The sequence below is a fragment of the Embleya sp. NBC_00888 genome (assembly GCF_045207655.1).
Lineage (GTDB): Bacteria > Actinomycetota > Actinomycetes > Streptomycetales > Streptomycetaceae > Embleya.
In genome coordinates this window covers 3,396,224-3,626,909 of sequence record NZ_CP108785.1, presented here as the reverse complement: position 1 = coordinate 3,626,909, position 230,686 = coordinate 3,396,224, and the positions used below count along the sequence as shown (strand labels likewise).

The window sequence follows — 230,686 nt, the reverse complement described above, 5'->3', positions numbered from 1 at the left end:
GCTGCCCCCGGTCTGGGACTTCGCCACGTCGGGACTGGAAACCGGACTGGCGACGGCCTGGATCGGGCTGTCCTGGCGGTTGCTCGTCACCTGCGGCCCGAACGCCACGACGACCGGGCGTCTCGCGGGGATCGCGGTGGTGTTCGGACTCGGTCCGCTGGTCCGCCCCGAACTGGCGGCGACCTCGCTCGTGTTCCTGGCCGCCATGGCGATGGCGGCACGGCTGCCCCGGCGGACCACGCTCGCGGTATTCGTGTGCGCGGGTCTGTTGCCCGGCCTGTACCAGGTCTTCCGGATGGGCTATTACGGCCTGCCCTACCCGATGCCCGCCGTCACCAAGAGCGCGACCCGGCAGTTGTGGGGGCGCGGTTTCGACTACCTCGTCGACTTCGCCGATCCCTACCGACTGTGGATTCCGGCCGTGCTGATGCTGTTGCTCGTCGCGGCGCTCTTGGTCCGGCGCGGCCCGCGCGAGCGGCGCACCTGGATCCTCGGCGCGGCGCCGGTCGTGGCCGCGGCGGTGCAGGGCCTGTATGTGCTCCGGGTCGGCGGGGACTTCATGCACGGGCGGATGTGGTTGCCGGTGCTGATGCTCGCCTTGCTGCCGATCCTGCTGGTTCCCGTCGACCGGCGCGTGGGCGCCCTGGTCGTCCTGGTCCCGGTCTGGGCCACGTGGTGCGGCTTCGCTCTGCGTTCCGGTCTGGTGACCACGGACGGTCCCCGGGCCGGTGTGTACCAGACCTGGAACGAACGTATGGTGTACGTGAATTGGACCCGCACCCCCAACCCCACCACGTCGCACGCGCACAGCGCGACGCTGCCGGGGCTGCGTGCGGAACTGTTCCGGATGGACGCCGACAGCAGGCGCATGCTCGTGCCGGACGGCAACTACCTCGCCGACGCCGCCGCGTTGCCGCCGCTGCCCCTGCGCGCCGACCTGCCGGCGAGGGAGGGGGTGATCATGGGGCGGCTGGGTGTCGGTGGCGTGGTCACCCCGCTGCGCGGGATCGTGGTCGACGTGTGGGGCCTGGGCAACACGGTGGGCGCGCACATCGAACAGACCGAGCACGTCGCCGCCGGGCACGAGAAACTCCTCCCGCTCGCCTGGAACATCGCCCTGTACGTCGACCCCGCCGGATGGGCCCGGATCCCCGCGCACGTGGTCCCGATCGAGGACATCCGCGCGGCCCGGGCGGCGCTGGACTGTGGTGACCTGAAGGAACTGCTGCGATCGAGCACCGAGCCCATGTCGCCCGGCCGCTTCCTGCGCAACCTCACCGGATCCTTCGACCGCGCCGCGCTGACCATCCCACCCGACCCCAAGGCCGCCGAACGCAAGTTCTGCACCCGCTGAGTCCGCTCTCCGACGGCGGACCCGGGCGGCGACTTCGCAGCGCGCGCCGCCGCCCGGGCCGGGTTCACGAGCCGTCCAGCAGCACCGCCAGGGCCGTCGCCGTGTCCGGGTGACGGCCGACCAACACCACACCCGGCGACCCCGGTTCCGCTGTCTCCCACGGATCGTCGCAGCCCAGCAACCGTGCCACCGCGTCGCACGTGGCGGGGTGCGCCGTGAGCAGCGCGAGGCCACCGGCGCCGCCCGGCCGCCGCGCCGAGGACCGGGCCGGCGGCACCGATGGCGCCAGCCACGGCGGCACCCACTCGTCCAGTGCCCGCAGCCGACCCGGGAAGATCCGTCCCGCCTCGCGGATCAGCAGCGGCGCCGACTCGGCGCCGCCGGATCGCAACGTACCGATCAGCGTCGGCAACCACGGGAGCAGCAGCGGGTCGGGCAGTCGGGCAAAGGCGTTCGACACCGCCTCCACCACGAAGTCGGTCAGCCCGGGCACCGGCTCCAGCGCGTGCACGAAGCCACTGAGGTAGTGCGGATAGGCGGGCAGCACCATCGGGTTGTCGAGCATGTCGTCGCATCGCGCGCGCAGGTCCGCGCGCGAGAGCACGCCCAACTGCACCTGCGCCGCCCACAGCAGTGCCACCTTCGCGGGCTCCTCGGGGTGCGACTGCCCGACCGCCAGCTCCAGTTGGGTGCGGTCACAGCCCAGCGACAGCGCCAGGGTCTCCATGCTGAACAGGAAGCCCAGCATCGCCGCGACCTGACGCACGCCGGCGTCCTCGTCGGTGAACGCGGTCGGCAACAGGGTGCAGTAGTGCGCGTACCCGGTCTTGACGAACGACTCGATCCACGCCGGGAGCACCGGTTCGCTGGTCCGGTAGTAGGCGAGCAACCGCCGTACCCGGCGCAATACTTCCGGTGCCCCGTCGACGCTGCGTTCGGTCGCCAGGACCTCCAGCGCGCGGGTGCCCAACTCGTCGGCCAGGCGCCGGCCGCGCAGGTACAGCGTGGCGTCCTCGACCGCCTCCAGGACGGTCGCCGCGGTCGCGTGCGGGCCGTACGCCGTCCGGCGCAGCCGCTGCTCCAGCACCTGTTCGATGCTGACGCCCTCGTAGCCGAGTTCGATCAGGGCGCGCTGATGGGTGCCCAGCGACAGGTCCCACGACTCCTGGATCGCTCGTTCGCCGAGTCGGCGTTCGCCCATGATCGGGCGGGCCGCGCCGGGTGGCATCAGGTAGCGGAGCATCCACAACACATCGGCGCACCGCTCCAGTTCCGGCCGGGCCGCGATGTCCAGCAACGCCCGGCGTACGCCCCGCTGTTCCAGGTTCAGTTGCAGCGGTGCGAGCCGGTCGTGCACGTCGCGGGCCAGCGGCGGCAGCGCGTCGTAGCCGACCTTGCCGATCCGGTCGCCGCCCATCATGATCTCGACGATGCGGCGCACGTCGCGGCGGCCCGGCACGGTGTCCTTCTCGATGCAGGTGACCGCCGCGTCCTGGAAGTCGTACGGCGTGGGCTTGGCCCGGTCACGCATGCCGGCGAGCAGGATCGAGGTCTCGAACACCGAGATGGCGTCGGCGGTCGAGGCGAGGTACCCGTTGCGCCGTGCGGCGCGGACCACGTCCACCGACCAGCCGAGCAGTTCGGCCTCGTCCAGGCGGTCCAGCACGGGCGGCCGACCGAGGAAGCCGGTCAGCCGGTCGGCCGCCGGGAGCGGATCGCTCGGCCCGGAGGCCGCCGGGACGACCGCCGTCGACGCGGTCGCCCGTGCGGCGCTCTTCTTGGGCTTCGCGGTCTTCTTCGCGCCCGCCTGTCCGGTGAGCCGGAACGGTGTCACGCCGGTGCGCGAGAGGTTCTTCGCCCACACCGTCGCGGCGATCGACACGGATCCTGCCGCGAGGCCGAACTGCGCCTCGATCGCGGCGTGGCTGGACGGGATCAGGCCGTGCTGCCACGTGGTCGCGGTGCGCGGGGTGATCTCGAACGTGTCGGCGCCGTGCACACCGAACTCGGCGACCCGCGAGGCCGCGTGGAACGCCCCGCAGACGTAGAGGCAGTCCGCCGGATCGGTGCCGGTCGCGGCGAGGTGTTCGCGGGTCCGGGTCCACATGTAGCGCTCGCGGTCCTCGTCCACCCGCACCCGTTGCGGATCACCGGGGGCCAGCCGCCGGAACAGGCTGCCGATCAGCAGCATCACCTGCCGGTAGGTGTCGTGGTCGCAGTCGCCGAGCGGCAGTTCGACGTACTGGTGCCACCATTCCGACCAGTGCCGCACCCGGCCGTGGCGCAGCAGGTGCTCCTCCAGTTCGGCGAAGCGCGGGCGCAGGTCACCGATCTCCAGGCCGACGGCGTCGCCGTGCAGCGCGCTCTCCTCGTCGGCCGGCGCCGCGTCCGGGTCGGCCGGTTCGGCGGACTTGGTGCCGCGCGGTTCCCACTGGAACACGTGGTCCGAGGAGCGGTCGACCAGGACCAGTTCGGTGCCGGGGGTGTCCAACGTGTAGGCGATCGCCTGGTATTCGGCGGACGCCTCGGTGATCGGCGCGACCACCGACAGGGGTGCCCACTCGGCCGGGAAGCCCTCGATCTCGGCGGCGAAGGACTGCACCGCGACCGGGAGGGTGCAGTTGCGCAGCTCGGTCAGCAGCGGCGCCATGTCCTCGCACAGTTCCAGGTACACCACCTTCGGCCGCTTCTCGCGCAGCCGGCGCGCCATGGCGATCGCCGAGGCGGGCGAGTGGTGGCAGACCGGGAAGATCTCCAGTGGTTCGCGCACCGCGCGGTCCACGTCGTCGACGATGCCCAGCAGGATGTCCTTGAGCGCGTCCGGCCCGTCGGCGAACGTCGCGGCGGCTTCCTCGAGTTGGCCGCGCAGGGCGTCGAACGCGCCCTCGTTCGTGCCGCTCATGACAGGCCGGCGATCGCGTGGCGACCGCCCTCCAGGAACTCCGGCCAGAGCCCGCCCTCTTCCTTCCCGCGCGGCTCGACGACGCCGTGCAGGTACTTGTTCATGATGGCCAGGTCCTCCGGCTCGCGCCGGGCCAGCGAGCCGACGAGCGAGGAGGCGAGGGTATGCGCGGTCAGCGCGCGCTCGCCGAAGAAGTTGCTGTGCAGGATGGCGTCCTCCAGGACGCCGATCTGTTCGGCGGTGGACAACGACGACTCCAGCTTCTCGTCGTCGCTGCCGGCCGCGGCCGCGGCCGCGCGCAGGTCGGCGAAGCTCTGGAGCAGCACGTCCAGCAGCGTGGGCGGCACGTCCAGTTCGATCCGGTGCCGGCGCAGCAGTTCCTCGGTGCGGAAGCGGACGATCTCCGCCTCGCTCTTCTTGTTGGTCACCACCGGGATGCGCACGAAGTTGAACCGGCGCTTGAGCGCGGAGGAAAGGTCGTTGACGCCCCGGTCACGGCTGTTGGCGGTGGCGATGATGGAGAAGCCTGGCTTGGCGAAGACGATGCTGTCGCTGTCGAGTTCGGGAACGGAGACGTACTTCTCCGACAGGATGGAGATGAGCGCGTCCTGCACGTCGCTGGTGGAGCGGGTCAGTTCCTCGAAGCGGCCGATCGCACCGGTCTCCATCGCGGTCATGATCGGGGAGGGGATCATCGATTCCCGGGACTGGCCCTTGGCGATCACCATGGACACGTTCCACGAGTACTTGATGTGGTCCTCGGTGGTGCCCGCCGTGCCCTGGACGACCAGGGTGGAGTTGCGGCAGATCGCGGCGGCCAGCAGTTCGGCCAGCCAGCTCTTGCCGGTGCCGGGGTCGCCGATCAGCAGCAGACCTCGGTCGGAGGCCAGGGTGACGATGGCTCGCTCCACGATGGAGCGGTCCCCGAACCACTTCTGTGCGATCTCGCGATCCAGGCCGTCGGAGCGCTCGGAGCCCAGCACGAACAGGCGGACCATCTTGGGGGACAGCCGCCAACTGAAGGGCTTGGGGCCGTCGTCGATCGACTCGAGCCAGTCCAGTTCCTCGGCGTACTTGAGTTCGACGGGGGCGCGCAACAGGTCGGACATTTCGGGGCCTTTCTAGGCGAGGAAGGTCTTGAGTTCGTGGACGAGCTTGCGGATGTGGCCGGAGATCACCGGTGTGCCCAGGTCCTTGAAGCGCTCGCGGAACCAGGGGTTCACGCTGCCGCGGCCGGAGCTGGTCACCGAGCCGACCGGGATGAACTTGGCCCCGGAGCGGTGCACGGCGGCCATGCTCTCGAACAGTCGATCGGTGTGCCATTCGTAGAAGTCGGAGATCCACACGACCACGGTGTTGCGCGGTTCGGCGATCTTGGGTTGGGCCAGCGCCATGGCCACCGTGCCGTCGGTGCCGCCGCCGAGTTGGGTGCGCAGCAGCGTCTCGAAGGGGTCGTGCACCCACGGCGTCAGGTCGACCGCGCGTGTGTCGTACGCGATCAGGTGCACGTCCACCTTGGGCAGTCCGGCGAAGATGGAGGCCAGGATGGTGCAGTTGACCATCGAGTCGACCATCGAGCCGGACTGGTCCACGACCACGATCAGGCGGGTGGGCGTGGTCTTGCGGACGGTGTGCCGGTAGAAGAGTCGGTCGACGTAGAGCCGTTCCTCCTCCGGGCTCCAGTTGGTGAGGTTCTTCCAGATCGTGCGGTCGATGTCGAGGTTGCGGAACACCCGCTTGGGCGGGATCGAGCGGTCCAGGGTCCCGACGCTCGCCTTGGCGACCTGCGTGCGCAGCACCTCGGCGACCTCGTCGACGAAGCGCCGGATCAGGTCCTTGGCGCTGGCCAGAGCGACACCGGACAGGTTGTCCTTGTCCCGGAGCAACTGCTCGATCAGCGACATGCTGGGGGTCAGTCGGGCCGCGAGCGCGGGGTCGGCGAGCACCTCGCGCAGGTGCATGCGCTTGACCAGGTCCGCTTCGATGTCCGCGAGTTCGGGGCCGATCGTGGGGATCAGGTTGCCGAGGTCGGGGGTGCCGCTCCGGCCGCCGGTCCCGGTCGGGGACACACCGCGACCGGCACCCGCGCCGCCGGTGCCCGCGCCCGCGCCGGGTCGACCGCCGCGCAACTCGCCGGGCTTGCAGCCCAACGCGCGCTCCAGCCAACCCGCGTCGGACTGCCAGCGGAAGAGTTGCTCGGCGCTGACCGTGCCGGATCCGGTGCCCAGCACGTTGAGCAGCACCTTGGACACCAGCGCCGCGCGCCGCACCTCGGCGGCGCGATCGCGCCCGTCCTCGTCGGGCTCGGGCACCATCAGGCCCTCGAACTCGGCGGCCAGGTCCGGGTGGCACTGCACGATGGCGTCCACGGACGCCTGCGGGTCCAGCAGCGCGCTCGGCAGGCCGATGTCCTCGACGACGGCCAGGCTCGCCGATTCCAGCGAAGCCTGCTCCTCGTGGTCGAACAGACGCGCCAGCAGTCGCCAGTACAGGACTTGGCGGCGGTTCTCGTCCGGATCCGGTGCGGGGGTGGGTTCGGTCCGCGGCTCGCTCATGTGCGCAGCAGCTTTCCGGCGCGCTCGCGCAGCACCGCCACGGCCTCGGTGGCCGCCTTCTCGGCCTTGGCCGCCGACTTGTCGTCGGTGCCGCCGGCCCAGGCCCCGGCGTGCACGACCGAGGTCTTCTTCTTGATCGTGGTCTCCACGGCGAGCGGTTGCACGCGGAAGCCGCCGGCGTCCCAGCGCAGCAGTCCGATGCACGCACTGGACGTGGCGACCGCCTCGGGGGTGAGTGGGCCGGCCGTCGGGATGCGGTCGACGTCGACGGCGAGGCGGTGCCCCGCGAGGGCCAACGCCAGTGCCTCCGCGTCGCGGTCGACGGTGTAGTTCTCCAGGAACACCGGGATCGCGATGCCCGCCGGATGCCTGGCCGGCGGCGCGCCCGCCGCGGCTTCGGCGGTGGGCAGGGCGACCCGGGCGGTGGCGAAGGCGTCGGCGGGTTCGCCGGCGCGGGCGTGCTCGTCGGCCCAGATCAGGTCGCCGTCGACGGTGATCGGCATGTTCTCCAGGTGCATCGTGCGGCCTTCGCCGGCGACCGCCAACAGGGACAGGTGCGGGCGCAGCAGTTGCCACACGCCGACTCCCACGACCGTGTCCGGCTTGGGAACCGAGACGCTCGCCCGCACCAGGCGTGCGGGGCCGCCGTCGGCGGGCTCGAACACCGCGTGTACCTGGGCCTGCGCGGCGGTCGCGTGCTCGTGCAGGTCGACGCCCAGCGGCAGCAGTCGGCCGGTGGCGGTGTCGGTCGCGGGCGCGGCGGCGGCGCCGGGCACGGTCAGCAACATCGCGCGGGCCCACAGATCGGCCCAGCGGCGCACCGGGAAGCGCTCCAGGGCCGCGCCCGGGCAGGAGGCGGCCAGTTCGGCGGCGAAGCCGTCCAGGAGCGTGGCCAGGCGGCGCAGCGACGGGTCCGGGAGCATCGCGAAGACGACCTGGGCCGACCCGGAGACCAGGTCGTGGTCGATGCCCTGCCAACCCGCGCGAGCGAGATCGGCGAGCCAGGCGCGGGCGGCGGCGAGCAGGTTGACCGCGACCTCCTGGTCCGGCACCGCCTCGGCGTCCCGGGTACGGGTGCGGCCGGTCGCCTCGTCGACGCGGGTGGTGAGCGCGTCGTGGATCGCTCCGAGCAGCGCGGCGCGGGCGGCGGCGAGGGCGACGAGGTGGTCCTCGCTCGCGGCGCCGGCGAGCGCCTTCTCGGCCGCTTCGGCGACCCGGGAGGCCAGCGGTGTCCCGGCGACGGCGGCGGCCAGTTCGGTCAGCGCGCCGGCGTGGGCGGGCTGCGGTCGCAGCAGGCCGCCGACGAGGGTGCGGTCGAAGGCCTCGACGACCGCGAGCGCCTCGTCGAGCCCGGCGATGGGTTCGGCGAGCAGGTCGACGCGCATCAGGCCACCGCCCGGGTCGGCGGGAACCACTGCATCTCCGGCAACGGTGTTGTGGTCGCGGCGAGTTCGAGGTAGGTCAGGTGGCGCAGGAACCGGCTGAAGACGGGTGCGGCGGCCGTGGCGGCGGCCTGCGCCGGGCGGGTGACCCGCATGTCGGCCAGGATGCTCTGTACGTTCGGCTTGCCGTTCGCCGGCTCGACCCGCAGGTAGCGGGCCACGCGCTCGGCGCCGTACTGCACCACCGACTCGACGACCAGTGCCTCGATGTGCTTGCAGAACGAGCCCCGGGCGCCTCCGCACGCCCGGTTGTTGTTGGTACTGCACGCGAAGGCGTACGTGCCGGCCGCGATCGACGAGACGTAGACACGTCCGATGTCCGAGCCGCTGGACACCACGCCCTGCAGGCGTCCGTCGGCCAGTTCGACGAACGGGACCTTGGCGAGCCTGCGCGGCCGGGCGGGTGGTATCACCCGGGCCGCGCTCGCGCCCTCCCATACTTCCGTGGCTGAGGACACACCATCTCCTTTACACCGAGGGGGATTCCGCGCCGAGAGGATCGGCGGGACGGGGATGAAGGTACTAACGATCTCCGACAGGCACGTCGCCGGCCCGGTGGCCGCGCGTCGGCGGCGCGGACGGTTCCTCGTCCGGTCCGAAGGCCTGCCGGGGCCGCGCGCCGGTGTCCGAGGAGCGTGGTAGGCAGGGCCTCCCGGCCTCGGCCGTGCACGTCTCGGCGGTCTGTCGAGGTCGGGACGACGGTGAACGGAGGAGCCGTGCGGGCAAACCGGAAGAGCGTGGCCCGGCGTGCCGTCCTGGACCACCTGCTGAGCCTGATCGCGGACGCCCCGTGGAGCGAAAGCCTGGTCCTGCGCGGCAGCATGGTGATGCCCGCGTGGGTGGGCGACCGGGCGCGTGAGCCGGCCGACTTGGACTTCGTCGTGGTGACGGCGCCGCCCGCCCGAGTGGATGCGTTGGATCCGTACCCCTTCGTGGCGCGCACCGAGGTGGTCCAGCAGTGGCCGGAGGCGGCGGACGGCGCGGCCGGGTACGAGATCTGGACGGACGGTGAGGAAGAGTTCGAGATGCGCGGACTGCGGCCGAGGGTTCCCCCGGACGGGCTGCGCTGGGACCCGGCCCCGGATCCGCCGGAACTCGTCCCCGACTACGACGACCTGGTCGACCGGGTGCGGAGCCGACCGATGGCGGCACCGGGAATCGCCCTGGATGCGAGCGGCGTGCACCGCGACAGCACTTGGTCGTACGCCTATGACGGATCCGAGTCCGGCGGGATCCGCGTCCTGGTCCCGTGGCGCGCGAAGGGACTGGGCTCCGGTGCGGCGCAGTTGGACTTCGCCTTCGACGAAACGCTCCACCGACCTCCGGTGTGGACCCTGGTGCCGCGCGCGGACGGTGCCGCGCCGACTCTGGTGCGCACGGCGAGTCGGGAGTTGTCCCTGGCCTGGAAGCTGTTGTGGCTGTACGCCGACGGCGCCGACGGCCACGGTTCTCGCGGCAAGGACCTCCACGATGCCGTGCTCCTGGCCGAGGACACCCGCACCGCGCTCTCCGTACCGCTCCTGCGACAGGTGCTGCGCACCCACACGTTGCGTACCACGACCGCGAGTAGCGGGTTCGGGTCGCACGCGGTCGAGGTCGCGGAGGCCGACTGGGCGGCGTTTCGCGCGGAGCACCCTTGCGTGCGCGGCAGTGCGCGGGAGTGGCTCCGTCGCCTCGACGTCGCTCTCGCGGGGGTGTTCGCGAGGCTCGAAGGCACGACCGTTTGAGAGTCCGCCGAGGGTCGGGTGAGCGGTTCGGCCCTGGACCGGGGCCGTTGGCTCACGCCCCGCCGGTCCCGCTTTCGTCGCCCGTCGACGGCGCGTCCGAGGCGAGCAGGGCGGCGAGGGCCGCGACCGTGGTCGGAGCGGCCACGTGGTGGATCGCCCGCCAGCCCCGGGCGCGGGCCGCGGCGCAGTTCGCCGCGACGTCGTCGATCAGCAGGCACTGTCGTGGCACCACCCCGGCGACCCGCTCGGCGTGCGCGAGGATGCGCGGGTCGGGCTTGCTCAGGCCGCACACGTGGGAGGCGATCACGGTGTCGAACAGGCCCGGGAACAGGTGTGGGGCCGCGGCGTGCAGCAGGGCCCGCCGGTGCGGTTCCCATTCCGCGACGCTGTTGGTGAGCAACCCGATGCGTGTGCCCTGTTGCCGCAGCGCGTGCAGTTCGGCGAGGAGGTGGGTGTCGATACGGCGGTCCGTGTACCAGTGGTCGCCGAAGCTGGTCAGGTCGATGCGCGGGATCAGGTCCGGGGCGAGGGCGGCGGTCACCCGGCGGCCCCATTCGGCCTGTGAGACCCGGCCGCGTTCCAGGGCCTCGAACGCGGCCGCGCATCCGGTGTGCGGCGCGAGGTCGTCGGCGACGCGCCGCACGGCGTCGAGGAACGCGTGTTCGGGGAGACCGGCCGCGGCCAGGACGCGGTCGAGCGCCTCGTCGATCGGGGAGGTCAGGACGCCCCCGAAGTCGCTCCACACCATGGTGGGCCGAGGGGCGCTCATGCCCGGACCGCGCGGCCGAGGCGGGAGCGGGCGGCGATCCCGCCGCCGGGCGGGGCGGGGTCGGTGTCCAGGCGTCGGCCGTCCGGGCCGAACAGGTGCAGGCGTTCGGCGGAGACCCGAACCCGGATCCGGTCGCCGGCCGCCCGGAAGGGGCCCTCCGCGGGGACGGTGACCGCCCACGACGATCCGCCGTCGACGGCGCCGCGGCAGGTCACCACGCGGCCGTCGCCGGTGTATTCGACGATGTCCACGACGCCGTCCAGAACGAGGCCGTCGGCGCGGTGTTCGGGCTCGTCCACCTCGGTGCCGGTGCGCCCCTCCCCCGGTGTCGGGTCGAGTACGCCGTCGGCCGGCCGCCAGCCCAGCAGCAATGCGCCCTCGGGCAACGGGTCTTTGAGACAAGGGAGTCGAGCGCGCAGTCCGGGCGCGTGCAGAGCGGGCCCGGTGGCCGCGTCCGGGCGTGTCCCGGTCCGCTCGACCGGTTGCAGGTTCATCGCCGGGCTGCCCAGGAAGCCGGCCACGAACGTGTTGGCGGGTCGGCTGTACACCTCCTGCGGGGAGCCCGCCTGGGAGAGCCGCCCGGCGTCGAGCACGACCAGGTGGGTGGCCATCGACAACGCTTCGAGCTGGTCGTGCGTGACCAGTACCGCGGTGCAGCCGAACTCTCGGTGCAGACGCACGAGTTCGGCGCGCGCGTGCTGGCGCAGTTGGGCGTCCAGGGCGGACAGGGGTTCGTCCAGGAGCAGCACCGAAGGGCCGCGCACGAGAGCGCGGGCCAGCGCCACGCGTTGGCGTTCGCCGCCCGAGAGTTGGCTCGGACGCCGGTGCTCCTTGCCGTCGAGGCGGACGAGGGCGCAGGCCCGGCGTACGCTCTCGGCGATCTCGGCCCGGGACGCGGCGGTCGGCGTGCCCGCGCGGTCGCGCCCGCCGGGGACCAGTCGTGCGGCCAGACCGCGGCGCCGGTCGTGCCGGGCCCGCATGCGCAGTCCGAAGCCCACGTTCTCCGCGACGGTCATGTGCGGGTACAGCGCGAAGTCCTGGAAGACCATGGACAGATCGCGTCGGCCGGGCAGGAGGTCGGTGACCTCGACGCCGTCGATGGCGATGTGTCCCGTATCGGGTGTCTCCAGGCCCGCGATCAGCCGGAGCGCGGTGGACTTGCCGCATCCCGACGGGCCCACCACGACGGTGAACGAGCCTGGTGGGATGGCCAGTTCCGGAAGATCCACGGCCGGTCGGGGGGAGTCGCCGTAGGACTTGACGAGATCGCGCAGCACGATCCCGCCTGCGGCGGGTCGGTCGGTCATGTCGGGGGTCACCGCAATCCGGAGTGGAGGAACGCGTCGGCGACGCGACGGGAGGCGAGCAGGTAGACCACCACGACGGGCAGCGTGGACAACATGGCCGCCGCGAGCAGCGGCCCGGGGTTGGGGCCTTCCTGGTTCTGGAAGAGCTGCAATCCCACCTGGATGGTGGTGTGGTCGCGGGCGGGCGCGGCCAGCAGCGGCCACAGGTACTCGTTCCAGGTGCTGATGAACACCAGTACGGCGACCGCGCCGAGGGCGGGGCGCAGCAGCGGGAGCACGACGAACCGCAGCGTCTCCCACGGCGTCGCGCCCTCCAGCGCGGCGGCCCCGAGCAGGCCGGGCGGGATGGCCTTGACGTGCTCGTGCAGGAGCAGCACGGCCAGTGCGCAGCCGGAGAGTTGCGGCAGCACGAGTCCGGGATAGGAGTTGCGCCAACCGAGTTCGGCGAGCATCAGGAAGTGCGGCACGATCAGCGACTGGGTCGGTACGACCAGGGCCACCGCGAGCGCGCCCATCATCCAGCCGCGCAGCGGAACGTGGAAGCGGACCAGGGCGTATGCGGCGAGTACGCCGACCGCGAGTTGCGCGAGGGTCACGCCGGCGGCCATCAGGAAGGTGTTGACCAGGAGCCGCGCGATCGGGAAGTCGTCGAGGGCGACGCGGTAGTGCTCCAGGCTCGCCGGCCACGGCACGGGGTCGGTGCCGTAGATGTCGTTGGCGGGTTTGAACGAGGTGATCAGCGCCCACAGGACCGGGAAGAGCATCGCCGCGGCCACCGCGATCAGCACCGCGTGTCGGCCCGCCGCGCGCAGGAGGCGTACGGTGCGTCGCAAGCGCGTGGGGGACCGCCGGTCGGCGGGACGCGGGGTGGACGGGTCAGCGTGAACCGGCACGTGCGAACCTCCCGGTGACGCGCCCGACCAGGATCCGCAGGGCGAACAGGGCGGTGAGCGCGAGGACGATGACGACCGCCGCGGCCGAGGCGGCGCCGATGTCGAAGAACGTGAAGCCGTAGGTGTAGAGCCGGTGGTAGACGTTGTCGGTGCTGCCGTCGGGTCCGCCCTGGGTGAGCACGGCGACGTTGGTGAACACCCACTGACCGGCGAGCACGACGCACACGAAGCCGAGCAGCGCGGTGGTCCGGCGCAGTTGCGGCCAGACCACGAACCGGGTGATCTCCCATTCGGTGGCGCCCTCGACCCGGGCGGCCTCGATGCCGCGTCGGTCGATCCCGGCGAGGGCGGCGCCGAACAGCAACATGTTCAGTGCGACGATCTTCGCCGCGGTGACCGCCACCACCACCGGCAGAGCGGTGTCGGGGTCGCCGAGCCAATTGCGATCGGAGGCGAAACCCAGGCCGCCCAGAGCGGCGTTGGCCACTCCCTGGAGCGGGTTGAGCACGAACTGCCAGGAGACGGCGGTGGCCACGGGCGCCAGCACGACGGGCAGGAAGAGCAGCGCGCGGTAGATCTCCGACGTACGCCCGGGCCGCTTCCACAACATGATCGCCAGGCCGAGCGGGACGAGTGTGGCGAACGGTGCCATCAACGCCACGTACAGCACCGTGCGCCGGATCGCCCTGGGGAACTCCGGTTCGCCGAACAGTCGTTCGTAGTTGTCGGTGCCGACGAACGGTCGCCGATCCGAGGTCAGGTCCCAGTCCAGGAAGCTGAGCACGCCGGTGAACACGAGCGGCCCGTAGACCCATACGACCAGGGACAGCAACATCGGCGTCAGGTAGAGCCAGGGGCCGGCGCGCCCGTCCCGCCGTGTGCGGGTGCGTCGTTCGCCGGTTCGCGCACCGGACTCCCCCGGCCCCGGCACCCGTTCGGCCCCGGCGCCGACGCGCGGTGTCGTCGTCGAGGTCACGATCGTGCGGCCAGGGAGCGGATCTTGGCCGCGGTCTCGGCCAACGTCTTGGCCGGGTCGGCCCGGCGCAGCACGATCGGCTCCACCGCCTCGTCCTGGAGGGCCAGCACCGCCTGATTGGCGTTGCGTCCGGGGAAGAACGTGTAGGGGGTGACCGAGTCGAGGTGGTCCAGCGCGGGCAGCAGGCGCTTGTTCCGGGCGAAGTAGCCGGCCAGGTGGGCCGGGTCGGTCACCAGTGCCGGGCGCAGCGGCAGGTAGCCCATGTCCCGGGTGATCACGGTGAATCCCTGGGCGCCGGTGAGGAAGCTGACGAACCGCCAGGCGGCTCGCTGCCGGGCCTTGTCCTTGGTGAGTACGGCCAGGCCCGCGCCCGAGTAGGTGGGCCGCGCGGGCGCGTCGGTGAAGCGCGGGAAGCCGGCGGTGCGCAGGTCGAACTTTCCGTCCGCGGCCTTCTCGAAGTTGGTCAGCGCGGCGGTGCTGAGCACGATCATGGCCAGCTTGCCGGCCGCGAAGGTCGCGACGGCGTCGTTCGCGGACACCGCCGGAGCGGCGCCGGAGACGGTGAGGTCCCGCAGGACGGTGAGCGCGCCGACGGCGGCCGGGTCGGCGAGCGCGGGGCTGCCGTCGGGGCGCAGCAGCGTACCGCCGTTGCTCGCGATCACCGATTGGGTCAGGTAGTCGGACTTGCCCGCGTCGGCGACGGCGAAGTAGACGCCCTGCGCCCCGGTTCGGGTCACCGCCAGGGCGGCGTCCTTGATCTCGGCGACGGTGCGCGGCGCGCGGTCCGGGTCGAGCCCGGCCTTGCGGAAGAGGTCGGCGTTGTAGAACAGCACGGGGACGGACATCGTGTACGGCATCGCCCTGACCTTGCCGTCGTGCCGTACGGCGGCCAGTACGCCCTGCGACATGCCGGCGACGTGGGCCTGCCAGTCGGCCGGCGACGGGATGTCCTGGATGGGCACCAGCGGCAGGTTCGCGTACGCCTCGGCCATCTTGCTCCAGCCGATCTGCGCGACGTCGGGCGGATTGCCGGCGGCGGTGTCGGTGCGCAGCTTGGTCAGCACGTCCTTGACCGCGACGCCCTGCGGGCGGATCCGGATGTCGGGGTTGGCCGCGTGGAAGGCGTCGATGAGCTTCTGCGTGCCCTGTCCGCCCAGGTCGGGGGTGCCGTGGTTGTAGGAGAGGAAGTCGAGCGTGACGGTCTTGCCGCCTCCGCCGCTGCCCTCATCCGCGCCGCACGCGCTGAGCGCGGCCAGGCCGAGCAGGCCCAGCAGGGATCTGCGGGCGAGGACGGGACCGGCCGCCGCATTGCCGACGACCCGCGTTCGGGTCGCCGGTGTTCGGGTCGCGTGCATCAGGAGCCTTTCCGAACGTCGAATCGGGCGCCGGGGTGGGCCAGGCGTACCGGGCCGGCGTAGACCGCCTCCGCCTCCGCCTTGCGGGCCTCCAGCCAGAGCGGGTCGGCGGTGACGAAGTGGGTCAGCACGAGTTGTCCGGCCCCGGCCGCGGCGGCGGCGCGCCCGGCGTCCGCTGCACTGAGGTGACCGTGCGCGCCGAGGTCGGTCTGCTCCAGGGTGGCCTCGGCCAGGAGCAGGTCCGCATCGCGGGCCAGTTCCGGCAGCGCGTCGGTCACCCCGGTGTCGCCGGTGTAGACGAGGACACCGTCGGGGCCTTCGACGCGCACCCCGCAGTTGGGCGAGGCGTGCCGCAGTTCGCGCATGTCCACCCGGCAGTCGGCGACGGTGAAGGCGTCCCCGGGTGTGTACTCGCGTACCTCGAAGGCCGATTCGAACGCCTGGTCCAGGAGCGGCATGGTGCTGACCGGGAAGAGCGCCGCGAGCCGGTCCAGCACGTCGCGGGCGCCGATCGGTACGTAGAGCGGCAGCCGTCCCCGATCGGTACGCGGCGGCGGCAGCGCGACCCGCTTGAACGATTCGGGCAGCTCGCCGGGGTAAGGCACGGTGGCGGCCAACAGCCGCTTGCCGAGCGGGAGCAGGTCGTAGCAGTGGTCCAGGTGCATGTGGCTGATCACCACGGCGTCGAGTCGATCCGGCCGGGTGACCGCGCCCAGGCCGGTCATCACGCCCGGCCCGCAGTCGAGAAGGATGCCGGCGCCGGCCGAGGTGACGAGATAGCCCGAACTGGCCTGCCCGTCGGCCGGCATGCCCGAACGGCAGCCGAGCACGGTGAGTTGCATTGCGATTCCGATCCGAGAGTCGACGCGAAAGGCGCTGCCTTCCGCACCGAAATCGTGATTCACCCGCCGTGGACCGGCAATGAGCAAATGCCTAACGCGCCATTGGCACGGACAATCGCCGAGTGCGTGCGCGGTCGGCAACGCGAATGCCGCGTGCGTGGAATGCGGCCGGCACGTCGAGCGCAACGCGCCGCGACTACGCGGCCTCGACCGTCTCGACGCTGTCGAGGAACGCCGCCACCAGGGGATCGTGATCGTCGGCGCGCCAGACCACGTCCAGGCTCAGCATCGGCACCGGGTCGACGAACGGGACCACGCTCAGCCCCCGCGCCGACGGTTGGGTCGCGCGTACCGCCTCCGACGCGAAGCCCACGACCGGTCGGGTGGAGACCACCACGCCGGTGGCGCCGGTGTCGTCCACCTCCGCGGCGATGGTCAGACTGATGCCGCTGTCCTGGGCGGCGCGCACGATGGTGTCGTACATCGCCGGACTCTGGTCGCGCTGGAAGAGTACGCAGGGCTGGTGCGCGAGTTCACGAAAGGGCACGTGGGCGCGTCGGGCCCACGGATGGCCGTCGCCGACCACCGCCACCAGCGGCAAGGACAACAACCGTCTCGATCGCAGCCGCGCGCTCAACGGTCGCCCGAAGGTCAGCGCGACATCCAGTTCACCGGCGAGCAGCCCGGTCAGTTGCGGTCCGCTGCGCTTCTCCCACAGCGAGGTGAGCACGCCCGGATGGTCCTCGGCCAGCCGTTGCAACGTCGGCGGGAGCACCCGCTGCCCGGCCGGGAAGTTGAACCCGACCCGGACCGTGCCGACCCGACCGGCCGCCGCCTCGCGGGCGAGCTCCGCGCCCTTGGCCAATCGCTCGACGATGTTCTGTGCCTCGGCCCGGAACACCATTCCCGCGGGGGTCAGCCGCACCTCGTGCGAGGTGCGGGCCACCAGGACGACGCCCAATTCCTTTTCGAGTCGCTGGAGTTGTTGGCTCAGCGAGGGTTGCGCGAGATGCAGCCGTTCGGCGGCCCGGCCGAAATGCAGTTCGTCGGCGATCGCGAGAAAAGACTCCAGGTAACGGAATTCCATGTGCCACCCTTCCCGCATCCCGGAGCGCCGCGTGCCCTGCCCAACCTAGCCGCGGGCACACAACCCCCGATGACACCGAAGTGCCGATCCGGCAAACATCGCCGGCCCAGCCGCCGAAGCCGGGGCGCGAGCCGGCCGCGAATGCGGGCGTGGCCCGCGCCGGCGGGAAGGGCGGGCGCGGCACCGCTCCGCGCGACCTCGACTCCGCCACGACGGGCCCACGCCGGAACGCGCCGACGCTGGGTCAGCCCGCGACGATGTTGCCGTCGGCGTCGAAGACGGTCGTGGACCAGTGCTTGTCCCACTTGTCGTCGAGGTATCGGGGCACCTTGCCCTCGGGGTAGCGGACCCAGCCCGGCTCCGGCTCCCGACCGTTGGGCACGCAGGTTCGGCCGGTGCTGCTGCCGACCGACTTCACCGGATATTCGCCCGACCTACAGATGCGCTCCCGCGTCGAGCACGCGGCCGACACGAGACACGCGACCACCGCCACCGCGACGATCCCGACCGCGACCGCCGCACCGCGAAAGCCGCGCCCCTCGACGGTGGTGCTCCCCGTCCCTCGACGATTCGTCCACACGATCCGCCGTCCCCCTTCTTCCTTCGTCCGATGGTCGTCTGCCCGCAGGACGCCGACTCGCACCTTTCCCGAGTCACGAACTCCGCAGCCCGTCGGGAGATGAATCGCGAGCGTGCGGCGGCCTGCGGTCGGCTGCCACGACAAGCGTGCCCCGTGCCGGCTCGCGCGGCCGGCGGCGCGGTGAACCCGCCGACGTCGTGGGTGGTTCCGTCGCGCGCATGCGGTTGTGGCATCGTGGCGGGTTCAGTGCGCGACGGCGCCCCGACGAACGCGAGAGGCCTTGACGTGCCCGAAGACGTATTCGCCCTTCCCGTCGTCCGGCGGCTGGACGCCCACATCACGCTGCGTCGGGTCGGCGCGCTACCGGTGGTCGTGGTGACCCACCCGCGGGTACGCGCAGCGCTCACCCTCCAGGGCGCCCAACTCCTGTCCTGGCAGCCGACGGGCGAGGAACCGGTGTTGTGGCTGAGCGAGGCCGCCGAGTTCGCGGAGGGGCGTGCGGTGCGCGGCGGGGTGCCGATCTGCTGGCCGTGGTTCGGCCCGGCCGGTCGACCCAACCACGGCTTCGCCCGTGTGCTGCCGTGGACGCTGCTCGACGCGCACGAGGACGACGACGCGGTGCGGCTGACCCTGGTGCTGCGTGCGAGCGAGGAGTCCCGGGCATACTGGCCGCACGAGTTCGAGGTGTTCGCCCGGTTCACGCTCGGTCGCGAGTGCCGGATCGAACTGGAGGCCCGGGGCGACTTCGAGAGCACCGCCGCACTGCACACCTACCTGCGGGTCGGCGAGCTCGACGAGGCGCGGGTCACCGGCGTGCACGGCCCGTACGTCGACAAGGTCCCCGACCCGCCGGTGGAGTCGAACCCGGCTCCGGAACCGGACGGGATCGCCTTCCACGAACGTGTCGACCGCGTCTACACCCGACCCGGCGACGTGAGCCTGGTCCGGGACGTCGCCGGCAAGCGCGTCGTCGAGGTGCGCCACGACGGACACAGCGACGTGGTCGTGTGGAACCCCGGAGCCGACCTCGCGCGCACCATGGCCGACATACCCGACGACGGCCATCGGGAGTTCGTCTGCGTGGAGACCGCCCGCGTCTCCCGGCCCCTGGTGAGCGATCCGGCGGCGCCCACACGGCTGAGCAGCACCCTGCGCGTCGTGCCCGACGCGTAGCGGCTCCGCGCGGCCGGGCGTGGCGATCCCGTCCGGGCGAACGGGATCGCCACGCTACGGGTAGTGCGGCGACGCGGTCGTGTAGGCGAGCTGGAATCCGTTGTCCGCCGGTGTGCCGGTCGGGGTGTAGCAGGCCAGGTACATGAGGACGTCGTCCTTGGCGCCGTAGTCGTTGCGCAGCACCGTGGTGCAGTACCCGCCGCCGGTGGCCGTCAGGTGGGCGTAGCTGGTCATGTAGCCGACCGACAGGTGCAGCGTGTAGCGGCCGGTCGCGGTGCGCGTCACGGTCGCCGAACCCGGCCGGGACATCCACGACCGGGTGATCGTCGGCGCGCCGGCGCCGGGTGCGTCGGCGACGGTCAGTTGCACCGCGTGCGGGACCCGACCGTCGTCGAGCATGCTCTGTCGGCCGGTGTGGCTCAGTACGAAGGCGGTGTCGGCCGGCGCTCCGGTGTGCGTGGTGCAGGCCACCGACGCGGTGCCGGCGGACAGGCCGGCGACCGCGCAGTGCCGGGGCGCCGTCCCGATCGGCGAGACCTGCACGGACTCCGTGTCCGCCGCGACCGCCACCGTGTAGCGGCCGGTACCGGTACGGGTCACCGGGCCGGTGTTCTGCCGAGACGCCGCGGCGGGGAGTTGGCGCGCGGCGGTCGGGTCGCCGGCGTGCACGTAGCCGCGCGAACCCGTCTGACCGTACGGGCCGTTGCGGTCGCCGGCGAGGAACAGGCCGGTGAACGGGACGTCGGCGGGATTGCCGGCGCGGTTGAAGCAGGCGACCTCGATCCTCTCGTCGGTACCGTCCGGCCACCACCGGACGGGCTGGCAGGACACGCCGTTCGCGGCGTAGTCGGACACCCCGACCTGGGCGATGCCGCCGGGCGCGCCGCTGTCCGGGAGGATCACCACATGCCGGCCGACGTCGGTGTGCGTGACCCGTACCGTCTTGACGACGGGCGGGTTGCCGAGCCGCCACGCGCCGTAGGTCCAATTCGGCTCGTGGCTGTCCGGGCGTTGCGGGGACGGCGACAGTTCGCGCGTGCTGCCGATCGGATCGTCGGCGTAGCGAACCTGCCAAAAGCCCCAGGCCGCCGGAACCGGGCCGCTGCTCGCACCGTCGCCACCGCCGCCCGGTGTGCTGCCGCCGGTGCCGGCGGTGCCACCGGTGCCGGCTCGGCCGCCCGTCCCCGGCGTGTTGCCCGCACGGCCCTGGTCGGGGCCGGGGCCGGAACCGGTTTCGCCGGGAACCGCGCCCGGCCGGCCGCCGCCGGGTTCCGCATCGCCGGGGGGCGTCGCGCCGCCGGGCGCTGAGGTGTCGCCGGGAAGCGGTGGCCCCGAGGAATCCGTCGGGGCGGGACTCGCGGGCGGAATGCCGTCCGCCGCGGGGTTCGCCGACGGGTCGCCACCCGCACCGCCGGGGGTCGCCGAAGAGCCGGGGGACGGCCGGGCGGACGGCGTGTGCGCGGTGTCGGGCGCCACCGCCAGCAACGTCAGGGCGGCCGCCGCGACCAGGTCGACGACCGTGCCGCCGACGCGGACCGCCATGGGATTGTCGGTGGCGAGTCGGGAGGCGGTACTCACCGCCGGGGCGACACCGGGAAGGCGCAACAACTGCTGCAGGACCGCGTCGCGTACGGCACGCGTACCGGTGACCAGCGGCCGGGCGACGGCCTCCAGGGCCGGGCGTACGATTCGCGCGATCTCACCGAACCGGCCCGGATCGGCCGGTGCGGGTGCCGCGGCGGCCGCGGACGCGACCACCTCCGGGGTCACGCCGGATGGCACCGAGGCGGCCTCGGCGGTGGCCGCCTCGGCCGTGGTCGCGGGTGCGGCTTCGGCCGCGGCGGGACGACCCGTCCACCAGGCCACCGCCGCGCGGCGCCGCTCGTCCTCGTCCGTGCCCTGTCGGGCCGCCGCCAACGCCAGGCCCGGGCCGAGTACCCAGGTGCGTTGCAGGACGGCGTCCTCGGCCACGGCGGAGCAGCGCCCACACGTCTTCGCGTGCGCCCCGAGCGCGCGATACTCCGCGCGGGTCGGAACCAGGGCGGACCCGGCCTCCTCGGCGACGAACAACCCTGCGAGCCCCGGGACTTGGGCGGCCTCGGAGCAGGAGCGCACCGAGCGCGCCGCCGCCAACAGCCCCACCCGCTCGCGCACCTTCTTCAGACCGCGGCTGAGTTCGCGGTCGACCTTGACGCGTGGCCACCCCAGATGGGCGGCGAGCTCGGCACCCCTGACCAACCGCATCTCGGCGAGCGTGTGGTCCAAGTGCGCGCTCACCACCGCGCGTTGGGTCTTCGACAACGCGTCGGTGTCGGTGTAGAGCGCGGCGAAGGCCTGGGTCTTGCCGTACGCGTGGCCGAGGTCGGTGCCGACCGTGACCGCCCCCGAGGCGACCGCGTTCTTCACGTCCGGCGCGGCGTCCTCCTCGATGGGCCGGCCGGCGGCACGTCGCCGCGCCGTCAACTCCGCCTTCCACAGGTTTCTGGCGATGCCCCACAACCACCGGTCGACGCCCCGACGCGGCTTCAGGTCGCGGGCGATGCCATCGAGCGCGCGGACGAACACCTCGCTGACGAAGTCGTCGGCCTCGGCCGCCGAGGGCAGATTCGCCCGGAACCAGCGAACCAACACGTCGTGGTGACGCTCGTACAACGCGATCCGGGCGTCCTCGTCACCGTCACGCAACCGCTGCCACGTGTCGTCCGCACCCGGATCGGAACCCGAACGCACTTCCGCGTCCGTGTCGGCGTCCCCATCCGCATCCGCGCCTGGGTCCCACTCCGAACCCGGGTCCCACTCCGAACCCCCACTCGAACCCGGGCTCGGACCCGAACCCGGGACCGAACTCCAGGCCGAACCAGGCTCGGTGCCCGGCGACTCGGTGTCCTCGGCCGGCGGCGCGGCCGGTTCGTCGGGGACCTGGGGGAGCTCCGGCGGCCGCCGATCCGACGGCAGGTCTCCGGGCAGGTCCGGTCGGGTCTGTGTCATGGCACCCTCCGCAAAAATGGCAACGCGGCTCTGTCACCCGGAACGTGGGCCGAGGGGCGAGGATCTCTCCACTTTTCGCGCGCCCAATTATCCGGCAACGGACGAGCGTTGGTCCGGGAAAGCGCGCATCACAGCGCGGCACACGAAATCGGCGCTCGAAAAATGGAGAGATCTCGCCGCCCCCGGGCAAGCTCCGACCCCGACCGAACCGGCCACGACGTCTACTACGTGTACGTGACCACCGTCGCCTACACCGACCACAACCGCGTTCCGCACCGCTGCACGGTCGAGGGCCGCCACCGCCCCGGCTCGCCGGTGCCGCTGATCTACCCTCCCCGCAGGCCGCACCGTGCCCAAGCCGCCTCCGCGGCCTCCTACGGTCGAGTCGTCGTGGCGATCGTGACCTACGCGATCCTGCCGGCCGGTCTCACCTACGTCGCACACCAAGTCGGCGACCACATCGACGACTTCTGCGCACCCCTCACCCCAGAGGCCCGCTCGTTCCACGACTGCCCCTGACGGGCTCGCCGCGGTACCTGAAGAACCCGCTCACCAATTTTCACTTCGGACGCAACCGGCACGGCGGAGACACGTCTATGTGATGGAGAGCGGCAAACAGCAATAACACGGGAGCGGCGGGAACCAGTACGCGGAGCCGGGGACACCGGCTCCGGCGGCATCCGGGACTCCGAGTTCGTTGTGCGTTTTCTTTCTTTTCACCGTCACTTGAGCAAGGGACGACTCTGTCATGCGCATGCCCGAAATCAACTCTTTTGCCCGCCGTTTCGCGGTCGGCACTCCCATCGCCGTCCTGGTCGCGCTGGCCCTGCCCGCGGCTGCCGGCACCGCCCACGCGGCCGACGCCACGACCCCGCCTTCGTCCTCCGCCACCCCGACGCCCGGTGCCGGCCGGACCACGCCCCCCGGAAAGGCTCCCTCCCCCACGGCGACCACCACCCCCACCAAGGCCCCCACCTCCACCAAGCCCGCGCCCCCCAAGGACGACCCGCGCGTCGGCGAGCCCGGCTACAAGCCGTGGCTCGCACTCACCGCCGACGTGCCGTCGACGGTCACTCGCGGCAAGACGTTCCAGAGCCGCCTGACGGTCACCAACACCAGCGAATACAACGACATCGCCTCCCCGCAGATCGCGATCCTGCTCACGCTCACGGGCGGCAACACATCCGCCGAGCCCCGCGACGTCACGGTCGGCTACCGGCTCCCCGGCAAGGCCACGCAAACACTCGCGGTCACCCGAAGCGAGCAGTCCCTGCTCGTCAACTTCGACATCCCCGGCACCCTGCGGGCGGGCAAGTCGGTCACAGTCGAACTCTCGGTGACGATCAAGGCGTCGACCACGACCGGGGTCACCGACGGCAGCCTCCAGCCCTGGATGGTGAAGGTGCCCGGTCAGGACGTCAGCACCCACCGGTTCAAGGTCGTCGGCCCGGCCGTGCCCGACACTGCCAAGCCCACGCCGGAGACCGCCGAGAAGGCGCCTGCGACCGGCTCGAAGCTCACCGAACTGCCCAAGACCGGCAGCGCGACGGCAATGCCGCTGACCCTCGCCGGCGGCGCGCTGGTGCTCCTCGGCGGCGGCGCCGTCGCGACCGCCCGCCGCCGCAACACCCGATAGGGACCGGTACTCGCTCCGCCGTCCGGGTACGGCGCGGCCTGGAAGTCGATGGAGGGCGCGGTCGGGCGATGTGCCCGACCGCGCCCTCGCCACGACCCGCCGGCGCGCGGGAGTCGCCCGACCGACACTCGACACATGGACATCCTGCGGACGCGTGGTTCGGTGTCGATGCCGGGCCGAGGCGAGATCGAGGTCACCCTCGACCTGTACGACCCGCCGCTCACCGACGATGTGCTCCCGCGCGGGTGGACCGCGACCATCACCGAGGGTCCCCCGCTCGCGGTCGGCGAGCGCGGCCTGCTGTACCTCGACGCCCAACGCGCGGCCATCGCCAACCCGTTCGTCGTGGTCACGAGCACCGCCGGGATCAGCCGGATCCAGGGAGTCACGGAGGCTTGACGACTCCTGTCGACTCCTCGGGTCGTGAACCTCTTCGCCGGGACATCCTCACCGAGAGGGGATTCCAGGCGTGAACCGGAACCCGAACGAGAACGCGAACGTGAACGCGAACGAGAGCCCGAACGAGCACGAGCACGAGCGGCAGGACCGGTGCCCCTCCCACGACCGCCCCAAGGCGATCCCCGTCCCGGAATCCCTCGAACGCGCCATCACCGCCGAAACCTCGCTGCGCGCCCGGATGCCGCACGTCGCCGTAGGCCTGGCGAGCGGCCGCGGAGCGGCGTTCGTCGCCCTGCTGCGGGCCACCGAGCCGGGCGCCCTCCCGGTCCGCACCCGGATCGCCTTCGGCGCGCTGATCCCGGTGGGCTCCGCATGGGCCGTCTTCGCCGCCCGGGCGCTCACCGAACGCCGTCCGCTCTACGGTCACGATCGAGTACTCGCGGCCTCGATCGCCCTCGCCGCGACCACCGCGACCACCGCCCTCGGCACCGCGGTCGCCGCCTCGCGCGGCACCACGACCGCGACCACCACGACAGCGCTGACGGGCACCACCCCGGTTGTCACGTCGGCCCTGCTGCCGGCCCGAGCGCGAGGCCGACGCCGACGGCTCCTGCGGCTGCGCGACGAACTGCGCGCGGAGAGCCCGTAACCGGTCACCTCGGCCACATGGCGCACCTGGGCACATGCGCAATCCGGGGCGCGGGCGTCCGTCAGCCGGCGGCGTCGGTCCTCGCGAGTTCGGTGATCGCCTTGTGCAGCCGACTCTCACGGGTCGCGGCGGTGCGCGCGGTGATCAGCTTCAGGATCACCGCGTACCGCTGCGTCCGGCCGAGTTCCTCGAACGCCCGCGCGGCCCGCGGGTTCTCCGCCAAGGCGGCGGCCAGATCGGGCGGGACCACGGCGTCGCGCTGCGACTCGTACGCCGCCTCCCACCGACCGTCGGCCTGCGCCGCCTCGACCTCGGCCAGCCCGGCGGGCCGCATCCGCCCGGCCGCGCTCAGTTCCTCGACCTTGGCCACGTTGACCTGCGACCACCGGCTGCGCGGGCGGCGCGGTACGTACTTCTGTAGGTAGTAGTCGTCGTCGTAGGACTTGCGCTGCCCCGAGATCCAGCCGTAGCAAAGGCCGACGTCGACCGCCTCGTCACTGGTCAGCGACGGGATGCCGGAACCCTTCTTCGCCATCTTCAGCCACACCCCGACCGCCAGTTCGACGTGCGTGTCCAGCCAGGTCTCGAACTCCGCGACATCACGGAACACGATCACCTCGGCTTCCTCGAAAGCGGGTTCCGTGGACACACGCGGCTCCTCCGTCCGGCGAGGATCGCCCAGTGCGCTCCCCCGAGGCGGCCCAACATAGCGAGGCGACGGCATCCGTACGCGCCGCCCGACACGCGATTGCGCCCGGCGCGGCGAAGGCGAGCCCCGGCGCGGAGCCCGCGACCGGATCGCCCGGTCAGCGGACCCCGGTTCGCGACGCGGTCACCGCCACCGCGGTGTAGCGCATCGTGAAGGCGCCTCCCGACGCGTCGACGACGGCTCCGACAGCCGCCGACAACGCTGCCATCTCGGCCGCCGGGAGCCGGGTGTGGTCGCCGGTGGTGGGCAGTTGATCCAGCCACTCGTCGCGGGTGTAGCGCCGTGCCCAGTCGAAGTGCCACCGCTCCGGCTCGTCGAACCCGCCCGCCGCGCGTATCCCGTCCTCGGCCCCGGCGCACAGCGCCGCGTGTCCGACCGAGCCGCTCGCCCATCGCCGTGCCGCGAGCGAGTCGGGCAACATCCGCCGGTAGACCTCGGCGAAGGCTTCCGCGATCTCGGAGGGCGGTAGCTCCACGTTCCAGAACAGGGCGAGCCGCCCGCCGGGCCGCAGCGCCTCGGCCGCCTTCACCGCTCCCGCGACCGGGTCCACCCAGTGCCAGGTCTGCGCGGCGACGACCGCGTCGAAGGCTCGGCCGGCCGGGTCCCAGTCCTCGAACGCGGCCACCTCGACGTCGAGTCCGCGCCCGCGCGCCCACGCGGCCATCCGCGCGTCGACCTCGACACCGAGCACATCGCAACCGGCCGCCCGGAACTGCCGGGCCGCGATGCCGGTGCCGATGCCGACATCGAGGACGGCGGGCCCGGGCGCGGCGGCCACGATCCGCGCCACGAGGGCGTCCGGGTAGCGGGGCCGGGCCCGGTCGTAGCGTTCGGGATCCATCCCGAACGACTCGGCCATCCGGCGGTGCAGGTGGGGTGGGGCTTCGGAACCGGGTACTCGTTCGGGCCCCGGCGGCATAGTGGGCATGCGCCCACTATGAATGGGCAGATGCCCACTCGTCAACGAAGGCGGCCCGCACGCGAGAGAATCGACGGAATCGACACGGCACGAAGGGACGGCGCGAAGAGACGGCACGAAGGGACGGCGCGAAGGGACGGCGCGAAAGCCCGCGCGAGCGAACCGCGCGAACAGACCGCGACGGCATGAAGAGACGGCGACAGAAAGAGGCGATGCACGGTGCCCACCGGAACGGCCATCCGCGACGCGCGCGAGCAGTTGTTCGACGCCGCCGAGCGCGTCCTGCTCCGCGCCGGCCCCAGCGCGCTGACCAGCCGCGCGGTCACCACCGAGGCGGGCTGCGCCAAGGGCGTCCTGCACCGGCACTTCACCGACTTCGACGCCTTCCTGGCCGACCTCGTCCTGGACCGCATCGCCCGCATCGACCGCCGAGCCGACCTCCTGCGCGCGGAGGCCGGCACCGGGACCGTCGCGGCCAACGTCACCGGCGCGCTGACCGGCCTGTTCGAATCGGTGGCCGTCGCGATCGTCGGCCTCGTCACCTCCCGCGACGACCTGCGCACCCGCCTCCGCCGCAGCACGCCGACCGGCATCCCGGTCCTGACCGAGGCCACCGCCATGCTCGCCTCCTACCTCACCGCCGAACGCGACCTCGGCCGCATCGCCGCCGACGCCGACATCGACACGCTCGCCCCCACCCTGATCGGCACCGGCCACATGCTCTTCGCCGACCGGAACGGCACCCCACCGACACCCGAAGCCGTCCACAGGATCGTCACCACGCTCCTCGCCCCCACCCTCCGGGAACCCCGGACCTGAGCCGTCCGCCCCGCGTCCGGGCCCGTATCGTCGGTGTTCGGGGGTCGACCCCGGTGTGTCGTCCGTGCCGCGTGGGCACCACACCGGCAGCACACCGGCGTCGGCGGGGCCATGCGCCGGCCGGGATCCAGGACACGGAGTTGCCGTTGTTGTTCACACACGACGTACTGGTCAAGATCGCGTCCGGCGACGTCGACCTCGCCTTCCGCCGCCGGCGCACGCCCGCCGTCCGCCTCGGCAGCACGCTGCGCACCGAGGTCGGCGTGCTGGAGGTGGACGAGGTCGCGGCCGTATCGGAGGCGAGCGTGACCGACCGGGACGCCCAACGCGCCGGCTACGCCACCAAACCGGAAGTGCTCGCACACCAGCGCCCCGGCGAAGACCGGCAGTTGTACCGGATCGGCCTGCGCTTCGTCGGCGCCGACCCACGGGTGAGCCTGCGCTCGGACACCGACCTGTCGGCGAAGGACCTCGACGAGATCGTCGCGGGACTGCGCCGCCTGGACGCACGAAGCGGTCACGGGCCGTGGACCACCGCGATGTTGGAGCTGATCGACGCGAACCCCGCGGTACGCGCCGCCGACCTGGCCGCCGGCCTCGACCGGGAGAAGCTCCTCTTCAAGGTGGATGTCCGCAAACTCAAGGAACGCGGCCTCACCGAAAGCCTGGACGTCGGCTACCGGCTCTCGCCACGCGGCCGCCTGGTCCTCGATCACATCCAGCGAAGCAACCCGACCTGACCCGAGAAGCGCCCGGCCGACCACTCGGACAACACCGCCCCGAGACCGAGGCACCCGAAACTCCGCCTGCGCGCCGGGTGCCGCATCCACCAACGGGACGAAGGACCGAAAGCCGTCCACCGGCGGGAAGTCGGCCGCCCCGGCGCGGGCACGACCGGTAACCGGTCTCGTCACGTGGACGCCACGCGCTCCGTAGCCGTTACGTGTGATGCCCGTCGGGCGACGCCCGGGGCCGGCGAGCCGAAACCGGCTATCCCGGGCGAGAGAACGAACCGGGCCGCCGGACCGCGCACATCGCGGCCCACGACACGTCACCTGTGGCCCACCGCCGCGGGTGACGGGCGCACCGCGTCCGCGCCACGACCCGCTTGCCGCTTGCCGCTTCCGGCATCCCATTTCCCACGGAACCCATTCATCCCCGGATCCGTCCCAACTGTGCTGCCCCGCCCGTCCGTTCCTCTCGTCCCGGCCAAGGAGCGTTCATGACCATCCCGGGCACCCGCGTCCACGGCGCCGTCGGCACCGGCACCGGCGCCGAAGAGCCACCGGTCGATCCGTGCCCGCCGGATGAGGATCCGCACGCGCATGGCGTGCGCCGTCTGTTGGGTCGACTCGTGGGGGTCGTCCTCGTGTTGGGCGTCCTGGTCGTGGGCACGTTCACGATCGTGCGGTTGATGCCGGGGGACCCGGCCGTGGTCGTCGCCGGCCGGAACGCGGATTCCGCGCGAACCGAACAGGTGCGGCACGAACTGGGGTTGGACAGGTCGCGGGTCGCGCAGTTCGGCGACTACGTGTCCGGGCTGCCGTCCGGCGATCTGGGCACCTCGTTCCGCAGCGGCGAGCCGGTGACCGACGTGCTCGCGCAACGGCTGCCGCGTGCCGTCGAGTCGGCGCTGTCCGTGGTGTCGGTACTGCCCTTCGTCGCCGTCCCGCTCGGGATCGCGGTGGCGGTCCGCCGCCGGGGTGGGCGGCGCCGCGGCCTGGACCGCGCCTTCACCGCCACCATCGCGTTGTCGAGCGGCGCGGTGATCGCGGAGAGCGTGTTCGCGTGGCCCGGGCTCGGCTCGTGCCTGGTCGAGGCGATCCTCGACCGCGACCATCCGGTGGTCCAGGGCGCGGTGTTGGCGCTCGGCCTCCTGGCCTGCCTGCTCACCCTCGCGATCGAGCTGCTCCTGCTGCTGCTCGCGTCGACGGCCCCGCGCGCACCCACCTGAAGGCGGTGCCCGAGCCTGCTCACCCGCGGCCGACCCCGTACCGCACGTCGAACGCGCGAGGGCGGTGGCGGGGAAGGATGTGGGTCCTTCGCCGCCACCGCCGGCCGACCGGTGTGCTCGACGCCTCGCGGGTCAGTCGTGTTCGAGAGCGATCCGCGGCAGTGCGCGCTCCAGCGGGCGCGGGAGCCACCAGGCCCGGGCGCCGAACAGGCGCATCACCGCGGGCACGATCAGGCAGCGGATCACCAACGCGTCGAGCAGGATCGCGACCGCCAGACCGAGGCCGAACTGCTGCAACATGCGGTCCTCGCTCAGTACGAAGGCGCCGAAGACCACGATCATGATGGCCGCCGCCGCGGTGATCACCTTGCCGGTGGTCGCCAGACCCTCGCGGACCGCGTGCCCGGCGTCCCGGGTGCGCTGCCACTCCTCGTGGACACGGGCGAGCAGGAAGACCTCGTAGTCCATCGAGAGCCCGAACACGATCGCGAAGATCATCACCGGGATGAACGCCTCGATCGGGCCCTCCTGCACACCGAACATGCCGTGTTGGAACACGAGGGTGATCACGCCCATCGCGGCACCGATGCTGAGCAGGTTGAGCAGCGCGGCCTTCAGCGGCACCAGGATCGACCGGAAGACCAGCAGGAGCAGCACGAACGACAGACCCACCACGATCGCCACGAACAGCGGCAGTCGGTCGGCGACCTTGGCCGCGAAGTCCTCGACGGCGGCCGTACCGCCGCCGACCAGGACGGTGGCGCCGGTGCCGCGTTCCACGCCCGGCATGACGTCCTCGCGCAGGTGTTCGACCAGCTTGGTGGTCGCCTCGTCCTGGGGCGCGGACTTCGGGTAGGCGATCACCGTGGACACCCGCGGGTCACCGGACGGCAGGATCGGGCTCACCGCGGCGATCCCGGGGGTGCCCTCGAGCGTGCTCCTGGTCTGCTCCGCCGCGCCGGCGTCACCCTCGACGACCACGAACAGCGGCCCGTTGAAGCCGGGCCCGAACCCGTCCGCGAGCAGGTCGTACGCCTGCCGACTGGTCTTGGCCGCCGCGTCGTTGCCGGCGTCGGCGAAGCCGAGGCGCATGTCGACCGCGGGCGCGGCCAAGCCGACCAGCGCGACGACCGGGACGATCAGCGCGAGCCACGGACGGCGCTGGACCAGGCCGGCCCAGGAGCGCCACCGGGTGCCCTCGACGACCTTGCTCTTGGCCGCACGGCGCTCGACGTTGCGCCGGATGCGCTTGCCGAACAGGCCGAGCAGCGCGGGCAGCAGGGTCAGCGACGCGAGCATGGTCATCAGTACGGTCAGCGCGACCGCGAGCGCCACGCCGCGCAGCGAGCCCAGGCCCAGCGTGACCAGTCCCAGCAGCGCGATGATCACCGTGCAGGCGGCGAAGAACACGGTGCGACCCGCGGTGTCCAGGGCGCGTCGGGTGGCCTGTTCGGCGTCCGCGCCGCGCAGCAGTTCGGCGCGGTAGCGGGAGAAGATGAGCAGTGCGTAGTCCACCCCGACACCCAGGCCCACCAGCATCATCACCGGCGGCGTGAAGTCGGCGATATTGGCCAGGTGCGAGGCGAGCACGACCAGGCCGAGGGTGCTGCCCACCGCGAAGATGGCGGTCAACAGCGGCACGGCGGCGGCCACGAGCGAACCGAACAGGAACACCAGGACGACCAACGCACCGAGCATGCCCGCGCCCTCGGCCGCACCGCCGCCGCCCTCCTGGGCGCCGCGGATCTGGTCACCGCCGAGTTCGACCCGCAGCGTCGCCTCGCGCGTCTCGGCGGCCTGCGCGGTGTCGATGATCCTGGTCACCGCGTCCTTGGGCACGTCCGTACCGACGCCGTCCAGGGTGACCGTGGCGTACGCGGTCAGCCCGTCCTGCGAGACGGCGTTCGCGTCGTCGTACGGACTGCGCACCTCGGCCACGTGCGGGAGGTCGCGTACCGCGCCGAGCATGCGCTCGACCCGCTCCCGGGTCGCGGGCGTCGACACCGGCGCCTTGTCGTGCAGGACGATCTGTACGCTGTCGCCGGCCTGGGTGGCGCCGTGCCGCTTCAGCGTGTCGGCGGCCTGCTGGGACTCGGTGCCCGGGAGCGAGAAGTCGTTGTGGTAGTCGCTGCCGATCGCCATCGCGATGCCGCTGACCGCGATCAGCACCGCGACCCACACCAGCAGGGCCGCCTTGCGGCGCCGGTGCGCCCAGCTCGCGATGCGCTCGAACACGCTCGGGCGGTCGGTGCGTCGCGGTGCCGGCGGCCCGGGGTCGACGCCGGGCGGGGGGTAGGAAACCGGGGTCTCGGGCATTGCTTCCTCGATCCGCAGGAGGGGCTTGGGGACGTGGTGTCTCTTGTCCACAAGCCTCTCGGCAGGACGGCCGCCGGGCGTCCTGCGCAGGCACGGTACGGCCGGACGCCCCCGGTGGGCCCGCCACGCCGGCGGATACCCCCACGGTTGCGCCCGGTGTACACCCCCGGTTGCGGGTCGTCCCGGAGCCGCCCCCGACCGACCCCAACCGTTCCCGCACCGACCCGGATCCGGTCAGCCCAACCAGCCGGGCGTCACCATCCCCGATTCGTAGGCCAGCACCACGAGTTGGGCCCGGTCGCGGACCGCGGTCTTGGTCATGATCCGACTCACGTGGGTCTTGGCCGTCGCGGGGCTCAGCACCAGCCGGGCCGCGATCTCGTCGTTGGACAACCCGGCCGCGACCAGGGCCATCACCTCGCGTTCGCGATCGGTCAACGCCTGGACCCGCGGGTCCGGTTCCGGCGGCGCGACCCGGCCGGCGAACTCGGCGATCAGCCGGCGGGTGATCGTCGGCGAGATCAGCGCGTCTCCACGGGCGACCACCCGCACGCCGTGGATCAGTTCGACCGGTTCGGTGTCCTTGACCAGGAAGCCGCTCGCGCCCGCGCGCAGCGCGCCGTACACGTATTCGTCCAGGTCGAAGGTGGTCAGGATGACCACCCGCACGTCGGCGAGGAGTTCGTCGGCGATGATCCGTCGGGCCGCCTCCAGGCCGTCCAGTCGCGGCATCCGGATGTCCATCAACACGATGTCCGGCCGCAGTTCGCCCGCGAGCGCGAGCGCCTCCGTGCCGTCGACGGCCTCGCCGACCACCGTGATGTCGTCCTCGTTGTCCAGGATCCAGCGCAGGCCGGCCCGGACCAGGGCCTGGTCGTCCGCGAGCAACACCCGGATCACGCGGCGCCCTCCCGGCACAGCGGCAGCGTGGCGCTGACCCGGTACCCGCCGCCCGGCCGCGCGCCGGCCTCGAACTCGCCGCCCAACGCCCGGGCCCGTTCGCCCATGCCCGCGACCCCACTCCCGCCGCCCGGTCCGCCCGCCGCACCGTGGGCGTCCTCCGGACGCGCCGCGTCGCGGCCGTCCGGGAAACCCCCCGCGCCGACCCGCCCGTCGTCGTCGATCCGCACTCGTACCCGCCTCTCCTCGAACTCGATCCGCACCACGGCCGACGCCGCCCCCGAGTGCCGGGTCACGTTCGTCAGCGCCTCCTGCACGATCCGATACGCGGCCAGATCCACCGCCGGCGGCAAGGGCCGCGAGTCGCCGGGTAGTTCCAGGCGCACCTCGATACCGGCCCGACCCATGTGCGCGATCAGCTCGTCGAGCGCGGCCAGGCCGGGCGCGGGCGCCGTCGGCGCCTCCTCGTCCACCTGCCGCAACACGCCGAGCGTCTCGCGCAGTTCGCGCAGCGCGTCGCGGCTGGTCCGCTTGATCGCGTCGAGCGCCTGCTCGGCCCGGTCCGGGGCACGCGCGAAACCGTGCAACGCGGCCCCGGACTGTACGTTGATCAGTGACAGATGGTGGCCCAGCACATCATGCAACTCCCGTGCGATCCGCAGCCGTTCCTCCACCGCACGGCGCCGGGCCTCGGCCTCCAGGGTGTGCTCCGCCTCCTCCGCGCGGCGATGCGCCTCGGCCAGGTACGCGTTGCGGTTGTGCAGCATCCCGCCGATCGCGATCACCGCGACGATCCAGCCGAACATCAGGAACAGCGCGGCGTCCGCGAGGTGGTTCTGGCCGCTGCGCTGTTCGGAGACGCCGACGGCGGTCGCGAAACCGGCGCCGACGACCATGGTGATCACCAGGTGCCCGCGCGCCGCCGCGCTGTACAGGGCCACGGCGAAGGTCACGAACAGCGGTCCGTCCGCCACCACGAACGGGTAGTACACCGCCGACGCCAGCAGGGTCAGCAGCAGCACCGTGACGGGGTACTCCCGGCGGACGAACAACGCGGCGCACGCGGCGAAGACCGGCACCAGGCCCAGCGCGTCCGTACTGTCCATCGGCGCCATGTCCACGATCGTGAACGCCACCACGAGTACGCCGACGGCCGCCGTGCACACCGCCCCCATGGCCGGACCGCGCGGCACCCACCCGGATATTCGCGAAAGACTCCCCATGATCGGCAGCATAGGGGCAGCCCCCGCAGGGGACCCGCCCGCGAGCGCCGCATCCGGCACGAGCGCGGGATACGGGACTCGGCGGCCGGCCACGCGGCGGCGAGTCACACCGGTCGCGGACGCGTGGAGCCGGCGCGGGAGCGGGATGAGGCCGTACGCCTTCGCCCGGCCGGGCAGGCGATACCGGGCCCCGCCGGGCGCGGCACTAGGCTCCGCCGCCCGGTGCGATCAGCCCGGTCTCGTACGCAAGCACCACCGCCTGCACCCGGTCCCGGAGGTTCAGCTTCGACAGGATGCGACCGATGTGGGTCTTGACCGTGGTCGGGCTCAGTGACAACCGCTCGGCGAGTTCGGCGTTGCTCAAACCCGTCGCGAGCAGCCGGAGCACCTCCAACTCGCGCGGGGTCAACTCGGACAGGTCGCGGTGCGGCGTGCCACGCGGTTCGTCGCGATGCGCGAAGCGCTCGATCAGCCGGCGGGTGATGGTCGGCGCGAGCAGCGCGTCGCCGGCCTGGACCAGGCATACGGCGGCGACCAGTTGCTCGGGGGTGACGTCCTTGAGCAGGAAGCCGCTGGCCCCGGCGGTGAGCGCGGCGTAGACGTAGTGGTCCAGGTCGTACGTGGTCAGGATGATCACCCGGGTGCCGGCCGAGCCGCCGTCGGCGAGGATCCGGCGAGTGGCCTCGATGCCGTCCATCTGGGGCATGCGGATGTCCATGAGCACCACGTCGGGTCGGGTGCGCCGCACCGCGGCGATCGCCTCGGCCCCGTTGGCCGCCTCGGCCGCCACCTCGATGCCGTCCGAGGCCAGGATCATCCCGAAGCCGGTACGCACCAGCGCCTGGTCGTCGGCGATGACCACCCGCAGCGCCGGTCGGTTCACGCCGTCCGCCACGGGACCGCGGCCCGGATCCGGTACCCGCCGACCAGGGTCGGCCCGGCGGTCAACTCGCCGCCGTAGACCGCCAACCGCTCGCGCAGCCCGATCAGCCCCCGGCCGTTGCCGTCCATCGACCGGCCGCCGTGCGTGCCTCCGGTGTCGATGACCTCGATCTCCAAGCAATCCCCCGTATAGCCGATGACGACACTGGCCGCCGCGCCGGGCGCGTGCTTGATCGTATTGGTCAGCGCCTCCTGGACCACCCGATACGACGCGAGATCCACCCCGGGCGGCAGCGGGTCCGGCGGCAGCGACGTCGCGACGCGCACCGGCGTACCGGCCGCGCGCACCCGCTCGATCAGCTCGTCCAGTCGGTCGAGTCCGGGTTGGGGTTCGAGGTCGTCGGGGCGCTCGTGGTCCGCGGCGGCGAGCAGTCCCATCACATGGCGCAGTTCGGCCATCGCGGCCCGCCCGCCCGCCTCGACCGCGAGCAGCGCCTCCTTCGAGCGTTCCGGCGCCGCGTCCATCACCTTGCGCGCGGCCCCCGCCTGGATCACCATCACGCTGACATTGTGCGTCACCACATCGTGCAGTTCGGCGGCGATCCGGGACCGCTCCTCCTCGACCGCCCGGCGGGTGGCCTCCTGTTGGTCCTGCTGGAGCCGGGTGTACCGATCCCGGCTCGCCGCCAACTGCCGTCGCCAGAACAGCACCAGGCCGGCCATCCCGCCCGCGACCAGCAGCACCACTCCCGGGCTCGACCAGCCCGGCAGGATCGGCGCCGAGTCCCGGAACGCCGCGCCGGCCAACACCGCGGCACCCACCAGCACGGACACCGCACGCACCCGGTAGCGGCTGTAGACGACGGCGCTGTAGGCGCCGATCACGCAGGTCAGCACGTTGATCCAGGACGCGTCGTCCTCGCCGATGGCCACCCCCGCGCTCAGCACCGCGGCGAACGCGGCCAGCGGGTACCGGCGTCGCACGGCCAGCGGCAGCGCGGAGAGCACCAGGAACGGCCAGGGCACGGAGGCCGGCCCCCGTTCCTCGGGTGGCCAACCCTCCGGCGGTATCGGTGGTCGCGGTACGGCCGGATACTCGACGGAGGATGGCCCCCATTCCTCGGGTAGCCGGACCTCCGGCGGTATCGGAGATATCGGAGGGATCCGTGGGGCCGGACGCTCGGCGGACTCGTACGGGACGTGCCGCGCGTCCTGGACCGGACCGCTGTCCGGATACCGAGCCGCCACCACCAGCGCGAGCACGGTCAGCAGGACGGCCAACACCACGTCGGCGCACATCGCCCGACGCGAGAGCGGGGCGGTACCGGCCTCCGAGCGCAGCGTGAACGCCAGTTGCGCCCGCCATCCACGCCGGGCCCCCGGCTCGTCTTCGGTATCCACCGGCTCATTGTGCGACCCGCCCACGCCGTGCCGCATCCGCCCGCGCGGCCAGGCCGCGGTCCGTGCGGCGTACTTCGCAGGGATGACCCCGCGCCCGGGTCCTCCGCGCGGAGGGCCGGATGTCGGTTGGGTGGCCGACGCGCCCGATCGGCGCCCGCCCCTACGTTCACTGAGCCGACAAGGACACCTCCCCCTCTCGACGTCAAGGACGGACGATCCCCATGACTCACGTGATCGAACTGGCGGGCGTGGCCAAGCGCTACGACAGCGCCGGCGCTCCCGCGCTCGGACCGCTCGACCTCGGCGTCGCCCAGGGCGAGGCGCTCGCGGTGACCGGTCCCTCGGGCAGCGGCAAGTCCACGCTGCTGAACCTGGTCGCCGGGCTGGACAAGCCGACCGAGGGCACGGTGACCGTTGCCGGCCGGCGGATCGACGGGCTGAGCGAGCACGCGCTGGCCCGCTTTCGCCGCGAACACATCGGCATGGTCTTCCAGTTCTTCAACCTGCTCGACGACCTCACCGTCGCCGACAACATCCAGCTTCCGGCCCAACTCACCGGTTCCTCCCGGCGCAAGGCGGCGGCCCGCGCCGCCGAGTTGATGGAGGTGCTGGGCATCCAACGGCACGCCCACGCCTACCCGGGCCGGCTCTCCGGCGGCGAACGCCAGCGCGTCGCGGTGGCCCGGGCGCTGGTCAATCGGCCCGCACTGCTGCTCGCGGACGAGCCGACCGGCGCGTTGGACACCGCGTCGGGGCACGACGTACGGGAGTTGCTGGTGGACCTGCACCGGGACGGGCAGACCATCGTGCTGGTCACCCACGACCTGGCGCTGGCCCAGGCGTGCGCGAGCCGCACGATCCATCTGGTCGACGGGCACCTCGCGCTCGACACGCGCGCGGAGGCCGTCCGATGATCGGCCTCGGCGGCTCCGCACTGGGCCGGGTGGTGCGTTCCGGCGTGGGTCGACGGCGGGTGCAGACCCTGGTGATCGCGCTGGCCACGATGATGGCGGTGGCCTCGGCCGTGGTCGCCGGGTCGCTCATGGTCGCCGCGAACGCGCCGTTCGACCACGCCTTCGCGCAGCAGCACGGCGCGCACCTGAGCGTGCAGTACGACCCGGCCGCGGCGAGCGCGGCACAACTGGACGCCACCCGACGGCAGTCCGGCGTCACCGCGACCGCGGGGCCGTTCCCGTCCACGACGTTGCGCCCGGTGACCGGCGGCGGGCACCTGCCACCGCTGACCCTGGTCGGGCGGCCCGGTCCCGATGCCGATGTGGACGACTTGGACCTGAGGTCCGGCCGATGGGCGGCCGGCCCGGGCGAGATCGTCGTGTCCGCCTCCTTCGGCGGCCCCGACATCCGGCTCGGCTCCACCCTGCGCGCGTCCGATGCCGCGGACGCCCCGACCCTGACCATCGTGGGCATCGCCATGTCGGCGAGCAAGACCGCCGACGTGTGGGCCACGCCCGAGCAGGTCACCGCGATCGCGACGTCGACCGGGCCGCTCACCACCCAGATGCTCTACCGCTTCGCCGCGGCGGGCGGCAACGACGACATCACCGCCGCCCGGGCCCGACTCGCCGCGGCCGTGCCGCCCGAGGCGCTGTTGGGCAGCCAGTCGTACCTGGACACCAAACGCGCCGCCGATCGGAACGCCGCGCCGACCATCCCGTTCCTGTTGGCGTTCGGCGCGCTGGGCATCGCGATGTCGGTGATCATCGTCGGCAGCGTGGTCAGCGGCGCGGTCGGCACCGGGCTGCGCCGGATCGGCATCCTCAAGGCCATCGGCTTCACCCCGCGCGAGGTGGTCCGGGCCTATGTGGCCCAGGCGTTGATCCCGGCCGCCGTCGGCATCGGGGCGGGCGTCGTCCTGGGCAACCTGATGGCGCTGCCGCTGCTGTCGGACACCGAGGAGGTCTACGGCGACACGTCGCTGGCGGTGGCCTGGTGGGTGGACGTCCTGGTGCCGGCCGCGGCCCTGCTGGTGGTCGTGCTCGCGGCGCTGGTGCCCGCGCTGCGGGCCGGGCGGCTGCGTACGGTCGAGGCCATCGCGATCGGCCGCGCGCCGCGTACCGGACGGGGCCAGTGGGCGCACCGCGCGGCGGGCCGACTGCCGCTCCCGCGCGCGCTGACGTACGGCCTCGCGAGTCCGTTCGCGCACCCGGTGCGGATGCTCGCGATGTTGCTCGCGGTGGCCTTCGGTACGGTCGCCGCGACCTTCGCGCTGGGGCTGACCTCGTCCCTGAACGCGGTCGGCGAGGCGCAGGATCCGGAGAACCGCGCCGCGATCACGGTCATCGCCGGCGGGCCATCCGAGGGGCCGGGCGGACCGGCCGGGCCGGGCGGACCGCAGCCCAACAAGGGCGACACCGCCGAGCCCGCCGTCGACACGGCTCGGGTGCGCGCCGCGATCGAGGCGCAGCGGGGCACCGCGTCGTACTACGGCCTGGCCCAGGCGGACGTCACCGTGACCGGGGTGGCCGGCTCGGTCCGGGCGACGCTGTATCAGGGCGATTCCCGGCCCGGCGGCTACGAGATGATCTCCGGGCACTGGATCGCCGGCCCCGGCGAGGTCGCGGTGCCCACCCGTTTCCTGGAGCGCACCGGAACCAGGATCGGCGACCCGGTCCGGGTGACCTACCGGGGCGACACGCAGACCCTGCGGATCGTCGGCGAGGCCTTCGACACCTCGGACGACGGCATGCGCCTGCACGCGGACCTCGCCGCCTTCGCCGCCGCCCGACCCGAAACCTTCCTGGTCGAGGTCGGATCGGGCCTGTCGCCCGCCGATTATGCCCGGCAACTCGAGGCGGTGGTACGGCCGTTGGGCGGCGATGTGCTGGTCAACTCGCCCACCGAGGCGGAGGGCATGATCCTGATCCTGAACACGATGGCCGTCCTGCTCACCCTCATGCTGGTCGCGGTGGCGGCACTCGGCGTGCTCAACTCGGTCGTGTTGGACACCAGGGAGCGCGTGCACGACATCGGCGTGTGCAAGGCCCTGGGCATGACGCCGAGGCAGACCCTGAGCCTGGTGCTCGCCTCGGTCGCGGGCATCGGCCTGCTCGGCGGCCTGGTCGGCGTGCCGGCCGGCTTCGCGCTGCACGCCTATGTGCTGCCGGTGATGGGGCACGCGGCGGGCACCAACCTGCCGCCGAGCATCCTCGAGGTGTACGACGCGTGGCAACTGGTCCTGCTCGGTCTCGCGGGCGTGCTGATCGCGGTCCTGGGCGCGGCCCTGCCCGCGAGTTGGGCGGCCAAGGCGCGCACGGCGACGGCGCTGCGGACGGAGTAGGGTGGGCCGCCGATCCGGGCGGGGCGGGCAGAGCGGGCTCGGGGCCGGCCCCGGGCTTCGCCGCGGGGTGCGGCTCAGGCCTGGGACCTGACCTCCCACAGGTCGGGGAAGACCGGCGAGAACAACGTCGCGCGCAGGTACTCGGCGCCGGCGGAGCCGCCCGTGCCGATCTTGGCACCGATGGTGCGCTCGACCATCTTCATGTGCCGGTAGCGCCATTCCTGGAGGCCCTCGTCGATGTCGACGAGGGCCTCGCAGACCTGTGTCGCGTGCGCGGTCTCGTCGAGGTACACGGCCTTGAGGACCTCCTGGACCTCCGGGTCCGGTCGCCACGCGACGCTCGTGTCCCGTTCCAGGACCCGCTCGGGGACCGCGTAGCCCAGGACGGCGAGGTGACGCAGCAGCGAGTCGAACACCGAAGGGCGGTGCGCGGCGGCCTTGAGCCGCTCTTCGTGACCGGTTTCGAAGGATCCGAACTCCCGGCGTCCGAGCACGGCTTCCAGTTCGCGGAACTGTGCCGACTGGAACCCGCTCGAGGTGCCGAGCGCGTCGCGGAAGGACGCGAACTGCCGGGGCGTCATGGTCTCGAGGACGTCGAGTTGGCCGACGACCGTCTTCAGGATCTTGGCGACCCGACGTGCCGTGTGCAGGGCGCCGGCGCCGTTGCCGCCCTCCAACTGGCGCTGGAGCAGCGCGACCTCGTGCAGGATCTGCTTGAACCACAGTTCGTAGACCTGGTGGATGACCACGAACAACATCTCGTCGTGCGCTTCGGTCCGCGGCTCCTGGCAGGACAGCAGCGTGTCCAGGCGCAGATAGCTTCCATACGTGACGACCGGGGCGTCGCTCATCGTCGTTTCCTCTCCTTGCGGGCTTTTCCACCGTTCCGACCAGCCGGAAACGACGGGCACCATCCTGTGCCGGTCGAGGCCTTTCGGGAATGGTCGACACACGGAAGCGGGCCGGGTGGATATGATGATCGCAAGGCGTTTTCATTGATGAGCTTATGGTCGTAAACCCTGATCGGACGGCTTCCCCGAGCCCGGTCGTCCGTGGTGCGCTACCCGCCGGGTGGAGGTGGGTCGGGAGGCAGGTCCGGGAGGTCGTCCCGGTCCGGGTCGAGGTCGGGAATGGCGTCGCCGTCCGATCCACCCGACTGCCTGCGCAGGCCGACCCGGACCGCGCCCAGGATGACTCGTGCGATCACGCCCAGCGCGACCAGGTCCACCAGCATCTGGATCGTCGTCACCACGCGCGCGGCCTCGGTCCGTGGCGCGATGTCGCCGAAGCCGACGGTGGCGAAGACGGTGACGGTGAAGTACAGCGCGTCGGTGCGGGACATCGGTTCGGTGAAGGAGTCCGCCTGATCCGAGTCGATCAGGAAGTAGGTCGCGGCGAAGAGCACCAACAGGAAAGGCAGCGAGACGGCAACGGCCTCGAAGGCACGCAGGCGCGGCCGCTCGGAGCGCGCGATGGCCTCGATCTGCCATGCCACGAGCACAACGAACGCGACGAGTCCGACGACGAGTCCGACGGCGGCCTCGATGTCGAGCCGACGATCCAGTGGGAGGAGGTAGTACACCACCAGCATCAGGGCCGACATCAGCGCGCCGCGGAGCAGCCCCCACAACATCATCCGCCGACCGGCGGAGTCCGTGCCGGCCGACAACATGTGCTTCATGGCGTGTCCGACGTCAAGATCCGCCTCCTCGGAGGTCAATGTAGCCGAGGACGCGACATATCAGGATGAATCATTCGGCGTGGCGCGTCGGTTCACACCCACGCGGGACTTGCCGCCCTCGCCGCACGCACGTTGCCGCCCGGACCACCGCGCGTGCGCCCGCGGTCCCGATGGTTGCCTCGGTCCGGCCCGGGCACTAACGTCGTTCGGGTGACTGCCGGGTCGGCCATGGGCCATACACGAGTAGGGCACCCGGCCTCGGCGTGAGTCCGAGGCGGGCCAGAGCCCCGCCTTCTCCTCTCCTTCTCTTCCCCTCCGGCGCCCGCGCGCGCCGAATCCCAGCGGAAATCGAGACCCGGAGAGGCTCCACGGATGTCGCACGACCGGAAGCAGGAACAGCAACAACAACAGCGGCAGGAACAGGACCGGGATCGACTTCCGGTGAACACCGTCCTGTTGAACCACACCGCCGTCTACGCCAAGGATCGCCGGCAGGCGGCCGAGTTTCTCGCCTCGATCTTGGGCCTGGAAGTCGGTACCCCGCTCGGGCCATTCCTGCCCGTCGACCTCGGCAACGGCGTGACGCTCGACTACTACGAGAAGAACGACGAACCGATCCAGTCCCAGCACTACGCGTTCCTGGTCCCCGACGACCGGTTCGACGCCATGATCGCGCGACTGGAGGCGCTCGGGGTCACCTACTACGCCGACCCCGGCCACTCCCGACCCGACGAGACCAACGACTGGTTCGGCGGGTGCGGCGCGTACTTCGAGGACCCGAACGGTCACAACATGGAGATCATGACCCGGCCGTACGTCCGTCCGTAGCCGGCAGCGGGGGCGGGCTTCGCACCCGCTCCCGGCTGTCCGTCGGCGCCGGACCGTCCGCTCCCCGGCCGCGCTCCGGTGCGCGACCGCGTTCGCGCTCCGGCCTTCGGCCGTCGGGCGCGAGGCCCGGGTTCACCGGATCGGATGAACTCACCCACTGGATGGTTGCCATCGTGGAGGTGCGTCGTTGAACTCGTCGTGCGTCGCAATCGGGTGGCGCGGGTGGGTGATACGGAGAATGCAGTGAACACGTTCAAGAAGACCGGTGTGATGGTCGCGGGCAGCGCCGCGCTGGTGATGGCCGGCGCCGGTGCGGCGAGCGCGGGCTCCGAGGCGAACGGCGCCGCGGTCGGCTCCCCCGGCGTCCTGTCGGGCAACAACGTCCAGGTGCCGGTGCACATCCCGGTGAACATTTGCGGGAACAGCCTCAACCTTGTCGGCTTCGTGAACCCCACGTTCGGGAACTTCTGCGCCAACATCGACGGCGACGACGACAGGCACGGTGGCGCGCACCACGAGTCGCCGCAGCACGAGGCTCCGCAGCACGGTGGTGGCGGCCACCAAGGCTGACCGCGCACGCTCACCGATCTCGGCCGCTCCTCCGCGTCCGACACCCGGGGCCCCGCGAGTGCACCTGCGCTCACGGGGCCCCGGCCTTTGCCCGGCGCCGGCCGTACGGCACGGTGGGTGCTCATGCGGTGACCGATGGTGCGCACATCGGGCGACCCGGTGGTCGCGGAAGGTCGGAGCGGGCCATCGGATCGGGACATCCGGCGCCGATCCCGGGGCCGCCCTGCGCGGTGCCCGTCGTCGGATCCGGAGGCTTCGGCACAATCGGCGGAATCAGGGCCGTTCGGCCCTGTTTCCGATGCTGCCCGGACTCCAGGGTTGAGCAATGAACGAACACGCCGGGACGCGACGTCCCCTCGGCCGCCGCGAGACGCTGGACCTGATGGCGAGTGCGCCCCTGGGGCGCGTCGTCGTCAGCGAGGGCGCGCTTCCCGCCGTCTACCTGGTGCCCTTCGCGCTGGACCGCGAGTACGTCGTGTTCCGGGCTCCGCTCGACTCGCGGCTGGCCAGGGCGGCGCGCGATTCCGTGGTCGCGTTCCAGGCCGACTACGTGGACCCGTCCGCTCGAACCGGCTGGACCGCGACGGTCACCGGTCAGGCCTCCCTGGTCCGCGACCCGTCGGCCGTCGCCCGCCTGGACGACCTGGTCCCGCCCATCGGCGCGCAGGACCAGGGGCAGGCGTGGTTCCGCATCACCACGGAACTGGTCACCGGACACCTCATCCAAGAACCCCCGGGCCCGCGTGCCCACGCGGAGGCCGACACGGCGCCGCGGTCGGCCCCGCCATCGCCTCCGCCGCCGCGGCGCGAAGCCTGACCCGTACGCCCCGTCCCCATCGCGACCCCACGCAGCCTGCCGGCAGCCGGCCGGCGTACGCCTGCGGAAACCGCATCACCCGCTCGGCGGCACCGACGCCTCCGCGACCCACCGGTGCCCTCGTGCCCCGCTCGCGCCGGCGCGCCGCCCGATGGATCGTGGCACTTGACGCACCCGGCGGACGACCACCCCGCCGCCGACCGCCGTCCGCAGGGCCCACCGGCTCACCCGAAACGGGACCTCCGGCCCTGTGTTCGCTCCCCTGGACACCCGAGACTGGCCCCAGGTCGGCCCACCCGGGCCCACCCGCGCGTACCGAAGGGATCCGCCGTGAACCAGGCTCCGACATCCACCGGTTCGGCCTCCGAACCCACCCCCTTGCACGGGCATGTCGTCGTCGGCTTCGACGGCTCGCCCGGTGCGGAACGCGCCGTCGACCTGGCCGCCGACGAGGCCGTCCGCCGGAACACCACCCTGGAAGTGCTGTACGCGCTCGAATGGGTCGAACTCGGCGGCGCCGACGACCGCTTCGGGCAGCAGTTGCGCGCGGACGCCCGCGACGTCGTCGACCGGGGCGCGGAACGCGCCCGCCTGCGCCGGCCCGGCCTGTCCGTCCTGGCCACCGTCGAACTCGCCAACGCCATCGACGCGTTGGAGGCCGCGAGCGACCGAGCCGCCCTGCTCGCCGTCGGCAGCCGGGGCCTCGGCGGCTTCGCCGGCCTGCTGATGGGCTCGGTCAGCCTCCCGGTATCCGCCACCACCCGCTGCCCGCTCCTGGTCGTGCACCCCGACCAGGACACGGCCGGCGGCGATACCCCGAAGCCCGTCCTGGTCGGCATCTCCGACGTCGACTGCGCCCCCGCCCTGGAGGCCGCCTTCCTCCAGGCGCAGGCCCGGGCACTCCCGCTGCACGCCCTGCACGCGTGGCGCTACCCGGCGATGGCGGCCGGCAGCGCGGGCTACGCCCCGGCCATGTACGACTGGCGCGAGGTCGCGCAGACCACCCTGACCGCCGCGCTGGAGCCCGTGCGCGCGAAGTACCCCGACGTCGTCGTGACCGAGGAGGTCGTGATCGACAGCCCCGCGCACGCCCTGACCAAGGCGAGCTCCGACGCCGAGCTGGTGGTACTGGCCGCCCATCGCAACACCGGCCGCTTCGGCCCCAACCTGGGTCGGGTCACCCACGCCGTGCTCCACCACGCCAAGGCCCCCATTCTGCTGGTGCCCGTCGGCAAGTAGCCCTTCCGTCGGCCGGCCCGCCCCCGGCGCTCAGCGGCTCGCGGCAAGGTGCTCCGCGCGCCGGGAGATGGCACGCAGCAGTTCCACGCGGATGAATCCGGCGCCGCCGACCCGGATGACCTGCCAGTAGGGCGCGAACCGGCGGCGCGCGGCGGGGTCGGTGGCCCGGACCCGGGTCTCCGCGGACAACACGGTGGCGTCGCCGTCGGGGTCGAGACGGATGCCCATCGCCGCCTTGACCCAGCCGGGATCGGCGAACGCGGTGAACGCTTCCGGGTCGCCGGCGGGGATCGGCGCGGTGACCGGGCGCAGGTGCCAGGGTTGGGTGACCTTGCCGAGGACCACCTCGTGTCCCTCCTCGAGGACCAGCACGGGAATCGGCCCGTCGCCCGAGAGCGGGCCGGCCGACGGCCGGGTGCGCCCGGCCGAGCGCAACCGGAACAGCACGCCGGTGATCGGGAGTTCCTGTGGAGTGAGCGACTCCAGCGCGGCCCAGACCTCGGCCGGACGGGCGGCGACGCGGCGGCGGTACGCGCTGTGGAAGTCGTGGGCGGGGAGCAGGCGGCCCAGCGCCGAGTCCGGTGCGGCGTCCGGGTTCACGGCGGCGGGATGCGTGCGATCGCGGCGGGCCCGCACGGCCACCGCGCGCAGCAGGTGGGCGTAGTGGTGCCGGTGGCGGACGGGATGGGCGAGGGTGCCGTCGCCGACGGCGCGTTCGAGGTTGTCGAGGGTGGCCTCGATCACCGCGTCGTGCATGGAGCGCACGGCCAAAAGCCAGGACAACCGGTCGGCGCCCCGTTGGCGCACGCGCAGGGTGTGGGTGACCACGGTGCCGCCGCCGGACGCCCGGGTGAGGGTGAAGCCGTGCTCGCCGCCGTGTTCGGGTGGAAAGGCGATCCACAGGCGACGGCCGGGCTCGGCGGCCTCGATCCGGCAGAGCATGCCGCGGTGATGGAACGGCGCGCCGCCGCGGATTCCCTCGGGTGCCCGAACGCTTCCCCATTCGTGCGGAAAGAGCCCGTCGTCCGGGCTGCCGATCCGTGCGAGCACTTCCCACACACGATCGGGGGACGCGGCGACGACGCGCCGATGGGTTTTGATCATCACGACTCTCCCGTTCTGGACGGTGCCGTACAGACGTAGACTATACGGCACCGTCCAGAACCGGTGGACATCGAGCCCAGCGAGGATTCCCATGCCGCGTACCGCCCGCCTGACCCGCGACGACTGGGCCGCCGCCGCGCTCGCCGCGCTCATCGAGGGGGGTCTGGCCGCGGTCGCGGTCGAGCCGGTCGCCGCCCGTCTGCGGGCGTCCAAGTCGAGCTTCTACTGGCTCTTCGAGAACCGGGACGCGCTGCTCGCCGCCGCGCTCGAGCGGTGGGAGCGGGTGCAGACCGAGGAGGTCACCCCCCGCCTGGCCGAGATCCCCGACCCGGCCGAGAGACTGCGGGTGCTCGTCCACCACGCGTTCGCGTCCACCGACGGCGGCACGCTCGCCCTTCTGCTGCTGATCGAGTCCGGCCACCCCGCCGTGCGCGAGGTGGCCGAACGCGTCACGCACAAACGCCTGGCGGTCATCCGGGAAGCCCTCGTCGAACTCGGTCGATCCCCCGAGCAGGCCCGGCACACCGCCGCCGCGGCCTACGCCGTCTACCTCGGCACGGCGGCGCTGCGGCGCGTCGACGCGGCTCCCGACGACGACGCGCACACCTACATCGACACCGTCATGGCCGCGTTCGGCGTGTCACCGCGCACCGCGGACGAACGGTAGCCACCCGCCGCCCGCCGGCAATGGCCGAGGACCCGTCCGGCGAGGTCGAGGGGTGCTCACCACTCGACCTTCGTCGCCGATGCCGAGGTCGACGCCGCGGGTGGGTCAGGCGAGTTCCGCCCACGGGCTCGGCGGTCCCGAGGCGAAGAAGCGCAGGAGGCCGAACAGTCGACCGGCCGGAGGCGCGGTCCAGTGGCGTCGACCCGGTTGTGGTGTGCGATCCGGCACGCGGTACAGGGCCCAGGTGAGGTGCACCCGGAGTACCCGGGCCTCCCAGGACCGCGAGCCGGAGCCCGCCGGCGCCTGCTCGCCCGTCTCCCGCCGGTATCCGTCCAGCATCGCCGCGACTCCGGTCAACGGAATCTTGGCGAACTCCGTCGCCGGGTCCGCCCATTGGGCGTCGCCCCAGTCCACGATGCCGGTCAGGGCCGCCGGTCGCGCACGCACGAGCAGGTTCTGGGCGGCGATGTCCCCGTGGACCAGGACACGGGGTGGGTCCGGCGGCAGGTGTGCCGACAGCCGCTCGAACCAGCCGGTGAGCCAGTCGGCCGTCTCGGCGTCGATCCAGCCGCCGGTGCGCAGCCGGCGCACCAGTACCCGGGGGTGGCTGCCCCACCCGTCGCACCAACGAGTGATCGAGGCTGGGCTGTTCGAGTGACTTGCGACCGAATGGGTGGTTGTCCGCCGGATCGGCGGTGGGAGGCTGAGCCACCAGGGGCGGCGGTCCGTGCCGGATCGACGAAAGCCCTTCCGTGGCAGCCCGATCGAGAGCTGGTGGAAGCCCGTGGGGTCGAGGGTCAACAGGCATCTGGGTTCCGTACTGCCGGAGCTCTTCACGGCGGAACCACCCGCCACGATCGCTCTGTCGGTGGCCGGGGCACTGCCCCTCGGCGAACGCGCGGACGGCGGCGTCGAGTACGCACGGGGTGGACAACCGGTGCTGCCACCCGAGTTCAACTGGCGCGACTACACCGTCATGCTGCTGCACACGGCCGCCGAGATCGAGCACTCGCTCATGGTCCAGTACCTGTTCGCGGCCTACTCCCTCGGCGGGCCCGACGTGCCGACGAACCTGCGTGAACCGGTGCGGCGTTGGCAGGAGATCATCCTGGGCATCGCGAAGGAGGAGATGGGCCACCTCGTCACCGCGACACGGGCCCCGTCTTCGACCACCAACCGGTCACCCTCGACGGCGAATGCGAGCACTTCTGGCCGGGCAAACGGCTGCCCCTGGGCACCGTGCGGTACATCCGGCCGAACGCGTCCCACCCCGGTATCCGATTGCGTTTCACCCCGGCGGCCGGCCACGTGTACGGATCCGGCGACACACTCACCCCCACCCGGCCGGACGAGAACATCCGCGAGATCCTCTACGACGCGCGCGCGGGCGGTTGGCAGGGGTACGTCGACCGGCCCGGCCCCAGGCTGACCGTGCCGGCCGAGATCTACGCCGGTCGGCAAGCCCCGGACGGCAGTTGGGTCAGCCTCGGCTACCTCGACGACGAGTGCGACGGCCTCGTGTACGTGGACCTGGCCCTGCCCGACCGCCACCTCTCCGCCTACGCCCGGATCGGCGCCGGGCCGCCCACGTACGCGCCCGACAGCTTCCCGGTCCGCACCGTCGCCGACGAACTCGAACAGGCCATGTTCGGCCCACGCCCGCGGCCCGGCGAGGGCACCATGGAGCACGCGGAGGAGGTCGTCCGCCGGGCCGCGGAATCGGTGCGCCTGATGAACACGGCCGTGATGAACGGCAATACCACCGACGGCCGGATCGACGCGGCGAGCACGATGGTGCGCCAGGACACCGCCGACACCGGCCGCCTGTTCGAGCCGATCATGGCGCCGTCCCTGGTGGACCGCACCGCGCTGTTGCACCTGCACCAGAACGTGCTGACCGCGCTGCGCGCCGGCACCGCGCCGTGGTTCGCCGACGTGTTGCGCGACCACGACGAGATCGGCGACCTCTCCGCGAAGGGGCGCCGCAAGATGCCGGCGCTGATGCGCGGGGCGGACAGCCGGGCACTGGCGCTGACCCGCCGTCAGGTGGCCCTGCTGCGGCAGGTCGCGCAACGAGACATCTTCGCCCCGGACGAACCACCGCCCGCAGAGGGTGGGATCGGCGGCGTCGCCGGATCCGGCGACGCCGACGCCACACCCCGGCACGAGCGACAGGAGCAGGAATGAGCAGCGGCTCGGAGTACATCGACCCGATGAACCTCTCCGCCCAGTTGCGCTACCAGGCCGTGGGCAATCCGCCCAGCACACTGCCGGATTCGGCCAGCTCCAATTCCGCGCCGGGGTTGGAGTTCGACATCCGGAACCTGTGGCGGCGGCTGTTCGAGGGCATCGAACTGCACGAGGCGGACAACTACGTGACCGGCGCCGACGCCGAGCACCGGGAGCTGATCGGCCACCGCCTGTTGAAGGTGGCCGGCGCACCCGTGATCACGTCGCTGATCGGTCCGCAGCGACCGGGCGCCAAGCCCACGCTGTTGACCACCGGCGCCAATCCGGACGGTGTGACCATGCTGGAGTGGTCCAACTCCCTGGCCGACGTGCTGGATCGCCATGCCGGGTCGCCCGTGGAGTGCGTCTTCACCGCGGCCGAGGCCCCCAACCCCGTGGGCCTTCCCGCGGACCCGATCGACCCGAGCCGGGTCAAGATCGTGTTCCTGACCGTACGGCCGCTGTTCGCCAAGCACCCGGAGTCCGGTGCCCGACTTCCGGTGATCGAGGAATCCATGGTGGAACCGGGCGAGTTGACCTGGGGCCTGTGCTCGCCGTGGCAGAACGACTACCGCGAATGCGCGTGCTACTACTGGGCCGCCAGCCGCCCGGACTACGTCAACGTCGAAGAGGACGAACGCGGCGTCAGCACCGGCAACCACTGGTTCGCCCTGCGCCGCGAACCGAGGGAATACGTCCTGGACGACCGCGACGACAGCCGACTGCTCTCCTACACCGACCTGTTCCGCGACTGGCAGGGCACCCTGCGCTTCATCGTCGGCGGCAACGACTACGAGCCCCGGTGACCCCGGGCACCGGCGCGGGTCCGCGGACCACCGAATCCCCGGGCGGCTGCGCTCCGACCGGTCGGGCCGAGCGCCTCTTCGAACTGTCCGCGCCCGTACACCCCGACATCCACCTTCTGGAGACCTCCGCCGGCCGGCACGTGCTGCTGGTCAACGGGAACCGCATGTTCACCGTCGGCCCCGAGACACACCGCCGACTCGATCTGGCCCGACGCTCCGCCGACCCCACCGCGCTGCGCGAACTCCTGGACGGACTGGACCTGTCGGCACCGCCGTTCGTCGACGACACCCCGCTGGAGGCACCCCCGGTCCGGGCTCTGTCGCTGGCCGTGGCACAAAAATGCAATCTCGGCTGCACCTACTGCTACGCGCAGCAGGGCAGTTTCGGCGGGCTCGCCAAGAACATGCCCGCGCACACCGCCCTGGCCGCCGTGGATCTGCTCTTTCGCGACGCCGCGCCCGGCGAGCGGGTGAACCTGTCCTTCCTCGGCGGCGAGCCGCTGATGAACCGGCCGGTCATCCACGCCGCCACCGAACGGGCCGTGGAGTTGTCGGCGCGCGAGGGCGTACCGGTCACCTTCTCCATCACCACCAACGGCACCATGGTCACCCCCGACGACGGCGCGTTCTTCGAGCGGCACGGATTCGCGGTCACCGTCAGCCTCGACGGCGAACAGGAGACACACGACCTGCTGCGGCCCTACCAAAGCGGGCGGGGCAGCTTCGCGAAGGTGCTCGCCAACGTGACGCCGCTGCTGGCCGCACAACGCGCGATGCAGGTGTCCGCGCGGGTGACCGTCACCCCGAACAACCTCGACCTCAAGGCCACCCTGGACGCCTTCGTCGACCTCGGGTTCCACGGTGTCGGCTTCTCGCCGCTGCTCAACTCCCCCACCGGGAAAGGCGAGATGGCCACCGCCGACCTGGAGGTGATGCTCGACCGCATGGTCGCGTGCGGGGCCGAGTTCGAGCGCCGGGTCGCCGCCGGTGAGCGCTACCCGTTCACCAACCTGGTCAACTCGCTGCGCGAGATCCACAAGGGCACCCACCGGCCCTACCCGTGCGGTGCCGGCGCCGGCTACCTCGGCGTCTCCGCCGACGGTGAACTCGCCGCGTGCCACCGCTTCGTGGGCGACGACGAGGGCGCGATGGGCGACCTCACCCGGGGCATCGACCCCGCTCGTCGGCTGCAATGGTTGTCCGACCGACACGTGCACCGCCAGCAGCCGTGCCGGGACTGCTGGGCGCGCTACATGTGCGCCGGCGGCTGCCACCACGAGGTGATCGAACGCGGCCGACCGGCCTGCGGTTACATCCGGGGCTGGCTGCACTACTGTCTGGGCGCCTACGCCCGACTGCTCGCCGCACGACCGGACTGGTTCGGCGCCGTACCGGCCGCCCGAGGGCGCACGTGAACGACGCCACCCTCGACACCGAGGTCTGCGTCGTGGGCGGCGGGCCGGCGGGAGCGGTGTGTGCCAAGCGGCTGGCCGAACTCGGCCACGACGTCCTGGTCGTCGAGCGCGACGTGTTCCCGCGCCCGCACGTGGGCGAGGCGCTCACCCCCGCCGTGTGGCCGCTGCTCGACGCCCTCGGACTGCGCGACGCGGTCGAGGCGGCAGGTTTCCCGCAGCCCCTCGAGGCCCGGGTGCGCTGGATCGACGCGCGGGAGAACCGGGTCCTGCTGCGGCCCGACGCACCCGGACTGACGGTCGACCGGGGGCACTTCGACCACCTGCTGCTGGACGCGGCCCGGACCGCCGGCGCGCGCGTGTTGCAACCCGCCCGGGCCGGCCGACCCAGGCGGACCGCGCCGGGGTGGGAGATCCCGCTCACCGACGCCGGACTGCCGGGACGCCGCGCCGAACGCGTTCGGGCCCGGTTCGTGGTCGACGCCGGCGGCCGCGCCTCCGCGTCGGGTGGGCGCAAGGTGCCCACCGGTGCCCGCACCCTGGCGCTGCACGCCACCTGGCGGGCGGCACCGCCGGTCGACCCGCACCCACGCGTGGAGGCCGGACCCGACGGCTGGTTCTGGGGCGCGCCGCTGCCCGACGGCACGTTCCGCGCGATGGCCTTCATCGACCCCGACCTGCTGCGCCGACGCGCGGTGCGGCGGGCCGGGCTGGGCCGCTTCTACCGCGACCTGCTGGCCGCGTCGACCCTGGCGGCACACCTCGCGGACGCCCGCCTCACCGACGGGGTCGCGGTGTGCGACGCGGGCAGCTACGCCGATCCGCTGCCGGTCGCCGAGGACCTGATCAGGCTCGGCGAGGCCGCCTTCGCGATCGATCCGCTGTCCTCCTGCGGTGTGGACACCGCGGTGCAGACCGCGATGGCCGGCGCCGTCACCGTGCACACCCTGTTGTCCGCAGACGGCGATCGCGCGGCGGCGCTCGCGTTCTACCGGGACAACCAGCAGCGCGCCGTGGACCGGCACGCCACCTGGGCGGCCAACCACTACCACGACCACCGCACGCATCGCGACCGCCCGTTCTGGCAGCGCCGTGCGCGCCCCACGGACTCGATCCCGGCCCCGCGATCCGGCCCCGACCTGGTCGAACTCCTCCCCCGCCGGGTCCGGTTGAGCCCGGACGCCACGCTGGTGGACACGCCGTGCGTGGTCGGCGATCGGGTGGAGAATCGTCGCGCGCTGGTCCACCCCGACCTGCCGCGTCCGGCGGTCTACGTGCGCGACGTCGAACTCGCCCCGCTGCTCGACGTCCTGTCCGGCCCGGACCGGGGCTGCCTGGCGGACGTCGTCCGGACCTGGAGCCGACACCTCCCGAGCGACCACGCCCGCGCGGTCGCCGCCTGGCTGTACCGCAAGGGGCTCCTACAGTTCGACTGACGACGTCGATCCCGCATCCGGGTCACCACACACACCGCACCACACGCACCGCACCGCTGGAAGCCGGACGCGCACGATGCCGAACAAGCGACACGGCACAGCACATCGGCGGCGGCATTGTCCGCCCCCGTGGTGGACAATGCCGCCGCCGACGTCGCGTGCGGGGACGGGCTATCCCTCGTCCCGTTCCGCCGCCTCGGCGATCCGCTTGATGGTCGCCAGGCGCAGATCCCAGTCGGCCGCGAGCGAGGCCATCCAGCGCGCCGTCGCGTCCAACGCCTCGGGCCGCACCGTGTACCGCACCTCGCGGCCCACTCGGCCGCCGGAGACCAGCCCGGCCGCGTCCAGCACGGCCAAGTGCTTGACCACCGCCTGCCGCGAGACGGGCAGTCGTTCGGCGAGCGTGGTCGCGGTGGCCTCACCCCGCGCCGCGAGCAGGTCGAGCAACAGGCGGCGCGTCGGATCGGCCAGCGCGGCCAGGACGCTGTCCACCGCCCGGTCGCCGCCGTGGCTTTCCTCGGTCACGCGGATGGCTGTTCGGCGCGCGACTTGAGGGCGTCGAGTTCCTGGGGCCAGCCGTCGCTGTTGTCCCGCAGCGCCTTGCCCCGCAGTTCCTCGGAACCACCCAGGGACGCGAACCCGCTCTCGACCACGCGCAGCCGCGTCTTGTCGCCCTCCGTGCTCAGGGTGAACTCCACGAGGGTGCTGTTGTCCTCGCGCAATTCCTCGCCGGGAAAGGCACTGGCCCACCGGTACGCCAGATACGTCGGCGGCCGGACCTTCTCCACCCGCACCGGGAAGTCGCCGTACTCGGAGTTCTTCGCCACCATCGACTCGCCCTCCCTGGCCACGGTCCCGGGCAGACTCGCCTTGTCCGCCACCCAGAACCCGGGCTCGGCCACCAGCGCCCAGACCCGCTCCAGGGAGGCCTCGATCAGGGTCTCGCGCTCGATCCGGTCCTCGCTCATGGGGTACTCCTCCATCGTCGATCACCATCATGCAATGCAACCCCAGAGTTGCACATTGCCGCACGAGACGCAACCCATGGATTGCACATGCCATGCGCGGAGACGACGCCGATGCCGAGGCGGCGCCGGCGGAGGCGGGGCGGCCGACGTGGGGTAGCGGGCATGGGGTGGCGGGCGCGGGGCGGCCGGCGCGGGGGGTGGGAGGCGGGGCCGGCCGGCGGCGGGGTGGGGCAGCCGGCGCCGGGGCCGGTACGGGCCGGCGGGTGCGCGGCAGCCGGCACGACGGTCGGTACGCGCCGGCGGGTGCGCGGGAGCCGGCACGGGGACCAGCGCGGAACCGGCGCGGGCCGTCGTGCGCGAACCGGCTCGATCCGGACCACCGTTGCCGAGCCGGTTGGGGTGCCGCATCGAGCCGATCGCGCGAACTCCCGCCTCTCGCCTCGCTCTTCGGCCGTCATCGGTGAGACCTGCATCGGCCCCGCGTAGACTCGGTGGACCCGCATCCGGATTCGGCATGGGGAGGACGGCTCTTGGCGCACACCGATCCCACGCGGCACGATCTGCTGGTGCTGGCCCGCCGCCGACTCGCCCAGGGCGGTGTCGTCCTGCACGGGCCGGCCGGCATCGGGAAGACGTTCGTGCTGCGTTCGCTGCTCCCCACCGCCGCCCGTGGCATCCCCATACTCCACACTGAACCGACGTCCGCCGAAGCGGAGTTGGCCTTCTCCTCGCTCGCCGACCTGCTGGATTCGGTCGCGGACGGGGTGATCGAGGCATTGCCCTGTCCGCAACGGTCCGCGGTTCGCATCGTGTTGTGCCGCGAACCGCCCGGGCCCGACGGCCCCGACCCGCTCGCGTTGCGGCTGGGCGTGCTCGCCGTGTTGCGCGCGTTGTCCGCCGCCACTCCGGTCCACGTCGCGATCGACGGTGCGCAGTGGATGGACGCGGCCGGCGCCGAAGTGCTCGCGTTCGCCGCCCGACGCCTGGATCCGACCCGGGTACGCGTAATCGTCGCCGAGACCACCGACCCACCCGCCGGCCCGATCCACGGGACGCGGTTCTGCCCCGGCACACCCTCCGAACTCGAACTCCCGCCGCTCGGCCTGTCGGAGACCCGCGACCTCCTGGCCCACCACGACATCGACCACGATCTCGACGACGACCACGACCCGGATCGACCCCCCGACCGGTCCCTGCCGCACTGGCTGAGCAGGCAGGTGTACGAGGCGAGCGCCGGCAACCCGATGTACGCGCTCGAACTCGCCGGAGCGGTACGCAGGTCGGCCCGATTCCCGGACCGCGACCAGCCGTTGCCGGTGCCCGATCGGCTGCGCCGGCTGCTGATCGCCCGGCTGGAGGGCCTGGCTCCCGAGGCCCGCCGGCTGCTCCTGCTCGCCGGCGCCGCCGCCCGCCCCACGGTCGGGCTGCTGCGCATCGCCGTCGGGCTCTCCTACGACGCCCGCGACGCGCGGGTCGCCGCCGCGGATCGGGCGGCCGAGGACCTGGTCCGGCGTACCCTCGCCGACGCGACCTCCGCCGGCATCCTCGACCCCCACCGGGACGACGGCCGACTCCGGTTCACCCAGCCGCTGTTCGCCGCCGCGCTGTACGCGGACGGCTCGCCGGAGCAGCGTCGGGCCGCGCACGCGGCGCTCGCCGCGTTGTCGGGTGAGCCGATCGATCGGGCCCGGCGCCTGGCGCCGGCCGCGCCCGGGCCGAACGAACGGGTCGCGGCGACCTTGATGTCCGCCGCCGAACAGGCCCGTCGACGCGGCATGCCCGAGGACGCCGCGGCCCTGGCCCGGCTGGCCGTCGCCCGGACCCCCGACGAACACGCCGACCGCCGCTGCGAACGTTGCCTCGACGGCGCCGGGCACGCGTACGCGGCGGCCGACTTCGAACTCGCCCGGCTCACCCGGGTGGACGATCCGGAGTCGGCAGACGGCCCGCTCCACACACCGTCGCGGGCGCTGACCCCCGCCGAGCACCGCGTCGCGGAGTTGGTCGGCGACGGCGCGACCAACCGCGAGATCGCCGGCCGCCTGTTCCTGTCCGCCAAGACGGTCGAGTCGACACTGACCCGGGTGTATCGCAAACTCGGCATCCGCTCCCGCGCGGAACTGATCAGGCTCTCCCTCGCCCCCTCCGAGGAGCCGGACTCGACCGGCCGGGGCACGCCGAAGCACCTGCCGGCACTGCGCGTCACGCCCTGAACCACCCCGGCGAGGGTCACCACCGAGGGGGACACGGGGGAACCCCCTGCTTTCGGGTCGGGGGGTTCCGGGCCGCACCCGCTGTGGATCAGCGTTGCGGGTGTTCCTCCTCCGCCGACCGGTGAGGGTCTTCCTCGACATCCCGGACGTCGGTGCGTGCGCCCGCCATGTCGCCCGTTCCGCCGTCCCGGTTGTCCGACACCGCGTGTCCCGTTCCACGCGCGGTGTGCCCTCGCCGGTCGCGTCCCCCTCGATCTCCGCCCGGTGTCCCGCATGCCGGGCGAGAAGGAGACCCGATGATTCCGCGGAATCGCGGTACGTCCCGGAGCACCGAGGCCGTATCCGCCTCCCCACCTCGGCGTTGGCGGGCCGTCTGCGCGGGCCTGACCGCCGCGGTGTGCCTCGCGGCGGCGCCGGCCGGTACCGCGTCGGCGACCCCCGCGAAGCCCTCCGTCGCCGCGCCCCTGAGCGCCCCGGCGGACTCGCACACCGCCTACGGCTCGGCACAGTTGCCCTTCACCGAGCTGACCCAGGTACAGAACCAGTGGTGCTGGGCCGCCACCGGCCTGTCCGTGGCCCGCTACCTCGGTCGCGGCCGGAGCACCAGTCAGAACAACTTCTGCGACTACGCCCGTGGGTTGCCCGCCGGCTACCCGTGTCCCAACCGGCCCGCCGAACTCACCGACATCCAAAGGGCGTGGGCCGCTCTGGGGATGAGCCGCGGTCGGCTCGCCGGGACGTTGCCCCTGGCCACGGTGGCCTCCTCGATCGACGCCGACTCGCCGATCGTGGTCGGCATCTACTGGACCTGGGGCGGCGGCCACGCCAACGTCCTGTACGGCTACGACACGGACAACGGCACGGTGATGTACGCGGACCCGTGGCCGAGCAGCCCGCGTTACGGCGAGATGGACTACGACTCCTACGTCTCCAACCACCAATTCCAGTGGGCCGAGTCCGTGTACGGAGAGGCGTGAGCGCGATGACCGACGACAACCGCAGGCCGCGCGAGGCGAGTTCCGTCCTCGGCTCTGCTCCCGTGCGCTCCCGCACGCGCCGTCGCGGTGGCGCGCTCGCCGCCGTCGGCATCGGCACGGTGTTGTTCCTGACCCCGATCGTGGGGAGTGCGTCGGCCGCCGACGGCGGCGCGGCGGTCGTCGCCGACGCACCGACCGACGCCGACCGAGTTCTGGCCCGGCAGACGTTGAGCACACCGGCGACCACGAACCGGCTGGCCGCGTTCTTCGTCCACCTCGACCAGCGCACCGCGGCCCCCTCGGGCGGGGTGGTGCAGTCGCGGGTCGCCCCGGAGGCCGCCGCCGCGCAGGCCCCGCGCCTCGTCGGCGACCCGGTCCCGGTGTACTCGCTCGGCGCGGACTTCGTCCGGGGGAAGACGTCGGCCCCGGTGGCCGACTTCGCCTGTCTGGCGACCGAGGCCCGCTCGGCCGCCGGAGTCGAGGCGACGGTGTGGACGGTCCGCGATCGCGCCACGCACGAGTGGCGGGTGAGCAACGTGCTCTCCGGCACCGACGAGATCGGCTACTCCCGCCGGGCGGGCGGAGACACGGTGTTCACCGAACCCCAGATCGCCGCGTGGTACCACGTGCGCGACGGCCGCGTATTGCCCCTGAACCCGGCCGCGCGGGACTCGGTCGGCGAAAACGGTGTCACCGTGGCCGCCTACCGCCGACTCGTGCACGACCGGTACGCGGACAAGCTCCCCGGTTCGGACTACCAACGGTCCGGCAAGATCGGCGGCTTCACCTCGAACCCCGTCTCGGCTCCGGCCGCACACGAGGACGGCTACTCCGCCTCGGACCTCGCCCTCCCGGCAAGCGCCGCCGGCGTACTCGTCCTCGGCGTCGGCACCTTCGTGATCCGTCGCCGCCGCCCGGCGACCACCTGACCAACCCCTCGCACTCCGCCGAGTGCACCGACCGCCGCCCCGCGATCGCGGGGCGGCGGTCGACGACCGTCCCCGTCGGGCACGCATCATCCCGCGGAGCCAGGCAAACCCGAGATCCCCGGTTCTAGCCGCGTGGGCGCGCGCGCATCGCGCGGGCGTGGGCCTGTTCGAAGTAGACGCGGCCTCCGCCGTAGGCCCATGGCAGGTGCGAGCCCTGATGGGCGGTTGCCTCGAAGCGCACGCCCAGTTCGGCCCAGCGTTGGGCCTTGTCCAGGGCGTAGGCGAGCGCGCTGTGGTCGGACAGGGCGCTCGGATGGCGCGGCGAGGCGTCGACGGGGTAGCGGTCCAGGGCCGTGTCCAGGTCCGTCTGCTGTGCGGCGGCGAGCCAGAAGGCGGTGTCCTCGGTGTCGCCGGTCCAATTCATCCGCAGCGCGTACTCGATGTGCGCCTCGACGACCAACACCACCAGCGGTGAGCCTTCCGGCGCCTCGGCCGCGGCCTTGCGGGCGAAGGCGTACATGTCGTCGTGCGATCCGTGCCATTTCTCGCACAGGTACTGCAATGCCGCGTCGTGCCCCGCGCGGTGTTGCGGGTCGCGCTCGCACAGCGCCTGCCAGCGGGCCTCGAACACGTCCCGGGGAACGCCGAGTCCACGGCACACGCGCAGCCAGGACACCCATGGGGTGGGATCGTCCCGGGCGGCCTCGGTCGCGAGCAGGCACGCGCGGTCCGCCTCGATCAGCAATTCCCGGAAGTCGGCGAACCGTTGGCCACTGGTGAGACTGGCTCGCGCCGCACCGCGTGCGTCCCAGGCCGTGCGCACCATCGCCGCGGCCGTGACCACCAGCCGGTCCGCCGACTCGGGTTGCTCCGCCCGCCACGTCCGCAGCCACTCGGGCCGCGCGGCGGCGACCTCGCCCAGCGCGGTCACCGCGACCGCGCGCCGCGCCCAGTCCGGTCCTATTCGACTCAGCAATTCCGCCGCGGGCACGAAGTCACCGCCGAGGGTGAGGTTTTGCCCGATCTCGCGAATCTCGACATCGTCGAGCGCGGCATCGGTCACGAGCACGGGCGTGGGCAAGCGCGAAGACGTGAAACGACCCCAAAGCGACATGGTCCACGATCCTAGGGCCTTGCCTTCGCGCCGTCCCGGGTCCCCGGGTGAGCACCCGCCGAGGCGTCGGCGGGTCGACCGGCGAGTCGGGTCGGGTCGAACCCCTCGGCCCGGCCCGCGCGGCCGGCCACCGGGCAGCCGGCCGATCCGCGCTATTGCTTCGAGGGTCGGCGCGGTCGCGCGCGGCCGGAGCGTTTGATGTCCAGGGCCAGGAAGGAACTCAACGGCGTGCCGTTCTGCCAGAACCCCAGCAGGTCGCGGTCGATCAGGGTCAGCGCGTGCTTCGCGGCGAACTCGCGGGCCGGCGTGGTGAAAACGGTCGCGGTCACGATCACCGGCACGTCCGCGCCGTGTTCGAGGCGGGCGGTGCCGTTGAAACGTTGCACGTCGCCGCTGCCGACGGATCGATGCGTCGCGTACCGCTTGCACTGGATCACCAGCCGGCGGCCGTCCGGCAGTCGGCCCACCACGTCGGCACCCAAGTCCCCGCCGCCGCCCACCCGGGCCACCTCGGTACAACCGTCACGCCGACACAGGGCCGCGACGTGGTCCTCGAACCCGGTCCCGCTCATCGCGTCCACCGACGTCAACGACCTCTCCCGGTCCAGCCTTTGCTCGTCGGCCACCCGCGCCCGTTCGCCGTCGCGCTCGCGGCGTCCGGCCTTGACCACCGCGGCTGCCACCACGCCCAGCGCCACCACCGACAACACGAGCGCCGCCACGATCAGCCCCGTACCCACCCCGTCACCCCCGTCCGCCCGATCGCCACGCCCGAACCGTTTCCCACCCCGCGCCGCGCCATCGATTCCCTTCCGCGACGGCCCGACCCGAACGGACCATCCGGCCAGTGTGGGAAACCCGCTCCGGGCCCGGCAACCCGAACACCGATTCCGGCCCGAAATCGCCCCTGGAACGCACCGATCGGCCACCGCCACAGAGCCCGTTTCGTGACTCGAACTCGCCCATATGGCAGCCGTGTTACCCGACCGGCAGGTGGGTTCCGGCGAGCCGACCACCGCCTTCGCGGCGCGTGCGAGGGCCCTGGGCCCTGTCCGGCGGATCCTGATGGGTCCGCGCCGCCCGGCACCGCGCCTGGCCACACCGGGGAAACAGCCGAATGCAACCACCGTGCGGCTGCTTCGCCGGCACGCCGACGCACGGCATCCGCCCTTCGGGCTCCTCGCCGCGCTCACGACGCGGCCCGATCCACCAGGATCCGCCGGACAGGGCCCGGCCGTCGCATCCGCCGCACCCCGACGCGCCGGGCCCGACGCCTCGACGGCCCCCACGCCGAGCCCGATGGGCCGGATCCGGACCGGCCGGTGATCGCCGCGCAGGTCACGGAACGACTCGAGCGCGCCCTCGACGTCGATCGATTCCATGCAATCGCAAGTCGGCGCGGGTACAGTCGCAACCCACGCGTCGGCCGACCGAATCACTTGTGGGGTGGGTTCGGGGGTACGGCGGGCGGCAGAGTCACATGCGACGATCCGGTGCCGACGGAAAGAGGTGCGGGTGAGCGGGAGAGTGGATGGCGGGCGCGGCCGGAGACACGTGCGTCGACGCAGCGCGGCGCCGGCCGCGGGCAGTCGCACCCGCGCCACCCGCGATCAGCTCAACTGGCTCAACGAGGCGGGTCTGCGGATCGGTACCACGCTGGATCTGAAGACCACCGCACAGGAGTTCGCCGACTTCGCCGTCCCCCGATTGGCCGATGGTGCCGCGGTGGATCTCCTGGAATCGGTGATCCAGGGCGAGGAGGGACTCCGCCCCAGCGGCCGGGGCCGACCGGTCCGGCGGGCGATGGCCGTGGCGGCGATAGACCGAGTCGCCGATCTGGAACCCGACGCGGTGGGCGAGTTGTCCACGTCCTCCCCGGACCGGGACTCGCGCTTCACCCGAGCCCTGGCCGACGGCCGGCCGCTGCTGATCTCCAGCTTCGGGCCGGACGACTACGAGGAGTTGGCGCCCACCCCCAGCGCCGCCGCCAAGCTGCGCCAGGCGGGCGTGCACACCTACATGATGGTGCCGCTGATCGCCCGCGGCGTGCTCCTGGGCTCGGCCGACTTCATCCGCGCGGGCGGCCGGCCCGGCTTCTCCGAGGCCGACCTCGCGCTGGCCCTGCAACTGGCCTCCAAGGCCGCGGTGGACGTGGACAACGCGCGGCTGTACAGCCGCGAGCGCGAGCACGTGGCCCGACTCCAGCGCAACCTGCTCCCCCGGGTCACCCCGCGCACCCCCGGTCTGGCGGCGACCTCCCGGTACATCCCGACCGCCGACCCGCTCGGCGTCGGCGGCGACTGGTACGACGTGGCCCCGCTGCCGGGCGGGCGCACCGCCCTCGTGGTCGGCGACGTGATGAGCCACGGCCTGTCCGCCGCGGCCACCACCGGCGTGCTGCGCGCCGTCGCCCGCACCCTGATGGCCCTGGACCTGACGCCGGAGCGCATGCTCGCCCGGCTGGACCTGGCCGCCCGCGACCTGGAGGACGACCAGGTCGCCACCTGCCTGTGCGCCGTCTACGATCCGGCCGAGTCGACCTACACCCTGGTCAGCGCCGGACACCCGCCACCCCTGCTGGTCGCCCCGGACGGCAAGGCGTCCTTCGTGGACGTGCCGATCGGCGCGCCGATCGGCTCCGGGGTGATCCCGTACGACCCACTGCGGCTGACCGTCCCGCCGGGCAGTCGGCTGGTGCTCTACACCGACGGGCTGGTCAAGTCGCGCACCGAGGACATCGACGTACAACTGGCCCGGCTGCGGACCCGGGCCGCCTCGATGAGCCCGACCGAGCTGGACTCGGGCGCGCTCGGCGACCTCGTCACCGGCGGCGGCGCCCGCTTCGACGAGGCCGTCGTCCTCGTCGCGGCAACCCAACCGCCGCTCCTGGGCACGGACTTGTACACGTGGGACCTGCCCGGCAACGGCTCGGCGGCGGGTGTGGCCCGCAAACTGGTCCGGGAGCGGCTCGCGGCCTGGCAGCTCGAGGACCTCTCGGACGTCACCGAGCTGGTGGTCAGCGAACTGGTCGGGAACGCCCTGCGCTACGGGATCGCCCCGGGCCAACTACGCCTGCTGCGCCACGACCGGCTGGTGGTGGAGGTGTCCGACACCGGGCCCGACCTGCCGCAGATCCAGCACTCCTCGCTCAGCGACGAGGGCGGCCGGGGCCTGCAACTGATCAACATGCTCTGCCGCGGCTGGGGTTCGTGCCGGACCCCGGAGGGCAAGATCGTCTGGGCCGAGCAGGACATCCCCTAGAAGGTCGATGAAAATCTTGGGACCGGTTCCGTCGCGTCAGTGGCGGAACGGGTCGCGTTTCGGGTGCTGTGCCCCGCTCAGGCGGTGGTGGGCAGGCGCCAGGTGGTGCCGTCGTGGGTGAGGCCGAGGCGGATGAGGGTCCGCAGGTTGATCGCGGCGGCGCGGACGTGGAGCCAACGATCGTTGGGGGCGGTGCCGCGGTGGCGGAGTCTGCGGTTGCCGCGGGCGACGATCCAGGCGACCGCGCGTTCCACCGGTGGGCGCCAACGCCGGTACTCGGCCTGCCAATGGAGGTCGGTGGCGGCCTGTCGACGCGCGGCGGCGAGGTGGTCGTGGTGCGGACGGATGGTGAGGGTCCGCCCGGCTTCGGCCTTGGTGCACCGGCCTCGGAGCGGGCAGTCGGTGCAGTGGTCGCCGAAGAACGCCTTGCGTTGGCGGTGTTGTCCGGCGGGGGCTGCCAGGGCGGCGGTGTGGCCGGCCGGGCAGGTCGCGGTGTGGGCGGTGGTGTCGACGGCGAAGTCGTCGAGGGTGAACCCGCCGGGCACCGCGCTGCGCAACGGGGCGGGTTTGAGGAACAACCGGTGCCCGGCGGCCTCCAGGACCGCGCGGGCGTCGCCGGTGGAGTAGGCGGTGTCGCCCAGGAGGTCGACCGGGTCCGGCTCGTCGGCGAGAAGGTCGAGGACGACGTTCGCCTCGTGGTGTTCGGCGCCCGAACCCGGGGTGAGTGCCACCGCGGTGAACAGGAGCGTCTCGGGTTCCACGACCAGGTGGGCCTTGTAACCGTCCTGGTGGCGGCTGCGGGTCTTGTGGATGTGTCGGGACTGCGGGTCGACGACCGAGACGACGCGGTCGGGGGCGGTGCCCCGGGTGATCCGCCACCTGCCGTCGCGGCCGTCGGAGCCGTCGGCGGGCTCCACGTCCTGCCCCGCCACGAGCGCGAGCAGGCCGATCGCGTTCGCCGCGCGTTCGCCGTGCTCGCGGTCGGGCAGGTTCCCCAGCAGCAGGAACGCGTCGCGGGCCAGGGCGTCCACCAGATCGGCTCGGGCGGCCGGGTCGTTCCAGGCGATCCTGGGTTTCCCCGGGTCGGTGTAGTCGTGGGCGCGGCAGTGTTCGGTCGCGACGGCCGCGGCGTCGGGGACCTCACGGATCACCGCGCGCACTCCGGAGACGAGTTGGGTGACGGTGTCCTGGGTGGCGACCGCGTCGTCCAGGACGGTGGAGTCGACCGCCCGACGCTGCCTGCCCTTCAACACGCCGGTGGCCCGCACGACCTCGCGGACCGCGTCGAAGACCCGGTCCGGACGCGCCGACCGGGCCAGGCGGCGACGGAAGTACGCCAACAGCGACGGGTCGAACGCGATGTCGTGCAGGCCGAGCCCGCAGGCGGCCTTCCACCGCAGGTCGCACCGCAGTTCCTGCACGGTGTCGAAGTCCGAGAGCCCGTTCAGGGCCTGCAACGTGATCGCCGCCGCCAGGACCTGCGGCGGCATCGACGGACGCCCGTTCGCCGACGGATACATGTCCGCGAACATCACCGCCGGAAACAACGCCTCGCGATGCTCGGCCAGGAACGCGAACACACTCCCCGCCGGGATCAGCTCCCGACACGTCGCCCACACGTCCGGCCCGATCAACTCACCCGACCATTCCCCCTGCACCATGAAAACGAGTCTGGTCCCGCCGCTGACGCGGCGGGGCCAGAACGCAACATCTTCATGAGTCTTCTAGGGCCAATACCAGTGACTTTGATGGGGTTCGCTCGTTGGATGGGTTGTGCCAAGGCCTGGGCAGGTGAAGTCGTCGACGGGTGAGCGGTTCTCGGATCGGATCGCGTTGGGGGTGTTGACGCGTGCGTTTCCGCCGGAGTTGGTCGACGAGGTGGTCGCGGGGTGTGGGCGGGTCGAGCAGCGTCGTCGGTTGTTGCCGGCGAGGGTGGTCGTCTACTTCGTCCTGGCGATGTGTCTGTTCTCGGGTCAGGGCTACGAGGAGGTCGCGCGTCTGCTCACGCAGGGTCTGGAGCGGGAGCGTCGGTGGGTGGGGACGTGGCGGGTTCCGACGACCGGGGCGATCGGGCGGGCGCGGCTGCGGTTGGGGCCGGAGCCGTTGAGGGTGTTGTTCGCTCGGGTGTGTCGCCCGGTGGCGGTGCCGGGGACGGTCGGGGCGTGGTATCGCGGGCGCCGTCTGGTCGCGGTGGACGGCACGACCTTCGACCTGCCCGACAGCGAGGCGAACGCGGGTTTCTTCGGTCGGCCGGGTACGAGTCGGGGCCAGGGTCGGAGCGCGTATCCGCAGGCACGGGTGGCCGTGTTGGTCGAGTGCGGCACCCACGTGGTGTTCGCGGCCGACATCGCGCCGCTCGCCGTGCACGAAACGACCGCGGCCCGGCGGTTGTTCGCGTCGTTGGAACCCGGGATGCTCCTGTTGGCCGACCGGGGCTTCCACGACTTCGAACTGTGGCGGGAGGCGTCCGCGACCGGTGCGGACCTGTTGTGGCGGATCAAGGGCAACGCCGTGCTCCCGGTCCTGACCTCCCTGCCCGACGGGTCCTACCTGTCCGAGATCTTCGCCGGTCACGACCGCCGGCGCGTCGATCCGATCCGGGTCCGTGTGGTCGAGTACACCCTGGGTCCACCCGGTGGGGAGGAAATCGTGTATCGGCTGATCACCACCGTCCACGATCCCTCGGCCGCTCCGGCCGCCGAGTTGGCGGCGCTGTATCACGAGCGGTGGGAGATCGAGACCGCCCTCGACGAGATCAAGACCCACCAGGGCGGTCCCGGCCACGTGTTGCGTTCCCGTCACCCGGCGGGTGTCGAACAGGAGATCCTCGGTGTTCTCCTGGTCCACCACGCCCTGCGCGACCTGATGCACCACGCCGCTCGGGATGTGGACTGCGACCCGGACAGGCTGTCCTTCACCCGCACCCTGCGCGTCGTCCGCCGCCACGTCACCGGCCAGGCGGCGTTTTCCCCCCTCCCGACTCGCCGTCGCACTCCTCGCCACCCTGTGTGAGATCCACGAACGGCCCCTGCCGCCGAGGCGGTTGCGCTCCAACCCCCGCGTCATCAAACGCAAGATGTCCAACTGGGCGCTCAAGCGAACCGAACACCGCAACACACCCCCACCGAACCCACCCGACGTCACACTCGTCGGACCGACCCGCACCACCCCAACCTGCCGCAGAAAGACCTAAAAACACCGGTATTGCCCCTAGGGCGTCTCGACCGTCGGTGGTACGCCGACGGTCGAGATCCGCGTCCTTTCCTCCGCACGATCAGGCCGAGTCCGCGGCCTCCCGCTCGGCGTCGGTGTCCCGGACCCGGCGCATCGCCCGGCCCACGTGCAGGAACTCGGCCTGTGCACCGTCCCCGAGGAAGATGTACATCGGGTGTCGGCCACCTTCGCGCTCGGCCGTGATCAGGGTGCGCGCGTCCGCGGCCACCACTCGCGAGCCGGCGGAATCCTCGCCGACGATCTCGGCGATGGGCCCGTGCGCGCGCGAGGTCACGGTCAGGCCGTCCTCGGTCTCGGCGACGTCGACGATCAGCGCCGGCGACGCGTAGGTGCCGACGACGTACCCGGCGTCGATCGACACCGGTTCGGCGGGCGGCGCGGGCAGGTCCGGCACCTCGACGCCGCCGAGCGAACCGAGCAGTTCGCGGACCAGGTCGTAGGCGAGATACAGGGCACCGCCGTTGGTCAGCAGCGCGATGGAGAACTCGCGCGAGGGCACCACCCGCAACATCGCGCTGTGACCGATCGTGCCGCCGTCGTGGCCGATGACCGCCTCGCCCGGCCAGTCGTACAGGTTCCAGCCCAGTCCCCACGACCTGCCGAGCCGGCCGTCCCCGATGATCTCGACCTGCGGCTCGCGCATCGCCAGCGCGGACGCCTCCGACAGCAGGCGCGTCCCGTCCGGGAGCAGTCCTCGGCGGACGTGCGCGGCAGCGAATTCCAACAGGTCGCTCGCGCTCATCGCGAGCATGCCCCCGGAGGGGCCGCCGGAGCGGGACATGTGGTGGATCGGTGCCTTGACCGGGCCGTCGGCTCCGCCCAGGTGGCCGATCGCGGTCCGGTGCAGGATCGATTCGGCCGCGTCGTTGGCCACGTGGGCGAGCCCCAGCGGTACCACGATGCGTTCGCGCAGCGCCGTCTCCCAGGTCCGGCCCGTCAGCACCTCGACGACCCGACCGAGCAGGTCGAAACCGCTGTTGCAGTAGGAGAACGTCGAACCCGGCGGGAACAGCTGTTCGGCCCGGGTCGCCAGGCCGGCGGTCATCAGTTCGAGCGCGTCGTGGCCGCGACCGAAGTCGTCGTACAGCTCGCCCTCGAAACCGCCGGTGTGACACAGGAGATGACGAATCGTCACCAGAGCGCTCGCGTCCTCGTCGACCAGGCGCAGGTCGGGGAGGTAGGTGCGGACCGGCGCGTCCAGGTCGATCAGGCCCTCGTCGACGAGTTGCATCACCAGGGTCGTGGTCCACACCTTGGTGATCGAGCCGACCTGGAACAGCGAGTCGGTGGTCGCGGGGTGGCCGAACTCGGTGTCGAGCACGCCCACCGCCGCCGCGACGGTCCGATCGCCGACCCGAACGGCGATGCTCGCGCCGGGAATTCCCGCCTGCTCGGCGAGTTCCGCGAGGCGGGCCTCGAGGTATTCGGGGGTCGGCATGGACTCGGCCGGGCTCGGTACGTCCGACCGGCCGGACGCCGGGGTCGCGGCGGCCTGCGGCGGGATGGATCGTGCCATGAACGGGCACCTCCTCGAAGAGCGGCGGGTGTACCGCGGTGGTCGATCACGGTAGGCAGCGGCCGAGACCCCTGACTCGTCGTCGCCGACGAAGAACCGTCGCCGGCCCTGTCCGAATCGCCAACGACCGGCGGCGGGACCGTGCGTGATGCTCGGCAGGGCATCGCACGCCGCGCGGGACCGGCCGAACAGGGCGACGAACGGGAGCACACCCATGGACGTATACATCTCGATCGACTTGGAAGGTGTGGCGGGCATCGCCACCATCGACCAGATCGTGCCCGGAGGCGGCGGCTACGCCAACGCGCAGGAGATGATGACCGGCGAGGCCAACGCGGCCATCGAAGGCGCGTTCGCGGCGGGCGCGGACAACGTCCTGATCAACGACAGCCACGGCACCATGGACAACCTGCTCGCGCGCAGCCTGGACCGGCGCGCACGGGTGATCCAGGGCAGCCCCAAGGCGCAGTGCATGGCGCACGGGCTCGGCCCGAACCACGGCGTCGCGCTGTTCGTCGGCTACCACGCGGCGGCGGCCACCCCGGGCGTGCTCGCGCACACCTTCTCGTCCGACTTCGCGACCGTACGGCTCAACGGCAGCCCCGTCACCGAGGCCGAGGTCAACGGGCTGCTCGCGGCGCAGCACGGGGTCCCGGTGGGGCTGGTCACCGGCGACAACGAGGTCTGCGCCGCGACGGCCGCGGCGTTTCCGGGCGTGATCACGGTCCCGGTCAAGACGGCCGAGGGCATCACCGCGGCGAACAGCGTGCATCCGTCCGTGGCCCAGGACCTGATCCGGGCCAGCGCGGCGGCGGCCGTGGAGCAGGCCGGGAACCTGGAGCCGTTGCCACTGCCGGAGACGTTCGTCTTCGAGGTCGGCTTCCAGATCCCGCTGGCCGCCGAGGTCGCGGCGGCGGTGCCGGGCGCGGAGCGGGTGGACCAGCTCACCGTGCGCTGCGAGGTGGCCGACCCGGGCCGGGTCGTGGACCTGGTCCAGATCTGGTACACCATCGCCGCGCACTCGGCCCGCTCCCGCCTGCCGATGCTGAGCCGCCGCTGACGCGTGACGCCCGCCGGGTACCGGTAGCCGGTAGCCGGCGGGCGTCGGTCGGTTCAGGGGCAGACCGGCTCGCCCGCCGCGGGTGGCACGGCGACCGCCTCCCAGGCGGCCTTGGTCTTCTTGAAGACGTCGCAGGTGGGGTCCAGGGCCTTGGCCGCGTACAGGGTCTGCCGGCGTTCCTGGCGGTAGTTGGTGCCGCCGGCGCGAGACATCAGGGCGTAGTAGACGACCTTGGCGGCCATCTTGATACCCACGCCGGTGACCGGCGTCGGGGTGCAGGTCGGGCTGGTGGGCTTGCCGCCACCCGGGTTGGAGCCCTCGGCGAGCAGATAGAACCAGTGGTTGAACACGCCCGCCGCCCGGTAGGGGTCCATACTCGGGATCGCCGATGTGTAGCAGTTCGCGTCGCCGCGGATCGACGGGTTGTACATGAAGCGCAGCGGGCCGCTGCCGAACGGGTCGACCATCTCGCCGATCGTGTAGTCCGGGGTGTCGAACGGCGCCGGCTCGTTGGCGTACGCCTCGGTCAGGGTGCCCATGATGTCCGCGAGTCCCTCGGCCAGGCCCGGTTCGGTGAACGGAAAGCCCGGGGTCGTCTGATCGATGGCGTGCCCGTACTCGTGGCCCACCAGATCCATCGCCGACATCCATTGGTTCTGGGTGCTGCGACCGATCACGACCTTGTTCCCGTCCCAGTACAGGTTGTAGTCGTTGAGGCCGACCTGGAGCGGCCAGGCCCCGCCGTTGCCGTTGTGCCCGTTGCGGCCGAGCCAGTTCCGGAACATGTCGAACTGCTTCTGCGCCGCCCACAGGGCGTCCACACACCCGGTCTCGATGGTGGTGGGGTTGCCGTTGCCCCACTCGTCGACGGGCTTGGCGAACACCGCGCCGCCGTACTTCGCGCAGCTCAGATTGGCCCGGATCGGGTCGCGCAGGGTGTACGTACTGCCGGAGTGTGTCGTGTCGATGGTGATCGGGTCCGGGCCGTTCCACTGGCTGTGGCCGATCCCGGCGTGCACCTCGTCGACGGAGTCGAGCACCGTGCCGGACCCGGCGTCGACGAAGACGTGCAACCTGCTCGGCGCGGTGTCGGTCCGGCCGACCACGACGGTCTCCCAGGCCAGGTGCGCCGCCCCCGCGCCCACCCGCACCACCAGGCGGCTCGTGTCGACCCGGTCCACCACCGGCAGTCGGGTGCGCGCGGTGTCCTCGGCCGTGGGCCGGCCGACGCTCGGCGTGGTCGCGACGTCGATGTGCACGTCGTCGGCCGTCTGCACGGCGTGCACCCGCCCCCGACCGTCGGCCAACACGGCGGCGTCCGCGCCGACCACGGGCAGGCCGCGGTAGCTGCGTTCGTACGAGATCGAGTAGATGTCGCCGACCCAGGGCAGCACCGACCGGCGCAGGTAGTGCTCGCCGGGCGTCCCGGTCGAGGTGCCGGTGTCGGCCATCGCCCGGTCGGCCGCGGCGATCGCCGCGGCCCGGGCGTCGGGGGCGAGAACGGGCCGTGCTCGTTCCGTGGTCGACTGCGCCGTCGTGCCGACCACCAGGCCGACCGCCAGGGCCAGGACCGACCCGAACGTCAACGTGCTGCGATGCATCGAGGCTCCTCGGGTAGAAGGCACGCCCCGACCACGAATCCGACCGCCGCCGCCCCCGCTTCCGCTTCCGCTTCCGCTTCCGCTTCCGCTTCCGCTTCCGCTTCCGCTTCCGCTTCCGGGACGAACGGACCACCCCACGCGCCGGGTTCGTCGCCCGAGCGAATAAAACGCTCACAGCGCGCCGAACCACCGTCAACACCCGCCCGACCATCGGCACACTCCGGCAAAGTCCCGCGCCGCGCCTGCCCCGTCCAGGCCGCGGCCGTCCCCACGCGGCGGACTCGCGGGGGGTGTGGTTTTCCGCAGGTGGGGTCGGTGCCGCGCCCCATGGTCCGGGCGTCGGCGATCTTGGAGGCTGCTCCTACCGGTGATTCGAGGCCCGTTCCGACCGGAACGAGGCCCCATCGGGCGAGCGAGGAGGTCGGCGGATGCCGAGGAGCAGGACGCGGACGGCAGCGGTCGCCGAGGGCGCGCGGGAGACGTCGCCGTTCGCCGCGCGGGCCAGGGGACTGGTCAAGGAGTACGGGTCGGGCGCGACCCGGGTCGCGGCCCTGGCGGGCGTGGACGTGGATCTCCTCCGCGGCGGCTTCACCGCGATCATGGGGCCGTCCGGCTCCGGCAAGTCGACGCTGATGCAGTGCCTGGCCGGGCTGGACACCGCCACCGAGGGCAGTGTGGCGGTCGGCGGTACCGAGTTGGCCGGGCTCGACGACACCGCGTTGACGCAACTGCGGCGCGACCGACTGGGGTTCGTCTTCCAGGCGTTCAATCTGCTGCCCACGCTGACCGCCCTGGAGAACATCACGCTGCCGGTCGAGATCGCCGGCCGCCGGGTGGACCGGGCCCATCTGGATCGCATCGTCGCGGCCACCGGTCTGACCGGCCGGTTGGCTCATCGACCCGCCGAGCTGTCCGGCGGTCAGCAGCAACGCGTAGCGGTGGCACGGGCGTTGGTATCCAAACCGGAGATCGTCTTCGCCGACGAACCGACCGGGAACCTGGACTCCCGGGCCGGGACCGAGGTGCTCGACCTGCTCCGCCGCGGCGTGCGCGAGTGGGGCCAGACCGTACTCATGGTCACCCACGACCCGAACGCGGCGGCCTACGCCGATCGGGTCGTCTTCCTGGCCGACGGCCGGATCGTGGACGAGTTGGCCGAACCGACGGCGGACACCGTATTCGCGCGGATGAGGCGGTTCGACGGCCCCGGGCGAACGTACCGACCCGCGCCCGATCGCGGGTCGGCGCACCCGTTGGGCATGCCCGGCACGATCGGGAACGACGCGGACGAGGTGCGACGGTGACGCTCACCCGGATCGCGCTGCGCGGCGTCGTGGCGCACCAGGCTCGGATGCTTCTGGCCCTGGTGGCCATCGCGTTGGGTACCGCGTTCGTCGCCGGAACCCTGGTCTTCCGCGACTCGGTCGCGGCCTCCGCACGCGCGTCCTTCTCGGGGTCCGCGGCGGACGTGACGGTGACACCCCGTCAGGGCGGCGATCGACAGGACGGCACCGGCCTGCCCGCGACCGTGCCCGGCCCGGTGCTCGACACGGTGGCCCGGACCGAGGGCGTGCGCGCCGCGTACGGCCGGGTGCACGTCCCGGACGTCGTGGTCCTGGACGGCCGGGGCAAACCGCTGAGTACGCGCGGCGACACCGTCGCCGACTGGCCGGCCGATCCCCGGTCCGCGCCGCGCGTGAGCCAAGGACGTGCCCCCGGCGGCCCGGCCGAGGTGGTCGTGGCGGCGAACACCGCCAAGGCGCACGGGATTCGGATCGGCGACCGGCTGCGGATCATGGCGATACCCGGCACCTTCGAGGCGACCGTGGTGGGTCTGGGGCAGGAGCGGGCGGGACAGGCCCGCGAAGCGGAGGTGTTCGTGGACTCGGCCACCGCGCAACGCCGACTCCTGGGCGCGACGGCACGATTCACGTCCATCGCGGTCACCGCCGCACCCGGGGTCGCCGACGCGCGACTGCGGCAGCAGGTGCTGGCCGCGTTGACCGATCCCGCCCCGTTCACCGTGCGCACCCGTGATCAGGAGGCCGCCGCCCGGGGCGACGCCGCCGGCGCCTCGCTGGACGTGGTCACCTACCTGATGCTCGGTTTCGCCGGGATCTCGGTGCTCGTCGGCGTGTTCCTGATCGGCAACACGTTCTCCATGCTGGTCGCCGCGCGCACCCGACAGAGCGGGTTGCTGCGCGCCGTCGGTGCCCGGCGGGGCCAGGTCAACCGGTTGATCCTGGGCGAGGCCGGGTTGTTGGGCGTGGCCGGATCGACGCTGGGACTGGCCCTGGGCGTCGGACTCGCGGCCGGGCTGATCCGGGTCGTGGGACAGGTCGGCGACGCCCCGGCGGCGAGCGGGCCGACGGTGCGCTGGTCGACGCCGGTGGCCGCGTACGCGGTGGGCGTGCTGATCACCCTGGTGGCCGCGTACCTGCCCGCGCGCCGGGCCGGTCGGGTCTCCCCCATGGCGGCGCTGCTGCGGGTGGCCGGACCCGCGACCGGGCGCTCGTTGCGGGGCCGCAACCTGGTGGCCGGCACCGCCGGACTGCTGGGCGCCGGCGCGCTGTTGCTCGCGGTACGCGCCGACGAACTCGCGGCGGCCGGGTCGTTGCTCGCGGTCGGCGTCCTGCTCACCCTCGTCGGTACCGTCGCCGGCGCGCCGATCCTGAGCGTATGGGCCGTCCGCGGCGTGGACCGACTGGTCGCGCGCCGGTCCGGACCGATCGGTCGGCTCGCGCGCGGCAACGCGATTCGCGACCCGCGGCGTACCGGGGCCACCGCGTCGGCTCTGATGGTGGGCATCGCGCTGGTGAGCTTCCTGTCCCTGGTCGCCGCGTCGCTGGTGACCTCGGTCGACGGCCAACTCGAACGCACCGTGCATGCCGACTACTTCGTGCTCTCCTCGGGCCCGATGACCGAACAGGTGGCCCGCGTGGTCCGGGAGACGCCGGGCCTGGACCACGTCACCGCACAGCAGACCGTGCGCGCCGACCTGATCACCGCGCACGGCACCGACCGCGATCACGATCTGACCGCCACCACCGAGCGGTTCACCGACGACTTCAAGCTGACCTTCACCGCCGGCGACGCCCGCTCGACACTGGCCCCGGGCGGCGACGGGATCACCGTGCCGCAGGCATTCGCCGACGAGCACCGGCTGCGGCTCGGCGATCCGGTGCGGGTGCGCTTCCACGGCGGTGGCACCGCGCGGCTCACCGTCGGCGGCATCGTCCGCGACGGCGACGTGTTCGCCTCCGGCGCCACCTACATCGGCGCCCACGTCGCCCGGGCAAACCTGCCCGCCGAGCAAATGCCGTTGGACGACGTGTACTTCGCGACCACCGCGGCGGGAGCGGACCGGGACCGGGTGTACGCGGCCCTGGCCGAGCGCCTGGCCGGCTTCCCGCAGACCAAGGTGCGCGACCGGGACAGCTACCGCGAGGCGCTGCACGACACGGTCGCCCTCGCCCTGGACCTGGTGTACGCGCTGCTCGCGCTGGCGATCCTGGTGGCCGTACTGGGCGTGGTCAACACACTCGCGCTGTCCGTGGTCGAACGCACCCGGGAGATCGCGCTGTTGCGGGCCCTGGGGCTGACCCGGCGCCGGGTGCGCCGGATGATCCGCACGGAGGCGGTGCTGATCGCCGTGGTCGGCGCGGTACTGGGCCTGCTGCCCGGCCTGGCCTGGGGCGCGGCCACCCAGCGCGTGCTGTCCACGAAGGGCCTCGACACGCTCGCCGTCCCGTGGGCCACGTGCGGGGCGGTCCTGGTCGGCGCGGTCGCCGTCGGCGCCCTCGCCGCGTGGCTCCCGTCCCGCCGAGCGGCCCGGGTCGACCTGCGCGAGGCGATGGCGAGCGGCGGGTGACCGGACGGTCGACCGGGGTGGGAGGTCGACCGGTCCGGCGGCGTCGAGCGGAGGCCGACGGGCGGGACGGGGCCGAGCGACCCGGGCCGTTCGACCGAAGCCGGGCGCCGCGCGCGGTTCGGCCGGAGCCGGGCGACCCACGCGGTTCGGCCGAAGTCGGGCGACCCACGCGGTTCGGCCGGAGGACCGGATGAGAGGCTCGGGGCACCGCCGTGACGTGCACAAACGGGGGACGAGGACGGGACAGGACGGGAGCAGGGGCATTGGACGGTTCGGGTCCGGTCGACGACACCCGGCACGCCCGTGGGTTCGGGACGGTCGTCCGTAGCGCGGCGACGACTGCCCTGCGCGCCGTCCGGGTGGTCTTCGTGGGCGCCGCGACCGCCCTGCCGGAAGTGCTCTTCCTGGCCGGCGCCGGGCTGTCGTACGCGCTCGTCCCCCGCTCCCGGACGCGCCCGCGCCGCGGCGTGCTGCGCCTGATCACGCGCGGCGCCCGCGCCCTGACCGACCTGGAGCGCGCACGCCTGGCCCGCCCCGGGGACCCGGTCCACCCCACCCCGACCGAGCCGAGGCGCCTGGTCCGCTACCTGGCGGCACGGGTGCCCGTCGGGCTGCTCGGCGGCGCGCTCCTGGTGCTCATCGTCGGCGGCGCCGGGTTCGCCGCGGTGATGGTGGGCGCGTGGGCGACGGGCAGTCCGAACACCACCACCTCCGACGTGGCCATCCTGCTCCCGTCCGGGCCGGCCCTGCTCGCGCTGGCGTTGTACGGCCTGGTCGGGCTCGCGGACACCGAACGGGCGCTGGCCCGGCGCCTGCTCGAACCGGACCCGAGCGCATTGTTGCGGCTTCGAGTGGACGAGTTGGCGGCGAGCCGGGCGGGCGTGGTCGAGGCGGTGCACGAGGAGCGCCGGCGGATCGAACGCGACCTGCACGACGGGGTGCAGCAGCGCCTGGTCGCCCTCGGCATGCTGATCGGCCGGGCTCGGCGCGGCAACGATCCCGCGCGCACCGACGAGTTGTTGTGTCAGGCGCACGAGCAGGCTCAGCAGGCGCTGACCGATCTGCGGGACGTGGCCTGGCGGATCCATCCCACGGGGTTGGACGACGGCGGGTTGCGCGCGGTCCTGGAGACGATCGCCGAGCGGGCGCCGGTGCGGGTCGGGTTGACGTACGACGTGGCGGCGGAACCCGCGCCGATCGTGGCCACCGCGGTCTACTTCGTGGTCGCCGAGGCCGTCACCAACACGGTCAAACACGCGGGCGCCGACGCCGTCACGGTACGCGTCTCGGGCGCCGGCGACGCGGTGCGGGTACGTATCGTCGACGACGGCGTCGGCGGCGCGAATCCCGCCGGCGGCGGACTGTCCGGGCTGGCCCGTCGGGTCGCCGCACTGGACGGAACCCTCCGGGTGGACAGCCCGCCCGGAGGGCCCACCACGATCACCGCGGAGGTACCGTGCGCATAGTCCTGGCCGACGATTCGGCCCTGCTGCGCGAGGGGTTGGCCCGACTGCTCGCCGACGAGCGGCACGAGGTGGTCGCGGGCGTCGGTGACGGCGACGCCATGGTCGAGGCGGTCCTCGAACACGTCCCGGATGTGGTGGTGGCCGACGTACGGATGCCGCCCACGCACACCGACGAGGGCCTGCGCGCCGCTCTGGAGGTGCGGCGCCGGTTGCCGGGGGTGGGTGTGTTGGTCCTGTCCCAGTACATCGAGAAGCGGTACGCGGTCGAGCTGTTGACCCACGACGGCGCGGCGGTGGGCTACCTGCTCAAGGACCGCGTCGCGCACGTGGACGACTTCCTGGACGCGCTGAACCGGGTCGCCGCCGGCGGCGCCGCGTTCGATCCCGAGGTGGTGCGCCAACTCCTGGCCCGGACCAGCCACGTCGACCCGCTGGACCGGCTCACCCCACGCGAGCGCGAGGTGCTGGCGCACATGGCCGAGGGCCGCACCAACGCCGCCATCGCACAGGCCCTGCACGTGTCGCAGAGCGCGGTGGAGAAGCACGTCAACGCGATCTTCGACCGCCTCGACCTGGCCCACGCCGCCGGCCCGGGCTACAGCCGCCGAGTCCTGGCCATCCTTCGCTACCTGGGCTCCTGACCACCCGCCCCGCCACGGGGCCGCCTCGAACGCGGGCACGGCATCGCCGCGCGCGGGTCGGCGGCTTGCACCGACTTCGCCTCCCGCGCGACGTGCAACTGCCTTGCCTCCGCGTTCTGTTCACCTCCGAGACACACCGCGTCGCCGAGCGCGAGCACACCCGGAGTGGCTCGTCCGCCGCGCCGGTTCCGGGTGAACCGAGCAAATGAGTACCCGTACTCATCCCGTGCCGGTCCCCCGGTGATGAGCTGACCACATGACACCCCACGAGGCTTCGCTCCGGTCCGTGCACCACGCCGGCACACCCGCGTCCCGGCGTGGCTCGCCGGCCGCTCCCATCATCGCCACCATCCTGACCGTCCCGGTCGCGGGTGCGCACCTCTTCCTGTTCGGGCTGAGTGCGATGGCGTTCGACTCCTGCAACTCCGCCGCCGACTGCCCGGAGGCCACCGCTGCGGTGAACCGGGCCGCGTGGCTCGCGGTCGCTTCCGTGCCCGTCGCGTTGACATCGTGGTTGTGGCCCCACAAGCCCAGGTTCAATCGGTATCGCGTGGCGCATCTGGGCGTCTACCTGGTGCTCGCCGGAACGGCCGGCGCACTGTTCGTCACCGTGCCCGTGGGCCGCTGACGCAGTCCCGCCCGAGCGTCCCCGACCGAAGCCGCGCACGGATCAACCGGCGGACGGCCTGGTCTCGTGGTTCAGCGGCGGCAGGGCCACCGTGGCCGCCGCCGGAGGGGCGGTGATCTCCACCGGCTTGCCGGGATCGGACCAGTCGACGGTGTATGGGCCCGGGGCAAGGAGCCGCACCGGCACCGGACTTCCGGTGGCGGGTACGTACAGGCGGGTGTCGCCGTCGTCCGGGTCGGGGAGGGTCAGCACGAGCATCCGCCGGCCGTCGAGCATCTCCTCCGAGCGGCGCATCGGCGTGGATCCCCAGTCCATCACGACCGTCGCGACGCTGCCGTAGTCGGCGATCTCGGTGACGTCCTCGAATCGCGAGTTTTCCGCCTCGATCCTGACGTACTTCTCGTGCACTCGCCCGGCGTCGCTCGGGTCGGCGAGCTTGCCGGTGGCCGTCCAGTAGTCGGCGCCGGCCTTCAGGTACAGGTCCGCGCCGATCCGACGCAGTTCGATCGTTCGCCCGTCCACCGTCATGGAGCCGATGTAGCTCCTCCGCGATTGGTCGAAGCGCAGCTCGTAGCCGATCCTTTGGCGCCCGTCGTGCGATTGCACGTCGCCGATGGCGCGCACGGTCGAGACGCCGCGGCCCGCCGCCTGGATGCTCTTCTTCAGCGCGGCGTCGTCCAGCTTCGTGTTGTCCTCGCCGGTCTCGGCGACCGCGGGGGTCGAGGCACCGAGCGTCGCGGTGGGCGTGCCGATCCCCACCGGCGTCGAGTCCGCGCCGCAGCCGGCCAGGAGCAGCGTGCCGGCAAGCATCGCGGCGGCGAGGGTGTGGTTGTACGCGCGCAAGTGCGGCTCCCGTTCGACCCGAATCGGCGTCGGCCCGACCGGTGTTCGGGCCCGGCACTGCGACGCACGCCGCCGGGCCGGGGTTCCGTGTTCCGCGCGGAAGATATCGGCACTGCTAATTTGACCGGTCGACGGCGGTCGACGGCGGCCCCGACGGTGGCGGGGCCGCACGCGACTGTGGCCCAGCCGGCGGTCCGTCGCCCGGCCGAGTCGCGAGCACCCGATTCCGAGGATCAGGAGAGCCGGCCCATGAACCTGGAGTTGACCGACGAACAGGACGCCGTGCGGGATCTGGCCGCACGGTTCGCCGACCGCGAACTCGTCCCGCACGCCGCCGAGTGGGACCGCGCCGAGTCCGTCGACCCGGGCATCGTCGCGAAGTTGGGCCGGCTGGGCTTCCTCGGCCTGACCATTCCCGAGGAGTACGGCGGATCGGCCGGCGACCACCTGGCCTACTGTCTCGTCCTGGAGGAACTGGGGCGCGGCGACTCGGCCGTGCGCGGCATCGTGTCGGTCTCGCTCGGCCTGGTCGCCAAGTCGATCGCCACGTACGGGAGCGAGGAGCAAAGGCACGCGTGGCTGCCTCGGCTCTGCGCGGGCGAGGCGCTGGGCTGCTTCGCGCTCACCGAGCCGAACACCGGCTCGGACGCGGCGAATCTGGCCACCCGCGCGGTGCGCGACGGCGGCGACTGGCTGCTGAGCGGCGCCAAGATGTTCATCACCAACGGCACCTGGGCCGACCTGGCGCTGCTGTTCGCCCGGACCGGCGAGGCGGGCCACAAGGGCGTCACCGCGTTCCTCGTGCCCACCGACACTCCCGGTCTGGAACGCCGGGAGGTGCACGGCAAGTTGGGCCTGCGCGGACAGGCCACCGCCGAACTGGTCCTGGACGCCGTCCGGGTGCCGGACTCCGCGCGCCTGGGCGAACTCGGCAAGGGCTTCTCGGTCGCGATGGCCGCGCTCGCCAAGGGCCGCATGTCGGTCGCGGCCGGCTGTGTGGGGATCGGGCAGGCGTGCCTGGACGCGGCGGTGCGCCACGCGGGCGAGCGCGAACAGTTCGGCAAACCGATCGCCGGCCACCAGTTGGTTCAGGAACTGCTCAGCGACATCGCCGTGGACGTACGCGCCGCCCGGCTGCTGACCTGGCAGGTCGCCGACCACATCGATCGTGGGCTGCCGTTCGCCACCGAGTCCTCGGTGGCCAAGCTGTTCGCCTCCGAGGCCGCGGTACGCGCGGCCAACAACGCGCTCCAGGTGTTCGGCGGATACGGCTACATCGACGAGTATCCGGTCGGCAAGTATCTGCGCGACGCCCGCGTGATGACACTCTACGAAGGCACCAGCCAGATCCAGAAACTCCTCATCGGCCGCGCCCTGACCGGCGTGAACGCCTTCGCCTGAGCCCCTTGGCTCCTGAGCTCCTGAGCTCCTGCGACCGCGAGCCCCCGACCCGACCCGACCCCTCGCCCGGAACGCGCGGCCGGAGGCGAGCGTACGTCCGCCCACCCCCGGCCGATCCCGAGCACGATGGATTCCCCGCCCGTCCCCGTCGGACGGGGCCGAGATCCGGGCACGATCACCACATGGGTCCCGACGACGTCTTCTCTCGGCCCGCGCTTCCGCCCCGTGTCGGATCTCCGGCCGAGCCCGCCGCCTCCACCTCTGTGGCCTCGCGCCCGGGCCCCTCCACCCCGGCTCGCATTCCCCGGCGGGCGGACGACGTTGTCCGCTCACCCCGTCCCCGAAGCCTGGCCGATCGGCCGTTGTCCGGAAACGCCTTTCAGCCTGGACTGAAACCCGCTGGTCGCAGCGTCGCCGAGGACGCACACTGTCGTGGTCCTCCCGAGGACGTACGCATCGAACGGGAGGCCGACGCAAGGCACGTCTCGGACGAAACACCCCCGACCATCCACCCGACCCTCGGAGTACACGAGTGCTGCGGATCCACTTCACCGCGGAGGACCTGGCCCGGACCCGATTGGCCACGACGGTCGGTGCGGCGGCCGAGACGTACCACAGCCTGGAACTGCTGCACGGTCCGCGCAGACCGCTGCCCTTCCGGGCCTGGCGCACCGAGGTGGCCGCGCGGCTGGAGGCGGCGCCCGGTCCGCTCACCGCGCTGATGCCCATCCGCGGCCCGGGCCTGGATCTGCGCACGCTGGTCGGGGACTCCCCCTCCCTCGACGAAAGTATCGAGAACCTGCTCGCGGTACCCGGCGCGCGATTACGCGCGGAACTCGCGCATCTGACCTTCGCCCCCGCGTACTCGACCTGGGTGCGCGACTTCCTGGACGGCGCCCTCGAACCGCGCCGCGAGTTCGCCGAGGCGCTGCGCGCCTGCCATGACGTGACGGTCGCGCCCTTCCACGACCGGGTGCGCTCGCACCTGGAGGCGGCCCGCAGCCGCTACACCCACACGCTGCTCGACAGCGGTGTCGAGGGCCTGTTGGCCGGGTTGTGCGTACCGCTCATCCGTTGGAATCCGCCGGTCCTGGAAGTACGGCATCGCAAGGACCACGACATCCTGCTCGGTGGCCGGGGCCTGGTGATCGCACCGACGCTCTTCGTCTGGCGGGAGTCGGTGGTGCTCTGGGACGTCCAGGACGAAGCCGCGCCGTACGTGCTGACCGTGCCCACCGTGCGCGACCTCCAGGACGGCGTCGCGCTGTGGCAACCCGGCGTGGGCGACGACCGCGCGCTCGGCGCGCTCCTTGGCCAGACTCGGGCCGCCGCGTTGACCGTGATCAACGACGGCTGCACGACCACGGAGTTGGCGCGTCGGCTGAACGTCTCGGCGGCGTCGGCGAGCCAACACGCGACCGTGCTGCGGAACGCCCGGCTGATCACCACGACCCGGCGAGGTAGCGCGGTCCTGCACTCGCTGACCTCACTGGGCCTGGAACTCCTCGGCGAGAGCCCGCTACGCGCACGCCATCCGGCCCGGACCTGACCCGACGGCACGACCGCCCGTCGAATGGGCGCCGGTCCCCGATCGCCCGGTCCCCGAACGCCCGGGCGCGGACCGCCGCCGATCACGTACCGGCGGCCTCCGACCGCTCCCGCCACCACGGCGTCGGGCCGCTCGGGTCGCGCAGCGCGTTGGTCGCGCAGTGCACTTCGCCGCCGCCGATGTGGGCCCAGGAGAAGTTCTCCACCCACCGGGTACTCACCCCCTGTGCGCCGAGCGCCCGTTCGGTCTCGGCACGGAACACGTCGACGCCCGCGACCCGTGGGCCGTGCGGATCCGGTGCCGCGAAGTCCCGTGCGGTCAACGACAGTCCGTTGACGATGGCGGGCGAGAACGCGATGGCGCGCTCCGGGCTGTCGGGGGTCAGCCGACCCGGCACGAGCAGCACCGGAACGCGTACGAGTTCATCCCACCGCAGACCCGTCTCACGCAGCAGTACCGCGAGTTGGCCGTCGATGTGGCCGGCCGCCGACTCGTTCGTCCGGGCGAACCAGTCGGCGGCGAGCAGTTCGTCGACCGTGGGCCGGTTCGGCGAGGTCGTGTCGGCGAACAGTCGCTCCCCGCCCGCGCCCGCCGCCCGCGCCCGACGCAACAGGTCGACCGCGAGCCGCGGGTCGGCGACCATCAGGGTCCAGCCGCGCGCGTTGTCCGCGCGCACCACGTGTACGGTCTCGTCGGCGTGCCCGACCACCAGCCACGACGTGTCGATCGCGATCGGCGGTTGTTGCCCCTGGGCGGCCAGCATCCGGACGAACGACTGGTCCGGCATCCGGGAGGGGGCCGACCCGTAGACGATCCGGCCCTGCGGTGATCCCGGGAACGCCGGGACGGACTCGAAGTTGCCGGTGAAGTTCAGCATGTCGTCGACGGCCGCGGTGCGGTCGCTCGTGTACTGCTGCACCACCGCGATATCGGGGCCACGCAGGTCGCGGAAGATCAACCGGCCCGCCCGACGCAGAGATTCGGAGTCTCCGGTGGGCGAGCTCCAGTGGTTGGGCGAGCGCAGCAGAACGCGCATGACCTGGGCCGCGCCATCCGGGGCGGGCATGCTCACCGTGCCGGGTTCGAAGATGTCCTGCCGCCAGATGTCCCGCCACCACTGCTCGGTGCCCTCGGTGAAGCGCACCGCGTCCGATCCCAGTCCGGCTCGAACGGCCGCGTCCGTCAGGGACTTCGCGAACGGCTCCCAGTCGGCGGGCCACCCCGGGTTCGGATGGGTGGGGATCTCGACCGGGGTGCCCGCGCCGGGGCCGGGTTTCGCGGCGATGATCCGCTCGGCGCGTTGCAGGTCGTTGTGCACCAGGACCGGCGCCACCCGCATCGGTACCGTGTCCGTGGCGGTCCGGCCGGCCTCGGACACCGTGAGCGTGATCGCGACGCGCCCGTCCCATCGCGCCTGGTCACGCGGCACATCCCGGGCCTCGATGGCGAGTTCGACGCCCGACCGCAACTCGCGGGCGGTCAGCGTCGCGTCGCCCAACGGTACGAGGGAACCACCGCGGCGGATGAACAGCCGCACCAACTCGCGCTGTGCCGCGGGTACCTCCACCCGGCCGATCGCGCCGTGTCCCACCCGTGCGGGCAGCACCCGCAGCGGCGCGAGGTCACGCTCGTCCGCGGGCCCGTCGACCACCTCGTTCGCCGCGTCGTTGCAGGCTGCCAGGCGTTCGTCGACCGCGATGTCGAGCCGGTCGAGGTCGCCGGGTTCGAGCCGACATCGACGACCGTCGTCGTCCAGATTGGGCAGGAACACCGCCTCGCGGCCCGTCTCCTCGGCGGCCTCGTCGCCCGATCCGCGTAGCGCGACCCGACCGTCCCGGTCGCTGTCGGCCCGCAGGTCGGCCGTTGGAACCGGACCGGTCGCACCGGCCGGGGCCACGCCGATCCCGGCCCCGAAGACCGCCGCCAGTGCCACCGCTCCCACTCGACTCTTCGCGCCGCGCATGTGTGCCCGTCCCTTCGTGAACGCCCCCTACCTCGTCCACTCTCCGGAAACCGGCCCGCGCCGGCGTCGTGCGCACGACCGAACCGTGGCTGCACCATTCGATGTACGCCCGGCCCGGGATCGTCGCGGCGCCACCCGGGCACGCCGCGGCCCTCGGCGCTGCCGTCCCGACACACCCGCCCGGGCACGGCCGTGCCGGCGATTCCCCCGATCAGGTCCGCGCCGTGCGTCGGCGTCGGCTCAGTCCATCGGCGGCAGTGTCGCCATCGTCGCACGCCCCGTTGTCGCGCCGGCGGGCGTCCACGACGATCCACGCACCCACCCACCCGCGCGGGTGGGTGGGTGGGTGGGTGGGTCACACCGAGCAGGCCCGGGTCTTCGAGTGCTCAGCGGTCGATGGGCCGGCACAGACCGCCGGCCCAGGCACTGTCGGAGCGGCAGTCGGTGCGGTCCACGATCAGGCCGGTGCCCTTGACGCCCTGAAAAAGCGCACCACGGTCGAAGGCACGCCCGGTGCCGTCCACACACGCCGAAGCCCCCACGCGCGGTTCGGCGCGTGGGAGCTCGGGTGCCGATGCCGATCGGAGCCGGCCTTCGGGTCGTGCGGGTCGTGCGGGTCGGGTTCGCGCCTCGATGCCGGCGCGGCCCGGGTACGGTCAGGACAGGCGCGTCGTGCCGTCGGCGTCGGCCGTCCGCGCCCGACGGCGCGAGGAGGCGAGCAGCGGGACGATGTTGAGCAGCAGACCCACGATCGCCACTCCGGTGACCAGGTTGGCCCCGGGCCGGTAGGCGCCGAAGTCGGTGTCCCCGGCGGTGGCGCCGGTGGTGACCGCGGTGACCACGGCGAGCACGAGGGCCGCGCCGACCTGGCCGGAGGTCTGCACCAGGCCGGAGGCGAGGCCCTGTTCGGAGTCCTCGATGCCCTCGGTGGCCTGGGACATGATCGCGCTGAAGCCGAAGGCGAAGCCGCCGCCCAGGAGCAGCATGGTGGGCAGCACGGTGAAGGCGTAGTTCGGGGTGCTGCCGGCGGTGGCCAGGAACCACCCGTAGCCCAGGCTCATCGAGGCCATCGACGCGATCAGCAGCGGCGCGGTGCCGTAGCGGTTGATCAGGCGGCCGGTGAACGGCGATCCGAAGGCGACGACCAGACCGGCGGGCAGCAGCGCGAGCGCCATCCGCAGCGCGGACCAGCCGAGGCCGTCCTGGAGGTAGAGCGTCATCATGAACTGGAAGCTCATGTAGGAGCCCATCAGCGCGACGATGCTCAGGTTGGCCCGCACCACCGTGCCGATCCGCAGGATGCCGAAGCGCACGAGCGGGTGGGCGATGCGCTTCTCGACGAACACGAACGTGGTGAGCAGTACGGCGGCCAGTACGACCGAACCGAGCGTGAGCGGCGCGGTCCAGCCCCGTTCGGGCGCGGAGACGACGGTGTAGACGGCGAGCAGCATGCCGCCGCTGAGGGTCACGGCGCCGACCAGGTCGTGGCCGCCGGAGTCGGCGGGGCGGTCCCGCGGGATCAGGAAGTACCCGGCCACCAGGGCGAGAACGGCCAGCGGTACGGGGGTCAGGAAGGTCCAGCGCCAGCCGAACTCGGTGAGCAGTCCGCCCAGGATCAGGCCGGACGAGTAGCCGCTCGCGCCGAAGACGGAGAAGACGGACAGCGCTCGGTTGCGGGCCGGGCCCTCGGGGAAGGTCGTGGTCAGGATGGACAGTGCGGTCGGCGCGGTGAAGGCCGCGGCCAGACCCTTGATGAAGCGGCTGGCGATGAGCAGGCCGCCGCTGTCGACGAGCCCGCCCAGGAGTGAGGCGGCGGCGAACACCGCGAGTGCGATCAGGAAGACCCGGCGCCGGCCGAGCAGGTCGGCGGTGCGACCGCCGAGCATCATCAGCCCGCCGTACCCGAGCACGTAGCCGTTGACGATCCACTGCAACGAGGTCGCGGACATGCCCAGTTCGTGGCCGATCGAGGGCAGCGCGACGCCGACCATGGAGACGTCGAGGCCGTCCAGGAACAGGACGAGGCACAGCACGGCCAGGACGCCCCAGAGTCTGGGGGTCCAGTGCGAGGCGGACGATGTTGAGGCGGACGCGGCGGACGAGGGGACGGACTTCTCGCGGGAGGACGGTCCCGCGTAGGTCTCGACTGTTGGGGCCATGGCGACGAACATATATGCGCACGCATTGAATGTCTACGCATTAAATGTGGGTGCAATAAATTTGCTTGCATGTTATGACGGGTGGCGTTACCGTGACGCGATGAAGACCGAGGAGCCGCTGATCGAGAGTTGGCGCACCCTTTTGTCGCGATACAGCCGGGTCGCCCACGAACTCGATCGCGCCCTCCAGGCCCGACACGACATCGCCATGAGCGACTTCGAGGTACTGGACCGGCTGATCGCCGCCGAGGGATGCAAGTCCCGGATCCACGACCTGGTCAGCGACCTGCACCTGAGTCAGAGCGCCTCCTCGCGGGCCGTCGCCCGGCTGGAGAAGTGTGGTCTGGTCCAGCGCGCGATGTGCGACACCGATCGCCGTGGCGTCTTCGTCACCGCCACCGACAAGGGCCGCGCCCTGCACGCCGAGGCCCGGCTGACCCAGCTCGAGGTCCTCCGCGAGCAACTGACCTGACCGCCAAGGCCCCGGCGTCCCGACTCGGACGGCGCGGTGTCGCCGCCCGACGGGCCGACGACACCGCCTCCCCGACCCGGTGAAGGACTCCGCCATGACCACCCCGCACGCGTTCCCCCTGGAGCCGACCCCGCTCCACGTGCCCGACCGGGTCCTCGACGACCTGCGCGCCCGTCTCGCATCGACCCGGCCGCCGCTGGACGAGGCGAACGAGGACTGGTCCTACGGCGTCCCCGCCGGCTATCTCGGTGAGTTGGTCGCCTACTGGCGGGACACCTACGACTGGCGCAAGGCCGAGGCCGCCATCAACGGCCACGAGCACTACGAGGTGAGCGTCGCCGGTGTCCCGGTGCACTTCATGCGCAAGCCCGGCCGTGGCCCCCGCCCGATCCCGTTGATCCTCACCCACGGCTGGCCGTGGACGTTCTGGCACTGGTCGAAGGTGATCGACCCGCTCGCCGACCCGGCCGCGTTCGGCGGCGACCCCGCCGACGCGTTCGACGTCATCGTGCCGTCCCTGCCCGGCTTCGGTTTCCCCGGGCCGCTCACCGGCTTTCCGGACGTCAACTTCTGGAAGGTCGCCGACCTCTGGCACACCCTGATGACCGAGACCCTGGGATACGAGAAGTACGCCGCCGGGGGCTGCGACATCGGCGGGATCGTCTCCAGCCAACTCGGCCACAAGTACGCCGACGAGCTGTACGGCATCCACATCGGCTCCGGGCTGCCGCTGGACTTCTTCACCGGCCACCGCGCCTGGGACTTCGCCCGGAATCGGCCCCTGACCGACGACCAGCCCGCCGACGTCCGGGCCCGCATCGTCGAGCTGGACCACCGCTGGGCACCCCACCTCGCCGTGCACATGCTCGACGGCGCCACCCTGGCCCACGGGCTGAGCGACTCACCCGCCGGACTGCTCGCCTGGCTGCTGGAGCGCTGGCGGGCCTGGAGCGACAACGGCGGCGACGTCGAGTCCGTCTTCACCAAGGACGACCTGCTCACCCACGCCACCATCTACTGGGTGAACAACTCCATCGCCACGTCGACGCGTTACTACGCCAACGCCAACCGCCACCCCTGGACCCCCGCCCACGACCGCACCCCCGTCGTGCAGGCCCCGGTCGGCCTCACCTTCGTCACCCACGAGAACCCGCCCGGCATCCACACCGCCGACCAGCGCGTCCGGGCCTTCGAGACCGGCCCGCAAGCCGCCTGGTTCAACCACGTCAACGTCAACGCCCACGACCACGGCGGCCACTTCATCCCCTGGGAGAATCCCGACGCCTGGGTGAGCGACCTGCGCCGCACCTTCCACGACCGCAGGCCCTGAACGACCGGCGGCCAAGGCCCTCCCGTCCGCCGTGCCCGCCACCGGGCCTCGTTCATCCTCGACTCCCGGGCCGACCGGGCGGGGTCCCGCGCCCGATGGGCGCGGGACGCTCGGACCGGCCTCGCCGGGCGCCCTACCCCGATGTGCGGCGGGTGCCGACCGCCTGTCGGGTTTCCTCGGCGATCAGATCCGCGTTGACGGCCGCCGCCGCGCGCATGCCGGAGTCGGCGGAGCCGACGACGGTGGCGACGAGGTCGGTCACGTTGCCCGCCGCCCACACCCCGGGTGCCGCGGTCGCACCGGACGCGTCGGTGGGCACGTACGTACCCAGCACGTGTCCGCCCATCTCCGCCTCCCGGGTCTCCAGTCCCAGATCGCTCAGCAGCGCGGCGCGGGCGGTGAAACGCGGGGCCACCACCAGGGCCCGCACCGGCACGGTGGTCCCGCCGGCCAGGACCACACCGGTCAACCCGTCCCGGTCGTCCACCCGCAGCGCCCGCACCTCGCCGTCGACCACGCCGACACCGCGCGCGGCGAGCCGCTCGTACGCCTCGTCGTCCGGCTCCGGACCGGTGTGCAGGAACAACGTCACCCGCCCGCTCCACTGGCTCCACATCAGCGCCTGCTCGACGCCCATCGGTCCGGTCGCCAGGACACCGATCGGCTGATCCCGCACCTCCCAGCCGTGGCAGTACGGGCAGTGCAACACCTCGCGTCCCCACCGCTCGGCCAGCCCGGGCACCGCCGGCAGCTCGTCGACCAGCCCCGTCGTCACCAGCAGCCGCCGGGCCCGGATCGAGCGGCCGTCCACCAGCCCCACCCGGAAGTCGCCGTCCGCCGCGCGCCGTACCCCCGCCACCGTGCCCTTGGTGAGCTCGCCACCGTAACCGGCCACCTCCCGGCGGCCGTTCGCGAGCAGTTCGGCCGGCGCGATGCCCTCGCTGCCCAGAAAGTTGTGCACCCCGTGGGCCGGCGCGTTGCGCGGCTGTCCGGCGTCGACCACCAGCACCGACCGCCGGGCGCGCCCCAGGGTGAGCGCCGCGCTCAATCCGGCGGCGCCGCCGCCCACCACGACGACGTCGTAACGCCGCTCCCGGTCACCCGACCCCGAACCCACGACATCGCCCGCGTCCGTCGAGACCGCATCGGCCGCGAAATCCTGTCCGTTTTCCCTCATGCCGCACACCTCCCTTTCGATGTGCAGCATCCGCGCCCCCTCGACATCTCGGCAACGTTCCTTGCCGCAATGGCAAGATCGGAGCGGGCGCACCCGGACCGACGGACCCGCGTCGGCGGGGGTGCGGGCGTTCGCGTCGGTCGCGCGGGAGCCCCGCCGGTTCCCGTCCGTCCGCACCCTCGGTGCGGGTGGAAGTGCCGGTGCTCGGCCGGGTACCACCGGTACCTGGCCGGGCGCCGCCGGCTACGGCAGGCTCGCTGCCATGGACAACGCACCGAACACCACCCCACCCGCCGCCGCCCGGGAGGGTCTGCTGGCCGGCAAGGTCGCCTTCGTCACCGGCGCCGGGCGCGGCATAGGCGCCGCCGCGGCACGGCTGTTCGCCCGCGAGGGCGCTCGCGTGCTGCTCGCGGCGCGAACGAAGAGCCAACTTCAGGCGGTCACCGAGGACATCCGGGCCCGGGGCGGCGTCGCCGACTACGCGGTCTGCGACCTGGCGGACCCGGCCGACGTACGCGCCGCCGTCGACCGCACCGTGGACCTGTACGGCCGACTGGACGTCGCCTTCAACAACGCCGCGACCGGCATCCCGCCCGGCCCGATGGACCGGGTCGCCGAGGCCGACTTCGATCACATCTACACGGTGAACCTCAAGGGCACGTGGCTGGCCATGGTCGCCGAGGTCGCCGCGATTCGCGCCACCGCCGGAACCGGGGCCATCGTCAACAACTCCAGCGTCGGCAGCCTGCGGGGCAACCCCGAACTGCCCGCCTACGGGGCGATGAAGCGGGCGGTCAACAGCCTCACCGAGTCCGCGGCCGTCACGTACGGCCCCGAGGGCATCCGGGTCAACGCGATCGCCCCCGGCACCACGCTCACCGAGATGGTGCGCGAGTGGGAGCACAACTCCCCCGGCGTCGTCGACCGCCTGAACGCCCGGACGCCACTGGGCCGCGCGGCCGATCCGGATGAGATCGCCGAGGCCGCCGCGTGGCTGCTCAGCGACCGCTCCTCCTACGTCACCGGCACCGTCCTGCGCGTCGACGGCGGCATGCGGGCCTGACCCGAAGGGTGCCCCGCGCGAGTTTCGCCTCGCCGGGGCTCCCCTCGCGGAGCGCCGTCAGCGCCGCCAGGACCCGGCGGCCGCGCGTACGAAGTCGGCGGAGTCGTGCATGTCATGGGCCCGGTCAATGCCCGGCCGAACCGGCCCGCCATGGCCGCACGGCTCGCCTCGATGTGTGCGTCTACGGTGGTGCGGTGGACGTACTCGCCGCCGACGCACCGGTCTGGCACCACGCGGCGGCCGACCCCGTGGTGGGCGAGGCCCTGCACCTGCTGCACGACGACCCGGCACACCCGTGGACGGTGGCCGAACCGGCGGCCAGGACCGGGCTGTCCCGCGCCGCCTTCGCCCGCCGATTCTCCGCGCGCGTCGGGGAACCGCCGATGACCCACGTGGCCTCGCGCCGCATCGCCCTCGCGGCCGACCCGCTCGGCGAGACCGACGCCACCGTCGCCTCGATCGCCCGACAGGTCGGCTGCGCGGACACGTTCGCGCTCGGCGTCGCCTTCAAACGCATCCGTGGCATCACCCCGACCCGACACCGCGATCACCCGCCGGCACGACATCCGACGCGGCTTCCGCCGACCGACCCGCGCAGGCCGGCGTCGAATCGGTCGTCCCGGTCGGGAGGAACCCCTTGAGGTGGGCGCGCGCTCTGCTCTCGTGGGTGGCCGGGAAGGCGTTCCTGCCGGTCCTGGCCGTGATCGTGGTCGCGGTGGTGGCTGTCTGGGTGTTCTTCAACGCGGCGCTCACGGCGGCCGTTGCCCGGGACCTCATGGTGGGTGGGCCGAACGGGTGGTGGATCGACATCCCGCTCGGCGGCTGCGGGACGGTGTTCTTCGCCGCGATGGCGGGCGTGCCGGTCGGGGCCGTCGTGGGCATGTCGGTGTCCTTCCACGAGCGGGCCGGCCGGGCGGGCTTCGTACTCGGCGTCGTCCTCGGCGGCATCGGCCTCCCCTGGCTCCTGTGGCATCTCGGCACGGTTCCGCCCCTGGCCGACTTCGCCCCGACGGACAGCGGCGACTGAGGTCGAACGGCCCGTACTCCCGGAGCCGTTCGGCACGGGCACGCGGGCGCGGCCGGACGCCCGGCTACCCGCAGACTCCGCCCGAACCCACCCCCTGCCGGTGCGGCGTCGGGCGTCCGAGACCCGTCGCCGTCAGCACCACGAGCGTCAAGGCGAGCGGGTTCCGGTGCACACATCCGGGCGTCGGCGCAGCCGGAACGGGAGCGGGCGCATCGGTGCCGCGGGGCTGCCGGCCGCACGCCGCGACGCGTTGGCCGCGCCGGTGCCGATCGATGCCGCCTCGGGCACGGGAAACCCGGCCGAGCGTCGACCGCCCGGTGGGATACGGTCGCACGCATGTCCGAAACTCCGAGGATCCGCCCCTACCGCCCCGTCGACGAGGACGCCGCGGTCGACGTCTGGTCGCGCGCGGGCCGCGCCGCGCACCCGTTCGTCCCGGGCGAGGGCGAAGGCGAGCGCGAACGCAAGATGCGCGAGATCTACCTGGTCCACGCCGACAACTGGGTGGCCGAGGCCGACGGCAGGGTGGTCGCGCTCCTGGGCCTGCTCGACGCCGAGATCGAGGGCGACGTCGGCGGCGAGATCGGCGGCCTGTTCGTCGCTCCCGAAGCCCAGGGCACCGGCGTGGGCCGACTGCTCGTCGAGCACGCGGCGGCGCTGCGTGGCGCGCTGACGCTGGAGGTGTACGAGAAGAACACCCTGGCCCGCGGGTTCTACGCCCGACTCGGGTTCGCCGAGGAGGGTCGTCGCAGCGACGAGGACAACGACGAGATCCTCCTCAGGCTCACCCGCCCGGCCCCGCGAGCCTGACCCCGGGGGCCGGCCGGCCCGGTCGGGGAGGTCCCCGACCGAGCCGGCCGGCAGGCCGATCCCGGGTCTAGCGGCCGTAGTCCCGGCCCACGACCAGGGGCTGTCCGGCGGCATCCGCGCTCGCCAGATCGCGACCGGCGTCGACGCGACCGTGCACCGTGTACTGATAACAGGGGAAGCGGATACAGACCACCGGATGGCTCACGCCGTGGAGCACGTCGAACCCGGTGCGGTTGGCGATCGACAACACCGGAGCGGTGATCGTGTACCCGGCGTCCTGGCGTTCCTCGATCATCCGCGCGGGCACGACGGTCCGCGTGCCGGTCAGGTTCTGTCCGCTGTAGACGCAGAGACTGCCCGTGGGGCAGGAGGCGGTGTCCGCGACGTCCGCCCGTGCGGTCGGGGCGAGCGTGAGCGCGCCCAGGACGGTGGCCGCAGCGGCGGCCGCGGCCGTGGTGGCGAGTTTACGAATCATGCGAGTGTCCTCACTCCTCGATGGGTCCGAACGGTTATGCGTCGGTTTTCCGCCGGTTGATCGGCGGGCGTCGACGCAGGCAACGCTCTCGCATCGACAGCGGTGCGTGAAACCCCATTTACGGACAGTGGCGACCCATGCTGTTTCGGCCGTGTTACCAACCGCCGACACCCGCCGCGAACAGGAAGGTAATCACTCGACTACGGGCGGTGAGGCCCGGAAAATCGGCCTCGCGAGGAACGCGGCGGGTCGGCCCTCGGCCTCGTGTCGAGGCCGGAATGCGACCCTCCACCCCGTCGATCTCGGACACGACCCCATGGCCGAATCGCCACGGTCACCGCCGCGTCCGCCACGGATCGCCTCCGAACCACTTCCGCCGGCCACGTCGGGAGTGGGTCCCCCGGGGCAGGGCAGGCATCCGCCCGATCGACCGGAACCCGGCTCGGGTCCCGTGCAGTTCTCGGCGTCGAGGCAGGGCGGGTGCACATGATGAGGACCTGCGTTTCCGGAATCCGGCGGCTTCCGGGGCCGGTGCCCGATGCGTGAGTCGATCGCCTACGACGGCGCGCCCGGAACGACCCGCCGGGCCCGCGCCTTCGCCGGGCGCTTCCTGGAGCGGGCCCGGGCGGTCGGGGGCGTCCCGATCACCACGCGGGCCGTGGAGGTGGTCCCGCTGGTCGTCGACGAGTTGATCGCCAACGCCACCCGGTACGCGCCGGGGCCGTGCCTGCTGGAACTGGAGATCGCCGGGCACGACCTGCACGTCACGGTGTCGGACGGCACGCCGACCCTGCCCGTACCGCACACCCGGGACGTCGATCGCATCGGTCGGCACGGCCTGGAGATCGTGCGCGCCCTGTGCGCGGGCTTCGCGGTCGAACCGAACGCGGCGGGCAAACGGGTCCGCGCCCGCATCCCGCTCACCTGACCGCGGCCGCCCACGGCCGGACCCGACGCCGACTCGCCGTCCCGGGCCGCGCGGGTGCCCCGACCCGGGTCAGTCCTTGCGGCCCGTGGCCGCGACGGTGACACCGAGACCGATCATGGTGAGGCCGCCGATCCCGCCGACCCGGGCCAGGCGTGTCGGGGAACTCGCGAACCAGGTCCGGGTGGAGGCCGCGACCAGGCCCCAGAGGCTGTCGCAGACCACCGCGATCACGTTGAACACCAGGCCGAGCAGCAACATCTGCGCCATCACGTGCCCCTGGTCGCGGTCCACGAACTGGGGCAGTACCGCGGCGAAGAACACGATGGTCTTGGGGTTGGCCACGCCGACCGCGAACCCCTCCCACAACGTGCGCAGGCCGCCCCGCGCGGGGACCGTGCCGTTGATCGAGGCGTGCAGGGACCCCCGCTCCCGCACCGCCTTCACCCCGAGGTACACCAGATAGGCGGCGCCCACCAGCTTCAGCGCCGTGAAGACCAGCACCGACCGCTCCACCACGGAGCCCACCCCGAGCGCCACCGCCACGACCAGTACGTACGCCCCGATCGTGTTGCCCACCACCGTGGTCAGCGCCGCCCGGCGGCCCTGCGCCAGGGCCCGGCCGACCACGAACAGCACGCTGGGGCCGGGTATCACGATCAGCAGGAAGGACATGGCCGCGAAGGCCGACAGCCGGTCAAGGGACACCATGCGGCACATGAAAGCACGGAGAGCACGCACCCGCGCAGCCATTTTGCGCGGGCTCCGGCCGGAGGTTCAGCGCGAGTCCGCCTCGGCGTCGGTGCCCGCCGCCGCGCGGGCCGCCTCCAGGCGGGCGCTCGGCAGGCGGAACGGTGAGCACGACAGGTAGTCGACGCCGACCTCGTGGAAGAAGTGGATCGACGCGGGGTCTCCGGCGTGTTCGCCGCACACCCCGATGCGCAGATCGGGCCTGGCCCGCCGACCCTCGTCGACGGCCAGTCGGACCAGGCGGCCGACACCGTCCCGGTCGATGCTCTCGAACGGCGAGACGGCCAGGATGCCGCGCTCCAGATAGGCGGCGAGGAAGGACGCCTCGGCGTCGTCGCGGGACAGGCCCCATGTGGTCTGGGTCAGGTCGTTGGTGCCGAACGAGAAGAAGTCCGCCGTCGGCGCGATGCTCCCGGCGGTGAGCGCGGCCCTGGGCAACTCGATCATCGTGCCCACCGGACAGCGCACCGGCAGCCCGGCGGCCCGGCCGACCTCGTCGAGCACCCGTTCCACCTCCTCGCGCACGACGCGCAGTTCCTCGACCGTGGCGACCAGCGGAATCATGATCTCCGCCCGCGGATCACCGCCCGCGCGCAGCCGAGCGACCACTGCTTCGCCGATCGCGCGTACCTGGGTGGCGACCAGGCCGGGAACCGTGAGCGCCAGGCGTACCCCGCGCAGGCCCAGCATCGGATTGGCCTCGTGCAGCCGCTCGATCGCCTCGTGCACATGCACATCGTGCGGCGCCGGCTCCCGGCCCATCGCGCGCATACGGGCCAGCCGGACCGCCGAGTCGGTGTGGTCGGGCAGGAACTCGTGCAGCGGCGGGTCGAGCAGCCGAATGGTCACGGGCAGGCCGTCCATCGCCGCGAGGATGTCGGTGAAGTCCTCGCGCTGGAGCGGCAGCAGCGCGTCCAGCGCGTGTCGCCGGTCGGCGTCGGTACGGGCCAGGATCAGATCCTCCACCAGCGGGCGCCGGGCGCCGAGGAACATGTGCTCGGTACGGCACAGGCCGATTCCCCGGGCGCCGAAACGCCGGGCCCGGGCCGCGTCCTCGGCCGTGTCGGCGTTCGCCATGACCTGCAACCGCCGTACCTGGTCGGCTCGGTCCAGGAAGCGGGCGACCGCCTCGACCACGCCGGCGGAACGGGCGCCGGTCTCCAGGTAGCGGGTGACCGCCGAGGGCACGAGCGGCAGCGCGCCCACGTACACGGTGCCGGCCGTACCGTCCACCGAGACCACGTCGCCCGCCTCGACGACGGTCCCGTCGGCTCCGGTGCAGCGCCCGCCCTCGATGTCGATGTCCAGGTCGGCCGCGCCGCACACGCAGACCTTGCCCATGCCCCGGGCGACCACCGCCGCGTGGCTGGTCTTGCCGCCCCGCCCGGTCACCACGGCCTCGGCCGCGATCATCCCGGGCAGGTCGTCCGGGCTGGTCTCGTGGCGGACCAGCACGACCCGCTCTCCGGCCGCGGCCCGCCGGGTCGCCTCGGCGACCTCGAACACCACCGCGCCGACCGCGGCCCCCGGCGAGGCCGGGATGCCGTGCGCCAGCGGCGCGGCGTCGCCGTGCGCGTCGAAGCGCGGGAAGGTGAGCTGGTCGAGTTGCCCGCCGTCGACCCGGGAGAGCGCCTCCGACCAGGTGATCGTTCCCTCGTCCACCAGCGCGCAGCCGATCCGGAAGGCGGCCTCGGCGGTGCGTTTGCCGACCCGGGTCTGCAGGATCCACAACCGGCCGCGCTCGATGGTGAACTCGACGTCGCACAGGTCGCGATAGTGCGATTCGAGCTGCCGCAGGTACTCGGTCAGGCGGGCGTAGGCGGCCGGGTCCAGCCCCTCCAGGGCCTGGAGCGGCAGCGCGTCCCGAACGCCGGAGACCACGTCCTCGCCCTGGGCGTCGGGCAGGTAGTCGCCGTAGACGCCGGCGCGCCCGGTGCCGGGGTCGCGGGTGAACGCGACGCCGGTGCCGGAGTCCGGTCCGGAGTTGCCGAACACCATCGCCTGCACGGTCACCGCGGTACCCAGGTCGTCCGGGATGTGCTCGCGCCGCCGATAGACCCGGGCCCGCTCGCCGTTCCAGGACCGGAAGACCGCGAGCACGGCGCCCGCGAGCTGCTCGCGCGGATCCTGCGGGAACTCCTCGCCCGTGTCCTCGCGCACGATCGCCCGGAACTCGTCGACGATCCCGGTCAACTCGCGTACGTCCAGCCCCAGGTCGTCCGCCGCGCCCAGGCGCAGCCTGCGCCGGGTGAGCACGTCCTCGAAGCGCGCCGGGTTCACGCCGAGCACGGTGGTGCCGTACATCTGCACGAGTCGGCGATACGAGTCCCACGCGAAGCGTTCCCGGCCGCGGGCCTTGGCGAGGCCGAGCACGGAGGCGTCGTTGAGGCCGACGTCGAGGATCGTGTCCATCATGCCGGGCATGGAGAACCGGGCACCCGATCGCACCGAGACCAGCAACGGGTCGTCGGGCCGGCCCAGGCTTCGCCCGATCGATGCCTCCAGGCGGGCCAGGTGGTCGGCGATCTCGCCTTCCAGTTCGGCAGGCGGCGCGCCCGTGCGCAGGAAGACCCGGCAGGCGTCGGTGCCGATCGTGAAACCGGGCGGCACCGGCAGTCCCAACCGGGTCATCTCGGCGAGATTCGCGCCCTTGCCCCCGAGCAGCGCGGCCTGTTCCCGGGAGCCTTCGCTGAAGTCGTACACATACGCGCCGGCCATCGGCATCCCTTCCCGCACAGCGGACCGCCTCGGCTGTCTCTCAGGGTAACGCCGGGCCCCGGACCACCGCAGGCCGCAATCCGGCCACGCTCGGGCCGCCCGTACCGACGCGGGCACTGCCCGATGTCGCCGCGCCCGCCGACTCGCACTCTCGACTTCGGCTTCAGTCTCGGCCGATGCCTCGATGCCTTGGCGCCTCGATGCATCGGAGCGTCGGTGCGTGGCCGCGTCCGCGACCCGCCCGGGGTGGTCCGTCCCGGGCGCGGTCGTGGGCGTTCGTGCGGGTTGTGAGGATGGGTCGTCCCGTGGAGGTCAGCCGCTGGTCAGGCGTAGTACCAGGTTGGCTCGGTCGATGGCTTCCAGGACGGGGCCCGGTGGGACCTCGGCGGCGTGGGCCTCTTCGGCCAGGGTCTCGGGATCGGCACGGGCCAGGTCGGCCACCGTGCGGTCGCCGAGCAGGTCGGCCAGTCGGGCGGTGCGGGCGACGCCCAGGAGCGTGCGCGCGGGCATGGCGCGGACGGCCTCCGGGTCGCCGGCGGCCAGGATTTCCTGGGCGTACGACGAGGAGAAGGCGTGCGCGAGGGCCTGTCGGGTCACCTCCGTCCAGCCGGTGAGCCGGTCCTGGCCGGGCTGCCCACAGAAGAAGCCGTAACCGCCGAAGGACGCGGTGAAGCGACGGTTGCGCAACTGGTCGACGGACAGGGTGCCGTCCGCCGCGACGGTGAAGTCGGCCAGCACCACCCAGGGTTGGGTGGGGCACGGCGGGCACGGACGCGTACCGGTCTCCGACATCCGGGACGAACAGCCCGTGGTCTCCTGCCGGCTGTCGTCCTCGCCGTTGACGTACACGTCCGGCAGCGTGTCCAGCACGCCGAGGGCGAAGCCCTCCCGAACCCGGCTGTACTCGCACGCCGTGTCCTCGCAGCCGCAACCGGCCGCCGCCACCGGGGCGGTGAGGCACTCCTCGTAGCGCACCGCGAGGTAGTAGGTGCGTCCGGGTTCACGCCGCTCGCGCACCGGTGCGCACCACGGATCGCTCGGCGGCGGGCATCCGTCGGCACCGCCGGGCAGCGAATCGCGTACGTCCACCCTGATCTTGTGGTCGACCACGATCTCGTCCCCGTACGGGCCCAGCACGTAGCCGGGCGAGACGTCCAGCAGCCACGGCAGCCGGCCACCGTCGCCGTAGCGGACCGTGCGTACGGTCACCCCGCACACCACACCCCATCCGTGCAGCAGCCGGTTGTGCCGGCGCATGCGTTCCAGCAGCCAGACGCCGGTCTGGGCGAGGTCCTCCGGGCCGACGAGTTGACCGCCGAACCAGCGCGGGCGCAGCCGCCCGGTGGCGTTCCCGGCCAGGCAGTCACCGCATCCGCAGGCGGAGGAGGTCTCGCTCCCGCCGGCGCAGCCGCAGCCGCCGCCGCCGTGTCCGGCCACTGCGGCGGGCCGGATCGTTCGTTCGTGCACCGTCAACGTCCCTCAGCTCCTCGGTATGCGTCGTCTCGGTGGCGCCCGACATCCCGTTTTCCGGGCGGGCGGCACCCGTGCGATCCCGTGCGGTGGCGCCGCGCGCCGGTTGCGGCATTCACTGCGGCGCCACCTCGAAGGCGAGGTGCACGAACCCGCCGGGGACTCCGTCGAAGAGTTCGACACCGACGGTCGACCGGGAGCCGAGGGCGGACGCCGACAGGGGTGGCGACAGGACCTGCTGCCCGGACCAGATCGAGAAGAGCGTGTGGTTGTCCGCCGCCGTCCCGAGGAAGTCCGCGTCCAAGGGCAGCGCCGGCTCGTCCGCGCCCACCGGCGGCACGGGACTCGCGGCCGACGACCGCACCTGGAGCAGGAACAGGGCGGGCGCCGCGCCGAAGACCGCGAGCCGCACGCCGTCCGCGCCGAACACGTACGTCACCGAGCCGCCGGGCGACTCGCCGCGCGCGCCGGGGCCCAGGTCCAGGCGCCGGAAGCCGGCGAGCCGGTCTCCGTCCCGGATGGCCTGGAACAGCCGGAGCCAGCCGTCGGGTTCGGCCAACGCGGCGTCGGCCAGGGCCCGGTCCACGGTGAGCTCGACGTGCGGAGTGCGGTCGAAGCGGTTCCAGTCGTGCTGGAGCCGACCGGCCGCCTTCAGGCGCGAACCACCCTCCGGCCACACCCGCAGCAGCCTGGGGCCGTTCTCCACCTGCTCGGTCGGCGGGGGCGGCGGCGCGAACACGTGCAACTCGCCGCCCTGGGTCCCGTTCCCGGACGGGAACGGCGGCACCGCCGCGAGCGGCGCACGCTCGACGAGGTCGGCCAGGGCGGTGTCCTTGGGGGCGCCGGGAGCCATCGCCCACAGCGTGTCGCGGTCGGCGGCGGTGAGCCCGGTGCCGACCAGGTCGGGGTCCAGCGCCAGGCCGTCCGGGTCCTGAGCGCGCGGCGGCCCGGCGCCGGGCACCCGCGAGGCCACCACGAACACCGTCTGGGTCAGCAGGCCCTCGCTCTTGAGCCCGACCGTGTATGCCACGCCCTCGCCGTCGGCCGGCACGCTCACGTGCGTGAAGGCGCCGCCGGCCCGGGTCAGCTTCAGTCGTTGCACGCCCGTGTGGTCGAGCTGCCACACGCCCACCCACGGGTCCGGGGCATCGAACGCGGCGTCGGCGAGTTGCCGGTCGAAGGCGATCTCCAGGCGCTTCTCGGCGACGAAGGCGCGCCATGTCGCGGGCGTCGCGTCGGTGCCGACCTGCGGCCACAACCCGGTGATCCGGGGCGGGCGGGTACGGCCCGTACAGCACGCGTCCACCCGTTCGGCCAGGCACATCAGCAGGTCGAACAGGACCCGGTTGGAGTAGACGACCGGCCGCGCGGTCACCGTGTCCAGGTCCGGCTCGCGCTCCGGCGCGTAGGTGATGGTCGCCAGGACCACGCAGTCGTCGGCGCAGTCGCACTCGTGCTCGACGGTGTCGGCAACCCGCTCGCGGCGGTCGAAGTCCTCGCCGTGCCGGTCCGGGAAGATCGCCGCGCACTGTTCCTCGGTCAGGCCGACCGGCTCCGGTTCGCCGGCGGTGACCCGGATCAGGAACCGTTCCAGGGTCAGCGACGGGACGCACTCCTCGCGGACCTCGCAGTCGACCACCGGGCTGCGGACGAACTCGGTGCCGCACTCGTGCCGGCACAGCACGATCGCGACCGTGCCGTCGTGGACCGGGTCGCCCTCGGGTTCGCCCGCGCAGTCGGTGGGTTGGGACGGCTCGTCGACGCGGACCGGGCGGTCCACCACGATCAGCCGGCCGTGGCCGTCCACCGCGACGCCGGGGCGGACGGTCAACCCGCCGTCGGTGTCCGCCTCCACGTCCAGTCCGCACAACACGCCGGGGCCCGGACCCAGGCGGGCCAGGGTGGCGGAGGTGCTTCGGTGGTAGGTCTGTTCGAGCTGCCAGTGCCGGACGTCCATCAGCTTGCCCGGGTGGAAGCGGTTGCGGACCGGCGGCGCGGGGGCCGCGTCCTCGCCCCCGTCGCAGCCGCATCCCGTGTCCGCCGCGTGGTCCTGACGGTGCTGACTCACTTGTGTTCAACCCCTTGGAGATGGTCGGGTGGTCGACCCGCGACCGCCTGGTGTGGGAAGCGTCGTGTCGAGGCGTGTCTCGACGGGGCCGCCGACATGCGCCGCGGCCGATCCCGGCAGCCGGATCCCGGTGCCGAGCGCGGGTCCGGCGCCCGCGGCCCAGTCCGGCGGCGGGCCGGCGACGTAGGTGTCGATGCCGACCTGTCCCGGGATCGCGCCGTGCCGGGCCGCCCGCACGCGCGCGAACACGTGTGCCGGGCGCTCGCGTTCGACCACGCGGGCGATCTCCGCCAACGCGTCGGCGTGTTCCGGCGGGACATGTACGCACACCCGGTGCGCGAACGCGGCGTACAGCGGCAGGCCCCGGTCCTGCGCCGGGATCAGGTGGGCGCCGTCGAGCACGGCCGTGGCGTCCAGGACCGGCGGCCCCGGGTCCGCGACATGCGTCGCGGTGTCCCGGCCCAGTCCGCCGCTGCCCAGTCGCCAGACCCCGGCGCCGAGCAGCGGTTCGGACAGCCGGACCGCGACCCCGGTCTCGCGGGCGACGGCCTCGACCAGCCCGGCGGGCGTGCCACGGCGGCCGTGCGCGGCGTACGCCCCGGCGATGTCCGCGCGCCGCGTGGCGGGGTCGGCGGAGCGGGACGGTGCGGCGTCGACCCAGCGGGCGAGCCGGTCCAGCCACGGATCGTCCGGGCGGTCCGGAGCCGAGCCCGGGTCGAGCGAGGCGGGCAGGTCCTCCAGCTCGCGCACCGACGCCTCGTGCGCGCAGGCGAGCAGGCCCAGCAGTCGGCCGAGCGTGCCCGAGCCGTCGTCGTCGCCGGTGTAGGCGGCGGGCAGCGCGTCGAGCAGGCCCCGGCCCACGTGTTCCACGCGCACGTCGTCCACGCGCGGGGTTCCGCGTCCGTCGCCGAGCAGTTCGATCGCGATCCACAATCGGGTGTCGCGGGCGGTCGGGCCGGCCAGGACCCGCACGTCCAAGCCGTCCAGGGGGCCGGCCCGCCAACGGCCCGCGGGGGTCGGCACGGGCGCGTCGTCGGCGTCGGCGCTCGCCGGGTCCGGCGGGTCGGGGGTGACCCCCTTCGGCGCGAGCATCGTCCACGCCCGCACGTGCGTGCCGGGCGGCGCGGGCTCGGCGAGGAGGATCCGGACCCGGTCCCAGTGTTCGACGCCGGGCGGCTCGATCGGCGCGGGCAGTACCGCGACGCCGCGCGTGCCGGTGCGCCGCGCGCCCAACCGGGAGATCCCGGCGGGGCCGGCCACGAACACGCGCCCGCACCGGTCGACGGCGATCCCGGCGAAGTCGCCGCCGGCCAGGACCCGCACCGGCGAGCCGTCGTCCGGGACCGACACGACGCCCGGGCCCGGCACCTGTCCGGCGCCGCCCGCCACAAGTACCCCGTCCGGCACCCGGACGGCCGCGAGGCCGCCGACCCGTAGCCGGGCCGCGCGCAGCGCGGGGTCCTCGGCGGGCGGCGGGTCGGTCCACGGCGCGAGGTACTCGCCGGTGTCGGCGAGCACGACCATGGCCCGGGGACGCCGATGGTGCGCCGACCGGTTCGGCTCGTCGCCGACGACCAACAGCCGCTCGCGGTCGAGCAACCACAGTCCGCGCGGCACGCGCAGCGCGGCGGGATCCCCCGTGGCCACGTCGAGGCAGCCCAGCACGCACACCACGTGGTCGCAACCGTCCACGCGCAGCACCCGACCGTGGCCCGGATCGGCGACCACGATCGTGCCGTCGCCGAGCACGACCAGCCCCAGCGGCCCGCCCGCCGGGTCCAGGTCCACGCACGCGATCGTTTCCGGCGTCGCCGTCCCCGGACCCAGTACCAGCCGCTCGCCGTCCGCGCGCACTCCCTCGAAGCGGGCCCCCGGCCAGCGTCCCAGCGCGTTGACCCAGCGGTAGTCGGTCGCGCCGCTCACCCGCCCTCCACCCCCATCCACGAGATGTGCCAGCCCAGTTCGGTACGCACCAGGTTCGGGGTCTCCAGGTCGGCCAGCACCACCGCCGGATTCAGCGGCAGCGTCGTGGTGCCGCCGGCGGCGCCGCCGATCCGACCGGCGGGCAGCGGTACCACCACGGTCATCCGGCCCGGCTCCGCGCCGTCCACGTACGGCGTGCCGTCGAGCACGCAGGCCTGGCCGCCCGGCGCGGCCGACGCGCTCAACTCCCGATCGCCGTCGAGCCGGACCGTGTAGGCGGGAATGTCGCCGAAACCCGCCGCGCCGGTGTCGACGACGGTGCGCAGCCCGATCACCACCCCGGAGGCCGGATCCTCGACCGCCGACCACACGGTGCCGAACGCGCTCGTGGCGCCGGTGGCCACGTACGGCGTCGGGAGTACCGCCAGGATCCGGCGCCCGGCCGGATCGGGCGGCGCGGTCAGCGCACAACCGCGCACAGACACCGTCGCGAGCAACACGTCCAGCCCGTCCCGCAGTTCCGCCGGGGTACACCAGCCGACCGTCGGGCCGTCCGCGAGCCGCACCGCGCCGACCACACCGCACGCCCCGTCCCGGGTCCGCACCGCCGCCTCGTCGTCCTCGGTCCAGCGCAGCGTCAGGCAGAACAGCACGTCGCCGCCGTCCGGCCCGGCGGCCACCGCCGGCACATCCGACTCGACGCCGTCCGCCAGGATCAGGTCGCGACCGAGCGCGTCGAGCGCGTACCCCGCGCCGATCGCGACGCGCTTGGCACCCCGGGCGCCGGTCACCTCCAGGCCGAGTGCGATGCCCCATCCGTGCAGGACCCGGTTGTGCAGCCGACGGCGCGAACGTTCCACCGAGACCGCGTCGTCGAGGTCGGCGGCGGCCAGCACCTGTCCGGCGAAGAAGCTCGGGCGATGCGTCGGCGGCAACGCCGCCCCGCTCGTGGTCGGGCCGGTCATGCGGACTCTCCCCTTCGTCGAGGACCCGATCGGGCCCCGGGTGGCTCGCCGGCTCCACGACCGGCTCGGGCATCCGGGCCGGTCGGATCACCGCCCCGACGGCCCGCTCCGGCATCCGGGCCGGGCCCACCCCGGTCCTCGGGCCCCGTCGCGTCGCGAAGATCGCGTGGCACGTACACCACCGGCCGGGTGCACGGCACCGGGCACGGCGGGTCGACCGGCCCGGGCAGCGCCGGCACGCGCCGCGCACTCAGCACGGCCGTCCACGCGAACGCCATCGGCACCGCCGACACCTTGGGCTGTTCGTCGATGTCGCCGCTCTCCGGCAGCGCGTGCCGCACGGTGAGCGCGAACCCGGTCGTGTCGACGTCGGTGACCTGCGCGGTGCCGGCACCGGTACCGGCCGGCGGCGGCCCCTCGGCGCCGACGAACACCTGCGGCGCCTCGGCGAACGGGCGCGCGAAGTCGATCCGCGCCGACCACTGCACGCGCGAGCCCTCGGCGGCGGCCCCGCCCCGGGCCACCCGGCCCGCGAGCAGCACGGTCGGCCCGGGTCCACGCGCGGTGCGCCGGGCGCCGTCGCCGACGTCCAACCGCCCCGAGTCGGGGTGATGGACCGCGAGCGGCACGTCCCCGAGGCCCACGACGTCACCGGGCTCCAGCCGGCGGACCCGACCGCGCGGTCCGGCGCCCGCACGGCGCAGCACCACGGTCTGCGGCCCGACCGCCTCCCCCGGCACCACGAGCACGTCGTCGGCGTCGAGCACGAGCAGGTCGCCGTCGCGGGTGAGGGCCACACCCGGCTCGACCAGGACCCGCCCGACATCGAACGTCCACACCGCCAAACCCACCGCGACACCCCACGTGCGATGCGCGGCCCGCGTGTGCCGGGCCAGGCACCACGCCTCGTTCGCGGTCAGGTCGCGCAGGTCGGCGGCGTCCAACCGGACACCGGGTTCCTCGACGATGCGGTCGGGGGCCGCGCTCATCGCCGCTCCTCCCCCCGGACCGCGCGCACGGAGCGCTCGCCCGGCACCACGAGCACGTCGTCGGCGTCGAGCACGAGCAGGTCGCCGTCGCGGGTGAGGGCCACACCCGGCTCGACCAGGACCCGCCCGACATCGAACGTCCACACCGCCAAACCCACCGCGACACCCCACGTGCGATGCGCGGCCCGCGTGTGCCGGGCCGGGCACCACGCCTCGTTCGCCGTGAGATCACGCAGATCCGCGGCATCCAACCGGACACCGGATGCCTCGACGACACGATCGGCTGTCACACCCACCTCCGCTCCTCCCCGCGAACCGCGAGCACGGCGTGCTCGCCCGGCACCACCAGCGCCGTCGGCGGTACGCACAACCCGCCGCAGCCGGGCGGGCCGCCGTCGGCGCGCAGTGCGAGCGCGGTGACGTGGTCCACGCCGGGGACCTCGTCCAGCACCCGCAACACTTCGCTGCGGTGCACGTCGCGGCCGAACGGCCAGCCCGTGCCGCGCGGTCCGCCGGTGATCGGGTGCAGGAACGTGTCGAGCGCGGCGCGCACCGCCGCGGTCGCCGCGATCGGGTCGACGCCCGGGAACAGGGCCACGGTCGTGTCGGCGCTCACCACCACATAGCGCGGCCCGGTGACGAACAGCCGGGTGCCCGCCGTGCGCCGTGCGGCCAGGTGTCGGCGCACGGCCCGCAGCAGGCCCGGTGTGGGCTCGGGTCGCCCACGCGGGAGAGCGGGCACCACGACCGCGGTGACGCAGCCCGACGCGACCAGGCCCGGCAGTCGCGGGTCGGTCTCGGCGAACGCGCGGACCCGGGCGATCCGGGTGCCGGGAGTGTCCAGCGCACAGCGCTCGATCCCGGCCAGGGTCACCGCGCGTTCGGGCGCGGTCAGCCGCAGGACGGCGGCGCGGGGCAGGTCGTCGAGCGAGTGCGCGTCGGCGGCGGCGAGCGCGTCCACGAGGCGTTCGTGGGCCCACAGCGCGCGTTCGGCGCGGGCCGCCGTCGCGGCGGTGTCCTCGGCGTCGGTACCGCCCGTCGCCGGGTCGACCAGGGCGGCGGTGAACGCGTCGGGGGCGGGCGGACCGCCCAGGAGCACGCCGGTGCGCACGTCGGGCGCGACGACCACGGGTGCGGGCGGGGCCAACGCGCCGCCTCTGGCTCCGGAGGTGGTCCGATAGGCGGCGAGCACGGTACGGCCGGCCTCCGGGACCCGGCCCGCGCGGCCGTCGCCGAAGGTCAGCGTCCCGGTCCCGGCGTCCAGCACCGCGTGCAGGTCGGTGCGGCCGGCCGCGTCCAGGTCCGGGACCAGGCGGACCGGTTCGACGCCGCCGGCCGGGTCGGCCAGCCACACCCGGTCCGGGCCGGCTGTCGGCGCGTCCGGGGCCACCGCGCCGCCCGGCAGGGTGAACGTCTGTTCCGGCGCGCCGTCGCCGACGCCGGCCGCGACGAGTTCGGCCGCCAACCGGCCGGCGGCGCCCGCCGTCGGCGCGATCCAGCGCAGGATCCGCACCGACGGCGCGGCCGGGTCGCCGGCGCGCACGGTCCGCACCACGCGCGCGGAGTCCACGGTGATCGCCAGCGGCACGAACGCGCCCTCGACCAGCGCCGCTCCGCCGGTGACCACGGCCGTCGACGCGACGTCGTAGGTGCCCACCGCCGCGACCGCCAAGCTCGCCTCGACCGCGTCGGCGACCACCCGACGCAACCGGGGCGGCGCGTCGTGCCGACCCCGGTCGAGCCGGCAGCGCAGCCACGCGCGCATCCCGGCCGCGCCGAGCGATTCGACCGGCAGGCCGCCGGGCCCGATCCGCAGCCGCACCGCGCCGGATCGGGTCAGCGCCCGAGTGCGGTCCTCGACGTCGCCGAGCGGCTGCCACGCGCCGTCCACGCGGGCCTCCCACACGGTGCGCGCGCCGTGGTGCGCCAAGGTGCCGGGGTCCCGGGCCGAGTCCACGGCATGGGCCACGTCGGCCACGTCGCTCCCGCTCGCGTCCAGGTGGAGCGCGAGCGCGGTACCCGGGGGCAAGGCCCGGTCCAGCCCCAGGAGCAGTGCGGCGCCGACTCCGGGATCCGGGCCCAACGCGTCCACCGCGGCGCCGCCGAGCAGCGTGGGGGTGTGGTCGGTCCACTCGAGGGTGTACCCCGACTCCCCTGCCGTGCCGTCGTCGGTGCCCGCCGCCGTCACCGACGCGCCGGTCAACGGCAGCGTCTCGACCGTTTCCAGGCCGGTCGGCGCGTCCGCCCCGTGCGCGACGAAGCCCAGTCGGGCGGGCAGTTCGGGCGGCGCGCCGGGCCCGGGCCGGATCGCCAGGACCACCCGTGCCGGGCTCGGCGCGGCCGGGTGCAGGCCGAGCAGCGCGAGCAGTTTGCGCCGGTGCCGGTCGGTCACCCGCGAGGCCCGGTAGACGTCCGTGTCCACGAGCCACGCGAGCATCTCGATCACCGCGATGCCGGGATCGGAGTGGTTGTGGTCGGTCCACCGCGGGCTCTCCAGCGGCAACAACGCCCGCGCCTCGGCGACCAGGTCCGGCCACCGCCGGGTGTCCAGGCTCGGAGGGAACAGGGGCATGGTTCAGTACTCCCTTCCCGGGGATCGCGAGGATCGCGAACACCCGGCGGATCCCGGCGTTCCCGGGGCCTGTGGGGACCGCGGCGCCCCGACGGGCCGCGCCGCCCCCGGCCCCGTTCCGGCCTCCCCCGGCCCGGCGAGCCGCACCACGAGCGGTCCGGCACACACCACGGCGTCGGCGGCGACCGGCACCGCGTCGCCGGCGGGTACGCCGTCCACGGTCAGGTCCAGCGCGGTCACCACGTCCACGCCGGGCACCGCCTCCAGGCGCCGGGCCAGGTCGGACAGGTACACGCCCCGGCCGAACGGCCAGCCGGTCCCGGCCGGGCCGCCGTCCAGCGGGTGCAGGAAGCGAGCCAGGTCGGCGAGCACCGCGCCGCGCACCGGGCCCGCGTCGCCGGCCCGGGCCGGACGCACGGTGGCCGCCACGCCGATCGGGAAATAGCGCGCGCCCTCGACCACCAGTCGGGCCGCCGCCGGCATCCGCGCGCCGACCGCGTCCCGTACCCGGCGCAGCAGTTCGCCGGTCGGCTCCGGCCGGTCCGTACCGTCGCGCGGCACCACGACCAGTCGGATCACGCCCGGCAGCACTCGACCGTGCCGGTCGCGCGCGCCCAGCGCGCGGGCCGCCGCGATCGCCGGGACGGTCTCCCGGGCCAGCGCGGCCACGTCGCTCTCGGTCAGCGCGAGCCGGCGGTGTCGCAGCAGCGCGGGGCCGCGGCGCAGGACGTCCGGGAACGGTTCGGCGTCGGTGCCGCCGCTCGCGCCCCGGGGGTTGCTCACCGCGCCGACCGCGACCGCGCCGATCGCCTGGGTGATCGCGCCGGCGGGCACGTTGCCGACCGCGCCGCCGCCGGAACGGTACGAGCGCAGCCGCACGTTGTCCGGCCCCACCGGCGGAACCCGCCCGTGTCCGTTCCCGCCGAACAACACCCGCCCGGTGGCGTGGTCGCACACGTAGACCCGATCGGCCGGGCCGGCCAGTCCCAGCGAGGGAACTTCGTCCCAGCGCACCCAGACCTCGCTCACCCGGCCCGTGCGCGGATCGGCCACCGTGCGCAGCGCCGCGCCCGCCCCCTCGGCCAACTCCCGGCGCAGCAGCGGAAGATCGACGAAGGCGCGCTCGCCGTCCAGCTCGCGCACCTCCAGCACCGCGCCGTCCAGGACCGGGGTGCGCATGGCCTGGAAGACCTGTCCGGCGCTGCCGTCGGCCGAGCCGAGCAGTTCATCGGTGATCGTCTGGACCTGCTGCACGCGGGCCGCGTTGGGCACCAGCGCGCTCAGCACCGGTCGCGGGGGTTCGGCCTCGCCGGGGAAGCGGGCCCGGATCCAGGTGCGGGGTGTGCCGAATCGGGCGGGTGGCGCGTCGCGCAGTTCGCCGCCCGCGTAGGCGCGGGAGAGGCGGTCGCGCACGGTGAGCGTCTCGCCGTCGGCGCCGGCCACCAGCACCGGTTCGCCGCCGCGCGCGTCGGTGAGCAACAGCCGGTCGCCGGGCGCGAATCGGGCGGCGGCGCCGCGCCCGAGCAGGGTCACCGTGCGGTCCGCGGCGCCCGCGACGGGTGCCCCGGGCGGGCCGCCGGCGCCGGGCCAGAGCAGGCCGACCACGCCGCCTCGGGTGAAGCCCTCGGTGCCGTCGTCGCCGGCCAGGGGGACCCAGCCGGTGCCGTCGTAGCCCTCCCAGGTGGGTCGTACCGGGACCGCGTCGGGGTCCTCGCCGGCGGGCTCGACGTACAGGCCAAGGCGGTCGGCGGGCAGTTCGCCGTCGAAGCCCAGGTACAACGTCGGGGCGGTCTCGACCATCGGGCGAAACGGCGTGGCGCCGGGTCCGGGGAAGGCGAGGTCGGCGGTCAGGTCGGCCCACGCGTGGTCGTCGAGCGCGAGCGTGTGTCGCGGGTCCTCGGGCCCGGCGACGTGCCGGTAGAACACCTCGAAGCGGTCCAGCACCGGCGGCCGGGGCTCCACCACGGGCAGGAAGTTGAGCACGCCGGACTTGTCGGTCCAACTCACCTGACGCAGGAAGGAGAAGCTGCCGCGTTCCAACCGCGCGCGCAGCCAGCGGCGTTCGTCGCCGGTCACCGAGGTCGGCGCCCAGTCGCCGGGCACGGTGAAGTGCAGCGCTCCCGAGCGTTGCAGGGCCAGTACGGCGGGCGCGCCCGCCGCGCCGATCGCCCGCCAGCGGGTGCCGTCGTGGTACTCCCAGGTCACCTCGGGCGCGGTGAGCTGGTTGGGGATCTGCGCGCCGACCACGGCCTTGAGCAGGTCTTCCGGCGCCAGGTCCGCCAGCGCGGTCGCGATCGTGCGGGCCTTGGCCACCTGGGTGTCCACGGCGGTCCTGGCCGCGTCGATCCGTGCGGTCACGTCGGTCACGAACGCCTGGGGGTCGGCGCTGAGGAAGGACGGCAGCGGGGTGTCGGCCAGGTAGGGGGTGGGGGTGGCCAGGACGGTGCCCAGCGCGGACGCGAGCGCGCCGTGCGCGGCGACCACCTGGGCGTCGCTGCCGCCGCCGAGCGCCTGGGCGAGCGCGGCCCGGGGCGCGGTCAACGCGCTCGCGCCGGCGGACAGTTGCGCGGTGACGTCGGCGGTGGCCAGCAGCAGCCCCGCGCTCGCGCGTGGGGCGCCGCCGAGCGCGGCCAGCGCCGCGGCGAGGTCGGCGGCCGGGTTCGCGGCGGTCTGCGCGGCGGTGACGTGGTCGCGCGCCGAGCCGATGTTGCCGAACAGGCCGGGCTCGGCCTGCGCGGCGCCGCGCAACGTGGTCAGCGCGTCCCGCAGGTGCGTCTTGACCTGGGTGTACCACGCGGTCGGGTCCTCGCCGGACAGCGGCGAGACCACCGCGCGCCCCAGGTCTCCGGTGACCGCGGTCAACTCGGCCAACGTGGCCGCCACGGCGCGGATGTCGGCGACCGTCTTGTCGCGGAACGCCTTCGCGTTCTGTACCCCGCCGGTGAGTTCGCCGGTGCGCTGGTCGGCCTCCTCGGCCGCGGTGCGCGGCCGGCCGAGCACCACGGTGACCCGGGCGCCGGGCTTGGCGAACGCGGCGTCGCACGCGACGTGGAAGGCGCTGCCCCGTACCGGCGCCGGACCCAGCGGGGTGAAGGCCCGGGTCGGGTCCACCGCCTGCGCGTCGGCGACCGCCTTGTCCGGGGCCAGGCCGGTGCGCACGGTCAGGTCCAGGTGCGCGGGGGCATCGAGGGCGAGCGGCGCGGTCAGGTCGTCGGGGTCGTCCAGGACGAAGTAGTCGATGCCCGGTTTCGGGGTCGCCGTGCCGGCGGTGAAGGTGTCCGCGGCGGTGGGCGGCACGGTGACGCCGAACCGCACCGTGTGGCCCAGGTGCGCGGTCCCGATCGCCACCGGCGTGCCGGGCTTCGCGGTCGGGTCGGCCTGGCTCGCCGCGGTGGTGTCCCGGACGTGCACGGTCACTTCCGGCGGCGCGGTGGTGCCGTGCGCGGCGTGCACGGTGACGGTGGTGTCGGCACCGGTCGGCGGGCCGGTGAACAGCGCCAGGCGCGCGTGGGTGCTCACCGCCGCGAGCCGTACCCGCGCCACCTCGGGAACCACGAAGCCGGGTCGGCCGCTCAGCGCCGAGTCCAGCCGGGCGCGCAGCCAGTACGACTCGGTGCCCTCGACGGTGGTGGTCACCGCCGTCGCACACGGCGCCACCAGGCGTACGGTGCCCGAGCGGGTCAGCCCCGCGGTGCCGTCGCGGGACGCGTCGTCCCCGTCGCCCCAGGGCGCGAACGCCCGCCACGCGCCGCCGTCCCACCACGTCCAGGAGATCCGCAGCGGGCTCGACGCGGGTCGCCCCAGGACCAGGGTGATCTCCACGGTGGCCCGCCCGGCGAACGCCAGGAGCGTGTCGTGCGCCAGGTACAACTCCCGTACGGCGGGGCGCAGACCGGTGAACAGCGTGACCGGGCGCCGGGCCAGGACGTCGGCGGAGTGGTCGGCCGCGGCGTCCGCGCCCGGGTCCAGGCTCCACACCTCGACCAGCGGCGCGCCGGCCAGTGCCACCGTGTCCCGGGTCTCGAAGACCAGCGGCGCGTCCTGTCCCGGCACGCCGGCGCCCAGCCGCGATCCCGCGGTCACCCGGGCCCCGCTCACTCCGGGCAGCGGCTGGAGCAGGACCGTGGTGCCGGCGCCCTGTGCGGGCAGCAGCGACACCCCCACCATGTCCAGCAGGGCGGCGAGTTGCCGGTCCGGCAGGGCGGCCAGCCGTTCCTCCAGCGCGGCCAGCAGCGCGCCGAGTCCGTGTGCCACGCCCAGGGACGGCCCGCCCGGGGTCGGATGCCAGTCGGGTACCCAGCCGGTCCGCGCGGCCAGCAGCGCGGCCACCACTTCGGCGCGACCTCGTGGCGTGCTCACGTGGCCGCCCCTTCGTGCAGGTGGAACGGGTAGACGAGGTTGTAGAAGGTGTTGGTGGCGCGGATCCGGTAGTCGATGCGCACGTCCAGTCGGCCCGCCGCGCGATCGGCCACCGACACCTCCACACCGAGCACGTCGATGCGCGGCTCCCACGCGGTCAGGCCCTGTTCCACCCGCAGTCGCACGAGCGCGGCGGTGGCCGCGGTGACCGGCTCGAACAACATGTCCTCCAGGCCCGCGCCGAAGTCGGGACGCATCACCCGCTCACCGCGCCGAGTGCCCAGGATGAGCAGCACGGACTGGCGGACCTTCTCCGGCCCGGCCGCCTCGGCCGCCTCGCCGAGCGGGTCCAGGCGGGCCGGCGCGGCCCAGCCCCGGCCGAGCACGGCGGCGTCCGCGGGGGTGTGCTGCGCGGGGTCGGGATCGAGCGGCGCGTTCGGTTCGGCCATCGTCAGCCTCCGATCAGCACGGTCGGGACGCCGGCCACCACCGGTGCGCCGCAGCCGGCCAGGTCGCCCTGGCGCAGCGCGCCGCGACCGCCGACGAGCACCGTCGCGGAGCCCTTGGTGAACGGTGACGGCGGGTGGGCGGCGGGCGGCGGGAACGCGCACGCGTGCATGTCGCCCTGCACGGCGGCGGGCAGTCCGCCGATCAGCACGGTGGGCACGCCGGGTCCCGCGACCATGCCGGGGTGGCCGGTGGGGTCGGTGACGCGCGCTGCTGCGGGCACGGGTGCCTCCTCGAAAGTGATCGGTGGGTGCGAACATTCGTCCGCGAACGGTCAGTTGATCTTCACCAGGGCACCCTGGATGCTGCAGGTGGCGGCGGCCCGGATGTCCGCGCGGGTGGCCTTCGCCGCCAGGCCGTTGCCGGCCTCGACGCTCACGTCGAGCCCGCTCACCTCGACCGACCGGGTGCCGGTGACGGTCACCGCGCCGGAGGTGGTCAGCGAGATCTTCGCCGCGCCGCCGGCCACGGCCAGGGTGATCCCGTCGACGGACATCTCGATCGAGTGGCCCAGGGCGTGCGTGAGCGTGACCGTCTGGACCAGGTCGTCGATGGCCACCTCGTGGCCCACCGGCGTGCGGATGACCCGCTTGGTCACCGAGTCGGTGGGCAGGTCCACCGGGGGCCGCGAGGTCATCGTCCACAGTCCGCCGAGCACGTAGGGCTCGCGCACGTCGCCGTTGCGGAAGGCGACGAGCACCTCGTCGCCGGGCTGCGGCATGAACCACACCCCGGAACCGTCGCCGGCGACCGGCGCGCACACGCGTGCCCACGGCTCCACACCCGGCAGCCACGCGTACCGCACCAGTACCCGCCCGGCACCGGTCAGGTCCAGGTTGTCCACCACCGTGGCCGGCGCCACGCCGGTCACCCGGGGACTGTCGGACGCGTGGATGTCGTCGAGGGCGTCGAAGAGCGGTTCGAACATGCCGATCCTCCGAGGGGTCCGGTGGTACGTCGAAAACGGGTGGAAGCGGGTGCGCGGCCGGTCACCGGACACGTCACGGGAACGGCCCCACGACCGCTACGAGTTGGGCGCCGGCAACGACAACGGCCCGCCCTGGACCCGGACCGCGCCCTGGGACGCGGGCGGGATGCCGCCGAACCAGATCTCCTTGCGCAGTTCGAAAGAGGTGCGATAGCCGCCGCCGTCGAGCGTGTGCTGCGCCGACACCACCCGCCACAGGCCGCCGAACGTCTCTCCCACGCCCTCGATCCGCAACACCCGCCCGGCGCTGATCCGGGGGTCGCCCACGCATGAACCGCTCGCGGTGGTACGCCGGTTCAGCCTGGGCAGCAGCTTGGAGACGATCAGGCGCGGAGCGGTGGCGATGGTCACCGGTTCGTCCACCAGCAGCACCTGGCGGCCCGACGGCAGTCCGAACCCCGGGGCCACCTCGATGGACAGTGCCCGGCGGTCCCAGTCGTAGCCGACCGAGACGGTCAACTCCAAGCGCACCTCGGGCCGCCAGACCCGCACCGACACCCTCTCGATCTGCCCGACGGTGCTGATCCGGGGTGTGAACTCCATCAGCGAGCGCCCGTAGCGCAACGTCACGTCGGGCGAGAGATAGGCGGCGGGCGACATCAATCGGAGCACGTAGCCGGACGGCTCGCCGTCGTGCTCGACGATCAGCTCCCACGCGTTCTCCACCGCGATCTTCTTCAGGAAGTCGAGCGTGGTCTCGGACTGTTGGCGGCGCACCACCCGCTGGCGCATGCTCGGGTCCTCCAGCGAGGCCACCACGTCCACCGCGCCCAGGGCCGCCGACAGGAAGGCGCCCAGTGGGTCGAGCAGTGGGATCATGCCGTGTTCGACCGCCAGCAGCGGCGCGACCACCGCATCCGGCAGCGGCAACACGCCGAGTTTGGGCACCGGGACGCCGAACCAGCGCGCGGGCGACGCGGCGGCCAGGCGGGTGCGCCGGTCCTGGGCGACCACCCGCAACATCGGCATTCCGTCGGAGGGGAAACTCGCCTCGGTGCCGACCACTTCGCCGGTGAACAACCGGCGCGGCTCGTCGGGGGCGTAGCCCAGCGCGATGCTCACCTCGGTGTCCAACCGGAACAGCGGGTCGTCGAGCCAGCGCAGGCCCTCGTTGGCGAGCGAGACCTCCAATCGGTCGGCGTCGCCCATGCCGGTCTGGCAGGTCACGCCGGTGACCGAGCCGCGCAGCGCCGCCGGCGCCGGCCGCCCGGCGAAGCGCAGCCGCATCTCCGGGGCGTACTGCGGGAATACGCTCACGCGGGCACCTCCCGCGGCGGCGCGTCGAAGACCTCGTTCGTGCCCGGGTCCCGGTAGGGCAGCCGGGGCACGTGCAGCGTCGCGCCCACGGGCAGCGCGCGCGGGTCGTCCAGCCCGTTGTGCAGCGCGATCGGCCGCCACGCGGACGCGGAGCCGTACTCGCGCCACGCGATCAGTTGCAGGGTCTCGCCGGCGACCACGGTGTGCGCCTTGGTGTAGTCCGAGGTCTGCCGCTTGACCTCCTTCGCCTCCATGTCCACGTTGCGGAACTCGCTGAAGGTGACGGTCAGTCGGGCCCGCACCGGGGTGCCGTCCGGCTTGAACATCACGAACTTCTGCGCGACCCGGGTCAACACGCACGTGAAGGTCAGGCTCGCCCACGCGAACACCAGCGGCGGCGGCGCGTGCAGCGTGGGGTCGATGTCCATCAGGTCCACCACCCGGCGGACCAGGATCCGCACGTCGCTGCCCGCGCCCGCCTGGTCGTTGGCCTCCAGCGAGTCCAGGAACAGTTCCATCTCCAGCGTCCGCGCGTTGCCGTGCACGAACTGCACGACCGGCGCGGACAGCCCGGGGACCGGGAGTTGGGCGTAGGTGGTCTCCCGGTTGACCGTGTAGTCCTCCGGGTTGAACAACACCCGGGTGCGTGCGCCGGTGACGGTGTTGGTGATCGTCGCGCGTTCCATCACCGTCATCGGCTCCACCCCCGGCGTTCCTGCCGGGCGAGCACCCGACGGTCGATCTCCCGGACCACCCCGTCGACCAGCCGGGGCAGGTCGGCCGAGGTGAGCGCGGGCGCCGCTTGCGGATGGCCGTACCCCGGCTCGGCCCGGCCGCGCGCCGACGTGTCGGCCGGCGCGGTGTACGACTCGGCCGAAGTCGAGGCGGGCGCGGGGCGGGTGGGCACGGCCCACGTCAGGGCGCTCCCGGGCCGGCCGCCGGAACGGCCCTGCGGGGCCGGCCGCCCGCCGCGACCGGGCCACGCACCGGCCCGCGCCGGCTCCTCGACGCGCCGACCGCGGCCCGCGCCGCGCACGTACAACTCCCGTGTCACCCGAGCGCGTTCGGCCAACGCGCGGCCGGCACCCGCGAACACGGTGCGCAGCACCGGGGCGGGCAGTCGACCCGGCCCGGCGGAGGACGGCGAGTACGGCCCGGGGGTTTCGGCACGGGCGAGCGCGACCATGGGCGGCGCGGTCACCCGGACGTCCAGCCGCACATGCGCACAGCGCCGGATGTCCGGGATGTGGACCGACGCCGGGCGCGGGGCACGGGTGCCGGCCGGGCGCGGCAACGTGTGCAGGACCAGGCCGATTCCGGGCACCCGGGTCTCCACCCGGCCCGCGCGTCCATGGCCGGTGATCCCCGCGACCCGGGCCCGGACCCCGGCGAGCATCGCTGCCGAGGCCGATCGCACCGGCCATCCGGCCGCCGACGCGCGTACTCCCGTGACGGTCACGGTCTTCTCCCTTCGCGATGCTCGATGCCGGGTGTCACGTCGTGTGCGTGACCCGGGGTCGTGGCCTGCTCGATACCGGATGCGAAACGGTGCACGCGTCGCCGGCCGTCATGGCGTGCCGGCCGCCTCGTTGAGCCGCTGGTTGATGGCCGACACCCGCTCCACCCAGCGCCGGCGCTCGGCGTGGTCGAGGTCCATCAACTCGGCGTGCGACCAGTGCAGGTGGTAGGCGACGAAGGCGATCTCCTCCCTCAGCCGATCGACCGGATATCCACGGATCCCCCCAGGCGCTCGTGGCCCGTTGGGACCTCCTCGCCGCAGTTCGGGCACGACCCCTCCGTCGAACCGGCGGGCTCGTCCACGGTGTTGATCCGGTTGTAGAGCTCCTGGAGGTGCGCCAGGTCGGCGGCGAACAGGGTCTCGATGGTGCGTGGGGTGACCGTCTCGACGCCGCCCACGCGGGTGACCACCCGGCTGAGCAGGATCACCGAGAGGTAGGCCGGGTTGCGTTGCACCCTGGGGTCGGCCAGCGGCAGGATCTCGTCGGCGGCGGTGGCCAGCCGCATCGTGCCCTCGCGATGCAGCGCGCCGTCCTCGCCGAGCAGCCCGAGGGGCAGCGTGAAGTCGTGTTCGATCCGAAGCATGCTCACTGCACCCGCACCAATCCCTCGTGGACGAGTTCGAGCGTCTCGATCGCGATGTCGTCGGCCTCGGCGGTGAGCGCCGGCGCGGTGTACTTGGTCGGCCAGGCCCGGACGAAGTTCCACCGCGAGGTGACCACGCCGCGTCGATCCAGCAGCAACACCGCGCCGTTGCGGCGCAGGATGTCGCCCTCGACGATCTGCTGATGCCACTCGTACAACTCGGTGTCGGTGGTCATGCCCCACTTGAGCACGATGTTGGCGTACTTGGCCTGACCGGGGAACTTGTACGGGGTGATGTTCCATCCGCCCTCGCGGTGCTCCACCACGTCCACCGTCGCGTCGAGGCCGCTCACCTCGTGGAACCCGACCCGGATGATGCCGTCGAGTTCGACCTTGAAGTTGAAGTTGACAAAGGGATCCTGGATATCGCCTGTGCTCACGGCGTCCTCCGCTGCCTGTCCGTTGCCGATCGTGGGTGCTCGCGGGCGGCGCCCGCGGGTCCGGGTCCGCGCCGCCGCGCGGGGTCGGCCGCTACTGTTCGCTCACCTGCGCGCCGCCGTCCCAGATGCCGATCCGGACCACGATGAACTCCGCCGGATAGACCGGCTGTACGCCGATCTCGATGTAGAGCAAGCCGAGTTTGCGGGTGCTCGGCGGGTTCAACGCCTCGTCGATGCGGACGAAGAAGGCGTCCTTGGCCTTGGCGCCGAAGAGTGCGCCGTCCCGCCAGACCCGGGTGAGGAATTCGGTGAGGGTGTGCTTGAGCTTGCCCCACAGTTCCAGGTCGTTCGGCTCGAACACGGCGCCGCGCAGGCCCTGTTGGATCGACTCCTCCAGGAAGAGGAACAGCCGCCGCACGTTGATGTACTGCCAGTTGCGGTTGTTCGTGGTGGTCCGCGCACCCCACACCACCGGCGATCCGCGCCCGGGCAGGATCCGCAGCGCGTTGACGCCGTCCGGATTGAGCAGGCCCTGATCGGAGTCCAGGAGCCGGCGTTCGAGACCGAGCGCGCCCGCGATGCCGACGTTGGCCGGGGCCTTGTGCACCCCTCGGGTCGCGTCGGTGTGCGCGTAGATCCCGGCGATGTGGCCGGACGGGGGTTGGAGGACCACCATCTGCTTGGCCGGGTCGCGAAGTTGGATCCAGGGGTAGTAGAGCGCCGCGAAGCCCTTGTCCTGGTTGCCGCAGACGCTCGCGCGCTGCGCCATGACGGTCGGCACGTCGGCGCCCGGCACGCTGTCCAGAATGGCGAACCGGTCGTAGAGCTTCTCGCAGTGGTCGACGATCGCCTGTTGCGCGCCGACGTCGGTGCAGCCCGGGGCGAGCACGAGGCTGATCTCGTCGATCGGTTCGATCAGCGCCAAGTGCTCGACCATCTTGCCCGTCACATCGCCGAGGGACGTTTGCGGATCGTCCGCGACCGCCCCGGTCAACGCGTGCGTCCCGGCCGCCGGGCGCGGATCGCCGACCGGGATCGGGGCATCCGGCTCGAGCACGATCCTCAGGTAGGTGCTCGACACCGACGGGCCACCCCACCAACGCGGATGCAATGCCATCGTGGACAGGTTCGGGTACGTGATCTCCGCACCGTCGCCGTCGGTGACGGTCAGGTCGAACTCGGCCGTCGACACGCGGGTGGGCGCGGCGAGCTTGTACGCCTTGGTGAGCGGCTTGCGCAGGGTGAGCGTGTCGTTGGTGACCGACGCGACGATCCCCCACTCGGTACTCGTGCCGTCGCCGACCCGCACCGACGAGCCGATCGGGACCAGCGGTCGCAGCGCGATGCCAGGCGGGACGTTCAGCCGCAACACCGGGTCTCCGGCCGTGAGATCGTCCGAGGTCACCTTGCCGCCGACGAAGTCGGTCGTGCCGGACAGGCCCTGGTCGAGGACGATCGTGTCCGGCTCCTGCACCGACTTCACCCGCACCGTTCGGGTTTCCGTGCCCTTGGCCACGACCACCCGCTCACCGGCCGCCAGGTCGCCGACCGCGTTCACGGTGAGCACGCGTCGGGTGGCGTCGACCGCGGTGATGTCCGCTTTCCCCTGCACCACCGGCAGATCGGTGCCATGGCCGGCCGCCGTCAGCGCCTTGGCCAGCGCGCTCGAATCCACGATCCGGATCGAACCGCCCTCGCCGTCCGGGCCATCGAGCCGGGCCTCCACCCGGCCCACGACCGGCGCGCCCGATGCGCGGCCCGGCAGATCCTTGGCGGCGGGCTTGGCATTGCCCACCCGCACGACGAAGCACTGGGCGCCGCCATTGCGGAAGAACCCGTCCACCGCGAGCGGGAGGTGGTAGGGCACGTCGCCGCCGTCCACCGGCCGCCCGAACAACGCGGTGAACGCGTCCGCGCTGGTCACCAGGGTGGGTTCGGCGGTCGGCCCGTGTCCGCTGATGCCGATGAACGCCGCGACGCTGGTCGACACACCCTGGATGGGTGCGGCGGGCTCGGTCTCTTCGATGTAGACGCCGGGGTACGAGACCTGCACGGCCATGGCGGGTGTCCTCTCAGGTGAAGCGGAGTTCGATCAGCGCGTCGGGGGATCCGGGGATCCGGACCGCCTGCGGGGCGGGCGGCGGCAATCCGGCGGCGGTGACCCGCGCCCGGTACTCCCCCGGCGGGATGCCGACGAGCACGAACCGCCCGTCGCCGTCGCTGCGGACCCGGGCCACCACGAGCCCCGCCGGGTGGTAGACCACGATGTCCGCGCCCGGCACCGGCACCGGCGGCGCCGCCGGCCCCCCGGTCGCGTCGAGCACGAGGCCGCCCACGTCGGCGAGTTGTTCGGCGGAGCCGTTGCCGACCGGGGGTGGTACGCCGTCGTAGGAGGTGAGCACCGTATGCACGAAGCCGTCGATCCGTCGGTCCGGTTCCGGGACCGGCATGGTGACGATCAGGTAGACGGCGGGTCGCCAGGACGTGGCCCGTCCGACGGTTCCCCAGAACTCGGCGAGCTTGGTGAACCCCTCCGGTGGCACCACCTCCACCGGCAGCTCCGCCTCGCGCAACGTGGCGGGGACCTTGGCCAGTTGCTCGGGCGTCAGGATCGCCGAGGCGACCATCGGGTCGGCGTCCAGGAACACGGCCAGGACCGCGCCGAGCACGGTGTGCTCCTGCTCGGTGGCGGGCATCTGGGCGCTGTCCTTGGCCGCGTTCCACGCGGTGATCAGGTAGTGGCAGCGGATCCGCACGGGTTCGCGGCGCTCGACGGTCACCGAGCCGGTGGTGATCCGCCGCCGGATGTTCTGCCGCAGCGTCCGGTCCTCGCGCAGGTCCACCAGCGCGCAGTTGACCCAGACGCCGGTGCTCGCACCGACCCGTTGCCGCCAGTCGTCGTCCGGCGGCTGGAACCCGATCCGCGCACTCGTCAGCCCGGGCACACCGGCGATCAGGGTCTCCCGGATGATCAGGTCGAGGATGTCGATCACGCGCTCACCACTGGGTTCCCTGGTCGCGCATCATCTGCAGGATGCGCGGGGTCGGATTCGGCGGCTCCCACGCGCCGGGCAGGATCTGCGGATTGCCGAGCGGGCGGTCCTGCTTGCCCGAGTTGCAGGGCGTACAGATCCCGGCGAGGTTGCTCGGGTCGTTCGCCGCGGCCCGCGCCTGCTCGCGGGTGACGATGCCCGCCCCCATCGCGGCTTCCCAGTCCTTGAGCGCCGTGAGGTGGTCCGCCGCGGCCGAGGGACGGATCTGGCACATCTCACATACGGGGTGGGCGGCCCGAACCTCCTGCGAACGCTTGCTCCACTGGCGGGACGAGAGGCTGAGGCCCGAACGGTCGTACGCCCACTGCCCCTTGCCCGCGGCGGCCTTCTTCGCGGCGGCGGCCTCCTCGGCCGCGGCCTTCTTCGCCGCCGCGGTTTCCTTGGCCGCGGCCTTCTTGGCGGCCGCCGCTTCCTTGGCCGCCGCCTTCTTCGCCGCGGCGGCCTCCTTGGTCGCCGCCTTCTTGGCCGCCGCCTTCTCCTTGGTCGCCGCCTTCATCTTCGCCGCGGTCGCCTTCTTGGCCGCCGCCGTTCCGGACTTCGGGGTCGTCTTCTGCACCGGTGTCGGAGCCGCGGTGGCCGGCGCCGACCCGGGTTGCCCCTCGGCCGGCGCTGCGGTGGTCTTCGCCACCGTCGTCTTCTCGCCCGCGACCTTGGGCTTCGCGGCCTTGGGCTTCGCAGCTTTCGCGCCCGGACTCACCTGCGCCGGCGTGGTGTTCGCCGGGTCCGGGATCGCCGGAGTCGCAGCCGCGGGTGCCGCCGCGCCGGCCGTCGTCTTGCTCGCGGTGCCCTTGGCCGACGGCCCCTGACCGGTGGGCTTCTGCGTGCTGCCCTTCTCGGCCGCGGGTTTCGCGGCAGCGGCCTTCGGCGCGGCGGCGGGCACGGCGGGAGTCGCGGGTGCGACGACGTGCGCGGCCGAGGTCGGCGCCGGCGTCGCCAACGGAGCGTGCACGGCCTGCGGCGGCGTGGCCGCATGCGGCTCGCCGTGCGAGGCGGGCTGCTTCCCGGTCGTCGGGCCGGTCTTGGCCGCGCCCGATGCGGCACCCGCCGCCGGGGGCCCGCCGCCGGGCTTCGCGCGCCGGCTCGCGGCGGCCTGGAGCAGGATCTGGTGCAGCAGTGCCAGCAGCGCCTTCGCCAGGTCCTTCGCGTCCTGCTTGAGCGCCGCGTCCCGGTCCGCGCCGGCCGGCCGCCGCCAGTCCGACACGAGCCGCTTCACCACGGGCGCGAGCGTCAAACCGGCCAACGCGGCGTCGATCAGCAACATCGCGATCTTCTTGTTGGCGCTGCCCGCGCGCATCCCGGCCAGGGTGAGCACCGCGGCCACCACCTGGGTCCAGAAGTGCACGTCGGACGGCCAGCCGTCCGGATTGGCGTTGACGGCGTCGAGGATCGACTTGACGGCGCCGATGACGTTCACCGCCGCCAGAGCGACCGCGACTTCCTCGACGTCGATCGCCGTGAGTACTGTCTTCGCGGCGAGTTGCCCGAAGATCTGGCCCAACTCGCGGTCCGTGAACAGATCGTCGTTCTTCGGCGCTCGGGTCCCGAGGTTCTCGTCGTACTTCGCCTCCAGCCAGTCGCCGGCCGCGGTGACCTGGGACGAGATGACGGGTGAACCGGTGACCGGGTCGACCAGACCGGTGACCTTCGCCTTGTCCCGCACCGCCCGCAGCACCGCGCCACCGGTCAGCAGATCGGAAGCGACCTGGAGCCGTGCCTTGCCGTCGGCCCCCAGGCCCAGGGCCGAGGCCAGGTTGTCGACGCCGCGCTGCTCCAGGTCCTGCACGCTGTAGCGGAAGCCGACGACCGTCTCGACGATGGCGGCGCCCTCCAGGACGATGCCCTCGGCCACGCCCAGGTTCCTCAGGTCGGCCGCGCGGTTCTCCGCCTTGAGCGCGGCGACCTCCGGGTCCTCCTCGCTCTTCGGCGCGCGGGACACGCCGGGTGCGGTGCCGCCCGCGACGGGGGCGGACAGCCCGGCGGCGGCCCGTGCGCCCGCACGGTGCGCGGCGCCCTCGGCGGCGGTTCCGGAGGGGTGTACACCGCCGGGTCCCGGCGCCACGCCGCCGCGCCGTTGCTGTACCACGTGCGCGAGTTCGTGCCCGATCAGCGCGCGACCCGCGTCCGAGTGCGGGTCGTAGCGCCCCGGGCCGAACACGACATGCCGACCGACCGCGTACGCCTTCGCGTCGAGCCGATCGGCGGACGCCGCGGCATCCGCGTCGGTGTGCACGACCACATCGCCCAGCGACGCCCCGAACGAACGCTCCATCGGACCGCGCACCGACGCGTCCAGCGGCCGGGCGCGCTCGGCGCGGGACTCCAACTCGGCGGGCAGGTGCGATCCGCCGTCGCCGCCGGCCTTCGGAGCGGACGCCATCACACCACCCCGACCGGGACGGCGGCCTGCGGGGAGGGCCCGATCTTGTCGTACTCGCGCGCCATCGCCCGCAACACCGCCGCCCGGTCCACGACCCGGCCCTCGGCCGCCGCCAAGTGGGCCGCCGCGACCGCCACATTGTGGATGTGGCCACCGGACAGCGGGTAGCCGTCGGCGAGTTCGCCCAGGTCGAGGTCGATGTCGCGGGGCATTGCCGGCGGCCAGACGCGCTGCCAGATCCGCCTGCGTTCGGGGGCCTCCGGGAACGGGAAGTGCACGCAGTAGGTCAGCCGCCGGATGAACGCGTCGTCCATGTGGTGCAGCAGGTTCGTGGCCAGCACCGCGAGCCCGTCGTGGTCCTCCAACCGCTGGAGAAGATAGGCGACTTCGAGGTTGGCGTACCGGTCCCGCGCGTCGTGCACCTCGCTGCGCTTGCCGAACAACGCGTCGCACTCGTCGAACAGCAGTACCGCGTCGGTGCGCGCGGCGGCGGTGAACACCGCGTCCAGGTTCTGTTCGGTCTCGCCGATGTACTTCGACACCACCGACGCGAGGTCCACCCGGTAGAGCGGCAGTCCGAGCCGGCCCGCGACCAGTCGCGCGGCCAGCGTCTTGCCGGTGCCGCTGGGCCCGGCGAACAGCACCGACACACCTCGTCCCTGGCCGGGTCGCCCGGCGAACCCGTGCCCGTCGAGCACCATGCGATGGGCGCTCAGATGCGCGCAGACGTCGTTCAGCCGCTCGCCGACGTCGTCCGGGACGATCAGCGCGGACCAGTCGTCCGAGGTGGTCAACCGGGCTGCGAGTCGGCCCAGTTCGCCGCCGGTGACCTGGGCCGCGACGTCGGCCGCCTCGGCCGGCGTGGTGTGCAATTCGGCACCTGCCTCGGACCGGCCGCGGGCCCGGGCGGCGACCGCGTCCAGGGTGTGCCGCAGTTCGGCGCCGGCCAGATGGGTCCAGCCGACGAGCGGGTCGGGCCCGGTGCCACCCGTGACGCGCACCCCCCGATCGGCCAGCGCGGTGCCGAGCCCGCCGGAACCACCCACCGCCGGCGCCCGCCGCACGGGCAGCGACACCACACACTCGGCGGACAGTTCGGGTCCGGTGGGCGCGAGCGAGTCGGGGCCGCCGATCACGATCGTGTGGGTGAAGTGCTCCCACACCGACGCGGGTGGCATCACGGCGTGGGCGTCCACCACGAGCACGGCCTCGCGCAGCAGCGCCTCGGCGGCCAGCCCGCGCACGACGGCGGGCTCGGCCAACCCCTCGGGCCGAGCGGTCAGCACCCGGCGCCCGGCCCGTGCCACGCTCCACCACGCCAGATCCAGGCAGTTCGCCGGCGCCGCACCGTGCAGGTGGGTCAGCGTCGGATCATCGCCGGTCAGCCGGGCGACCAGCACCTCGGCCGCCTCGGGATCGACCACGCCGGCCGGCGCGTACCCGTCCAGGGTGGCGAACGGCGCCAGTTCGTCGGCGATTCGGGTCATCGCGAACAGCCGGCGCAACAACACCGCCGAGGGCCGCACCGCGCTCGCGTAGGAGGGCCCGGACCCGGCTCCGACCGGCTCGACCAGCCCGCGGCGCACCAGCGGTCCGGCCGAGGAGAGGCGGACCGCCACCGCCGCCCGATCCGCGCCGGTCTCGCAACACAGTCGGGCCAGCAGGTCGAGGGTCGGGTACGGCTGCCCGGGGTCGCGCTGCAACCAGCCGATCGCCCGGCCGAACGCGGGATCGAGATCGGGCGCGAACGCCAGTGCGACGACGGTCAGTTCGAACGCGTCGAACCCGGCGCGGGTCAACGGCCGGGTCACGTGGGCGGGCAGCGGCGGGGTGGTGATCGGCTCGGGCGCGGGGCGCGGCTTGCCCGACAGCGCGTGGTGCACCTCGCCGTACGACGGGTAGAGGCGTTCCAGCGAACTCTCCTCGTCCTGCCGGTCGATCGCCGCCACGGCCCGCGCGAGCACGTCCGCGATCCACCGCTCCAGATCGGAGAGGTCGGGAAAGACGGATGCGCTCGAATCGATCGAGGCGGTGGCGGCCATGTCGTGATCCTTGATCACCGGCCGCCGACGCGTCATCCACCCGACAGGACGATCTTTGCGCGCGGCGGGAGGAGATCCCCGATGGATCACCGATGCGCCCTCCTCCACCCGGGGTGGAGATCGACATCCACCCGCGGAGCCCACGCCGGATCGCGCCCCGAGGGCGAGGAACGGGCGTACGCCCACGGAGCCAATCGGCGTCAGGCGCGCGCCGGCCCACCGTTGGTGGGCTGCCCGAGATCCGGCGCACGCCGGGCACGCGGGGCCCGCGTCGGCGCGTCGGCGATCGGCCGATCCGATCGCGCGTCCGCGCCCGCGTCCGCGGAGCCCATCGGTCGGTCGGCCGGCACCGAGCGCAGCAGCGTCGCCGCGGCCTCGCGATGCGGAACGTCCAACTTCCGCAGCACCGCGTGCACATGGGTCTTGACCGTGGACAGGCCGATGGACAGTTGCCGGGCGATCGCGTGGTTGCTCATCCCCTCGGCCATCAGAAAGAGGATCTCCCGCTCGCGCGCGGTCAGCGTCTCCGGCAATGCGGACACCCCGCGTTGCGCGCCGGGGGCCGGCGACTGCACACGTTGCAGCAGCAGCGCGGCGATCCGCGGACTGCACGACGCCTCGCCGCGCACCGCGCCGACGATCGCGGCTGCGGTTTCCAACACGGAGTACTCCCGGCCGATGAAACCCGCCACGCCGGCCTCGGCCGCGGTGATCACGTCGTCGCGGGACTCGTCCACGCCGAGCGCGATCAACCGGGTCTCCGGCGAGCCGCACCGGATCGCACGGATCGCCGGAATGCTGTCGGGCGTGGCGAGATCGAGCAGCAGGACCGATGGTCGCAGGCGCAGCGCCCCCGAGACCGCCTCGGCGGCGGACCCACCCGACCCGACCAGGCGCAACGCGGGTTCGTCGGCGAGCGCCCGCACGGTGGCCTCGCGATAGATCCGGACCGGGGTGATCACGAGTACCTCGATCGCCGCACTCATCGGCTTCTCTCTGCCCCCCGCCGTCGAAGGCCCGCCGGGCGATCCGCACCACCGTCCCGCGAAACCCTCGCGCGGCGTGCCGAATCGGGCGACTGCGCCACATCGACTGTTGACAACTCACAGTAATCGTCCGGTCGCGCTAAGAGTACCGCCGCTGTCGTTGCCTCGCTACAAACCCGGGTTCATAGCGGCCGAATCGGCGCGCATCTCGACGAAACCGCACCCATCCGAGCCGCGGCGCGCGCCGGCGGGGGCAACTCCCCGACGCCGGCGCGCGCCGACTCGACCGAACCGTTCGACCGAACCGCTCGATTCGAACCGCTCGATTCGAACCGCTCAATGGGAACCGTTCGATACGAACCCGCTCGATCGAACGCTCCGGTACGACCGGACCGACATCGGCGGGGCGAACCACCGCTCGCCCACGCCGATTCGGTACGGTCCGGGCCGCCTACACCAGCGTCGTCACCGGCTTGCGCGTCGTGGTCTCGATCTCGCCCGCCGCCTTGTCCAGCAACTGCCGGGTCAGATCCGTCAGCGCCCGCGCCGCGGCGATCTCCTCGCCCACCTGCGGTTGATCGGGATCATCCGGGTAACGACTGGCGTGCGCGTGCGAACGCAATTCCGTTCCGTCCCGCAACCGGAGGAGCGCGGCGGCCTCGGTCCGCTTCCCGTCCTCCTTGAACTCCATCTCGATGTGCCATCCGACGATCTGCATGACTACCCCTTCCGAGCCCCCGTCCGGTCGGCACCCGCCGAGCCCCTCCGCGCCGACCCGTTTCGACCTGCCGCGCCTACGATCCGCCCACTCCCTTCCGTCGGATCCGCCGCTCCCTTCCGTCACCCGTGCTCGTGCGCAGCCCCCGCTTCTCCCCGGCTGTCCGCCGTCGGCCCCGGCCCCGGCCCCGGCCCCGGCCCGGTCACCGTCACCCTGGCCGGGCGCAACAGCCGCTCCCCCACGCGGTAGCCCGGCGTGTGCACCACCGAGCAGATCGGCGGATCCGCCCCTCGACAGGGCCGATGCGCCAACGCGTCGTGGACGTGCGGGTCGAACGTGTCCCCGACCGCGCCGAACCCCCGCAACCCCAGGGCCGCGAGCGCGTCCTCGAGTTGACCGACGACTCGGGCGACCCCGGACGTCAACTCGTCCGCGGCCCGGGCCCGATCGAAGCCGTCGACCACCGGCAGCAACGGGGTCAGCACGTTGGCCAGCGCCGCCTCCCGCATCGCGAGCCGATCCCGCCGCACGTGCGCTCGATAGGCGTCGTAGTCGGCCTGAAGGCGCCGCATCTCGTCCACCCGCTCGGTGAGTTGCCCGCGCAACGCGGCGATCTCGGTCACCAGCGTGGCCAGGACCGGCGACTGCGGATGCCCGGCGGGCACCGGCAACAGCCCCGGGCCGGGAGAGGTCCGGTTCACGCGGCCCCACCTCCCCGCTTGTCCTCGTCGACGATCTCCGCGTCGACGACATCGTCGTCCTCGACGGTGTCACCGGCGGCTCCGGCTCCGGCCGTACCGTCGGTGCCCGGCTGCGCGTTCGCGTACATCGCGCTGCCCATCCGCTGACTGATCGTGCCGACCTTCTCCGCGGCGTCGCGGATGGCGGCCAAGTCCTCGCCCTTGAGCGCGTCCTTGAGCCCGGTCAGCGACGTCTCGACCTCTCCCCGCACGTCCGCCGGCACCTTGTCGCCGTTGTCCTTGATGAACTTCTCGGTGGTGTACACCAGTTGCTCGGCCTGGTTGCGGGTCTCCGCGGCCTCGCGACGCTGGTGGTCCTCCTCCGCGTGCGCCTCCGCCTCGCGCATCATCCGGTCGATGTCGTCCTTCGGCAGGCCCGAGCCGCCGGTGATGGTCATCGACTGCTCCTTGCCCGTGCCCAGGTCCTTCGCGGACACGTGCACGATGCCGTTGGCGTCGATGTCGAAGGTGACCTCGATCTGCGGCAACCCACGCGGGGCCGGCGGCAGACCGGTCAGCTCGAACATGCCCAGTCTCTTGTTGTAGGCGGCGATCTCGCGCTCGCCCTGGAACACCTGGATCTGCACCGACGGCTGATTGTCGTCCGCCGTGGTGAAGATCTCCGAACGCTTGGTCGGGATCGTGGTGTTGCGCTCGATCAGCTTGGTCATGATGCCGCCCTTGGTCTCGATACCAAGCGACAGCGGCGTCACGTCCAGCAGCAGGACGTCCTTGACCTCACCCTTGAGCACACCCGCCTGAAGCGCGGCACCCACCGCGACGACCTCGTCCGGGTTGACGCCCTTGTTCGGCTCCTTGCCGTCGGTGAGCTCGCGCACCAACTCGGTGACGGCCGGCATCCGGGTCGAGCCACCCACCAGGACCACCTGGTCGACCTCGCTCACCGAGATGCCCGCGTCCTTGATCGCCGCGTGGAACGGCCCGCGACAACGCTCCAGGAGATCGACCGTCAACTGCTGGAACTGGGCCCGGGTGAGCTTCTCGTCCAGGTGCAGCGGGCCCTCCGCCGAGGCCGTGATGTACGGCAGGTTGATCGAGGTCTCCGTCGCGCTGGACAACTCCACCTTGGCCTTCTCCGCCGCCTCGCGCAGCCGCTGCAGGGCCATCTTGTCCTTGGACAGGTCCACCCCGTGGGCGTTCTTGAACTGCTTGACCAGGTAATCCATCACCCGCTGGTCCCAGTCGTCGCCGCCCAGGTGGGTGTCGCCGTGCGTCGCCTTGACCTCCACGACACCCTCGCCGATCTCCAACAGCGACACGTCGAACGTGCCGCCGCCCAGGTCGAACACCAGGATCATCTGGTCGCGCACCTTGTCCAGGCCGTACGCCAGCGCCGCCGCCGTCGGCTCGTTGACGATCCGCAACACCCTCAGACCGGCGATCTCGCCGGCCTCCTTGGTCGCCTGCCGCTGCGCGTCGTCGAAGTACGCCGGCACCGTGACGACCGCGTCGGTGACCTTCTCGCCCAGATACGCCTCCGCGTCGCGTTTGAGTTTCTGCAGGACTCGTGCCGAGATCTCCTGCGCCGTGTAGCGCTTGCCGTCGATGTCGCCGACGTCGGGGAAGTGCCACGTGTTGTCGCCCATGTGCCGCTTCACCGAGCGCGCGGTGCGTTCGACGTTGGTCACCGCCTGGCGCTTGGCCACCTCACCGACCAGCACCTCGCCGTTCTTCGCGAACGCCACCACCGACGGCGTCGTTCGCGCTCCTTCCGCGTTCGCGATCACGGTGGGTTCACCGGCCTCCAGAACCGCGACCACCGAATTCGTCGTGCCGAGATCGATACCGACCGGACGTGCCATGAAGACGCTCCTAGAACGTCGAGCGCTCCGGTGGCTCACCCCGCTCCCACGCCCCGGCACCCCGAACGCCGCGACCGCCCCCGACCCACGGGACCGCCACCGGGCTCTCGTGCCTTGCGGCCGTGCGGGTACTACCTCCGGAATATGACCCACACATCCCCATGTCAACCACAACCGGCCCAACCACCGCGCACATCCCACCAACAGTGACCACTCCCACACGGTTCGTCGCCGTCGACGCCGCGCTCCGAGCGGCGGACGCCCTCCCGCCCCGGTGACCGGCGCCGACGTCGCCTCGCCCCGGGGGTGCGGACCGCCGGCGACGGCGCGCACACCCCTCGGGTGAGCGCGTCGTCACCCTTCGGATACGCACCCTTCGAGCCCCGCCCGGGTCCGCGACGCGGCGCCGTGGCCGGTGCGTCGGGTGGAGGTCGGCAAGCATTCATCGCACCGGGCTTGGCAGCGGCGGGTCCGAGGGGATCTGCTGGGAGCGTTCCGCGTTCGATCGGTGATTGTCCGGGTCCCGCAACTCCCGTGCGCGCGGCGGCGGATGCCGCGTGCCGGAACCGAGTCGGAGGTTCATCCCGATGCGTCGACGCTCCTCGCGCCGAGTCCGCACCGCCACGACGGGCGGCCTGTGCGCCGCCGTCCTGGCCGTCGCCCTGACCGCCTCGCCCGCCGTGGCGGCGAACGAGTGGGAACAGACGGGCAGCGCCACCTTCCTGTTCCTGGACGCCCTGCAACGCTCCCAGGGTGTCGCCACCGACGGACAGAGCTGGTTCTTCTCCTGGCAAAACGGCCTCCAGCGCACCCGCCTCGACGGCTCGAAGATCGTCGACAAGCCGTTCGCGATCCCCAAGTCGATCGCCGACCTCGGCGGCAACCACATCGGCGACATCGACTACCACGACGGGAAGATCTACGCCCCGATCGAGGACGGCAACGGGTACCGACACCCGTTCGTCGCGCTGTTCGACGCGCAGACCCTGGAGTTCACCGGCACCGCGTACGAACTCCCGCAACATCTGCACACCAAGGGCGTGCCGTGGGTGGCCGTCGACCCGGCGCGCGGCCGGCTGTACACCGCCGAGTGGACCGACACCACCGCGCTCAACGTGTTCCGCCTCGACGATCTCTCGTTCGTCGGGCAGGTGCCCCTGAGCACTCCTCTCGGCCGGATCCAGGGCGCCAAGATGCACCAGGGCAAGCTCTACGCGGCGGCCGACGACGACCACAAGTCCATCCACCGGATCGACCCGGACACCGGCGCCGTCGCCGACGTGTTCGACCGCGACCTGCCGTCGGGCACCGAGGCGGAGGGCCTGGCCTTCCTGCCCACCGCCGACGGCGCGGTGCTGCACACCCTGGATGTCGCGCCCTCGCGCCTGTGGGTCAACTTCCGCCACTACCGGCCCGTCACGGGCTGACCTGCCATCGCGCGGCGCCGGTTCCCGACCACCGGACCGGCGTCGTGACGCGTGCCCGGACCGGCGGCCAACCTGGTGGTGGACGGCGGCGGGCCTCGACATAATGCAGGGGCAATCTATTGCACGACGGCGACCCGATGCAGGGACGTCCTTCGCGTGGGGCGAGGGTCGCGGGCCGATCGCGCGGGCCGATCCACGGCCCCGGTCGATCGGGCATCGGTCTCATCGACCGTCGTAGGCAAGGAGCGACAACCGTGGTCTTCCCCCTTCCCCGTACGCTCGCGGCCCTGCGGATCGCCCGCGAGGCCGCCCAGGTCATCCGCCGTGCCGGACGGCCTCGGCGGATCCGGCTCAAGTCCTCCGCCGCGGACCTGGTCACCGCGACCGACGTGCGGGTGGAGAAACTGGTCCGGGCCTGGCTGAGCAGCCACTTCCCGCAGGACGCGGTGGTCGGCGAAGAGGGCGGCGGGCTGGCCGAGTTGGATCTGAGCCGACCGACCTGGTTCGTGGATCCGCTCGACGGCACCACCAACTTCGCACACGGACTGCCGCACTACGCGTGCGCCATCGCGTTCTGGGACGGCGAGCGGCTCGCGCTCGGGGTGGTCGCCGACGCGACCCGGCGTCGGACCTACTGGGCCGAGGCCGGCCGCGGCGCCTACGAGGGGCGCAAGCGGTTGCACGTGTCCGACACCCGCACGCTGGGCCGCAGCGTGATCGCCACCGGCTTCCCGCCGTCCCGGGCCACCGACCCGGACAACAACCTGGCCGAGTTCCTGTCGGTGGTCAACGACACCCGCGACGTGCGTCGCCTGGGCTGCGCCGGCATCGATCTGTCCTGGGTGGCGGCGAGCCGCCTCGACGCGTACTGGGAGCAGCGCTGCGGCCCGTGGGACTGGGCCCCGGGCGCGATCCTGGTGCGTGAGGCGGGCGGTCGGGCCACCACATTCGAGGGCGACGACTGGAAGCCCGGCGACGGGGAGTTGGTGGCCTCCAACGGCGCCATCCACGACCGGCTGCTGCGCTCGTTCGCCCAGGCCAGGGCCGGCGCCGGGCTGCCCAGCCGGCCGCTCGCCGCCTGACCGCCGCCTGGTCGCCGCCTGACCGCCGACACACCCTGCCCGGCCGACGCGTCGGGCCCGTGATCGGTCGACGACCACCGATCACGGGCCCGCGACGTGCTCAGCCCTTGCGTTCCCGCTCGGCCCGGGCCAGGTCCATCCGCTCGCGCGCCGCGGTCACCTCCGCCCGCGCCGACACCTGCGGTACACCGACCTCCCACCACGCGCCGGCCTCGGTCCAGCGATCGGGCCGGGTGCGGACGACCACCACGGCCGGCCGGCGCGCCGCCCGCGCCGCGGCGTACGCCTTCGTCAACTCCTCGACGGTGTCGGCGGTGAACACCTCGGCGCCCAGGGCCGCGGCGTGTGCGGCGAAGTCGACCCGGACGTCCGCGGCGGCGCCCGGGCCCCGGCAGTCGGTGATCATATTGTTGAACGGCGCCGCGCCCTGGCCCTGTTGCAGCCGGGCGATCACCGCGTAGCCGCCGTTGTCGCAGACCACCGCGACGAACCGGTGCCCGGACAGGACCGCCGAGTACAGCTCCGAGTTGAGCATCAGATAGGAGCCGTCACCGAGCAACGTGGTGACCACGCCCGCCGGCCGGGCCATCGCCGCGCCCCACGCGCCGGCGATCTCGTAGCCCATGCAGGAGAATCCGTACTCGACGTCCATCGTCGCCGCCCCGACCTCCCCCGAGGCCCGCCAGCCGCCGACCAGTTCACCGGGCAGCCCGCCGGCCGCGGTGAGTACGTAGTCGTCGGCTCCGGCCAGTGTGTTCACCACGCCGACCACCTGCGCGTACGTCGGCGGCTCGGCCGGGTCGGCGGGCGCCCGCAGCCGGTCGATCATGGCGTCCCAGGCCCGTCGTTCGCGCTCGGCCCGAGCGGTCCACGCCGGGTCCGCCCGCCATTCGCCCAGCAGTGGGGCGAGTTCGCGCAGCGCCTCGCGGGCGTCCCCGGTCACCGGTGCGGCGTGCCGCTTGACCGCGTCGAATCGGGCCGCGTTGATCGAGACCAGGCGTGCGTCGGCGGCGAAGACGCTCCAGGACGCGGTGGTGAAGTCCTGGAGACGGGTGCCGACGGCCAGGATCAGGTCGGCGTCGGCGGCGAGCGCGTTGGCCGAGGCCGAACCGGTCACCCCCAACGGTCCGGCGTGCAGCGGGTCCTCGTGCGGCAGCAGGGTGCGCCCGGCGACTGTCTCGGCGAACGGGACACCGTGCGCCCGGGCCAGCCGCAACACCTCGGCCGCCGCGCCGGAGTAGCGCACGCCGCCGCCGACCACCAGCAGCGGCCGTTCGGCGCCGCGCAACAGGTCCGCCGCGTGCCGGAGTTCGGTCAGATCCGGGCGCGGCCGCAGGATCCGGTGCAGGCGCGGCTCGAACAGGCTCAGCGGGAAGTCGTACGCCTGCGCCTGCACGTCCTGCGGCAGTGCGAGGATGACCGGCCCGCAGTCGGCCGGGTCGGTCAGCACCCGGGCCACCTGCGGGAGGGTGGCGATCAACTGTTCGGGACGGGTGATCCGGTCCCAGTAGCGACCGACCGCGCGGAAGGCGTCGTTGACCGTCGTGCTCGGGTCGTGGAAGTGCTCGACCTGTTGCAACACCGGATCGGGGGCGCGGCTCGCGAACGTGTCGCCGACCAGCAGGAGCAGCGGCAGCCGATTGGCGTGCGCGACACCCGCGGCGGTGACCATGTTCAGCGCGCCGGGCCCGATCGAGGAGGTGGCGGTGAACACCTGGCGGCGCCCGGTGGCCCGCGCGTACCCGACGGCAGCCAGCGCCATGCCCTGTTCGTTCTGGCCGCGCCAGACCGGCATGTCCTCGCCCGCCTCGTGCAGCGCGTCGCCCAGGCCGAGCACGTTGCCGTGGCCGAAGATGGCGAACACGCCGGGGAACAGTCGCGCCCGGCCGCCGTCGAGGAGTTCGCTCTCCTGCGCCACCATCCAGCGCACCAGGGCCTGGGCGGTGGTCAGCCGTACGGTCGCGCCGGTCGTGGGCAAGCTCATCGGGTTCCTCCGTTCGGCGCCGGCGCCGGCAGCGGGGTCAGCGGGCAGCGGGGGTCGGGCTCGTCCTCGGCCCAACTCTCGCGCATCCAGTGGTGGGCGGGGTCGTCGCAGGCGAGCATCGCGCGCTCGTCGGCCGGACCGGCCATCACGTTGAGGTAGTAGAGGTGGTGCCCGGGGGTGGCCACGCACGGGCCGTGGTAGCCGCGTGGGACCAGGAAGGCGTCGCCGTCGCGCACGGTCACCGTCTCGTCGATGCTGCCGTCGGTGGTGTAGGTGCGGTGCAGACCGAAGCCGGTCCGGTCGGGTGTGCGGCCGTCCCGGCCGGCCACCCGGAAGAAGTAGATCTCCTCGTTGACGCTCTCGTGCGCGCTCGCGGTGTCGTGCTTGTGCGGCGGATGGGAGGACCAGTTGCCGTCCGGGGTGAGGATCTCGCAGACGATCAGTTTGTCCGCCTCGAACACGTCGGGGGTCATCAGGTTGTTCGCCTGTCGGGTCGCGCGCCCGGTGCCGCGCACCTCGACCGGCACGCCGGCCGCCGGGCCGTACGCCGGATCCAGCCGCCGGGTCGCCCGCGCCGAGGCGAGCGCGAGTTGGCAGCCGTGCGCGCCGGACAGCCGCAGTTCGGCGTCGCGCGGCACGTACGCGAAGTCCGACACGGCGGTGAACACGCTTTCGCGTCCGGCCAGTTCGAACCGCCGTCCCTCGGTCTCCACGGTCACGGAGCCGGCCAGCGGGATCACCGCGACCTCGTGCTCCCCGGTCGCCAGGACCCGCTCGCCGCCCGGCGGCAGATGCACCACCCGCAGGCCGCTGTAGCGCCATCCGGCGAGTTCGGGGGTGATCAGCAGCGGGTCGTCGCCGGCGCCGGCGGTGCCCCAGGGACGAAACAGGGTCGGGTCGTTCACGCGATCACCTCCACCGCGCGCGGATTCGCCGCGCGCAACACCCGCGCGGCGGCGTCCACCGCGCCGCGCACGTCGCCGTCGGGCGGGTAGAGCAGCGCGCGACCGACCACCAGGCCGCGCACGGCCGGTTGGGCCAGCGCGCGCCCCCACGAGGACAGGTCGGCCTGCGGGTCGGCGGACGGCACGCCGCCCAGCACCACGGTGGGCAGGGTGGTCGCGCCGGCCACCTTGTCCGGCTCCTCGGTCGCGGGCAGCTTGAGCCAGGTGTAGGCGGACGTGGTGCCCAGTGCCGAGGCGACGGTGACCGCGCGGACGTTGGCGGCGGTGCCCCGATCGAGGATCAGCCGCCCGGAGGCGTCGCGCCGGTACGGCAGCGGCTCGACCATCGCGCGGATGCCGTGCTCGGCCAGTTCGCTCACCGCCCGGGCGCAGCCCTCCAGCGTGGGTATCGTGCCGGCGTCCTGGTCGACGATGCGCAGCAACATCTTGCCGCCGTCGAGCCGATGGCGGCGGATGGCGTCCGCGTCGTAGCCGGTGAAGCGGTCGTCGATCTCCCAGGAGGCGCCGGCCAGCCCGCCCCGGTTCATCGAGCCGATCACCACCTTGTCCTCGAGCGCGCCCAGCAGCAGCAGTTCCTCGATCACGTCGGGGGTGCCCAGGACGCCGTCCACGTCCGGGTGTTCGAGCGCGTCGACCAGCCTGCCGAGCAGGTCGCGCCGATCGGCCATGGCGAGCGGATCGGCGCCCACCCCGAGCGAGCCGCGCCCGGGGTGGTCGGCGGCGACCAGGAAGAGCGTGCCCCGCGCGGAGAGCAGCCGCGGTCGGCGCCGGCGCTCGGCGTACGCGGCGAACACCGCGTCGGGGCGATGCGCCCGGGTCGCCAGCAGGTTGGTCCAGTCGCGGTCGCTGATCACGTTCGGGTCTCCAGCATCGGGTGGTTCACGAGTCTCTCGATTTCCGCGTCGGTGGGCATCGCGTCGGCGCACGCGAGTCGGCCGGCGACCAGCGCCCCGGCGGCGTTGGCGTACTCGGCGATCCGGGTCGGCTCCCAGCCGGAGAGCAGGCCGTGCACCAGGGCCCCGCCGAAGGCGTCGCCGGCGCCGAGTCCGCACACCACCTCGACCCGGCGCGGGGTGACCGTGGCGCTGCCGTCGGGGGTGGCCACCAGCACGCCGTCGGCGCCCTTCTTGACCAGCACCAGGCGCACGCCCCGGTCGAGCAGCCGCCGGGCCGCCTCGTCCGGATCGGCGGTGCCCACCGCGACCTCCACCTCGGTGCGATTGCCCACCACCACCGTGGCCTCGTCGACGAGTTCGCCGATCCGGCGGGCGGCGGTCTCCCGGTCCGGCCAGAACATCGGCCGATAGTCGAGGTCGAGCACGGTGTGCGTACGCCGGCCGCGCACGGCGAGCATCCGGCGGTGGGTGCCGCGCGAGGGCTCGGTGCTCACGCCGGTGCCGGTCACCCACAACACCGGCACGTCGCGGACCAGGTCCCACGGCACGTCGTCGTCGGTGAGTGTGAGGTCGGGGGCGACCGGGAGTCGGTAGAACAGCAGCGGCGGGTCCTCGGGCGGGTCGAGCGCGCAGAAGACCACCGGGGTGAGCAGCCGTTCGTGCGTGGCCACCCAGGCCGGGTCGACACCGAAGTCGGCCAGCGCGGTGCGCACGAACGTGCCGAAGGGGTCCGGGCCGACCTTGGTCAGCACGGCGGAGCGGCGGCCGATCCGGGCGGCGGCGACCGCCACGTTGGTGGCGGTGCCGCCGAGCGATTTGGCGAAGCTCTCGACGCGGTCGAGCGGGACGCCGCTCTGCTGCGGATACAGGTCCACGCCCACCCGCCCGACGGTGAGGACCTCGATGCCGGCGCCGGCCGCGGGAGCGGGCGCGGGCGCGGGTGCGGGGACTCGCTCGGGCGCCGTCACGTCTTCGCTCCCGCGCCCAACTCGTGTGCCAGTGCCTCCAGTTCCGCACCACCCGCCATCTGTCGGGTGAGTTCGGCCAGGGTGATCTCGTCCTTGCCGAAACAACCCTGGCTGCGGCCCCGGTTGAGCAGCAGGAAGCGGTCTCCCACCGGGTAGGCGTGGTGCGGGTTGTGCGTGATGAACACGACGCCCAGACCCCGGTCGCGGGCCCGGGCAATGTAGCGCAGCACCACGCCGGCCTGCTTGACGCCGAGCGCGGCGGTCGGCTCGTCGAGGATCAGCACCTTCGCGCCGAAGTGCACGGCCCGCGCGATGGCCACGCACTGGCGCTCGCCACCGGAGAGCGTACCCACCGGCTGTTCGACGTCCCGCAGGTCGATGCCCATGTCCAGCAACGCGCGACGGGCGGTGCTTCGGGCCTGTGCGATGTCGAGCCGGGAGAACGGGCCGCGTCCCTTGCGCGGTTCCGAGCCGAGGAAGAAGTTGCGCCACACGCTCATCAGCGGCACCACGGCCAGGTCCTGGTAGACCGTGGCGATGCCCCGATCGAGCGCCTGCCGCGGCGAGGAGAACCGGACCGGCGCGCCCTCCACGAGGTATTCGCCGCTGTCGTTCGCGTGCACGCCGGCCAGGATCTTGATGAAGGTCGACTTGCCCGCGCCGTTGTCGCCCAGGACGCAGGTCACCTCGCCGGCGTCGACCGTGGTGGAGACTTCGTCGAGCGCGATCACACTGCCGAACCGCTTGCCGACACCGCGCAGTTCGAGCAGGTGCGCACCGGCGGCACGGGTGCTCGCATCGGCCCGCGTGGCGCCCGCCGCCTCGACGGCGGCCCCGGTCGCGCCCGGCTCCTGTGCCGCGGCGCTCTCGACGGTGGTCGGCTCTTCGGCCGTCGGGCCGGATTCCGGATTCGTCATCGACGGGACCTCTCCGCGCGGCGCCGGAAGGAGTTGTTGACCAGGACGGCCGCCAGCAACATCACGCCCAGGAAGAGCTGGAACCAGTCGCTGTTCCACTTTGCGTAGACGATGCCCTGGCGGGCCATGCCGAAGATCAGCGCGCCCACCGCGGCGCCGATCGCCGACCCGTAGCCGCCGGTGAGCAGGCAACCGCCGATCACCGCGGCGATGATGTACTGGAACTCCAGGCCGATGCCCTGATTGGCCTGGACCGAGGTGTAGCGCAGGATGTTGATCGAGCCGACCAGCCAGGCGGCGCCCGCGGTCGTCATGAACAGCACGATCTTGGTGCGGTCGACCGGGACGCCGACGTTGCGCGCGCTGACCGGAGCGCCGCCGACGGAGTAGATCCAGTTGCCGAACCGGGTCCGCGCGAGCACCCAGGTCGCCAGCGCCGCCAGCAGCAGCCACCACAACACCGAGACCTGGATCTCGGTACCGGCGACGGCCATCGTCGAGGCGAAGAACCGCCCGGCCGACTCGTAGCCGTCGGTGGAGCGCATCCCGCTGACCTGGACGCTGTTCGTCACGTGCCGGGTGACGCCGAGGTTGAGGCCCTGCAGGGCCAGGAACGTGCCCAGCGTGATGATGAAGCTGGGCAGTCCGGTACGCACCACGAGCCAGCCGTTGAGCGCGCCGACCGCGAGCGCGAACACCAGGGACACCGCAAGCGCGGGCCACACCGACCAGCCCGCCCGGGTCGCCAGCATCGCCGTGATGAGCGCGGTCGAGGCGGTCATCACGCCGGCCGACAGGTCGAACTCGCCGCCGATCATCAGCAGCGCCACGGCCACCGCCATGATGCCCAGCGTGGCCGAGTCGTCCAGCCAGGTCGCCGCCCCGGACGCGGTGAAGAACCCGTCGGCGACGATCGAGAAGAAGCACATCACCAGCACGGCGCCGATCAGCGAGCCCAGCTCGGGCCGGACCAGCAGTCGGTGGACGAGGGTGGCGGGCGCGACCCGTTCGTCCTTGCCGGACGCGATGGGCGGCACGGCGCCGGGTGCGCTGCCGGCCGCGCCGGGCGCGGGGCCCGCCGCCTCGGACGGCGTCGAGGGTGTCGAGGGACTCATCGTCATCTGGTCCCCCGCTGCGCGTACTCGGCCACCGCGCCGACGTTGTTCTTGTCGACGAATCCGGGACCGGTCAGTACGGGCTTGCCACCGCCGACGGTGTTGGCGTTGTCCCGGTAGAGCTTGATCATCATCACCGGCAGGTAGCCCTGGAGGTACTGCTGCTGGTCGACCGCGAAGACGATCTTGCCGTCCTTGATCCCGGTGACCACATCCGGATTCAGGTCGAAGGTGGCGATCTGCGCCTTGGAGTTCGCGTCGCCCACGGCACCCACCGCGACCGCGGCCACCTGCGGGTTGAGCGCGAGCACGGCGTCGATCGAGGAGTCCGACTGGAGCGCGCCGCGAATGCGGGCCTGGATGTCGGTGGGGTTGCCGATGTCCACCTGAAGGGTCTGCGTCGCACCGCCGAAGCCGGCCTTGGCGCCGTCGCATCTCTGGTTCAGGCCGATGTTGCCCGCCTCGTGGATGACGCACAACATCTTCGTCCGGCCGGCCTGCTTGAGCTTGGCACCGGCCGCCTCACCGGCGATCGACTCGTCCTGGCCGACGTGCGCGATCGCGCCGAACTCGGTGGATTTGGCCTGCCCCGAGTTGATGGTGATCACCGGGATGCCCTTGGCGGTGGCCGCCTTGATCGAATTGGCCAGCGCGTCCGGGTTGGCCATCGAGACCACGATGCCGCCCACCCCCTGGGTGACCGCGTTGTCGATCAACCGGGCCTGACCGGCCGGGTCGCCGTTGCCCTGGTACTGGACGTCCACGCCCAGCTTCTTGCCCGCGTCCTGGGCGCCGTTCTGGACGACGCTCCAAAACGCGTCCCCCGCCGAGCCGTGGGTGATCACGGCCACGGTGTTGTTGCCCTTGGCCGCGGCGGTCGGGGCGCCGTCGGGGGTCTTCTTGGAATCCGGGTCGCTGCCGGACGGGCTGCTGCACGCGGCGAGGACGAGCGCGGAAACACCCAGGGCGGCGGCGAATCCGAGAGAACGTCGGGGCATCGATTACTCCTCGTCAAGACGGTGGGCGGTCGGGACGAACGGGTCGCGTCGGGAGTCGGTCCGGGATCGGTACGGGTCGGGTCGGCGGGTGCGCCGGTGCGGCGGATGCGGCGGGTGGACGGCTGCTGCGGTAGGGGCGGGCGGCGACTCGCTGGGGATGTCGTACCCAGCCGGGCGGCCGGCAAGGGAGCGACGACCCGCCGGCCTCGCGCAACGTGTGAGGGGCGACCGGCGGCGTCAGTTGCCGCGCAGGTGGGCCAGGCCGCGCGCGGTGTCGTGGCGCGGCAGGTCGGCGTCGGCCGGGTCGTCGGTCAGCCGAGTGTCCTGTTCCAGCACGTACCAGCCGCGATACCCGGCCGTCCGCAGCGACGCGACGATCTCGGCGACCGGGACGTCGCCCTCGCCGAGCGGGCGGTACAGGCCCCGCCCGACGGCGTCGGCGTAGGTCAGCGCGCCGGATCGCACCAGCGCGGCGGTGTCCTCGTGGACGTCCTTGAGGTGGACGTGCCCGATGCGTTCGGGGTGCCGCTGGACCAGATCGAGCGGGTCGGTCCCGCCGATCAGCAGGTGACCGGTGTCCAGGCACAGCGGCAGTTCGCTGTCCCGCAGGAATCGCTCGACCTCCGCGGCGGTCTCCACGTGCGTGCCGACGTGCGGATGCAGCGTGGCGCGCAGGCCGTGCGCCCGGGCGATCCGCGCGACGTGGGCGGCCGTATCGATCAGGCAGCGCCACTGCGCGTCGGACAACTCGGGCCGGGTGTCGTAGCCGTCCAGGCCGGTGGCCGCCGCGAGCACGAGCACCTCGCCACCGGCGGCGGCGATCAGCTCGGCCGTACGCTCGGCGCTCGCCGTCGACTCGGCGACGCGGTCGCGGTCGTGCAGCACGAGGGCGGCGAACGAGCCGACCAGGGTGAGGCCGTGGCCTTCCAGGACACCCTCGAGCACCGAGGGGTCGTCCGGGAGGTAGCCGGGTGGGCCGAGTTCGGTGGCGGTCAGGCCGAGGGCCGCCATCTCGCCGAGCACGGTGTCCACCGGCAACATCGGGCCCCAGCCGGGCACCTCGCACACTCCCCAGGAGATCGGCGCACCGGCGAGCCGCAGATCGAGCGGGGCGGGGGCGGACGAGGCGGTCGCGGCGGTCGCGGCCGGCGGCGTGGTCGGGCTGGTCATCACGCCACCTCCGACCCGATCGGTGCGACGGGATCCGCGCTCGCGGCGGCGAGTACGGCGGCCGGGTCGATCGGCCGGCCCGCGCGCCGGGACCGCTCGCACGCGTCGGCCAGCACCAGGCTGCCCAGCGAGTCGCCGATCGGGGACGGGTTGGCCATCCGGCCGGCGACCACCTCGACGAACACCCGCATCTCGTTGCCGTACGCGAGGGCGAAGCGCTCGGGGAAGCCGGGGTAGGCGTCCGGACCGGCCTGCGGGCCGTCCGGCTCGAGCGAGGTCACCGGCGTGCGGGGGTCCAGACCCACCGCGAGCGACTGGGCCGAACCCAGCACCTCGATCCGGTGGTCGTAGCCCGCCGGGTCGTGCCGGCCGCCGGTGAGCACCGCGTGCGCGCCACTGGCGAAGCGCAGCACCACGACCGCGTTGTCCACGTCGTCGGCCTTCGCGAACGCCTCGTCCACCAGGACCGAGCCGCTGGCGAACACCTCGACGACCGGTTCGCCGAGCAACCACGGCACCGCGTCCAGGTCGTGGATGAGCAGGTCGCGGAAGATCCCGCCGGACGCGGGCAGGTAGCCGAAGTCGGGTGGCGCGGCGTCCTGGCCGACCGCGCGGACCAGATAGGGCGTACCGGTCTCGCCCGCGTCGAGGCGGCGCTTCAACTCCACCACGGCCGGGTCGAAGCGGCGCTGGAAGCCGACCAGGACCGGCACCCCGCTCGCCTCCACGTCGGCGATCAGGGCGATCATCGCGGCGATGTCCGAGGCGATCGGCTTCTCGCACAGGGTCGGGACGCCGGCGGCCACGGTCCGCCGCAACATCTGCGGGTGGGTGTCGGTGGGGGTCGCCACCACCACCCCGTCGACCTCGGCGAGCAGGGTTTCCAGGTCGCCGACCGCCTCGGCACCGAGTTCCCGGGCGAGGGCGTCCGCGCGACCCGGTTGCGGGTCGAACAGGACGAGCTTGTCGACCGTCTCCAGGCTCGTGAGGTTCCGCGCGTGCATCGCGCCGATTCGCCCCACGCCTGCGACTCCGATACGCATCAGATTCATTTCTCCCGTGGACAGTGGGCAGTGGACAGTGGGCAGCCGGCCGAGAGTGGGCTGCCGAGTGGGTTGTCGGCGGCCGACCGGCAGCCGGCCCGTTCGACGAGCGGGAATCCCCAAGCCTTCGGATTGGAGCGCTCCACTTTTGGAGCGCTCCAATCCGGGAACGCCCCAAGACTGATACCCGTCGTCCGAGCGTGTCAAGAGTCACTCGTAACGTTCGCTTAACGCCGCTGAAACCCGTGAATCGATGGGCAATACAGCCACTCGGCCGAGCGGTGTGCGTCGCCTGCGCCGCACCCGTGCCACACCCCTGTGGAGCGCTCCATTCTTTGGAGCGCTCCATCCGTGTAACCTCGGTGCCACGGCTGTCGGTCGTCGGGTCGTGGTGTCGCCGACGGCCCGGTCGCGCGGGGTCGCCGAGGTGCGGCAGCGCGTGGGGTGGGGTCGCGGAGGTGCGGGTCGCGGACCCACCGGGTCGTCGTACGCGTCGAATCGGCGAACGTCGAACCCCAGGGCCGGCGTTGCGCCGATCATCGCGGTGTCGAACGATCCGACCGACGGCTCCGCATCGGGAGAAAGGTGAGCATCAGTGTCCGGTCCCACCCTCGAGGACGTCGCCGCCCGCGCCGGGGTTTCCCGCTCGCTCGTGTCGCTGGTGATGCGCGACTCGCCCAAGGTCAGCGAGGCCCGCCGGCAGGCCGTCCTGGCCGCCGCCCGCGAGTTGGGCTACCGCCCCAACCTCAACGCCCGCACCCTGGCCACCGGCAGCAGCAGCACGCTGGGCGTGATGATCTCGGATCTGCACAACCCGTACTTCGCCGAGGTGGTCGACGGCGTCGAGGCCGCCGCGCACGCCTGCGGCATGGACATCATCCTGGGCACCGGCGGACGCCGCCCCGCGCACGAACGCCGCAGCCTGGAACGCCTGCTGCAATTCCACCCCGCGGGCCTGGTCCTGCTCGGCCCGGTGGTGGAGACCGCCGCGATCGAGGACGCCGGCGCCCAGGTGCCCACCGTGCTGGTGGCCCGGAGCGTCCGGTCCGCCCGGGTGGACACCGTCAACGACGACGGTGCCACCGGATCGGCCCTGGCCGTCGAACACCTGGCCGCGCTCGGCCATCGCGACATCGTGCACGTGGACGGCGGTGCCGGGTCCCAGGCCGCGGTCCGCCGCCGCGGCTACGAACAGGCCATGGAACGCCTGGCGTTGCACCACCACCTGTGCGTCGTGCCGAGCGAATACACCGACACGGGCGGCGCCCGGGCCGCGCGGGCCCTGCTGGAGGGCGACACCCTGCCGACCGCGATCGTCGCCGCCAACGACTTCAACGCGGTGGGCATCATCGGCGAACTGTCCGCGTCCGGTGTGCGGGTGCCCCAGGACGTCTCGGTGGTCGGCTACGACAACACCCACCTGGCCGGCCTGCGACACATCGGCCTGACCACGATCAACCAGCCGCGGGAGGAGATGGGCCGGCTGGCCACCGAGACCCTCCTGCAACGCCTGCGCGGCGAACGCACCAAGGCCGCCCGCCACCTGCTCCACCCGAAACTGGTGATCCGCACCAGCACGGCCCCACCCCGCCGCCCCTGACCCGCCCTGGGACCGGCACCCCACCGATGTCCGCACGGTCCGGGCTCCGCGGCACACCCGCGAGCAGCCACCACCCGCCGCCCACACGCACCGGCCGGTCCGCCGGCGGTCGCTTCCGCCGCACCCGAACCGCCGGGCCGCTCGTACCCATGGCAACACCCGCCGAGCGTGTCGCGGGCACCAACGCCCCCTCACCGGAAGCCCGCGCAGCCGCGGCGTGCCGTGAGCGCCCGCCCGCGCCACTCAGGCGTTGATCGGACCGGTCGCCTCGCTCAGCGACCTGCCGGTGCGCCCGTCGAGGACCGCGAGGATCTCCGCGCACACCGCCAGTGCCGTCTCGGCCGGGGTGCGGGCGCCCAACTCGAGGCCGATCGGCCCGTGCACCGACTCCACCCGGTCCTTGGGTACGCCCGCGGCCAGGAGTCGCTCGCCCCGCCGCCCCTGGGTGCGACGCGAGCCCAGGGCGCCCACGTACGGCACCCCGGCGCCCAGGGCGGCGCTCAGCACCGGAACGTCGACGTCCGCGTCGTGGCTCAACATCACCAGGCACACCGATTCCGGGTGCTCGGCGACGTACCGCAGCGCCGGGTCCGCGTCCTGCGCGGCGGTCGCCATCCAGCCGAGCAGACGCCCCTGGGCGACGAGCAGGCTCACCAACTCCCCGCTCCCGACGATCAGCAGGCGCGGTACCGGCGGACTGACCTCGATCAGCGTCAGCCCACCCTCCGTGTACCGGACGTCGCGCCCGGCCCGGTGCCGCCGCAACATCGCGACCGCGTGCTCGACCGCCGACGGATCGGCCGGCCCCTCCGGGACGACCACGCCGTCCGCGGTGGCGACCACCGACGTAGAGCGTGCACCCGTCTCGTCCAGTCCGGTGATCAGCGCCGCGCCCTCCCCACGCGAAAGCAGCTCCCACCACCGCTGCGGCACCGAGTCGAGCGGCTGCAGCAGCACCTCGGCCTGACCGCCACACGTCAGGCCCGCCTCGGCCGCCTCACGGTCGTGGATCGCGACCTGGCAGATCCACGAGGACCCGGGCGACGGCGCCCGGGACGCCTCGTCGCCGAGGTGGGCGTCGAACGCCCCCTGGTACAGCGACCCCACCGCGGCTCCGTCCCCGCCCAGAAGCAGCGCGTCGTACGGACGCCGGGGCCCGAAGCCCTGCTCGGTCACTGCCCGAACCAACAACCCCGGCCGCCCCTCCGCGACCCACCGCAGCGCCCTCTCCGCCAACTCCCGCATCGCCGACCCCTCTCACCCGCCCGGCCCGCACGGCCCACCGCCGCACCGCCGGCACCCGGAATAGAAGCCACATGTGCGGACAGACTCATTCGACGAGCAGCATATGCAAGAAGAACGAGCAATCCATCGCGCATATGCGATGCATTGCAGTCCGGCGTGCGTCGCGCTCGTCGAGCCGGACGGGCGCTCGGGGATCAGCGATAGAAACGCGAAATGCTCCGCAGGGCGCAGGCCGGCTTCGTGCCGCCGTCGATCTCGATGGTTCCGTCCACGGTGATCTGTACGCCGTCGCCGGCCACGGCCTCGACGTCGGCGACCCGGGCGGTCAGCCGGATCCGGGCGCCGGCGGGAACGGGGGCGGGGAAGCGCACCTTGTCGAGGCCGTAGTTGACCTTGGTGGTGACGCCCTCGACCTCCAACAGTTCGCCGAAGGCCGGGATGAACAGCGCCAGCGTGAGATAGCCGTGCGCGATGGGACCGCCGAACGGCCCGGTCGCGGCACGGGCGACGTCCACGTGGATCCACTGGTGGTCGTCGGTGGCGTCGGCGAACGTGTCGATGCGTTCCTGGGTGACGTCGATCCAGGCACTGGCACCGAGATCCTTGCCTGCCAGGGTGGTGAGTTCGTCGAAGTGCACGGTCAGAGTCACGAGTTGCTCCATCGGTTGTCGGTGACCCGGCGAAGGCCGGAGTCCGGATCGGGAGGATGTGCCGGCGCGCGAGCGCGAACCGCGAACCGGCGGCGAAAGCACGGCGAACCGCGCCGGGAGGTCGGGCGCTTCAGCGGTCCGCGACGGAGTTGTCCCCGGCGCGCAACTCGGCCTTGAGCACCTTGCCGGCGGCGTTGCGAGGCAACACGGGGAGCACGTGGACGGCCTTGGGCAGCTTGTACCGGGCCAGTCGGCCATCGAGAAAGCGCAGGATGTCGTCCCCGCCGGCACTCGCTCCCGGTCGCAACACCACTGTGGCGTGCGGGACTTCTCCCCAGCGGAGGTCGGGGACACCGTAGACGGCGCACTCGGCGACGTCCGGGTGGCCGGCGATGGCGTTCTCCACCTCGGCGGGGTAGACGTTCTCGCCGCCCGAGATGATCATGTCCTTGATCCGGTCAACGATGGTGACGTGGCCGTCCTCGTCGGTACGGGCGGCGTCACCGGTGCGCAACCAGCCGTCGGTGAACGCGTCGGCGCTCTCGCGCGGCAGACCCCAGTATCCGGGCATCACGTTGGGGCCGCGCACGACGATCTCGCCGACATCGCCGGGGGCGGTCTCGGTCAGGTCCGGGCGCACGACGCGCACGTCGGTGAAGAAGTGCGGGACACCGGCGGATCCGGCCTTGTCGACGGCGTGTTCGGCGGCCAGGAACAGGGTTCCGGGTGCGGCCTCGGTCATGCCGTAGCCCTGGCAGAAGTTCAGGCCGCGCCGCTGGTAGGCGGTGATCAGCGCCGGGGGCACGGGTGCGCCACCGCAGTTGAGCAGCCGCAGTGAGGACAGATCCGCGTCGGCCCAGCGCGGCGCGTCGGCCAGTTGCCGGAACATCGCCGGCACGCCGAACATCACGGTCACTCGGTGCCGGGCGATCGCGTCGAACGTGGCGTCCACGTCGAAGCGTTCGGCGAGCACACAGGTGCCTCCCTTGAGCAGTACGGGCAGCGCGAGCATGTTCAGCGCGGCGGTGTGGAACAGCGGCGCGGACACCAACGCGACCTCGTCCGCGGCCAGATCCTGATCGATCAGGACGTTGAAGCTGTTCCAGGTGATGTTGCCGTGGGTGAGCACGGCCCCCTTGGGTCGGCCCGTGGTGCCCGACGTGTACATGATCATGCACGGGTCGTCCAACGTCCCCGGCACGTCGTCGAGTTCGGTGTCCATGGTGCTCGGCAGCGCATCCGTCGCCGCCAGTCGGGCGAGCGGCAGCAACGTCGGCGAGCCCGGTGCGGTGGGCAGTTCGTGCACCAGCCCGTCGTGGGTGGGGGCGTGCACGAGCACCCGCGCGCCGCAGTCGGCGAGTTGGTAGGCGATCTCCGGTGCGGTCAGGCGGGTGTTCAGCGGTACGAACACCGCGCCCAGCCGGCCGGTGGCGAACAGCGTCTCCAGGAACGCCGGATGATTGGGTCCCAGGTACGCGACACGGTCGCCGGGCCGCACCCCGTGTCGCTCGCGCAGGGCGGCTGCGATCGCGCGGGTACGGGCGTGCAGTCGGGCGTAGCTCTGCCGGACGGGTCGGCCGTCCGGACCCTGGTGGACGAGTGCGATGCGGTCCGGACTCCTGCGGGCGCGGCGCGCGGTCCACGAACCCAGTCCTTGGTTGCGCGCGGTGTCGCGCACGGTTCCCCCTGAGAGGTGAGGGCCGGTCGGGCGGAGCGGGGCGGGCCCTACCGGCGGTGGGTCAGCCGGACAGACCGAGCAGGCGGGCGGCGTTGTCCTTGAGGATCTTCGGGCGGACGTGGTCCTTGATCGGCAGTTGCGCGAAGTCGGCCAGCCAGCGTTCCGGGCTGATCACCGGGTAGTCGGAGCCGAACAGCACCTTGTCCTGGAGCAGGGTGTTGGCGTACTGGACCAGTTGCGCCGGGAAGTACTTCGGCGACCAGCCGGACAGGTCGATGTAGACCTCCGGCTTGTGGGTGGCGACCGACAGTGCCTCGTCCTGCCAGGGGAACGAGGGGTGCGCCAGGATGATCTTCAGGTGCGGGAAGTCGACGGCCACGTCGTCGACATGCATCGGGTTGGAGTACTTGAGCCGGATCCCGCCGCCCCCGGGCAGGCCGGCGCCGATGCCGGTCTGGCCGGTGTGGAACAGCGCGATCGCGCCGAGCTCCTCGATCACCTCGTACAGGCCGTACGCCATACGGTCGTTGGGGTGGAAGCCCTGGATCGAGGGGTGGAACTTGAAGCCGCGCACGCCGTATTCGGTGATCAGCCGTCGGGCCTCGCGCACCCCGGCGCGGCCGCGGAAGGGGTCGATGGACGCGAACGGGATGAGCACGTCGGCATTGGCGGCCGCGGCTTCCGCGACCTCGTCGTTGGGCACCGGCGCGGTGCCGGTCGCGTGCTCCGCGTCGACGGTGAACACCACCGCCGCCATGCGGCGTTCGCGGTAGTAGGCGGCCATCTCCGGCAGGGTGGGTTTACGCTTCCCGGCCACCTTGAAGTACGCGGACGAGGCGTCGTGCAGGTCGTCCGCCAGGGACGCGGCACCCCGGGTGGAGACCTCGGCGTGGGTGTGCACGTCGATCGCGGTCAGCGCGTCGAGGTCGAACGTGGGGCGGTAGGGCGCGGTGCTCATCGGGTCGCCCCGTCCGGGACGCGCGGGGCGGGAACCCCGACGGTCTGCGGCTCGCGGCCGGGGCCGGTCGCCCACACGTCGGCGATGCCGTGCGGGGTCCACCCGCCGTCCGCGTAGGCGACGGCGACCTCCTGCGGGTGCGACCACAGGGCCAGCTTGTCGCCGCCGATGCCGATGCACTGGCCGGTGACGGTGCGCGCCGCGTCCGAGACCAGGAACGGCACCAGCGCGGCGCAGTCCTCGACGGTGCCGAACCCCTCGCCCTTGCGCAGGAAGTCCGGCAGTGGCACGCCCTCGCGCAGTCCCGCCACGTACGGCGCGAAGGCGGGGATCGACTCGGTCATGGCGGTGGCTGCGATCGGGACTACGGCGTTGACCGTGATCGCGGACCGGGCCAGTTCCATCGACCAGGTGCGCACCATCGCGGCGATGCCGGCCTTGGCGGCGGCGTAGTTGGTCTGGCCGAAGTTGCCGCGCTGGCCCGCCGGGGAGCCGACCATCACCAGCGAGCCGCCCTCGCCCTGTTCGCGCAGTTGCCGGGCGGCGGCCCGGGCGCAGGTGAAGGTGCCGCGCAGGTGGACGGCGACGACGGCGTCGAAGTCCTCGTCGCTCATCTTCCAGAGCACCTTGTCGCGCAGGATGCCCGCGTTGGTGACCATCGCGTCCAGGCGCCCGAAGTCGCGCACCGCACGGGCCACCAGTTCGTCGGCGACCTCGGTGGAGTCGACCGGGCCGGGGGCGGCGACGGCGCGGTGGCCGGCGGCGACGATCCGCGCGGCGGCGGCCTCGGCGACGGCCGGGTCCAGGTCGTTGACCACGATCGCCGCACCGGCCTCGGCCAGCGCGGACGCGTAGGCCAGGCCCAGGCCTCGGCCCGCGCCGGTGACGACGGCGACCTTGCCGTGCAGGGCCGGCGGGTTCGATGCGTCCATGCGCACGTCCTTCGGAAATTGCCCGCCCGCCGGTGCCGTCGGGCACCGGGCGTGGGCTCGGGAATGGCGAACGGGAACGGCGGGAGCCTGCCTCGGCGCTCCGCCACATCCCTGAAGTTAGGCACGATTCTCACGCCCGTCAAGATTCTGTTTCATGTCTTGATGTGGGTCTTGGTACGGTCGACCCGGGCGGGCCGGTCCGCCCGGCCATCCGCGCCATACGATGCGGCCGCCTCGAACACCGTGCCTCGAAGGCCCCGAGAGTCAGGGAAACCCACACCGCGATGTCGAGCACCGCCCCGCCGTCGACCCCGGCGCCCCTCTCCGCCACGACCGTGCTTCCGGTCGTGTCGCGCCCGCAGGAACTGCTGCTCGCCCTGCTGGCCGGCGTGGTCCTGGACCGGCACACCGAGCCGTTGCCCTCGCGCGTGTTCCTCGACGCGCTGGACCGCCTGGGCGTCGCCGCCCCCGCCGCGCGGGCGACCTTGAACCGCATGGTGCACCGCGACCTGCTGCACCGCGGTCGCGACGGCCGCGAAGCCGTCTACACGATCAGTGCGGCCTGCCGGAACGTGCTGCTCCAGGGCAAGGGGCGGGTGTTGTCCCGCACCCCGTTCGAACACCGCGACGATCGGTGGACACTGCTGTCCTTCTCGCTCCCCGAACATCACCGGGACCTGCGCCACCAGTTGCGGTCCCGGCTGCAATGGGCGGGATTCGGCTGCGCCCGGGACGGATTGTGGATCGCGCCCGGCACCGTCGACATCACCGAGGCCCTGGACGGCCTGGACCTGCCCGACGCCGAGGACGCCTTCCTCGACGCGTTCGCCGCCCAACCGCTGCCGCCCACACGGATGCACCGCCTGGTCCGCCGCGCCTGGGACCCGGACGCGCTGCGCGCCGCCCACGAGGCGTTCCTCGCGCGTTGGGAACGGCACGACCCGGACACCGGCGACCCGCTACCACTGCTGGCCTCGGTCCTGGCCGACTGGATCCACCTGCTGCGCACCGACCCGGGCCTGCCGGCCGCGCACCTGGGGCCCGACTGGCCCGCCGCCCGCTCGGCCGCCGCCTTCCACGCACTGCACGACCGCTGCGAACAACCCGCCCGCGACGCCTTCGACGCGTCCCTGCGCCCACCACGCACCACCGCGACCAACTGACCCGAACCGCCGCCCGGGCCGCCGAACGGGGAAGGCGACCGGAAGGGCGACCGAGGAGGCGAGCGGCTACGGCTTGCGGGCGATCCCGCCCAGCAGCAGCGTGCCGGACACCGGCAGCGGGTCGGGAACCCTCTCCTCCGGACGCCACAACGGGAGGTTGACCAGGCCGGGTTCGACCAGGTCCAGGCCGTCGAAGAAGCCGGCGATCTCCTCCCGGGACCGGAACCGCCCGGTGTTGTGCGCGCTGTGCAGCACCTCCTCGATCACCGCGGCCTCCGGCGTGCCGTTGGCCCAGAAGTGGGTCAGGAACAGGTAGCTGCCGGAAGGGAGTTGGTCCAGATACGCGCGGACGATGCCGGCCGGATCCTCGTCGTCCTCCAGGTGATGCACGATCGCGACCATCAACAGGCCCACCGGGCGGTCGAGATCGATGAGTTCGCGGACGACCGGAAGCGCGAGCACCGCCTTGGGATCACGCGCGTCGGCCGTGACCACGCGGGTGCGCGAGTTCTCCGCGAGCAACGCCCGTCCGTGCGCGAGCACGATCGGGTCGATGTCGACGTAGACGACCGACGAGAGCGGCTGGTGGCGCTGCGCGATCTGGTGCGTGTTCTCCGCCGACGGCAGGCCCGAACCCAGGTCGATGAACTGGTCGATGCCCTGTTCGACCAGGAAACGCACGCCGCGCGCGAGGATCGCCCGGTTCGACAACGCGCACTCGCGGGCTCCGGGCACCACGCTCAGCAAACGATCGGCCACGGCCCGGTCCACGGCGAAGTTGTCCTTGCCGCCGAGCGCCGCGTCGTACACCCGCGCGATGCTGGGCATACTCACGTCGACTCCGCGCGCGCTCCACTCCCGCCGACTTTCGCCCTGCTCACGCACAGATCCCCCAGGTCGCCGAGCGGCGTCGAAATGTCGCGCCGATCCTAGCCGCCGGGGCGCACGGAAATACCGAACTCCGTTATGCGGAAGGGAAGTCGCCGCTACGGGGTGGGCACAGCAAGGCGAGCGCCTCGACCTCCAGGAGCAGTTCGGGCCGGAACAACGCGGCCACCTGGACCGTCGAACTGGCCGGTTCGTGCTCGGGATCGACGAACTCGTCCCAGGCCGCGCCGATGCTCGTCAAGTACGCGATATCGGTGGTGAAATGGGTGAGTTTGACGACGTCGTCGAACGTCGCGCCCACCGCCGCGAGACACCGCCGCAGATTCGTGAACACCTGCCGCGCCTGGGCGTCCGGATCCCCCACACCGACCGTTTCGCCGCGTTCATCCGTCGCCACCTGCCCGGAGATGACGACCAGCCGACCGGGACCGGTCACCACCTGGCTGTAGCCCTGCGCGGGCGATACGCCCACGGGCGAGGAGATACGCGTGAGCCGCCGGTTCTTCGTCATGGCGACATCCTGACCCGCCGAAAGCCATGGCACCAACGCATGTTGCGCAGGGCACCCATGCTCGATCCGCATGTCTCGACGTCACCAGCGAACCCCATCCGCCGACCATTCGCCGGGTGAGGCGTGGGAATCCCGATATGCGGCACACCCTCAATTACTATTATGCGATCCGTCTCGGTGATTTCTCCTCTCGGCCATGCGCACGAAACGCCGATCGCGCGCGAAGGGTACCGGGTGCGGGGAACATCACCCGGAAACGTCGAGGCCCCCGCGCCGGGAAATCTTTGCGGAACCCGTCGAGGTTTATGACGTCTTCCGCATTGCTCGACGTGCCACAAGTCCTTTCTCGACGAAATCGCTGCTCGGGCCCGATCGGTGGCCGCAAATGCGAGCCCGTCGACCTTGCGGAGCATCCGCACAGCACCCGAAATCCACCCGTATGGACGCCCTCCGAATGGTGCGGATGCGGCGAATTCAGCGATCCGTGACGTGTTCGCGACACGCCCCGCCGCAAGGCAGGAAATGCCGACGTGGCCTGCGAAAACGTCATCGGTCGTTGATATCGGAGACGCGACTTGTCTAGCGTCTGCGCCAAGTGCAGACCGCACCCCCGTTTTCGCCGTGCTGTCACGGCCGAACTCGCGACCTGGTCGCGAGGTGGAGGCACCGAAACGCTCATCACCAGCGATCGGGCGATTCGGTTGATCGGGACGGATTCCTCGTGGATCGCCGCCGATCGAGCCCCGCAGGGGAATTCCGAAGGGAATCCATGCTTTCTCACAGCACTTCGCATCGGGACGAATCGCATCGAGCCTGCGGCCGACGTCGCCTGCGAGACTCGGCCGTGGTCGGTGTTGTCGCGACCTCCCTCCTGGGCTTCGCGACGGTGACCCAGGCCCGGGCCGCGGACGACGCCGCCTGGGACCGGGTCGCGCAATGCGAGAGCGGCGGCAACTGGTCCACCGACACCGGCAACGGGTACCACGGTGGGCTGCAGTTCAAGGAGAGCACGTGGAAAGCCAACGGCGGCAAGGGCAGGGCGCAGGACGCCCCCAAGGCCGAGCAGATCCGCGTCGCCGAGAACGTCCTGCGGTCACAGGGAGCGGGCGCCTGGCCGGTGTGCTCCCGAAAAGCCGGCTTGACCGGGGCCGACGCGCCTCGACGCGCCGAACGCTCCACGGCCGATCGCCGCCGGCGTGCCGCCGAGGCCACGCCGTCGGCCGGGTCGACCACCGATCGCGGAAGCGAACTCGCCACTTCCCCCGAGCCGCTCCCGGCGTCCGAGGGCAGCGGGGAGATTCTCGTCCGGCCCGGCGACACCCTCAGCGGCATCGCCGCGGCGCACAACCTGCCGGGCGGCTGGCCGGCCCTGTACGGCAAGAATCGCGCGATCGTGGGCCCGGACCCGGACCTGATCCGCCCCGGACAACGCCTGTCGCTCCGCTGAACCCGCCACACCGCCACACCGCCGACCCGTCGCGCAGGGGTAGCGCGACGGATCGGCGGCGGTGGACCCGCGATCACGGCGGCGTGTACCGGACCGCGGGCGCTCGGGCGTGGTCGAGACGGCGTCGCCGACCCCGACGACGCCTACATCGGGGTGACGTACGCCCCGGCGAGGCCACCGTCCACCAGGAACTCGGCGGCGTTGACGAACGACGAGTCGTCGCTGGCCAGGAACGCCACCGCGGCGGCGAGTTCCTCGGGTTCGGCGAAGCGGCCGACCGGGATGTGCACGAGTCGACGGGCCGCGCGCTCGGGGTCCTTGGCGAACAGCTCCTTGAGCAGCGGGGTGTTCACCGGGCCCGGGCACAGCGCGTTGACCCGGATGCCCTCACGGGCGAACTGCACGCCCAACTCCCGCGACATCGCGAGCACGCCGCCCTTGGACGCGGTGTAGGAGATCTGCGAGGTGGCCGCGCCCATCCGGGCCACGAACGACGCGGTGTTGATGATCGAACCCTTGCCCTGGCGCTGCATGTACGGCAACGCGGCCTTGCAGCACAGGAACACCGACGTGAGGTTGACCTCCTGGACCCGGCGCCAGGCATCCAGGCCGGTGGTCAGGATCGAATCGTCGTCGGGCGGCGAGATGCCCGCGTTGTTGAACGCGACGTCGACCGAGCCGTAGGTGTCGAACGCGGCCTTGAACAGGGCCTCGACCTGCTCGGCGTCGGTGACGTCGACGCGCACGAAGAGCCCGCCCACCTCGGCGGCGGCGGCCTTGCCGGAGGCCTCGTCGATGTCGGCGCACACCACGTTGGCGCCTTCGGAGGCCAGCCGCCGGGCCGAGGCCAGGCCGATACCGCTGCCGGCACCCGTAACGACGGCGGTACGGCCGACCAGGCGGCGGCACACGGGGGTCTGCTCGGTCACTTGACGCTCCTCGATGCTGATGAGGTCGATACCGACGGACTCGGTGTCGACGAAATCGGTGTCGGTGAATCGGTGTCGGTGAATTCGGTGTCCGGAAATCGACGTGCTACGACATCGATACCCCCGATGACCCCGGAGCCGACGGACCACTCGGTCGAACCGCTCGATGCCGACGGGCACGTACGACTCGGTGCCGAACGGCACTCACCACTGTTCGGTGCCGAACGGCACTTGCTACTCGGTGCTGATGAACACGTTCTTGACCTCGGTGAAGGCCGCCAACGCGTCCGGCCCCAACTCCCGGCCCAGTCCGGACTGTCCGAACCCGCCGAACGGCGTCGAATAGCGCACGCTGCTGTGCGAGTTGACGGACAGGTTCCCGGCCCGCACACCCCGCGAGACGCGCAGCGCCCGGCCCACGTCCCGGGTCCACAACGAGCCGGACAGGCCGTACGCGGTGGCGTTGGCCAGGCGGATCGCGTCCGCCTCGTCGTCGAACGGCAGGACCACCGCGACCGGGCCGAAGATCTCCTCGACCGCCGCGCGGTCGTCGGCGGACTCGGGAGTGAGCACCGTCGCCGGATACCAGAAGCCCTTGCCCTCGGGAACCTCGCCGCGGATCGCGGCGGGCGCGTCCTGCGGTACATACGAGCGCACCCGCTCGCGATGCGCGGCGGAGATGAGCGGACCCATCTGCGTCTCGGGGTCGCCCGGGTCGCCGACCCTGAAGGCCCGGACCGCGGGTTCGAGCAGGTCCATGAACCGGTGGTAGACCTCGCGCTGCACCAGGATGCGGGTGCGTGCGCAGCAGTCCTGCCCGGTGTTGTCCAGGAACCCGCCCGGGGCGGCTGCCGCGGCGGCCTCGATGTCGGCGTCGGCGAAGACGATGTTCGGGCTCTTGCCACCCAGTTCGAGGGTCACCCGCTTCACGCCCGCCGCGCACCTGGCCATGATGTCCTTGCCGACCGCCGTGGAGCCGGTGAAGACCACCTTGGCCACGCCCGGGTGCTCCACCAGGGCCCGGCCGGCCACCGGTCCGGCACCCGGCAACACCTGGAACAGGCCCTCGGGCAACCCCGCGACCAGGGCCAGTTCGGCCAGCCGCAGAGCGGTCAGCGGCGTGGTCTCGGCCGGCTTGAGCAACACCGCGTTGCCGGCCGCGAGCGCGGGCGCCAGGCCCCAGGCGGCGATCGGCATCGGGAAGTTCCAGGGAGCGATCACCGCGACCACGCCGAGTGGTTCGTGGAAGGTCACGTCCAGGCCGCCGGCCACCGGGATCTGTCGGCCGTTCAGCCGTTCCGCGCCGCCCGCGGCGTAGTCGAGCAGGTCGCGGACGTTGCCCGCCTCCCAGCGGGCGTTGCCGATCGGGTGGCCGGCCTCGCGGACCTCGAGCCGGGCGAGTTCCTCGAGGTGCTCGTCCACCACGACGGCGAATCGGCGCAGCAGCCGGGCCCGGTCGCCGGGGGCCTGGGCCGCCCAGTGCGCGGCGGCCCGGGTGGCCCGGACCACCGCCGTGTCGACGTCGGCCGCCGAACTCGCCCGGATGGTCGCGATGATCTCCTCGGTGGTGGGGTCGAGGATGGCGTGCTCGTGCGGACCGTCCGACTCGGGCCGGTGCGGCTGTTCGTGGTGCTGGGACAACGCTCTGATCCTCACATGCGCTCGAAGGAGCGGAACCGCTCCCAGTCGGTGACTGCCGTGTCGTACGCGTCCTGCTCGACCTGCGCCATGTGCAGGTAGTGGGCCACCACGTCCGCGCCGAAGGCGTCCTGGGCGATCTTCGAACCGGCCCACAGCTCGGCGGCCTCGCGCAGCGTGCCGGGCACGTGCGGCGCGTCGCCGGCGTACGCGTTGCCCGTGCACGCCTCGCCCGGTTCGAGCTCGTGCTCGATCCCGTACAGACCGGCCGCGATCATGCCGGCGACCGCGAGGTAGGGGTTCACGTCGCCGCCGGGGAGGCGGTTCTCGAAGCGGTGCGAGTGCCCGTGGCCGACCACCCGCAGCGCGCAGGTACGGTTGTCCGGACCCCACGCGACCGCGGTGGGCGCGAACGAGCCGGGCCGAAAACGTTTGTACGAGTTGATGTTGGGCGCGTACAGCAGGGTGAACTCGCGCATCGCGGCCAGTTGTCCGGCCAGGAAATGCCGCATCGTCCTCGACATCCCGTACGCGCCGTCGTCGTCGGCCAGTACCGGCCGACCGTCGGTGTCGCGCAGGGACAGGTGGATGTGGCACGAGTTGCCCTCGCGCTCGTCGTACTTGGCCATGAAGGTGAGCGACATGCCCTCCTGCGCGGCGATCTCCTTGGCCCCGGTCTTGTAGACGCTGTGCTGGTCGCACGTGGTCAGCGCGTGGTCGTAGCGGAAGGCGATCTCGTGCTGGCCGAAGTTGCACTCGCCCTTGGCCGACTCCACCGTCATCCCGGCCGCGCCCATCTCGTTGCGGATGCGGCGCAGCAGCGGTTCGACCCGGCCGGTGCCCAGGATCGAGTAGTCGACGTTGTATTGGTTGGCCGGTGTCATGCCGCGGTACGCGCGGTCCCAGCCGGCCTCATAGGTGTCCTTGAAGACGATGAACTCGAGTTCGGTGCCCGCGTGCGCGGTCCAGCCGTGCTCGGCGAGTCGGTCGAGTTGGCGGCGCAGGATCTGTCGCGGCGACGCCGCGACCGGCGAGCCGTCGTGCCACAGCAGGTCCGCGTTGACGTGTGCGGTGCCCGGGTGCCACGGCGTGCGACGCAGGGTGGCCAGGTCGGGACGCATCACGAAGTCACCGTAGCCGCGTTCCCAGGACGACATCGCGTACCCGGCCACGGTGTTCATGTCCGTGTCCACCGCGAGCAGGTAGTTGCAGCCCTCGGTGCCGTGGGCGAGCGTGTCGTCGAGGAAGAAACGGGCGGCGAATCGCTTGCCCTGAAGCCTGCCCTGCATGTCGGTGAAGGCCAGGACTACCGTGTCGATCTCCCCGGCGTCGACGAGTGCTCGCAGCTCGTCGACGGACAGCGGGGGCGTTCGGTCTGCCAAGGGAATGCCTCCTGTCGGTCCAACCGGAAGCCATAAGGTATGGCCGTGAACCATTGATTGGGAAGAGCCGGAGGGGAGGGATCGTGAACGAGCGATCCGAAGCGGAGCCCAAGGACGGGCTGTCGCCGCTGCTGCGGCCGGTGCGCGCGGGCAACGGTTTCGAGGAGGCGTTGGAACAGATCCTCCAGGTGATCCGGCTGGGACTGGTCTCCGACGGCGGCCGGCTGCCCGCCGAACGCGACCTCGCCGACCGGCTCGGGGTCAGCCGGGTCACCTTGCGCGAAGTGCTCAAGGTGCTGGCCGACCAGGGCATCGTGGAGAGCCGCCGGGGCCGCTACGGCGGCACCTTCGTGCGCGAGCGCCCGAACCCGGTGGGCGACGCTTCGGCCGCCGAGCTGCGGCGCCGGATCGCGAAGGTGGACGTGGAGGACACGCTGCGCTTTCGCGAGGTGCTGGAGGTGGGCGCGGCCGGGCTGTGCGCGGCGCAGGGCCTGGATCAGGCGCAGGCCGCGCGATTGCGGGCGGCGCTGGCCCACACCCGGGACGCGCCGCTGGCGGAGTACCGGCGGCGGGACACGTTGCTGCATCTGACGCTGGCCCAGTTGTGCGGCTCGCCGACCCTGGCCGGCCAGTACGCGGCGGTCCGGGCCACGGTGAACGACCTGCTGGACTGCATCCCGTTGCTGGTGCGCAACCTGGAGCACTCGCAGCACCAGCACACCGCGCTGGTCGAGGCGATCCTGGACGGCGACCCGGACGCCGCGGCCGAGGTGATGCGCGAGCACTGTGCGGGAACCGCCGCACTGCTGCGCGGATTTCTGGCCTGAGCCGCCCGCGCCGGCGACCCGCGACGGGCCCTCGGCCGGCCCGAGCGCGAACGCGGGCCCGAAAAGACATCCGCCCGGAAACCTTGCGCCGTGTCGACCCGAGGAGCAAAGGTATGCGATCGAACCAATAATTCTCCCTCCCCTCCCTCCCGTCAGGAGTGGCTCGTGGTCGACGACATCCAAGCGCGCACGAAGCAGGGCAGCGGCGGCGCGTCCGCCGAGGCGGAGAACTACCTGGAGAAGCGGGCGCTGCGCCGCGGCAGCGCGGGCTGGCTCCTGCTCACCGGTCTGGGTGTGGCGTACGTCGTCTCCGGCGACTTCTCCGGCTGGAACTTCGGCCTGGCCGAGGCCGGCTTCGGCGGCCTGGCGATCGCCGCCGCCCTGATGGGCCTGATGTACACGTGCATGGTGTTCTCGCTGGCCGAACTGTCCTCGATCCTGCCCGCCGCCGGCGGCGGCTACGGTTTCGCCCGCCGCGCGCTCGGCACCTGGGGCGGCTTCCTGACCGGCACCGCGATCCTGATCGAGTACGTGCTGGCGCCCGCCGCGATCGTCATCTTCATCGGCGACTACGTCGAGTCCCTGAACCTGTTCGGCCTGACCTCGTCCTGGCCGGTCTACCTCGCCTGTTTCGTCGTCTTCATCGGCATCCACCTGTGGGGCGTCGGCGAGGCGCTGCGGTTCAGCTTCGTGGTCACCGGGATAGCGGTGGCCGCGCTGCTGATCTTCGCGGTCGGCGCGTTCACCGAGTTCGACGCCGGCGGGCTCAACGACATCCCGGTCGACCACGACGCGCTCGGCGCCAATTCCTGGCTTCCGTTCGGCCTGCTCGGCATCTGGTCCGCGTTCCCGTTCGGGATGTGGTTCTTCCTGGGCGTGGAGGGGGTGCCACTGGCCGCCGAGGAGACCAAGGACCCGGCCCGCACGCTGCCCAGGGCGATGAGCCTGTCGATCGGCGTGCTGCTGCTCCTGGCCGTGCTCACCTTCCTGGCCGCGACCGGCGCGCACGGCTCCGGTGCGGTCCAGGAGGCGGGCAACCCGCTGGTGACCGCGCTCCAGGGCGACGGCGACCCGACCCCGCTGAGCCGCTTCGTGAACTACGCGGGCCTGGCCGGACTGGTCGCCTCGTTCTTCTCGCTGATCTACGCCGGGTCCCGGCAGTTGTTCGCGCTGTCCCGGGCCGGCTACCTGCCCCGCTTCCTGTCCCTGACCAGCCGACGCAAGGCCCCCTATCTCGGCCTGCTGGTGCCCGGCGCGCTGGGCTTCGCACTGGCCGCGTGGAGCGGGGACGGCGCTCGGATGCTGAACATCGCGGTGTTCGGCGCGACCATCTCCTACGCGCTGATGTCGCTGTCGCACATCGTGCTGCGCCGCCGCGAGCCCGACCTGCCCCGGCCGTACCGCACCCCCGGTGGCGTCGCCACCTCCTCGGTGGCGTTCGTGCTGGCCTGCTCGGCGCTGGCGGCGACATTCCTGGTGGACAAGCGGGCGGCGTTCATCGCGCTGGGCGTCTACGCCGTCGCACTCGCCTACTTCGCCTTCTACAGCCGGCATCATCTGGTGGCGAACGCCCCCGAGGAGGAATTCGCCGCACTGGCCGCGGCCGAGGCCGAACTCGGCCGGGACTGACCCCACCGCCCTCCACCCGCACCGACGCCGCGACACCGAGGAGCCGAGCGACCCCCCATGCCCAAGCCACTGATCGGTATCAGCACCTACCACGAGGAATCCGTGCGATGGGGGGTGTGGCACCTGCCCGCCGTGCTGCTCCCCCTGGACTACCCGACCCACATCCAACGTGCCGGCGGCCTGGCCGTGATGTTGCCGCCCGACGTCGCGGAGTCCGCCGCCGAGACGGTGGCTCGGGTGGACGCGGTGGTGATCGCGGGTGGTCCGGACGTACGGTCCACCCGCTACGGCGCCGAGCCCCATCCGCGCACCGGTCCGCCGAACGAGGCCCGGGACGTGTGGGAGAGCGCGTTGATCGAGGCCGCGCTGGCCTCGAACACGCCACTCCTGGCGATCTGTCGCGGCATGCAACTGCTGAACGTGGTGCTGGGCGGCACCCTGTTCCAGCACCTGCCGGACGTGGTCGGCCACGACGGGCACACCGGCCCGCCCGGCCGGCTCTCCGCGCATGTCGTCGAGCCGATCCCGGGCACGCTGTTCGCCTCGCTCGGGGCCGAACCGTACGAGGTACCCACCTACCACCACCAGGGCGTGGAGCGACTCGGTCGCGGCCTGGTGCCCGGTGCCCGGGCCGAGGACGGCATCGTCGAGGCGGTGGAACTCCCGGGCGACACCTTCGTCCTGGGCGTCCAGTGGCATCCCGAGTCCGGGCTGGACGACCGGGTGGCCCGCGCCCTGATCGCCGCCGCCCGCCGGCCCCGCCCGGTCCCGACCCCGGCCGCCTGAGGTCCGCGCGCGACGGCCGCGTCGCATCCGAGCCGGCCGTCGCGCGCGCGTGGTGCCGGCACTCAACAGATCCGGGGCAGTTGCTCGCCGATCGGCATGTCCAACACCCGCGTTCCGCCCAATCCGGTACGTGCCACCACCATCCCCGGATGGGCCTCGACGCACTCGCCGATCACCGCCGCCCCCGCACCCAACGGATGCGCCCGCATCGCCGCGAGCACCGCGTCGGCGTGCTCGCGGGGCACAAAGGCGACCAGCTTGCCCTCGTTGGCCACATACAGCGGATCCAGGCCCAGGATCGCGCACGCGTTGGCCACCTGGGGCGGCACCGGGACGTCGCGTTCGGCGATCTCCACACCGACCCGGGCCGCCGCGGCGATCTCGTTGAGCGCCGCGCCCAGGCCGCCTCGGGTGGGATCGCGGAGCACGTGCAGGTCCGGGGTGACCGCCAGCATGGCCTCGACCAGCCCGCCCAGCGCGGCGCAGTCGCTGCTGATCTCGACGTCGAATTCCAGGCCCTCGCGCACGCTCATCACGGCCACCCCGTGGACGCCGATGTCGCCGCTGACGATCACCACGTCGCCCGGGGCGGCGCGCTGCGGGCGCAGATCGACGCCGGCCGGGACCAGGCCGATCCCGGCGGTATTGAGGTAGATGCCGTCCCCGTGCCCGGCCTCGACCACCTTGGTGTCGCCGGTGGCGATCTCGACTCCGGCGGCTCGGGCCGCGTCGCCGAGCGCCTGGGCGACCCGGGCGACGACCGCCGTCTCGACGCCCTCCTCCAGGATGAACCCGACGGACAGATAGGCCGCCTTGGCGCCGCTCATGGCCAGGTCGTTGACCGTCCCGTTGACCGCGAGTTCGCCGATGCTCCCGCCGGGGAAGAACAGCGGACGGACCACGAACGAGTCGGTGGAGAAGGCCAGTCGGGCTCCGCCGAGGGTGACCACCGCGGAATCGGTGAGCGCCGCGAGCAGGGGTCCGCCGAACGCGGGCGCGAAGACGTGCTCGACGAGTTCGGCGGACAGCGCGCCGCCGCCGCCGTGCCCGGTCACGATCCGCGGATGGTCGCGCAACGGGGCCGGACAGGTCCACCCGGAGAAGTCCGGCGCGGCAGGCGCGGCAGGCGGGGCAGGCGGGGCAGGCGGGGCAGGCGCATCGGGCACCGCGGCCGGGGCGGACCCGGTGACCGGGGCGAGGTCGGTGAGCTCAGACAACGGGGGTCGCCTCCCGGGGCGCGGTGCCGGCGGCGTCGAGCCGGCGGTAGAGGTAGTAGGCGGCGCACGCGCCCTCGCTGGAGACCATCGTGGCGCCGAGCGGATTACGCGGGGTGCAGGTGGTGCCGAACGCCGCGCACTCGTTGGGCTTGAGCAGGCCCTGCAACACCTCGCCGCTGCGACACTCGGCCGGTTCCACGGTGTCGATCCCGGTCACGTCGAAGCGGTACTCGGCGTCGTGGTCGCGATAGCGCGAGGACAACCGCCAACCGCTGTCCGGGATCACCCCGATGCCGCGCCAGGCCCGGTCGGTCACCTCGAACACGTCGGCCAGCATGGCCTTCGCAGCGGGGTTGCCCTGCGCCCGCACCGCCCGGGCGTACGCGTTGTCCACCGTGTGCTCGCCCCGCTCGAGTTGGTGGACCGTACGCCGGATGCCCTCCAGGATGTCCAACGGCTCGAATCCGGTGACCACGATCGGCACCCGATACCGCTCGGCCAACTCCGGGTACTCCTCCACACCCATCACGCTGCACACGTGACCGGCCGCCAGGAAGCCCTGCACCCGGCAGTCGGGCGAATTCATGATCGCCTCGATCGCCGGCGGCACCCGCACGTGCGACACCAGCAGGCTGAAGTTGCGAATGCCCAGCCGCCTGGCCTGATACACCGTCATCGCGTTGGGCGGCGCGGTGGTCTCGAAGCCGATGCCGAAGAACACCACCTCGCGGTCGGGGTTGTCCCGGGCGATCGCGAGCGCGTCCAGCGGCGAGTAGACCACCCGCACGTCGCCGCCCTCGCCGCGCACCCGGAACAGGTCGCGATCGGTACCCGGCACCCGCAACATGTCGCCGAACGAGCAGAAGATCACCCCCGGGCGGGCCGCGATGGCCAGCGCCTTGTCGATCACCTCGAGCGGCGTCACGCACACCGGACAGCCCGGCCCGTGGATCAACTCCACCTCGGGGGGCAGCAGTTGGTCGATGCCGTGCCGGATGATGGTGTGCGTCTGCCCGCCGCAGACCTCCATGATCGACCACGGCCGGGTCACCGTGGCCCGGATCCCGTCCAGCAGTCGGCGACCGACCTCCGGATTGCTGAATTCCTCCAGGTACTTCACCGCCGGACCTCCTTCGCCACACCACCGGGAATCGGGTCGGGAACAACCACCGGCTCGGGCCGGACGAACTCCCCCGACGCCGCGCCGGCCGCCTCCCAGGGATCGCCGAACTCCTCCTGGAGCAGCCCCATCTCGTCGAACAGGGCAAGCGTGCGCAGGGCCGACTCCTCGTCCAGTCGTTGCAGCGCGAAGCCCACGTGCACGATGGCGTACTCGCCCACCCTCAGGTCGGGGACGTACTCCAGGCACACCTCCTTGACCACGCCGCCGAAATCGACGAGGCCCATCCGGGTTCCGTCCCGTTCCTCGATCTTCGTCACTCTGCCGGGCACCGCCAGGCACATCGGTCTCTCCTCGTCATCCGACAACGACCGCGGTCCACTCGTGGGTATGCGGGCGCCCGCTTACCGGCCGTCCGTCTCGCTCGGCACCCGCCGACTCGCCCCGACCAGCACCTGACCCAGCGCCAGCCCGCCGTCGTTCGGCGGCACCAGGCGATGCCGCAGCACGGTGAAGTCCCGCGCGCGCAGCGCCCGTCCGCAGGACGAGGACAGGATCGCGTTGGCGAACACGCCGCCGGTGAGCGCGACCGGCGTCGGCCCGTACCGCTCCCGCGTGTGCTCGGCCACCGCGACCACCAGGTCGACGACCGCGTGGTGAAAGCGCGCCGCGAGCAGTTCCGGGTCGCAACCGGCGCGCAGATCGGCGATCGCCGCCGCGAACACCGGGCCCGGGTCGGCGATCAGCGGATCGCCCGCACCGTCCCCCGGAAGCAGCGCGAAGGTGTACCCGGGTACCGGGCCGGGCCGCCGAACGGCCGCGCCCTCCAACTCGATCGCCGCCTGCGCCTCGTAGCCGGCCACGTGGCAGACGCCGATCAGCGACGCGAACGCGTCGAAGAGCCGGCCCATGCTGGAAGTGGGCACGCAGTTCAGGTCGCGTTCGAGTTGGCGCGCCAGCACCCGGCGTTCCTCGTCGGATCCGGCCCGCACACACGGCAGATCGTCCGCCCACTCGATCCCGGCGGCGTGCAGGTGCGCCAGCGCCATCCGGTACGGCCGGGCCACCGCGGCGTCGCCACCGGCCAGCGGCGCGTAGCGCAGGTGCGCCACCCGCTGGAAGCCGGCGTAGTCCGCGAGCAGGAACTCACCGCCCCACACCGCGCCGTCGTCCCCGTAGCCGGTCCCGTCGAAGGCGACGCCCAACACCGGCGCGGCGCCGTCCGCGCCGTGTTCGGCCATCGCGGCGGCGATGTGCGCGTGATGGTGCTGGACCAGCCGCACCGGCCGCCGGGCCGCGGTGCGCCGGGCCCAGCCGGTGGACCGATAGCCCGGATGGCGATCGGCGACCAGCACGTCGGGACGCACGCCGGTGATCGCGCCCAGGTGCCCGACCGCGTGCTCGAACGCACGTTGCGTGCCCAGATCGTCCATGTCGCCGACATGCCCGGACAACCACGCTTCGCGGCCCTCGGCCAGGGCGAACGTGTTCTTCAGGTCCCCGCCGACCGCGAGCGTCGCGGGCACCGCCACCGGCAGCCGGATCGGCAGCGGGGCCCAGCCCCGGGAGCGCCGGACGAACAGGGGTTCGCCGTCCACGACCCGCACCACCGAGTCGTCCAGCGGCACCCGGATCGGTCGGTCGTGGGTGAGCCAGCCGTCCGCGAGCGGCGCGAGCCGGGTCAGCGCCTCGGCGTCGTCGGTCACGATCGGCTCGCCGGCCGCGTTGCCGCTGGTGAGCACGAGCAGGCGCGGCCCGAGCCGGTCGTCGAGCAGCCCCAGGAGCAGGTGGTGCACAGGCGTGTACGGCAACATGAAGCCCAGGTCGGGGCAGCGCGGCGCGATCGCCTCCGGCAGCGCGGCCCGGGCCGCGCTACGACGCCGGAGCAGCACGATCGGCCGGGCCGCGCCGGTGAGCAACTCCCGTTCCGCGTCCGTGATCGCGGCGTACGGCTCGATCTCGGCGAGGGTGCGGGCCAGCAACGCGAAGGGTTTGTCGCCGCGCCCCTTGCGCTCGCGCAGCCGCGACACCGCGTCCTGGTCGGCCGCGTCGCAGGCCAGGTGGTACCCGCCGATGCCCTTGACCGCCAGGATCGCCCCCTCGGCGAGCATCCGGCGGGCCTCGTCCAGGGTGCCGAAGCCGATCGGCGCCCCGTCGGCGTCGACCAGGGACAACCGGGGGCCGCAGGCGTGGCACGCGATGGGTTGCGCGTGGAAGCGCCGATCGCCGGGATCGCCGTACTCCCGGGCGCAGTCCGGGCACATCGGGAAGTCGGCCATCGTGGTGTGCGCCCGGTCGTAGGGCAGCGCGGTGACGATGGTGAAGCGCGGACCGCAGTCGGTGCACGTGATGAACGGGTGCAGGTGCCGGCGATCCGCGGGGTCCTCGAGTTCGGCCAGACAGCGATCACACGTGGCGACATCCGGTGGGATCCGGGTACGGTGCGCGGCGCCCGGCTCGGGCGGCACGGACGCCACGATGGTGAACCCGGTGTCGCCGCCGATCGCGAGGTCCTCGTGGGTGATCGACTCGACCGAGGCCAGCGCCGGCGCGTCCGTGTCGATCCGCCGGCAGAACGCGGCCACCTCGGCGGACCTGCCCTCGACCTCGACGAGTACGCCGGCACCGGTGTTGGTGACATGTCCGGCCAGGCCCAACTCGGTGGCCAGCGTGTAGACGAACGGCCGAAAGCCCACCCCCTGTACGGTGCCGCGCACGATGATCCGACGCCGCTGCGCGACCTCGGGCGGTCGGCCGGTGGTCAAGACGACTCCCGCACCGGAACCGGCCGCGGGTCGATCCCGTGCGTGTGGACATGGGCACGTACACCCTCGTGCACGTGGACATGGGCCTGCCCGGGCTCGTGCGGGTGAGCGTGCCGGTGCCCGTGAGCGGACTCGTCCTCCGACTCGCTCCCGGGCGGTCCGTGCACGTGGCCGTGCCCGTCGGCCGCGTGCCGCGCCATCACCGGCGTGTGCACCGCCGCACCGTCGAGCACCGCGACCGCGCGCGTCAACAGGTCGCCCACACCGCGACCGGTCCTGGCCGAGGTGAACAACACCTCGACCCCGGGGTTCACCTGCCGGACGTTGGCCAGGAAGGCGCCCTCGTCGAACTCCACCGCCTCGGCGAGGTCGATCTTGGTCACCACCACCAGGTTCGCCAGGCCGAACGCGGACGGATACTTGAGCGGCTTGTCCTCCCCCTCGGTGACCGACGCGAGCGCGACCCGCAGGCTCTCGCCCAGGTCGTAGGAGGCCGGGCAGACCAGATTGCCGACGTTCTCCACGAACAGCAGCCGCGTCTTCGCCGGCAACCAGCCGGCGAGTTGTCGACGCAACATCGCCGCTTCCAGGTGGCACAACCCGTCGGTGAGAATCTGCTTGACCGGCGCGCCGGCCCGGGCCAAGCGGGTCGCGTCGTTGTCGGTGGCCAGGTCGGCGGTCAACGCCGCCACCGACACCCCGCGTTCGCCGGCCAGCCGCAGTTCGGCCTCCAGCAGGGCGGTCTTGCCGCTGCCGGGACTGGACAGCAGGTTGACCGCGATCACCCCGCGCGCGGCCAGTTCGGCGCGTAGGTCGCTCGCGCCGCGATCGTTGTGAGCGAGCACTGCCTGCCGCAACTCGTCGACTCGGCACATGACGGTTCAACCCTCCTGAGTGGCCTCGGCGTATCCGACGTCCTCGACCGGATCGGCCCAGCACACGTCGACGATCTGCAACTCACGCCCGCACAACAGCTCGGCGGTCGCGCCCGCGCACGTGGGGCAGCACAGGTCCGGCGGCAGGCCCACCGCCCACTCGACGGCGCACCCCGCGCAGCGGGCCCGGCCCGGGATGCTCTCGACCACCAACTCCGCGTCGCGCAGCACCGTCTCGGCCCGCGCGACCTCGAAGGCGAAGGCCAGCGCGTCGGGAACCACCCCGGCGAGTTCGCCGACCCGCAGCCGGACGGTCAGCGCGGCGCGCTCCCCGCTGCGCGCCGCCGCCGCCTCGACCTGCTCGATGACGGCCAGCGCAATCGACATCTCGTGCATCGGCCCTCTCCCGGGTTCGACGTCCACCGCCGGCAGCCCGCCGACTCGACGAGCCCCACGCTCCATTACAGGCACCACCGGCGACGTGTCCCGGCACCCACGCCGTGTGCGACGGCGCGCGTACGCCATTCGCCCCAGCGCGCCGGGCTCCGCCTCGGGACCCGTCGCGAACCCGGCTACATGGCACGCATCCGCAGGTAGCGCCGGATGTCCGCCCGATTCGCGAGCGCGACAAGCCCGAACAGGGCCACTCCGCCGATCAGAATCCTTCGCATGCCGGCACCTCTCCAGGCTCGGGACCGCGCACCGCGTCCACGGCGGCGGGTCGGACATCGACCGCATTCGGCGCGTCGGTCGCGCCGGTCGGTGGTTTCAGGGGCGTCTGCCCGCGCAGCACCCGCAGGATCAGCGCGACCGCCTCGTCCACGGCGGCCGCGACCGGTGGACTGAGGCCCAGGCGCTCGTCCAGGTCGGCCGGTTCGCAGCCCACCACCAGCACCCGGCGCGGCGGTGTCCCGCCGGTACCCGCGCTCAGCGTGCCCAGCAGCGCGAGCACCGCGTCGGGCCCCATCCGGTGGCCGTCGAGCAGGGCCGCCCCGGGTTCGACCGAGCCCGGTACGGCGGCCTCGATCAGGTACACCGTGCCCGGTGCGCCGCCGCGCGCGGTGGCGTCCACCAGGATCAACGTCTCGTAGCCTTCCAGGAGTTGGTAGGCCAGATGCACGCCGCGTACGCCGAAGTCGACCACCTCGGCGCCGGCCGGCAGCGGGTGCCCGGCCAGCCTGGCGACGGTCTCCACCCCGAAGCCGTCGTCGCCGAGGAAGATGTTGCCGACCCCGGCGACGAGCACCCGCTCGACGCGGTCGGCCGGCGGGCCCTGGCCGGTCACGCGTCCTCCAGCAAGGTGAGTTCGTCCGGTTGGAAGTACAGGAACCGGCCCTGGGCCCGCCGGATGTCCGCGCCGGGGTCGCCGTCCACGGTCACCGCGAGATGCACCGCGCCGTCCACGTCGTGCAGCACCGCCTCGACCAACGCGTCCCGACCGTGCAGGAACAGGTCCTGGGCGTCGGTACGGCGCGGTCCCGGTCGCAGCCGCACCCGACTGCCGGCGCCGATCGAGCGCCCGTCCACCAGCACCCGATCCACGGCGGGATCGAACCCGGCGTCGCTCGCCGGATCCCACCAGGGCCGGTCGGTACCCGGCTCGCCCTGTTCACCCGGCGCGCCCGGTTCGATCAGGGTCGTCGGCCCGCTCGCTCCGGTGTTCTCGCGCAGCGCCCGCACCGTGCCGTGCAGCCGATCCCACACCTCCGGGGGCAGCGAGTCGACCAGGTCCACGGCGGCGCCCGCGCGGGCGTCGGTGCCGCGGGCCTCGCGCTTCTCCCGCTCGGTCAGTGCCGAGGTGCGCAGCGCGAGGATCTCGTCGATCTCGGTCGCGTCGTAGAGCGCGCCCGGGCTCTCCGGGGCCACCTGCGGGTGATCCTCCAGGATGATCGGCGAGGACAACACCACTTCGTCCCGCTCCCCCACCAGCACCGGCCAGGTCCGCAGATTGGTACACGACGCGGCAGCGCCCGTGGCCCATTCCGGCGGGTCGGTCATGGACAGGAAGGAGCCGGTGTCCAGACCGAGCAACACATGCGCCGACACCAGCGCGTACGGCAGCGCGGTCTCCCGGTCGGCGCCCGGATCCGGCGTCCACCCACTGGTGTTCGTCACCTCGACGGTCAGCTTGAGGGTGCGGTACGGGCCGGGAATCTCGGTGCTCCGCACCCGGATCTCCCCCTCGATCCGTGCCCGCCGGCGGACCAGCCGCCCACACACACGGCCGTCGAGATCGACCTCCTCGGTCTCCTCGTGCTCGGCCCGATCGAACGGCAGGACCAGCCCGGCTCCGGCCGACGCCGCGACGGGGAGCACCAGTTCGACCCGTTCCTCGACGCCCTCGTCCCACGGGACGAGCACCCGATCCGGCAACTCCAGCGCGTCCACCGCGGCGAACCCGCCGTCGGGGCCGACCTGTTGCACCGTGCGCCGCTGGGCGTGCAGGAAGCGCAGCTCGATCGAGAGGTTCGCATCCGCACGCGGTTCGATCAGACACTCCGTGCGCTGGTCGTGGTGCTCGCCGCTGCCCTGTCCCCAAGCGGGCGGCACCAGCACGCCGAACTGCCAGCGCATGCGGTTCTTGGCAGCCGAGGCCCGGTACGGGTAGAGCACGTAGCCCTCGAACAGCACGGCGTCGGCGATCTGTCGCGCGGCGGCGAACCGCTCCTGGATCGCGAGCCCGAACAGCGTCATCGCACTCTCTCCTCGGTGGGGCCGGTCCGGTCCGACCGGCCGGTGCGCTCACCCGGAACGCCGAGCACCCGATCGGCCGCGGTGCCCGGCTCCGCGGTCGCCAGCAGCGCCCGCATCGTGGCCTCCCAGGAGGGCAGCGCGTGCCGGGCCCGGTAGGCGAGCAGCGCGTCCATCGCCTCGCGCGGCAGTCGCAGCCAGCCGCAGCCGGGGAAGTGCTGCTCGACCATCTCCCGCCACACCGTGACCGGCATCCGGTAGGCGGCCTCCTTGTGCCAGGGCACCGGTTCCACCCGGAAGCCGCCCGGGCCGGTGAACGCGGTTCCGGAGAAGAGCATCAGCAGCGGCACCTCGCCGTCGCCCAGCGCGTGGAAGTAGCGGGACGAGGCGATGTCCATGTCGTAGGTGCACGGCACCACCAGGTCCACCTCGGTCTCCGCGGTGAAGCCCGGCACGGTCAACGCCACCTGGGCGAACTCGATCGGGTGGAGCGTGCCGCCCCAGCGGGAGCGCTCCCCGAACAGCACGCCCAGCCGGTCGCCTTCGGCCGTCCCGTAGCGGCGCCGGGCCGGCTCGATCCGCAATTGCACGCGCAACGCGAGCGCGTGCACCCGGGCCTGCTCGGCGGCGGTGATCCGCAGCCGGAAGACCAGGGTGGGCCCCGCCGCGTAGCCGTCCGCGCGCACGCCGACGCAGGAGAAGTCCAGCTCGGTCACGGCGCGTCGTCCCTTCCCGGCACCCGCGCACGCGAGCGCACGTCGGCGAGGAACGCGGCCAGGTCCTCGCGGGCCTCGGCACCGCCGTCGAAGCCCCGCCAGCGCAGTCGCATCCGACCGACCAGCTCGTAGCAGACGTCGATCGGGACCAGGAAGCACTCGCTCGCGTCGTCCGTGCGGCGCAGCAACAGCGCCTCGACGTCGGGACGCAGCAGTCCGGCGAGCCGGCTCTCACCAAGCACCGCCTGCCACTGCTCGGGGTCCAGATCGCTCTCGGTGGCGCCGGCCGGGCTCGGGTAGAGCGCGATCAACCGGTCGAGCGCGGCGTTGCGCAGGAAGAAGGCCAGGCCGACCGGGATCTGCAGGGCGTCCCAGGCGCCGTCGTCCAGGCTGTGCCCCGGATCGACGAGGTAGCGCTCGGGCACCGCCCGATAACGACCGCCGGCCGCGCCGCGCCGCTCGAACAACATCGCGCAGCCCCGGCACGCGCAGGCCAGGACCCGCGCGTCGGTGTCGACGAGATGACGGTGTCCGGCGCCGACCTCCTGGGCGCACAACTCGCAACGTTCCGGCTGCGGCCCGGTGGGGCGCCGGAATCGGCGCAGCCCACCCGCGGGCCGCACGGTCGTCGGGGGCGGCGCGCTCACCGTGCGGCCCGGGCCGGATCGGCCGGTCGGATGCCGATCTGGAGCAGCGCGGGTTCGGGCGGCGCGGCCGGGATCTCCTCGATCTCGATCCGCTCGATCTCGGGCGCGCAGCCGGCCAGGAGGCCTTCCACGCCCTCGCGCGGATCCTGGGCGCTCCCGCTCGCGCACCCGCACCCGCCGCTCGCGGCGGCGATCCGCAGCCGCACGGTCCGGCTGTGTTCGTCGTAGTCGGCGAGTTCGGCCCGGTGTTCGGGGTGCGCCGCGAGCCCGCGCGCGACTCGGGTGGGCACGTCGTCGGGGTGCAGGTCGTGCAGGACGAGCAGGGCGGTGACCAGTTCGTCGTCGAGGACGCCGCGCCGATCCGCGTCGGCGTCGCGCAACAGCGCGGCCAGCCGGGCCAGGCCGGCGCCGTAGAAGTCCATCAGGGCGCGGACCAGTTCCTCGGCCCCGGCGCGAACGCCCGGGTCGGCGCCGTCGTCCAGGCGGGTCAGGATCTCCTCGACCCGCAGTCCGGTCTGCTCGGCGTTCATCCGCTCAGCCCGCTCAGCCCGGTGGGTACGTGCAGCTTCTGCAGTGTCTTGCCGTCGCCGAGGTACATGTGCACGCCGCACGGCAGACAGGGGTCGAAGCTGCGCACGGCCCGCATGATGTCGATGCCCTTGAAGTTCTCCGGGGAGTTCTCCTCGAAGATCGGCGTGTTCTGCACCGCGTCCTCGTACGGCCCGGGGGTGCCCAGGGTGTCGCGGACACTGGCGTTCCACGGAGTGGGCGGATACGGGTGGTAGTTGGCGATCTTCCCGTCCCGGATCACCATGTGGTGCGAGAGCACCCCGCGCACGGCCTCGGTGAAGCCGACGCCGACCGCCTGGTCGGGCACCTCGAACTTCTCCCACGTCTTGGTCCGGCCCGAGCGCACCTCATCGAGCGCCTTCTCGGCGAAGTACACCGCCATGGCGGCCATGTACGCCTGGAAGTAGGTGCGCGCCCGGTTGCGCTCCAGGGCGTTGCTCCACTGTGGAATCTTCCACTCGAAGGTGGTCTCCGGCTTGGTCATCGACTTGGGCAGGTTGATCACCACGCTGTGCCCGGTGGCCTTGACGAAGCCGGTGTCGACCAGGCCGTTGAGCGCGGTGGACCACAGCCGGGCGAGCGGGCCGCCGCCGGTGTCCAGGGCCAGGTAGTCGGTGCCGTCGAACCAGCGCGGCGACATCACCCAGCTGTAGTTGCCCTCGAAGTCCCGCTTCTGCGGTGCGGGGATGGTGTGTTGGTTCCACGGGTGGCGCGGGTCGACCGGGTTGCCCAGCGGGTCGTGCGTGACGAACTGCTCCTGGCCTTCCCAGTCCTGGTAGTAGGAGCTGCCGAGCAGGATCCGGATGCCCAGGTTGATCTCGGTCAGGTCGTTGGTGATCAGCTTGCCGTCGACCACGACGCCGGGGCTGACGTACATCCGCCGGCCCCAGTCGGTCATGTTGCGGTAGGTGAAGTCGCAGTGGTCGGGGTCGTTGAGCGCGCCCCAGCAACCGAGCAACACCCGCCGCCGGCCGACCTCTTCGTACCCGGGCAGGGCGGTGTAGAAGAAGTCGAAGAGGTCGTCGTGCAGCGGCACCACGCGCTTCATGAACTCGACGTAGCGCATCAGTCGGGACAGGTAGTCGGTGAACAACTGGACCGAGGCGACGGTGCCCACCCCGCCCGGGTAGAGCGTGGAGGGGTGTACGTGCCGGCCCTCCATCAGGCAGAACATCTCCCGGGTGTAGCGGCTGACCGCCAGCGCCTCGCGGTAGAACTCGCCCTCGATCGGGTTGAGCGAGCGCATGATGTCGGCGATGGTGCGGTAGCCGTGTTCGGCGGCGTGCGGCGCCTCGGTGCGTTCGGCCAGATCCAGCACGCCGGGGTTGGTCTCGCGGACCATGCGCTCGCAGTAGTCCACCCCGACCAGGTTCTCCTGGAAGATGTTGTGGTCGAACATGTACTCGGCGGCCTCACCGAGGTTGATGATCCACTCGGCCAGGTGCGGCGGCTTCACGCCGTAGGCCATGTTCTGCGCGTACACCGAGCACGTGGCGTGGTTGTCGCCGCAGATGCCGCAGATCCGGCTGGTGATGAAGTGCGCGTCGCGCGGGTCCTTGCCACGCATGAACACGCTGTAGCCGCGGAAGACCGACGAGGTGCTGTAGCACTCGGCGACCCGTTTCTGCTTGAAGTCGATCTTGGTGTGGATGCCCAGACTGCCGACGATCCGGGTGATCGGATCCCAGGACATCTCGGTCAGGCCGCTGCCGTCGCCGGCCGTCTTGGTCGAGGGTGCCATCGTGTGTCGTGCCCTTCTGCGGTGGGGACGGCGGCACGCGTGAGGTCGGCCGCTGGGTCGGGAACTGCGCGAAGGCGATCCGCTCACCTGGGCGGGCGGTAGCCGGTGGTGAGCTCACGACCGGTGTGGCGCCACTTGGGTTCCTTGTCCACGGTCTTCGCGGTGATCGAGCGCAGCTTGCGGATCACCAGGCCGTACGCGCCACTGGCGACCGAGGAGACCTTGCCGCCGGGCGGTTCGTCCATGAACGGCATGAACTTGTCCGGGAAGCCGGGCATCGTGCACGCGATGCAGATGCCACCGACGTTCGGGCAACCGCCGACACCGTTGATCCAGCCGCGCTTGGGCACGTTGCACTTGACCACCGGGCCCCAACAGCCCAGCTTCACCAGGCACAGCGGCGAGCCGTACTCGTCGGCGAACTGGCCCTGTTCGTAGTAGCCGCCGCGGTCGCAGCCCTCGTGCACGGTGGCGCCGAACAGCCAGGTCGGACGCAGCTTGTCGTCCAGCGGGATCATCGGCGCGGACCCGGCGAGTTGGTAGAGCAGGTAGGTCAGCGTCTCGGCGAAGTTGTCCGGCTGGATCGGGCACCCGGGCACGCACACGATCGGCAGGCCCGCCTTGGACTTCCAGTCCCAGCCCAGGTAGTCGGGTACGCCCATCGCACCGGTGGGGTTGCCGGCCATCGCGTGGATGCCGCCGTACGTCGCACAGGTGCCGATCGCCACCACGCCGGTGGCCTTGGGCGCGAGCCGGTCCAACCATTCGCTGGTGGTGATCGGCTGGCCGGTGGCCGGGTCGTCGCCGAAGCCGCTCCAGTAGCCTTCGGCCTTGATCGACTCGTTCGGGATGGATCCCTCGACCACCAGCACGAACGGCTCGAGTTCGCCCCGTTCGGCCTTGAAGAACCATTCGATGAAGGTGTCCGCGCCCTGGACCGGTCCGCACTCGAAGTCGATCAGCGGCCAGTGCACGGCGATCGGCGGCAGTCCGGGCAGCGCGCCGGTGACGATCTCCTCGATCGACGGCTGCATCGCGGCGGTCAGCGCGACGGAGTCGCCGTCGCAGCTGAGACCGGCGTTGATCCAGAGGATATGGATCGGGGACGGTTCCTCGACCGGCGTGGCGGCGGTCGAGCTCTCGGCGGGGTTCCCGGATGTGGCGCGCATGAGGACGCCTCCTCGAAAGGTTATGAATCCGACATAACGGACTCCTGAACCTTCCTATCAGGCCGGCACGTGACGCGCCTCACATTCGGTCCGTTCGGGCGAGTCGCGTCGCGCCCACTCCGACGGTCGGGTGGGTCGGGCCGCGTGCGGTCCGCTCGGGCCGTTCGGGTGAGTCGTGCCACGTCGCCCCGCGGTGCCGGGCGGGACCTTGGTCGGCGACGTACGGCCGGCCCGCGTCAGGGCGCCTGCGACTCCGGCGCCGGGTCGGCGGAAGTGGCCGGGGCGGCGGAAGGGGCCCGGTCCGCCGTCGGGCGGTAGCGGGCCAGGAACATGTCCACGCCGCCGGTGATCAGCCGCTCGGTCAGATCCGCGTCGGGCACCGCGCCGGAGGAGCCGAAGGCGATGTGCGGCATCAGCACCAAGCCGGAGAGTTGGATCGCGGCCAACGGCACGTCGTCGATCGCGAGTTCGCCGCGCTCGACGAGTTCCTCCAGGGCCGTGCGAACCACCACGTGGAAGCGGTCCGGTCCCGACTCGCGCCAGGTGCGTCCCAGCTCGGGCAGGCGCGGCATCGAGCCCATCACCACGTTGTGCAGGGTGAGCACCTCCGGCGTGGCGTGGCCCGCCACCCACGCCTCACAGATGGCCACCAGGTCCGCCCGGACGTCGGTGGAGGATCCGAGCCGCTCCTCGATCAGGCGGGTCGACTCCGCCAGGGCGCGGTCCAGGATCTCGCCGACGATCGCCGTGAACAGGGCTTCCTTGTTGCCGAAGTGGTTGTAGACGGTCACCTTCGCGACGCCCGCCTCGGCGGCGATGGTGTCCATGCCCACCTGGTAACCCTCGCGCAGGAAGGCCTGAGTGGCCGCCTCCAGGATCGCCGCGCGCTTGCGCGCGGCCCGATCACCCGAGGGAATCCGCTTGGGGGTCTGCTCGGCTGCCCACACGTGGTGTCTCCGTTCGTCGCGCGCAGTCTAACGAGTGCGAACCGAACCGATCGGCTCATCGAAACCATACCGTTCAGTTCAACTGAACCGCACCGTTGAGTTCATCTGAACTGCACTGTATGGTTCAGCTCTCGAACGAGCCATTGCACTCGAACGAGCGACTCTCCGGAAAGGGGATCAGCCATGGAACACGTCCGGACGACCGTGCGGCCGGCCCGAACGGGGGCGGCCTTCACGCTGCTCGCCGCGGTGCAGGCAATCCTCAACACCTCGGTCACCATCACCTCGGCCGCCGGACCCGACATCGCCGCCGACCTCGACCTTGGCTCCTCCGGTCTGGTCTGGACCGGCGCCGCCTACACGCTGGCGTTCAGCGGCCTGCTGCTGCTCGGCGGCCGGATCGCCGACCTGCGCGGGCGGCGCGAGACCTTCCGGGCCGGCGTCGCGCTGTTCGCCGCCGCGTCGCTGGCCGGCGCCCTCGTGCCCGGCGGCGCGTGGATGATCACCGCCCGCCTGCTCCAGGGCGCGGGCGCCGCGCTCGCCGCGCCGGCCGCCATGGCCCTGGTCGGGGACGTGTTCGCGACCGACGCGACCCGCCGCCGGGCGATGGCCGCGTGGGGCGGGCTCTCCGGGGTGGGCGCGGCGCTGGGCATGCAACTCGGCGGCGCGACCGCCACCTGGGCGTCCTGGCGCTGGTCGTTCGTGGTGCTCGCGGTGATCGGCTTCGCCGTCGCCGCCCTCGCCGGCCGGTACCTGCCCACCGGCCCGGAGCGGGCCACCGGCCGGGTGGACGTGCTCGGCGCCGCCCTGGTCACCGGCGGTGTCGCGGTGCTCAGCCTGGGACTGGTCGCGGTGGGCACGCACGGTTGGCTCGACCCGGCGGTGCTGCTGCCACTGGCCGGCGGAGTCGTCCTGCTGGTGGCGTTCGGCGTGGCCGAGAACCAGGTCGCGGCGCCCTTGATGCCACTGCCCTTCCTCGCCTCCCGCCGCCGTGTGGCAGCGCTCGCCACCGGCATGCTCGCGCCGATCGCCGGCTCCACCGCCGCGTTCTTGATGTCGCTGTACTTCCAACGGGTGCTGGGGTGGTCCGCGTTGCGCTCGGCGATGGGCTTCGTCCCGTACACGCTGATGCTGGTCGTGGTCAGCGCCGGCAGCGTGCCGATCGTGGCCCGGCTGGGCGTGCGGTGGACGGCCGCGCTGGGTCTGGCCACGATGGCCGGCGCCTTCCTGCTGTTCTCCCGGATCAGCCCGGACGCGGCCTACCTCGGACTCCCGTTCGCGGCCATGCTCGCCCTGCCGATCGGCATCGGCCTGACCGCCGCGGCCGCCGTGGTCGCCGCCACCCGCGGGGTGCCGCCCGCCCAGGCCGCGCTCGCCGGCGGCGCGTTCAACACCACGATGCTGATGGGCCCCACCGTCGGCATCGCCCTGTTCAGCTCGCTCGCCGATGCGCACACCGGCGCCGGCCCCTCCCCCGAACAGGCCGCCACCGACGGCTACGCCTTCGCCTTCAAGGCCGCGGCGGTGCTGTTCGCCCTCGCCGCGCTCGCCTCGGTGAGTCTGCGGGCCCGCCGCACGGGCGGCAGCCGTACTCCCGACCCCCGGCCCGTCCGGGCCTGACCACCACCTTCACCCGACCACCCCACCCCCGAAGGAGTTACCCGATCATGACGACGACGACCTGGGTCGCGGGCTTCCGCTCCGCCGTACTCGACCCGAACGAGAGCTTCCTGATCCAGCCCTCGCGAGGCTTTCGCGACCAGACGGTGCGCCAGATCCTGCGCCTGGACGGCGGCGGCGGCGCGCTACGGGTGTTGCTCGCCAACGAATACGGCAAGGAACCGCTCGTCATCGGCGCCGCCCGGGTGGCCGTGGGCACCGGCGGGAGCACGATCGACCCCGACACGGACACCGTGCTGACCTTCGGCGGCTCGGCCGAGGTGACCATCCCGGCGGGCGGACAACTCCGCAGCGACCCGGTCGACCTGGCCGTCGCCGCCGGGAGCGACCTGGTGCTGAGCCTGTACCTGCCCGGGGACACCGGACCGGCCACCTACTCCGCCACGCCGTCGCAACTCGCTTACGTGGCACCGGGGAACGCGGTCTCGGCGAGCTTCGCGGACGCGGAGGAGGCGGCCAATCGCTACTTCGTCGCCGGCGTCGACGTCCTCGCGCCCGAGGGCACCGCGATCGCCGTGGCCTTCGGCGACTCGTGGTTCGAGGGCGGCGGCACCTCCGTCGGGAGCAACCGGCGCTTCCCCAACCTGCTGAACCGGCGACTGGACCGGGGCTGGGTGGTCAACCAGGGCCTCGGCGGCAATCGACTGCTGACCGACGGGGTCGGCCTGCGCGGCCTCGCCCGCTTCGACCGCGATGTGCTCACCGTGCCCGGAGTCACCCACGTGCTCTTCCACTTCGGCCTCAACGACGTGGGCCTGCCCGGCATGACCGGCGAACCCCCGGTCACCGCGGAGGACCTGATCGCGGGATTCACCACATTGGCCGCGCGGGCCCGGGCGGCGGGGCTGACCACGATCGGCGCGACCATGGGTCCTTACGCCGGCACCATCTACCCCGGTGTCGACAGCCTCGAGGGCCGGGAGGTCCGGCGCCGCGTCAACGACCGGATCCGCACCGGCGCGGGCTTCGACGCGGTCGTGGACGTCGCGGCGGCGGTCCGGGACCCCGACGCGCCTGACTTCATCCGCCCCGACCTCGACAGCGGCGACCACCTGCACCTCAACGACGCGGGAGCGCAAGCGATGGCCGACGCCGTGGACCTGTCGTACCTTCGCCTGTGACCGCAACGCCGCAGGCCGCTCCCCGGCCGGGCGCCCGATCTTCGCGCTCGCAGGCGTGGGACGGGTGCCCGGCCCGCACACTCGCGAACCGGGTTCGGGCCCCGGTCTCCACCCCGCGTGCGCGGAACCGGCGCCCGGTCTCCGGCCCCGCGCACGCGGCAGGGGCGCCCCGTGTCAACCCGAGTACGGCGCCGTCGGGAGTGCCTTGATTCGGGTGGTCGGGTCCAATGCCATCGTCGCCTCGATCAGCGCCTCCAGGTCGGGGTCCGGCCACGGGCGTGCCAGTTCCAGCGGCGGGCGGTGTCGCCCGGTGGCGATGTCCTCCAGGATGTCGGCGGCGGTGATCCGCCCGCCGATCGCCCGATCGGTGGCCGGGGCGGTGCCCGTCCAGGCCGCCCGGAACGAGGCACCCAGGCTGTACACCTCGGCGGCGTCGGTCAGGCGCACGTGCTGCCCGGGCCCGGTCTCCAGGAGTTGCCGGGCTATCTCGGGAGCGGTGGTGAGGTCCATCCCGCCCCGGTAGGGATTCGGCAGCGGGAGCCGGTCCGGATGGTGGGCCAGGTCGTGGTCGATGAACTCGATCCCGCCTCCCGGGGTCACCAGTATGTTCATCGGCTGGATATCGCCGTGATGCCACCCCAGCGCGTGCAGCCGACCGAGCGCCGCGAACGCCCGCCGGGCCAGATCGGGCAACGGATGCGCCGGAACGGGCCCGTTGCGGCGCGCCGACTCGCACCAGCGCCACAGGGTCACCCCCGGGACCCACTCGACCGCCGTCCACAGCCCGCCGCCGACGTGCCCGTGCCTGCCGCCGACCGGGTAAAGGCCCTGCTCGCGCAGCATGGTCAGCACCCGCGCCTCGTGATGCAGCGCGGCGACGTCCGCTCCCTCGGCGGTCTTGATCCGCCACTGTCCGGCACGCCAGGCGTTGGTGTGGTGCGAGGTCAGCGGACGTGGCCGTTCGGTGACGCCGAGGGTCTCCAAGGCCGCGACGAGCAGCGGATCCATCCGCACATTCTGGCCGACGCCCACGACGCGCCGACGCTGTGGTGTCTCGGCCCCGCACGCGTAAGCCGGGCCGGTCGCACCGGGATCGCCGGCCCGGTCGCACTCTCGATTCAGCGGACCCATCCTCACGTTCGGGCGGAAGCGCAGCACGCGACGATCCCGCGGCGGGCGGGTCCCTCGCGCAGGACCCGGGCCAGCCCCGCCGAAATCGGCAGCCCGGTCGCGCTCTCGATCCAGCCGAACTCGCCCACGCAGTTGCTCTCCAGGTACGTCCATCCGGCCGAGGTGACCACGAAGTCCAGCGCGGCGTAGCCCAGCCCGAGGTCGCGCACGTGCTCGACGCACGCCCTCGCGATCTCCGCCGGCGCCTCGATCGCCCGGTACTCGCACGCGTCCAGCGGCACCGCCCGCCAGTCGAGCGCGCCCTTCGTGATGATCGCGGCGGTGAACACCCGATCGTCCACGACGGTCACCCGCGCGTCGAACAGCCGGTCCTCGACCAGGGCCTGCAGGTAGTGCAGGGTGCCGGCGATGCCGCTCAGGTCGTCCGAGAGGCGGATGCGCGTGGTGGGGATGAACGTGGTGTGCCGCTGGGTGAGCGCCTTGACCACGACCTTGTCCCGGTGCGCGGCGATGAACGCGCGGGCCGCGTGCGGATCGCTGGTGAACAGCGTGTCGGGCACGGCGAAGCCGGCGCGCGCGGCCGACGCGAGTTGGGTGGGCTTGTGCAGCGACGCCGCGACGATCGTGGGGTCGTCGATCCACACCTTCAGCGGCTGCGCGCGCAACAGGCCCAGCAACGCGGTGGTGTTCTCGTCCGCGCGCCACCGTTCCTCCGCGGTGCCGAACGCGTCGGGTCGGGTGGGTTTGCGCCAATACACCGCGCAACGTTCGTCCAGGGTCACCGTCGCCCGCCCGGAGGTGAGCACGGTGTGCCAGCGCCCGGCGGCGAACCGGCCGGTCACCAAAGGGCGTTCGCGCAGGCGGCCCGGATCCAGGCGGAGCAGGGCCACCGGGCCGCCGAGGAGGTGCGCCGCCACCATGTCGGCGGTCAGGTCCTCCTCGGTGGCCACGATCACGACGCTCGCGTCGTGATCAGTCATCCTTCTTGTATCCCCTGGGTTCCTGCGTCCCGGTGTAGGTGCCGGAGTCCACCGCGTGGATCAGCAGCGTCCCGCCAGGGGTGACGTTGACACACAGATCGGGATCGTAGTGATGCCGGGGCAGCGTGGGCGCGCTTCGAGTGGGGACCGGGGCCCTGCGGCCGAGAATCAAAGGACCGGGCATGACCTCTCCTGACTGTGGGTGTCCGACCCACCGAGAAACACGGTGCGTCATGTTCATCAACGCCCGGACGGGGTCGGTCAGTTGCATCTCCGCGGAAAAAGACCCGACGCCTCCGGCAAACGTCTCCCCCGGCGTCCGGCGAGTAACCCTGGCAGGATGACCGTCATGCCCACGGTGGAAGCGTCAGTGGAGGTACCCGTCGCCGCCGCGACGGCGTTCGCCGTGTCGCAGACGACCGGGGTGGTGCGCAGGCGTTGGGACCCGTTCATCCGCAGCCAGCGCTTCCTGGACGGGGCCACCGAGCCGGGCAAGGGAGTGCGCACGCTCACGGTGCACCGCGCGGGCTTTCGGATGATCAGCGAATACGTCTCGTACCACCCGCCGACGAACGTGGGCATGCGGATGGTCGAGGGATCCTGGTTCTTCGCGAAGATGGGCGGCGGCTGGCGGTTCACCGCCGTCGAGGGCGAACCGGACCGTACCCGCGCGGTATGGCGTTACAACTTCGGCTGCCGCCCGCGCTGGTTGGCCCCGATCGCCGATCGCATCGGCACGGTCGTGCTCCGGCGTGAGATCGAACACCGCATCGCGCGCTTCGCCCGCGCGTGCTCGGATCCGGTGGTCCTGGCCGCGATCGACGGCGACGATGTGGCCGAGGGGCCCGCGCCGGGCTGAGCGTCGGCCCGGCCCCGCGTCGGCGGGTGTCAGTGCGCCGCGCCGCCGGTGGGCGCGGTGCCGGCCAGACGTTCCTCCAGGCGCTTGCCCTCGATGTCCGGGTCGGGGACGTACTTGGTGAACCACTGCGGGTGATACCAGAGCTTGGCCCGGACGATCGCCATCGTCGCCGGGACCAGCGTCAGCCGGACCACGAAGGCGTCCAGGAAGACACCGACGGCGAAGCTGAAGCCGATCGCCTTGATGGTCGGGTCGTCGGTGAACATGAACGCCACGAAGATCGAGAACATGATCAGCGCCGCCGCCGTCACCACCCGCGCCGACAACCCGGTGCCGCGCGCGACCGCGCCTCGGGCGTCGCCCGTGGTGGTGTAGTCCTCCTTGATCCGCGAGACGACGAACACCTCGTAGTCGCTGGACAACCCGAAGATGATCGCGAGCATCAGGATCGGCAGGAAGCTGATCGTCTCGGTGGGGGTGATGCCGAAGATGTCCTCGCCCCAGCCCCACTGGAACATCGCGACCTGCGCGCCGAAGGCCGCCGCGACCGACAGCAGGAAGCCGAGGATCGACTTGATCGGCACCAGGATGGTCCGGAAGGCGAAGGTCAGCAGCACGAAGGCCAGGCCGACCACCACGAGCAGGAACACCGGGAGCGCGTCCAGGAGTTTCGTGGACACGTCGATGTTGGAGGCGGTGCTGCCGCCGACCAGGATCGGCGCGCCGACGCCGGCCTCGATCGCCGAGCGGTTGTCCCGGATGTGGTGCACCAGGTCGGCGGTGGTCTGCGAGTTGGGTCCGGTGGCGGGGATCACCCGCACCACGGCGACCTCGTTGTTGACGGCGAGTGGACCCGCCGCCACGACGTCCGGTTGCTGCTTCAGCGCGTTCACCAAGGCCGTCACGCCGCTTTGGTCGACGGGCCCGTCGGCGACCACCAGCAGGGGCCCGTTGAAGCCGGGCCCGAAGCTCTCCGCGGTCAGGTCGTACGCCTTGCGCTCGGTGGAGGACTCGGGCTGCGAGGCGGCGCTGGGCAGCCCCAGTTCCATGCTCAACGCGGGCACCGCCAGCACGAGCAGCAGGCCGACGCCGAGGATCAGGACCGGGATCCGGAAGCGCACCACGAAGCGCGCCCAGGCCGCGCCGAACGTCCGGGCCGGCTCGGTCGCGGTGATCCGCGCGACCTCCTCGTGGTGCCCGGGCCGCAGCCGCGTGTCGATGAACGACACGAGCTTGGTGCCGGCGAAGCCCAGGACCGCCGGGAGCAGGGTGAGCGCGATCAACAGCGCGATCAGCACCGCCGCGGCCGCGCACAATCCCATCAGGGTCAGGAACGGGATCCCCACGACGGCCAGCCCGCACAGGGCGATGATCACGGTGAGTCCGGCGAAGACCACCGAGCTGCCGGCGGTGCCCAGGGCCAGGGCCGCCGACTCCTCCGGCGTCATGCCGCCGATCAGGTTGTTGCGGTGCCGGAACAGGATGAACAGCCCGTAGTCGATCCCGCAGGACAGACCGAGCATGATGGCCACCGTCGTGGACGCCGACGCGATGTTCACCACCGACGCGAGCGCGGTCACCCCCATCAGGGCGATCACCACACCGATGATCGCGTTGATGATCGGCAGGCCGGCGGCGACCACCGCGCCGAACGTGATGAGCAGGATCACCAGCGCGATCGCCAGACCGATCAGCTCCGGCAGTTCGGAGGGGGTGATCCGCCAGCCCGGGTACACGGTGCCCGAGTACTCGACCTGGACCCCGGCCTGCTCGGCGGGCGCCACGGCGTCCTCGAGCTTGTCCAGGGTGGCATCCTCGACGTCCGCCGGCTGCGCCGTGTACTGCACCCAGCCCAGCGCGACCAGTTGGTCGGGCGCGACTCCCTGATCGGTGAACGGGTCCGACACGGAGGCCACTTGCGGCACCGTCCGCAGTTGCGCGATGGCCGCCTCGATGCCGGCGCTCGGGCCCGGGTCGGTGACCTTGGCCGGGCTCTTCACGGCGAACACCACCTGGGTCTGCGCGCCGCCGAGCGCGGGCAGCTTCTGCTCCAACAGGTCCGTCGTGTCCTGCGACTCGGTACCCGGAATGGTGAAGGTGTCGTTGGTCTTGCCGCCGCTCACCGTGGCGAGGACGACGGCGGCCACCGCGATGGCGAGCCAGACTGCCAGGACCCACCGGCGACGCCGAAACGCCCATTTCCCCAGCCGGAACAGATAGGTGGACAAGCCGCTTCCCTCCGCACCGACCGACAGGCCGCAACCACCGCTCGAATCACCACGCGGCGACCCGCGACCACAGAGACAGACAAGACCGACGATCTCGTCCTACTTTGTCCCATTGGTTCCGACGAAGTGCCCGCGACGCGCCGACAGCGCGTCGACCGCCCGGGGGCGTGAGCATCGGCGGGACGCGCCCACCCCGATGCGGCCGGCCGCTTCCGCTCGGGAGCCCGCGGCGGGACACGACATTCCGCCGTGTCGACGATCGAATTATGGTCCGATATGAGCGGTTAATGTCACTTCATGCAGGCATGGAATGGCAGGTCCTATCCCCTCGGCGCCACGTTCGACGGCTCCGGCACCAACTTCGCGGTGTTCTCCGAGGTCGCCGAGCGCGTGGAGGTCGCGCTGATCGACGACGACGGCACCGAGCAGCGGGTGCCGTTGCCCGATGTCGACGGCTTCGTGTGGCACGGCTATCTCCCCGGCGTCGGGCCCGGCCGGCGCTACGGGTACCGCGTACACGGGCCGCACGACCCCGAGCGGGGTCACCGCTGCAATCCGGCCAAGATCCTGATCGACCCCTACGCCAAGGCGATCGACGGCAACACCGACGGCGACCTGTCGCTGCTGGACTACCGGCCCGAGGCGCCCGACGAGCAGAACACCGCGGACAATCTGCGGCACACGATGCTCTCGGTGGTGACCGATTCGACCTTCGACTGGGGCGACGACCGCAGCCCGAACCGCCCGTACCACGAGACCGTGATCTACGAGGCGCACGTCAAGGGCATGACCCGCACCCATCCCGCCGTTCCCGAGCACCGGCGCGGCACATACGCCGGCCTCGCCCATCCCGCCGTGATCGAGCACCTGACCACGCTCGGCGTGACCGCGATCGAGCTGATGCCGGTGCACCAGTTCGTCCAGGACGGATCGCTGCTCGCCCGGGGCCTGTCCAACTACTGGGGCTACAACACCATCGGCTTCCTCGCGCCGCACAACGCCTACTCGTCCTCCGGCACGCGCGGCGAACAGGTGACCGAGTTCAAGGCGATGGTCAAGACCCTGCACGCGGCCGGGATCGAGGTGATTCTCGACGTCGTCTACAACCACACCGCCGAAGGCAACGAACTGGGTCCGACGCTCTCCTTCCGAGGCATCGACAACGCCTCGTACTACCGCCTGGTGGACGACGACCCGGCGCACTACTACGACACCACCGGCACCGGGAACAGCCTGCTGATGCGGCACCCGAACGTGCTCCAACTGATCATGGACTCGCTGCGCCACTGGGTCACCGAGATGCACGTGGACGGCTTCCGCTTCGATCTCGCGGCCACCCTGGCCCGGCAGTTCCACGAGGTGGACCGGCTGTCCGCGTTCTTCGACCTGGTCCAGCAGGACCCCGTGGTCAGCCGGGTCAAACTGATCGCCGAACCGTGGGACGTGGGCGAGGGCGGCTACCAGGTGGGCAACTTTCCGCCGCTGTGGAACGAGTGGAACGGCAAGTACCGGGACAGCGTGCGCGACTTCTGGCGCGGCACCGACGGCGTCCTGCCCGAGTTCGCGGGCCGCCTGACCGGCTCGTCGGACCTGTACACCAGCGAGCACCGACGACCGCTGGCCGGCATCAACTTCGTCACCGCACACGACGGCTTCACCCTGCGCGACCTGGTGTCGTACAACGACAAGCACAACGAGGCCAACGGCGAGGACGGCCGCGACGGGGCCGACGACAACCGATCGTGGAACTCCGGCGCCGAGGGAGACACCGCGGACCCGGGCGTGCTCGCGCTGCGCGAGCGCCGACAGCGCAACCTGCTCACCACCCTGTTCGTCTCGCAGGGTGTGCCCATGCTCTCGCACGGCGACGAACTGGGCCGCACCCAACGCGGCAACAACAACGTGTACTGCCAGGACAACGAGATCGCGTGGATGGACTGGGAGTCGGCCGCCGACCCGGCCCGACGCGACCTGTTGGAGTTCACCCGCGGCCTCGTGCGATTGCGCGCGGCACATCCCGTGCTGCGTCGGCGGCGCTTCTTCCGCGGCGACGGCGCGGACGGCCCGGCCGACCTGCTGTGGTTGCGTCCGGACGGCAAGGAGATGACCCGAAAGGACTGGGACCGCCCGAACGCCCGCTCCGTGGTGGTCTTCCTCAACGGCGACGCGATCTCCGAACGCGACTCCTGCGGCCGCCCGGTCGTGGACGACTCGTTCCTGTTCGTACTCAACGCCCACTACGAGAGCGTCGACGTACGGGTGCCGTCCTTCGGGGACGGCGACGTGTGGCACGTCGCCGTGGACACCGCCGACCCCGACGGCGCGGACGAGGTGGAGGTCAAGGCGGGCGCCGTGCGCGCGGTCGAGGCGCACAGCGTCCTCGTGCTGATCCGCCGGCGCCGCCCGGAGTGAGGACCCGGACCCGCGGGTGCCCCTCGAGGGAGCGGCACCCGCGGGCCGTCCTGCCGGTCGGTCCCGGTTCCACGGACGGTGTGCCGATCAGTCCCGGTTCGACGGGTGGACGGTACCGGCGTAGCGGCGGGTGAAGCCGTCCGCCGCCGCGACGGTGACGTCGTACCGGCCGTACGCGTCGGTCGGCCACGCCACGGTGTCCCGGTCCCGGGCGCTCACCCACTGCTCCCGGGCCGTCCCGCCGAAGTCGTTCGGCGTGATCGTGAAGCGCACGTCGGTGTCGCCGTCGTTGCTCAGTCGCAGGTCCAGCCGCGCGGCGTCGGGCCGACGTCCGTGCAGCGTGGCGCGGACCGACGGGACGGCGACGTCGCGCTGCGGGTCGCGGACCACGGTGCCGGCGAAGCGTCGGACGAAGCCGTCCGCGCCGTGCACGCTGAAGTCGTAGGCGCCGTCGGTGCCGGCCGCGTCCCACACGTAGCTCGCGCTCTTGCCGGGGCCGACGGTGAACGGGGTGCCCGCGAACGGGAGGACGATGTTGGGGAAGACGGTGAAGTGGTAGGTCACCGTGCCCTCGTTGACCAGCGCGCAGGTCACCCGGCCGTTGCCCCGGTCCACGGTCACGTCCGCCGACGGCCGGTACGGCAGCGGTCGGTGCGGTCGGTGGCCGGCTTCCTGGGTGGGCACCTGCTGGGCCCCGGCGGCGGGCAGCTTGACGCCGGGCAGCGCCTTGGCCGCGTCCGCCTTGGCGATCAGCACGTTGGTGTCGGGCAGCGTGGGGATCGTGTAGTCGGGCTTGCCGAAGTCGAAGCACGAGGTCAGGTCGCCGCAGACGGCGCGACGCCACGCGGAGATGTTGGGTTCGTTCACCCCGGTCACCGTCTCCAGGAAGCGCAGCACCGAAGTGTGGTCGGCCACCTGGGAGTTGACGTGCCCACCCCGCGACCAGGGCGAGGCGATCCACAGCGGTACGCGTGAGCCGAGGCCGATCGGACGGCCGCCGACGAACTCCTCGGGCGTGCCCGGTTCGGGCATCGGCGGGACCACGTGGTCGAAGTAGCCGTCGTTCTCGTCGTACATCAACAGGAACACGGTGTGCTTCCACACCTCGGGGTTGGCGAACATCGATTGCAGCGCGGTGTTCACCCAGTGCGCACCGTAGTTGGGTCCCGCGTCGGGGTGTTCGCTGAACAGGTAGGGCGCGACCAGCCAGGAGACCGTGGGCAGCGTGCCGTCCTTGCAGTGCGCGTCGAACGCGGTCAGGTCGAACTTGGTCATCGCGTTGATGTAACGCGGGTCGTCCTTCGGGAAGTTGTGGAACTGCCTGAAGTAGGACAGGCCGTTGTCGTCGTAGTCGCCGTAGCGCTCGTCCTTGCTCGGGTTGTGGTAGACCCGCCAGCTCACCCCGGCGGCGGACAGTCGTTCGGCGTAGGTGGTCCAGTCGGCGACCGGGTTGTCGGTGACGGGGGTGTTGTCGATCCACGGGCCGGTGGTGCCGTCCCGGCCGGGTCCGGCGGTGCCCGACCACAGGTAGAGCCGGTTGGGGTCGGTGGGGCCGTTGAGCGAGGTGAAGTAGGCGTCGCAGACCGTGAACGCGTCGGCGAGGGCGTACTGGTACGGGATGTCCTCGCGGGTGAAGTAGCCCATCGAGCGTTCGCCCTTGGCGGCGACCCAGCGGTTCTGCGCGCCGTTGTTGACCGCGGTGTGCCCGGTGCTCCAGTCGTGCGGGAGGCCGCCGGCGTTCTGCGCGTTGTACTTGGTGGAGTCCATCCGGTACGGCAGCAGGTAGCCGCCGTCGGTGCGGCCGGGGTGCGGCTGGCGGAACACGTCGTCGCCGCCCGGCAGCACCAGGCCCTGGCGGTCCGCGAATCCGCGCACGCCGGCGAGCGTGCCGAAGTAGTGGTCGAAGCTGCGGTTCTCCTGCATCAGGATCACCACGTGGCGAACGTCCTTGATACTGCCGGGCTTCGGCCGGCGTGCGGCGTCCGCGGCCGGCGGCGGCGCCTGGTCCGCGTGGGCGGGGGTGGCGGTCAGGCCCACCGCGCCGGCCGCGCCGACGGCGGCGGAGGCGCCCACGAAGGAGCGGCGGCTGAACTCGGTCATGTCGAACCGACCTTTCGGGGAGGGGAGGTGACGGGGGCTCAGGCGCGCAGCGTGAAGGTCGCGACGGCGGCGGCGTGGTCGCTGGGCCAGCCGTTCCCGGCGGTGCCCGGGATCGGCTTGGGCCAGCCGGTGACCAGGGTGTGCGCCTCCTCGACGGACAGCGGTCCGGCGCTGTGCAGCGCGTCGATCCGGTCCTGGGGCTGCGTCGGGTCCACCGGCGACCAGGTGTTGCCGGGCTCGCGGGCCGGATCACGGTGCCGGTCACGGAACACGTCGGTCAGCCGGGCGTGTTCGAGCAGTTGGGTGACCGGCCAGCGGACCGGCCCGGACGTCCCGTGCGCGCCGGCGGTGCGGGCGGTCCAGTCCAGGTGCGAGGGTGAGGCGAGGGCGCCGGCGAGCAGCACCGGGGTGTCCCGGGCCGCGCCCAGGTCGGGGGCCATCGCCGCGACCAGCGCCTGGGCCTGGCGGTGGCGCAGGCTCGCCCGTTCGGCCGCCTCGGCCTGCCCGGGAGTACGGCCCTGGCGGATCCCGATCGGCCCGTAGTCCCCTTCGTCCAGACACGCGGTCCACACCCGCACGGCCCGCACCCCGGGTACCCGCACGGTGGCCGCGACCGCCGGCAGCTCGGCGGTCGCCGGGCGCGGGTCGGTGAGCGCATGCCGACTGATCAGCGCGAGTCCGGACACGTCCTCGTGTACCGCCCAACCCAGCGCGTCCGCCACCGACTTGCCCAGCGTGCCGCCGGTGTCCTGGAGCGCCGGCACGTCCAGGTCCCGGGTGAGCGCGAGGCGCAGCAGCTTGCTCACCGCGCCGTCCACGTGTTTGCCCGCGTCCCAAGCGTCGAGGCAGGCGACCTTGAGCGTGACGCTGCGCGCGTTGCGCCGTACCGGTACCTGCGCGGTGAGTTGCGAGGTCGCACCGGTCGCGCCGTCCCGGCCCTCGACGGTGAGCACGCCCGGCCGGCGCGAACCGCCGCGCGGGGCCTTGGCGGTGACCGTGCCGTCGGCGCCGAGGGTGAGCCAACCATCCCCGCCTCGGGAACGGAACGTGACGCCCTGGCCGGATTGTTGCCCGGTCGAGGTGGTCCACAGTCCGCCCAGGCGCACGGTCGCGCTCTCGCCCGGCGCCACGGCCGAGGTGGTGACGGTGTCCACGGCGAACCTGGGCCGGGGCGGCACGGGCCGCACCGCGAAGCTGAACGGCGCGGTCCGGGCGAGGATCGCGTAGCCGTCCTTGGCCAGCAGGTACGCGGTGTAGGGGCCGTCGGTGAGGCCCTGCGTCTCGATGGTCACCTCGCCCTCGGCCGTGGTGACGTACTTCCAGGCCAACGAGCTCCCGTCACCGGGCTGTCGAGCGCCGTCGTACACCCCGACCCAGTTCTTGGCGTGCGGCGCGTCGGTGGCGAAGCGGAAGGTCAACTGGTCGCCCTCCTTCGGCACGGTGGGACGCAGGAGGGCGAGTGAGCTTCCCGGCATGTGATCGATTCCTCTCGGATGGGGGCGGGCGGATCGGGGCGAGGGGGCGATGCGGCCATACGGAACCGGCGGCACCGGATCGGGCCGCCGCTTCTTCGGGGGAGGATCAGGTCGCGAGGGCGCGACCCGTCGAATCACGACGCGTCCCCCGGAGGCGGACGGGCTGCCTGCCACCGGTCGCGACGCGCGGGGTCGGCACCGGCGGCGGACCGGCGGCGATCCGGCGCGCCGGACGGCGCGGCGCGGCCGGTGGGCGGGCGCGCGATGCGGTCGATGGGCGGCTAAACCGACGGGTGTTCGGCCCGGTGTCGGCCGGCGCCCGGTGGCCGGCTCCGGAGTCGTTCGCCGCCCGACGGTCCGGAGCCCGGGGCGATCCGGTATCGGCCGCGGCCCGCGGGACCGCGGTCGGCACGGGGCCGGCGGCGATCGGGGTGGTGCGGCCACGGCAGGTGGGCACGGAAATACTCCAGGCGAAAGTCGGGTTGGCCGGACGACTCGGCTCAGTAGGCCGGCGACCGATGGCCGACGCGTGAACGCACGCACACGGGCGAGCGAGCTTCGCGGGAAGAGCCGGCGGATCCGATCGGGGAAGCGGAACCGGTCTGCTGCGCGGCGGACTCGCCGTTGTGGTGCGAACGGCGCCGCGGCACCGACCCGCGGCGGGCGTGCCCGTCGAGTGGTCCGAGGGCCGCAGGCCCGACACGGTCGCCTTCACGGTGCGCCACTCGATCGCCGCATCCGCGCTGTCGCGCCGCCGCCACCCCGAGTGACCTCCTCGTGCGAAGCCTGTACGCGAAGCCTGTCGTGGATCCGGGAGGACGGCCGGGGACCTGTCGGGGTCGACCACCACGCACCGGACACCGGCACCGAACCCCCTCCGGACACAAGGGGTGATGGACCGAAATCGCACAGCCGCCACTGCCGGGCTCGCGTGCGGTCGGTCCGCGTCGAAGGCCGTCAAGTGTGCGACGGAGCGTTAAGGTGGGGAGCACCCCATGCGCACCGACCCGATTCGTGGCCTCGAAGCGCGCATCGTCGATCCGCCCCGAACCGGTCGGGCGTTGAGGTCGGCGTGGCATGCCACGGCCGGCGCACCGAGGCAGACCCGTCCCGGTCACCGGACCGGCACGCCGCGTGCCCTCCGGATCGGGGCCGCCCCGCCCGAGCCCGCTCCGATCGCAGTCGACGGAAGACGGAAGAAGGGCCGATACAGATGCCGATGCGATGGGAACCCTTCCTCGCGGCAGTTCAGGAGCGGGGCGAATACTCCTCACCCGCGGAGGCGGAACGAGGCATTCGGGTCGTCCTCGCGCTCCTGGGCGCACACCTGGTCGGCGGCGAGCGCACCGAACTGGCCGCCAGGCTCCCGGACACCTGTGCCCTGGTACTGCTGAACCCGCTCCCCGCGCACGAGCCGCTGAGCGCCGACCGGTTCGTCCGGGCGACCGGCGCGTGGATCGAGGGTGCCACCGACGAGACCGCGAAATGGGACGTCGGAGCGGTACTCGGCGTCGTGGCCGACGCCATCGACGACGACCTGATGAACCGCGTGCTGCTGCAATTGCCGCCGGGCTACGACCTCCTCTTCGGCCGTCCTCGACGCTGAACCCGTCCCCGCGGCACACACACGCGCGGCCGGGCGAACCGGGCCGAAGGCCGCACGCGGGTGGCGGGCGCCCGGCCGCGAGGCCGTTCGACGCGGGGTCGGGTCGATCGAGGCGGACGCGGGGTCAGACCGGGACGCGGGTCAGGTCGGATCGACGCGCAGGAAGCGGGTGAGCAGCAGCCGGAGCATGGGCGCCTGCTCGCGCGGCGCGAAGCTCGGATCGGTCGCCACCCGGGCGAAGATTCCGTCGATCTGGGCCGCGATCCACGTCGCCGCGTCCTCCGCGTCCAACTCCGGGTCGATCCGCCCGGCCGCGGCGGCACGGCGCAGCAGGTCGGCGATGCCGGCCCGGAGCTGACGGTCGTTGCGGGCCAAGAGCGCGGCGATGCCTTCGTCCCGCTGGGCCTCGGCGGCGGTGTCCAGGGTGAGGCCCGCGTACTCCGGGTCGGCGGCGAGCGCGACAACCGCTTCCATCAGCGCGAACAGCGCCCCGAGCGCGTCCTCCTCGGCGGCCAGTCGCTCCAGGAAGGCGGCCGTCTGCACGCCCTCGCTGTCGATCAGCTCCACGATGATCGCGTGCTTGCTCGGGAAGTAGTGGAAGAGGTTGCCCGGGCTCATCCCGGCGCGTTTGCAGATGTCCGCGGTCCGGGTGCCGTGGAAGCCCATCTCCGCGAAGCAGGAGGCGGCGGCCTCCAGGATCTGACGTCGCCTGGCGGCGTGCTTGACGGGATCGACGGTGCGCATGGGATGGCCACCCTATCGCGCCCGCTCCACGACCGAGCCCGCCGACCCGCGCCCGGACTCCGCCCACGCTCAGCCGACGACGACTCGTCCACGCACCCAGCGGTCGAGTTCGGCACACTCGACACGAATCGCGCCCACCTCCCCCTCCCCGTCAACCGCCGGCGGACGAAACAACCGCGCACCGAACATGCCCACCCCACGCGGCCGCCGCGAAACCGAGCCGCCCGCCGCCGCGGCCGAGCCGTATCGGTGCGCACGCCCCCGACACATACCCGCGCCATCGGCCCAGCCCGTACGCCCGCCCCGACTCGCCCGACAACGCCGTCGTCACACGACCGCCCGGCGATTACACCCCTCCACCCACCGCCGTCACCCCGGGGGTTCCGCCGCATTCGCCGGTTGCGGCCGGTGGGCCAGGAAGACGGCGTCGCGGCGCCTGTTGCCGTCGCCGGGCTCCCGCACCATGCGCGCGGCGACGACGAGCCCGGCCTGGCCGAGCAGTTCGGCGATCCGGTCGGCCGGAAGGAAGTAGGACTCGTAGGAGACCGGATGGCCGCCGTACGCGCGGGTCGGTCGCACGTGCTCGTCGTCCCCGACGTATCCGCCCAGCATGAGCCAACCACCGGGCGCGAGCGTGCGGGCGAACTCGGCGAACACCACCGGCAACCACTCCGGCGGCGTGTGGTGGGTGGCGAAGTAGGCCAGGATTCCACCGAGTTCACCGTCCGCGAGATCCAACGCGGTCATCGACCCGACCACGAACCGCAGGTGCGGATAGGCTCGGCACGCCGTCTCGACCATCCTCGGCGACAGGTCGACGCCGAACGCGGACACCCCCAGCGCGGCCAGATACGCGGTCACCTTCCCCGGCCCACAACCCAGATCCGCGACCGGCCCGCGATCACCGTCGCGCACCGACTCGACGAACGCCCCCAACATCGCCCGCGACAACGGATCCAACTCCGCCGGCGCCTTGACAACGGCGGCGTAGGCCTCGGAAACGGTGTCGTACGAGCGCCGGACCGCCGCCAGATGCAACGGCTCACCCACCCGCGCCACCCGCCGCTCCCGTCCACCCCGTCGCACCCGGCGGTCGACCCGCCGACCCGCCGACCGGCAGACCCAACCGCTGCGCGAAGTCGGTCAACGTCGGTGCCACGATCCGCCAGGCGCACACGTGCCGGTCGGCCCGGAAATCGCTGCCGACCACCCGCGGATCCTCCGCGTCCTCCCGATAGTCGAGCGCGATCGCCACGTCCTCGCCGGGGCGGCGATTCACCACGATCAGGACGGCCTGCTCGACGTCGAGCCACGGCAGGTCCACCGACCCGACGACGCTCCCGCGCACCTCGCGAAACAGCGCCGACGATCGTTCGTCATCGGCGAAGAAATCCAACGACCGCGATTCCCGGCGCATCTCGGCCACGTCGGCCGGGAAATGCAATGGCTCCTCGATCCAGGGCACCACCTCGCGCATCACCTCGTCCCCCGGATGCCGCCATCCACCGGCGGCGAGCAGGTCGACCAGCGGTCCCGGAAGTGCCCGCCCCCGCACGGTCCATGCGGCCGGGCCGAGTTCGCCCTCGTCGTCTCCGGTCGCCGCTCCGGCCCATGCCTCCGCTTCGTGATCCACACCCGCCAACCTGGCACATCGGCGGCCGGAACGGCCAGGGCGCCGCGAAAGTGGTCGACGTAGGGTCGGCGGCCCTGGTTGCCAAGGGACTTGGGCTCACCGGGCGGCAGGCGGCGGTGGCCCGTTCCCCGGGCGGGCGCAGTAGTCTCGGTTGGTCCGTGGGAGTGGCTTCGCGAAGGGTGAGCGCGTGACGTCGATATCGAGCAGCGACGAGGACGCGTGGCGGTTGCCGCGTCTGGACGAGGTCGAGGCGGAATCCGTCGCGGCGCGGATCGACACGAGCATCCCGCACACCGCCCGAATCTACGACTATCTGCTGGGCGGCAAAAGCAACTTCGCGGTGGACCGCGCGGCGGCCGAGCACATCCTCGCCGCGATTCCGGATCTGCCCACCACGCTGCGGCTCAACCGGCTCTTCCTCCAGCGCAGCGTCCGCTATGCCGCACGGCGCGGCATCCGCCAGTTCCTGGACATCGGAACCGGCATCCCCACCGGCGGGAACACGCACGAGGCGGCCCACCAGGTCGCGCCGGACGCTCGCGTTGCGTACGTGGACAACGACCCGATCGTGCTCGTGCACGGGCGGGCACTGATGACCGACGGCGGCTCCGGGCGAACCACCTTCACCCAGGCGGACCTTCGCGACCCGAAGGCGATCCTGACCGCACCCGAGGTGGTCGAGGTGATCGACTTCGCGGAGCCGGTCGCGGTGATGCTGGTGGCGATCCTGCATTTCATCAAGGACGAGGAGAACCCGCACGAGATCGTCGCGACGCTGCGCGACGCGCTCGCCCCGGGCAGCATGCTCATCCTGTCGCACGCCTCCTTCGACGCCGATCCCGCGCGCGGACAGGCGGGGGCCGCGGGCTGGAAGAACGCCTCGGCCGAGATGACGATGCGTGGCTACGACCGCGTGTTGTCCTTCTTCGACGGCTTCGAGGTGGTCGAACCCCCCGGTATCCGCCCCCACTGGAACCCGGACGGCGAACCCGACGATCCCCTGGACGCGGTCGAGAACGTCTGGGGTTACGGCGGGGTCGGCATCAAGCGCTGAGCGACTCCCGCGGGTTGCCCCACCCCGCGGCCTCGGGCCCGTCGTCCGCGAACGCACGACGACGGGCCCGAGGTACGGCCTCCGGGTCCGGGCGCCGGTCACCGACGACGGCCCGCCGGCCGGCCCGGTCGCCCGCCGTCAGCCGCCCACCGCCGCCGGCGGCCACGGCGCCCGCCCGGCCCACGGCGCCGCCTCTTCCAACTGCGCCGCCATCCGCAGCAGTTGCGCCTCGGCACCCATCCTGCCGGTGAGCTGGATCGCCACCGGCAGCCCCGCCTCGTCGAACCCCGCCGGCACACTCGCGGCCGGCAGCCCGGAGACGTTGAACACCGAGGTGAACCAGGTCATCCTGGCGGCGTTCGCGTACATGCTCGCCGGGTCGCTCGTGTCCAGGACGCCGAGTTCGGGGACCGGAACGCCCAACGTCGGGCTCAGCCACACGTCGTGGGCGTCGAAGAAGGGCGCGACCTCGCGGCCGATCCGAACCACCGTCTGCAACGCCCGGACCAGGTCCTGCGCGCGCATCGCGGCCGTACGCTCGTACACGGCCCGGGTGAACGGTTCGATGTCGTCCTCGCGCAGCTCGCGGCCGAGTTCGGCGAGCCGATCCTCGATCTGCGTGTGGGTGGCCGCCGCCATCACCTGGCCCAGGGCCGCGCCGGTCGCCGGACCGTCCCAGACCGGTGCGCCCTCCTCGACCCGATGGCCGAGTTCGGCGAGCAGCGCCGCCGTACGCTCGACCGCGCGGACCGCCGCCGGGTGCGCGGCGACCCCGTCCACGTTGGCGGTCGAGAAGCCGACGCGCAGCCGGCCGGGCGCGGCGTCCAGCGCGCCGAGGAACGATCCGCCGGGCGGCGCCGGCAGCGCGGCGTACGGGTCGCCGGGAAGCGGACCGGCGACGACGTCGAGCAGCGCGGCCGAGTCGCGCACCGTACGGGTGACCGCGTGCGCGATGGACAGCGGGTAGGCCAGCCCGGACAGACCGTGGTCGTCGGGGACACGTCCGCGTGAGGGCTTGAGCCCGAACAGTCCGCAGCAGGCGGCCGGGATGCGAATCGAGCCGCCCCCGTCGTTGGCGTGCGCGGCGGGCAGCATGCCGCCGGCCACGGCGGCGGCCGAACCGCCGGAGGAGCCGCCGGTGGAGTGGGTGAGCCGCCAGGGGTTGTGCGAGGGGCCGTGCAGGAGCGGCTCGGTACTGGCGTTCTTGCCGAACTCGGGGGTGTTGGTCTTGCCGACGACCACCAGCCCGGCCCGGCGATAGCGGGCGACCAACGCACCGTCGTGCTCGGCGATCGCGTCGGCGAACAGGCGCGATCCCTGCGTGCTCACCATGCCCGCGACGTCGCAGCCGAGGTCCTTCACCGCGAACGGGACCCCGCGCAGCGGCCCGTCGGGCAACTCCCCCTCGGCCTCGGCCCGGGCCGCCTCGAACCGCGTGGACACGAACGCGCGCAGGAGCGGGTCGCGCTCCCCGATCCGGGCGATCACGGCGTCCAGGATCTCGGCCGGCTCGACCGCGCCTTGGCGTACGAGACCGGCCAGCCCCACCGCGTCGTGCTCGTCCAACAGCTCATCGGGGTTCATCGCCGTGCCTCGTTTCGCTTGACTCGATCGATCAAATGCATGATGCAGTCAAGTAATAGAGATGGCAAGGACGTCGAACGGCCGCACCCCACGGTGTCCACAATCACGAATCGGGGAACGTGTCACGCCCGCCGGCGGTTGAAGCATCCGAGGACGACACGAGGAGAGTGTGACGGATGGCGGGAAACACTTCGGCTCGGCGACTGGTGGCGGGCGGGCTGGCGCTGGCCGCGGCCGGCTGGGCACTGCGCGACGTACCGGCGGAGTTCGGCGGCAAGGCGGAGGGCGAACGACTCGCCCGCTTCCTGCGCTCGCCACAGTTCCAGGACGGCGCGTTCCGCAACCCCGTCCCCGCCGACATGCTCACGGCCGGCAGCGCACCGCAACTCATCGGGCAGATGCTCCGCAACCGCAGCGAGCGCCGGCCCGCCGGACCCGTACCCCTGGTCACCGCCCCCACCACGCTGCCGCCCACGGACGGCCTCAGCGCCATCTGGTACGGCCACGCCACCACCCTCGTCGAGATCGAGGGCCGCCGCGTGCTGTTCGACCCGGTGTGGAGCGAGCGGGTGTCCCCCTCCCAACTCGTGGGCCCACGACGGCTGCACCCGCTCCCGGTACCGCTGGCCGCGCTGCCCACCCTGGACGCCGTGGTCATCTCGCACGACCACTACGACCACCTCGACCGGGCGACGATCCTCGAACTCACCGCGACCCAGACCGCGCCGTTCCTGGTCCCCCTGGGCATCGGCGCGCACCTGGAGCGCTGGAACGTGCCCGCCTCCAGGATCATCGAGCTCGACTGGGAGGAGGACGCGGCCGTCGCCGGCCTGCGCTTCACCGCCACCGCGGCCCGCCACTTCTCCGGTCGCACCCTGCGCCGCAACGACACCCTGTGGGGCTCCTGGGTCGTCGCGGGCGCCCGGCACCGGGTCTTCTACGCCGGCGACTCCGGGTACTTCGACGGCTACGCCCGCATCGGCGCGGCCCACGGCCCGTTCGACCTGACCCTGATGCCGATCGGTGCCTACAGCCCGAGCTGGCCCGACATCCACATGAACCCGGAAGAGGCGATCGCCGCCCACCTCGACCTCGGCGGCAAGGTGCTGCTCCCGGTGCACTGGGCCACCTTCAACCTGGCCCTGCACCCCTGGGCCGAGCCCGTCGACCGCCTGTGGCACGAGGCCAAGGCGAAGGACGTACAACTGGCCATCCCCCGCCCCGGCGACCGCGTCACCACCATCGACCCCACCCAACCGACCCCCTGGTGGACCCTCCTGACCGCCCAGACCTGACCCGCCCGGCCCGAACGCGGGGCAGCCCTGGACGGAGCGGAAGAGCCGGGTCGGGTCCGAGCCGGGGGTGTCGGCCACGATCCGGGTCAGCGTCTCGCGAGTGCGCGCGACGGGGCGCGCACCGGCCCGCTCCGTCAGCCGGCGCTCGAAGTCGGCGTGAAACGCGCGCACCAGATCGAGCATCTCCCGCCCTCCCGGCGCCGGATGCAGGCGCTTGGCCCGTCCGTCGGCGGGGTCGGGGCGTTGTGTTCCGGCCGCGCCCAGCCGGGGCTCCAGCGAGAACTCCGCCTGGCGGCTCACCCTCAAGCCCGGCAGCTCGGCCCCGCCGCACGCCCTCGACCGGGAGGAGATCTTCGTCGCGATCTCCGGCCGGCTCACCGTGACCATGGACGACGGCACGTTCGACGTGGAGGCGGGCGACGCCCTGGTGGTCCTGGCGAACACACAATTCGCCATCGCCAACCACGACGACATCCCGTTCGAGGCCGTCGTGATCCTCCTCGTCGGCGGTCGGGGACTGATCCCCGGCCAGGCCCCGTTCATCGCTCCCTGGGCTCGCCGAGGCGAAGGCAAAGTCGCGCTCGTGCGCCCCGCCCTCCCCCGGCGGGGCCGCCCGACGCCGGCGGGCCGACCGTCGACGGAAGTACCATCGGCCGCCTGTGATCTCACCGACGGGAGAACCACATGCGGGCAATCGTGGGCGTGACCGTATCCGCCGTCCTGTTGTTGGCGGCGTGCAACGACTCCGACTCCGCCAAAGACCGAACCTCGCCCCCGCCGGCGCCGTCGTCCCCGGCGGCCCCGCCCTCGACGACCGCGCAATCCTCGACCCCACCGACGGCACCGACATCCGCGCCACCGGCCACGTCCGCGTCGCAGACGCCATCGGCCGGCTCGGGAACACAGCCGGCCCAGGGCAAGACGACCGAGGCGGCGGTCCAACGCTACGAGCAGTACCTGCACGCCCTCGGCCGTGAGGACATCACAACGGTCTGCGAGATCGCCGGTCCCGGGGCGAAGAAGGCCGAGGCCGAGGGCGCCGGCCCGTGCACCTCCAGCTTCGCGGTCGTCTTCCGAATGATCTCCGCGTCGCAGAAGAAGTCCCTGCAAAGCGCCACGGTGGACCCGAAGCGGGTCTCGGTACGCCCATCCGACAAGGTGCTGATCCCGGCCGCGGCGATCCAGGCCTCCACCACCTTCACCTCGAGCGACATCGGCGACCGCACCCTCCAGTACCTCGGCAACGCTTGGTACGTCGTCGACTGAACCACCTCCCGTGGTGTGCGTCCCGCGCCGCCGGAGTCCCCGGCGTCGGCGCGGTCCGATAGGGATATCCGCATGACGCATCCAGCGGACCGAGTGGACGACCACCAAACGGACAGCGAGCTACGGCGCCTGATCGGCGGCGCCGAGGCCTCACTCACACGAGTGTTCACCGGTATCGAGCACACCGCCGGCTACCTCTCCCACACGTGGGATCCACCGGCGGGCACGGGCGGTCCCCCGGTGGTCCTGGCAGGACACTGGGTCCGCTGCATCGGGCGGATCGGCGTGCTCGCGCTCCGCGCGGCCACACCCGCCGTCCGGCCCGAACGCCGCGAACGACTCCTCACGTTCCTGGAGTCGTGGGCGGACACGGTCTTCGCCGATCCCGAGGCCCGCCTGCGCATCGGTCGGGTCCGCGACGGCGTCGGCGCGCGCGACGAGCGTGGTGCGACGGTCGTGGTCGGGCCGCCCTACGGCCTCCGTCTCGCCCTCGAACTGCGGGCCGGTGACGCCGAGCCACCCGGCCTGGGCACCCTGGAGGACGCGGCCGAGCCCGCGCCCGGCTGGGGCACCGCACAGCAGTTGCGCCGCCTCGTGCACCTCGTGCGCACCCGGGGTCCGATGCCGTGGGACCCCGCCGCGGTGGACGAACTGAGCCTGGCCACCGGCCTGTCCCGCCCCGGAGCCGCGCTGATCCTGGCCGGCAGCCCGCGTGACACCGGGTTGACCATGCGGGCCGCCGACCACGAACGCCGGGTCATGGCCCTCAAGGTCACCGAATGCGAGGTCGGACTCGGGGAGTTGGCATCGCTGACCGCGCAGGCACAGTTGCGGCTGTTCGCGAACGTCCTGCCCGACGACCCCGCGGCACTCTGGGAGCCCACCGGCCCCCGCGACCTCGCGGGCCGTGTCGCCGCCGCGTGGCAGGCCACATACGGAGTGCACGTCCCGATCCCGCCCGAGACCCTCACCCACGTGGGCGGCCTGGGCGCCAGGACGGCGGCGGCCGACCTGTGCGCGGCGTTCGCGCGCCCCGCCGACGAACCGATCCTGAGCACCGACCAGGACACGCCGCTGCGCGACAGCCACAACGGCGCGCACATCGCGGATCTGACGCGATCGCTCCACATCCACAACCTGATCAAGGACATCGCGACTCTCCTCCCGGTGTTGTACGCCGAGTTGCCGGCCGGCGACCCGGTCCGGTCCGGCATCCCCGCGGTGATCACGGCCCTGCGGAATCGGCTCGAACACCCTGGCGTGCTTTTGTACGCGAGCTCGAAGTTCGACGAATCCGCGATCACCATGGAGGCGTTGGAGCAACTGTTCGGAAAGACGCCCTACCACGGCCCCGAACCCTTCCAGCGCCCGTCGATCGACGACGGACTCACCGTGGCCTTCCTCAACCCGCCCCATAAACACTCGAATTGGACCCCGGTTCCGACCGCCTACTTCCGACCGGCCCACCTTGGCGACGACGCACGTTCGCAGATCCTGCGCCGCATCGACCCGAAGTCCGAAGGCATCACGGCCGTCGACCGCATACGCGGCACCTACTTCGACGACATCGCGAAGCGAGTCGCCTCCGACGACCTGTCCCCCGGCCAGTACGAGGCGAATCCCGGTGCCTCCGCCCCCGACCTGGTCGCGCGGGTCGCCGACGAACTGGGCCTGCACGCCGACGCGGCCACGCTGTACCTGCAACTTCTGGTCTTGGAGTCGCCCACCGACGCCCACACCCGGCGCTGGAACCACTGGAGTCCGGCCCGCCACCGCAAGGCCCGCGCCGCGCTGGCCGACACCGATCTCGTCGTCCAGGACAAGCGCACCCGCGCCGGACGCACGCTCTTCCTGCCCGGCGCCTGGGTGGGGGCCACGACGAGGGGGATCCCAGCGATGGAGACCTGGAAGGCAGGTCTTCTCGGGGTGACCCTCACCCCCGGAGGGCGCGTGATCACCTCCCGCTCCACCGTCGAGCGCACCCTACCCGACCTGTTCGCCCACGCCTGGTCCCTGACCCGCTCCGGAGAAGGGCCGGCCTGACCGCAACCGCCGCCGCACCCGCGCCGCCGCCGGATGGCCGGCGCGGTCCGAGTGCCACCGCGATCACCCGGGCGACATGCGCCGCGCGAGCACCCGCCCACCGATCGCGAGCGCGAGCGCGACGACGATCAGCGTCGCCGCGACCGCGAAGGTGACCCGCGTCCCGGTGGCGACGGCCCCACCCCGGGCCGTCGCCACGTCGTTCGTCGCCGACGCCACCGCGAACACCGCGCCCATCACCGATGTACCGGTGATCAGCCCGAGATTGCGCGACAGGTTGAGCATGCCGGACACCACGCCGCGTTGATCCGGCCGGATGTCGGCCATGACGACGGTGTTGTTCGCGGTCTGGAACACCGCGTATCCGGCGGTGACGACCACGATCGGCGCAAGGTAGCCGACCACGCCGAACCGCGCCGGAGTCACCGACAACACGAGGGCGCCGACCGCGATCCCGGTCAACCCGACGACGGTCATCCGCCGTGCGCCGAAACGGTCCGCGATCCGGCCGGCCGGCACCCCGGTCAGCGCGGCGACGATCGGACCGACCGACAACACCAACCCCACCCGGGCCTCGTCCAGTTCGAGTGTGCGGGCGAGGTAGAACGGCCCGACCACCAGCGTGGCCATCATCACCGTCGAGACGAGCGTGCTCATCGCCAGGCTCGCGCTCAGCACCGGATCCCGGAACATCGCCAAGCGCAACAACGGCGCGACGGCCCTCGCCTCGGCCCGGACGAACAAACCCACTCCGATCGCGGCGACCACCAGCAGGGCCGCGTTGAGCACCCCGAAGCTTCCGCGCCCGATCGTCATGGCGAGCGCGTAGGCGGCGAGCGTCAGGGCGAGCAGCAGCGTGCCCACATGGTCGAACCGCGCCCGAACCGGGCCGGATCCCGCGCGATCGGCGGGCAGGTACCGATGCGCGAGGGCCAGCGTCACCACGCCCAGGGGCACGTTGACGAGAAAGATCGCCCGCCACCCGGGCCCGGCGATCAACGCACCGCCCAGGGACGGTCCGAGGGCGGTACCGATCGCGGACATCGTGCCGAGCAGCCCCATCGCGCTGCCGGTCCGCTCCTTGGGCACCGTCTCGCCCACGAACGCCATGGTCAGGGCCATCATCACGGCCGCGCCGAGCCCCTGCGCGGCCCGCGCGGCGACCAGCAGCCACAGCGTGGGGGCGCTGCCGCACAACACCGAGGCCACCGTGAACAGCAGGATCCCGGACAGCAGCAGCCGGCGCCGACCGATGATGTCGCCGAGCCGTCCGACGCTGACGATCACGGTGGTGATCGCGAGGAGATAGGCCAGGACGACCCATTGCACCGCCTGGAAGGACGCTTCGAAGGAGTGCGTCAACGTCGGCAGGGCGACGTTGGCGACGCTGGTGCCCAGCGAGGACAGCAGCATGGAGAGCGAGAGACCGGTCAGTGCCCATCGCACCGCGGGTGTCCGTATCGCGCCTGCGGTGGTCGTCACGTGCGGTTGCGCACTGGTTGCCTTCACCGTGAACTCCGTTTCCTGGTGGCTGCGAGGCCCGGTGGTCGGCTCACCGGCCGGATGCGATGCGTGCGGGCCGCCACCCGGGCCGGCCGGGTCCGGCCCGCGCGGAACCCGCGTGTCCGGCACGATCAGCGGGCCGGGCGCACACCCGTGAAGACCGTGCCGACGGACAGCAGGAAGGCGTCGGGCCGACGCAGGACCCCCTCCGGCGCCGCCGGGTCGAGCAGTACGTCGAGCGTCGTGCGGTCCACGTCGTCCAGGAACTCGCCGACCGTCTCCCGCGCCCGGGTCAAGTGGCCGCTCAGGAAGGCCCGAGCCGGAGCGCTCAGCGGAGCCGGTACGTCCAGGAGTGTGGTGAAACCGCCGACGTCGGTGAGTCCGGCGCGGCCGAGCATCGCGGGCCAGTCCTCGATCACATCGGTGCTGCCCGGCAGTTCGGCGCGCATGAGCTCGAACCAGTGCTCCCCGGCGGCGTCCAGCCGGGCCTGGAGGCCGGGCTTGCCGATGCCGATGTCGCGCGGGAGGAAGCGCATCGGCAGGCCGGCCTCCGCCACGGCGAGCAGGCCGCCGGGCCGCACCACGCGGGCGAGCCCGTCCACCATCGCCTGCTGATCGCCGACATGGTGCAGGGCCATGCCGCTCCAGACCAGATCCGCCGTGCCCGGACCGTCCACCCCGACCCGATCCCCGCCGACCACGTCCTCGGGCAACTCCGCGCATCGCACGGACACTCGACCGCCCAGGCCCAGTCGCTCGGCCCGCGCCCGCACGCGATCCAGCAACCCGGGTGCACCGTCCACGGCGACCACCTCGGCACCCTCGAACTCCTCGGCGAACACGCAGGCCATCACGCCCGGCCCGCTGCCGATGTCCAGCACGCGCCGCACGTCCCGCGTCGGGCCGAGCAGTTCCCGCAGCCGGGCCGCCGTCCGGCGCAGGACCGGGAGTTGCACGTCGCCGACGGCTTCCAGGTGGGCGGCCATGCGCTCCCAGTCGATGTCGATGTGGTGGTGTCCGGACCCGGGGTCGGTGCTGCCGTGTGGGTTCATGCCGAGGAGGGTGCACCCGGGGTACGGGTCCGGCAACTCTTGTTGCCAATCCCGGGACGGCGCGGTGGAATGCCCCCATGGAGAAAGCACCGCCGTACCGAACGGTCCTCGACGAGGTCGCGCCTCGGCTCAGACGCCTGCGCGCGCAACGCGGCCTCACCTTGGCCGCGCTCTCCGAGGCGACCGGCATCTCCAAGAGCACCCTGTCCCGGCTGGAGTCCGGACAGCGCCGCCCCAGCCTGGAGTTGCTGTTGCCGCTGGCCGGCGCGTACCACGTGCCCCTGGACGAGTTGGTCGGCGCTCCCGAGGTGGGCGACCCGAGGGTCCGCCTGACGCCGCGGGCGCTGCCCAGCGGTGGTACGTCGGTGGCGCTGACCCGAAGTCCGGGCCCGCTCCAGGCATTCAAGATGATCATCGCCGACCGGGGCACCGAGCCGAATCTGCGCACTCACGAGGGCTACGAGTGGCTGTATGTGCTGGACGGCCGACTGCGACTGGTCCTGGCCGACCACGATCTGGTTCTCGGTCCCGGTGAGGCCGCCGAGTGGGACACCAGGCTGCCGCACTGGTTCGGCAGCGCGGACGGGCGCCCGGTGGAGATCCTCAGCCTGTTCGGCCGACAGGGCGAACGCATGCACGTGCGCGCGAAGCCGCGCACCTGATCACCGACGGGCCCGCGCCCCCGGCGCCGGGCGGTCCCGGAGGCGGGCGGTCCCGGAGGCGGGCGGTCCCGGAGGCGGGCGGTCCCGGAGGCGGGCGGTCGCGGTGCCGACGGGATTCGAACCCGCGGACAGGGTCGGGCAGGCCCGCCGTACCCCCGTCAGTCGACGCGGCGGGAGACCTCCGCCACGTCGATCGCAATGGGCCGCTCTGCCACGGCACCGCAACCTGCGGAACTGCGCAATCCCGCTGCGCCGACCCTAGGGCCGGGTCGGCGGCGGAGCCACCGGATTTCGCCGGGGCGGCGGGACGCGGGGCGGACCCGTGCGCACCGAGCCGGGCAAAGCGGGGATCCGGTGCACGGGTGCGCCGTCGACCTCAGGCGCGCGGTGTCAGGAAACCGTCGAGCACGCGCCGGATCCGGTCCCCGGCCCGGTCGTCGCCGCAGCGCAGGGCGATGTTCGCCGCCTTGAGCACCGCGTCCAGTTGGAAGGCGACCAAGTCGGCGTCCGATCCGGCGAGTTCGCCCGTGTCCGCGGCGTACCGGAGTTCGCGGGCGAGCAGCGCGAGCCAGTCCCCGTGTTGCCGCAGCAGCGCGTCGCGGACCGGGCCCGGGTGGCTGTCGAACTCGGCGAGATTCGCCCCCCAGAAACAGCCGCCGGCGAACAACGGCGCCTCGGCGTAGGCGATCCAGTACTCGGTCAGCGCGCGCACCCGTGCCGCGCCGTGCGGCGCGCTCGACGCGGGCCGCACGACCGCGTCCACGAACGCCTCGCCCGCCGACGCGACGGCGGCCAGTTGCACCTTCTCCTTCGACCCGAACAGGGTCGCGATGCCGCTCTTGCTCAACCCGAGGTCACCGGCCAGCCGACCGATGCTGAGCCCGTTGAGCCCCTCCGCCGAGGCCACCTCGACGGCATGCCGGGCGATCTCCCGTCTGGCCCGGGCGCCGCGCAGCAGCCGCTGATCGGAGGTCTCCGGGGTGACTCGATCGGCGGTGCTCGACGTCGGCTCGGCGACCGCCGTCGGCTGCTCTGGCTCGCTCATGGGTCCATCCTGCCACCTTCTTGCAGAATCCACACGAACGATCGTACGTTTACTTTCGTGACCGAGACCACGCACGTCCTCACCGAGGAATCCGACCCGTTCTGCCTGTCCCCGGCGCACGCCGCACGCCTGCTCGCCGACGCGCCGTGGCGCCGCTTCGCCGTCATCGGCGACAGCCTCTCCGCCGGAGTCGGCGACCCGAGCCCGGGGTACGGCGCCCTGGGCTGGGCCGACCGGGTCGCGGGTGTACTCGGCGACGTCCGGCCCGACCTGGCCTACCTGAATCTCGCCGAGGTCGGCGCCACCACCGCCGGGACGCTGGCGACCCAGACCGATCGCATGCTCGCCTTCGGCCCCGACCTGATCCACCTGCCCAGCGGCCCCAACGACCTGTTCCACGCGACGCCCGACTTCACCGCCATCGAGCGGTCCTTGCGGCGACTGTTCGAGATCGCCGCCGACACCGGTGCGCGGACGACCGTCTTCACCCTCGGCCGGGCCTTCGTGGTCCCGCGATTCCCGGACTGGCCGGACCGGGTGTGCCGGGTCAACGACATCACCCGCGAACTCGCCCGCGAACACCACGCCGTGCTCGTCGACTCCTGGGACCACCCGATCAACGACCGGCCGAATCTGCTGAGCCGGGACGGCATCCACTTCTCCACGTCGGGCCAGGCCGTGCTGGCCGCCGAGGTGATCAGGGCACTCGCCGCCACGCTCGGCGACGTCCCCGCGTGAGCGCCGGCGTCCACGCGCCGACCTCGGCATCGCGCTCGCGCGATTCGCCGCGGTTCACGTGCTCCCCGGCGGCGGCCCACCGATCCCCGGAACACGGGGCCGGGGGCCGCCCGGGGTCGGTCAGTGGCCGGGCAGGACGCACACCGAGTCGAGGCCCAGCACGTGGTTGAGCCGACCGAAGGCCAGCCAGGAGCCGATGGCCATGCTCAGCTCGACGATCTCGGCCTGGGTGTAGTGCGCGGTCATCCGGGCCCAGAACTCGTCGTCCAGGTTGTGGTGGTCCACCGCGTACCGCTCGGCGTACTCGGCGGCCAGCCGGGTGCGGTCGTCGAAGACCTCGGTGCTGCGCCACTCGGTGACCGCGACGTCGAACCCGTCCTCGACCTTCTCCCCGTCCCGCTCGGTGCGCCAGTCCAGGCAGAAGATGCACCCGTTGATCTGCGCGATCCGAAGCCGCGCGGCCTCGAACTCGCGCAGCCCCAGCTTCGAGGCGTCGTAGACCTTCATCGAGAAGGTGGAGGCGGCGATCCCGATCTCGGGCACCATCTCCGCCCACACGTAGGCGAGCGGGTCCTTGTCCTCGGGAATGTCGATGCGCATGGTTACTTCCTTCCGAGCTTGCCGACTGCGGGACGGAGCGGAATGTCGAGCGCGTCGTAGAGCCCCGGCTCGGCGGCCACCAGCCAGTCGATGGCGCCGACGAGCCGACCGACCGCGGTGGCGTTGCCGCCCGCCGACCGGTTCGTGCCCTCGTCGGTGGCCTCGACCGTGACCTCGATCCGCGGGCGTCCCTCGATGACCACGCGGTGCGCCCCGTCCCCGTTGGGCGGGACCGGCCAGTCGGGCGCGCAGGAGGGGTGGATGCGGGTCACGTGCTCGATCACGATCCGGGGTTCGCCGCCGACGATGCCCTGCACCTCGAACCGCACCGCGCCCTGGGTCCCGGCCTCGAACTCGCCCATCGTGGTGGTCCGAACGGTCGTCTCCAGCGGACGGCGGTCCATCGTCTCGCGGATCTCGTCCAACTCGACGCCCAACGCCCGGGCCATCAACCGGATCTGCCCGCCCCACACCATGGTCGGCATCTCCGGCCACAACATCGGCGCGCCGTAGTCCATCGGCTGACCCATGCCGACCAGATTGCGGACCGAGTCCTCCTGGTCGTAGGTGGAGTAGTCGAAGATCTCCTGGCAGCGGATCGCGTCCACCGTGGTGCCCAATCCGCTGATCAGCAGCGGCAGTACGTCATTGCCCCAGCCCGGGTCGACACCCGAGACGAACAACGACCCGCCGCCGGCGGCGATGGCGTCCAGCACCGGCTCGCGCAACTCCGCCGGGGCGTTGCGCTGGTCGTAGAGCGCGTACAGGGCGGGCGTGACCACCACGGCCCCGGCTCGGATCGCCCGGACGATGTCGGCGAGCGCCTCGTCGGGGCGGATGTCGCCGGACGCCGCGTACACCACGGCTCCCGGTCCGGCGGCCAACACCGCGTCGATGTCCTCGCCGGCCGCGACTCCCAACTCGTGGTCGAGCCCGGCGAGTTCGCCCGCGTCGCGACCGACCTTGTCGGGATTGTGCACGAGAACCGCCGCGAGCTTCAGCGCCGGATGCGCCTCGACGGCGCGAATGGCCGCGCGGCCGACGTTCCCGGTACCCCAGACAACCGTGGAAATCATGCGCTGGAGGTTAGCGAGGGCCCCCTACAGTTCATAGACCCACGCAAGGAAAAGATGAACGGTTGGCCCGAATCTCCGCACAGGCACGCCGAATCGGTGGCCTCGACGGTCGCTACGGCATCGACCGCGAGCGGGATTCGAGACCGCCTCCCGTCCGGCCGCCACACCAGCCGCGGAGGAGCCGCTACCGGGGCCACCACAGCGGCCACGGTAGGAACCGCAGCACGAATCGCGGCCGCACGGAGGCTCGCAACGCCCGGTCAGCCGCCGACGTAGGCCGCCAGGTGTTCGCCGGTGAGGGTGGAACGGGCGGCGACGAGGTCGGCGGGGGTGCCCTCGAAGACGATCCGACCGCCGTCGTGGCCGGCACCGGGGCCGAGGTCGACGATCCAGTCGGCGTGCGCCATCACCGCCTGGTGGTGCTCGATGACGATCACCGACTTGCCGGAGTCGACCAGCCGGTCGAGCAGGCCGAGCAATTGCTCGACGTCGGCGAGGTGCAGGCCGGTGGTCGGCTCGTCGAGGATGTAGACCCCGCCCTTCTCGGCCATGTGGGTGGCCAGCTTGAGCCGCTGCCGCTCGCCGCCGGAGAGCGTGGTGAGCGGCTGGCCGAGGCTGAGATAGCCGAGCCCGACGTCGGCGAGCCGGCCGAGGATGGTGTATGCGGCCGGCGTACGCGCCTCGCCGGTACCGAAGAACTCCAGGGCGTCGGCCACCGACATCGCGAGCACCTCGCTGATGTCGCGTCCGCCGAGGTGGTATTCCAGCACCGACGCGTCGAACCGCCTGCCCTCGCACTCCTCGCAGAGGGTGGCCACGCCGGCCATCATCGCCAGGTCGGTGTAGGTCACGCCGATGCCGTTGCAGGTCGGGCACGCGCCCTCGGAGTTGGCGCTGAACAGCGCCGGCTTCACGTCGTTGGCCTTCGCGAACGCCTTGCGGATCGGGTCGAGCAGCCCGGTGTACGTCGCCGGGTTGCTCCGTCGCGAGCCGCGGATCGCACTCTGGTCGACCGACACCACGCCCACGCCCTCGGCCGCCGAACCGTTGACCAGCGACCCCTGCACGAGCGAACTCTTGCCGGAGCCGGCGACGCCGGTGACGACGGCGAGCACCCCCAGCGGGATGTCGACGTCGACATCGCGCAGGTTGTGCCGCGTCGCGCCGCGGATCTCCAGCGCGCCGGTGGGCGTGCGCACCGTCTTCTTCAGGGACGCCCGGTCGTCGAAATGGCGGCCGGTGACCGTACCGCCGGTCCGCAGTCCCTCCACGGTGCCCTCGAAGCAGACGGTCCCGCCCGCCGTACCGGCGCCCGGGCCGAGGTCGACGATGTGGTCGGCGATCACGATCGTCTCCGGCTTGTGCTCCACGACCAGCACCGTGTTGCCCTTGTCGCGCAACCGCAGCAGCAGGTTGTTCATCCGCTCGATGTCGTGGGGGTGCATGCCGATGGTGGGCTCGTCGAAGACGTAGGTGACGTCGGTGAGCGAGGAGCCGAGGTGGCGGATCATCTTGACGCGCTGCGCCTCACCGCCCGACAGCGTGCCCGAGGGCCGATCGAGTGAGAGATAGCCCAACCCGATCTCCACGAACGAGTCGAGCGTCTGGCCCAGCGTCTCCAGCAGCGGCGCCACCGACGGCTCGTCCAGGCCGCGCACCCATTCGGCCAGGTCGCTGATCTGCATCGCGCACGCGTCGGCGATGTTGACCCGCTTGATCTTCGAGGACCGCGCCCCCTCGCTGAGCCGGGTGCCCTCGCACTCGGGACACGTGGTGAAGGTCACCGCGCGCTCCACGAACGCCCGGATGTGCGGCTGCAGCGCCTCCTTGTCCTTGGCCAGGAAGGACTTCTGGATCTTGGGGATCAGCCCCTCGTAGGTGAGGTTCACGCCCTCGACCTTCACCTTGACCGGCTCGTGGTAGAGGAAGTCCTGCATCTCCTTCTTGGTGAACTTGCGGATCGGCTTGTTCGGATCCAGGAAGCCGGATTCGGCGTAGGTCCGCACGGTCCACCAACTGTCGGACTTCCAGCCGGGGATGGTGAACGCGCCGTCGGCGATCGACTTGGAGTCGTCGTAGAGCTGGGTGAGATCGATGTCGGAGACCGTGCCCCGGCCCTCGCACCGCGGGCACATGCCGCCGGTGCGGTTGAAGGTCGCCTTGACTGCCTTCTTGGCACCGCGCTCGACGGTGATGGCGCCACTCGCCCGGACCGAGGGGACGTTGAAGGCGTACGCGCCGGGCGGGCCGATGTGCGGCTTCCCGAGCCGGCTGAACAGGATGCGCAGCAGCGCGTTCGCGTCGGTGGCGGTGCCGACGGTGGAGCGGGGATCGGCACCCAGCCGCTGCTGGTCGACGATGATCGCGGTCGTCAGCCCTTCGAGGACGTCGACCTCGGGCCGCGCCAACGTGGGCATGAAGCCCTGGACGAAGGCGCTGTAGGTCTCGTTGATCATCCGCTGCGACTCCGCGGCGATCGTGCCGAACACGAGCGAACTCTTGCCCGAGCCGGAGACACCCGTGAACACCGTCAGCCGGCGCTTGGGGATCTCGATGCTGACGTCCTTGAGGTTGTTCACCCGCGCGCCGTGCACTCGGATCAGGTCGTGGCTGTCGGCGACGGCCGGCGCGGGCGACTGCGTGTCCGTCCTGGTGACCGGGCTCATCGTGTCTCCATCCGTTGGGCGGGGCCGCCTGCGCGGTCGGGCGTCTCGTCCATCTCGCGCCGAGCCCGGCCCGAGGGAGACGGGCGAGGCGCCGGCCTCGCCGGCAGGGTAGCGCGACCGGTGGGCGGGACCGCGTGGTCATCGCGTTCGACGACCACGCGCCTCACGCTACGGGGCCGGGAACGGGCCGCGCTTCTCCGTTCCTGATCCGTCGCGGACGGATCCCGGACGGCTCACTGTTCGCCCAGGACCATCCACTTGTCGGTGTCGGCCAGCGGTTCGAAGCCGACCTGGGCGTACACCGCGTGCGCGTCCGCGGTGGCCAGCATCAGACGCCGCAGCCCGGCCGGCTCGAGGTGGTCCCGGATGACCGCGACCAGCGCCGTGCCCAGGCCCTTGCCGCGTACGGCCGGGTCGATGTAGACGTCGCACAGCCAGCCGAAGGTGGCCCCGTCGGTGACCACGCGGGCATAGCCGACCTGGGCCCCGGACGCCGTGTCGTAGAGCCCGAAGTTGAGCGACCCGGCGATCGCCGTGTCCTGCTTCTCCCTCGGGCGGCCCATTGCCCAGTACGCGTCGAGGGACAACCAGCGGTGGATCAGCGCGGTGTCGAGCCGGGTCGGATCGGTCGAGATCTCGTACCCGTCCGGAAGATGTATGACCATGCCCGGATCCAACCAGCCCACCCCGTCGGCCGACCACCGGATATCGGCGCGCGCGGCCGGCGGACGGGATCGGCGCGCCGGATCAGTGGGCCGGCACCAGGGCCTCCGCGTGGGCGCGGAGCACGGAGCCGCGATCTCGCTCGGGGCCGACCAGGCGCAACCGCAGGAGATGCCCCCGGCCGGGTCCCGGGGTGTCGCGCTGGAGGGTGCCGGTGACGCAGTCGAAGGTGGCCGCGTCGGTGTGCCGTACGAAGAAGGCGGGGCCTGCGATGCCGGCGAGCAGTTCGATGGCGTCGGCCAACAGGCGTGGGCTGCGGGGCCGGGCGTGCTCGACGTCGACGGCGTAGACGCCGTCCGGCAGCACCTCGGTGCCGCGCAGTCGCCAGGGCGAGCCCGGGAGGTCGCAGGCGACCCGGAGCCTGGGCAGCAGGTCCGCCGCGGGGTCCGCCGCGGTCCACCCCGGGCGGGTCGTCTGATCGGCCAGTTCGCGCAACGCGTCCCCAGGCGCCTCGTCGCCCGACACGCCGAAGAAATCGTCCATAAATGTCACTGTAAGTCGAAGTCTCGCAACCGGCTTCTCCGGGCCGGCGGCTACGGGCCGGCCTCGAGGCTCGGCAGCGCGGACTTGATGGCGATCCCGCGTCGTCGGACCGCTCCCTTCGAAGTGGCGCTCAGCGATGTGCGCAGGGCCTTGATGCCGTCGGCCGCGGCGCGGCGGGCCGCGGCCGCGGCCCGCCGATCAGCTCGGCGACGTCCCGGTGGGGCAGGCCCGCGAAGTGGTGGTAGGCGACCGCCTGCCGCTGCTTGGTGGGGAGCGCCGCGACCGGGCGCCACAGGTCGTGGTCGACCGCGTCCCGTGCCCGTTCGGCTGCGCTGCGGGCGCCGACCGCTCAGAACAGCCGGGCCGCCTTGGTGCTCTCGGACTCCTCCAGGTCCAACAACCGCCGCTTGCGTTCGAGTCCGCCCGCGAAGCCGGTCAACTTCCCGTCGCTGCCCACCACTCGGTGGCAGGCCACGATGATCGAGATCGGGTTGTGCCCGACCGCCTGGCCCACCGACTGGGCCAGCGCCCTGTTGCCCAACCGCTCGGCGAGCGCACCGTAGGTGGTGGTCTCACCGAAGGGGATCTCCCTGAGCATGGCCCACACCCGCTCCTGGAACGGGTCGCCGTGCGTGGCCAGCGGCAGGTCGAACGAGGTCCGCTCACCGGCGAGGTACTCGGTCAACTGGGTCGCCGCCGCCGCGAGCAGGGGGTCGTCCCGGTGCTCGACCCGCGCGCCCAGGCTCTCCTCGGGCGGCATGTACCAGTGGTGCGGGAAGTACAGACCCACGATGGCGTCCTGCGCCGCCACCACGATCAGCCCGCCGAGGGTGGTGTCGACGATCGCATGACGTGTGTTCATCGTGCTGCTCTCCTCGGTCGCGGTGTTCGTCCCGATGGTCGACCGAACAGGTCGTCCCGACAAGTGGACGCGCGAGGGCCGCCGAAGGTGAGGTCGGCCCCGACATCCCGCGGTCCGGCGCGCGAGCTTTGCCGGGCGGTCGCTGTCGGCGTCCGTCGCAGCGGGTATGAGCCTGGTGGATGTCCCCATCGAGGTGAGTCGTATGTCGCCCATGCACAGCGAAGTCGAACTCGGGGTCCTGGCCGGTCACGACGGCTCCCCCGCCGCCGAGCACGCGCTGGACTGGGCCGCGCGCGACGCCGCCGCCCGACACATTCCGCTGTACATCGTCACCGTTGTGCCCATCAGCGGGCTCGGTCACCAGCATCGGGTCGAGGTGCGCGAGCGGGCACACGCGCTGGTCGACACCGCCTCGGCACGCGTCCGCGAGCGGTTCGCCGGCCTGGTGGTGGAGGGTTCGGTCCGCGAGGGCGACGCCGCCGAGGCGCTGCTGGCCGCCAGTGCGCGGTGCGACACCATCGTGGTGGGCAGTCGCGGCCACGGCGGGTTCGCCGGCCTGCTCCTGGGGTCGGTCTCGTTGCGCGTGTGCGCGCACACCACGTGCCCGGTCGTGGTTCTGCGCTCCGAGGCGGCCGAGGACGCGAGCGGCGTCGTGGTCGGCATCGGCGGCCTCGAGGACCAGCCCGCCGCGGAGTTCGCGGCCGAGCGGGCAGGACTGCTGGGCGGCGGCCTGCGTGCCGTGCACTCGTGGGCGCTCCCGGTGACCGGCCTGGCGCCGAGCCTGATGTTGCCGTCGATGTTCGACGTCGACACGGTCACCGCCGAACGCACCAGGATGGTCGAGCAGGTCGTCGGCCCGATCCGGCGCCGCGACCCCGAACTGCCGGTGGACACCGTGGTGATGAACGGGTCGGCCGGGCGCGACCTGGTGTGCGCGTCGAGCGACGGCGCGTTGCTGGTCGTCGCCGCGCACCCCAGGCACGGCCCGCTGCCGATGCGATTGGGCCCGACGACGCACGCCGTCCTGCATCACGCGCATTGCCCGGTGGCCGTGGTCCCGGTGAATTGATCACCCCCGGTGCCCCGATCCTCCGAACGCGTGGGCCGACACGGCGGCGACCCGCCGCACGCCGCGCTTTCGGTCCTGTGCAGGTCGCGGCGAACGGCGGGTCGGCGGCTCGGGGTTCGTGGGTGCAGGTGGTGCAGGTGTACCGGGCGCGTGGTTATCGCGACGCGTAGACGTTCTCGGCGAACGCGGCGATCTGTTCGTCGGAGAGGTGCCGCGCCAGGTCCGCCTCGCTGATCATGCCGACCAGGCGCTTGCGCGCGATCACCGGCAGTCGGCGGATCTGGTGCACCTGCATCTCGCGCAGTACCTCGGCGATGTCGGCGTCGGCGTCGATCCAGCGGGGGGTGCCCTCACACAGTTCGCCGGCGGTGACCGTGGCGGGATCGCGGCCGTCCGCGACGCACTTGGTGACGATGTCGCGGTCGGTGATGATGCCGCACAACCTCTCGTTGGCGTCGCTGACCGGCAGCGAGCCCACATCGAGTTCGCGCATCAACTGCGCGGCCCGGTGCAGCGTCTCCGTCTGCGGAATCCACTGAGCGCCCTCGTGCATGATGTCTTTGGCCATGGTCATGGTGGTACCTCTCGCAGTGCCCGCCGCCGGCAGCCCGCCGACCGCAGGGCTCGGGACCGCGCCGCGGAGTCCGCACGCGGTCCTTTCCATCGTCTCCGCCCCACTGCTCATCGGCCACCCGGGTGAACGGTTGCCCGCACGGCCTCGCCGCGCGGGGCACGCGGCGACCGCCTCGGGTCACCGGGTGTGTGCGTGGGGGTCAAGGACAGATGGGCCGGGCGGCGGACGAAAGTGCTCGGGACGTGGGTGGGTTCCGGGTCGGGGGCGGGGGTTCAGGCGGTCGTCGCGGTCGATGTCCCGGCCGCGGGTCGGCGTTCGAGGAGGCGGCCGAGCGCGCCGTGGCGCGGGGAGACCAGCAGGGACAGGACGAACCCGGTGGCGGCGACCAGCGCGATGGTGGCCCCGGCTGCGACGTCGTAGTGCCGGGAGATCTCCAGACCGATCACCGCGCTGCCGATGCCCAGCACGCCCGCCAGTGCGGTGGTGCGACGCAGCGAATCGGTCCACAGCCGGGCCGTGGCGGCGGGCGCGACCAGCAGGGCCAACGTGAGCATGATGCCGACCGCCGGGGTGAGCACCACGATCACGGCCTGGACGATCAGCAGGAGCAGCAGGTCCAGTGCCGTCACCGGGTGCCCGGCGGCGCGCATGCCCTCGTGGTCGAAGGCGGCGAAGGTGAGTTCCTTGGCACACAGGCCGAGCACGATCAGCACCACCAGGCCGACGCCGGCCGTGACCACGAGGTCGTGGCTGTCGGTGGTGACGATCGAACCGACCAGGAACGCGGACAGTTTGCGGTCCGAGGCCGGCCCGGCGGCCACCAGCGTGGCGCCCAGGGCGAAGCCGGCGGCCAGGATCACCCCGGTCGCGCCGGAGGCGGTCCGGCCCGGTCGCCGGGTCAGTCCGACGATGGCCAGGGACAGCAGCACGCCCACCACCGCGCCGCCCAGGTAGATGTCCAGGCCCAGGATCGAGGCGAGCACGACGCCGGGGAAGGTGGCGTGGGTCATCGCCATGGCGTAGAAGGCGAGCCTGCGCAGCACGACCTGGACGCCGACGATGCCGGCGAGCAGCCCGACCATGACCGCTTCGGCGTAGGCGCGATGGGTGTAGGTGTCGAACCAGGTCATCGGGCGCTCCCGGTCGGGCGGGGGATCGGGGACGGGGTGGGGGACGCGGTCACGGCCGGTGTGGGTACCGGTGCGGCCGGGCGTCCCGCGCGGGCCGACAAGCGCGGGTTTCGCCGACCGGCCACGCCGACCGCCATCGCCGCGCCGAGCGCGAGCAGGTAGCCGGCCACCAGGGTCAGCACGACGGTGGGTCCGGCGGGCAGCGCCAGGTCGTGGTCGATCGAGGCGGTGTAGCTGACGGTCAGGCCGACGTATCCGGACAGTACGGCCGAGCCGGCGGCGATCGCCACGATCGGGCCCAGCCGACCGCCCAGCGTGCGGCCGATGGTCGCCGGGACCACCAGCAGGGCCAGGACCAGGGCGGTGCCGATGGTGCGTACGGCGGCGACCACGGTCAGCGCGATCACCAGGTTCAGCGCCAGGTCCAGCGCGCCGACGCGGTATCCCGCCGCGCGAGCGGCCTCCGGGTCGAAGCTGCGCAGGAACAGTTGCCGACCCAGCGCGGCGAGGGTGATCAGGCACAGCAGCGCGACCGCCGCGGTCTCGATGATCTGCGTGCGGGAGGTATACAGGATCTGGCCGAACAGGAAGGTCTGGAAGTCGGCGGTGTAGGAGCGGCTGCGCGAGACGACCACCACGCCGATCGAGAACATCGCGGTCAGCACGATCGCCAGCGCGGCGTCGTCGCTGGTGCGCCGGTTGCGGGTGAGCAGCGTCAACCCGACGGCGGTGACGCCGGCCGCGACCGACGCGCCCGCGAAGACCCCGTCGACGCCCTGGAGGGCGAAGCCGATCGCGACGCCGGGAAATACCGTGTGGGTGAGCGCGTCGGCGACGAACTCCAGTCGGCGCAGCGCGACGAACGCGCCGACGGTGCCGCACAGGACGCCCAGGATGGTCAGTTCGATCAGGGCGCGGGTCAGATACGGGACTCGGAAGGGCTCCAGCAGCAGGGTGGTGTCCACGCTCGGCCTCAGCCCGGGGTGACGACGAGTCGGCCGGCGTCGAGTTCGAGGACCCGGCCGCCGTAGCAGGCGCACAACAGTTCCGGGGTGAGCGCGGACTCGGTGCTGCCGAAGGCGAATTGGCGGCGGTTGACCAGACACGTCTGCTCGCACAGGCGTTGCGCGACGGCGAGGTCGTGGGTGCTGACCAGGACGGCGGTACCGGCTTCCTTGGCGTCGACGAGAGCGCCGATCAGTGCCTCCTGGCTGACCGCGTCGACCCCGTTGAACGGCTCGTCCAGCACCAGGATCGGCGGTTGCGCGGACAACGCGCGGGCCAGCAGCACACGTTGACGCTGGCCGCCGGACAGGGTGCCGAAGCGGGCGTTCGCCCGGTCGGCGAGACCGACCAGGGCCAGTGCCCGGTCGGCGGCGTCCCGGTCCCGGCGGCCGGGGCGGCGCAGTCGGCCGATCAGGCGATAGCGGCCCATCAGGACCACCTGCCGTACGGTGACCGGGAATTCCGGGTCCAGGCTCGCCGCCTGCGGTACGTAGCCGACGTACGCGCGGGCCGCGGCCGGGCGCCGACCGGCCACGGTGACCGTGCCGGCGATCACCGGGACCAGGCCCAGGACGGCCTTGATCAGCGTGGACTTGCCGCCGCCGTTGGGGCCGACCAGGGCCACCGCCTGGCCGGCCGGAACCCGGCCGTCGACCTTTGCGAGGGCCGGGGTGCGGTCGTAGGCCATGGTGGCCTCGAAGAAGCGGACCGGATCCGGTGCGGCCTCGGTGCCGTCGGTCATCGCTCAGCCCCGCAGCGCGGCGACGATGGTGTCGGTGTTGTGCGCCTCGGAGCCGAGGTAGGTCGCGCCGGCGGAGCCGGGGGCGCCGAGCGAGTCGGCGTAGAGCGAGTCGTCGCCGGCGATCACCTTGACGCCCGCCTCCCGGGCGATGGTCTCGGCGGTCTTGGCCGGCAGCGCGCTCTCGGCGAAGACGGCCTTGGTGCCGGTGGCCTTGATCCTGGCGACGACGTCGTCGATGCGGCTGCCCGAGAGTTCGGCCTGGTCGTCGAAGCCGGGGATGATCGAGCCGACGAACTCCAGCCGGTAGCGGTCGACGTAGTAGCCCAGCGCGTCGTGATTGGTGACCAGCTTGCGATCGGCCGCCGGGATCGTGTCGAGCTTGGCCCGGGTGTCCGCGTCGAGCGCGTCGAGCTTGGCGCCGTAGCCGGCGAGGTTGTTCTCGTACACCTTCGCGTTGACGCCGTCGGCGGTGGTCAGCGCCTTGGCGATGTTGCTCACCATCACCTTGGCGTTGAGCGGGTTGTGCCAGATGTGCGGGTCGTACTCGCCGTGCTCGTGCTCGTGTTCGTGGCCCTCGTCCGACTCGCCCTTGCGCAGGGGGACGCCGACCGAGGTGTCCACGACCGGCCCCTTGAAGCCGGCGGCCTGGATCGCCTTGGGCAGCCACGCCTTCTCCATGTCGACGCCGTTCTCCACGACCAGCTTGGCGCCGCGGATCGCGTTCAGGTCCGCGGGGGTCGCCTCGTACTCGTGGGCACTCGCGTTGGCCTTGATCAACTGGGTCACCTCGACCCGGTCGCCGCCGATGTTGCGCACGAAGTCGGCGACCTGCGTCGTGGTCGCCACCACCTTGATCCGGGGTCCGGAACCGGCGGCCGGACCGGCGGCCCCGACCTGGTTCCCGTTCTTCCCGTTCCTCCCGTCCTTGTCGTCCTTGTCGTCGGAACCGCACGCGGCGAGGGTTCCGGCGGTCAGGGCCGTTGCGGTGAGGGCGAAGACCGCGCGGGTGGATATACGCATGAGAGCTCTTTCCAGGCAGGGGTGTGTCAACGCGTCGATCGGCGGGACCGCCTCGACCATTCGATAATGAAAACCATAATCAGTTACGGATGGGGTGTCCACACCGGGTCCACGTCCGCGCCCGGGCCGGTGGTCTGCCGCCTGTGCCGAGAACGCCGGTGTCCCCCGGCATGGCCATGCCGGGGGACACCGATGCGGAAGCGGGACGCGTACGGCTATTGCCTGGACCCCGGGGATGCCGCGTCCGGGCTGTTCTCCGGCACGGCCTCCCGATCGGCGGCGGCGCGGTCGGCGCCGGGGGGATCGCAGGCGGCGGGTCCGGCGGCGCCCCGGCTCGAAGTGGCGGCGGGCGGTGGGGTGTCCGTGCCGGCCGCACCGGCGGCGGAGCGGGCGGCTTCGGCGCGCACGAGGGCGCTCAGGAGCAGGTAGGCGTCAATGGGCATGGTGGGATCTCCCGGGTTCGCGGGGCTGAGGAATCGAACGCGGCACGCCGGACACGCCGCTCACCCGATTCGGCGGCGGCGCGGCGGCGGTGACCTCTCAGCAGCGCAGGACGACGGTCCGCGAAGGGGCTCGCCCGAGGGGGTTCGTGGCCGTGCGGGCGCAGCCCTCGCCGACCTCGGCCGGGTCGGCGATTCGGGATCCGAGGACGTCGGTGAGGGCGGGAGCCGATGCGGCCGGAATGTGGTGGCGCGGCCGGGCCGTGGCCGGCGCACACGCGCCGCCGACCGCCGGACCGTGCCGACCGCCGGTGTCGCCCGCCGGCGCGGCATCGCGCGCCGAGTGCCCGTCGTGCTCGTCGGGCGCGCCACCGGACGCGGCGGCGGGCACGTCGCCGACGAGGGAGAAGACGACGCGATCGGCGGTCTCGACCGAACATCGATCCGGGATCGGCGCGGCGCGGTGTCCGACGCCGGGGACATGGGTGGCGTGCAGCAGGGCCATCAGGGCGATCATCACGATCACGCAGAACACGCCGTGCCGGGCGGGAGCACCCCCGGCCGCGACCTGCGCCATCCTGACCTCCCTCGGAACCGCTCTCCGAGAGAACCTCCGAATCCGGCCGGCGGCACGGCGACGAGGCCGAGAACTCCGCGATTTCACCCGATCCGGCGAATCCGCGTCGGCCGCGGGGCGGATGGTCCGCATGGACCATTCATCCGCTTGGCCGATAACGTCCGCACATGGACGACACCGCCGCACCCCACAGACCCGCGCTGCGCAAGGATGCCGCGCGCAATCGGCGCCGGATCATGGACGCCGCACGGGAGCTGGTGCGCGGCGGCAGGCCGCCGCAACTGAACGCGGTCGCGCTGGCCGCCGACGTCGGTGTCGGCACCGTGTACCGGCACTTCCCCACGCCCGAGGCCCTGCTCGAGGCGCTGGCCGCCGACCGGTTCGCCGAGCTGATCCAACAGGCCCATCGGGCCGCCGACCTGCCGGACGCGCGGCAGGCCCTGCGCGTCTTCCTCAAGGCCGTACTCACCGCGTGTGTCCAGGACGAGGCCTTCGCCGCGGCGGCCTTCGGCCCCGACGCGGCCACGCCGGAAACCGGGCAGCTCCGCGAGCACCTGCAGCTCGCGACCGCGGACCTGCTGGCACGCGCCGCCGCGATCGAGACCCTGCACCCGTCGCTGGGTCCGGCCGACCTCCTGCTGCTGTTGTGCGGACTCGGCTTCGCGGTACACCGCTCCCCCGACCGAACCGACCCCACCCTGCCCGACCGCTACCTCGACGCCCTGCTCGCGGGCACCCTCGTCGCGACCGCGGAGACCACGTGTGATCGGCCGAGCTACGCGCGTCCGGCTGCCGAGACGGGGCCGGATCCCGCCGGATGACACGCCTGTCGGCGCTTCCGGTTGCCGGGGTTGCGCGGGGGTGCGGCTTACCGTGGCGAAGTGGACGAACGATATGCCCGGTATACACCGGATCGACGCGCGGTGTTGCTCGGAATCGCGGGAACGGCGATCGGCTGCTCGTCGTCCGGGGGACGGCGCGTGTCGCCGTCCCCGTCGCCCACGGGCGGACCGGTATCGGCGAACGGGTCCGCTTCGCCGAGTGCCGCCGCGACCGCGACGAGTGCCGCGCCCGGACTGCCGGTGGTCACCGCGTGGGCGCCCAACCCCGGTGACGTGCAGCCGGAGGTGAAACGACGCGCGGTCGCCGCGGTGTCCGCGCTCGGCGCGTGGCCGCCGGGCGAACCGGGACCCGCCGCGGCCCGTGCGCGGCTCGCCGCGCTGGGGTTCGCCCCCGAACTCGCCGACCAGGCCGGACCGCTGCTCGTGGACGCGCCCGAGGCCGTGCTCGAAGTGGTCGACGCGCAGTACGGCGGCATCCTGGACACCACCGCGAGCGTGCTCGTCGCCTGTCGTCGGTGGACACGCGCCGCCGACGGGGCGGTGACGGCGGATGGGTCGACCGTGGACGTGCGACTGAGCCGGGCCACACCCAGGTGGACGGTGACCGCGCTGCATCCCTCGGATCCCGGACCCGCCGCCGCGACCGTTTCCGCACAGGCGACCCGCGTGCTCGCCGACTCGCGCATCGTCCTGCCGCCCGCCGCTGCCGCCGACGTACGGGCCGACACCGTGCATGCGTCGGTGCTCACCGCGTTGGAAACGTTGGCCGTCGACCACACCATCGACGTCACGGTGCTGCGCTCGGGCCACCCGATCGACGTGTTCGGCACCACGCGCCCCAGCGACCACCCGAAGGGTCGCGCCGTCGACGTATGGGGCATCGACGGCCGACCCGTCGTGGACCCGGCCACGCCCCGCGCGCTCGTCGAGAGCTTCATGCGGGCCGGCGCGGCGGCCGGCTCCTACAACGTGGGCGGCCCGTACGCTCTCCCCGGCGCGACGTTCTTCACCGACGCGACCCACCACGACCACGTGCACCTGGGGTTCACCACCTGAACCCGCGCCGGCCACCCGAAGCCGGCGCACGCCGGGGGCGGAGTCACGCGGGACGGCCACCGCCGGGTGGACCGGCTCGCGGCGGTCCGGCTTCCTCGACGCGGCCCGACATGGTCCGACCGGCTCGAAAGGGTGCGATCGGCCGAGTCGGTCCGACCGACCGGCCGGGCGCGGCGTATTATAGCCCTTGAACGGAATGCTGCCGACGCCCTGGGATCCCGAGCCGCGGCCGACACCTCGCGCTCGTGCGACAGGCGGCCCTCCGTGTCGTAGCGCGACCCCGAGAGTGGCGCGGAGGCCGGTTCCCGGTGCGTTCGGCGAAGCCGACCGCCGGGTGCGCGCAGCCGCGGTCGGGTGCTGCGACGGAGGAGCCATGCTGAGCAGTGGCGAATCGACGATGGTGGAGCCGGAGGCGCTGCAGTGCGCCCTCTTCGGTGTGCGATTTCCGGCCCGGCCGGAAGCCCTGACGGCGGCGGCGACCGTCAACGGGGCGGAGGTCCGGGTCACCCGGGCCTTGGCGGCGTTGCCGGAGCGCCCGTACGAGGGGCCGAATCAGGTCTGCATGGCCCTGTGCGGGCGGCAGGCGGGAATGGATCGCGGCCTGTGACCGACCACCCCGCCGTACGGCGAAGACGAAGACGGCGACCACGACCGCACTCGCCCTCCACCGCGATCGGCCGAGCGCTTGATCGAGCGAGCGAACGACAGAGCGCGCGATCGAGTAAGCGCACCCGACGCCGTGGCGCGCACGGGTCGCCTCGGCCCCGCGGACCGCCGATTTCACCGCCGCACCGTAGCGGGCGCCTCCACCTCCAGGTGGCGCCGACCGCCCTTGCCCCGATACTCCAGCACCACCCAACCCAGTCCGCCCAACACGCGCGCACAGCCGCGCAGCGCCGATTCCGCCTCGTGGCCCGCGCCGCTTCCGCGTGGCCCCGGCCACTCCACCCGGACCACCCTCGGATGCTCCGTCGCGGTGACGAGGTATCCGGTCGCCGTCCGCGCGCCGTGTTCGTCCACCGCCGACGGCGGCACCCCGGCGGCCTCCAACGCGAGTGCGATGGCGCGCACCATCCGGACCCGCTCCCACTCGGCGGGCACCGCGCCCGGATCCACGACCGACGTGTTCACCACCTCACGAATCCGCAACAGCGCCTCGAACGCGTCCCGAACCGCGCCGGCCCGCTCCGGGTGCGACGCGGCGGCTCCGGCGGGCCCGCCGGCCCCGGCCGGCCGTACCTCCGCCCCGGTCGCCGGCTCGAAGCCCCCGGTCGCACCCGCCTCGGATCCCGTCACCGCTCCCCCGTCCGCTTCACCCACCACGACCTACAACCAACCCCGCTCGAACGCGTAGCGGGCCGCCGCGTGCCGGCTCGGCTCGCCGACCTTGGTCATCGCCGAGGATAGGTAGTTGCGGACGGTACCGGCCGCCAGGTGCACCCGGGCGGCGATCTCGCGCACGCTCAGCCCCTCGCGGGTCAGCCGCAACACGTCCAGTTCGCGTTCGGTCAACGGGCAGTCCAGGGTCAGCGCCGACGCGGCGATGTCCGGGTCCACGTGCCGGCGCCCGCCGTGCACCTCCCGGATCACCTGGGCCAACTGGGACGCCGGGCGGGACTTGGGCACGAAGCCGCGTACGCCCACCCGCAGCGCGCGGGTCAGCACGCCGGGGCGGGCGTGCCGGGTCACCAGCACGATCCGGGTCCCGGGGCGCGCGGCCAGGATGCGACCGGCCGCCTCCAGGCCGTCCGGGCCGCCGGGCATCTCCAGATCCATCACCACCACGTCGGGCGTATGCCGGGCAGTCTCGGCAATCGCGGCGTCGCCGTCGGCGGCCTGGGCGATCACGGTCAGATCCGGCTCCAGGTCCAGAAGACGGCCCAGCGCTCCGCGCAACATCGCCTCGTCCTCGGCCAGCAACACGGTGATCACGCGTGGGCCTTCGTCCGGTCGCCGACCTCGAGTCGGGCCACCACCTCGAAGATGCCCACGCCGGCCGAGGCCCGCAGCTCGCCGCCATGCTCGCGCAATCGGGTGTCCAGCCCGGTCAGCCCGGTACCGCCCGGCCGCATGCCATGCGTCGCGCCGTTGTTGCGCACGGTCAGTCGGCGGCCGTCGGCGGACACGTCGATCGACGCGGTTGTGGCCGTCGAGTGACGCAGGATGTTGGTGGTCGCCTCCCGGACCACCAAGCCGAACAACGATCCGGCGGGCGCCGGCAGCACCGGCACCGGGCCGTACCTGCACTCGACGCCGGCCGCCGCGAGCACCGCGGCCGCGTTGGCCAGTTCGGCGGCGAAGGACACCTCCCGGTAGCCGTGCACCAGATCGCGGGTGTCGGTGACCGCCTCGCGGGCCAGCGCCTCCACCTCGCCCATCTGCGCCGCCGCGCCCGGCGGGTCCACCTCCAGCAGGCGCCGGGCCAGTTCGCTCTTGACCGCGATCAGGGTGAGCGTGTGCCCCTGGATGTCGTGCAGGTCCGCGGCGAACCGCAACCGCTCGTTGGCCACCGCGAGTTCGCCCGCGAGCCGGCGGGCGTCGTCGAGTTCGACGAATTGCCGCCAGACCCAGTCGTTGAGCACGCAGGTCACCGACACCGAGAGCGTGATCAGCACCGCGGCGACCGTCGTTCCGACACCGCTGCCCAGCGCGAGCGGCGGCAGCACGACCATCACCAGGCCCGCGCCCAGGACCGGGAGCCGGTGTCCTCGGTGATACATCGCCGACAGGGCCAGTGCCGTGGCGAGCGGCATGGCCCACTGCCCGTCCGGGTCGTGCCCCTGGGCCGTTGCCCACACCCCGAGGGTCGCCGCGACGGTGAGCGCCTGGAGCGGGCGCGGCGGAGCCGAGTCCCAGAAGCGGGCCAGCGCGATCAGCAGCCCGCAACAGGCGAGGGAGGCGACGGCCAACGCCCAACCGCCCTCCCCGCGCGCGACCCGCAGCACGGCGACCGTCGCCGGAACGCCGGCGAGCAGCGCCACGATGGACATCAGCGACCACGCGGTGTAGCGACGTGCCCGTCGCATCGTGGGAGAGACCATGCCCCCAGCGTAGGCGCGCGTTCGGGCGCTCCCGGCGAACGGTCGGTCACCGGTGGGCATGACATTTGTCAGACCCGGAGCGGACATCGGGCCACTACCCGGCCCGCGGCGCCCGACCCAGGCTGGGGCAATGACATCCACCGTGATCGAAGCACGCGAACTGCACTGCTCGTACGGCGACTTCGAGGCGGTCTCGGGCATCGACCTCGACGTGCGGCGCGGCGAGCTGTACGCGCTCCTGGGCACCAACGGTGCCGGGAAGACCACCACGCTGGAGACCTTGGAGGGGCACCGGCGCCCGACCTCGGGCTCGGTGCGGGTCCTCGGCGGCGATCCGCGCTCGACGGCGGTGCGGCTGCGGACCGGCATGATGCTCCAGGAATCGGGGTTCGCCGCCGAGCTGACAGTGGCCGAGACGCTGCGGCTGTGGGCCAGGGTCGCCCGCCGCGCGGACGACGACGACACGCTGATCGAGCGCTTGGACCTGACCCGGCGGCGCGACGTGCGGGTCGGGCGGTTGTCCGGCGGCGAGAAGCGCCGACTCGATCTGGCGATGGCGGTCTACGGACGCCCGGAGCTGTTGTTCCTGGACGAGCCGACCGCGGGCCTGGACCCGCAGTCGCGCGACCTGCTGTGGGACCTGGTGCGCGAGTTGCTCGACGACGGCGCCACCGTGGTGCTGACCACGCACTACCTCGAGGAGGCCGGCACCATCGCCGACCGGATCGCGATCATGCGCGAGGGCCGGATCGCCGTCGAGGGCACGCTCGCCGACCTGCTCGCTCCCTACCCGGCCCGGATCACCCTCGATCTGTCCGACGGGATCTCCGCCACCGACCTCCCGCTCGCCGCGGACGTGGCGAGCAGCCGGGGCCAGCGGATCACCATCGCCACCGACGACCTGCAGCGCGACATGGCGAGACTGCTGACCTGGGCGGACGAACGCCGGCTGCATCTGCGCGGCTTGGTCACCCACCCGCCGACCCTGGACGACGTCTTCCGGGCCGTCGCGCAGGCGACTCCCGAGCGGGTGTCCCGATGAACCGGGACACAGGGCTCGCCATCGCCGGGGCCGAACTGCGGATCATGCTGCGCAACAAGGCCGTCGCGGCGACGGTCGTGCTGCTCCCGCTGTGCGTGGCGGGCACCTCGCTGGTCTCGCCGACCTCGGCGACCGTGTCCCAGTCGTTGCTGTTCATCCAGTTGATCGGGGTCTACGCCACGCTGACCACCACCCTCGCGGCCCGGCGCAAGGACCTGTTCCTCAAGCGCCTGCGCAGTGGCTCGGACACCGACGCCTCGATCATCACCGGCCTGGTGCTGCCGGCCCTGCTGGTCACCTGCGTACAGATCGTGGCGTTGGTGGCCCTGCTGTCCGGCACCTCGTTGTCCGCCCCGACGAACGTGGGGCTGCTCGCGATCGCGACGGTGACCGGCGCGCTGATGTGCACCGGCGTCGCGGTGGCCACGTCGGCGTTCACCTCCTCGCCCGAGCAGGCCCAGGTCACCACCCTGCCGTTCATCGTGGTCGCCGCCGGCGGCAGCCTCCTGGTCGAAGAGAAGGCGCCGGAGCGCCTGGACTGGCTCGGCTACCTGGTACCCGGCGGGGGTGTCGTGGACCTTGCCGCCGGTGCCTGGGACGGCATCGGCGTCGCCGCCGCCCTGGGCGCGATGGCCTCGGTCGCCGCCTGGACGCTGGCCGGCGCGGCGATCGCCGTCCGCCTGTTCCGCTGGGAGCCGCGTGCCTGAGCGGCGGGCGACGCCGGGCGGCCGGGTCGTGCGCCCCGCCCGCGTCGACGGTGGTTGCCGGGCCTTCACCTCGGTCGCCGCGTCGGCGGCAGGCCGCCCGGGTCCGCTTCGGGCGTGCCGCTAGCCAAAATATGCCGATGGGTCAACGCTCGTTGACCGTGCGTCGGGCCCGGTGTGAGGGTTTCCTCGCTCGGGCGACGAACCCGGCGGGATGGCGGTCGGATTCGTGGTCGGGGCGCGCCTTCAACCCGAGGAGCCTCGACGCATCGCAGAACGCTGACGGTCGGGTCCGTCCTGGCCCTGCTCGCCGGCCTGGTGATCGGCACGACCGCCCCATCGAACGCCGCGTCACCACCCGCCCCGTTCTCGGCCGCCGCCCGATCGGCGGCGGTCGGCGCGGCCGACCGGGCCGTCGCCGGCGGCGCGATCGCCCCGACCAAGCTGCCCGGCGAGCAATACCTGCGGGGCACCGTGACGCCGTGGGTCGACAACCTCTACTCGATCTCCTACACCCGCACCTACCGCGGGCTTCCCGTCGTCGGCGGCGACGCCGCGGTACTGGTGGACGGCACCGGCAAGGTCCGCGCCCTGGAGACGGCCGACCGCCTGCCCACCGACCTCCCGAGCGAGCCGACCGTGGGCGCCGAGGCGGCCGAGACCGCGGCCCGTGCCCGACTGTCGGTCGTCGACAAGGTCGACACCCGACGCCTGGTCGTGCGCCTGAACGCGAACTCCGCGCAGCCGGCCTGGGAGATCGTTCTGGTCGGTCGGACCGAGACCGGCCCCAGTCGGCTGCACGTCTTCGTCGACGCCCGGACCGGCACGGTCATCGACTCCTACGACGACGCGCATGCCGGTACCGGCCACAGCAAGTGGAACGGCCCCGACCCGATCACCATCACCACCGCCTCCTCGGGCGGTACCCACTTCATGCAGGACCTGACCCGCCCGGGCCTGAGTTGCGCGAAGTACAACGGCGGAGTGCTCACCAAGCCCGTCGACGACTGGGGCAACGGCAATCCCACCGGCATCGAGACCGGCTGCGTCGACGCCATGTGGGCCGCGCAGAAGGAATGGGACATGCTGCGCACCTGGCTCGGCCGCAACGGGCACAATGGCGCCGGCCGCACCTGGCCCGTGGTGGTCGGACTCAACCAGATCAACGCCTGGTTCGACGGCACGCGCGTGGTGGTCGGCCACGACAATTCGTTCCAGTGGATCGGCGCGATGGACGTCGTGGGCCACGAGTACGCGCACGGCATCGACCAGACCAGCCCCGGCTATCCGTTCGCGCAACCCGGCCTGAGCGAGGGCACCGGCGACATCTTCGGCGCGCTCACCGAGGCGTACGCCAACGAACCCGCCCCGTTCGACACCCCGGACTACACCGTCGGCGAGATGATCGACCTGGGCGGACCGTTGCGCCACATGTACAACCCCGCCCTGACCGGGGACCCGAATTGCTACACGAGCACCTTGCCTCCGGACGAGCACCGGGCCTCGGGCCCGCTCAACCACTGGTTCCATCTGCTCGCCGAGGGCAGCAACCCGGGCGGCGGCAAGCCCAACAGCCCGACGTGCAACAACAGTTCCCTCACCGGAGTGGGCATCCAAACGGCCGGCAAGGTCTTCTACGGCGGCCTGCTGCTCCGGACGAGTGGCACGAACTACCCCAAGGTACGGCGGCAGACCCTGCTCGCCGCCAAGGGCCTCGACCCCACGTGCGCGCTGTTCAAGAAGACCAGGGACGCCTGGAACGCGGTCGCCGTGCCGGCGACGGCCGGTGACCCGACCTGCCCCTGACCTCGTGCGCGGGCGTCCCCTCTGCCGCCTCGGCGGCCGGGTGGGCGCCCGCGCGCTCGGCGTGTCGGGTCGGGCGGATTTAGCCAGTATTTGCTGGCCTTCCCGGATCCCTTCGCTCGGGACCCCTGTCCGTGTGAGTGTTTCGCTCGCTCGGGCACGAACCCCGGCGTGCACGGTCGGCCGCGGCGCTCACAAGGCGCGCGGACAAGCCGGATTCGTGGTCGAGGTCTGCCTTTCCACTCAAGGAGCCTCGATGAATCGAAGAATAACCACGGCCGGGACCGTCCTGGCCATGCTCACCGGTCTCACGGTGAGCGCGACGTCCCAGTCGGCCTCGGCCGACCCCGCGCCTCCCCCCGGCGCACAGTCCCTGGCGATCTCCGCCGCCGACCGAGCCGCGGCCAGCGGCCTCGACACCCTCGCCAAGGGTCCCGACGAGAGTTACGAACGGCAGTCGGTCACCCCGTGGGTCAACGACCTGTACTCGGTCGCCTACCAGCGCACCTACCGGGGCATTCCGGTGGTCGGCGGCGACGCCGTCGTGCTCGCCGACGGCCAGGGCCGGGTCCGCGCGACCCAGTCCGCCACCGATGCCCGTATCGCCGTGCAGATCCACCCCACCGTGGCGGCAGGCGCGGCCGAGGCCACGTCCAAGACCAAGCTCGCGGCCGTGGACAAGGTCGAATCGCACCGCCTGGTCGTCCGGGTCAAGGACGGCAAGAGCGCGTTGGCCTGGGAGACCGTGCTGATCGGTCGTACCGCGACCGCGCCCAGCAGGCTGCACGTCTTCGTCGACGCGAGCACGGGCACGGTGCTCGACACCGTCGACGACGTGAAGGCCGGCACCGGCAACAGTCAGTGGAACGGCCCGAACCCGCTCACCATCGACACCACCGGCTCGGGCAGTTCCTACTCCCTGCGCGACCCGAACCGCCCCGGCCTGACCTGCGCGGACTACAGCAACGGCCAGGTCTTCACCAAGTCCACCGACTCCTGGGGCAACGGCCAGGCGTCCAGCAAGGAAACCGGCTGCGTCGACGCGATGTTCGCGGCGCAGAAGGAATGGAACATGCTCCGCGACTGGCTCGGTCGCAACGGACACAACGGCAACGGCGGCAGCTGGCCGGTCAAGGTCGGCCTCAACGACCTCAACGCCTACTGGGACGGCTCCTCCATCACCATCGGCCACAACCAGGCCAACCAGTGGATCTCCTCCCAGGACGTCATCGGCCACGAATTCGGCCACGGCATCGACCAGTTCACCCCCGGCGGCGCCGGCACCGAACCCGGACTCGGCGAGTCCACCGGCGACATCATGGGCGCCCTCACCGAGGCCTACACCAACGAGCCCTCCCCCTACGACGTCCCCGACTACACCGTCGGCGAAGTCGTCAACCTGGTCGGCCAGGGCCCGATCCGCTACATGTACAAGCCCTCCACCAACGGCGACCCGGACTGCTACAGCTCCTCCATCCCGAACACCGAGGAACACGCCGCGGCCGGCCCGATGAACCACTGGTTCTACCTCCTCGCCGAGGGCACCACCCCCGGCGGCGGCAAGCCCAACAGCCCCACCTGCAACAACACCACCCTCACCGGGGTCGGCATCCAACAGGCCGGCAAGATCTTCTACGGCGGCATGCTGCTCAAGACCAGCGGCATGACCTACAAGAAATACCGCACCGCCACCCTCAACTCGGCCAAGACCCTCGACCCCACCTGCGCCCTGTTCAACAAGACCAAGGCCGCCTGGGACGCCGTCAGCGTCCCCGCACAACCCAACGACCCGCCCTGCACCGGCGGCCCGGGCCAAAACGACTTCTCGATCAACGTCAACCCGACCTCGGGCACCGTGGTACCGAACGGAACCGTCTCGACCACGGTCGGCACGACCACGTCCAGCGGCTCGGCGCAGTCCGTCGCGCTGTCCGTCGCCGGTCTGCCGAGTGGTGTGACCGGGCAGTTCAACCCGCCCACCGTCCAGTCCGGTGGCACCTCGACGCTGACCCTGACGGCGGGCGCGGCGCCGACGGCCGGCACCTACACGGTGACGGTAACCGGTACCGGTAGCGTCACGCACACCGCGCAGTACACGCTGACGGTGACCGGTCCGGGGAACCCGACCGATCCGCCGAACATCAGCGTGGCCAACGTGCAGGCGCACCTGTCCCAGCTCGGCACGATCGCCTCGCAGAACGGCGGCAACCGCCGCTCGGGCACCGGCGGTTACACCGCGTCGCTGGCGTACGTCAAGGGCAAGCTCCAGGCGGCCGGCTTCACGGTCTCCGAGCAGACCTGCACCTCGTGCACCTACCGCGCCAACAACCTGATCGCCGACTGGCCGGGCGGCCCCGCCGACTCGACCGTCATGTTCGGCGCCCACCTCGACGGCGTCTCCGCCGGACCCGGCATCAACGACAACGGCTCCGGCTCCGCCACCCTCCTGGAGAACGCCCTCGCGCTCGCCCAGGCCAATCCGACGCTCAGCAAGCATGTGCGCTTCGGCTGGTGGGCGGGCGAGGAACAGGGCCTGCAGGGCTCGCAGTTCTACGTCAGCCAACTCACCTCCGCCCAGCGCAGCGCGATCAAGGGCTACTACAACTTCGACATGGTCGGCTCGCCCAACGGCGGCTACTTCATCAACAACATCAACTCCACCACCGCCGCGCCGATGAAGGCGTACTGGGACACGCTGAACCTGCGTCCCGAGGAGAACGTCGAGGGCCAGGGCCGTTCCGACGACTACTCCTTCCAGCAGGGCGGCATCCCCACCTCCGGCTACGCGGCCGGCGCCGACGCCCGCAAGACCTCGGCGCAGGCCACGAAGTGGGGCGGCCAGGCGAACGCTTCCTACGACTCCTGCTACCACTCCGCGTGTGACACCACCGCCAACATCAACGCGACGGTCCTCGACCGCAGCGCCGACGGTGTCGCCTACACCATCTGGAAGACGGCGGTCGGCGGACCCGCGCCCACCAACGACTTCTCGATCGCGGTCACGCCCGGCACGGGCAACGTGCCCGCCGCCGGCGGCACCGCCACGACGACCGTGAACACGACCACCACGAGCGGCACCGCACAGACCGTGGCGCTGAGCTCCAACGGCGCGCCCAGCGGCGTCGGGGTGACCTTCAACCCGACGTCCGTACAGTCCGGGGCGTCCTCGATCGCCACCATCACGGTCGCCGCCGGCACCACGCCCGGTACGTACCCGATCACCATCACCGGCACCGGCTCGGTCGTGCACTCGACCACGTACACGCTGACCGTCGGCAACACCAACCCGGGCAACGCGCTCCAGAACGGCGGCTTCGAGCAGGGCACCGCCAACTGGACACAGGACGCCACCATCATCACCAACAGCAGCCAGGCCACCGCGCACGGCGGTAGCTGGTACGCCTGGATGATGGGTTACGGCAGCACGGCCACCGAGAACGTCACCCAGTCCAACATCACCGTGCCGGCCGGCACCTCGCTCCGCCTGTGGGTCAAGATCACCACACAGGAAGTCGGCTCGACGGTCTACGACACGCTCAAGGTCCAGGTCAACGGTACGACCCTGGCCACCTACTCCAACGCCAACGCCACCGGCACCTACGTCCAGAAGACTGTCGACCTGAGTGCCTACGCGGGCCAGACGGTCACTCTCCGGTTCGCCGGTTCCGAGGACGAATCCGCCACGACCACCTTCTACGTGGACGACGTCAGCATCTCCTGACCCGTCCCCGATCGCGCCTGCGATGATCGGCGCCCCGCTCCCGACACCTCATCCGGGAGCGGGGCGCCTCGTCGTGCGGGCTCGGTCGCGGTGCGATCAGCCGCGGTCGTGTGCCCGCAGCCGCCGGCCGACCGTGCCCAACGCCTCGGCCAGGAGCGCGAGTTGCTCGCGATCCAACACATCGATGAGGACTTCGCGGACCCGCTCCACGTGCGCGGGCGCGGCGCCGCGCAACCGCTCGGATCCCTGCTCCGTGAGCACCGCGAAGACGCCGCGCGCCTGGTCGGGACACTGCCGCCGACGGACCAGGCCGAGCTTCTCCAGTTGGGCGACCTGATAGGTGATCCCGCTCTTGGAGGTGATCAGGCGTTCGGCCAGCTCGGCCATCCGCAGTTCCCCGTCGGACGCGGCGGACAGGTGCACGAGGATCTCGTACTGCGGGTGGGAGAGGCCGGCCTCGTCCTTGAGTTGGCGCTCCAGTGCCCGGTCCACGCGGTGGCCGGCCTCGACGAAGCTCTGCCACGCCGCCATCTCGAGGTCGTCCAACCACCGCGGTTCACTCATGCGCGCCAGCCTACTGAGCTTGTCGAAGCCGGGGGCGGGCTGTAGCGTCGAAGTAGTTCAAATTTGAACTGCCTATCGTCCGACGACCTCGCATCGACAGGAGACACCCGCATGTCCTCCCCCGCCGAGACGACCCTCCGCAGCCTCGACCGGTCCACCGGCACCGCGTCGCCGACCGCGCCCGGCCCGTCCCTGCACGGATACGACCTGGGGTTGCTCCTGCTGCGCGTCGTGGTCGGCCTGACCATGGCCGCGCACGGCTCCCAGAAGCTCTTCGGCTGGTTCGACGGCGCCGGTCTCGACGGCACCGGCCAGTTCTTCACCATGAGCGGCTACCCGTCCGGCAAGGCGATGGCCACGGTGGCCGGCCTCACCGAGACCTTCGGCGGCCTGGCCCTGATCGCCGGTCTGTGCACCCCACTGGCCGCCGCCGCGATCGTGGGCACGATGATCAACGCGGTCGCGGTCAAGTGGGACGGCGGCTTCTTCGCGCCGAGCGGCGTCGAGTACGAACTGCTGCTCACCTCGGCCGCCGCCGCGCTCGCCCTCACCGGCCCGGGTCGGCTGGCCGTCGACCGCTTCCTGCCGGTCCTGCGCGCGCACCGTCTCGCCTACGGCATCGCCGCCGTCGCCGTCGGCGCGGTCACCGCCGGCGTCATCCTGATGCTGCGCGACTGACGCCGACGATCGCCGGACCCGAGGCCCAGGCCTGTCGCTCGGGCCTGAGCCTCGGGCCTGGATCTCGGGCCTGGATCTCGGGCCTGGATCTCGGGCCTGGATCTCGGGCCTGGATCTCGGGCCTGGATCTCGGGCCTGGATCTCGGGCCTGGATCTCGGGCCTGGATCTCGGGCCTGGATCTCGGGCCTGGATCTCGGGCCTGGATCTCGGGCCTGGATCTCGGGCCTGGATCTCGGGCCTGGATCTCGGGCCTGGATCTCGGGCCTGGATCTCGGGCCTGGATCTCGGGCCTGGATCTCGGGCCTGGATCTCGGGCCTGGATCTCGGGCCTGGATCTCGGGCCTGGATCTCGGGCCTGGATCTCGGGCCTGGATCTCGGGCCTGGATCTCGGGCCTGGATCTCGGGCCTCCGCCTCGGCCTCCGCCTCGGCCTCGGCCTCGGACCCGGGCCTCAGGCCTGCGTGTTCGCGGTGGGGGCCGCAGGGGCTCCACCGCGCTCCAGCGCGTCCGGGTCGATCACCTGATCGGCGGGCGGCGCGGTGGGCGCGCACTTCTGCGCGCCCCTGGTGAGGTTCAGCTTCATCGTCACACTGCCCGAGACGGTGACCAGCGTCGGGAAGGGCTCGCCCTTCTCCGGGACGTGCAGCGTCACCGTGTTGCCCTTGGCGTTCTTCTTGCTGAGCGGAACCAACTTCCTGCCGTCCACCGTGACGACCTCGCCCTTGACCACACCCTCGGCGGAGCCCTGGAAGAAGTCGCTCATACCGCCGACGCTCCCGTCCCGGCCGTCCTCGCCCTCGGCGGGAGTCTTGACGTACCGGCCCGCGAACAGCTTGCTCATCAGGACCGCCTGCGGGCCCTGCTCCGCCAATGCCTTGGCCCAGAAGTCGGGTTCGGCCTTCATGTAGACGAACGTGCCGACCAGGACGATGTCCACGGGCGATCCGTCGACCTTCATCGTGCCCTGCAGGTCGGCGTTCCGCAGGCAGACGTCCACGTCCTGCTTCTTGCCCCGGTTGTCGCCACCGCCGACCATCTTCACGTCGTCGGCCTTGCGCAGCCGGGCCAGCGCGTCGTCGGCCAGCGCCTTCGCGTCCTTGTCCGCGTTGGACTTCTCCGAGCCGCCGTCGCAGGCCGCCAGACCGGCGACGGCAAGAGCGACGACGGCCGAGACGACGGCCGTACGGATCATGCGCATGGTGCTCCTTGACGCGATCTGAGGCGGGGGCGGCCGCGCGGCCGCTTCGGCGGGCCACACCGTCCCCGTGACGATCACCAGACTCACAGGTTTCGCCCCCTCGGCGACACCCTTGTTCTCGGCACCCTGACGCGCCCCGGGTTGCCGAACATCGGCAATGTCGAACGGACCCGCGCCGACCCCTGTCCGAGACGCCCCGACAGGCCCGAAACATCGGTGCCCGACATCTGCGGCAACGTCCCCGACGAGGCGCTCGCCACCACCGAGAAACCGCTCCGGATCGGCCTCGACGGGTTGACTACATACCTAGGGGGGGTATGTTGTAACCGAAGCCGCCGACCGGAGCGCATCCGGTGCGGCGGATCCGAGAACCGGGAGGCTTCGCCATGGGCACGTCCACGTCCACGTCCACCGTCACCGCGACCTACACCGTCACCGGCATGACCTGCGGCCACTGCGTCTCGTCGGTCCGGACCGAGGTCGGGCGGATCGACGGCGTCACCGACGTCGCGGTCGACCTCGCGAGCGGCACCGTCACCGTGACCGCCGGCACCACGATCGACGACGCGGCCGTCGCGGCGGCGATCGACGAGGCCGGCTACGAGCTCGTCGCCCCCGCGACGGCTGCGCCGACGGCGGGCGCGAGCTGCTGCGGCAGCTGCCACTGACCGGCCCGGGAGGGCGCCCGGCCACGGCGCCCTCCCGGCCGGCGCGGCCGGTGGGAGACCGGTGAGACCGGCAACCACCGACGACCGGGCCCCGCGGCCCGGCTCGACCCGCCCCAGACCCCGACCCCGACTTCGATCCCGACCGACCGACCGATCGACCGAGGAGAGACCATGAACACGGCAGTCAAGGTCGGCGCGTTCGGCGCCGGCATCGTCCTGGCCTTCGGCGCCGCGTTCGGCGTGGGCCACGCGGTCGGCCCGATCGGCTCCGACCCCGCGCCCGCGCACGGCGGACACGGCGCCGACGCCGACGCACGCGGCGGTGCGCAGGCCCCCGGTGTGACCGGCGTCAAGCCCGCCGCCGCCGAAGCGCCCGGCGGACTCCAGGTGTCCGAACGCGGCTACACCCTCGCCGCACCCGCCGAACCGCTTCCGGTCGGCACCCGGACCGACTTCCGATTCCGCGTGCTCGGCCCGGACGGCCGCCCGTGGACCCGCTACGACCGCGCCCACGAGCAGGACCTGCACCTGATCGTGGCCCGCCGCGACCTGTCCGGCTTCCAGCACGTGCACCCCACACTCGGGCCGGACGGCACCTGGAGCGTCCCGCTGACCTTCGCGACCGCCGGCACGTACCGCGTGTTCGCCGACTTCACCCCCACCGGGGACCCCGGCGGCCCGCTCACCCTCGGCGCCGACGTGGTCGTGGCCGGCTCCTACGAACCGGCCGCGCTCCCCGCGCCGACTCGCACCGCGACGGTCGACGGATACACCGTGACCCTGGCCGGCGACCTTTCCGCGACCGGCTCCTCCGCGCTCACCCTGAACGTGAGCAAGGACGGCCGCCCCGTCACCGACCTCCAGCCCTACCTCGGCGCGTACGGCCACCTGGTCGCCCTGCGCCAAGGCGACCTCGCCTACCTGCACGTGCATCCCCAGGGCGCACCCGGCGACGGCAAGACTCCCGCGGGCCCCGGCATCGGCTTCCACGCCCAGGCCCCCAGCGCGGGCAACTACCGGCTCTACCTGGACTTCCGGCACGAGGGAACGGTCCGCACCGCCGAGTTCACCGTGGCCGTGGGCGCTGCGACCACCGCGCAGGCACCCCCGGTCGCGCCGACCTCGTCGCCCGCCCCTGAAGCGGAACACGGCGAACACGCGCACTGACCGAGCACCGCGGCGCGCGCAGCGAGCCGGCGGAGACGCGCACCGAGCCGGGCGAGCCCGCGCACCGAAGGATCCACCGAGCGGCGAAACCGAGGCCGAGACTTGCGCTTCGCATACCCCCTAGGGGTATATTGAGAGTGTGATCGCGGGCCTGCGCCGGCCGCCACCGCCCCGGGCCCGCGACGGCCACACCGCACCACGACACGAGAAGGAGAGGGCGATGAGTTCGAGCACCGAGACCTCGGCGCCGCAGGACACCGGGCAGATCGAGTTGTCGATCGGCGGCATGACCTGCGCCTCGTGCGCGATGCGCGTCGAGAAGCGACTCAACAAGCTCGACGGCGTGACCGCGACGGTCAACTACGCCACCGA

At 72.5% G+C, this 230,686-nt stretch carries 203 protein-coding genes, 1 tRNA gene and 1 pseudogene (2 of these 205 cut by a window edge); 74 read left to right on the top strand and 131 right to left on the bottom strand.

Annotation, left to right across the window (positions count from 1 at the left end; all coding sequences use genetic code 11):
* A protein-coding gene (locus OG948_RS50180) for a hypothetical protein (protein ID WP_331771743.1) crosses the window boundary here: on the top strand, nt 1-1,354 show its 3' portion. 545 nt of this gene lie to the left of the window's left edge; 1,354 of the gene's 1,899 nt are visible here — the last part of the coding sequence; its start codon lies beyond the left edge, outside the window; the stop codon is at nt 1,352-1,354.
* Nucleotides 1,355-1,418: 64 nt separating this feature from the next.
* Here OG948_RS50180 and OG948_RS50175 read toward each other — a convergent pair whose 3' ends face one another.
* Genes OG948_RS50175 through OG948_RS50155 form a run of 5 tightly spaced genes read right to left on the bottom strand, consistent with a single transcriptional unit; the run spans nt 1,419 to nt 8,711 of the window.
* Nucleotides 1,419-4,256 (bottom strand): hypothetical protein, encoded by a 2,838-nt coding sequence (locus tag OG948_RS50175; protein ID WP_331771742.1) that lies wholly within the window; start codon nt 4,254-4,256, stop codon nt 1,419-1,421.
* Nucleotides 4,253-5,365, bottom strand: coding sequence for an AAA family ATPase (locus OG948_RS50170; RefSeq protein ID WP_331771741.1), 1,113 nt, complete (start codon nt 5,363-5,365; stop codon nt 4,253-4,255). Before OG948_RS50170 ends, OG948_RS50175 begins: the two co-directional genes overlap by 4 nt.
* A 12-nt stretch (nt 5,366-5,377) precedes the next feature.
* Nucleotides 5,378-6,811, bottom strand: coding sequence for a VWA domain-containing protein (locus OG948_RS50165; RefSeq protein WP_331771740.1), 1,434 nt, complete (start codon nt 6,809-6,811; stop codon nt 5,378-5,380).
* Nucleotides 6,808-8,226 (bottom strand): hypothetical protein, encoded by a 1,419-nt coding sequence (locus OG948_RS50160; protein ID WP_331771739.1) that lies wholly within the window; start codon nt 8,224-8,226, stop codon nt 6,808-6,810. Before OG948_RS50160 ends, OG948_RS50165 begins: the two co-directional genes overlap by 4 nt.
* Nucleotides 8,196-8,711: a hypothetical protein gene (locus OG948_RS50155; RefSeq protein ID WP_331771738.1), complete on the bottom strand. Its 516-nt coding sequence runs from the start codon at nt 8,709-8,711 to the stop codon at nt 8,196-8,198. Before OG948_RS50155 ends, OG948_RS50160 begins: the two co-directional genes overlap by 31 nt.
* Nucleotides 8,712-8,969: 258 nt before the next feature.
* Between OG948_RS50155 and OG948_RS50150 the strand changes: the two genes are divergently transcribed.
* Nucleotides 8,970-9,980 carry a nucleotidyl transferase AbiEii/AbiGii toxin family protein gene (locus OG948_RS50150; RefSeq protein ID WP_331771737.1) on the top strand — a complete coding sequence of 337 codons (1,011 nt, stop codon included), beginning with the start codon at nt 8,970-8,972 and terminating at the stop codon, nt 9,978-9,980.
* 52 nt (nt 9,981-10,032) lie between these two features.
* On the opposite strand, the gene OG948_RS50145 is transcribed toward OG948_RS50150, so the two are convergent.
* The 8 genes from OG948_RS50145 to OG948_RS50110 form a co-directional block, all read right to left on the bottom strand.
* Nucleotides 10,033-10,749, bottom strand: coding sequence for an HAD-IA family hydrolase (locus OG948_RS50145; protein WP_331771736.1), 717 nt, complete (start codon nt 10,747-10,749; stop codon nt 10,033-10,035).
* Complete coding sequence (locus OG948_RS50140) at nt 10,746-12,056, bottom strand: ABC transporter ATP-binding protein (RefSeq protein WP_331771735.1); 1,311 nt, start codon at nt 12,054-12,056, stop codon at nt 10,746-10,748. Before OG948_RS50140 ends, OG948_RS50145 begins: the two co-directional genes overlap by 4 nt.
* Before the next feature lie 8 nt (nt 12,057-12,064).
* Nucleotides 12,065-12,889, bottom strand: a complete 825-nt coding sequence (locus tag OG948_RS50135) for a carbohydrate ABC transporter permease (protein WP_406300697.1) — start codon at nt 12,887-12,889, stop codon at nt 12,065-12,067.
* A gap of 43 nt (nt 12,890-12,932) precedes the next feature.
* Nucleotides 12,933-13,925 carry a sugar ABC transporter permease gene (locus tag OG948_RS50130; RefSeq protein WP_331771733.1) on the bottom strand — a complete coding sequence of 331 codons (993 nt, stop codon included), beginning with the start codon at nt 13,923-13,925 and terminating at the stop codon, nt 12,933-12,935.
* Nucleotides 13,922-15,280: an ABC transporter substrate-binding protein gene (locus tag OG948_RS50125; RefSeq protein WP_331771732.1), complete on the bottom strand. Its 1,359-nt coding sequence runs from the start codon at nt 15,278-15,280 to the stop codon at nt 13,922-13,924. Before OG948_RS50125 ends, OG948_RS50130 begins: the two co-directional genes overlap by 4 nt.
* A complete protein-coding gene (locus OG948_RS50120; RefSeq protein ID WP_331771731.1) occupies nt 15,280-16,122 on the bottom strand; it encodes an MBL fold metallo-hydrolase in 843 nt (280 codons plus the stop codon). The genes OG948_RS50125 and OG948_RS50120 overlap by 1 nt, the downstream gene beginning before the upstream one ends.
* A 196-nt stretch (nt 16,123-16,318) precedes the next feature.
* On the bottom strand, nt 16,319-17,209 hold the full coding sequence (locus OG948_RS50115) for a LysR family transcriptional regulator (RefSeq protein ID WP_331771730.1): 891 nt from the start codon (nt 17,207-17,209) through the stop codon (nt 16,319-16,321).
* Between the two features lie 244 nt (nt 17,210-17,453).
* A complete protein-coding gene (locus OG948_RS50110) occupies nt 17,454-17,789 on the bottom strand; it encodes an SCO0607 family lipoprotein (RefSeq protein WP_406300696.1) in 336 nt (111 codons plus the stop codon).
* 285 nt (nt 17,790-18,074) lie between these two features.
* On the opposite strand from OG948_RS50110, the gene OG948_RS50105 reads away from it, so the two are divergent.
* On the top strand, nt 18,075-18,962 hold the full coding sequence (locus OG948_RS50105; protein ID WP_331771728.1) for a D-hexose-6-phosphate mutarotase: 888 nt from the start codon (nt 18,075-18,077) through the stop codon (nt 18,960-18,962).
* Between the two features lie 54 nt (nt 18,963-19,016).
* On the opposite strand, the gene OG948_RS50100 is transcribed toward OG948_RS50105, so the two are convergent.
* Complete coding sequence (locus OG948_RS50100; protein ID WP_331771727.1) at nt 19,017-21,950, bottom strand: sigma factor; 2,934 nt, start codon at nt 21,948-21,950, stop codon at nt 19,017-19,019.
* Nucleotides 21,951-22,112: 162 nt separating this feature from the next.
* Between OG948_RS50100 and OG948_RS50095 the strand changes: the two genes are divergently transcribed.
* From OG948_RS50095 to OG948_RS50080, 4 genes are all read left to right on the top strand, one after another.
* Nucleotides 22,113-22,469: a hypothetical protein gene (locus tag OG948_RS50095; protein WP_331771726.1), complete on the top strand. Its 357-nt coding sequence runs from the start codon at nt 22,113-22,115 to the stop codon at nt 22,467-22,469.
* A gap of 229 nt (nt 22,470-22,698) precedes the next feature.
* A complete protein-coding gene (locus tag OG948_RS50090; protein WP_331771725.1) occupies nt 22,699-23,586 on the top strand; it encodes an LPXTG cell wall anchor domain-containing protein in 888 nt (295 codons plus the stop codon).
* A 135-nt stretch (nt 23,587-23,721) separates the two neighbouring features.
* Complete coding sequence (locus OG948_RS50085) at nt 23,722-23,985, top strand: hypothetical protein (RefSeq protein WP_331771724.1); 264 nt, start codon at nt 23,722-23,724, stop codon at nt 23,983-23,985.
* A 70-nt stretch (nt 23,986-24,055) separates the two neighbouring features.
* Complete coding sequence (locus tag OG948_RS50080) at nt 24,056-24,634, top strand: transmembrane transport protein (RefSeq protein ID WP_331771723.1); 579 nt, start codon at nt 24,056-24,058, stop codon at nt 24,632-24,634.
* Between the two features lie 61 nt (nt 24,635-24,695).
* On the opposite strand, the gene OG948_RS50075 is transcribed toward OG948_RS50080, so the two are convergent.
* Nucleotides 24,696-25,283, bottom strand: a complete 588-nt coding sequence (locus OG948_RS50075) for a YdeI/OmpD-associated family protein (RefSeq protein WP_331771722.1) — start codon at nt 25,281-25,283, stop codon at nt 24,696-24,698.
* 157 nt (nt 25,284-25,440) lie between these two features.
* The gene (locus OG948_RS50070) at nt 25,441-26,271 is read right to left on the bottom strand and encodes a class I SAM-dependent methyltransferase (RefSeq protein WP_331771721.1); all 831 of its coding nucleotides are present in this window, start codon (nt 26,269-26,271) and stop codon (nt 25,441-25,443) included.
* 210 nt (nt 26,272-26,481) lie between these two features.
* Here OG948_RS50070 and OG948_RS50065 point away from each other — a divergent pair, with 210 nt between their 5' ends.
* The 3 genes from OG948_RS50065 (at nt 26,482) to OG948_RS50055 (ending at nt 29,035) form a co-directional block, all read left to right on the top strand.
* On the top strand, nt 26,482-27,081 hold the full coding sequence (locus OG948_RS50065) for a TetR family transcriptional regulator (protein WP_331771720.1): 600 nt from the start codon (nt 26,482-26,484) through the stop codon (nt 27,079-27,081).
* Between the two features lie 146 nt (nt 27,082-27,227).
* Nucleotides 27,228-27,821, top strand: coding sequence for a hypothetical protein (locus OG948_RS50060; protein ID WP_331771719.1), 594 nt, complete (start codon nt 27,228-27,230; stop codon nt 27,819-27,821).
* Between the two features lie 482 nt (nt 27,822-28,303).
* Complete coding sequence (locus OG948_RS50055; RefSeq protein WP_331771718.1) at nt 28,304-29,035, top strand: ABC transporter permease; 732 nt, start codon at nt 28,304-28,306, stop codon at nt 29,033-29,035.
* A gap of 132 nt (nt 29,036-29,167) precedes the next feature.
* On the opposite strand, the gene OG948_RS50050 is transcribed toward OG948_RS50055, so the two are convergent.
* From OG948_RS50050 to OG948_RS50030, 5 genes are all read right to left on the bottom strand, one after another.
* Nucleotides 29,168-31,351, bottom strand: coding sequence for an MMPL family transporter (locus OG948_RS50050; RefSeq protein WP_331773563.1), 2,184 nt, complete (start codon nt 31,349-31,351; stop codon nt 29,168-29,170).
* 234 nt (nt 31,352-31,585) lie between these two features.
* Complete coding sequence (locus tag OG948_RS50045; RefSeq protein ID WP_331771717.1) at nt 31,586-32,251, bottom strand: response regulator transcription factor; 666 nt, start codon at nt 32,249-32,251, stop codon at nt 31,586-31,588.
* Nucleotides 32,248-33,474 (bottom strand): sensor histidine kinase, encoded by a 1,227-nt coding sequence (locus OG948_RS50040; RefSeq protein ID WP_406300695.1) that lies wholly within the window; start codon nt 33,472-33,474, stop codon nt 32,248-32,250. The genes OG948_RS50045 and OG948_RS50040 overlap by 4 nt, the downstream gene beginning before the upstream one ends.
* 205 nt (nt 33,475-33,679) lie before the next feature.
* Entirely contained in the window at nt 33,680-34,369 is a 690-nt protein-coding gene (locus OG948_RS50035) for a response regulator transcription factor (protein ID WP_331771715.1), read from the bottom strand.
* Complete coding sequence (locus OG948_RS50030; RefSeq protein WP_406300694.1) at nt 34,354-35,793, bottom strand: sensor histidine kinase; 1,440 nt, start codon at nt 35,791-35,793, stop codon at nt 34,354-34,356. Before OG948_RS50030 ends, OG948_RS50035 begins: the two co-directional genes overlap by 16 nt.
* A gap of 185 nt (nt 35,794-35,978) precedes the next feature.
* Here OG948_RS50030 and OG948_RS50025 point away from each other — a divergent pair, with 185 nt between their 5' ends.
* Together OG948_RS50025 and OG948_RS50020 are read left to right on the top strand one after the other, a co-directional pair.
* Nucleotides 35,979-36,671, top strand: a complete 693-nt coding sequence (locus OG948_RS50025; RefSeq protein ID WP_331771713.1) for an ABC transporter ATP-binding protein — start codon at nt 35,979-35,981, stop codon at nt 36,669-36,671.
* Nucleotides 36,668-39,055: an FtsX-like permease family protein gene (locus OG948_RS50020; RefSeq protein WP_331771712.1), complete on the top strand. Its 2,388-nt coding sequence runs from the start codon at nt 36,668-36,670 to the stop codon at nt 39,053-39,055. Before OG948_RS50025 ends, OG948_RS50020 begins: the two co-directional genes overlap by 4 nt.
* A gap of 74 nt (nt 39,056-39,129) precedes the next feature.
* Here OG948_RS50020 and OG948_RS50015 read toward each other — a convergent pair whose 3' ends face one another.
* Both OG948_RS50015 and OG948_RS50010 read right to left on the bottom strand, forming a co-directional pair.
* The gene (locus OG948_RS50015; RefSeq protein ID WP_331771711.1) at nt 39,130-39,906 is read right to left on the bottom strand and encodes a tryptophan 2,3-dioxygenase family protein; all 777 of its coding nucleotides are present in this window, start codon (nt 39,904-39,906) and stop codon (nt 39,130-39,132) included.
* A gap of 209 nt (nt 39,907-40,115) precedes the next feature.
* Entirely contained in the window at nt 40,116-40,736 is a 621-nt protein-coding gene (locus OG948_RS50010; RefSeq protein ID WP_331771710.1) for a potassium channel family protein, read from the bottom strand.
* Between the two features lie 372 nt (nt 40,737-41,108).
* Here OG948_RS50010 and OG948_RS50005 point away from each other — a divergent pair, with 372 nt between their 5' ends.
* From OG948_RS50005 to OG948_RS49990, 4 genes are all read left to right on the top strand, one after another.
* Nucleotides 41,109-41,564 (top strand): VOC family protein, encoded by a 456-nt coding sequence (locus OG948_RS50005; RefSeq protein ID WP_331771709.1) that lies wholly within the window; start codon nt 41,109-41,111, stop codon nt 41,562-41,564.
* Nucleotides 41,565-41,807: 243 nt separating this feature from the next.
* Nucleotides 41,808-42,134 carry a chaplin gene (locus tag OG948_RS50000; protein WP_331771708.1) on the top strand — a complete coding sequence of 109 codons (327 nt, stop codon included), beginning with the start codon at nt 41,808-41,810 and terminating at the stop codon, nt 42,132-42,134.
* A 325-nt stretch (nt 42,135-42,459) separates the two neighbouring features.
* Nucleotides 42,460-42,951: a pyridoxamine 5'-phosphate oxidase family protein gene (locus OG948_RS49995; protein ID WP_331771707.1), complete on the top strand. Its 492-nt coding sequence runs from the start codon at nt 42,460-42,462 to the stop codon at nt 42,949-42,951.
* Between the two features lie 330 nt (nt 42,952-43,281).
* The gene (locus OG948_RS49990) at nt 43,282-44,190 is read left to right on the top strand and encodes a universal stress protein (protein WP_331771706.1); all 909 of its coding nucleotides are present in this window, start codon (nt 43,282-43,284) and stop codon (nt 44,188-44,190) included.
* 30 nt (nt 44,191-44,220) lie between these two features.
* On the opposite strand, the gene OG948_RS49985 is transcribed toward OG948_RS49990, so the two are convergent.
* A complete protein-coding gene (locus OG948_RS49985; RefSeq protein ID WP_331771705.1) occupies nt 44,221-45,294 on the bottom strand; it encodes an SRPBCC domain-containing protein in 1,074 nt (357 codons plus the stop codon).
* Between the two features lie 91 nt (nt 45,295-45,385).
* On the opposite strand from OG948_RS49985, the gene OG948_RS49980 reads away from it, so the two are divergent.
* The gene (locus tag OG948_RS49980; RefSeq protein ID WP_331771704.1) at nt 45,386-45,961 is read left to right on the top strand and encodes a TetR/AcrR family transcriptional regulator; all 576 of its coding nucleotides are present in this window, start codon (nt 45,386-45,388) and stop codon (nt 45,959-45,961) included.
* Between the two features lie 105 nt (nt 45,962-46,066).
* Here OG948_RS49980 and OG948_RS49975 read toward each other — a convergent pair whose 3' ends face one another.
* Complete coding sequence (locus tag OG948_RS49975; RefSeq protein WP_406300693.1) at nt 46,067-46,552, bottom strand: phosphotransferase family protein; 486 nt, start codon at nt 46,550-46,552, stop codon at nt 46,067-46,069.
* A 385-nt stretch (nt 46,553-46,937) separates the two neighbouring features.
* Between OG948_RS49975 and OG948_RS49970 the strand changes: the two are divergent.
* The 5 genes and pseudogenes from OG948_RS49970 to OG948_RS49950 form a co-directional block, all read left to right on the top strand.
* A pseudogene (locus OG948_RS49970) lies at nt 46,938-47,105 on the top strand (ferritin-like domain-containing protein); the annotation flags it as partial.
* 137 nt (nt 47,106-47,242) lie between these two features.
* Nucleotides 47,243-48,148 (top strand): hypothetical protein, encoded by a 906-nt coding sequence (locus OG948_RS49965; protein WP_406300953.1) that lies wholly within the window; start codon nt 47,243-47,245, stop codon nt 48,146-48,148.
* A complete protein-coding gene (locus OG948_RS49960; protein ID WP_331771702.1) occupies nt 48,145-48,996 on the top strand; it encodes a hypothetical protein in 852 nt (283 codons plus the stop codon). The genes OG948_RS49965 and OG948_RS49960 overlap by 4 nt, the downstream gene beginning before the upstream one ends.
* On the top strand, nt 48,993-50,411 hold the full coding sequence (locus OG948_RS49955; protein WP_331771701.1) for a radical SAM/SPASM domain-containing protein: 1,419 nt from the start codon (nt 48,993-48,995) through the stop codon (nt 50,409-50,411). Before OG948_RS49960 ends, OG948_RS49955 begins: the two co-directional genes overlap by 4 nt.
* Nucleotides 50,408-51,844, top strand: a complete 1,437-nt coding sequence (locus tag OG948_RS49950) for an NAD(P)/FAD-dependent oxidoreductase (RefSeq protein WP_331771700.1) — start codon at nt 50,408-50,410, stop codon at nt 51,842-51,844. Before OG948_RS49955 ends, OG948_RS49950 begins: the two co-directional genes overlap by 4 nt.
* Nucleotides 51,845-52,015: 171 nt before the next feature.
* Here OG948_RS49950 and OG948_RS49945 read toward each other — a convergent pair whose 3' ends face one another.
* Both OG948_RS49945 and OG948_RS49940 read right to left on the bottom strand, forming a co-directional pair.
* Nucleotides 52,016-52,369, bottom strand: a complete 354-nt coding sequence (locus OG948_RS49945; protein ID WP_331771699.1) for a metalloregulator ArsR/SmtB family transcription factor — start codon at nt 52,367-52,369, stop codon at nt 52,016-52,018.
* Nucleotides 52,366-52,812, bottom strand: a complete 447-nt coding sequence (locus OG948_RS49940; protein ID WP_331771698.1) for an SRPBCC domain-containing protein — start codon at nt 52,810-52,812, stop codon at nt 52,366-52,368. Before OG948_RS49940 ends, OG948_RS49945 begins: the two co-directional genes overlap by 4 nt.
* Nucleotides 52,813-53,342: 530 nt before the next feature.
* On the opposite strand from OG948_RS49940, the gene OG948_RS49935 reads away from it, so the two are divergent.
* The 3 genes from OG948_RS49935 (at nt 53,343) to OG948_RS49925 (ending at nt 56,931) form a co-directional block, all read left to right on the top strand.
* Nucleotides 53,343-55,025, top strand: coding sequence for a LuxR family transcriptional regulator (locus tag OG948_RS49935; protein ID WP_331771697.1), 1,683 nt, complete (start codon nt 53,343-53,345; stop codon nt 55,023-55,025).
* Between the two features lie 296 nt (nt 55,026-55,321).
* Complete coding sequence (locus OG948_RS49930; protein ID WP_331771696.1) at nt 55,322-56,002, top strand: papain-like cysteine protease family protein; 681 nt, start codon at nt 55,322-55,324, stop codon at nt 56,000-56,002.
* Between the two features lie 5 nt (nt 56,003-56,007).
* The gene (locus tag OG948_RS49925) at nt 56,008-56,931 is read left to right on the top strand and encodes a hypothetical protein (protein ID WP_331773561.1); all 924 of its coding nucleotides are present in this window, start codon (nt 56,008-56,010) and stop codon (nt 56,929-56,931) included.
* A gap of 124 nt (nt 56,932-57,055) precedes the next feature.
* Here the strand turns inward: OG948_RS49925 and OG948_RS49920 are convergent, their stop codons facing one another.
* Together OG948_RS49920 and OG948_RS49915 are read right to left on the bottom strand one after the other, a co-directional pair.
* Nucleotides 57,056-58,012 (bottom strand): hypothetical protein, encoded by a 957-nt coding sequence (locus OG948_RS49920; RefSeq protein ID WP_406300692.1) that lies wholly within the window; start codon nt 58,010-58,012, stop codon nt 57,056-57,058.
* Nucleotides 58,013-58,197: 185 nt separating this feature from the next.
* Entirely contained in the window at nt 58,198-58,785 is a 588-nt protein-coding gene (locus tag OG948_RS49915) for a restriction endonuclease (RefSeq protein ID WP_331771694.1), read from the bottom strand.
* 814 nt (nt 58,786-59,599) lie between these two features.
* On the opposite strand from OG948_RS49915, the gene OG948_RS49910 reads away from it, so the two are divergent.
* Nucleotides 59,600-61,306: an ATP-binding SpoIIE family protein phosphatase gene (locus OG948_RS49910; protein ID WP_331771693.1), complete on the top strand. Its 1,707-nt coding sequence runs from the start codon at nt 59,600-59,602 to the stop codon at nt 61,304-61,306.
* A 77-nt stretch (nt 61,307-61,383) separates the two neighbouring features.
* Here the strand turns inward: OG948_RS49910 and OG948_RS49905 are convergent, their stop codons facing one another.
* On the bottom strand, nt 61,384-62,964 hold the full coding sequence (locus OG948_RS49905) for an IS1182 family transposase (protein ID WP_406300908.1): 1,581 nt from the start codon (nt 62,962-62,964) through the stop codon (nt 61,384-61,386).
* Between the two features lie 115 nt (nt 62,965-63,079).
* Between OG948_RS49905 and OG948_RS49900 the strand changes: the two genes are divergently transcribed.
* A complete protein-coding gene (locus OG948_RS49900) occupies nt 63,080-64,318 on the top strand; it encodes an IS4 family transposase (protein ID WP_331771691.1) in 1,239 nt (412 codons plus the stop codon).
* A 262-nt stretch (nt 64,319-64,580) separates the two neighbouring features.
* Here OG948_RS49900 and OG948_RS49895 read toward each other — a convergent pair whose 3' ends face one another.
* Nucleotides 64,581-66,056 carry a serine hydrolase domain-containing protein gene (locus OG948_RS49895; RefSeq protein WP_331771690.1) on the bottom strand — a complete coding sequence of 492 codons (1,476 nt, stop codon included), beginning with the start codon at nt 66,054-66,056 and terminating at the stop codon, nt 64,581-64,583.
* A gap of 214 nt (nt 66,057-66,270) precedes the next feature.
* On the opposite strand from OG948_RS49895, the gene OG948_RS49890 reads away from it, so the two are divergent.
* A complete protein-coding gene (locus tag OG948_RS49890; RefSeq protein WP_331771689.1) occupies nt 66,271-67,116 on the top strand; it encodes a M55 family metallopeptidase in 846 nt (281 codons plus the stop codon).
* 53 nt (nt 67,117-67,169) lie between these two features.
* Here the strand turns inward: OG948_RS49890 and OG948_RS49885 are convergent, their stop codons facing one another.
* Nucleotides 67,170-68,717: a M4 family metallopeptidase gene (locus OG948_RS49885; RefSeq protein ID WP_331771688.1), complete on the bottom strand. Its 1,548-nt coding sequence runs from the start codon at nt 68,715-68,717 to the stop codon at nt 67,170-67,172.
* Nucleotides 68,718-69,145: 428 nt separating this feature from the next.
* Here OG948_RS49885 and OG948_RS49880 point away from each other — a divergent pair, with 428 nt between their 5' ends.
* From OG948_RS49880 to OG948_RS49860, 5 genes are all read left to right on the top strand, one after another.
* Complete coding sequence (locus OG948_RS49880; protein WP_331771687.1) at nt 69,146-70,021, top strand: ABC transporter ATP-binding protein; 876 nt, start codon at nt 69,146-69,148, stop codon at nt 70,019-70,021.
* Nucleotides 70,018-72,588 (top strand): FtsX-like permease family protein, encoded by a 2,571-nt coding sequence (locus OG948_RS49875; protein ID WP_331771686.1) that lies wholly within the window; start codon nt 70,018-70,020, stop codon nt 72,586-72,588. The genes OG948_RS49880 and OG948_RS49875 overlap by 4 nt, the downstream gene beginning before the upstream one ends.
* Before the next feature lie 263 nt (nt 72,589-72,851).
* Nucleotides 72,852-74,054 (top strand): sensor histidine kinase, encoded by a 1,203-nt coding sequence (locus tag OG948_RS49870; RefSeq protein ID WP_331771685.1) that lies wholly within the window; start codon nt 72,852-72,854, stop codon nt 74,052-74,054.
* Complete coding sequence (locus OG948_RS49865; RefSeq protein ID WP_331771684.1) at nt 74,045-74,695, top strand: response regulator transcription factor; 651 nt, start codon at nt 74,045-74,047, stop codon at nt 74,693-74,695. Before OG948_RS49870 ends, OG948_RS49865 begins: the two co-directional genes overlap by 10 nt.
* A gap of 256 nt (nt 74,696-74,951) precedes the next feature.
* Nucleotides 74,952-75,323, top strand: a complete 372-nt coding sequence (locus tag OG948_RS49860; protein WP_331771683.1) for a hypothetical protein — start codon at nt 74,952-74,954, stop codon at nt 75,321-75,323.
* A gap of 42 nt (nt 75,324-75,365) precedes the next feature.
* On the opposite strand, the gene OG948_RS49855 is transcribed toward OG948_RS49860, so the two are convergent.
* Nucleotides 75,366-76,166 carry a hypothetical protein gene (locus tag OG948_RS49855; RefSeq protein WP_331771682.1) on the bottom strand — a complete coding sequence of 267 codons (801 nt, stop codon included), beginning with the start codon at nt 76,164-76,166 and terminating at the stop codon, nt 75,366-75,368.
* A 249-nt stretch (nt 76,167-76,415) separates the two neighbouring features.
* On the opposite strand from OG948_RS49855, the gene OG948_RS49850 reads away from it, so the two are divergent.
* Together OG948_RS49850 and OG948_RS49845 are read left to right on the top strand one after the other, a co-directional pair.
* Complete coding sequence (locus OG948_RS49850) at nt 76,416-77,567, top strand: acyl-CoA dehydrogenase family protein (RefSeq protein WP_331771681.1); 1,152 nt, start codon at nt 76,416-76,418, stop codon at nt 77,565-77,567.
* Nucleotides 77,568-78,099: 532 nt separating this feature from the next.
* The gene (locus OG948_RS49845) at nt 78,100-79,116 is read left to right on the top strand and encodes a winged helix-turn-helix domain-containing protein (RefSeq protein WP_331771680.1); all 1,017 of its coding nucleotides are present in this window, start codon (nt 78,100-78,102) and stop codon (nt 79,114-79,116) included.
* Between the two features lie 82 nt (nt 79,117-79,198).
* Here OG948_RS49845 and OG948_RS49840 read toward each other — a convergent pair whose 3' ends face one another.
* Both OG948_RS49840 and OG948_RS49835 read right to left on the bottom strand, forming a co-directional pair.
* Complete coding sequence (locus OG948_RS49840; protein ID WP_331771679.1) at nt 79,199-81,079, bottom strand: protein-arginine deiminase family protein; 1,881 nt, start codon at nt 81,077-81,079, stop codon at nt 79,199-79,201.
* 656 nt (nt 81,080-81,735) lie between these two features.
* Nucleotides 81,736-83,238, bottom strand: coding sequence for an MFS transporter (locus OG948_RS49835; protein WP_331771678.1), 1,503 nt, complete (start codon nt 83,236-83,238; stop codon nt 81,736-81,738).
* Between the two features lie 100 nt (nt 83,239-83,338).
* On the opposite strand from OG948_RS49835, the gene OG948_RS49830 reads away from it, so the two are divergent.
* A complete protein-coding gene (locus OG948_RS49830; RefSeq protein ID WP_331771677.1) occupies nt 83,339-83,710 on the top strand; it encodes a MarR family transcriptional regulator in 372 nt (123 codons plus the stop codon).
* 94 nt (nt 83,711-83,804) lie between these two features.
* Nucleotides 83,805-85,040, top strand: a complete 1,236-nt coding sequence (locus OG948_RS49825) for an epoxide hydrolase (protein ID WP_331771676.1) — start codon at nt 83,805-83,807, stop codon at nt 85,038-85,040.
* Between the two features lie 133 nt (nt 85,041-85,173).
* Here the strand turns inward: OG948_RS49825 and OG948_RS49820 are convergent, their stop codons facing one another.
* Nucleotides 85,174-86,217, bottom strand: a complete 1,044-nt coding sequence (locus OG948_RS49820; RefSeq protein ID WP_331771675.1) for an NAD(P)/FAD-dependent oxidoreductase — start codon at nt 86,215-86,217, stop codon at nt 85,174-85,176.
* Between the two features lie 262 nt (nt 86,218-86,479).
* On the opposite strand from OG948_RS49820, the gene OG948_RS49815 reads away from it, so the two are divergent.
* From OG948_RS49815 to OG948_RS49800, 4 genes are all read left to right on the top strand, one after another.
* Complete coding sequence (locus OG948_RS49815; protein WP_331771674.1) at nt 86,480-87,280, top strand: glucose 1-dehydrogenase; 801 nt, start codon at nt 86,480-86,482, stop codon at nt 87,278-87,280.
* Between the two features lie 194 nt (nt 87,281-87,474).
* A complete protein-coding gene (locus tag OG948_RS49810) occupies nt 87,475-87,921 on the top strand; it encodes an AraC family transcriptional regulator (protein WP_331771673.1) in 447 nt (148 codons plus the stop codon).
* Nucleotides 87,918-88,307 carry a hypothetical protein gene (locus OG948_RS49805; protein ID WP_331771672.1) on the top strand — a complete coding sequence of 130 codons (390 nt, stop codon included), beginning with the start codon at nt 87,918-87,920 and terminating at the stop codon, nt 88,305-88,307. Before OG948_RS49810 ends, OG948_RS49805 begins: the two co-directional genes overlap by 4 nt.
* A gap of 336 nt (nt 88,308-88,643) precedes the next feature.
* Nucleotides 88,644-89,117, top strand: coding sequence for a GNAT family N-acetyltransferase (locus tag OG948_RS49800; RefSeq protein ID WP_331771671.1), 474 nt, complete (start codon nt 88,644-88,646; stop codon nt 89,115-89,117).
* A gap of 67 nt (nt 89,118-89,184) precedes the next feature.
* Here the strand turns inward: OG948_RS49800 and OG948_RS49795 are convergent, their stop codons facing one another.
* Nucleotides 89,185-89,592, bottom strand: coding sequence for a peptidase inhibitor family I36 protein (locus OG948_RS49795; RefSeq protein WP_331771670.1), 408 nt, complete (start codon nt 89,590-89,592; stop codon nt 89,185-89,187).
* A gap of 538 nt (nt 89,593-90,130) precedes the next feature.
* Between OG948_RS49795 and OG948_RS49790 the strand changes: the two genes are divergently transcribed.
* Nucleotides 90,131-90,520, top strand: coding sequence for an ATP-binding protein (locus OG948_RS49790; protein ID WP_331771669.1), 390 nt, complete (start codon nt 90,131-90,133; stop codon nt 90,518-90,520).
* Nucleotides 90,521-90,589: 69 nt separating this feature from the next.
* Here OG948_RS49790 and OG948_RS49785 read toward each other — a convergent pair whose 3' ends face one another.
* From OG948_RS49785 to dnaK, 27 genes are all read right to left on the bottom strand, one after another.
* The gene (locus tag OG948_RS49785) at nt 90,590-91,228 is read right to left on the bottom strand and encodes a LysE family translocator (protein WP_331771668.1); all 639 of its coding nucleotides are present in this window, start codon (nt 91,226-91,228) and stop codon (nt 90,590-90,592) included.
* Between the two features lie 66 nt (nt 91,229-91,294).
* Nucleotides 91,295-93,985 carry a pyruvate, phosphate dikinase gene (ppdK, locus tag OG948_RS49780; RefSeq protein WP_331771667.1) on the bottom strand — a complete coding sequence of 897 codons (2,691 nt, stop codon included), beginning with the start codon at nt 93,983-93,985 and terminating at the stop codon, nt 91,295-91,297.
* Nucleotides 93,986-94,297: 312 nt separating this feature from the next.
* Nucleotides 94,298-95,452 carry a hypothetical protein gene (locus OG948_RS49775; RefSeq protein ID WP_331771666.1) on the bottom strand — a complete coding sequence of 385 codons (1,155 nt, stop codon included), beginning with the start codon at nt 95,450-95,452 and terminating at the stop codon, nt 94,298-94,300.
* Nucleotides 95,453-95,570: 118 nt separating this feature from the next.
* A complete protein-coding gene (locus tag OG948_RS49770; protein WP_331771665.1) occupies nt 95,571-97,523 on the bottom strand; it encodes a hypothetical protein in 1,953 nt (650 codons plus the stop codon).
* A 6-nt stretch (nt 97,524-97,529) separates the two neighbouring features.
* Nucleotides 97,530-99,446 carry a phage tail protein gene (locus tag OG948_RS49765; protein WP_331771664.1) on the bottom strand — a complete coding sequence of 639 codons (1,917 nt, stop codon included), beginning with the start codon at nt 99,444-99,446 and terminating at the stop codon, nt 97,530-97,532.
* The gene (locus tag OG948_RS49760; RefSeq protein ID WP_331771663.1) at nt 99,443-100,411 is read right to left on the bottom strand and encodes a hypothetical protein; all 969 of its coding nucleotides are present in this window, start codon (nt 100,409-100,411) and stop codon (nt 99,443-99,445) included. Before OG948_RS49760 ends, OG948_RS49765 begins: the two co-directional genes overlap by 4 nt.
* On the bottom strand, nt 100,408-101,400 hold the full coding sequence (locus OG948_RS49755) for an H-type lectin domain-containing protein (protein WP_331771662.1): 993 nt from the start codon (nt 101,398-101,400) through the stop codon (nt 100,408-100,410). Before OG948_RS49755 ends, OG948_RS49760 begins: the two co-directional genes overlap by 4 nt.
* Nucleotides 101,397-101,690 (bottom strand): hypothetical protein, encoded by a 294-nt coding sequence (locus OG948_RS49750; protein ID WP_331771661.1) that lies wholly within the window; start codon nt 101,688-101,690, stop codon nt 101,397-101,399. Before OG948_RS49750 ends, OG948_RS49755 begins: the two co-directional genes overlap by 4 nt.
* A complete protein-coding gene (locus OG948_RS49745) occupies nt 101,687-103,972 on the bottom strand; it encodes a hypothetical protein (RefSeq protein WP_331771660.1) in 2,286 nt (761 codons plus the stop codon). Before OG948_RS49745 ends, OG948_RS49750 begins: the two co-directional genes overlap by 4 nt.
* A 3-nt stretch (nt 103,973-103,975) precedes the next feature.
* Nucleotides 103,976-108,331 carry a hypothetical protein gene (locus OG948_RS49740; RefSeq protein ID WP_331771659.1) on the bottom strand — a complete coding sequence of 1,452 codons (4,356 nt, stop codon included), beginning with the start codon at nt 108,329-108,331 and terminating at the stop codon, nt 103,976-103,978.
* A complete protein-coding gene (locus tag OG948_RS49735; protein ID WP_331771658.1) occupies nt 108,328-108,780 on the bottom strand; it encodes a GPW/gp25 family protein in 453 nt (150 codons plus the stop codon). The genes OG948_RS49740 and OG948_RS49735 overlap by 4 nt, the downstream gene beginning before the upstream one ends.
* 2 nt (nt 108,781-108,782) lie before the next feature.
* Nucleotides 108,783-109,061 carry a PAAR domain-containing protein gene (locus OG948_RS49730; RefSeq protein WP_026217775.1) on the bottom strand — a complete coding sequence of 93 codons (279 nt, stop codon included), beginning with the start codon at nt 109,059-109,061 and terminating at the stop codon, nt 108,783-108,785.
* Nucleotides 109,062-109,112: 51 nt separating this feature from the next.
* Complete coding sequence (locus tag OG948_RS49725; RefSeq protein WP_331771657.1) at nt 109,113-109,766, bottom strand: phage baseplate assembly protein V; 654 nt, start codon at nt 109,764-109,766, stop codon at nt 109,113-109,115.
* Between the two features lie 96 nt (nt 109,767-109,862).
* Complete coding sequence (locus tag OG948_RS49720) at nt 109,863-111,083, bottom strand: hypothetical protein (protein WP_331771656.1); 1,221 nt, start codon at nt 111,081-111,083, stop codon at nt 109,863-109,865.
* Entirely contained in the window at nt 111,080-111,778 is a 699-nt protein-coding gene (locus tag OG948_RS49715) for a peptigoglycan-binding protein LysM (protein ID WP_331771655.1), read from the bottom strand. The genes OG948_RS49720 and OG948_RS49715 overlap by 4 nt, the downstream gene beginning before the upstream one ends.
* Nucleotides 111,775-112,542: a hypothetical protein gene (locus OG948_RS49710; RefSeq protein WP_331771654.1), complete on the bottom strand. Its 768-nt coding sequence runs from the start codon at nt 112,540-112,542 to the stop codon at nt 111,775-111,777. The genes OG948_RS49715 and OG948_RS49710 overlap by 4 nt, the downstream gene beginning before the upstream one ends.
* Before the next feature lie 108 nt (nt 112,543-112,650).
* Complete coding sequence (locus OG948_RS49705) at nt 112,651-112,872, bottom strand: DUF6760 family protein (protein ID WP_406300691.1); 222 nt, start codon at nt 112,870-112,872, stop codon at nt 112,651-112,653.
* On the bottom strand, nt 112,794-113,186 hold the full coding sequence (locus tag OG948_RS49700; RefSeq protein WP_331771653.1) for a hypothetical protein: 393 nt from the start codon (nt 113,184-113,186) through the stop codon (nt 112,794-112,796). Before OG948_RS49700 ends, OG948_RS49705 begins: the two co-directional genes overlap by 79 nt.
* 2 nt (nt 113,187-113,188) lie before the next feature.
* Nucleotides 113,189-113,626: a phage tail protein gene (locus OG948_RS49695; protein WP_331771652.1), complete on the bottom strand. Its 438-nt coding sequence runs from the start codon at nt 113,624-113,626 to the stop codon at nt 113,189-113,191.
* Nucleotides 113,627-113,717: 91 nt separating this feature from the next.
* Nucleotides 113,718-115,685 carry a phage tail sheath subtilisin-like domain-containing protein gene (locus tag OG948_RS49690; RefSeq protein ID WP_331771651.1) on the bottom strand — a complete coding sequence of 656 codons (1,968 nt, stop codon included), beginning with the start codon at nt 115,683-115,685 and terminating at the stop codon, nt 113,718-113,720.
* 13 nt (nt 115,686-115,698) lie between these two features.
* A complete protein-coding gene (locus tag OG948_RS49685) occupies nt 115,699-116,619 on the bottom strand; it encodes a Pvc16 family protein (protein WP_331771650.1) in 921 nt (306 codons plus the stop codon).
* Nucleotides 116,620-116,623: 4 nt separating this feature from the next.
* A complete protein-coding gene (locus tag OG948_RS49680) occupies nt 116,624-119,056 on the bottom strand; it encodes a DUF4157 domain-containing protein (protein WP_331771649.1) in 2,433 nt (810 codons plus the stop codon).
* Nucleotides 119,056-121,098, bottom strand: coding sequence for an ATP-binding protein (locus OG948_RS49675; protein ID WP_331771648.1), 2,043 nt, complete (start codon nt 121,096-121,098; stop codon nt 119,056-119,058). The genes OG948_RS49680 and OG948_RS49675 overlap by 1 nt, the downstream gene beginning before the upstream one ends.
* Before the next feature lie 200 nt (nt 121,099-121,298).
* On the bottom strand, nt 121,299-122,084 hold the full coding sequence (locus OG948_RS49670) for a response regulator transcription factor (protein ID WP_331771647.1): 786 nt from the start codon (nt 122,082-122,084) through the stop codon (nt 121,299-121,301).
* A 451-nt stretch (nt 122,085-122,535) separates the two neighbouring features.
* A complete protein-coding gene (locus tag OG948_RS49665; protein ID WP_331771646.1) occupies nt 122,536-122,802 on the bottom strand; it encodes a DUF1876 domain-containing protein in 267 nt (88 codons plus the stop codon).
* 122 nt (nt 122,803-122,924) lie between these two features.
* The gene (gene grpE, locus OG948_RS49660) at nt 122,925-123,503 is read right to left on the bottom strand and encodes a nucleotide exchange factor GrpE (protein WP_331771645.1); all 579 of its coding nucleotides are present in this window, start codon (nt 123,501-123,503) and stop codon (nt 122,925-122,927) included.
* On the bottom strand, nt 123,500-125,365 hold the full coding sequence (gene dnaK / locus OG948_RS49655) for a molecular chaperone DnaK (RefSeq protein ID WP_331771644.1): 1,866 nt from the start codon (nt 125,363-125,365) through the stop codon (nt 123,500-123,502). The genes grpE and dnaK overlap by 4 nt, the downstream gene beginning before the upstream one ends.
* Before the next feature lie 587 nt (nt 125,366-125,952).
* Here dnaK and OG948_RS49650 point away from each other — a divergent pair.
* Together OG948_RS49650 and OG948_RS49645 are read left to right on the top strand one after the other, a co-directional pair.
* Complete coding sequence (locus OG948_RS49650) at nt 125,953-126,792, top strand: DUF6923 family protein (protein WP_331771643.1); 840 nt, start codon at nt 125,953-125,955, stop codon at nt 126,790-126,792.
* Between the two features lie 254 nt (nt 126,793-127,046).
* Entirely contained in the window at nt 127,047-127,874 is an 828-nt protein-coding gene (locus OG948_RS49645; protein WP_331771642.1) for an inositol monophosphatase family protein, read from the top strand.
* A 100-nt stretch (nt 127,875-127,974) separates the two neighbouring features.
* Here OG948_RS49645 and iolD read toward each other — a convergent pair whose 3' ends face one another.
* From iolD to OG948_RS49600, 9 genes are all read right to left on the bottom strand, one after another.
* Nucleotides 127,975-129,858 (bottom strand): 3D-(3,5/4)-trihydroxycyclohexane-1,2-dione acylhydrolase (decyclizing), encoded by a 1,884-nt coding sequence (iolD, locus tag OG948_RS49640; RefSeq protein WP_331771641.1) that lies wholly within the window; start codon nt 129,856-129,858, stop codon nt 127,975-127,977.
* On the bottom strand, nt 129,855-130,763 hold the full coding sequence (gene iolB, locus OG948_RS49635) for a 5-deoxy-glucuronate isomerase (protein ID WP_331771640.1): 909 nt from the start codon (nt 130,761-130,763) through the stop codon (nt 129,855-129,857). The genes iolD and iolB overlap by 4 nt, the downstream gene beginning before the upstream one ends.
* Nucleotides 130,760-131,677 (bottom strand): aldolase, encoded by a 918-nt coding sequence (locus tag OG948_RS49630; RefSeq protein WP_331771639.1) that lies wholly within the window; start codon nt 131,675-131,677, stop codon nt 130,760-130,762. Before OG948_RS49630 ends, iolB begins: the two co-directional genes overlap by 4 nt.
* Nucleotides 131,674-132,624 (bottom strand): 5-dehydro-2-deoxygluconokinase, encoded by a 951-nt coding sequence (gene iolC / locus OG948_RS49625; protein WP_331773559.1) that lies wholly within the window; start codon nt 132,622-132,624, stop codon nt 131,674-131,676. The genes OG948_RS49630 and iolC overlap by 4 nt, the downstream gene beginning before the upstream one ends.
* Before the next feature lie 59 nt (nt 132,625-132,683).
* Complete coding sequence (locus OG948_RS49620) at nt 132,684-133,604, bottom strand: ATP-binding cassette domain-containing protein (protein ID WP_331771638.1); 921 nt, start codon at nt 133,602-133,604, stop codon at nt 132,684-132,686.
* Nucleotides 133,601-134,725, bottom strand: a complete 1,125-nt coding sequence (locus tag OG948_RS49615) for an ABC transporter permease (RefSeq protein ID WP_331771637.1) — start codon at nt 134,723-134,725, stop codon at nt 133,601-133,603. The genes OG948_RS49620 and OG948_RS49615 overlap by 4 nt, the downstream gene beginning before the upstream one ends.
* A complete protein-coding gene (locus OG948_RS49610; RefSeq protein ID WP_331771636.1) occupies nt 134,722-135,717 on the bottom strand; it encodes a sugar ABC transporter substrate-binding protein in 996 nt (331 codons plus the stop codon). Before OG948_RS49610 ends, OG948_RS49615 begins: the two co-directional genes overlap by 4 nt.
* Nucleotides 135,718-135,954: 237 nt before the next feature.
* Nucleotides 135,955-136,887 (bottom strand): TIM barrel protein, encoded by a 933-nt coding sequence (locus OG948_RS49605; RefSeq protein ID WP_331771635.1) that lies wholly within the window; start codon nt 136,885-136,887, stop codon nt 135,955-135,957.
* The gene (locus OG948_RS49600) at nt 136,887-137,930 is read right to left on the bottom strand and encodes a Gfo/Idh/MocA family oxidoreductase (protein WP_331771634.1); all 1,044 of its coding nucleotides are present in this window, start codon (nt 137,928-137,930) and stop codon (nt 136,887-136,889) included. The genes OG948_RS49605 and OG948_RS49600 overlap by 1 nt, the downstream gene beginning before the upstream one ends.
* Before the next feature lie 595 nt (nt 137,931-138,525).
* Between OG948_RS49600 and OG948_RS49595 the strand changes: the two genes are divergently transcribed.
* The gene (locus tag OG948_RS49595; protein ID WP_331771633.1) at nt 138,526-139,530 is read left to right on the top strand and encodes a LacI family DNA-binding transcriptional regulator; all 1,005 of its coding nucleotides are present in this window, start codon (nt 138,526-138,528) and stop codon (nt 139,528-139,530) included.
* 243 nt (nt 139,531-139,773) lie between these two features.
* Here OG948_RS49595 and OG948_RS49590 read toward each other — a convergent pair whose 3' ends face one another.
* The 5 genes from OG948_RS49590 to OG948_RS49570 all read right to left on the bottom strand — a co-directional run bounded on the left by OG948_RS49590 (nt 139,774) and on the right by OG948_RS49570 (nt 144,993).
* Entirely contained in the window at nt 139,774-140,775 is a 1,002-nt protein-coding gene (locus OG948_RS49590; RefSeq protein WP_331771632.1) for an XdhC family protein, read from the bottom strand.
* Between the two features lie 194 nt (nt 140,776-140,969).
* Entirely contained in the window at nt 140,970-141,425 is a 456-nt protein-coding gene (locus OG948_RS49585) for a MaoC family dehydratase (protein ID WP_331771631.1), read from the bottom strand.
* 130 nt (nt 141,426-141,555) lie between these two features.
* Complete coding sequence (locus OG948_RS49580; protein WP_331771630.1) at nt 141,556-143,103, bottom strand: long-chain fatty acid--CoA ligase; 1,548 nt, start codon at nt 143,101-143,103, stop codon at nt 141,556-141,558.
* A 61-nt stretch (nt 143,104-143,164) separates the two neighbouring features.
* Nucleotides 143,165-144,061: an amidohydrolase family protein gene (locus OG948_RS49575; RefSeq protein ID WP_331771629.1), complete on the bottom strand. Its 897-nt coding sequence runs from the start codon at nt 144,059-144,061 to the stop codon at nt 143,165-143,167.
* Nucleotides 144,058-144,993, bottom strand: a complete 936-nt coding sequence (locus tag OG948_RS49570; RefSeq protein WP_331771628.1) for an SDR family NAD(P)-dependent oxidoreductase — start codon at nt 144,991-144,993, stop codon at nt 144,058-144,060. The genes OG948_RS49575 and OG948_RS49570 overlap by 4 nt, the downstream gene beginning before the upstream one ends.
* 284 nt (nt 144,994-145,277) lie before the next feature.
* Between OG948_RS49570 and OG948_RS49565 the strand changes: the two genes are divergently transcribed.
* Nucleotides 145,278-146,156, top strand: coding sequence for a PaaX family transcriptional regulator C-terminal domain-containing protein (locus OG948_RS49565; protein ID WP_331771627.1), 879 nt, complete (start codon nt 145,278-145,280; stop codon nt 146,154-146,156).
* A gap of 66 nt (nt 146,157-146,222) precedes the next feature.
* Here OG948_RS49565 and OG948_RS49560 read toward each other — a convergent pair whose 3' ends face one another.
* Nucleotides 146,223-147,041, bottom strand: a complete 819-nt coding sequence (locus OG948_RS49560) for an SAM-dependent methyltransferase (RefSeq protein WP_331771626.1) — start codon at nt 147,039-147,041, stop codon at nt 146,223-146,225.
* A gap of 79 nt (nt 147,042-147,120) precedes the next feature.
* Nucleotides 147,121-147,555 carry a RidA family protein gene (locus OG948_RS49555; RefSeq protein ID WP_331771625.1) on the bottom strand — a complete coding sequence of 145 codons (435 nt, stop codon included), beginning with the start codon at nt 147,553-147,555 and terminating at the stop codon, nt 147,121-147,123.
* A gap of 769 nt (nt 147,556-148,324) precedes the next feature.
* On the opposite strand from OG948_RS49555, the gene OG948_RS49550 reads away from it, so the two are divergent.
* Nucleotides 148,325-149,002: a transglycosylase family protein gene (locus OG948_RS49550; protein ID WP_406300690.1), complete on the top strand. Its 678-nt coding sequence runs from the start codon at nt 148,325-148,327 to the stop codon at nt 149,000-149,002.
* 143 nt (nt 149,003-149,145) lie between these two features.
* Here OG948_RS49550 and OG948_RS49545 read toward each other — a convergent pair whose 3' ends face one another.
* From OG948_RS49545 to OG948_RS49535, 3 genes are all read right to left on the bottom strand, one after another.
* Nucleotides 149,146-149,931 (bottom strand): 3-oxoacyl-ACP reductase, encoded by a 786-nt coding sequence (locus tag OG948_RS49545; RefSeq protein WP_331771623.1) that lies wholly within the window; start codon nt 149,929-149,931, stop codon nt 149,146-149,148.
* A 234-nt stretch (nt 149,932-150,165) separates the two neighbouring features.
* Nucleotides 150,166-151,572: an aldehyde dehydrogenase family protein gene (locus tag OG948_RS49540; RefSeq protein WP_331771622.1), complete on the bottom strand. Its 1,407-nt coding sequence runs from the start codon at nt 151,570-151,572 to the stop codon at nt 150,166-150,168.
* Between the two features lie 11 nt (nt 151,573-151,583).
* The gene (locus OG948_RS49535) at nt 151,584-152,951 is read right to left on the bottom strand and encodes a glutamine synthetase family protein (protein ID WP_331771621.1); all 1,368 of its coding nucleotides are present in this window, start codon (nt 152,949-152,951) and stop codon (nt 151,584-151,586) included.
* A gap of 83 nt (nt 152,952-153,034) precedes the next feature.
* On the opposite strand from OG948_RS49535, the gene OG948_RS49530 reads away from it, so the two are divergent.
* The 3 genes from OG948_RS49530 to OG948_RS49520 all read left to right on the top strand — a co-directional run bounded on the left by OG948_RS49530 (nt 153,035) and on the right by OG948_RS49520 (nt 156,193).
* Nucleotides 153,035-153,778 (top strand): FCD domain-containing protein, encoded by a 744-nt coding sequence (locus tag OG948_RS49530; protein WP_331771620.1) that lies wholly within the window; start codon nt 153,035-153,037, stop codon nt 153,776-153,778.
* Nucleotides 153,779-153,955: 177 nt separating this feature from the next.
* Nucleotides 153,956-155,407 (top strand): ethanolamine permease, encoded by a 1,452-nt coding sequence (gene eat / locus OG948_RS49525; RefSeq protein WP_406300907.1) that lies wholly within the window; start codon nt 153,956-153,958, stop codon nt 155,405-155,407.
* A gap of 57 nt (nt 155,408-155,464) precedes the next feature.
* The gene (locus tag OG948_RS49520) at nt 155,465-156,193 is read left to right on the top strand and encodes a gamma-glutamyl-gamma-aminobutyrate hydrolase family protein (RefSeq protein WP_331771618.1); all 729 of its coding nucleotides are present in this window, start codon (nt 155,465-155,467) and stop codon (nt 156,191-156,193) included.
* Between the two features lie 62 nt (nt 156,194-156,255).
* Here the strand turns inward: OG948_RS49520 and hypE are convergent, their stop codons facing one another.
* From hypE to OG948_RS49445, 15 genes are all read right to left on the bottom strand, one after another.
* Nucleotides 156,256-157,359, bottom strand: a complete 1,104-nt coding sequence (hypE, locus tag OG948_RS49515; RefSeq protein ID WP_406300906.1) for a hydrogenase expression/formation protein HypE — start codon at nt 157,357-157,359, stop codon at nt 156,256-156,258.
* 43 nt (nt 157,360-157,402) lie between these two features.
* On the bottom strand, nt 157,403-158,530 hold the full coding sequence (gene hypD / locus OG948_RS49510) for a hydrogenase formation protein HypD (protein ID WP_331771617.1): 1,128 nt from the start codon (nt 158,528-158,530) through the stop codon (nt 157,403-157,405).
* A complete protein-coding gene (locus tag OG948_RS49505; protein ID WP_331771616.1) occupies nt 158,527-158,874 on the bottom strand; it encodes a HypC/HybG/HupF family hydrogenase formation chaperone in 348 nt (115 codons plus the stop codon). The genes hypD and OG948_RS49505 overlap by 4 nt, the downstream gene beginning before the upstream one ends.
* A gap of 60 nt (nt 158,875-158,934) precedes the next feature.
* On the bottom strand, nt 158,935-161,295 hold the full coding sequence (gene hypF / locus OG948_RS49500; protein WP_331771615.1) for a carbamoyltransferase HypF: 2,361 nt from the start codon (nt 161,293-161,295) through the stop codon (nt 158,935-158,937).
* A complete protein-coding gene (gene hypB, locus OG948_RS49495) occupies nt 161,292-162,170 on the bottom strand; it encodes a hydrogenase nickel incorporation protein HypB (RefSeq protein ID WP_331771614.1) in 879 nt (292 codons plus the stop codon). The genes hypF and hypB overlap by 4 nt, the downstream gene beginning before the upstream one ends.
* 6 nt (nt 162,171-162,176) lie before the next feature.
* Nucleotides 162,177-162,566 carry a hydrogenase maturation nickel metallochaperone HypA gene (locus tag OG948_RS49490; protein ID WP_331771613.1) on the bottom strand — a complete coding sequence of 130 codons (390 nt, stop codon included), beginning with the start codon at nt 162,564-162,566 and terminating at the stop codon, nt 162,177-162,179.
* Between the two features lie 176 nt (nt 162,567-162,742).
* Nucleotides 162,743-162,841 (bottom strand): DUF6893 family small protein, encoded by a 99-nt coding sequence (locus OG948_RS49485; protein ID WP_406300689.1) that lies wholly within the window; start codon nt 162,839-162,841, stop codon nt 162,743-162,745.
* Nucleotides 162,826-163,455 carry a hydrogenase maturation protease gene (locus OG948_RS49480; protein ID WP_331771612.1) on the bottom strand — a complete coding sequence of 210 codons (630 nt, stop codon included), beginning with the start codon at nt 163,453-163,455 and terminating at the stop codon, nt 162,826-162,828. The genes OG948_RS49485 and OG948_RS49480 overlap by 16 nt, the downstream gene beginning before the upstream one ends.
* Nucleotides 163,452-164,864 carry a hypothetical protein gene (locus OG948_RS49475; protein ID WP_331771611.1) on the bottom strand — a complete coding sequence of 471 codons (1,413 nt, stop codon included), beginning with the start codon at nt 164,862-164,864 and terminating at the stop codon, nt 163,452-163,454. The genes OG948_RS49480 and OG948_RS49475 overlap by 4 nt, the downstream gene beginning before the upstream one ends.
* Nucleotides 164,861-165,577 (bottom strand): DUF6084 family protein, encoded by a 717-nt coding sequence (locus OG948_RS49470; protein ID WP_331771610.1) that lies wholly within the window; start codon nt 165,575-165,577, stop codon nt 164,861-164,863. The genes OG948_RS49475 and OG948_RS49470 overlap by 4 nt, the downstream gene beginning before the upstream one ends.
* Entirely contained in the window at nt 165,574-166,224 is a 651-nt protein-coding gene (locus OG948_RS49465; protein ID WP_331771609.1) for a DUF5947 family protein, read from the bottom strand. The genes OG948_RS49470 and OG948_RS49465 overlap by 4 nt, the downstream gene beginning before the upstream one ends.
* On the bottom strand, nt 166,221-166,754 hold the full coding sequence (locus OG948_RS49460; RefSeq protein WP_331771608.1) for a hypothetical protein: 534 nt from the start codon (nt 166,752-166,754) through the stop codon (nt 166,221-166,223). The genes OG948_RS49465 and OG948_RS49460 overlap by 4 nt, the downstream gene beginning before the upstream one ends.
* A complete protein-coding gene (locus OG948_RS49455) occupies nt 166,751-168,535 on the bottom strand; it encodes a nickel-dependent hydrogenase large subunit (RefSeq protein ID WP_331771607.1) in 1,785 nt (594 codons plus the stop codon). The genes OG948_RS49460 and OG948_RS49455 overlap by 4 nt, the downstream gene beginning before the upstream one ends.
* Before the next feature lie 83 nt (nt 168,536-168,618).
* Nucleotides 168,619-169,704, bottom strand: a complete 1,086-nt coding sequence (locus OG948_RS49450) for a hydrogenase expression protein HypE (protein ID WP_331771606.1) — start codon at nt 169,702-169,704, stop codon at nt 168,619-168,621.
* Between the two features lie 236 nt (nt 169,705-169,940).
* Entirely contained in the window at nt 169,941-170,651 is a 711-nt protein-coding gene (locus OG948_RS49445) for a TetR/AcrR family transcriptional regulator (protein WP_331771605.1), read from the bottom strand.
* Between the two features lie 183 nt (nt 170,652-170,834).
* Here OG948_RS49445 and OG948_RS49440 point away from each other — a divergent pair, with 183 nt between their 5' ends.
* Both OG948_RS49440 and OG948_RS49435 read left to right on the top strand, forming a co-directional pair.
* Nucleotides 170,835-172,271, top strand: coding sequence for an MFS transporter (locus OG948_RS49440; protein ID WP_331771604.1), 1,437 nt, complete (start codon nt 170,835-170,837; stop codon nt 172,269-172,271).
* A 47-nt stretch (nt 172,272-172,318) separates the two neighbouring features.
* Nucleotides 172,319-173,452 (top strand): GDSL-type esterase/lipase family protein, encoded by a 1,134-nt coding sequence (locus tag OG948_RS49435; RefSeq protein ID WP_331771603.1) that lies wholly within the window; start codon nt 172,319-172,321, stop codon nt 173,450-173,452.
* 174 nt (nt 173,453-173,626) lie between these two features.
* On the opposite strand, the gene OG948_RS49430 is transcribed toward OG948_RS49435, so the two are convergent.
* The 3 genes from OG948_RS49430 to OG948_RS49420 all read right to left on the bottom strand — a co-directional run bounded on the left by OG948_RS49430 (nt 173,627) and on the right by OG948_RS49420 (nt 175,747).
* Nucleotides 173,627-174,460 (bottom strand): phosphotransferase, encoded by an 834-nt coding sequence (locus OG948_RS49430; RefSeq protein ID WP_331771602.1) that lies wholly within the window; start codon nt 174,458-174,460, stop codon nt 173,627-173,629.
* A gap of 125 nt (nt 174,461-174,585) precedes the next feature.
* A complete protein-coding gene (locus OG948_RS49425; RefSeq protein WP_331771601.1) occupies nt 174,586-175,563 on the bottom strand; it encodes a hypothetical protein in 978 nt (325 codons plus the stop codon).
* Entirely contained in the window at nt 175,556-175,747 is a 192-nt protein-coding gene (locus OG948_RS49420; protein ID WP_331771600.1) for a hypothetical protein, read from the bottom strand. Before OG948_RS49420 ends, OG948_RS49425 begins: the two co-directional genes overlap by 8 nt.
* Nucleotides 175,748-175,912: 165 nt before the next feature.
* On the opposite strand from OG948_RS49420, the gene OG948_RS49415 reads away from it, so the two are divergent.
* Nucleotides 175,913-176,422: an SRPBCC family protein gene (locus tag OG948_RS49415; RefSeq protein ID WP_331771599.1), complete on the top strand. Its 510-nt coding sequence runs from the start codon at nt 175,913-175,915 to the stop codon at nt 176,420-176,422.
* A gap of 29 nt (nt 176,423-176,451) precedes the next feature.
* Here OG948_RS49415 and OG948_RS49410 read toward each other — a convergent pair whose 3' ends face one another.
* Entirely contained in the window at nt 176,452-178,650 is a 2,199-nt protein-coding gene (locus tag OG948_RS49410; protein ID WP_331771598.1) for an MMPL family transporter, read from the bottom strand.
* Between the two features lie 297 nt (nt 178,651-178,947).
* On the opposite strand from OG948_RS49410, the gene glgX reads away from it, so the two are divergent.
* The gene (gene glgX / locus OG948_RS49405) at nt 178,948-181,062 is read left to right on the top strand and encodes a glycogen debranching protein GlgX (protein ID WP_331771597.1); all 2,115 of its coding nucleotides are present in this window, start codon (nt 178,948-178,950) and stop codon (nt 181,060-181,062) included.
* 87 nt (nt 181,063-181,149) lie between these two features.
* Here glgX and OG948_RS49400 read toward each other — a convergent pair whose 3' ends face one another.
* Nucleotides 181,150-183,162 carry a phosphocholine-specific phospholipase C gene (locus tag OG948_RS49400; RefSeq protein WP_331771596.1) on the bottom strand — a complete coding sequence of 671 codons (2,013 nt, stop codon included), beginning with the start codon at nt 183,160-183,162 and terminating at the stop codon, nt 181,150-181,152.
* Between the two features lie 38 nt (nt 183,163-183,200).
* Nucleotides 183,201-184,637 carry a hypothetical protein gene (locus OG948_RS49395; protein WP_331771595.1) on the bottom strand — a complete coding sequence of 479 codons (1,437 nt, stop codon included), beginning with the start codon at nt 184,635-184,637 and terminating at the stop codon, nt 183,201-183,203.
* A 1,213-nt stretch (nt 184,638-185,850) separates the two neighbouring features.
* Here OG948_RS49395 and OG948_RS49390 point away from each other — a divergent pair.
* The gene (locus OG948_RS49390; RefSeq protein WP_331771594.1) at nt 185,851-186,243 is read left to right on the top strand and encodes a DUF2267 domain-containing protein; all 393 of its coding nucleotides are present in this window, start codon (nt 185,851-185,853) and stop codon (nt 186,241-186,243) included.
* A 141-nt stretch (nt 186,244-186,384) separates the two neighbouring features.
* Here the strand turns inward: OG948_RS49390 and OG948_RS49385 are convergent, their stop codons facing one another.
* The 3 genes from OG948_RS49385 to OG948_RS49375 form a co-directional block, all read right to left on the bottom strand.
* Nucleotides 186,385-186,987 (bottom strand): TetR family transcriptional regulator, encoded by a 603-nt coding sequence (locus tag OG948_RS49385; RefSeq protein ID WP_331771593.1) that lies wholly within the window; start codon nt 186,985-186,987, stop codon nt 186,385-186,387.
* Nucleotides 186,988-187,356: 369 nt separating this feature from the next.
* Nucleotides 187,357-188,037: a class I SAM-dependent methyltransferase gene (locus tag OG948_RS49380; RefSeq protein ID WP_331771592.1), complete on the bottom strand. Its 681-nt coding sequence runs from the start codon at nt 188,035-188,037 to the stop codon at nt 187,357-187,359.
* Entirely contained in the window at nt 188,030-188,620 is a 591-nt protein-coding gene (locus OG948_RS49375) for a hypothetical protein (RefSeq protein ID WP_331771591.1), read from the bottom strand. The genes OG948_RS49380 and OG948_RS49375 overlap by 8 nt, the downstream gene beginning before the upstream one ends.
* 187 nt (nt 188,621-188,807) lie before the next feature.
* Here OG948_RS49375 and OG948_RS49370 point away from each other — a divergent pair, with 187 nt between their 5' ends.
* Complete coding sequence (locus OG948_RS49370) at nt 188,808-189,674, top strand: SAM-dependent methyltransferase (RefSeq protein ID WP_331771590.1); 867 nt, start codon at nt 188,808-188,810, stop codon at nt 189,672-189,674.
* 138 nt (nt 189,675-189,812) lie between these two features.
* On the opposite strand, the gene OG948_RS49365 is transcribed toward OG948_RS49370, so the two are convergent.
* Nucleotides 189,813-191,258 carry an amidase family protein gene (locus OG948_RS49365; RefSeq protein WP_331771589.1) on the bottom strand — a complete coding sequence of 482 codons (1,446 nt, stop codon included), beginning with the start codon at nt 191,256-191,258 and terminating at the stop codon, nt 189,813-189,815.
* Nucleotides 191,259-191,434: 176 nt separating this feature from the next.
* On the opposite strand from OG948_RS49365, the gene OG948_RS49360 reads away from it, so the two are divergent.
* The 4 genes from OG948_RS49360 (at nt 191,435) to OG948_RS49345 (ending at nt 195,862) form a co-directional block, all read left to right on the top strand.
* Entirely contained in the window at nt 191,435-192,553 is a 1,119-nt protein-coding gene (locus tag OG948_RS49360) for an MBL fold metallo-hydrolase (RefSeq protein WP_331771588.1), read from the top strand.
* Nucleotides 192,554-192,767: 214 nt separating this feature from the next.
* Nucleotides 192,768-193,259, top strand: a complete 492-nt coding sequence (locus OG948_RS49355) for a cupin domain-containing protein (RefSeq protein ID WP_331771587.1) — start codon at nt 192,768-192,770, stop codon at nt 193,257-193,259.
* Complete coding sequence (locus OG948_RS49350) at nt 193,238-193,819, top strand: hypothetical protein (RefSeq protein ID WP_331771586.1); 582 nt, start codon at nt 193,238-193,240, stop codon at nt 193,817-193,819. Before OG948_RS49355 ends, OG948_RS49350 begins: the two co-directional genes overlap by 22 nt.
* A gap of 72 nt (nt 193,820-193,891) precedes the next feature.
* The gene (locus tag OG948_RS49345; RefSeq protein ID WP_331771585.1) at nt 193,892-195,862 is read left to right on the top strand and encodes a hypothetical protein; all 1,971 of its coding nucleotides are present in this window, start codon (nt 193,892-193,894) and stop codon (nt 195,860-195,862) included.
* A gap of 63 nt (nt 195,863-195,925) precedes the next feature.
* On the opposite strand, the gene OG948_RS49340 is transcribed toward OG948_RS49345, so the two are convergent.
* Complete coding sequence (locus tag OG948_RS49340; protein ID WP_331771584.1) at nt 195,926-197,371, bottom strand: MFS transporter; 1,446 nt, start codon at nt 197,369-197,371, stop codon at nt 195,926-195,928.
* Nucleotides 197,372-197,496: 125 nt separating this feature from the next.
* Nucleotides 197,497-198,417, bottom strand: coding sequence for a class I SAM-dependent methyltransferase (locus OG948_RS49335; protein WP_331771583.1), 921 nt, complete (start codon nt 198,415-198,417; stop codon nt 197,497-197,499).
* 77 nt (nt 198,418-198,494) lie between these two features.
* Between OG948_RS49335 and OG948_RS49330 the strand changes: the two genes are divergently transcribed.
* Nucleotides 198,495-199,079 (top strand): helix-turn-helix domain-containing protein, encoded by a 585-nt coding sequence (locus OG948_RS49330; RefSeq protein ID WP_331771582.1) that lies wholly within the window; start codon nt 198,495-198,497, stop codon nt 199,077-199,079.
* A 101-nt stretch (nt 199,080-199,180) separates the two neighbouring features.
* Here OG948_RS49330 and OG948_RS49325 read toward each other — a convergent pair.
* Together OG948_RS49325 and OG948_RS49320 are read right to left on the bottom strand one after the other, a co-directional pair.
* Nucleotides 199,181-199,300: transfer RNA gene (locus OG948_RS49325), tRNA-OTHER, on the bottom strand.
* Nucleotides 199,301-199,455: 155 nt separating this feature from the next.
* The gene (locus OG948_RS49320) at nt 199,456-200,124 is read right to left on the bottom strand and encodes a TetR family transcriptional regulator C-terminal domain-containing protein (protein ID WP_331771581.1); all 669 of its coding nucleotides are present in this window, start codon (nt 200,122-200,124) and stop codon (nt 199,456-199,458) included.
* A 57-nt stretch (nt 200,125-200,181) separates the two neighbouring features.
* Here OG948_RS49320 and OG948_RS49315 point away from each other — a divergent pair, with 57 nt between their 5' ends.
* The gene (locus OG948_RS49315; protein WP_331771580.1) at nt 200,182-200,862 is read left to right on the top strand and encodes an SGNH/GDSL hydrolase family protein; all 681 of its coding nucleotides are present in this window, start codon (nt 200,182-200,184) and stop codon (nt 200,860-200,862) included.
* 120 nt (nt 200,863-200,982) lie between these two features.
* Here the strand turns inward: OG948_RS49315 and OG948_RS49310 are convergent, their stop codons facing one another.
* The 7 genes from OG948_RS49310 to OG948_RS49280 all read right to left on the bottom strand — a co-directional run bounded on the left by OG948_RS49310 (nt 200,983) and on the right by OG948_RS49280 (nt 207,272).
* A complete protein-coding gene (locus OG948_RS49310) occupies nt 200,983-201,462 on the bottom strand; it encodes a carboxymuconolactone decarboxylase family protein (protein WP_331771579.1) in 480 nt (159 codons plus the stop codon).
* A gap of 2 nt (nt 201,463-201,464) precedes the next feature.
* A complete protein-coding gene (locus tag OG948_RS49305; RefSeq protein WP_331771578.1) occupies nt 201,465-202,538 on the bottom strand; it encodes a dihydrodipicolinate reductase in 1,074 nt (357 codons plus the stop codon).
* A gap of 260 nt (nt 202,539-202,798) precedes the next feature.
* On the bottom strand, nt 202,799-205,204 hold the full coding sequence (locus OG948_RS49300) for an excinuclease ABC subunit UvrA (protein ID WP_331771577.1): 2,406 nt from the start codon (nt 205,202-205,204) through the stop codon (nt 202,799-202,801).
* Between the two features lie 233 nt (nt 205,205-205,437).
* On the bottom strand, nt 205,438-205,869 hold the full coding sequence (locus OG948_RS49295; protein ID WP_331771576.1) for a GNAT family N-acetyltransferase: 432 nt from the start codon (nt 205,867-205,869) through the stop codon (nt 205,438-205,440).
* A gap of 82 nt (nt 205,870-205,951) precedes the next feature.
* Complete coding sequence (locus OG948_RS49290) at nt 205,952-206,410, bottom strand: hypothetical protein (protein ID WP_331771575.1); 459 nt, start codon at nt 206,408-206,410, stop codon at nt 205,952-205,954.
* A gap of 130 nt (nt 206,411-206,540) precedes the next feature.
* Entirely contained in the window at nt 206,541-206,705 is a 165-nt protein-coding gene (locus OG948_RS49285; protein ID WP_406300905.1) for a sigma factor-like helix-turn-helix DNA-binding protein, read from the bottom strand.
* Nucleotides 206,706-206,759: 54 nt separating this feature from the next.
* Nucleotides 206,760-207,272: a methylated-DNA--[protein]-cysteine S-methyltransferase gene (locus OG948_RS49280; protein WP_331771574.1), complete on the bottom strand. Its 513-nt coding sequence runs from the start codon at nt 207,270-207,272 to the stop codon at nt 206,760-206,762.
* 211 nt (nt 207,273-207,483) lie between these two features.
* On the opposite strand from OG948_RS49280, the gene OG948_RS49275 reads away from it, so the two are divergent.
* Nucleotides 207,484-208,341 (top strand): universal stress protein, encoded by an 858-nt coding sequence (locus OG948_RS49275; RefSeq protein ID WP_406300688.1) that lies wholly within the window; start codon nt 207,484-207,486, stop codon nt 208,339-208,341.
* 154 nt (nt 208,342-208,495) lie between these two features.
* Here OG948_RS49275 and OG948_RS49270 read toward each other — a convergent pair whose 3' ends face one another.
* From OG948_RS49270 to OG948_RS49240, 7 genes are all read right to left on the bottom strand, one after another.
* Complete coding sequence (locus OG948_RS49270) at nt 208,496-208,915, bottom strand: CBS domain-containing protein (RefSeq protein ID WP_331771572.1); 420 nt, start codon at nt 208,913-208,915, stop codon at nt 208,496-208,498.
* Nucleotides 208,916-209,187: 272 nt separating this feature from the next.
* Nucleotides 209,188-210,045, bottom strand: a complete 858-nt coding sequence (locus tag OG948_RS49265) for a metal ABC transporter permease (protein ID WP_331771571.1) — start codon at nt 210,043-210,045, stop codon at nt 209,188-209,190.
* Complete coding sequence (locus tag OG948_RS49260) at nt 210,042-211,010, bottom strand: metal ABC transporter permease (RefSeq protein ID WP_331771570.1); 969 nt, start codon at nt 211,008-211,010, stop codon at nt 210,042-210,044. Before OG948_RS49260 ends, OG948_RS49265 begins: the two co-directional genes overlap by 4 nt.
* Before the next feature lie 8 nt (nt 211,011-211,018).
* Nucleotides 211,019-211,792 carry a metal ABC transporter ATP-binding protein gene (locus OG948_RS49255; RefSeq protein ID WP_331771569.1) on the bottom strand — a complete coding sequence of 258 codons (774 nt, stop codon included), beginning with the start codon at nt 211,790-211,792 and terminating at the stop codon, nt 211,019-211,021.
* 3 nt (nt 211,793-211,795) lie between these two features.
* Nucleotides 211,796-212,812, bottom strand: coding sequence for a metal ABC transporter substrate-binding protein (locus OG948_RS49250; RefSeq protein WP_331771568.1), 1,017 nt, complete (start codon nt 212,810-212,812; stop codon nt 211,796-211,798).
* Between the two features lie 215 nt (nt 212,813-213,027).
* Nucleotides 213,028-213,255 (bottom strand): hypothetical protein, encoded by a 228-nt coding sequence (locus OG948_RS49245; protein ID WP_331771567.1) that lies wholly within the window; start codon nt 213,253-213,255, stop codon nt 213,028-213,030.
* Between the two features lie 97 nt (nt 213,256-213,352).
* Nucleotides 213,353-213,829, bottom strand: a complete 477-nt coding sequence (locus OG948_RS49240; protein WP_331771566.1) for a hypothetical protein — start codon at nt 213,827-213,829, stop codon at nt 213,353-213,355.
* A 167-nt stretch (nt 213,830-213,996) separates the two neighbouring features.
* Here OG948_RS49240 and OG948_RS49235 point away from each other — a divergent pair, with 167 nt between their 5' ends.
* From OG948_RS49235 to OG948_RS49225, 3 genes are all read left to right on the top strand, one after another.
* Nucleotides 213,997-214,650, top strand: coding sequence for a helix-turn-helix domain-containing protein (locus OG948_RS49235; protein WP_331771565.1), 654 nt, complete (start codon nt 213,997-213,999; stop codon nt 214,648-214,650).
* Nucleotides 214,651-214,710: 60 nt separating this feature from the next.
* The gene (locus tag OG948_RS49230) at nt 214,711-215,727 is read left to right on the top strand and encodes a hypothetical protein (protein WP_406300687.1); all 1,017 of its coding nucleotides are present in this window, start codon (nt 214,711-214,713) and stop codon (nt 215,725-215,727) included.
* Between the two features lie 373 nt (nt 215,728-216,100).
* Nucleotides 216,101-216,334, top strand: coding sequence for a DUF2795 domain-containing protein (locus OG948_RS49225; RefSeq protein WP_331771563.1), 234 nt, complete (start codon nt 216,101-216,103; stop codon nt 216,332-216,334).
* A gap of 173 nt (nt 216,335-216,507) precedes the next feature.
* Here the strand turns inward: OG948_RS49225 and OG948_RS49220 are convergent, their stop codons facing one another.
* The 3 genes from OG948_RS49220 to OG948_RS49210 are packed head-to-tail and all read right to left on the bottom strand — an operon-like array spanning nt 216,508 to nt 218,768.
* Nucleotides 216,508-217,023 (bottom strand): hypothetical protein, encoded by a 516-nt coding sequence (locus OG948_RS49220; protein WP_331771562.1) that lies wholly within the window; start codon nt 217,021-217,023, stop codon nt 216,508-216,510.
* Between the two features lie 30 nt (nt 217,024-217,053).
* Complete coding sequence (locus OG948_RS49215; RefSeq protein WP_331771561.1) at nt 217,054-217,659, bottom strand: response regulator transcription factor; 606 nt, start codon at nt 217,657-217,659, stop codon at nt 217,054-217,056.
* Nucleotides 217,656-218,768 (bottom strand): sensor histidine kinase, encoded by a 1,113-nt coding sequence (locus OG948_RS49210; protein ID WP_406300686.1) that lies wholly within the window; start codon nt 218,766-218,768, stop codon nt 217,656-217,658. The genes OG948_RS49215 and OG948_RS49210 overlap by 4 nt, the downstream gene beginning before the upstream one ends.
* A 130-nt stretch (nt 218,769-218,898) precedes the next feature.
* On the opposite strand from OG948_RS49210, the gene OG948_RS49205 reads away from it, so the two are divergent.
* The 4 genes from OG948_RS49205 (at nt 218,899) to OG948_RS49190 (ending at nt 226,038) form a co-directional block, all read left to right on the top strand.
* Nucleotides 218,899-219,810 (top strand): ABC transporter ATP-binding protein, encoded by a 912-nt coding sequence (locus OG948_RS49205; protein ID WP_406300685.1) that lies wholly within the window; start codon nt 218,899-218,901, stop codon nt 219,808-219,810.
* Entirely contained in the window at nt 219,807-220,517 is a 711-nt protein-coding gene (locus OG948_RS49200; RefSeq protein ID WP_331771558.1) for an ABC transporter permease, read from the top strand. The genes OG948_RS49205 and OG948_RS49200 overlap by 4 nt, the downstream gene beginning before the upstream one ends.
* 315 nt (nt 220,518-220,832) lie before the next feature.
* Entirely contained in the window at nt 220,833-222,320 is a 1,488-nt protein-coding gene (locus OG948_RS49195) for a M4 family metallopeptidase (RefSeq protein ID WP_331771557.1), read from the top strand.
* Nucleotides 222,321-222,573: 253 nt separating this feature from the next.
* Nucleotides 222,574-226,038: a M28 family peptidase gene (locus tag OG948_RS49190; protein WP_331771556.1), complete on the top strand. Its 3,465-nt coding sequence runs from the start codon at nt 222,574-222,576 to the stop codon at nt 226,036-226,038.
* A 96-nt stretch (nt 226,039-226,134) separates the two neighbouring features.
* On the opposite strand, the gene OG948_RS49185 is transcribed toward OG948_RS49190, so the two are convergent.
* Nucleotides 226,135-226,602 (bottom strand): MarR family transcriptional regulator, encoded by a 468-nt coding sequence (locus tag OG948_RS49185; protein WP_331771555.1) that lies wholly within the window; start codon nt 226,600-226,602, stop codon nt 226,135-226,137.
* A 111-nt stretch (nt 226,603-226,713) separates the two neighbouring features.
* Here OG948_RS49185 and OG948_RS49180 point away from each other — a divergent pair, with 111 nt between their 5' ends.
* Entirely contained in the window at nt 226,714-227,280 is a 567-nt protein-coding gene (locus tag OG948_RS49180) for a DoxX family protein (RefSeq protein WP_331771554.1), read from the top strand.
* 452 nt (nt 227,281-227,732) lie between these two features.
* Here the strand turns inward: OG948_RS49180 and OG948_RS49175 are convergent, their stop codons facing one another.
* The gene (locus tag OG948_RS49175) at nt 227,733-228,473 is read right to left on the bottom strand and encodes a hypothetical protein (RefSeq protein ID WP_406300684.1); all 741 of its coding nucleotides are present in this window, start codon (nt 228,471-228,473) and stop codon (nt 227,733-227,735) included.
* A gap of 392 nt (nt 228,474-228,865) precedes the next feature.
* On the opposite strand from OG948_RS49175, the gene OG948_RS49170 reads away from it, so the two are divergent.
* The 3 genes from OG948_RS49170 to OG948_RS49160 all read left to right on the top strand — a co-directional run.
* Nucleotides 228,866-229,147 carry a cation transporter gene (locus OG948_RS49170; protein WP_331771552.1) on the top strand — a complete coding sequence of 94 codons (282 nt, stop codon included), beginning with the start codon at nt 228,866-228,868 and terminating at the stop codon, nt 229,145-229,147.
* Between the two features lie 171 nt (nt 229,148-229,318).
* Nucleotides 229,319-230,314 carry a hypothetical protein gene (locus tag OG948_RS49165; RefSeq protein ID WP_331771551.1) on the top strand — a complete coding sequence of 332 codons (996 nt, stop codon included), beginning with the start codon at nt 229,319-229,321 and terminating at the stop codon, nt 230,312-230,314.
* Nucleotides 230,315-230,534: 220 nt separating this feature from the next.
* Nucleotides 230,535-230,686: the beginning of a heavy metal translocating P-type ATPase gene (locus OG948_RS49160; protein WP_331771550.1), read on the top strand. The gene runs 2,158 nt beyond the window's last position; only the first 152 of its 2,310 coding nucleotides appear in the window; its start codon is at nt 230,535-230,537; its stop codon lies beyond the right edge, outside the window.

What these genes read in the sequence shown, in the direction of transcription:
- OG948_RS50175 (WP_331771742.1), bottom strand. Translation starts at nt 4,256, where the DNA reads ATGAGCGGCACGAACGAGGGCGCGTTCGACGCCCTGCGCGGCCAACTC.
- OG948_RS50170 (WP_331771741.1), bottom strand. Translation starts at nt 5,365, where the DNA reads ATGTCCGACCTGTTGCGCGCCCCCGTCGAACTCAAGTACGCCGAGGAA.
- OG948_RS50165 (WP_331771740.1), bottom strand. Translation starts at nt 6,811, where the DNA reads ATGAGCGAGCCGCGGACCGAACCCACCCCCGCACCGGATCCGGACGAG.
- OG948_RS50145 (WP_331771736.1), bottom strand. Translation starts at nt 10,749, where the DNA reads ATGAGCGCCCCTCGGCCCACCATGGTGTGGAGCGACTTCGGGGGCGTC.
- OG948_RS50140 (WP_331771735.1), bottom strand. Translation starts at nt 12,056, where the DNA reads ATGACCGACCGACCCGCCGCAGGCGGGATCGTGCTGCGCGATCTCGTC.
- OG948_RS50125 (WP_331771732.1), bottom strand. Translation starts at nt 15,280, where the DNA reads ATGCACGCGACCCGAACACCGGCGACCCGAACGCGGGTCGTCGGCAAT.
- OG948_RS50120 (WP_331771731.1), bottom strand. Translation starts at nt 16,122, where the DNA reads ATGCAACTCACCGTGCTCGGCTGCCGTTCGGGCATGCCGGCCGACGGG.
- OG948_RS50115 (WP_331771730.1), bottom strand. Translation starts at nt 17,209, where the DNA reads ATGGAATTCCGTTACCTGGAGTCTTTTCTCGCGATCGCCGACGAACTG.
- OG948_RS50100 (WP_331771727.1), bottom strand. Translation starts at nt 21,950, where the DNA reads ATGACACAGACCCGACCGGACCTGCCCGGAGACCTGCCGTCGGATCGG.
- OG948_RS50095 (WP_331771726.1), top strand. Translation starts at nt 22,113, where the DNA reads ATGGAGAGATCTCGCCGCCCCCGGGCAAGCTCCGACCCCGACCGAACC.
- OG948_RS50090 (WP_331771725.1), top strand. Translation starts at nt 22,699, where the DNA reads ATGCGCATGCCCGAAATCAACTCTTTTGCCCGCCGTTTCGCGGTCGGC.
- OG948_RS50085 (WP_331771724.1), top strand. Translation starts at nt 23,722, where the DNA reads ATGGACATCCTGCGGACGCGTGGTTCGGTGTCGATGCCGGGCCGAGGC.
- OG948_RS50070 (WP_331771721.1), bottom strand. Translation starts at nt 26,271, where the DNA reads ATGCCCACTATGCCGCCGGGGCCCGAACGAGTACCCGGTTCCGAAGCC.
- OG948_RS50055 (WP_331771718.1), top strand. Translation starts at nt 28,304, where the DNA reads ATGACCATCCCGGGCACCCGCGTCCACGGCGCCGTCGGCACCGGCACC.
- OG948_RS50050 (WP_331773563.1), bottom strand. Translation starts at nt 31,351, where the DNA reads ATGCCCGAGACCCCGGTTTCCTACCCCCCGCCCGGCGTCGACCCCGGG.
- OG948_RS50040 (WP_406300695.1), bottom strand. Translation starts at nt 33,474, where the DNA reads ATGGGGAGTCTTTCGCGAATATCCGGGTGGGTGCCGCGCGGTCCGGCC.
- OG948_RS50030 (WP_406300694.1), bottom strand. Translation starts at nt 35,793, where the DNA reads ATGCGGCACGGCGTGGGCGGGTCGCACAATGAGCCGGTGGATACCGAA.
- OG948_RS50025 (WP_331771713.1), top strand. Translation starts at nt 35,979, where the DNA reads ATGACTCACGTGATCGAACTGGCGGGCGTGGCCAAGCGCTACGACAGC.
- OG948_RS50020 (WP_331771712.1), top strand. Translation starts at nt 36,668, where the DNA reads ATGATCGGCCTCGGCGGCTCCGCACTGGGCCGGGTGGTGCGTTCCGGC.
- OG948_RS50015 (WP_331771711.1), bottom strand. Translation starts at nt 39,906, where the DNA reads ATGAGCGACGCCCCGGTCGTCACGTATGGAAGCTATCTGCGCCTGGAC.
- OG948_RS50010 (WP_331771710.1), bottom strand. Translation starts at nt 40,736, where the DNA reads ATGAAGCACATGTTGTCGGCCGGCACGGACTCCGCCGGTCGGCGGATG.
- OG948_RS50005 (WP_331771709.1), top strand. Translation starts at nt 41,109, where the DNA reads ATGTCGCACGACCGGAAGCAGGAACAGCAACAACAACAGCGGCAGGAA.
- OG948_RS49995 (WP_331771707.1), top strand. Translation starts at nt 42,460, where the DNA reads ATGAACGAACACGCCGGGACGCGACGTCCCCTCGGCCGCCGCGAGACG.
- OG948_RS49985 (WP_331771705.1), bottom strand. Translation starts at nt 45,294, where the DNA reads ATGATCAAAACCCATCGGCGCGTCGTCGCCGCGTCCCCCGATCGTGTG.
- OG948_RS49980 (WP_331771704.1), top strand. Translation starts at nt 45,386, where the DNA reads ATGCCGCGTACCGCCCGCCTGACCCGCGACGACTGGGCCGCCGCCGCG.
- OG948_RS49960 (WP_331771702.1), top strand. Translation starts at nt 48,145, where the DNA reads ATGAGCAGCGGCTCGGAGTACATCGACCCGATGAACCTCTCCGCCCAG.
- OG948_RS49940 (WP_331771698.1), bottom strand. Translation starts at nt 52,812, where the DNA reads ATGAGCGAGGACCGGATCGAGCGCGAGACCCTGATCGAGGCCTCCCTG.
- OG948_RS49930 (WP_331771696.1), top strand. Translation starts at nt 55,322, where the DNA reads ATGATTCCGCGGAATCGCGGTACGTCCCGGAGCACCGAGGCCGTATCC.
- OG948_RS49925 (WP_331773561.1), top strand. Translation starts at nt 56,008, where the DNA reads ATGACCGACGACAACCGCAGGCCGCGCGAGGCGAGTTCCGTCCTCGGC.
- OG948_RS49895 (WP_331771690.1), bottom strand. Translation starts at nt 66,056, where the DNA reads ATGGCACGATCCATCCCGCCGCAGGCCGCCGCGACCCCGGCGTCCGGC.
- OG948_RS49890 (WP_331771689.1), top strand. Translation starts at nt 66,271, where the DNA reads ATGGACGTATACATCTCGATCGACTTGGAAGGTGTGGCGGGCATCGCC.
- OG948_RS49885 (WP_331771688.1), bottom strand. Translation starts at nt 68,717, where the DNA reads ATGCATCGCAGCACGTTGACGTTCGGGTCGGTCCTGGCCCTGGCGGTC.
- OG948_RS49880 (WP_331771687.1), top strand. Translation starts at nt 69,146, where the DNA reads ATGCCGAGGAGCAGGACGCGGACGGCAGCGGTCGCCGAGGGCGCGCGG.
- OG948_RS49860 (WP_331771683.1), top strand. Translation starts at nt 74,952, where the DNA reads ATGACACCCCACGAGGCTTCGCTCCGGTCCGTGCACCACGCCGGCACA.
- OG948_RS49850 (WP_331771681.1), top strand. Translation starts at nt 76,416, where the DNA reads ATGAACCTGGAGTTGACCGACGAACAGGACGCCGTGCGGGATCTGGCC.
- OG948_RS49840 (WP_331771679.1), bottom strand. Translation starts at nt 81,079, where the DNA reads ATGCGCGGCGCGAAGAGTCGAGTGGGAGCGGTGGCACTGGCGGCGGTC.
- OG948_RS49835 (WP_331771678.1), bottom strand. Translation starts at nt 83,238, where the DNA reads ATGGCCCCAACAGTCGAGACCTACGCGGGACCGTCCTCCCGCGAGAAG.
- OG948_RS49830 (WP_331771677.1), top strand. Translation starts at nt 83,339, where the DNA reads ATGAAGACCGAGGAGCCGCTGATCGAGAGTTGGCGCACCCTTTTGTCG.
- OG948_RS49825 (WP_331771676.1), top strand. Translation starts at nt 83,805, where the DNA reads ATGACCACCCCGCACGCGTTCCCCCTGGAGCCGACCCCGCTCCACGTG.
- OG948_RS49820 (WP_331771675.1), bottom strand. Translation starts at nt 86,217, where the DNA reads ATGAGGGAAAACGGACAGGATTTCGCGGCCGATGCGGTCTCGACGGAC.
- OG948_RS49815 (WP_331771674.1), top strand. Translation starts at nt 86,480, where the DNA reads ATGGACAACGCACCGAACACCACCCCACCCGCCGCCGCCCGGGAGGGT.
- OG948_RS49800 (WP_331771671.1), top strand. Translation starts at nt 88,644, where the DNA reads ATGTCCGAAACTCCGAGGATCCGCCCCTACCGCCCCGTCGACGAGGAC.
- OG948_RS49795 (WP_331771670.1), bottom strand. Translation starts at nt 89,592, where the DNA reads ATGATTCGTAAACTCGCCACCACGGCCGCGGCCGCCGCTGCGGCCACC.
- OG948_RS49790 (WP_331771669.1), top strand. Translation starts at nt 90,131, where the DNA reads ATGCGTGAGTCGATCGCCTACGACGGCGCGCCCGGAACGACCCGCCGG.
- OG948_RS49785 (WP_331771668.1), bottom strand. Translation starts at nt 91,228, where the DNA reads ATGGTGTCCCTTGACCGGCTGTCGGCCTTCGCGGCCATGTCCTTCCTG.
- ppdK (WP_331771667.1), bottom strand. Translation starts at nt 93,985, where the DNA reads ATGGCCGGCGCGTATGTGTACGACTTCAGCGAAGGCTCCCGGGAACAG.
- OG948_RS49760 (WP_331771663.1), bottom strand. Translation starts at nt 100,411, where the DNA reads ATGACCGGCCCGACCACGAGCGGGGCGGCGTTGCCGCCGACGCATCGC.
- OG948_RS49755 (WP_331771662.1), bottom strand. Translation starts at nt 101,400, where the DNA reads ATGAGCGCGGCCCCCGACCGCATCGTCGAGGAACCCGGTGTCCGGTTG.
- OG948_RS49745 (WP_331771660.1), bottom strand. Translation starts at nt 103,972, where the DNA reads ATGCCCCTGTTCCCTCCGAGCCTGGACACCCGGCGGTGGCCGGACCTG.
- OG948_RS49735 (WP_331771658.1), bottom strand. Translation starts at nt 108,780, where the DNA reads ATGGCCGAACCGAACGCGCCGCTCGATCCCGACCCCGCGCAGCACACC.
- OG948_RS49725 (WP_331771657.1), bottom strand. Translation starts at nt 109,766, where the DNA reads ATGTTCGAACCGCTCTTCGACGCCCTCGACGACATCCACGCGTCCGAC.
- OG948_RS49715 (WP_331771655.1), bottom strand. Translation starts at nt 111,778, where the DNA reads ATGACGGTGATGGAACGCGCGACGATCACCAACACCGTCACCGGCGCA.
- OG948_RS49700 (WP_331771653.1), bottom strand. Translation starts at nt 113,186, where the DNA reads ATGCTTCGGATCGAACACGACTTCACGCTGCCCCTCGGGCTGCTCGGC.
- OG948_RS49690 (WP_331771651.1), bottom strand. Translation starts at nt 115,685, where the DNA reads ATGGCCGTGCAGGTCTCGTACCCCGGCGTCTACATCGAAGAGACCGAG.
- OG948_RS49680 (WP_331771649.1), bottom strand. Translation starts at nt 119,056, where the DNA reads ATGGCGTCCGCTCCGAAGGCCGGCGGCGACGGCGGATCGCACCTGCCC.
- OG948_RS49675 (WP_331771648.1), bottom strand. Translation starts at nt 121,098, where the DNA reads ATGGCCGCCACCGCCTCGATCGATTCGAGCGCATCCGTCTTTCCCGAC.
- OG948_RS49670 (WP_331771647.1), bottom strand. Translation starts at nt 122,084, where the DNA reads ATGAGTGCGGCGATCGAGGTACTCGTGATCACCCCGGTCCGGATCTAT.
- OG948_RS49665 (WP_331771646.1), bottom strand. Translation starts at nt 122,802, where the DNA reads ATGCAGATCGTCGGATGGCACATCGAGATGGAGTTCAAGGAGGACGGG.
- dnaK (WP_331771644.1), bottom strand. Translation starts at nt 125,365, where the DNA reads ATGGCACGTCCGGTCGGTATCGATCTCGGCACGACGAATTCGGTGGTC.
- OG948_RS49650 (WP_331771643.1), top strand. Translation starts at nt 125,953, where the DNA reads ATGCGTCGACGCTCCTCGCGCCGAGTCCGCACCGCCACGACGGGCGGC.
- iolD (WP_331771641.1), bottom strand. Translation starts at nt 129,858, where the DNA reads ATGAGCTTGCCCACGACCGGCGCGACCGTACGGCTGACCACCGCCCAG.
- OG948_RS49620 (WP_331771638.1), bottom strand. Translation starts at nt 133,604, where the DNA reads ATGACGAATCCGGAATCCGGCCCGACGGCCGAAGAGCCGACCACCGTC.
- OG948_RS49615 (WP_331771637.1), bottom strand. Translation starts at nt 134,725, where the DNA reads ATGACGATGAGTCCCTCGACACCCTCGACGCCGTCCGAGGCGGCGGGC.
- OG948_RS49610 (WP_331771636.1), bottom strand. Translation starts at nt 135,717, where the DNA reads ATGCCCCGACGTTCTCTCGGATTCGCCGCCGCCCTGGGTGTTTCCGCG.
- OG948_RS49605 (WP_331771635.1), bottom strand. Translation starts at nt 136,887, where the DNA reads ATGACCAGCCCGACCACGCCGCCGGCCGCGACCGCCGCGACCGCCTCG.
- OG948_RS49600 (WP_331771634.1), bottom strand. Translation starts at nt 137,930, where the DNA reads ATGCGTATCGGAGTCGCAGGCGTGGGGCGAATCGGCGCGATGCACGCG.
- OG948_RS49590 (WP_331771632.1), bottom strand. Translation starts at nt 140,775, where the DNA reads ATGCGGGAGTTGGCGGAGAGGGCGCTGCGGTGGGTCGCGGAGGGGCGG.
- OG948_RS49575 (WP_331771629.1), bottom strand. Translation starts at nt 144,061, where the DNA reads ATGAGCACCGCGCCCTACCGCCCCACGTTCGACCTCGACGCGCTGACC.
- OG948_RS49570 (WP_331771628.1), bottom strand. Translation starts at nt 144,993, where the DNA reads ATGGACGCATCGAACCCGCCGGCCCTGCACGGCAAGGTCGCCGTCGTC.
- OG948_RS49565 (WP_331771627.1), top strand. Translation starts at nt 145,278, where the DNA reads ATGTCGAGCACCGCCCCGCCGTCGACCCCGGCGCCCCTCTCCGCCACG.
- OG948_RS49555 (WP_331771625.1), bottom strand. Translation starts at nt 147,555, where the DNA reads ATGACGAAGAACCGGCGGCTCACGCGTATCTCCTCGCCCGTGGGCGTA.
- OG948_RS49550 (WP_406300690.1), top strand. Translation starts at nt 148,325, where the DNA reads ATGCTTTCTCACAGCACTTCGCATCGGGACGAATCGCATCGAGCCTGC.
- OG948_RS49520 (WP_331771618.1), top strand. Translation starts at nt 155,465, where the DNA reads ATGCCCAAGCCACTGATCGGTATCAGCACCTACCACGAGGAATCCGTG.
- OG948_RS49505 (WP_331771616.1), bottom strand. Translation starts at nt 158,874, where the DNA reads ATGTGCCTGGCGGTGCCCGGCAGAGTGACGAAGATCGAGGAACGGGAC.
- hypB (WP_331771614.1), bottom strand. Translation starts at nt 162,170, where the DNA reads ATGTGCCGAGTCGACGAGTTGCGGCAGGCAGTGCTCGCTCACAACGAT.
- OG948_RS49490 (WP_331771613.1), bottom strand. Translation starts at nt 162,566, where the DNA reads ATGCACGAGATGTCGATTGCGCTGGCCGTCATCGAGCAGGTCGAGGCG.
- OG948_RS49485 (WP_406300689.1), bottom strand. Translation starts at nt 162,841, where the DNA reads ATGCGAAGGATTCTGATCGGCGGAGTGGCCCTGTTCGGGCTTGTCGCG.
- OG948_RS49475 (WP_331771611.1), bottom strand. Translation starts at nt 164,864, where the DNA reads ATGACGCTGTTCGGGCTCGCGATCCAGGAGCGGTTCGCCGCCGCGCGA.
- OG948_RS49460 (WP_331771608.1), bottom strand. Translation starts at nt 166,754, where the DNA reads ATGAACGCCGAGCAGACCGGACTGCGGGTCGAGGAGATCCTGACCCGC.
- OG948_RS49455 (WP_331771607.1), bottom strand. Translation starts at nt 168,535, where the DNA reads ATGGCACCCTCGACCAAGACGGCCGGCGACGGCAGCGGCCTGACCGAG.
- OG948_RS49450 (WP_331771606.1), bottom strand. Translation starts at nt 169,704, where the DNA reads ATGCGCGCCACATCCGGGAACCCCGCCGAGAGCTCGACCGCCGCCACG.
- OG948_RS49440 (WP_331771604.1), top strand. Translation starts at nt 170,835, where the DNA reads ATGGAACACGTCCGGACGACCGTGCGGCCGGCCCGAACGGGGGCGGCC.
- OG948_RS49435 (WP_331771603.1), top strand. Translation starts at nt 172,319, where the DNA reads ATGACGACGACGACCTGGGTCGCGGGCTTCCGCTCCGCCGTACTCGAC.
- OG948_RS49430 (WP_331771602.1), bottom strand. Translation starts at nt 174,460, where the DNA reads ATGGATCCGCTGCTCGTCGCGGCCTTGGAGACCCTCGGCGTCACCGAA.
- OG948_RS49425 (WP_331771601.1), bottom strand. Translation starts at nt 175,563, where the DNA reads ATGACTGATCACGACGCGAGCGTCGTGATCGTGGCCACCGAGGAGGAC.
- OG948_RS49420 (WP_331771600.1), bottom strand. Translation starts at nt 175,747, where the DNA reads ATGCCCGGTCCTTTGATTCTCGGCCGCAGGGCCCCGGTCCCCACTCGA.
- OG948_RS49415 (WP_331771599.1), top strand. Translation starts at nt 175,913, where the DNA reads ATGCCCACGGTGGAAGCGTCAGTGGAGGTACCCGTCGCCGCCGCGACG.
- glgX (WP_331771597.1), top strand. Translation starts at nt 178,948, where the DNA reads ATGCAGGCATGGAATGGCAGGTCCTATCCCCTCGGCGCCACGTTCGAC.
- OG948_RS49400 (WP_331771596.1), bottom strand. Translation starts at nt 183,162, where the DNA reads ATGACCGAGTTCAGCCGCCGCTCCTTCGTGGGCGCCTCCGCCGCCGTC.
- OG948_RS49395 (WP_331771595.1), bottom strand. Translation starts at nt 184,637, where the DNA reads ATGCCGGGAAGCTCACTCGCCCTCCTGCGTCCCACCGTGCCGAAGGAG.
- OG948_RS49390 (WP_331771594.1), top strand. Translation starts at nt 185,851, where the DNA reads ATGCCGATGCGATGGGAACCCTTCCTCGCGGCAGTTCAGGAGCGGGGC.
- OG948_RS49385 (WP_331771593.1), bottom strand. Translation starts at nt 186,987, where the DNA reads ATGCGCACCGTCGATCCCGTCAAGCACGCCGCCAGGCGACGTCAGATC.
- OG948_RS49365 (WP_331771589.1), bottom strand. Translation starts at nt 191,258, where the DNA reads ATGAACCCCGATGAGCTGTTGGACGAGCACGACGCGGTGGGGCTGGCC.
- OG948_RS49360 (WP_331771588.1), top strand. Translation starts at nt 191,435, where the DNA reads ATGGCGGGAAACACTTCGGCTCGGCGACTGGTGGCGGGCGGGCTGGCG.
- OG948_RS49350 (WP_331771586.1), top strand. Translation starts at nt 193,238, where the DNA reads ATGCGGGCAATCGTGGGCGTGACCGTATCCGCCGTCCTGTTGTTGGCG.
- OG948_RS49345 (WP_331771585.1), top strand. Translation starts at nt 193,892, where the DNA reads ATGACGCATCCAGCGGACCGAGTGGACGACCACCAAACGGACAGCGAG.
- OG948_RS49335 (WP_331771583.1), bottom strand. Translation starts at nt 198,417, where the DNA reads ATGAACCCACACGGCAGCACCGACCCCGGGTCCGGACACCACCACATC.
- OG948_RS49330 (WP_331771582.1), top strand. Translation starts at nt 198,495, where the DNA reads ATGGAGAAAGCACCGCCGTACCGAACGGTCCTCGACGAGGTCGCGCCT.
- OG948_RS49320 (WP_331771581.1), bottom strand. Translation starts at nt 200,124, where the DNA reads ATGAGCGAGCCAGAGCAGCCGACGGCGGTCGCCGAGCCGACGTCGAGC.
- OG948_RS49310 (WP_331771579.1), bottom strand. Translation starts at nt 201,462, where the DNA reads ATGCGCATCGACATTCCCGAGGACAAGGACCCGCTCGCCTACGTGTGG.
- OG948_RS49305 (WP_331771578.1), bottom strand. Translation starts at nt 202,538, where the DNA reads ATGATTTCCACGGTTGTCTGGGGTACCGGGAACGTCGGCCGCGCGGCC.
- OG948_RS49300 (WP_331771577.1), bottom strand. Translation starts at nt 205,204, where the DNA reads ATGAGCCCGGTCACCAGGACGGACACGCAGTCGCCCGCGCCGGCCGTC.
- OG948_RS49295 (WP_331771576.1), bottom strand. Translation starts at nt 205,869, where the DNA reads ATGGTCATACATCTTCCGGACGGGTACGAGATCTCGACCGATCCGACC.
- OG948_RS49290 (WP_331771575.1), bottom strand. Translation starts at nt 206,410, where the DNA reads ATGGACGATTTCTTCGGCGTGTCGGGCGACGAGGCGCCTGGGGACGCG.
- OG948_RS49280 (WP_331771574.1), bottom strand. Translation starts at nt 207,272, where the DNA reads ATGAACACACGTCATGCGATCGTCGACACCACCCTCGGCGGGCTGATC.
- OG948_RS49275 (WP_406300688.1), top strand. Translation starts at nt 207,484, where the DNA reads ATGCACAGCGAAGTCGAACTCGGGGTCCTGGCCGGTCACGACGGCTCC.
- OG948_RS49270 (WP_331771572.1), bottom strand. Translation starts at nt 208,915, where the DNA reads ATGACCATGGCCAAAGACATCATGCACGAGGGCGCTCAGTGGATTCCG.
- OG948_RS49265 (WP_331771571.1), bottom strand. Translation starts at nt 210,045, where the DNA reads ATGACCTGGTTCGACACCTACACCCATCGCGCCTACGCCGAAGCGGTC.
- OG948_RS49255 (WP_331771569.1), bottom strand. Translation starts at nt 211,792, where the DNA reads ATGACCGACGGCACCGAGGCCGCACCGGATCCGGTCCGCTTCTTCGAG.
- OG948_RS49250 (WP_331771568.1), bottom strand. Translation starts at nt 212,812, where the DNA reads ATGCGTATATCCACCCGCGCGGTCTTCGCCCTCACCGCAACGGCCCTG.
- OG948_RS49245 (WP_331771567.1), bottom strand. Translation starts at nt 213,255, where the DNA reads ATGCCCATTGACGCCTACCTGCTCCTGAGCGCCCTCGTGCGCGCCGAA.
- OG948_RS49240 (WP_331771566.1), bottom strand. Translation starts at nt 213,829, where the DNA reads ATGGCGCAGGTCGCGGCCGGGGGTGCTCCCGCCCGGCACGGCGTGTTC.
- OG948_RS49235 (WP_331771565.1), top strand. Translation starts at nt 213,997, where the DNA reads ATGGACGACACCGCCGCACCCCACAGACCCGCGCTGCGCAAGGATGCC.
- OG948_RS49225 (WP_331771563.1), top strand. Translation starts at nt 216,101, where the DNA reads ATGCTGAGCAGTGGCGAATCGACGATGGTGGAGCCGGAGGCGCTGCAG.
- OG948_RS49210 (WP_406300686.1), bottom strand. Translation starts at nt 218,768, where the DNA reads ATGGTCTCTCCCACGATGCGACGGGCACGTCGCTACACCGCGTGGTCG.
- OG948_RS49205 (WP_406300685.1), top strand. Translation starts at nt 218,899, where the DNA reads ATGACATCCACCGTGATCGAAGCACGCGAACTGCACTGCTCGTACGGC.
- OG948_RS49200 (WP_331771558.1), top strand. Translation starts at nt 219,807, where the DNA reads ATGAACCGGGACACAGGGCTCGCCATCGCCGGGGCCGAACTGCGGATC.
- OG948_RS49190 (WP_331771556.1), top strand. Translation starts at nt 222,574, where the DNA reads ATGAATCGAAGAATAACCACGGCCGGGACCGTCCTGGCCATGCTCACC.
- OG948_RS49185 (WP_331771555.1), bottom strand. Translation starts at nt 226,602, where the DNA reads ATGAGTGAACCGCGGTGGTTGGACGACCTCGAGATGGCGGCGTGGCAG.
- OG948_RS49180 (WP_331771554.1), top strand. Translation starts at nt 226,714, where the DNA reads ATGTCCTCCCCCGCCGAGACGACCCTCCGCAGCCTCGACCGGTCCACC.
- OG948_RS49175 (WP_406300684.1), bottom strand. Translation starts at nt 228,473, where the DNA reads ATGATCCGTACGGCCGTCGTCTCGGCCGTCGTCGCTCTTGCCGTCGCC.
- OG948_RS49170 (WP_331771552.1), top strand. Translation starts at nt 228,866, where the DNA reads ATGGGCACGTCCACGTCCACGTCCACCGTCACCGCGACCTACACCGTC.
- OG948_RS49165 (WP_331771551.1), top strand. Translation starts at nt 229,319, where the DNA reads ATGAACACGGCAGTCAAGGTCGGCGCGTTCGGCGCCGGCATCGTCCTG.